The 222,338-nt window shown below is 69.9% G+C and carries 224 protein-coding genes, 5 tRNA genes and 2 pseudogenes (1 of these 231 only partly in view); 132 read left to right on the forward strand and 99 right to left on the reverse strand.

All coding sequences use genetic code 11. The features are described 5' to 3' along the window. The first annotated feature begins 324 nt into the window (after window positions 1-324). Entirely contained in the window at window positions 325-1,866 is a 1,542-nt protein-coding gene (locus tag G555_RS0107080; RefSeq protein WP_028708344.1) for a xylulokinase, read from the forward strand. A gap of 86 nt (window positions 1,867-1,952) precedes the next feature. Here G555_RS0107080 and G555_RS0107085 read toward each other — a convergent pair whose 3' ends face one another. Then, entirely contained in the window at window positions 1,953-2,150 is a 198-nt protein-coding gene (locus G555_RS0107085) for a DUF7455 domain-containing protein (protein WP_028708345.1), read from the reverse strand. 188 nt (window positions 2,151-2,338) lie between these two features. Between G555_RS0107085 and G555_RS0107090 the strand changes: the two genes are divergently transcribed. Beyond that, complete coding sequence (locus G555_RS0107090; RefSeq protein ID WP_084634868.1) at window positions 2,339-4,384, forward strand: DNA gyrase/topoisomerase IV subunit B; 2,046 nt, start codon at window positions 2,339-2,341, stop codon at window positions 4,382-4,384. A 73-nt stretch (window positions 4,385-4,457) separates the two neighbouring features. Further along, window positions 4,458-5,009, forward strand: coding sequence for a hypothetical protein (locus G555_RS18510; RefSeq protein WP_156887463.1), 552 nt, complete (start codon window positions 4,458-4,460; stop codon window positions 5,007-5,009). Between the two features lie 36 nt (window positions 5,010-5,045). Here the strand turns inward: G555_RS18510 and G555_RS0107100 are convergent, their stop codons facing one another. Both G555_RS0107100 and G555_RS0107105 read right to left on the reverse strand, forming a co-directional pair. Further along, a complete protein-coding gene (locus G555_RS0107100; RefSeq protein ID WP_028708347.1) occupies window positions 5,046-7,475 on the reverse strand; it encodes a DNA gyrase/topoisomerase IV subunit A in 2,430 nt (809 codons plus the stop codon). A gap of 34 nt (window positions 7,476-7,509) precedes the next feature. Then, complete coding sequence (locus tag G555_RS0107105; protein ID WP_028708348.1) at window positions 7,510-8,553, reverse strand: App1 family protein phosphatidate phosphatase; 1,044 nt, start codon at window positions 8,551-8,553, stop codon at window positions 7,510-7,512. Window positions 8,554-8,635: 82 nt separating this feature from the next. Between G555_RS0107105 and G555_RS0107110 the strand changes: the two genes are divergently transcribed. From G555_RS0107110 to G555_RS18515, 3 genes are read left to right on the forward strand one after another with little or no spacing between them, the layout of a single operon-like run. After that, entirely contained in the window at window positions 8,636-9,217 is a 582-nt protein-coding gene (locus tag G555_RS0107110) for a DUF5998 family protein (protein ID WP_028708349.1), read from the forward strand. After that, the gene (locus G555_RS0107115) at window positions 9,214-10,341 is read left to right on the forward strand and encodes an alkaline phosphatase family protein (protein ID WP_028708350.1); all 1,128 of its coding nucleotides are present in this window, start codon (window positions 9,214-9,216) and stop codon (window positions 10,339-10,341) included. The genes G555_RS0107110 and G555_RS0107115 overlap by 4 nt, the downstream gene beginning before the upstream one ends. A gap of 47 nt (window positions 10,342-10,388) precedes the next feature. After that, window positions 10,389-11,138 (forward strand): thymidine kinase, encoded by a 750-nt coding sequence (locus G555_RS18515; RefSeq protein WP_084635109.1) that lies wholly within the window; start codon window positions 10,389-10,391, stop codon window positions 11,136-11,138. Window positions 11,139-11,165: 27 nt separating this feature from the next. Here G555_RS18515 and G555_RS0107125 read toward each other — a convergent pair whose 3' ends face one another. From G555_RS0107125 to sepH, 3 genes are all read right to left on the reverse strand, one after another. Further along, entirely contained in the window at window positions 11,166-11,843 is a 678-nt protein-coding gene (locus G555_RS0107125) for a response regulator (RefSeq protein WP_425413830.1), read from the reverse strand. A gap of 30 nt (window positions 11,844-11,873) precedes the next feature. After that, a complete protein-coding gene (locus tag G555_RS18520) occupies window positions 11,874-13,247 on the reverse strand; it encodes a sensor histidine kinase (protein ID WP_211223192.1) in 1,374 nt (457 codons plus the stop codon). Window positions 13,248-13,482: 235 nt separating this feature from the next. Continuing rightward, window positions 13,483-14,667 carry a septation protein SepH gene (gene sepH / locus G555_RS21165; protein WP_051208534.1) on the reverse strand — a complete coding sequence of 395 codons (1,185 nt, stop codon included), beginning with the start codon at window positions 14,665-14,667 and terminating at the stop codon, window positions 13,483-13,485. Window positions 14,668-14,983: 316 nt separating this feature from the next. Here sepH and G555_RS0107140 point away from each other — a divergent pair, with 316 nt between their 5' ends. Further along, window positions 14,984-15,277, forward strand: coding sequence for a DUF4193 domain-containing protein (locus G555_RS0107140; protein ID WP_028708352.1), 294 nt, complete (start codon window positions 14,984-14,986; stop codon window positions 15,275-15,277). Between the two features lie 97 nt (window positions 15,278-15,374). Here G555_RS0107140 and G555_RS0107145 read toward each other — a convergent pair whose 3' ends face one another. Then, window positions 15,375-15,638 (reverse strand): DUF4235 domain-containing protein, encoded by a 264-nt coding sequence (locus tag G555_RS0107145; protein WP_028708353.1) that lies wholly within the window; start codon window positions 15,636-15,638, stop codon window positions 15,375-15,377. 71 nt (window positions 15,639-15,709) lie between these two features. Between G555_RS0107145 and G555_RS0107150 the strand changes: the two genes are divergently transcribed. The 3 genes from G555_RS0107150 (at window position 15,710) to G555_RS0107160 (ending at window position 17,442) form a co-directional block, all read left to right on the forward strand. After that, complete coding sequence (locus tag G555_RS0107150; RefSeq protein ID WP_028708354.1) at window positions 15,710-16,165, forward strand: DUF3093 domain-containing protein; 456 nt, start codon at window positions 15,710-15,712, stop codon at window positions 16,163-16,165. Window positions 16,166-16,234: 69 nt separating this feature from the next. Next, window positions 16,235-17,068: a DUF3710 domain-containing protein gene (locus G555_RS18530; protein ID WP_051208535.1), complete on the forward strand. Its 834-nt coding sequence runs from the start codon at window positions 16,235-16,237 to the stop codon at window positions 17,066-17,068. Window positions 17,069-17,076: 8 nt separating this feature from the next. Continuing rightward, the gene (locus G555_RS0107160; RefSeq protein ID WP_028708355.1) at window positions 17,077-17,442 is read left to right on the forward strand and encodes an OB-fold nucleic acid binding domain-containing protein; all 366 of its coding nucleotides are present in this window, start codon (window positions 17,077-17,079) and stop codon (window positions 17,440-17,442) included. A gap of 9 nt (window positions 17,443-17,451) precedes the next feature. Here the strand turns inward: G555_RS0107160 and G555_RS18535 are convergent, their stop codons facing one another. Beyond that, entirely contained in the window at window positions 17,452-18,156 is a 705-nt protein-coding gene (locus tag G555_RS18535) for a potassium channel family protein (protein ID WP_051208536.1), read from the reverse strand. Window positions 18,157-18,166: 10 nt separating this feature from the next. Further along, the gene (locus G555_RS0107170; RefSeq protein WP_084634872.1) at window positions 18,167-18,832 is read right to left on the reverse strand and encodes a potassium channel family protein; all 666 of its coding nucleotides are present in this window, start codon (window positions 18,830-18,832) and stop codon (window positions 18,167-18,169) included. 126 nt (window positions 18,833-18,958) lie between these two features. Here G555_RS0107170 and G555_RS18540 point away from each other — a divergent pair, with 126 nt between their 5' ends. The 4 genes from G555_RS18540 (at window position 18,959) to G555_RS0107190 (ending at window position 25,283) form a co-directional block, all read left to right on the forward strand. After that, window positions 18,959-21,028 (forward strand): APC family permease, encoded by a 2,070-nt coding sequence (locus G555_RS18540; protein WP_051208537.1) that lies wholly within the window; start codon window positions 18,959-18,961, stop codon window positions 21,026-21,028. Next, window positions 21,006-22,187, forward strand: coding sequence for a class I SAM-dependent RNA methyltransferase (locus G555_RS0107180; protein ID WP_051208538.1), 1,182 nt, complete (start codon window positions 21,006-21,008; stop codon window positions 22,185-22,187). Before G555_RS18540 ends, G555_RS0107180 begins: the two co-directional genes overlap by 23 nt. Before the next feature lie 142 nt (window positions 22,188-22,329). Next, complete coding sequence (gene mptB / locus G555_RS0107185; protein ID WP_156887464.1) at window positions 22,330-23,820, forward strand: polyprenol phosphomannose-dependent alpha 1,6 mannosyltransferase MptB; 1,491 nt, start codon at window positions 22,330-22,332, stop codon at window positions 23,818-23,820. A gap of 179 nt (window positions 23,821-23,999) precedes the next feature. Beyond that, window positions 24,000-25,283 carry a hypothetical protein gene (locus G555_RS0107190; RefSeq protein ID WP_028708359.1) on the forward strand — a complete coding sequence of 428 codons (1,284 nt, stop codon included), beginning with the start codon at window positions 24,000-24,002 and terminating at the stop codon, window positions 25,281-25,283. Between the two features lie 50 nt (window positions 25,284-25,333). On the opposite strand, the gene G555_RS0107195 is transcribed toward G555_RS0107190, so the two are convergent. Together G555_RS0107195 and deoC (G555_RS0107200) are read right to left on the reverse strand one after the other, a co-directional pair. After that, window positions 25,334-26,854, reverse strand: coding sequence for an FGGY-family carbohydrate kinase (locus G555_RS0107195; protein ID WP_028708360.1), 1,521 nt, complete (start codon window positions 26,852-26,854; stop codon window positions 25,334-25,336). Between the two features lie 149 nt (window positions 26,855-27,003). Next, the gene (gene deoC, locus G555_RS0107200) at window positions 27,004-27,726 is read right to left on the reverse strand and encodes a deoxyribose-phosphate aldolase (protein ID WP_028708361.1); all 723 of its coding nucleotides are present in this window, start codon (window positions 27,724-27,726) and stop codon (window positions 27,004-27,006) included. 126 nt (window positions 27,727-27,852) lie between these two features. Between deoC (G555_RS0107200) and deoC (G555_RS0107205) the strand changes: the two genes are divergently transcribed. The 3 genes from deoC (G555_RS0107205) to acnA all read left to right on the forward strand — a co-directional run bounded on the left by deoC (G555_RS0107205) (window position 27,853) and on the right by acnA (window position 31,561). Then, window positions 27,853-28,545, forward strand: a complete 693-nt coding sequence (deoC, locus tag G555_RS0107205) for a deoxyribose-phosphate aldolase (protein WP_028708362.1) — start codon at window positions 27,853-27,855, stop codon at window positions 28,543-28,545. Window positions 28,546-28,661: 116 nt separating this feature from the next. Then, window positions 28,662-28,847, forward strand: a complete 186-nt coding sequence (locus G555_RS23290) for a DUF6767 domain-containing protein (protein WP_084634874.1) — start codon at window positions 28,662-28,664, stop codon at window positions 28,845-28,847. Window positions 28,848-28,888: 41 nt separating this feature from the next. After that, window positions 28,889-31,561: an aconitate hydratase AcnA gene (gene acnA, locus G555_RS0107215; protein WP_028708363.1), complete on the forward strand. Its 2,673-nt coding sequence runs from the start codon at window positions 28,889-28,891 to the stop codon at window positions 31,559-31,561. Window positions 31,562-31,843: 282 nt separating this feature from the next. Here acnA and G555_RS0107225 read toward each other — a convergent pair whose 3' ends face one another. Then, window positions 31,844-32,257 carry an HIT family protein gene (locus tag G555_RS0107225; RefSeq protein ID WP_028708364.1) on the reverse strand — a complete coding sequence of 138 codons (414 nt, stop codon included), beginning with the start codon at window positions 32,255-32,257 and terminating at the stop codon, window positions 31,844-31,846. Between the two features lie 111 nt (window positions 32,258-32,368). On the opposite strand from G555_RS0107225, the gene G555_RS0107230 reads away from it, so the two are divergent. After that, window positions 32,369-32,851, forward strand: coding sequence for a hypothetical protein (locus G555_RS0107230; RefSeq protein ID WP_028708365.1), 483 nt, complete (start codon window positions 32,369-32,371; stop codon window positions 32,849-32,851). Window positions 32,852-32,875: 24 nt separating this feature from the next. On the opposite strand, the gene G555_RS0107235 is transcribed toward G555_RS0107230, so the two are convergent. Together G555_RS0107235 and G555_RS22240 are read right to left on the reverse strand one after the other, a co-directional pair. After that, window positions 32,876-33,844: a zinc-binding dehydrogenase gene (locus G555_RS0107235; protein ID WP_028708366.1), complete on the reverse strand. Its 969-nt coding sequence runs from the start codon at window positions 33,842-33,844 to the stop codon at window positions 32,876-32,878. A gap of 148 nt (window positions 33,845-33,992) precedes the next feature. After that, window positions 33,993-34,169 carry a hypothetical protein gene (locus G555_RS22240; protein WP_156887465.1) on the reverse strand — a complete coding sequence of 59 codons (177 nt, stop codon included), beginning with the start codon at window positions 34,167-34,169 and terminating at the stop codon, window positions 33,993-33,995. 64 nt (window positions 34,170-34,233) lie between these two features. Between G555_RS22240 and G555_RS0107245 the strand changes: the two genes are divergently transcribed. From G555_RS0107245 to dxs, 3 genes are all read left to right on the forward strand, one after another. Next, the gene (locus G555_RS0107245) at window positions 34,234-35,157 is read left to right on the forward strand and encodes a LysR family transcriptional regulator (RefSeq protein WP_028708367.1); all 924 of its coding nucleotides are present in this window, start codon (window positions 34,234-34,236) and stop codon (window positions 35,155-35,157) included. 100 nt (window positions 35,158-35,257) lie between these two features. Then, window positions 35,258-35,668 carry a hypothetical protein gene (locus G555_RS0107250; RefSeq protein WP_051208539.1) on the forward strand — a complete coding sequence of 137 codons (411 nt, stop codon included), beginning with the start codon at window positions 35,258-35,260 and terminating at the stop codon, window positions 35,666-35,668. Window positions 35,669-35,723: 55 nt separating this feature from the next. Next, window positions 35,724-37,664: a 1-deoxy-D-xylulose-5-phosphate synthase gene (dxs, locus tag G555_RS0107255; RefSeq protein WP_028708369.1), complete on the forward strand. Its 1,941-nt coding sequence runs from the start codon at window positions 35,724-35,726 to the stop codon at window positions 37,662-37,664. Window positions 37,665-37,680: 16 nt separating this feature from the next. On the opposite strand, the gene G555_RS0107260 is transcribed toward dxs, so the two are convergent. After that, a complete protein-coding gene (locus tag G555_RS0107260; RefSeq protein ID WP_028708370.1) occupies window positions 37,681-39,492 on the reverse strand; it encodes a hypothetical protein in 1,812 nt (603 codons plus the stop codon). Beyond that, entirely contained in the window at window positions 39,489-41,294 is a 1,806-nt protein-coding gene (locus G555_RS0107265) for an outer membrane protein assembly factor BamB family protein (RefSeq protein ID WP_028708371.1), read from the reverse strand. The genes G555_RS0107260 and G555_RS0107265 overlap by 4 nt, the downstream gene beginning before the upstream one ends. A 132-nt stretch (window positions 41,295-41,426) precedes the next feature. On the opposite strand from G555_RS0107265, the gene G555_RS18550 reads away from it, so the two are divergent. Continuing rightward, a complete protein-coding gene (locus G555_RS18550) occupies window positions 41,427-42,434 on the forward strand; it encodes an EamA family transporter (RefSeq protein ID WP_036921559.1) in 1,008 nt (335 codons plus the stop codon). On the opposite strand, the gene G555_RS21770 is transcribed toward G555_RS18550, so the two are convergent. Genes G555_RS21770 through msrB form a run of 4 tightly spaced genes read right to left on the reverse strand, consistent with a single transcriptional unit; the run spans window position 42,319 to window position 45,288 of the window. Next, window positions 42,319-42,954 carry a GNAT family N-acetyltransferase gene (locus G555_RS21770; RefSeq protein WP_084634880.1) on the reverse strand — a complete coding sequence of 212 codons (636 nt, stop codon included), beginning with the start codon at window positions 42,952-42,954 and terminating at the stop codon, window positions 42,319-42,321. The genes G555_RS18550 and G555_RS21770 overlap by 116 nt on opposite strands. After that, window positions 42,947-44,197: an HRDC domain-containing protein gene (locus G555_RS0107280; RefSeq protein WP_084634882.1), complete on the reverse strand. Its 1,251-nt coding sequence runs from the start codon at window positions 44,195-44,197 to the stop codon at window positions 42,947-42,949. Before G555_RS0107280 ends, G555_RS21770 begins: the two co-directional genes overlap by 8 nt. After that, window positions 44,194-44,790 (reverse strand): DUF3000 domain-containing protein, encoded by a 597-nt coding sequence (locus G555_RS0107285; protein ID WP_051208540.1) that lies wholly within the window; start codon window positions 44,788-44,790, stop codon window positions 44,194-44,196. Before G555_RS0107285 ends, G555_RS0107280 begins: the two co-directional genes overlap by 4 nt. Before the next feature lie 48 nt (window positions 44,791-44,838). Next, window positions 44,839-45,288 carry a peptide-methionine (R)-S-oxide reductase MsrB gene (msrB, locus tag G555_RS18555; RefSeq protein ID WP_051208541.1) on the reverse strand — a complete coding sequence of 150 codons (450 nt, stop codon included), beginning with the start codon at window positions 45,286-45,288 and terminating at the stop codon, window positions 44,839-44,841. Between the two features lie 48 nt (window positions 45,289-45,336). Here msrB and G555_RS0107295 point away from each other — a divergent pair, with 48 nt between their 5' ends. Continuing rightward, window positions 45,337-46,383, forward strand: a complete 1,047-nt coding sequence (locus G555_RS0107295) for a DNA polymerase domain-containing protein (protein WP_036921562.1) — start codon at window positions 45,337-45,339, stop codon at window positions 46,381-46,383. Window positions 46,384-46,889: 506 nt separating this feature from the next. Here G555_RS0107295 and G555_RS18560 read toward each other — a convergent pair. Together G555_RS18560 and G555_RS0107305 are read right to left on the reverse strand one after the other, a co-directional pair. Next, on the reverse strand, window positions 46,890-47,120 hold the full coding sequence (locus G555_RS18560; RefSeq protein WP_169337875.1) for a type II toxin-antitoxin system Phd/YefM family antitoxin: 231 nt from the start codon (window positions 47,118-47,120) through the stop codon (window positions 46,890-46,892). 13 nt (window positions 47,121-47,133) lie between these two features. After that, window positions 47,134-47,397 carry a type II toxin-antitoxin system RelE family toxin gene (locus tag G555_RS0107305; protein ID WP_028708375.1) on the reverse strand — a complete coding sequence of 88 codons (264 nt, stop codon included), beginning with the start codon at window positions 47,395-47,397 and terminating at the stop codon, window positions 47,134-47,136. Between the two features lie 442 nt (window positions 47,398-47,839). Here G555_RS0107305 and G555_RS0107315 point away from each other — a divergent pair, with 442 nt between their 5' ends. Further along, the gene (locus tag G555_RS0107315) at window positions 47,840-48,712 is read left to right on the forward strand and encodes a PPK2 family polyphosphate kinase (protein ID WP_051208543.1); all 873 of its coding nucleotides are present in this window, start codon (window positions 47,840-47,842) and stop codon (window positions 48,710-48,712) included. 95 nt (window positions 48,713-48,807) lie between these two features. Here the strand turns inward: G555_RS0107315 and G555_RS0107320 are convergent, their stop codons facing one another. Continuing rightward, entirely contained in the window at window positions 48,808-49,593 is a 786-nt protein-coding gene (locus G555_RS0107320; protein ID WP_028708378.1) for a sirohydrochlorin chelatase, read from the reverse strand. 282 nt (window positions 49,594-49,875) lie between these two features. On the opposite strand from G555_RS0107320, the gene G555_RS0107325 reads away from it, so the two are divergent. The 5 genes from G555_RS0107325 to G555_RS0107340 all read left to right on the forward strand — a co-directional run bounded on the left by G555_RS0107325 (window position 49,876) and on the right by G555_RS0107340 (window position 51,153). After that, a tRNA-Gly gene (locus tag G555_RS0107325) sits at window positions 49,876-49,948 on the forward strand. Window positions 49,949-49,990: 42 nt separating this feature from the next. Beyond that, window positions 49,991-50,061: transfer RNA gene (locus G555_RS0107330), tRNA-Cys, on the forward strand. 1 nt (window position 50,062) lies between these two features. Continuing rightward, window positions 50,063-50,137: transfer RNA gene (locus tag G555_RS0107335), tRNA-Val, on the forward strand. 233 nt (window positions 50,138-50,370) lie between these two features. Beyond that, window positions 50,371-50,565: a hypothetical protein gene (locus G555_RS21775; RefSeq protein ID WP_084634888.1), complete on the forward strand. Its 195-nt coding sequence runs from the start codon at window positions 50,371-50,373 to the stop codon at window positions 50,563-50,565. Window positions 50,566-50,667: 102 nt separating this feature from the next. Further along, entirely contained in the window at window positions 50,668-51,153 is a 486-nt protein-coding gene (locus G555_RS0107340; RefSeq protein WP_036921565.1) for a hypothetical protein, read from the forward strand. 203 nt (window positions 51,154-51,356) lie between these two features. On the opposite strand, the gene G555_RS0107345 is transcribed toward G555_RS0107340, so the two are convergent. After that, window positions 51,357-51,563: a hypothetical protein gene (locus G555_RS0107345; protein WP_028708380.1), complete on the reverse strand. Its 207-nt coding sequence runs from the start codon at window positions 51,561-51,563 to the stop codon at window positions 51,357-51,359. A 183-nt stretch (window positions 51,564-51,746) separates the two neighbouring features. Between G555_RS0107345 and G555_RS23370 the strand changes: the two genes are divergently transcribed. After that, window positions 51,747-52,010, forward strand: coding sequence for a wHTH domain-containing protein (locus G555_RS23370; protein WP_425413840.1), 264 nt, complete (start codon window positions 51,747-51,749; stop codon window positions 52,008-52,010). On the opposite strand, the gene G555_RS22590 is transcribed toward G555_RS23370, so the two are convergent. Next, the gene (locus G555_RS22590; protein WP_169337866.1) at window positions 51,943-52,128 is read right to left on the reverse strand and encodes a hypothetical protein; all 186 of its coding nucleotides are present in this window, start codon (window positions 52,126-52,128) and stop codon (window positions 51,943-51,945) included. The genes G555_RS23370 and G555_RS22590 overlap by 68 nt on opposite strands. Before the next feature lie 86 nt (window positions 52,129-52,214). Between G555_RS22590 and G555_RS0107360 the strand changes: the two genes are divergently transcribed. The 6 genes from G555_RS0107360 to G555_RS0107385 all read left to right on the forward strand — a co-directional run bounded on the left by G555_RS0107360 (window position 52,215) and on the right by G555_RS0107385 (window position 59,195). Next, the gene (locus tag G555_RS0107360; RefSeq protein ID WP_028708382.1) at window positions 52,215-53,342 is read left to right on the forward strand and encodes a tyrosine-type recombinase/integrase; all 1,128 of its coding nucleotides are present in this window, start codon (window positions 52,215-52,217) and stop codon (window positions 53,340-53,342) included. 630 nt (window positions 53,343-53,972) lie between these two features. Continuing rightward, the gene (locus G555_RS0107365) at window positions 53,973-54,182 is read left to right on the forward strand and encodes a hypothetical protein (RefSeq protein WP_028708383.1); all 210 of its coding nucleotides are present in this window, start codon (window positions 53,973-53,975) and stop codon (window positions 54,180-54,182) included. Window positions 54,183-54,736: 554 nt separating this feature from the next. Next, window positions 54,737-56,005, forward strand: a complete 1,269-nt coding sequence (locus tag G555_RS0107370; protein WP_036921568.1) for an Nramp family divalent metal transporter — start codon at window positions 54,737-54,739, stop codon at window positions 56,003-56,005. Beyond that, the gene (locus G555_RS0107375) at window positions 56,005-56,679 is read left to right on the forward strand and encodes a metal-dependent transcriptional regulator (protein ID WP_028708385.1); all 675 of its coding nucleotides are present in this window, start codon (window positions 56,005-56,007) and stop codon (window positions 56,677-56,679) included. Before G555_RS0107370 ends, G555_RS0107375 begins: the two co-directional genes overlap by 1 nt. Window positions 56,680-56,763: 84 nt before the next feature. After that, window positions 56,764-57,609, forward strand: a complete 846-nt coding sequence (locus tag G555_RS0107380) for a hypothetical protein (protein WP_028708386.1) — start codon at window positions 56,764-56,766, stop codon at window positions 57,607-57,609. Then, the gene (locus G555_RS0107385; RefSeq protein ID WP_028708387.1) at window positions 57,549-59,195 is read left to right on the forward strand and encodes a hypothetical protein; all 1,647 of its coding nucleotides are present in this window, start codon (window positions 57,549-57,551) and stop codon (window positions 59,193-59,195) included. The genes G555_RS0107380 and G555_RS0107385 overlap by 61 nt, the downstream gene beginning before the upstream one ends. Before the next feature lie 7 nt (window positions 59,196-59,202). Here the strand turns inward: G555_RS0107385 and G555_RS0107390 are convergent, their stop codons facing one another. Further along, complete coding sequence (locus G555_RS0107390) at window positions 59,203-60,267, reverse strand: aminotransferase class V-fold PLP-dependent enzyme (RefSeq protein WP_211223193.1); 1,065 nt, start codon at window positions 60,265-60,267, stop codon at window positions 59,203-59,205. Window positions 60,268-60,337: 70 nt separating this feature from the next. Between G555_RS0107390 and G555_RS18565 the strand changes: the two genes are divergently transcribed. The 6 genes from G555_RS18565 to G555_RS0107420 all read left to right on the forward strand — a co-directional run bounded on the left by G555_RS18565 (window position 60,338) and on the right by G555_RS0107420 (window position 65,289). Continuing rightward, window positions 60,338-61,273: a LysR family transcriptional regulator gene (locus G555_RS18565; RefSeq protein WP_036921572.1), complete on the forward strand. Its 936-nt coding sequence runs from the start codon at window positions 60,338-60,340 to the stop codon at window positions 61,271-61,273. Between the two features lie 59 nt (window positions 61,274-61,332). Beyond that, entirely contained in the window at window positions 61,333-63,021 is a 1,689-nt protein-coding gene (locus G555_RS0107400) for an alpha/beta hydrolase (protein ID WP_036921575.1), read from the forward strand. An 83-nt stretch (window positions 63,022-63,104) separates the two neighbouring features. Then, window positions 63,105-63,176, forward strand: a tRNA-Val gene (locus tag G555_RS0107405). 298 nt (window positions 63,177-63,474) lie between these two features. Beyond that, on the forward strand, window positions 63,475-63,651 hold the full coding sequence (locus G555_RS22250; RefSeq protein WP_156887468.1) for a hypothetical protein: 177 nt from the start codon (window positions 63,475-63,477) through the stop codon (window positions 63,649-63,651). A 26-nt stretch (window positions 63,652-63,677) separates the two neighbouring features. Beyond that, entirely contained in the window at window positions 63,678-63,827 is a 150-nt protein-coding gene (locus G555_RS22255; protein ID WP_156887469.1) for a hypothetical protein, read from the forward strand. A gap of 253 nt (window positions 63,828-64,080) precedes the next feature. Next, window positions 64,081-65,289: a hypothetical protein gene (locus G555_RS0107420; RefSeq protein ID WP_028708390.1), complete on the forward strand. Its 1,209-nt coding sequence runs from the start codon at window positions 64,081-64,083 to the stop codon at window positions 65,287-65,289. Window positions 65,290-65,359: 70 nt separating this feature from the next. On the opposite strand, the gene G555_RS22260 is transcribed toward G555_RS0107420, so the two are convergent. The 4 genes from G555_RS22260 to G555_RS22810 all read right to left on the reverse strand — a co-directional run bounded on the left by G555_RS22260 (window position 65,360) and on the right by G555_RS22810 (window position 66,992). Then, window positions 65,360-65,536: a hypothetical protein gene (locus tag G555_RS22260; RefSeq protein WP_156887470.1), complete on the reverse strand. Its 177-nt coding sequence runs from the start codon at window positions 65,534-65,536 to the stop codon at window positions 65,360-65,362. Next, window positions 65,533-65,727, reverse strand: coding sequence for a hypothetical protein (locus G555_RS21170; protein WP_051208546.1), 195 nt, complete (start codon window positions 65,725-65,727; stop codon window positions 65,533-65,535). Before G555_RS21170 ends, G555_RS22260 begins: the two co-directional genes overlap by 4 nt. A 218-nt stretch (window positions 65,728-65,945) precedes the next feature. Then, window positions 65,946-66,461, reverse strand: a complete 516-nt coding sequence (locus G555_RS18570; RefSeq protein WP_051208547.1) for a type IV toxin-antitoxin system AbiEi family antitoxin — start codon at window positions 66,459-66,461, stop codon at window positions 65,946-65,948. A 63-nt stretch (window positions 66,462-66,524) separates the two neighbouring features. Continuing rightward, window positions 66,525-66,992, reverse strand: a complete 468-nt coding sequence (locus G555_RS22810) for a site-specific integrase (protein ID WP_084634893.1) — start codon at window positions 66,990-66,992, stop codon at window positions 66,525-66,527. Between the two features lie 334 nt (window positions 66,993-67,326). Here G555_RS22810 and G555_RS0107440 point away from each other — a divergent pair, with 334 nt between their 5' ends. The 6 genes from G555_RS0107440 to G555_RS0107465 all read left to right on the forward strand — a co-directional run bounded on the left by G555_RS0107440 (window position 67,327) and on the right by G555_RS0107465 (window position 72,243). Next, window positions 67,327-68,709: an FAD-dependent oxidoreductase gene (locus G555_RS0107440; RefSeq protein WP_028708391.1), complete on the forward strand. Its 1,383-nt coding sequence runs from the start codon at window positions 67,327-67,329 to the stop codon at window positions 68,707-68,709. Further along, window positions 68,706-69,389 carry a hypothetical protein gene (locus tag G555_RS0107445; protein WP_028708392.1) on the forward strand — a complete coding sequence of 228 codons (684 nt, stop codon included), beginning with the start codon at window positions 68,706-68,708 and terminating at the stop codon, window positions 69,387-69,389. The genes G555_RS0107440 and G555_RS0107445 overlap by 4 nt, the downstream gene beginning before the upstream one ends. Further along, window positions 69,382-69,975, forward strand: a complete 594-nt coding sequence (locus G555_RS18575; RefSeq protein ID WP_051208548.1) for a hypothetical protein — start codon at window positions 69,382-69,384, stop codon at window positions 69,973-69,975. Before G555_RS0107445 ends, G555_RS18575 begins: the two co-directional genes overlap by 8 nt. Then, complete coding sequence (locus G555_RS18580) at window positions 69,972-71,330, forward strand: glycosyltransferase family 2 protein (protein WP_211223194.1); 1,359 nt, start codon at window positions 69,972-69,974, stop codon at window positions 71,328-71,330. Before G555_RS18575 ends, G555_RS18580 begins: the two co-directional genes overlap by 4 nt. Before the next feature lie 116 nt (window positions 71,331-71,446). Next, entirely contained in the window at window positions 71,447-71,929 is a 483-nt protein-coding gene (locus G555_RS21175) for a MarR family winged helix-turn-helix transcriptional regulator (RefSeq protein ID WP_051208549.1), read from the forward strand. Continuing rightward, window positions 71,926-72,243 (forward strand): carboxymuconolactone decarboxylase family protein, encoded by a 318-nt coding sequence (locus G555_RS0107465; protein WP_028708393.1) that lies wholly within the window; start codon window positions 71,926-71,928, stop codon window positions 72,241-72,243. The genes G555_RS21175 and G555_RS0107465 overlap by 4 nt, the downstream gene beginning before the upstream one ends. 77 nt (window positions 72,244-72,320) lie before the next feature. Here the strand turns inward: G555_RS0107465 and G555_RS0107470 are convergent, their stop codons facing one another. Beyond that, on the reverse strand, window positions 72,321-72,932 hold the full coding sequence (locus G555_RS0107470; protein ID WP_028708394.1) for a cytidylate kinase-like family protein: 612 nt from the start codon (window positions 72,930-72,932) through the stop codon (window positions 72,321-72,323). Between the two features lie 154 nt (window positions 72,933-73,086). Here G555_RS0107470 and G555_RS0107475 point away from each other — a divergent pair, with 154 nt between their 5' ends. The 5 genes from G555_RS0107475 to thrS all read left to right on the forward strand — a co-directional run bounded on the left by G555_RS0107475 (window position 73,087) and on the right by thrS (window position 78,152). Further along, complete coding sequence (locus G555_RS0107475) at window positions 73,087-73,518, forward strand: helix-turn-helix transcriptional regulator (protein ID WP_028708395.1); 432 nt, start codon at window positions 73,087-73,089, stop codon at window positions 73,516-73,518. Window positions 73,519-73,631: 113 nt separating this feature from the next. Next, a complete protein-coding gene (locus G555_RS0107480; RefSeq protein WP_028708396.1) occupies window positions 73,632-74,039 on the forward strand; it encodes a VOC family protein in 408 nt (135 codons plus the stop codon). Between the two features lie 270 nt (window positions 74,040-74,309). Next, window positions 74,310-75,311, forward strand: coding sequence for a dihydroxyacetone kinase subunit DhaK (dhaK, locus tag G555_RS0107485; RefSeq protein ID WP_028708397.1), 1,002 nt, complete (start codon window positions 74,310-74,312; stop codon window positions 75,309-75,311). Between the two features lie 46 nt (window positions 75,312-75,357). After that, a complete protein-coding gene (dhaL, locus tag G555_RS0107490; RefSeq protein WP_028708398.1) occupies window positions 75,358-75,993 on the forward strand; it encodes a dihydroxyacetone kinase subunit DhaL in 636 nt (211 codons plus the stop codon). Between the two features lie 158 nt (window positions 75,994-76,151). Beyond that, window positions 76,152-78,152, forward strand: coding sequence for a threonine--tRNA ligase (gene thrS / locus G555_RS0107495; protein ID WP_028708399.1), 2,001 nt, complete (start codon window positions 76,152-76,154; stop codon window positions 78,150-78,152). A gap of 57 nt (window positions 78,153-78,209) precedes the next feature. Here thrS and G555_RS0107500 read toward each other — a convergent pair whose 3' ends face one another. Continuing rightward, on the reverse strand, window positions 78,210-78,521 hold the full coding sequence (locus G555_RS0107500; RefSeq protein ID WP_028708400.1) for a hypothetical protein: 312 nt from the start codon (window positions 78,519-78,521) through the stop codon (window positions 78,210-78,212). After that, window positions 78,514-78,747, reverse strand: a complete 234-nt coding sequence (locus G555_RS22270) for a hypothetical protein (protein WP_156887471.1) — start codon at window positions 78,745-78,747, stop codon at window positions 78,514-78,516. The genes G555_RS0107500 and G555_RS22270 overlap by 8 nt, the downstream gene beginning before the upstream one ends. Window positions 78,748-79,233: 486 nt before the next feature. On the opposite strand from G555_RS22270, the gene G555_RS0107505 reads away from it, so the two are divergent. The 12 genes from G555_RS0107505 (at window position 79,234) to G555_RS0107560 (ending at window position 87,390) form a co-directional block, all read left to right on the forward strand. Then, a complete protein-coding gene (locus G555_RS0107505; RefSeq protein ID WP_028708401.1) occupies window positions 79,234-79,782 on the forward strand; it encodes an HIT family protein in 549 nt (182 codons plus the stop codon). Next, window positions 79,770-80,666: a phosphatidylinositol mannoside acyltransferase gene (locus tag G555_RS0107510; protein WP_084634896.1), complete on the forward strand. Its 897-nt coding sequence runs from the start codon at window positions 79,770-79,772 to the stop codon at window positions 80,664-80,666. Before G555_RS0107505 ends, G555_RS0107510 begins: the two co-directional genes overlap by 13 nt. 4 nt (window positions 80,667-80,670) lie before the next feature. Further along, entirely contained in the window at window positions 80,671-81,786 is a 1,116-nt protein-coding gene (locus G555_RS0107515; protein WP_028708403.1) for a glycosyltransferase family 4 protein, read from the forward strand. A gap of 9 nt (window positions 81,787-81,795) precedes the next feature. After that, window positions 81,796-82,500 (forward strand): cardiolipin synthase ClsA, encoded by a 705-nt coding sequence (gene clsA / locus G555_RS18590; RefSeq protein ID WP_084634898.1) that lies wholly within the window; start codon window positions 81,796-81,798, stop codon window positions 82,498-82,500. Next, window positions 82,497-83,303, forward strand: coding sequence for a DUF881 domain-containing protein (locus G555_RS0107525; protein ID WP_028708404.1), 807 nt, complete (start codon window positions 82,497-82,499; stop codon window positions 83,301-83,303). The genes clsA and G555_RS0107525 overlap by 4 nt, the downstream gene beginning before the upstream one ends. 13 nt (window positions 83,304-83,316) lie before the next feature. Then, window positions 83,317-83,649, forward strand: coding sequence for a small basic family protein (locus tag G555_RS0107530; RefSeq protein ID WP_028708405.1), 333 nt, complete (start codon window positions 83,317-83,319; stop codon window positions 83,647-83,649). Beyond that, window positions 83,642-84,475, forward strand: coding sequence for a DUF881 domain-containing protein (locus tag G555_RS18595; protein WP_084634900.1), 834 nt, complete (start codon window positions 83,642-83,644; stop codon window positions 84,473-84,475). The genes G555_RS0107530 and G555_RS18595 overlap by 8 nt, the downstream gene beginning before the upstream one ends. 56 nt (window positions 84,476-84,531) lie before the next feature. Next, a complete protein-coding gene (locus G555_RS0107540; protein WP_028708406.1) occupies window positions 84,532-84,927 on the forward strand; it encodes a glycine cleavage system protein H in 396 nt (131 codons plus the stop codon). Window positions 84,928-84,978: 51 nt separating this feature from the next. Further along, on the forward strand, window positions 84,979-85,473 hold the full coding sequence (locus tag G555_RS0107545; protein WP_028708407.1) for an FHA domain-containing protein: 495 nt from the start codon (window positions 84,979-84,981) through the stop codon (window positions 85,471-85,473). After that, window positions 85,474-86,169 carry a transcriptional regulator FtsR gene (ftsR, locus tag G555_RS0107550; RefSeq protein WP_028708408.1) on the forward strand — a complete coding sequence of 232 codons (696 nt, stop codon included), beginning with the start codon at window positions 85,474-85,476 and terminating at the stop codon, window positions 86,167-86,169. Window positions 86,170-86,191: 22 nt separating this feature from the next. Beyond that, window positions 86,192-86,692 carry a bifunctional nuclease family protein gene (locus G555_RS0107555; protein WP_028708409.1) on the forward strand — a complete coding sequence of 167 codons (501 nt, stop codon included), beginning with the start codon at window positions 86,192-86,194 and terminating at the stop codon, window positions 86,690-86,692. A gap of 98 nt (window positions 86,693-86,790) precedes the next feature. Continuing rightward, a complete protein-coding gene (locus G555_RS0107560; protein ID WP_028708410.1) occupies window positions 86,791-87,390 on the forward strand; it encodes a MerR family transcriptional regulator in 600 nt (199 codons plus the stop codon). An 89-nt stretch (window positions 87,391-87,479) separates the two neighbouring features. On the opposite strand, the gene G555_RS0107565 is transcribed toward G555_RS0107560, so the two are convergent. Next, window positions 87,480-88,706, reverse strand: coding sequence for a pyrophosphate--fructose-6-phosphate 1-phosphotransferase (locus G555_RS0107565; RefSeq protein ID WP_028708411.1), 1,227 nt, complete (start codon window positions 88,704-88,706; stop codon window positions 87,480-87,482). Window positions 88,707-88,856: 150 nt separating this feature from the next. On the opposite strand from G555_RS0107565, the gene G555_RS0107570 reads away from it, so the two are divergent. From G555_RS0107570 to G555_RS0107580, 3 genes are all read left to right on the forward strand, one after another. Continuing rightward, on the forward strand, window positions 88,857-89,243 hold the full coding sequence (locus G555_RS0107570; protein ID WP_028708412.1) for a hypothetical protein: 387 nt from the start codon (window positions 88,857-88,859) through the stop codon (window positions 89,241-89,243). A gap of 99 nt (window positions 89,244-89,342) precedes the next feature. Next, complete coding sequence (locus tag G555_RS0107575) at window positions 89,343-89,966, forward strand: L-threonylcarbamoyladenylate synthase (protein ID WP_028708413.1); 624 nt, start codon at window positions 89,343-89,345, stop codon at window positions 89,964-89,966. A 3-nt stretch (window positions 89,967-89,969) separates the two neighbouring features. Continuing rightward, window positions 89,970-91,034 carry a YhjD/YihY/BrkB family envelope integrity protein gene (locus G555_RS0107580; protein WP_028708414.1) on the forward strand — a complete coding sequence of 355 codons (1,065 nt, stop codon included), beginning with the start codon at window positions 89,970-89,972 and terminating at the stop codon, window positions 91,032-91,034. 3 nt (window positions 91,035-91,037) lie between these two features. On the opposite strand, the gene ppk2 is transcribed toward G555_RS0107580, so the two are convergent. Then, window positions 91,038-91,883, reverse strand: a complete 846-nt coding sequence (gene ppk2 / locus G555_RS0107585; protein WP_211223195.1) for a polyphosphate kinase 2 — start codon at window positions 91,881-91,883, stop codon at window positions 91,038-91,040. A gap of 101 nt (window positions 91,884-91,984) precedes the next feature. Beyond that, window positions 91,985-92,194: a hypothetical protein gene (locus G555_RS0107590; RefSeq protein ID WP_028708416.1), complete on the reverse strand. Its 210-nt coding sequence runs from the start codon at window positions 92,192-92,194 to the stop codon at window positions 91,985-91,987. A 178-nt stretch (window positions 92,195-92,372) separates the two neighbouring features. On the opposite strand from G555_RS0107590, the gene G555_RS0107595 reads away from it, so the two are divergent. From G555_RS0107595 to dps, 5 genes are all read left to right on the forward strand, one after another. Further along, window positions 92,373-92,942 carry a CG0192-related protein gene (locus G555_RS0107595; RefSeq protein ID WP_028708417.1) on the forward strand — a complete coding sequence of 190 codons (570 nt, stop codon included), beginning with the start codon at window positions 92,373-92,375 and terminating at the stop codon, window positions 92,940-92,942. Window positions 92,943-93,075: 133 nt separating this feature from the next. Beyond that, window positions 93,076-93,624: an isochorismatase family protein gene (locus G555_RS18600; protein WP_036921582.1), complete on the forward strand. Its 549-nt coding sequence runs from the start codon at window positions 93,076-93,078 to the stop codon at window positions 93,622-93,624. 91 nt (window positions 93,625-93,715) lie between these two features. After that, on the forward strand, window positions 93,716-95,182 hold the full coding sequence (gene gndA, locus G555_RS0107605; protein WP_028708418.1) for an NADP-dependent phosphogluconate dehydrogenase: 1,467 nt from the start codon (window positions 93,716-93,718) through the stop codon (window positions 95,180-95,182). A gap of 7 nt (window positions 95,183-95,189) precedes the next feature. Beyond that, window positions 95,190-95,999: a spermidine synthase gene (locus tag G555_RS18605; RefSeq protein WP_036921585.1), complete on the forward strand. Its 810-nt coding sequence runs from the start codon at window positions 95,190-95,192 to the stop codon at window positions 95,997-95,999. Window positions 96,000-96,117: 118 nt separating this feature from the next. Then, a complete protein-coding gene (dps, locus tag G555_RS18610; RefSeq protein WP_036922027.1) occupies window positions 96,118-96,627 on the forward strand; it encodes a DNA starvation/stationary phase protection protein Dps in 510 nt (169 codons plus the stop codon). 96 nt (window positions 96,628-96,723) lie between these two features. On the opposite strand, the gene G555_RS0107620 is transcribed toward dps, so the two are convergent. After that, window positions 96,724-98,616: a hypothetical protein gene (locus tag G555_RS0107620; protein WP_028708419.1), complete on the reverse strand. Its 1,893-nt coding sequence runs from the start codon at window positions 98,614-98,616 to the stop codon at window positions 96,724-96,726. A gap of 100 nt (window positions 98,617-98,716) precedes the next feature. On the opposite strand from G555_RS0107620, the gene G555_RS18615 reads away from it, so the two are divergent. Both G555_RS18615 and G555_RS0107630 read left to right on the forward strand, forming a co-directional pair. Beyond that, window positions 98,717-99,160 carry a YbjN domain-containing protein gene (locus tag G555_RS18615; RefSeq protein WP_051208557.1) on the forward strand — a complete coding sequence of 148 codons (444 nt, stop codon included), beginning with the start codon at window positions 98,717-98,719 and terminating at the stop codon, window positions 99,158-99,160. A gap of 10 nt (window positions 99,161-99,170) precedes the next feature. Further along, entirely contained in the window at window positions 99,171-99,644 is a 474-nt protein-coding gene (locus G555_RS0107630; protein ID WP_028708420.1) for an OsmC family protein, read from the forward strand. A gap of 51 nt (window positions 99,645-99,695) precedes the next feature. Here G555_RS0107630 and G555_RS0107635 read toward each other — a convergent pair whose 3' ends face one another. Further along, window positions 99,696-100,880, reverse strand: coding sequence for a hypothetical protein (locus G555_RS0107635; RefSeq protein ID WP_028708421.1), 1,185 nt, complete (start codon window positions 100,878-100,880; stop codon window positions 99,696-99,698). A gap of 76 nt (window positions 100,881-100,956) precedes the next feature. After that, on the reverse strand, window positions 100,957-101,727 hold the full coding sequence (locus tag G555_RS0107640) for an META domain-containing protein (protein WP_028708422.1): 771 nt from the start codon (window positions 101,725-101,727) through the stop codon (window positions 100,957-100,959). 110 nt (window positions 101,728-101,837) lie between these two features. On the opposite strand from G555_RS0107640, the gene G555_RS0107645 reads away from it, so the two are divergent. Together G555_RS0107645 and G555_RS0107650 are read left to right on the forward strand one after the other, a co-directional pair. Continuing rightward, window positions 101,838-102,455, forward strand: coding sequence for a maleylpyruvate isomerase N-terminal domain-containing protein (locus G555_RS0107645; protein ID WP_028708423.1), 618 nt, complete (start codon window positions 101,838-101,840; stop codon window positions 102,453-102,455). 134 nt (window positions 102,456-102,589) lie between these two features. Continuing rightward, window positions 102,590-104,107, forward strand: coding sequence for an aldehyde dehydrogenase family protein (locus tag G555_RS0107650; protein WP_028708424.1), 1,518 nt, complete (start codon window positions 102,590-102,592; stop codon window positions 104,105-104,107). A gap of 19 nt (window positions 104,108-104,126) precedes the next feature. On the opposite strand, the gene G555_RS0107655 is transcribed toward G555_RS0107650, so the two are convergent. Together G555_RS0107655 and G555_RS0107660 are read right to left on the reverse strand one after the other, a co-directional pair. Further along, window positions 104,127-106,490 (reverse strand): ATP-binding cassette domain-containing protein, encoded by a 2,364-nt coding sequence (locus G555_RS0107655; RefSeq protein ID WP_028708425.1) that lies wholly within the window; start codon window positions 106,488-106,490, stop codon window positions 104,127-104,129. 240 nt (window positions 106,491-106,730) lie between these two features. Then, entirely contained in the window at window positions 106,731-107,729 is a 999-nt protein-coding gene (locus G555_RS0107660; RefSeq protein ID WP_211223196.1) for a zinc-dependent alcohol dehydrogenase, read from the reverse strand. A 423-nt stretch (window positions 107,730-108,152) separates the two neighbouring features. Between G555_RS0107660 and G555_RS0107665 the strand changes: the two genes are divergently transcribed. Then, entirely contained in the window at window positions 108,153-108,797 is a 645-nt protein-coding gene (locus G555_RS0107665; RefSeq protein WP_036922034.1) for a cysteine hydrolase family protein, read from the forward strand. 26 nt (window positions 108,798-108,823) lie between these two features. Here G555_RS0107665 and G555_RS0107670 read toward each other — a convergent pair whose 3' ends face one another. From G555_RS0107670 to thpR, 9 genes are all read right to left on the reverse strand, one after another. Further along, window positions 108,824-109,351, reverse strand: a complete 528-nt coding sequence (locus G555_RS0107670; RefSeq protein WP_028708428.1) for an NUDIX hydrolase — start codon at window positions 109,349-109,351, stop codon at window positions 108,824-108,826. Between the two features lie 11 nt (window positions 109,352-109,362). Further along, window positions 109,363-110,064, reverse strand: a complete 702-nt coding sequence (locus tag G555_RS18620) for an alpha/beta fold hydrolase (protein WP_051208558.1) — start codon at window positions 110,062-110,064, stop codon at window positions 109,363-109,365. Window positions 110,065-110,093: 29 nt separating this feature from the next. Continuing rightward, window positions 110,094-110,675 (reverse strand): GNAT family N-acetyltransferase, encoded by a 582-nt coding sequence (locus tag G555_RS0107680; protein ID WP_028708429.1) that lies wholly within the window; start codon window positions 110,673-110,675, stop codon window positions 110,094-110,096. A gap of 21 nt (window positions 110,676-110,696) precedes the next feature. Next, entirely contained in the window at window positions 110,697-111,404 is a 708-nt protein-coding gene (locus tag G555_RS0107685) for an ABC transporter ATP-binding protein (RefSeq protein ID WP_028708430.1), read from the reverse strand. Further along, window positions 111,397-112,236 carry an ATP-binding cassette domain-containing protein gene (locus G555_RS0107690; protein ID WP_028708431.1) on the reverse strand — a complete coding sequence of 280 codons (840 nt, stop codon included), beginning with the start codon at window positions 112,234-112,236 and terminating at the stop codon, window positions 111,397-111,399. The genes G555_RS0107685 and G555_RS0107690 overlap by 8 nt, the downstream gene beginning before the upstream one ends. Beyond that, on the reverse strand, window positions 112,236-113,960 hold the full coding sequence (locus G555_RS0107695) for a branched-chain amino acid ABC transporter permease (RefSeq protein ID WP_245581217.1): 1,725 nt from the start codon (window positions 113,958-113,960) through the stop codon (window positions 112,236-112,238). Before G555_RS0107695 ends, G555_RS0107690 begins: the two co-directional genes overlap by 1 nt. Next, window positions 113,957-114,916, reverse strand: coding sequence for a branched-chain amino acid ABC transporter permease (locus G555_RS0107700; protein WP_028708433.1), 960 nt, complete (start codon window positions 114,914-114,916; stop codon window positions 113,957-113,959). Before G555_RS0107700 ends, G555_RS0107695 begins: the two co-directional genes overlap by 4 nt. 82 nt (window positions 114,917-114,998) lie before the next feature. Beyond that, window positions 114,999-116,210 carry a branched-chain amino acid ABC transporter substrate-binding protein gene (locus G555_RS0107705; RefSeq protein ID WP_028708434.1) on the reverse strand — a complete coding sequence of 404 codons (1,212 nt, stop codon included), beginning with the start codon at window positions 116,208-116,210 and terminating at the stop codon, window positions 114,999-115,001. Between the two features lie 411 nt (window positions 116,211-116,621). Further along, window positions 116,622-117,212 carry an RNA 2',3'-cyclic phosphodiesterase gene (gene thpR, locus G555_RS0107710; RefSeq protein WP_028708435.1) on the reverse strand — a complete coding sequence of 197 codons (591 nt, stop codon included), beginning with the start codon at window positions 117,210-117,212 and terminating at the stop codon, window positions 116,622-116,624. A 175-nt stretch (window positions 117,213-117,387) separates the two neighbouring features. Between thpR and G555_RS0107715 the strand changes: the two genes are divergently transcribed. After that, window positions 117,388-117,945 (forward strand): hypothetical protein, encoded by a 558-nt coding sequence (locus G555_RS0107715; protein ID WP_245581218.1) that lies wholly within the window; start codon window positions 117,388-117,390, stop codon window positions 117,943-117,945. Window positions 117,946-118,079: 134 nt separating this feature from the next. Here G555_RS0107715 and lpdA read toward each other — a convergent pair whose 3' ends face one another. Continuing rightward, entirely contained in the window at window positions 118,080-119,477 is a 1,398-nt protein-coding gene (lpdA, locus tag G555_RS0107720) for a dihydrolipoyl dehydrogenase (protein ID WP_028708437.1), read from the reverse strand. Between the two features lie 81 nt (window positions 119,478-119,558). Between lpdA and G555_RS0107725 the strand changes: the two genes are divergently transcribed. Then, the gene (locus tag G555_RS0107725; RefSeq protein WP_051208559.1) at window positions 119,559-121,073 is read left to right on the forward strand and encodes a helix-turn-helix domain-containing protein; all 1,515 of its coding nucleotides are present in this window, start codon (window positions 119,559-119,561) and stop codon (window positions 121,071-121,073) included. A 30-nt stretch (window positions 121,074-121,103) separates the two neighbouring features. On the opposite strand, the gene pdxY is transcribed toward G555_RS0107725, so the two are convergent. After that, the gene (gene pdxY, locus G555_RS0107730) at window positions 121,104-121,958 is read right to left on the reverse strand and encodes a pyridoxal kinase PdxY (protein WP_028708439.1); all 855 of its coding nucleotides are present in this window, start codon (window positions 121,956-121,958) and stop codon (window positions 121,104-121,106) included. A 106-nt stretch (window positions 121,959-122,064) separates the two neighbouring features. On the opposite strand from pdxY, the gene G555_RS0107735 reads away from it, so the two are divergent. The 3 genes from G555_RS0107735 to G555_RS0107745 all read left to right on the forward strand — a co-directional run bounded on the left by G555_RS0107735 (window position 122,065) and on the right by G555_RS0107745 (window position 124,670). After that, window positions 122,065-122,841: a glycerophosphodiester phosphodiesterase family protein gene (locus G555_RS0107735; RefSeq protein ID WP_036921591.1), complete on the forward strand. Its 777-nt coding sequence runs from the start codon at window positions 122,065-122,067 to the stop codon at window positions 122,839-122,841. Next, complete coding sequence (locus G555_RS0107740; RefSeq protein ID WP_028708441.1) at window positions 122,838-124,235, forward strand: MFS transporter; 1,398 nt, start codon at window positions 122,838-122,840, stop codon at window positions 124,233-124,235. The genes G555_RS0107735 and G555_RS0107740 overlap by 4 nt, the downstream gene beginning before the upstream one ends. 99 nt (window positions 124,236-124,334) lie before the next feature. Next, window positions 124,335-124,670 carry an RNA polymerase-binding protein RbpA gene (locus G555_RS0107745; protein ID WP_028708442.1) on the forward strand — a complete coding sequence of 112 codons (336 nt, stop codon included), beginning with the start codon at window positions 124,335-124,337 and terminating at the stop codon, window positions 124,668-124,670. A 16-nt stretch (window positions 124,671-124,686) separates the two neighbouring features. Here the strand turns inward: G555_RS0107745 and G555_RS0107750 are convergent, their stop codons facing one another. Genes G555_RS0107750 through G555_RS0107765 form a run of 4 tightly spaced genes read right to left on the reverse strand, consistent with a single transcriptional unit; the run spans window position 124,687 to window position 128,203 of the window. Continuing rightward, window positions 124,687-125,277, reverse strand: a complete 591-nt coding sequence (locus G555_RS0107750; RefSeq protein WP_051208560.1) for an FxsA family protein — start codon at window positions 125,275-125,277, stop codon at window positions 124,687-124,689. A 12-nt stretch (window positions 125,278-125,289) separates the two neighbouring features. Next, the gene (locus tag G555_RS0107755) at window positions 125,290-126,078 is read right to left on the reverse strand and encodes a polyprenol monophosphomannose synthase (protein ID WP_028708444.1); all 789 of its coding nucleotides are present in this window, start codon (window positions 126,076-126,078) and stop codon (window positions 125,290-125,292) included. A 12-nt stretch (window positions 126,079-126,090) separates the two neighbouring features. Beyond that, a complete protein-coding gene (lnt, locus tag G555_RS18625; RefSeq protein ID WP_156887472.1) occupies window positions 126,091-127,710 on the reverse strand; it encodes an apolipoprotein N-acyltransferase in 1,620 nt (539 codons plus the stop codon). 37 nt (window positions 127,711-127,747) lie between these two features. Beyond that, complete coding sequence (locus tag G555_RS0107765; protein WP_028708445.1) at window positions 127,748-128,203, reverse strand: Lrp/AsnC family transcriptional regulator; 456 nt, start codon at window positions 128,201-128,203, stop codon at window positions 127,748-127,750. Window positions 128,204-128,228: 25 nt separating this feature from the next. Here G555_RS0107765 and G555_RS0107770 point away from each other — a divergent pair, with 25 nt between their 5' ends. Then, complete coding sequence (locus G555_RS0107770; protein ID WP_028708446.1) at window positions 128,229-129,164, forward strand: 5'-3' exonuclease; 936 nt, start codon at window positions 128,229-128,231, stop codon at window positions 129,162-129,164. Between the two features lie 226 nt (window positions 129,165-129,390). Further along, the gene (locus tag G555_RS0107775; protein WP_028708447.1) at window positions 129,391-129,834 is read left to right on the forward strand and encodes an HNH endonuclease; all 444 of its coding nucleotides are present in this window, start codon (window positions 129,391-129,393) and stop codon (window positions 129,832-129,834) included. Between the two features lie 3 nt (window positions 129,835-129,837). Here the strand turns inward: G555_RS0107775 and G555_RS0107780 are convergent, their stop codons facing one another. Continuing rightward, the gene (locus G555_RS0107780; protein ID WP_028708448.1) at window positions 129,838-131,220 is read right to left on the reverse strand and encodes an aminotransferase-like domain-containing protein; all 1,383 of its coding nucleotides are present in this window, start codon (window positions 131,218-131,220) and stop codon (window positions 129,838-129,840) included. A 114-nt stretch (window positions 131,221-131,334) separates the two neighbouring features. Here G555_RS0107780 and G555_RS0107785 point away from each other — a divergent pair, with 114 nt between their 5' ends. Further along, on the forward strand, window positions 131,335-132,564 hold the full coding sequence (locus G555_RS0107785; protein ID WP_028708449.1) for a Tm-1-like ATP-binding domain-containing protein: 1,230 nt from the start codon (window positions 131,335-131,337) through the stop codon (window positions 132,562-132,564). A gap of 1 nt (window position 132,565) precedes the next feature. Continuing rightward, the gene (locus G555_RS0107790) at window positions 132,566-133,393 is read left to right on the forward strand and encodes a phosphoenolpyruvate hydrolase family protein (protein ID WP_028708450.1); all 828 of its coding nucleotides are present in this window, start codon (window positions 132,566-132,568) and stop codon (window positions 133,391-133,393) included. Window positions 133,394-133,498: 105 nt separating this feature from the next. Here G555_RS0107790 and G555_RS18630 read toward each other — a convergent pair whose 3' ends face one another. Next, complete coding sequence (locus G555_RS18630) at window positions 133,499-133,756, reverse strand: type II toxin-antitoxin system antitoxin (protein WP_036921598.1); 258 nt, start codon at window positions 133,754-133,756, stop codon at window positions 133,499-133,501. After that, entirely contained in the window at window positions 133,753-134,682 is a 930-nt protein-coding gene (locus G555_RS0107800; protein ID WP_036921601.1) for an SPFH domain-containing protein, read from the reverse strand. Before G555_RS0107800 ends, G555_RS18630 begins: the two co-directional genes overlap by 4 nt. A gap of 302 nt (window positions 134,683-134,984) precedes the next feature. On the opposite strand from G555_RS0107800, the gene G555_RS0107805 reads away from it, so the two are divergent. Next, window positions 134,985-136,199, forward strand: a complete 1,215-nt coding sequence (locus G555_RS0107805; protein ID WP_051208562.1) for a S1C family serine protease — start codon at window positions 134,985-134,987, stop codon at window positions 136,197-136,199. 59 nt (window positions 136,200-136,258) lie between these two features. Here G555_RS0107805 and metW read toward each other — a convergent pair whose 3' ends face one another. From metW to G555_RS0107820, 3 genes are read right to left on the reverse strand one after another with little or no spacing between them, the layout of a single operon-like run. Continuing rightward, complete coding sequence (gene metW / locus G555_RS0107810) at window positions 136,259-136,855, reverse strand: methionine biosynthesis protein MetW (protein WP_028708453.1); 597 nt, start codon at window positions 136,853-136,855, stop codon at window positions 136,259-136,261. A 1-nt stretch (window position 136,856) separates the two neighbouring features. Beyond that, window positions 136,857-138,005, reverse strand: a complete 1,149-nt coding sequence (metX, locus tag G555_RS0107815; protein ID WP_245581219.1) for a homoserine O-acetyltransferase MetX — start codon at window positions 138,003-138,005, stop codon at window positions 136,857-136,859. Window positions 138,006-138,007: 2 nt separating this feature from the next. Next, entirely contained in the window at window positions 138,008-139,288 is a 1,281-nt protein-coding gene (locus tag G555_RS0107820; RefSeq protein ID WP_028708455.1) for an O-acetylhomoserine aminocarboxypropyltransferase/cysteine synthase family protein, read from the reverse strand. Window positions 139,289-139,440: 152 nt separating this feature from the next. Between G555_RS0107820 and G555_RS0107825 the strand changes: the two genes are divergently transcribed. Continuing rightward, a complete protein-coding gene (locus tag G555_RS0107825; protein WP_028708456.1) occupies window positions 139,441-140,175 on the forward strand; it encodes a TetR/AcrR family transcriptional regulator in 735 nt (244 codons plus the stop codon). 20 nt (window positions 140,176-140,195) lie between these two features. On the opposite strand, the gene G555_RS21180 is transcribed toward G555_RS0107825, so the two are convergent. Continuing rightward, the gene (locus tag G555_RS21180; protein WP_028708457.1) at window positions 140,196-141,176 is read right to left on the reverse strand and encodes a neutral zinc metallopeptidase; all 981 of its coding nucleotides are present in this window, start codon (window positions 141,174-141,176) and stop codon (window positions 140,196-140,198) included. Window positions 141,177-141,318: 142 nt separating this feature from the next. On the opposite strand from G555_RS21180, the gene G555_RS0107835 reads away from it, so the two are divergent. The 6 genes from G555_RS0107835 (at window position 141,319) to ppgK (ending at window position 147,628) form a co-directional block, all read left to right on the forward strand. Beyond that, the gene (locus G555_RS0107835; RefSeq protein WP_028708458.1) at window positions 141,319-141,786 is read left to right on the forward strand and encodes a GatB/YqeY domain-containing protein; all 468 of its coding nucleotides are present in this window, start codon (window positions 141,319-141,321) and stop codon (window positions 141,784-141,786) included. Window positions 141,787-141,788: 2 nt separating this feature from the next. Then, window positions 141,789-144,005 (forward strand): sensor histidine kinase, encoded by a 2,217-nt coding sequence (locus G555_RS0107840; RefSeq protein WP_028708459.1) that lies wholly within the window; start codon window positions 141,789-141,791, stop codon window positions 144,003-144,005. 103 nt (window positions 144,006-144,108) lie between these two features. Then, window positions 144,109-144,762 (forward strand): response regulator transcription factor, encoded by a 654-nt coding sequence (locus tag G555_RS18640; RefSeq protein WP_051208563.1) that lies wholly within the window; start codon window positions 144,109-144,111, stop codon window positions 144,760-144,762. Window positions 144,763-144,775: 13 nt separating this feature from the next. Next, entirely contained in the window at window positions 144,776-145,654 is an 879-nt protein-coding gene (locus G555_RS0107850; protein WP_028708460.1) for an NUDIX hydrolase, read from the forward strand. Window positions 145,655-145,827: 173 nt separating this feature from the next. Continuing rightward, window positions 145,828-146,823 carry a YeiH family protein gene (locus tag G555_RS18645; RefSeq protein ID WP_245581220.1) on the forward strand — a complete coding sequence of 332 codons (996 nt, stop codon included), beginning with the start codon at window positions 145,828-145,830 and terminating at the stop codon, window positions 146,821-146,823. Between the two features lie 40 nt (window positions 146,824-146,863). Beyond that, window positions 146,864-147,628: a polyphosphate--glucose phosphotransferase gene (ppgK, locus tag G555_RS0107860; protein WP_028708461.1), complete on the forward strand. Its 765-nt coding sequence runs from the start codon at window positions 146,864-146,866 to the stop codon at window positions 147,626-147,628. 151 nt (window positions 147,629-147,779) lie between these two features. On the opposite strand, the gene G555_RS0107865 is transcribed toward ppgK, so the two are convergent. Further along, entirely contained in the window at window positions 147,780-148,259 is a 480-nt protein-coding gene (locus tag G555_RS0107865) for a YbaK/EbsC family protein (protein WP_028708462.1), read from the reverse strand. A gap of 255 nt (window positions 148,260-148,514) precedes the next feature. Between G555_RS0107865 and G555_RS18650 the strand changes: the two genes are divergently transcribed. The 4 genes from G555_RS18650 to G555_RS0107885 all read left to right on the forward strand — a co-directional run bounded on the left by G555_RS18650 (window position 148,515) and on the right by G555_RS0107885 (window position 151,289). Beyond that, on the forward strand, window positions 148,515-149,246 hold the full coding sequence (locus tag G555_RS18650; protein ID WP_051208564.1) for a siderophore-interacting protein: 732 nt from the start codon (window positions 148,515-148,517) through the stop codon (window positions 149,244-149,246). A 55-nt stretch (window positions 149,247-149,301) separates the two neighbouring features. Beyond that, on the forward strand, window positions 149,302-149,739 hold the full coding sequence (locus tag G555_RS0107875) for a DUF6325 family protein (protein ID WP_156887473.1): 438 nt from the start codon (window positions 149,302-149,304) through the stop codon (window positions 149,737-149,739). Further along, window positions 149,736-150,050 (forward strand): SHOCT domain-containing protein, encoded by a 315-nt coding sequence (locus G555_RS0107880; RefSeq protein ID WP_028708464.1) that lies wholly within the window; start codon window positions 149,736-149,738, stop codon window positions 150,048-150,050. The genes G555_RS0107875 and G555_RS0107880 overlap by 4 nt, the downstream gene beginning before the upstream one ends. Before the next feature lie 87 nt (window positions 150,051-150,137). Continuing rightward, entirely contained in the window at window positions 150,138-151,289 is a 1,152-nt protein-coding gene (locus G555_RS0107885; protein ID WP_028708465.1) for an aminotransferase class I/II-fold pyridoxal phosphate-dependent enzyme, read from the forward strand. 10 nt (window positions 151,290-151,299) lie between these two features. On the opposite strand, the gene thrH is transcribed toward G555_RS0107885, so the two are convergent. Beyond that, the gene (gene thrH / locus G555_RS0107890; RefSeq protein WP_245581221.1) at window positions 151,300-152,022 is read right to left on the reverse strand and encodes a bifunctional phosphoserine phosphatase/homoserine phosphotransferase ThrH; all 723 of its coding nucleotides are present in this window, start codon (window positions 152,020-152,022) and stop codon (window positions 151,300-151,302) included. Next, a complete protein-coding gene (locus G555_RS18655; protein ID WP_051208565.1) occupies window positions 152,022-152,720 on the reverse strand; it encodes a GNAT family N-acetyltransferase in 699 nt (232 codons plus the stop codon). The genes thrH and G555_RS18655 overlap by 1 nt, the downstream gene beginning before the upstream one ends. 227 nt (window positions 152,721-152,947) lie before the next feature. On the opposite strand from G555_RS18655, the pseudogene G555_RS22820 reads away from it, so the two are divergent. From G555_RS22820 to G555_RS0107915, 4 genes and pseudogenes are all read left to right on the forward strand, one after another. Next, a pseudogene (locus tag G555_RS22820) lies at window positions 152,948-153,498 on the forward strand (LysE family translocator). Between the two features lie 45 nt (window positions 153,499-153,543). Further along, on the forward strand, window positions 153,544-154,974 hold the full coding sequence (locus tag G555_RS0107905; RefSeq protein WP_028708467.1) for a dihydrolipoyl dehydrogenase family protein: 1,431 nt from the start codon (window positions 153,544-153,546) through the stop codon (window positions 154,972-154,974). 76 nt (window positions 154,975-155,050) lie between these two features. Continuing rightward, window positions 155,051-155,791 carry an NAD(P)H-binding protein gene (locus tag G555_RS0107910; protein WP_211223199.1) on the forward strand — a complete coding sequence of 247 codons (741 nt, stop codon included), beginning with the start codon at window positions 155,051-155,053 and terminating at the stop codon, window positions 155,789-155,791. Between the two features lie 22 nt (window positions 155,792-155,813). Further along, the gene (locus G555_RS0107915; protein ID WP_028708469.1) at window positions 155,814-157,067 is read left to right on the forward strand and encodes an AI-2E family transporter; all 1,254 of its coding nucleotides are present in this window, start codon (window positions 155,814-155,816) and stop codon (window positions 157,065-157,067) included. Between the two features lie 4 nt (window positions 157,068-157,071). On the opposite strand, the gene G555_RS18665 is transcribed toward G555_RS0107915, so the two are convergent. Further along, window positions 157,072-157,713 carry a GntR family transcriptional regulator gene (locus tag G555_RS18665; RefSeq protein ID WP_036921609.1) on the reverse strand — a complete coding sequence of 214 codons (642 nt, stop codon included), beginning with the start codon at window positions 157,711-157,713 and terminating at the stop codon, window positions 157,072-157,074. Between the two features lie 100 nt (window positions 157,714-157,813). Here G555_RS18665 and G555_RS0107925 point away from each other — a divergent pair, with 100 nt between their 5' ends. Together G555_RS0107925 and G555_RS0107930 are read left to right on the forward strand one after the other, a co-directional pair. Continuing rightward, a complete protein-coding gene (locus G555_RS0107925) occupies window positions 157,814-158,833 on the forward strand; it encodes a 1-aminocyclopropane-1-carboxylate deaminase (RefSeq protein WP_028708470.1) in 1,020 nt (339 codons plus the stop codon). A 57-nt stretch (window positions 158,834-158,890) separates the two neighbouring features. Then, window positions 158,891-161,299, forward strand: a complete 2,409-nt coding sequence (locus G555_RS0107930; protein ID WP_084634919.1) for a transketolase-like TK C-terminal-containing protein — start codon at window positions 158,891-158,893, stop codon at window positions 161,297-161,299. A gap of 16 nt (window positions 161,300-161,315) precedes the next feature. Here the strand turns inward: G555_RS0107930 and G555_RS18670 are convergent, their stop codons facing one another. Next, entirely contained in the window at window positions 161,316-162,647 is a 1,332-nt protein-coding gene (locus G555_RS18670; RefSeq protein ID WP_051208566.1) for a threonine/serine exporter family protein, read from the reverse strand. A 194-nt stretch (window positions 162,648-162,841) separates the two neighbouring features. Between G555_RS18670 and G555_RS0107940 the strand changes: the two genes are divergently transcribed. Beyond that, on the forward strand, window positions 162,842-164,494 hold the full coding sequence (locus G555_RS0107940) for a glycoside hydrolase family 13 protein (RefSeq protein WP_028708472.1): 1,653 nt from the start codon (window positions 162,842-162,844) through the stop codon (window positions 164,492-164,494). 39 nt (window positions 164,495-164,533) lie between these two features. On the opposite strand, the gene G555_RS0107945 is transcribed toward G555_RS0107940, so the two are convergent. Continuing rightward, entirely contained in the window at window positions 164,534-165,358 is an 825-nt protein-coding gene (locus G555_RS0107945; RefSeq protein ID WP_028708473.1) for a rhomboid family intramembrane serine protease, read from the reverse strand. A gap of 69 nt (window positions 165,359-165,427) precedes the next feature. Then, window positions 165,428-165,808, reverse strand: coding sequence for a phage holin family protein (locus tag G555_RS0107950; protein ID WP_028708474.1), 381 nt, complete (start codon window positions 165,806-165,808; stop codon window positions 165,428-165,430). Between the two features lie 152 nt (window positions 165,809-165,960). Here G555_RS0107950 and G555_RS0107955 point away from each other — a divergent pair, with 152 nt between their 5' ends. After that, window positions 165,961-167,088: an alanine racemase gene (locus G555_RS0107955; RefSeq protein ID WP_028708475.1), complete on the forward strand. Its 1,128-nt coding sequence runs from the start codon at window positions 165,961-165,963 to the stop codon at window positions 167,086-167,088. Between the two features lie 29 nt (window positions 167,089-167,117). Here G555_RS0107955 and G555_RS0107960 read toward each other — a convergent pair whose 3' ends face one another. Both G555_RS0107960 and G555_RS0107965 read right to left on the reverse strand, forming a co-directional pair. After that, a complete protein-coding gene (locus G555_RS0107960) occupies window positions 167,118-168,218 on the reverse strand; it encodes an NAD(P)/FAD-dependent oxidoreductase (protein WP_028708476.1) in 1,101 nt (366 codons plus the stop codon). 87 nt (window positions 168,219-168,305) lie between these two features. Next, window positions 168,306-170,066, reverse strand: coding sequence for a DEAD/DEAH box helicase (locus tag G555_RS0107965; protein ID WP_028708477.1), 1,761 nt, complete (start codon window positions 170,064-170,066; stop codon window positions 168,306-168,308). Between the two features lie 334 nt (window positions 170,067-170,400). Between G555_RS0107965 and G555_RS0107970 the strand changes: the two genes are divergently transcribed. The 8 genes from G555_RS0107970 to G555_RS0108005 all read left to right on the forward strand — a co-directional run bounded on the left by G555_RS0107970 (window position 170,401) and on the right by G555_RS0108005 (window position 177,351). Beyond that, window positions 170,401-170,979, forward strand: coding sequence for a TetR/AcrR family transcriptional regulator (locus G555_RS0107970; protein WP_028708478.1), 579 nt, complete (start codon window positions 170,401-170,403; stop codon window positions 170,977-170,979). A gap of 109 nt (window positions 170,980-171,088) precedes the next feature. Beyond that, window positions 171,089-171,979 (forward strand): aldo/keto reductase, encoded by an 891-nt coding sequence (locus tag G555_RS0107975; protein ID WP_028708479.1) that lies wholly within the window; start codon window positions 171,089-171,091, stop codon window positions 171,977-171,979. A 2-nt stretch (window positions 171,980-171,981) separates the two neighbouring features. After that, complete coding sequence (locus tag G555_RS0107980) at window positions 171,982-172,998, forward strand: aldo/keto reductase (protein ID WP_028708480.1); 1,017 nt, start codon at window positions 171,982-171,984, stop codon at window positions 172,996-172,998. Window positions 172,999-173,070: 72 nt separating this feature from the next. Then, window positions 173,071-173,430 carry an ArsR/SmtB family transcription factor gene (locus G555_RS0107985; RefSeq protein ID WP_028708481.1) on the forward strand — a complete coding sequence of 120 codons (360 nt, stop codon included), beginning with the start codon at window positions 173,071-173,073 and terminating at the stop codon, window positions 173,428-173,430. A 1-nt stretch (window position 173,431) separates the two neighbouring features. Continuing rightward, complete coding sequence (locus G555_RS0107990) at window positions 173,432-174,409, forward strand: SRPBCC family protein (protein ID WP_028708482.1); 978 nt, start codon at window positions 173,432-173,434, stop codon at window positions 174,407-174,409. Between the two features lie 164 nt (window positions 174,410-174,573). Further along, a complete protein-coding gene (locus tag G555_RS0107995) occupies window positions 174,574-175,560 on the forward strand; it encodes an ABC transporter substrate-binding protein (protein ID WP_084634923.1) in 987 nt (328 codons plus the stop codon). A 49-nt stretch (window positions 175,561-175,609) separates the two neighbouring features. Further along, window positions 175,610-176,560: an ABC transporter permease gene (locus G555_RS0108000; RefSeq protein ID WP_028708484.1), complete on the forward strand. Its 951-nt coding sequence runs from the start codon at window positions 175,610-175,612 to the stop codon at window positions 176,558-176,560. Then, the gene (locus tag G555_RS0108005; protein ID WP_028708485.1) at window positions 176,560-177,351 is read left to right on the forward strand and encodes an ABC transporter ATP-binding protein; all 792 of its coding nucleotides are present in this window, start codon (window positions 176,560-176,562) and stop codon (window positions 177,349-177,351) included. The genes G555_RS0108000 and G555_RS0108005 overlap by 1 nt, the downstream gene beginning before the upstream one ends. A gap of 34 nt (window positions 177,352-177,385) precedes the next feature. On the opposite strand, the gene G555_RS0108010 is transcribed toward G555_RS0108005, so the two are convergent. Genes G555_RS0108010 through G555_RS18675 form a run of 4 tightly spaced genes read right to left on the reverse strand, consistent with a single transcriptional unit; the run spans window position 177,386 to window position 183,861 of the window. Beyond that, window positions 177,386-180,772, reverse strand: a complete 3,387-nt coding sequence (locus G555_RS0108010) for an error-prone DNA polymerase (protein ID WP_028708486.1) — start codon at window positions 180,770-180,772, stop codon at window positions 177,386-177,388. Continuing rightward, entirely contained in the window at window positions 180,772-182,310 is a 1,539-nt protein-coding gene (locus G555_RS0108015) for a DNA polymerase Y family protein (protein ID WP_028708487.1), read from the reverse strand. Before G555_RS0108015 ends, G555_RS0108010 begins: the two co-directional genes overlap by 1 nt. Beyond that, entirely contained in the window at window positions 182,310-182,990 is a 681-nt protein-coding gene (locus G555_RS0108020) for a hypothetical protein (protein WP_211223200.1), read from the reverse strand. Before G555_RS0108020 ends, G555_RS0108015 begins: the two co-directional genes overlap by 1 nt. Before the next feature lie 46 nt (window positions 182,991-183,036). Next, window positions 183,037-183,861: a DUF6994 family protein gene (locus tag G555_RS18675; RefSeq protein ID WP_211223201.1), complete on the reverse strand. Its 825-nt coding sequence runs from the start codon at window positions 183,859-183,861 to the stop codon at window positions 183,037-183,039. A 253-nt stretch (window positions 183,862-184,114) separates the two neighbouring features. On the opposite strand from G555_RS18675, the gene G555_RS0108030 reads away from it, so the two are divergent. The 3 genes from G555_RS0108030 to G555_RS0108040 are packed head-to-tail and all read left to right on the forward strand — an operon-like array spanning window position 184,115 to window position 187,568. After that, the gene (locus G555_RS0108030) at window positions 184,115-184,828 is read left to right on the forward strand and encodes a succinate dehydrogenase cytochrome b subunit (RefSeq protein WP_036921619.1); all 714 of its coding nucleotides are present in this window, start codon (window positions 184,115-184,117) and stop codon (window positions 184,826-184,828) included. Beyond that, on the forward strand, window positions 184,825-186,816 hold the full coding sequence (locus tag G555_RS0108035) for a fumarate reductase/succinate dehydrogenase flavoprotein subunit (RefSeq protein ID WP_051208567.1): 1,992 nt from the start codon (window positions 184,825-184,827) through the stop codon (window positions 186,814-186,816). Before G555_RS0108030 ends, G555_RS0108035 begins: the two co-directional genes overlap by 4 nt. Continuing rightward, window positions 186,813-187,568 carry a succinate dehydrogenase/fumarate reductase iron-sulfur subunit gene (locus tag G555_RS0108040; RefSeq protein WP_028708491.1) on the forward strand — a complete coding sequence of 252 codons (756 nt, stop codon included), beginning with the start codon at window positions 186,813-186,815 and terminating at the stop codon, window positions 187,566-187,568. Before G555_RS0108035 ends, G555_RS0108040 begins: the two co-directional genes overlap by 4 nt. A gap of 160 nt (window positions 187,569-187,728) precedes the next feature. Here the strand turns inward: G555_RS0108040 and G555_RS0108045 are convergent, their stop codons facing one another. From G555_RS0108045 to G555_RS0108060, 4 genes are all read right to left on the reverse strand, one after another. After that, the gene (locus tag G555_RS0108045; RefSeq protein WP_028708492.1) at window positions 187,729-188,292 is read right to left on the reverse strand and encodes a dihydrofolate reductase family protein; all 564 of its coding nucleotides are present in this window, start codon (window positions 188,290-188,292) and stop codon (window positions 187,729-187,731) included. A gap of 551 nt (window positions 188,293-188,843) precedes the next feature. Then, window positions 188,844-189,455, reverse strand: a complete 612-nt coding sequence (locus G555_RS0108050) for a TetR/AcrR family transcriptional regulator (RefSeq protein WP_028708493.1) — start codon at window positions 189,453-189,455, stop codon at window positions 188,844-188,846. Window positions 189,456-189,599: 144 nt separating this feature from the next. Then, on the reverse strand, window positions 189,600-190,700 hold the full coding sequence (locus tag G555_RS0108055) for a hypothetical protein (RefSeq protein ID WP_028708494.1): 1,101 nt from the start codon (window positions 190,698-190,700) through the stop codon (window positions 189,600-189,602). Between the two features lie 81 nt (window positions 190,701-190,781). After that, window positions 190,782-191,429 (reverse strand): hypothetical protein, encoded by a 648-nt coding sequence (locus tag G555_RS0108060; protein ID WP_028708495.1) that lies wholly within the window; start codon window positions 191,427-191,429, stop codon window positions 190,782-190,784. 605 nt (window positions 191,430-192,034) lie between these two features. On the opposite strand from G555_RS0108060, the gene G555_RS0108070 reads away from it, so the two are divergent. From G555_RS0108070 to G555_RS0108085, 4 genes are all read left to right on the forward strand, one after another. Next, window positions 192,035-192,949 carry an ABC transporter ATP-binding protein gene (locus G555_RS0108070; protein ID WP_036921623.1) on the forward strand — a complete coding sequence of 305 codons (915 nt, stop codon included), beginning with the start codon at window positions 192,035-192,037 and terminating at the stop codon, window positions 192,947-192,949. Further along, window positions 192,946-193,788: an ABC transporter permease gene (locus G555_RS21185; protein ID WP_051208568.1), complete on the forward strand. Its 843-nt coding sequence runs from the start codon at window positions 192,946-192,948 to the stop codon at window positions 193,786-193,788. Before G555_RS0108070 ends, G555_RS21185 begins: the two co-directional genes overlap by 4 nt. A gap of 239 nt (window positions 193,789-194,027) precedes the next feature. After that, entirely contained in the window at window positions 194,028-194,960 is a 933-nt protein-coding gene (locus G555_RS0108080) for an alpha/beta hydrolase (RefSeq protein ID WP_028708497.1), read from the forward strand. A 347-nt stretch (window positions 194,961-195,307) separates the two neighbouring features. After that, complete coding sequence (locus tag G555_RS0108085; protein ID WP_028708498.1) at window positions 195,308-196,006, forward strand: NYN domain-containing protein; 699 nt, start codon at window positions 195,308-195,310, stop codon at window positions 196,004-196,006. A 1-nt stretch (window position 196,007) separates the two neighbouring features. Here the strand turns inward: G555_RS0108085 and G555_RS0108090 are convergent, their stop codons facing one another. Further along, window positions 196,008-196,337 carry a YchJ family protein gene (locus tag G555_RS0108090; protein ID WP_245581222.1) on the reverse strand — a complete coding sequence of 110 codons (330 nt, stop codon included), beginning with the start codon at window positions 196,335-196,337 and terminating at the stop codon, window positions 196,008-196,010. A 281-nt stretch (window positions 196,338-196,618) separates the two neighbouring features. On the opposite strand from G555_RS0108090, the gene G555_RS23205 reads away from it, so the two are divergent. Genes G555_RS23205 through G555_RS0108105 form a run of 3 tightly spaced genes read left to right on the forward strand, consistent with a single transcriptional unit; the run spans window position 196,619 to window position 197,754 of the window. Continuing rightward, entirely contained in the window at window positions 196,619-196,747 is a 129-nt protein-coding gene (locus G555_RS23205; protein WP_281168179.1) for a hypothetical protein, read from the forward strand. Window positions 196,748-196,759: 12 nt separating this feature from the next. Continuing rightward, window positions 196,760-197,200 (forward strand): helix-turn-helix domain-containing protein, encoded by a 441-nt coding sequence (locus G555_RS0108100; RefSeq protein ID WP_028708500.1) that lies wholly within the window; start codon window positions 196,760-196,762, stop codon window positions 197,198-197,200. Further along, the gene (locus tag G555_RS0108105; protein ID WP_036921628.1) at window positions 197,200-197,754 is read left to right on the forward strand and encodes a PIN domain-containing protein; all 555 of its coding nucleotides are present in this window, start codon (window positions 197,200-197,202) and stop codon (window positions 197,752-197,754) included. The genes G555_RS0108100 and G555_RS0108105 overlap by 1 nt, the downstream gene beginning before the upstream one ends. Before the next feature lie 151 nt (window positions 197,755-197,905). On the opposite strand, the gene G555_RS21785 is transcribed toward G555_RS0108105, so the two are convergent. The 4 genes from G555_RS21785 to G555_RS0108130 all read right to left on the reverse strand — a co-directional run bounded on the left by G555_RS21785 (window position 197,906) and on the right by G555_RS0108130 (window position 201,064). Further along, window positions 197,906-198,334, reverse strand: coding sequence for a Mov34/MPN/PAD-1 family protein (locus G555_RS21785; protein WP_084634925.1), 429 nt, complete (start codon window positions 198,332-198,334; stop codon window positions 197,906-197,908). After that, window positions 198,319-199,422, reverse strand: coding sequence for a HesA/MoeB/ThiF family protein (locus G555_RS0108120; RefSeq protein WP_169337876.1), 1,104 nt, complete (start codon window positions 199,420-199,422; stop codon window positions 198,319-198,321). The genes G555_RS21785 and G555_RS0108120 overlap by 16 nt, the downstream gene beginning before the upstream one ends. Before the next feature lie 179 nt (window positions 199,423-199,601). Beyond that, a complete protein-coding gene (locus tag G555_RS18685; protein WP_051208570.1) occupies window positions 199,602-200,114 on the reverse strand; it encodes a hypothetical protein in 513 nt (170 codons plus the stop codon). Next, a complete protein-coding gene (locus tag G555_RS0108130; RefSeq protein WP_028708503.1) occupies window positions 200,111-201,064 on the reverse strand; it encodes an SMODS domain-containing nucleotidyltransferase in 954 nt (317 codons plus the stop codon). Before G555_RS0108130 ends, G555_RS18685 begins: the two co-directional genes overlap by 4 nt. Window positions 201,065-201,235: 171 nt before the next feature. Between G555_RS0108130 and G555_RS0108135 the strand changes: the two genes are divergently transcribed. Together G555_RS0108135 and G555_RS18690 are read left to right on the forward strand one after the other, a co-directional pair. Further along, window positions 201,236-202,531, forward strand: a complete 1,296-nt coding sequence (locus G555_RS0108135; RefSeq protein ID WP_028708504.1) for an SAVED domain-containing protein — start codon at window positions 201,236-201,238, stop codon at window positions 202,529-202,531. Between the two features lie 109 nt (window positions 202,532-202,640). Further along, on the forward strand, window positions 202,641-203,096 hold the full coding sequence (locus G555_RS18690) for a (deoxy)nucleoside triphosphate pyrophosphohydrolase (RefSeq protein WP_211223202.1): 456 nt from the start codon (window positions 202,641-202,643) through the stop codon (window positions 203,094-203,096). Here the strand turns inward: G555_RS18690 and G555_RS23375 are convergent. After that, window positions 203,030-203,221 carry a transposase gene (locus G555_RS23375; RefSeq protein WP_211223203.1) on the reverse strand — a complete coding sequence of 64 codons (192 nt, stop codon included), beginning with the start codon at window positions 203,219-203,221 and terminating at the stop codon, window positions 203,030-203,032. The genes G555_RS18690 and G555_RS23375 overlap by 67 nt on opposite strands. Window positions 203,222-203,748: 527 nt before the next feature. On the opposite strand from G555_RS23375, the gene G555_RS0108150 reads away from it, so the two are divergent. Beyond that, window positions 203,749-204,795: a type IV toxin-antitoxin system AbiEi family antitoxin gene (locus G555_RS0108150; RefSeq protein WP_169337877.1), complete on the forward strand. Its 1,047-nt coding sequence runs from the start codon at window positions 203,749-203,751 to the stop codon at window positions 204,793-204,795. Next, window positions 204,770-205,573, forward strand: coding sequence for a hypothetical protein (locus G555_RS0108155; RefSeq protein ID WP_028708507.1), 804 nt, complete (start codon window positions 204,770-204,772; stop codon window positions 205,571-205,573). Before G555_RS0108150 ends, G555_RS0108155 begins: the two co-directional genes overlap by 26 nt. Before the next feature lie 229 nt (window positions 205,574-205,802). On the opposite strand, the gene G555_RS0108160 is transcribed toward G555_RS0108155, so the two are convergent. From G555_RS0108160 to prcB, 6 genes are all read right to left on the reverse strand, one after another. After that, a tRNA-Pro gene (locus tag G555_RS0108160) sits at window positions 205,803-205,876 on the reverse strand. Window positions 205,877-205,998: 122 nt separating this feature from the next. Next, on the reverse strand, window positions 205,999-207,333 hold the full coding sequence (der, locus tag G555_RS0108165) for a ribosome biogenesis GTPase Der (RefSeq protein WP_028708508.1): 1,335 nt from the start codon (window positions 207,331-207,333) through the stop codon (window positions 205,999-206,001). Window positions 207,334-207,365: 32 nt separating this feature from the next. Then, complete coding sequence (cmk, locus tag G555_RS0108170) at window positions 207,366-208,019, reverse strand: (d)CMP kinase (protein ID WP_028708509.1); 654 nt, start codon at window positions 208,017-208,019, stop codon at window positions 207,366-207,368. A gap of 24 nt (window positions 208,020-208,043) precedes the next feature. Then, complete coding sequence (locus G555_RS0108175; RefSeq protein ID WP_028708510.1) at window positions 208,044-209,117, reverse strand: prephenate dehydrogenase; 1,074 nt, start codon at window positions 209,115-209,117, stop codon at window positions 208,044-208,046. Further along, window positions 209,110-209,799 (reverse strand): proteasome subunit alpha, encoded by a 690-nt coding sequence (gene prcA, locus G555_RS18695; protein WP_051208571.1) that lies wholly within the window; start codon window positions 209,797-209,799, stop codon window positions 209,110-209,112. Before prcA ends, G555_RS0108175 begins: the two co-directional genes overlap by 8 nt. Continuing rightward, complete coding sequence (gene prcB, locus G555_RS0108185; protein WP_028708511.1) at window positions 209,796-210,635, reverse strand: proteasome subunit beta; 840 nt, start codon at window positions 210,633-210,635, stop codon at window positions 209,796-209,798. Before prcB ends, prcA begins: the two co-directional genes overlap by 4 nt. Before the next feature lie 168 nt (window positions 210,636-210,803). On the opposite strand from prcB, the gene G555_RS18700 reads away from it, so the two are divergent. Next, window positions 210,804-211,205 carry a DUF3054 domain-containing protein gene (locus G555_RS18700; protein ID WP_084634930.1) on the forward strand — a complete coding sequence of 134 codons (402 nt, stop codon included), beginning with the start codon at window positions 210,804-210,806 and terminating at the stop codon, window positions 211,203-211,205. A gap of 13 nt (window positions 211,206-211,218) precedes the next feature. Here G555_RS18700 and G555_RS18705 read toward each other — a convergent pair. The 4 genes and pseudogenes from G555_RS18705 to metH all read right to left on the reverse strand — a co-directional run. After that, window positions 211,219-212,130, reverse strand: a pseudogene (locus G555_RS18705) (tRNA (adenine-N1)-methyltransferase); the annotation flags it as partial. 27 nt (window positions 212,131-212,157) lie between these two features. Beyond that, on the reverse strand, window positions 212,158-213,654 hold the full coding sequence (locus G555_RS21190; protein WP_156887477.1) for an ABC transporter substrate-binding protein: 1,497 nt from the start codon (window positions 213,652-213,654) through the stop codon (window positions 212,158-212,160). After that, entirely contained in the window at window positions 213,623-214,312 is a 690-nt protein-coding gene (locus tag G555_RS18715) for an HAD family hydrolase (protein ID WP_084634932.1), read from the reverse strand. Before G555_RS18715 ends, G555_RS21190 begins: the two co-directional genes overlap by 32 nt. Before the next feature lie 84 nt (window positions 214,313-214,396). Then, window positions 214,397-217,867, reverse strand: coding sequence for a methionine synthase (metH, locus tag G555_RS0108210; protein ID WP_028708513.1), 3,471 nt, complete (start codon window positions 217,865-217,867; stop codon window positions 214,397-214,399). A 76-nt stretch (window positions 217,868-217,943) separates the two neighbouring features. Between metH and glmS the strand changes: the two genes are divergently transcribed. Further along, a complete protein-coding gene (glmS, locus tag G555_RS0108215; protein ID WP_028708514.1) occupies window positions 217,944-219,788 on the forward strand; it encodes a glutamine--fructose-6-phosphate transaminase (isomerizing) in 1,845 nt (614 codons plus the stop codon). Between the two features lie 49 nt (window positions 219,789-219,837). Here the strand turns inward: glmS and G555_RS0108220 are convergent, their stop codons facing one another. Beyond that, the gene (locus G555_RS0108220) at window positions 219,838-220,452 is read right to left on the reverse strand and encodes a LysE/ArgO family amino acid transporter (protein ID WP_028708515.1); all 615 of its coding nucleotides are present in this window, start codon (window positions 220,450-220,452) and stop codon (window positions 219,838-219,840) included. 68 nt (window positions 220,453-220,520) lie between these two features. Between G555_RS0108220 and G555_RS0108225 the strand changes: the two genes are divergently transcribed. Beyond that, window positions 220,521-221,396, forward strand: a complete 876-nt coding sequence (locus G555_RS0108225; protein WP_245581225.1) for an ArgP/LysG family DNA-binding transcriptional regulator — start codon at window positions 220,521-220,523, stop codon at window positions 221,394-221,396. Between the two features lie 17 nt (window positions 221,397-221,413). Here G555_RS0108225 and G555_RS0108230 read toward each other — a convergent pair whose 3' ends face one another. Both G555_RS0108230 and rpe read right to left on the reverse strand, forming a co-directional pair. Next, on the reverse strand, window positions 221,414-221,800 hold the full coding sequence (locus G555_RS0108230) for a hypothetical protein (RefSeq protein WP_028708517.1): 387 nt from the start codon (window positions 221,798-221,800) through the stop codon (window positions 221,414-221,416). Then, window positions 221,797-222,338, reverse strand: the 3' portion of a protein-coding gene (rpe, locus tag G555_RS0108235) for a ribulose-phosphate 3-epimerase (protein ID WP_036921635.1). Its footprint extends 118 nt past the window's final position; 542 of the gene's 660 nt are visible here — the last part of the coding sequence; its start codon lies beyond the right edge, outside the window — the gene reads right to left on this strand; it ends in the stop codon at window positions 221,797-221,799. The genes G555_RS0108230 and rpe overlap by 4 nt, the downstream gene beginning before the upstream one ends.

Raw genomic sequence — 222,338 nt, forward strand, 5'->3', positions numbered from 1 at the left:
GCGAGACCACGGGTGCGGCTGGGCGGAGGTCCGGGTTTTCCATGCTCTCGGTGGCGTTCCCCGGGCCGCCTGATCCGGTGTCCCGTCCGTGGCTGGTCGGCCCTCGACGCTCGATCACTGCCCTCCGGGCCACATGTCCGGTTCGGTGATCGGCCCGGCGACGGGGCATGCGTGTCGCCGGCGTCGGCGCGGCCACGGGTGACCGGGCGATGGCGTCCCTGGGATTTGCCGCGGGCCGGTCCTAGAGTGCAGTTAAGCGGTGCGGGCGCGGCAGAGACGCTGCGCCACGGCCGTGTAGCCCCGACACTTGTTCGAAGGAGAACAATGAACGCTGTCCGCAGCGACGGTCCACTGGTCATTGCCGTCGACACCTCCACCACAGCGACCAAGGCGATCGTCGTCGATCCCAGCGGCGCCGTGCTCGCGCTGGGCACGAGCGAGATCCCCCTGTACACCCCGGCCATGAACTTCTACGAGCACGACCCTCGCGACTGGTGGCGAACCACCAACGAGGCGGTGGGCTCCGCGGTCGCGGAGCTCACGCCGCAGGAGAAGGAACGCGTCTCCGCGATGTGCGTGACGCCGCAGCGGCAGTCCTTCGGGCTGTTCTCGGCCGACGGGACGCCGATCCGGCGGGGGCCGCTGTGGCTCGATGGCAGAGCGGTGGAGCAGGTGCAGCGATACGGTTCGGAGGACGTCCACCGGCTGTCGGGGATGCTGCCCGACGTCACACCGTCCCTCTACAAGATGGCGTGGCTGAAGGAGCACGAGCCCGAGAATCTCACGGCGGCGGACAAGGTCGTCGGCGTGCACGGCTACGTGGTGTTCTGCCTCACCGGCCGCTGGCTGGACTCGACGGCGACCGCCGACAGCCTCGGTCTGTTCGACATGGCCAGGATGGAGTTCTCCGACACACTGCTGGACATCGCCGGCGTGACCATCGACCAGATGGCCGGACTCGTCGGCCCGGGGGAGATCATCGCCGACATCCGCCCGGAGATCGCGGCCGGGTGGGGGCTGCCAGGCACCATTCCGCTGGTCGCCGGCTGCGGCGACGGGCAGGCCGCCGGCCTCGGTGCGGCAGCGGTCGGGCCGGACGAGGCCTATCTCAACATGGGGACGGCGATCGTGGCCGGTGTGCACTCCCCGACCTACCGGCACGGCATGGTGTATCGCACGGATGCGGCGGGCCTGCCCGGCCACTATGTCTTGGAGGTCGTCCAGAACTCCGGCGCCTACCTCGCCGGGTGGTTCCGCGAGAACCTCGGCGACCCGGCGCTCGGCGGACGTCCCGATCCCGCTCTCGAGAAGGCGGCCGAGGAGGCGGGGATCGGCGCGGGTGGTCTGGTCACGCTGCCGTACTGGAATGCCGTCCAGAGTCCCTTCTGGGACCCGGTCGCCCGCGGCGGGATCGTGGGATTCGGCGGCGGGCACGGGCGCGGGCACGTGTACCGGTCGATCCTGGAGGGCCTCTGCCTGGAGACGGCACGTAACGTCCGCGGTATGGAGGCCGACACCGGAACACCCATCACGACCGTTCGGGTGATGGGCGGGGGCCAGCGGTCCCCGCTGTGGCGCCAGATGATGACCGATGCGATCGGTGCACCGCTGACAGGGTGCGAGGAGGAGGAGATCTCGGCCCTCGGCGCTGCGGTCATGGCCATGTCCGTGACCGGAGCCCACGGGACGATCCCGGACATCGCGACGAGCGCCCGGGCGATGGCGCGCTTCGGAGACGTCTCCGAGCCCGACATGGCCGCACACGAGCGGTATGCCGAGATCGGCGAGATCCAGGGCGAGCTGTACGCGCGGCTGCGAGACCTGTTCCCCCGACTGGCAGCCTTCTCCGAGACGAACGGGTCCTGATCGGTCACGACGCGGCCGGTCCCGCCCGGAGACGCGCGCGGCCCCGGGTCACCCCGGGGCCGCGTCGTTGCAGAAGCTCTGTGGAGTCAACTGATCCTGTCGGTCTCGTCATGGATGCTGAGCGCCACCTGGCGCAGCTTGTTCTGGTGGGCACGGCCGTGGTGGGCGCAGAAGAGAAGCTCGCCACCGCTCGTCAGGGTCACCCGCAGATATGCCTGCGCGCCACACCGATCACAGCGATCGGATGCGGTGAGTGCGGATCCTTCGATGTATGTCGCGCTCATCACGTCTTCCTTCCCCTCGTCCCGGTTCATCCGGCTGGTACAACGCCGATGCTTCGGGGTTTGTTCCACTTGCAGCGTAACGCGGCGCCGAAGCGGTCCATCGACGGTCGACACACTTTAACGTCCCCGTCACATTGGGCATCGCCCGGTAACCTGCGGGAGTGAACTCTCCCGCGGCTCCCGAAGGCATGGACTACCAGGCTCGGCACCTGCTCGTGCTCGAGGGACTGGAGGCCGTGCGGAAGCGGCCCGCGATGTACATCGGGTCGACGGACACACGCGGGCTGATGCACTGCCTGTGGGAGATCATCGACAACGCCGTGGACGAAGCGCTCGCCGGTTTCGGACGCCGGATCGAGGTCACGCTCCATGACGACGGCAGCGCGTCGGTCGCCGACCATGCCCGCGGCATCCCGGTCGACACCGAGCCGCGCACCGGCCTCACCGGCGTCGAGGTCGTGTTCACGAAACTCCATGCCGGCGGGAAGTTCGGGACCGGTACCTACAACGCGGCCGGCGGGCTGCACGGCGTGGGCGCCTCCGTCGTCAACGCCTTGTCCACCCGGCTCGACGTGGAGGTGGACCGGAACGGCACGACGTGGGCGATGAGCTTCCGCCGCGGTGTGCCAGGCGTGTTCGACGGGCCCGGTCCCGATGCGTCCTTCACACCGAAGGGCGGCCTGCGCAAGGTCGGCAAGGTCGGCAAGACGGTGACCGGCACCCGGGTCCGCTACTGGCCGGACCGGCAGATCTTCTTCAAGGACTCGCGGTTCTCGCTCACGTCCCTGAGCGCTCGCGCCCGCCAGACGAGTTTTCTCGTTCCCGGTCTGGAGATCGTCGTCGACGACGCACGCACCCCTGACGGTGAACAGCACTCCTTCCTGCATGCCGGCGGCATCTCGGAGTTCTGCGACTACCTGTCCCGGGGCGACGAGATCACCGATGTCCTCCGGTTGCAGGGCAGCGACGAGTTCACCGAGACCGTTCCCATGCTGGACGACTCGGGAGCCATGACGCCGACCGACGTCCAGCGGAGGCTGGACGTCGATATCGCTGTGACGTGGACCAACGACTACGAGACCAGGGTGCAGTCGTTCGTGAACATCATCGCGACGCCGAAGGGCGGCACGCACCTGGCGGGCTTCGAACGGGGCATGCTGCGAGCCTTCTCGCGCTCCCTGGACGGCACCCGGCTGCTCAAGACGGGGGAGGAGGTGACCCGCGACGACGTCGCGGAGGGCCTGACCGCCGTCGTCACCGTCCGGCTCGCCGAGCCGCAGTTCGAGGGGCAGACCAAGGAGGTGCTGGGAACACCCCCGGTGACGCGGCTCGTCGCGAAGATCGTGGAGAACCAGCTCACCGACTTCCTGACCACCTCGAAGCCGTCACAGCGACCCAAGGCGCGTGCGGTGATGGAGAAAGTCGTCGGAGCGGCACGGACGCGTATCGCGGCCCGGGTGCACAAGGAGGCGCAGCGACGCAAGAACGCGCTGGAATCCTCCTCGCTGCCGGCCAAGCTGTCGGACTGCCGCAGCACCGACATCGAGCGCACCGAGTTGTTCATCGTCGAGGGCGACTCGGCCATGGGAACGGCGAAGCTGGCCCGCGACTCCGAGTTCCAGGCGTTGCTGCCCATCCGCGGCAAGATCCTCAACGTGCAGAAGGCGTCGGTCACCGACATGCTCAAGAACCTCGAATGCGCCGCGATCATCCAGGTCGTCGGCGCCGGCTCGGGGCGGACCTTCGATCTCGACGCGGCGCGCTACGGGAAGATCATCTTCATGGCCGACGCGGACTCCGACGGGGCGCACATCCGGTGCCTGCTGGCCACGCTGTTCTTCAAGTACATGCGGCCCATGGTCGAGGCCGGACGGGTGTTCACGGCTGTCCCGCCACTGCATCGGTTCGAGCTCGTCAATCCGAAGAAGGGCATGGACAAGTACCTCTACACGTACTCCGACGCGGAGTATCACCGGAAGGTCGCCGAACTCGCGAAGAAGGGCCAGGCGTACAAGGAGCCGCAGCGCTACAAGGGGCTGGGCGAGATGGACGCGAGCCAGCTCGCCGAGACGACGATGGACCCGAGGCGGCGCACGCTGCGACGCATCACGGTCGACGAGCTCGCCGACGCCGAGGAGGTGTTCGAGCGCCTGATGGGCAACGACGTCGCGCCGCGGAAGGAGTTCATCATCGACGGCGCGTATCAGCTCGACGCGGAGCGCATCGACGCCTGAGCCGGAGCACGCCGTCTCACCGTGGCGCCATCCCTTGCCTCGTTGGGCTCTCCATGCCGTATCGTCCCCACTCATGAGCGCATCGGGGTGGAATCAGCAGGGCTCCGTCCCCCCTCCCGGGGGGCAGTGGGGCACGACGCAGCAGGGTGCCGACGCCGGAAGCCGGCCCGTGCCGGCGCAGGCACCCGGTTCCTGGGGACAGGCCGCCGCCACCGGGCAGTGGGGTGCGGCGCAGGCTCCTGTCGGCGCTGCGCTTCGGCTGAATCTCAAGCCGGCGCTGTGGTCGGGGTTCATGACCAGCCCGGGCGTCTCCATCAACGGCACCCCGGTCGTCGCGCAGTGGGGCGACAACGTCTACCCGGTCGCGCCGGGCCGGTACCGGCTCGAGGCCAAGGTGAACTACATCTTCCCGATGGGCCAGGTCTTCTTCGACGTCGACGTGCCGCAGGGGTCGGCCACACAGGTCTACTACGCGGGCCCGGCCGGTGTGTTCTTCTCCGGCGCGATCGGCCTCACCCCGCAACGGTCGTCCGGCCAATGGCTGACCTGGGTGTCCCTGGGCATCGCCGGAGCCATCCTGCTCCTCATGTTCGTCGGGATCATCCTCAGCGCGATCCTCTCCTGACCCGGCTCTGAGCCGGGCCGCCGACCGCCACCCGGCTCACTGCACGACGCGCGAGCCCAACGCAGAGATCGGCTGGTCGGCCGGCTGCCCGGATCCGTCCCGCCGGCCCGTGGCCGGCGGAAGATCGAGGGGTGCCCCGCTGGACGCCGCCGCGACGGCCGGGGCCGCTCCGGCCCAGGCGGTCAGCAGGACGTCCTCGCCCTTGAGGAATCGGTGGCAGCGGACGCCGCCGGTGGCACGTCCCTTCGCGGGGTACTCCGTGAGCGGCGTCACCTTCACCGATCCGGTCGCGGTGCCGGGAAGCGCATTCGACGACCCGGCCACGGTCGCGACGACAGCCTGCCCGGACCCGACGGAACCGAACCACACGACGTTCGCGCCCGTCGCGAGCCGGACGCCCGCCATGCCGCCGGCCGGACGCCCCTGGGGCCGCACCGCCGTCGCGGGGAAACGAAGCAGGTGCGCATCGGACGTGATGAAGACGAGGTCGACGGCGTCGGAGGCGAGCTCGACCGCGCCGACGACCTCGTCGTCCGCGTCGAGCCGGATCACGTCCCAGGAATCCTTGCCGAGCACCTCGGGGTGGACGCGCTTGACGACGCCGTTGCGGGTGCCCAGGGCGAGACCCGCGCCGTCGGCGGGCAGCGCGGACAGGGTCAGCGGGCGTTCACCCGGGTCGAGACCCACGAGGTCGTCGACGAGCGAGCCGCCCTGCAGGTGAGGCGCCGTGGCGGTGAGCGGCACCGTGGGCAGGTCGATCACCTGCGCCTTGATCACCCGGCCGCGGTTCGTGACGATGCCGAACTCGCCGCGCGCGGTCGTCCGTACGGCGCTGACGAGCAGATCGTGCTGGGCACGCGGGCCGCCGCGTGGCAACTCGGCGGCCGCGTCGGTGCGGGCCAGCAGCCCGGTCGCCGAGAGCAGCACCCAGCACGGGTCGTCGGCCACCTCGAGGGGGGCCGATGCCGTCACCTGTGCTCCGGCGGAGGCGAGCAGGACGGTGCGGCGAGGGGTGCCGAACTGCTTCGTCACGTCGTCGAGCTCGGCGGCCACGGTGCGGTGCAGTCGTGACTCGTCGGAAAGGATCTCCTGCAGGTCGGCGATGGTCTCGCGGAGCGTGTCGCGCTCGGCCTCCAGCTCGATCCGGGAGTACTTGGTGAGGCGGCGCAACTGCATGTCGAGGATGTAGTCGGCTTGGACCTGTGTGAGCTCGAAGGCCTCCATGAGCCGGGCCCGCGCGCTCGCCGTGTCGTCGCTGGAGCGGATGATGGCGATGACGTCGTCGATGTCGACGATCGCGAGCAGCAGTCCCTCGACCAGGTGGAGCCGGTCGGTCGCCTTGCCGAGGCGGAAGGACGTGCGGCGGCGGATGACCTCGATGCGGTGGCCGAGGTACACCCGGAGCAGTTCGGGCAGGGACAGGGTCCGTGGCTGGCCGTCGACGAGCGCCACCATGTTCATCGCGAAGCCGTCCTCCAGCTTCGTGAGGCGGTACAGGTCCTCGAGCAGGACGTCGGGGTTGATCCCGTTCTTGACCTCGATGACGAGACGGGTCCCCCGGGTGAGGTCGGTGAGGTCCTTGATGTCGGCGATGCCGCTGAGCCGCTTCGCCTGGACGAGCTTCTTGACCTGGTCGATGATCTTCTCGGGACCGACGCCGTACGGCAGTTCGGTGACGACGATGCCGCGTCGTCGCGGGGACACCTGCTCGACGCGGGCCGTGGCCCGCATGCGGAACGTTCCCCGCCCGGTCGCGTACGCGTCGCGGATGCCGTCCAGTCCGATGATCCGGCCGCCGGTGGGCAGGTCGGGGCCCGGGACGTACCGCATCAGGGTCTCCAGGTCGGCGCCGGGGTGTTTCAGGAGGTGCTTGAGCGCGGACACGACCTCGACGAGGTTGTGCGGAGGGATGTTCGTCGCCATGCCGACGGCGATCCCGGTGCTGCCGTTGACGAGGAGGTTCGGGAACGCGGCGGGCAGGACCGTCGGCTCGCTGAACTTGCCGTCGTAGTTGAGCCGGAAGTCGACCGTGTCCTCGGCCAGGCCCGCCGTCATCGCACCGGCGGCCGCCGTCATCCGGCATTCGGTGTAGCGCATGGCGGCCGGACCGGCGTCGGGGGAGCCGAAGTTGCCGTGACCGTCGACCAGGGGCAGCCGCTGGGCCCACGGCTGCGCCATCCGCACGAGGGCGTCGTAGATCGCGCTGTCGCCGTGCGGGTGATAGAGCCCCATCACCTGTCCGACGACCCGGGCGCACTTCACGTGGGGCCGGTCGGAGCGGACGCCCATCTCGTCCATCCCGTAGAGAATCCGGCGCTGCACGGGTTTCAGCCCGTCGCGGGCGTCGGGCAGGGCCCGGGAGTAGATGACCGAGTAGGCGTACTCCAGGAAGCTCGCTTCCATCTCGTGGGTGACGTCAACGTCGACGATGTGCTCCAGGTCGTCGTCCATCGTCTTGTGGGCCATGCAGTTACTTCCTCACGTGGCCCCGAGGGGCCGCTCAGTCGGGCCGCGGAAAGTAGCGGTCCAATCCACGGATGAGACCGTACCCGGTCGGAGCCGCGATCATCGGTAGCTCGGGCGCGGCGTCGGCATCTCCCTCGTCGATGGAGCTGAACGACCCATGGGTCAGGAACTGCTGGCCCGGCGTGAGCTGCCGGATCGCGACCGCGAGCACGGCGCACTGGCAGCGTTCCGCGAACGCGGCGTAGATGGCGGGATCATGCTGACCGTCGTCCCCGACGAGGATCCAGCGGATCTGCGGGAACTCGGCGGCGAGCAGATCGAGGGACTCCTGCTTGTGCTCCAGCCCGGAGCGGAACCAGCCGGTGTTCGTCGGCCCCCAGTCGGTGAGGAGCATCGCCCCGTCGGGGTACCCGTGCCGCCGCAGGAAGCGGCGGAGGAACGGATGGGTGTTCCATGCGCCGGTCGAGACGTAGAAGACGGGTGCGCCCGGAAACCGCTGCTGCAGATGCTCGTAGAGCTGTGCCATACCCGGGACGGCCTCGCGCGCGGCCTCGGTGATGATGAACGAGTTCCAGGCCGCGATGAACGGCCGGGGCAGCGAGGTGGAGATGACGGTGTCGTCGATGTCGCTGACGATGCCGACGGTGATGTCGTTGCCGATGATCTGGACGGGCAGCTCGGTCCGTTTCGACCCGGCGGTCCACACGAGGGCGGAGTGCCAGCCCGGCGGCAGACCATGGTCGCTCACGCGCACGTCGACATATCCGCCTCGTGCGGTCGTCGTCTCGACGACGCGCTCGCCGAGGCGGATCGTCACCGCGGTGCGGGAGACGGGCGTGGTGAAGAAGTTCCGCCAGCCGCGGCGCTTGAGCATGCGGCCGATGTCCTTGCCGATCGCCGTCCGCGACCAGCGCGGGGCGAGGACGATGCGCGCGAGAATGCGGGCGCCGCCCTCGCTGCCGTAGCCGGTGTAGGGGATGACCTTCTCGCGCCACCGCAGGACATTGCGCAAGAACCGTTCGACCTGCGCGTCGATCGCATCCTCGATGCGCGCAGCCAGGAACGGTTTGGCACTCATGGTGGACAACTTACAAGGGCCGGGCCCGGGGTGCGTGCCGGGGGAATTCGTTGGACGTCCCCGGAGGTGACAGACTGGCCGGGTGATTCCTGCGGCCTCCTCCGGAAGTGCGCTGCGCGAGGACATCGACGCGTGCGGCTACTTCCCTGACCTCGTCGCCGATATCGTGGCGGCGGCCCTCGGCGACGAGGCCATCGTCGCCCATCTCGTCCATCACGAGGCGACGTTCGACCGCGATCAGGTGCACCGGCATCTCACCGTGCTGGTCCTGACCGAGACGCGCTTCCTCGTGACCCACACCGATGAGGCCGAGCAGAACACATCCGGGCGGATCGAGGCGGCCACCACGAGCGAGGTCGTTCCCCTGACGCAACTCGGAACGGTGAGCATCGCGACCGTCGTCCAGGATCCCGAGAACCACGCCCTCGGCCGGTCGTCGCTGGGGGAGGTGTGGCTGACCGTGAACTGGGGGACGCTGCGCCAGATCGACCTGAAGCCGGCCGGTTGCGACAACCCCGACTGCGAGGCCGATCACGGGTACACGGGGACCGCGGCCGGCGAGGATCTGGTGATCCGGATGTCCGCCGCAGCCGACGGAACGGAGAACCTGGGCCGGATGGTCCGGTTCGCGACGCTGCTCCAGCATCGCGCCGGGCGGCGATGACGGTCCTCACCGGCGGTGGTGCGCCCGTCCTCCCCGCCTATGGTTCGGGGACGCTGTCCGACCTGCTGCCCAGCGTTCGCCACCACCTGATCGGACGGAGCGGGGATCGGCTCGGGGTGCCGGCCGCCCAGCGTTACGTCGTGCTCCTCGTCGACGGTCTCGGGGACGTCCTGCTGAGCGCCAACGAGACCTCCGCCCCTTTCCTGGCGGCTCACCGGACGCGGCGGCTCACCAGCGGCGTCCCGAGCACGACCGTCACCTCGGTCACCAGCCTCGGCACCGGTCTCGTGCCGGGTCAGCACGGCATGGTCGGGTACTCGTTCCGCGAACCCGGGGGCCGGATCCTCAACGCCCTCATGTGGGACGTCGACGTGAACCCGTTCGACCTGCAGCCGCAGGCCACCGAGCTCGAGCGGCTCGCCTCGGCCGGCGTGACGGTCGCGAATGTGTCGCCGTCCCGGTTCGACCGCAGCGGACTCACCAACGTGGCGCTGCGCGGCGGATCGTTCCTCGGCGTTCCCGACGAATCCGACGAGGACCTTCGGATCGCCCTCGCCGTGCAGGCTGCGACGGCCGGGGCCCGCACGCTCGTGTACTGCTACGAACGCCATCTCGACCACACCGGGCACGGGCTCGGCTGCGCCTCGGCGGAGTGGCGCGAGCAGCTTCTCCGCATCGACGGCTTCGCCGAGCGGCTGCGGGACGCGCTGCCCGACGACGTCGTGCTCCTGGTCACGGGGGATCACGGCATGGTCGATGTTCCGCGTGGGCGGTTCCTGACCGTCGAGGACGAGCCGGACCTGATGCGCGATGTCGCCCTGTTCGGCGGCGAGGGGCGGCTGCGACAGCTCTATGTTCGAGACGGCGCCGCGGCCGCCGTCCGGGATCGGTGGGCCGAGAGGCTCGGCGTCGAGGCGTGGGTCCGCACGCGGGACGAGGCGCGGCAGGAGGGCTGGTTCGGCGAGGTGGGGGAGCGCAACGCCCCGCGCATCGGCGACGTCCTCGTGGCGATGGCCGGCGACGGCGCTGTCATGACCCGGACGCTCAGCCATGAGTACGGGCTGGTCGGGATGCACGGCTCCCTCACCGAAGCCGAGATGACCGTTCCGCTGATCGCGGTCTGACGGGGCTGCCGGTGGCGCAGGAGGGCCGTGTGGGGTTGAATCGGGCCGTGCCCGAGCTCATCTTCTTCACCGGACCCATGGAATGCGGCAAGTCGACCCTGGCCCTGCAGGTCGACTACACGCAGACCCAGGCCGGCAGGGCGGGGCGGGTGTTCACGTGTCGGGACCGTAGCGGCGAGGCGCGGATCGCCTCGCGCATCGGACTGTCGCGGCCGGCGATCGAGGTGTCGGTCGCGTTCGACTTCTGGGCCTACGTCCTCGACCAGCTCGTCACCGGGCACCGCGTCGACTACCTCGTGTGCGACGAGGCGCAGTTCTTCACGGCCGATCAGATCGACCAGCTCGCCCGGATCGTGGACGAACTGCGCCTCGACGTGTTCTGCTTCGGCATCCTCACCGACTTCCGGACGCGGTTGTTCCCGGGATCGGCGCGGCTGGTCGAGCTGTGCGACCGGATGGAACTCCTTCAGGTGAAGCCGCTGTGCTGGTGCGGCCGCCCGGCGACGCACAACGCCCGGACGATCGGCGGTGAGATGGTGACGGACGGCGAGCAGGTCGAGGTGGGGGACACCTCCGGCGAGGGGCCGGTGCGTTACGAGGTGCTGTGCCGGCGCCACCACCGCTCGCGCGTGACCGCGGCGCGAGCGCAGGCGGGCCCGACACCCGATCCGCTCCCACTGGAGGTCGAGGAGGACGCCATGGCCTACGGAGGCGACGGCGGCACGCCCATGGATGCCGACGACGGTGATCTCGGCCTCTCCGAGGACCGCGACGACGACGACCCGGGTGTCGTCTGACGCGCGGCCGGAGCTTCGCGTCCGGTCTCAGACGTCCTGCAGCAGGGCGAGCACGGCGAGCACGCGGCGATGGTCGGACGGCGACTCGGTCAGTCCCAGCTTGACGAAGATCGAGCTGACATGCTTCTCGACGGCACCGGTCCCGACGGTCAGCCGCTCCGCGATGCTCGCGTTGCTGCGACCTTCGGCTATGAGGTCGAGCACCTCGCGCTCGCGCGGCGTGAGGGTGGCCAGCGGGTGTCGCGCGGCGGCGAGGAGTCGGCCGGCCACCAGCGGGTCGAGGACGGTGCCGCCGGCTGTGACGCGCCGCACCGACTCGGTGAACTCGGCGAGCGACGACACCCTGTCCTTCAACAGGTAGCCGACGCCCCCGCGGGCGTCGGCGAGCAGTTCGCGGGCATAGACGGTCTCGACGTACTGACTCAGGACGAGCACCGCCACCCCGGGCGTCTGGCGCCGCAGCTCCAGCGCGCCCCGGATGCCCTCGTCGCGAAACGTGGGCGGGAGCCGGACGTCGAGGATCACGATGTCGGGCTTCGCCGCTCGGACGCGGTCGACGAGCCCGCGGGCGTCCTCGAACGCGCCCACGGTGAGATACCCGGCCTCGTCGAACAGCCGCACCAGCCCTTCCCGCAGCAGCACGGAGTCCTCGACGAGAAGCACGCGCAGCGGCGCGTCGTGGGTGGCCGGGTCGATGCTGTTCACCCGGTCAGCCTAATGAGACGGGCGCGCCGCTCATCCGGAGAAGGGGGTTCCCGGCGACGCGTCGGCGGAGGCGGGAACGACCGCGTCGATCCGGGTGGGGCCACCGGGCGGGCTCTCGACGGTCAACGACCCGCGCAGGCCGCGCAGGCGCTCCTGCAGCCCGGACAGGCCGTGCCCGGGAAGGAATGCCGCTCCGCCCCGGCCGTCGTCGGCGATGCCGATCCGAAGCCGCGGCGCGGCACCACCGGTGACCTCGGCCGTCACCTCCGCCCGGGACGCTCCGGCATGCTTCGCCGTATTGGTGAGCACCTCGGCCACGATGAAGTAGACCGCTCGCGCGACATCGGGTGCGACGACCTCGTCGATGGCCGGATCGAGCCGGACGGCGACGGGCAGCGGGCTGTCGTCGGCCAGTGCCGCGAGCGCTGCGGTCAGGCCGCGGTCGGCCAGCAGGGGCGGCGCGACCCCCCGGGAGAGGGCACGCAGTTCCTCGACGGCGGCGCCGGCCTGGACCCGTGCCTCCCGCGCGAGCGCTGCCGCTGCCGCGGTGTCGCCGGCGTCGGCTCTGCGCTCGGCGGCGGCCAGATCGAGCTGGAGACGGACGAGTCGCTGCTGCGGGCCGTCGTGCAGATCGCGTTCGAGACGGCGCATCGCGGCGTCCTCGGCATGCACGGCGGCGGCCCGCGCGGCGGCCTCGTCGCGCGCGAGAGCCGCGAGTTCGTCGCTCGGCCAGCGTCCCAGCATGGCTCCGGCGACGGCGTGGTGCGCCCGCCCGAGTCCGCCGACGACCACGGGCAGGGTGATCGCGAAGAACGCCCCTCCCACCAGGTACAGCACGGTCTCGACCCCGCGTGAGCTCCACCCGGCGAGCAACGGCCAGTGTTCGGCGATCCACCGCGGCCAGTCGGCGTCCGGATCCTTGTCGGGCAGGAATCCCTGCCAGACCCAGAAGGTGAGTCCGCCGAGGGTGACGGACCACCAGATGACCGTGAGAGAGAAGCTGACGATGCTCAGGATCGGGCCGACGAGCATCTGGTGGATCAGGTAGACCCAGCGACGGCCGGAGCGCAGCGGAGCGAGCAGGCGCGTCACCCAGTGCGTGCCGGACGCCGTGGACGGCCATTCGGGGGCGGGGATGTCCGGCAGGCCGGTCCAGCGCAGCATGTGGCGCTCGGCGGTTCCGAAGCCCTGTGCGGTGAGCAGCGCGATGCTGACCAGGGGGAGTCCGACGACGAGCACCAGCGTGCCGGCGCCGGTGGCGAGCAGAGTCACGAGAATCGTGAGCGCGACCATGGCGAACGGGAACAGCGCGAGCAGGTATCCGGTCGTCCCGAGGACCCGGCGTCCCCCGAGCAGGCTCCGCTTCCTCGGTTCCGGCGTCGCACCCTCACTCAGATCCGCCACGGCATCCTCCTCGACTGTGGGACGGGTTCGCGACCGGACGGCATCCCGACCACGTCACCACGCTACGAAAGGGGGCGTCGCCGAAACCACCGGGCCCGCCCCCGGATCGACCCGGGGGCTGTCCCCACCTCCGGGATTCGGCGGTGGTTCAGGCTTCTGCGACGCGTCGGGTTCCGCGGGCGAGATGGCGGTCGCTCATGGGCCCACAGATCGCGGGGCCGACCCGTGCCACGGCTCAGCGCTGGTCGTCGGGCTGGGTCGGTGAGCCGAACATGATCTCGTCCCAGCTCGGCACGGATGCACGTCGGCGCGACCGGCGTGCCGACGTCTTCGGCTGCGGACGCGCGGCCGACGTCGTGTCGTCGAGGGTCGGCTGTTCGGGCTCTGCCGGGACCGGACGCGGTCGACGGCGCCGCCGCGCGGGTGCCGGCTCGTCCGGCGGGGCATCGGCCACAGGCGACTCTCCGGACGCGAGAACGACGTCTCCCGCCTCCTGCGCCACGGGCGCGCCCGTGGCGCCCGCCTCGGCACGGGGGCTGTCCTCGGCCGGTGTCGCACCTGTCTCGACCTCGACGGAGGGCTCGGCGCGGGAGGGCTCGGCATCAGCCTCCGGCGTGCGGGGGAGCTCAGCGGCGTCCGGCTCCGTCCCGGGCGCGGCGTCGGGCTCCGTCGCCTCGGTGTGGTCGGCATCGGCGACGTCGTCGTCGACGACGACAGGCTGCGTGAGGCCGCGGTAGATCTGGACCGAGTCCTCGTTGAAGGTCGCGAGCATGTCGTACAGGACGTCCATGTCGGTCTTCGGCGGCACGATGTCGTAGACGCCGTCGACCTCGGCGAGGTCACCGGGGGTGTAGGCGTCGCCGGTCTCGCTCGGATCGTCGTACGGGTCGCGCTCGACGTTGACCGCCCGCACGAGGGCGAGTTCGTCGTCGAGGTCGAGCGTCGGCTCGGAGTCGGGGTCGTCTCCGCGTGGCTTCTCGCCGGGCCGGCTTCGTGCCGACATGTCGTCGGCGATGAGCCAGCGGGCGTCCTTGTTCGTCGCGACACTGAACCGACCGTCGAGATCGAAGGCGAAGGTCGCGTGATGCTCGGTGGACCCGGCCCGGTAGTCGGCCTGGATGTGCCACCGGCGCCCGTCGAGCTTCCACGAGTCCCAGATCACGTCGCCGCGCTCGATGCCGCGCGCGGACAACTGCTCGGTGACGGCGTCGATGAGCGTCCGCGTACTGGTGGCTTCGCCTTGGCGGCGCACGTGTGCCTCCTGCGCGAGGCCCGCGATGTAGGCGCGCTCGGCCAGAACCGGGCCCGCGAACGGGGCGATGCGCTCGATCGGCACGCCGGCGACCTCCGCGACCTCCTCCAGGGATTCACCCGCCCGCACGCGTGCCTGGATCTCACGCGGGCGAAGTGCGCTTTCCATATCGTTCTCCAGTCACCCTCGGCGGGGCGGTCGTGCGGATGCAGGCGCGAGACGGCGTTACTGCAGGTAACCTATCCGGGCGAGAGCTCGGCTTCGAACAGGCTACCCGGCGGGGGCTTGATCTGAGGTGCAGACTGGGCCTGCCGCAGGTCTGCCCGTGAAGCGGGTATGCGTTTTCCCGCAACCCGCGGCCGGAGGGTCGCCGATATGGTATGCATTCCCTCGGACTGAGGCGGGGAATGATCCCTGGCCGGTAGGTGTTACGGTGCGGTCCCCGCAACATGGGGACTTCGACATTGGAGGATTGGTTTCAGGCATGGCGACCGACTACGACGCTCCCCGCAAGACCGACGAGGAGAGCGAAGACAGCATCGAGGAGCTCAAGTCCCGGCGCAACGACAAGAACTCGGGCAAGGTCGACGAGGACGAGGTCGAGGCGGCCGAGAGCTTCGAGCTGCCGGGCGCCGATCTGTCGCACGAGGAGCTCACGGTGCGCGTCCTGCCGCGGCAGGCCGACGAGTTCACCTGCGCGGGCTGCTTCCTGCTGAAGCACCGGAGCCAACTGGCTGCGACGCGCAACGGCTCGATGTTCTGCGTGGACTGCGCCTGACGCCCGTGCCGCGCTCACGGCCGGCGGGCGTTGCGCTGCGCCGCGGTGCATCGCGCCCCGGAGCGGCCCAGTGGGGTCCGGACGGCCGCCGGTGACCTCAGACCGGGTCGGAGAGCGCGCGCAGGCGGCGCTGCGTGAACCGGGCCGTCAGGAGTTGAGCGGCGCCGAGACCGATGCCGCTGGCGAGTGCCCACAGCAGGGCCTGCCGCAGCGGCGTGTCGGGGTCGTGGGGATCGGGCGTCGCGTCATCGCCCGTGGCGGCTTTCCATGCCACCGTGAGAGCCCGCTGGGCTACCAGGGTCACAGCGGCGCTGATCACGCCGGTGTACACCTTCACCAGGACCGTCTTCGTCATGCTCATGTGGCCAACCCTTCGTCGCCGACATCCTATGTCGGCACCGGGAAGAGGCGGGCAGTCGGTACGGTGGTGCGGTGAGCTACGTCGAGCGCCTGAGGGTCCCCGTGGGGTACTGGCTGATCGCCGTCGCTTTCGGGCTCACCTTCATCATCGCGATCGGGGGGTACTTCCCGCCGCTGTGGTTCGCGCTCGTCGCCGTGCTCGGAACGGCGCTCATCGTCGGGACTCTCGTGGTGTACGGAGGGGTCGTCGTGCGCGTGGACGACGCCGGCATCCGGGTGGGGCGGAGCCTGCTCGAGTGGGAGTACGTCGCCGGCGCGGTCGCGCTCGACGCAGAGGGACTGCGCCACCGTCTCGGGCCCGGGGCCGATGCCCGGGCCAACCTGTGGGTTCGACCGTATCTGCGCCACGGCGTGGAGATCGCGCTCGACGATCCCGCCGACCCGCATCCGTACTGGCTCGTGGGCAGCAGGCATCCCGAGCGCCTGGCCGCGGCCATCACCGCCCACCTGCCCGCCGCCGGCGGCTGATCCCGGCGTGAATCGGTACGGTTCCGGGGGTAACGTCGTTATCGCACCACAGACCTGCGAGGAGAGACCGTGATCTTTGGCCGCAAGCGCCGCGCCGCCCGCGAGAGCGAGGAGTCCGCCGACGCATCGCCCGATTCGCCGGTCGACGAGTCCGACGACGTCGAGCACGACGACCTCGGTGAGGACGGTCTCGACGAGGAGGGCACCGTCGACGACGAGGACTCCGACGACGAGGACTCCGACGACGAAGACTCCGAGGACGACGAGGACGACGAGGAGGACGAGGACTCCGACGACGAGGACTCCGCGGACCAGGACTCCGACGAGGGTGCGGTTTCCGACGTCCTGCGCGAGGACGGACCCTTCGACCTGGAGGAAGTCGACCTCGATGCCGACGACGTGGCCCGTATCGACTTCGGAGCGCTCGTGGTGACGCCGATCGAAGGCATGGAGCTGCAACTCCAGGTCGAGGAGAAGAGCCAGACGATCCAGTCCGCACTCGTGGTGCACGAAGGGGCTGCGATCGAGGTCGCGCTGTTCGCGTCGCCGGTTCGCGGCGGTCTCGCGAAGGAGGTGCTGGACGAACTCGTCGCGCTCACCGAGGCGTCGGGTGGCACCGCCTCCGTGGAGGAGGGGCCGTTCGGTCCGCAACTGTTCCGGGAGGTCGAGGTCACGACGCCCGAAGGCCAGCGCGGAGTACACCGCTCCCGCATCTGGCTCGTCGAGGGACCGCGGTGGATGCTGCGCGCCGTTCTCATGGGGGCGGCGCTGGACGACGGGACGTCCGGGCGAGAGCTCATGGAGGACTTCTTCCGCAATCTCGTCGTGAAGCGCGGAACCGAACCGCGCGCCCCCGGAGACCTCATCCCCCTCACGATCCCGAAGAACCTGGCCGCTCAGTAGGAGGTCCGATGTCGAAGGGTTCACTGGCGCGTGCCTGGCGGCGCCTCACGGCGTCGCAGGACGACGTGTACAACAGGGAGCTTCAGACGACGGCGCAGAAGTCGGGAGCCAACAGCATCGGATCCTGTGCCGACCGCCAGCTCGTCCGGCTGCGCGGGACCATCACGTCGGTCACCCTCGCCCCGCGCAAGGGTGCCCCGTGGCTGCAGGTCGTGATGGAGGACGGCTCCGGCACGGTGACACTGGTGTGGATGGGCCGTCACGCGATCCCCGGCGTGGCCGCGGGCACCGAGATCGTGGTCGAGGGACGCATCTCGTGTGTCGACGGCGAGCGCCGCGTGTACAACCCCAAATACGAGCTCGTCGCCCCCTGACGGGCCGATCTACAGCGAGGTCTCCTCGTCCGGCTCGCGGGCGGGGACACGGACCGTGTTGGGCGCGAGGTAGTTCGCCAGCTCGACCTCGTTGGAGGGGTCGACGATGAACAGCAGTTCGTCGCTGTACTCGAGCGCGGCGTCACGATCCGGAGGCCTGGCCGCCCCGTCGCGGATGATGGCGACGAGCACGGCTTCGCCCGGCAGGCTGAGTTCGCCGATGCGCCGTCCTTCCATCGGCGAACCGGCCGGCAGCGTCATCTCGACCAGGTTGGACTTCCCGCCCCGGAACGAGAACAGGCGCACGAGGTCGCCGACCGTCACGGCCTCCTCGACCAGGGCGCACATGAGGCGCGGTGTCGACACGGCCACGTCCACACCCCACAGCTCGTCGAACATCCACTCGTTCGACGGGTGATTCACGCGGGCGACTGTTCGGGGCACACCGAACTCCGTCTTGGCCAGCAGGGAGTGCACCAGGTTCACCTTGTCGTCGCCCGTGGCGGCGATGGCGACGTCCACCGTCTCGAGGTCGGCCTCCTCCAGTGAGCTCATCTCGCACGCATCGGCCAGCAGCCACTCGGCCTCGGGGACGCTGTCGGGCTTGATCGCGCCGGGGGAACGGTCGATGAGCAGGATCTCGTGCCCGTTGGCGATGAGTTCGCGGGCGATCGACCGGCCCACGTTGCCGGCTCCTGCAATCGTGACACGCATGGCTCTCCGTTCAGTGCTTCATGGGAGGCTGACCGAGGACCGCCTCGACATCGCTCTGCCGATCGTTCTCGACGGCGGCGAACACGAGGTCTCCGTCCTGGAACACCGTCTTGGCCTCGGGGATCATCCCGATCCCGAAACGGGTCAGGAACGGGATGGGCGTGTGCGCGACGGCGGAGAGATGCTCGATCGTCCGGCCCACCCAGCCCGGATTCACATACACCTGCACGAGCCGGACCGAACCGCTGGGGTCACGCCACTGCGGCACGGCACCGCCGGGCAGCAGCCGGCGCATCACCTGGTCGGCGGCCCAGCGCACCGTCGCGACCGACGGAATGCCGAGCCGCTCGTACACCTCGGCGCGGCCGGAATCGTAGATGCGGGCGACGACGTTCTCGACGCCGAAGGTCTCGCGGACGACACGGGCGGCAAGGATGTTGGAGTTGTCACCGCTCGACACGGCCGCAAAGCCGTCTGCCGACTTGATGCCGGCCCGAATCAGCACTCCCCGGTCGAAGCCGACGCCCTTGACCGTGAGCCCCTTGAAGTCGGCACCCAGCCTGCGGAAGGAGTCGGAGTCGATGTCGATGATCGCGATCGTGTGGCCACGCTTCTCCAAGCCGCGTGCCAACGTCGCGCCCACACGCCCGCAGCCCATTATGACGATGTGCACCATGCCCCTTCCGGCCCGTGACGAATGCAAAGTACCAAATCGGGATGGGCACCGTCATCGCCACGGCACGAACGGATCGGGCACTGTCCACCGTCCGCACTGCAGGCGCCGGAAGACTATTGTTCCTCCGTGAGTATCGGCGATGCCGTGAAGCGGGTCCTGGTGGGCCGGAAGCTGGCGAGCAGCCAACTGGGGGACACGCTGCTGCCCAAGCGCATCGCGCTACCCGTTTTCGCGTCCGACGCGTTGAGTTCCGTCGCCTATGCACCCGATGAGATCCTGCTCACGCTGTCGTTGGCGGGCATGGCCGGTTTCGCCTTCTCGTGGGAGATCGGCCTGGCCGTCGGCTTCGTGATGTTCATCGTCGTGCTCAGCTACCGGCAGGTCGTCCACGCCTACCCCTCGGGCGGCGGCGATTTCGAGGTGGCCACAGTGAACCTGGGGCCGAATGCGGGTCTGACCGTCGCGTCCGCCCTCCTCGTCGACTACGTCCTGACCGTCGCCGTGTCGGTGTCCTCGGGCGTGCAGAACGTGGAGGCCCTGATCCCGCAGATCGCGGGGCACGAGGGATGGGTCGCCGCCGGATGCATCGTTCTTCTCACCGCGCTCAACCTGCGCGGTGCCCGCGAGTCGGGAACCCTCTTCGCCATCCCGACGTACTGCTTCATGGTCGGCGTCCTCGGCATGATCGGATGGGGCCTGTTCCAGATCCTCGTGCTGGACATCCCGTTGCGGGCGTCCACCGCCGGGTACGAGGTCGTGGGCGACCCGTTCTACCTGCAGATGAACGCCTTTGCGATGGTCGCGCTGCTGGCGCGGGCGTTCTCGTCCGGCTGCGCCGCGCTGACCGGTGTCGAGGCCATCGCCAACGGCGTTCCGGCGTTCCGGCGGCCGAAGTCCAAGAACGCGGCCGCGACGCTCGCCCTCCTCGGAACGATCGCGATCTCGATGATGCTCGGCATCATCGCGCTGGCGAACCTCACGGGGCTCAAGCTCATCGACCCGCACGGCGGCAGCCACTTCGAGGTGGACGGGCAGCGGGTCGACGCGGATCTGACGGCCATCGGCCAACTCGCCGACATGATCTTCCGCGACTTCCCGCCGGGCTTCTACTTCGTGATCACGGCGACGTTCGTGATCCTGTTCCTCGCGGCCAACACCGCGTTCAACGGCTTCCCCGTGCTGGCCAGCATCCTGGCGCGATCGGAGTACCTGCCGCGGGCGCTGTACACGCGCGGGGACCGGCTCGCCTACAGCAACGGCATCATCGCGCTGGCGACCCCGGCGATCATTCTCGTCCTCGTGTTCAACGCGTCGGTGACCGCTCTCATCCAGTTGTACGTCGTCGGCGTCTTCGTGTCGTTCACGGTCAGCCAGCTCGGCATGGTCCGTCACTGGACGCGACATCTGCGGGTCGAGACCGACGCCAGGGCGCGCGCCCGCATGCAGCGCAGCCGGATCATCAACGCGGTGGGCCTGTCCTGCACCGGGACCGTCCTGGTGATCGTGCTCGTCTCCAAGTTCGTGTACGGCGCGTACATCGCCGTCATCGCGATGGTGGCCGTCTTCGCCGTCATGAAGTCGATCCACCGGCACTACGCGAAGGTGATCGCCGAGACGGCCCCGTCGCCCGACGACGTGCGGACACTGCCCAGCCGGGTGCGTGCGGTCGTCCTCGTGTTCGACGTGTCCAAGCCCAGCATGCGCGCCCTCAACTTCGCGAAGGCGATCCGGCCCAGTTCGCTGGCGTGCATCACCGTCGCCGCCGAGGAGCAGGAGACGAGAGCGGTGTTGGAGGCGTGGGAGCGGGAGGACCTCGACGTGCCGCTCACCGTGCTGGCGTCGCCCTATCGCGAGGTCACCCGTCCCGTGCTGGAGTATGTGAACTCGCTGCGATCGGCCAATCCGCGGGACGTTGTGTGCGTGTTCATCCCCGAACTCGTCGTCGGCCACTGGTGGGAGCAGTTGCTGCACAACCAGAGTGCCCTGATCCTGCGGGCCCGGTTGTTCTTCATGCCGGGCGTGATGGTGACGAGCGTCCCCTACCGGCTGGCGTCGTCCCAGGCCGCGCTCGACCGCGCCAAACGCGGCGACGCCCAGGTGGCGGCGTGGCGGCGATCCGGATCGGGGCTCGTCCGTGCCCCGTCGATCGAAGGCGAACCGCCCGAGTCGAAGCATGCCGATGCCGGCCGTCGGTGACGTGGTGGGGCCGCTGGACGTCGGCCCTGTCGCCCACGGCGGCCACTTCGTCGCCCATCACGACGGTCGGGTGCTGTTCGTCCGTCACGCATTGCCCGGTGAGCGGGTCACCGTGCGCCTCACCCAGGTCAACGCGTCCGTGCTCCGCGGCGACGCCATCGAGATCCAGCATGCGGCCGACGACCGCGTCGAGCCGCCGTGCACGGCCTTCGGGCCCGGGGGATGCGGCGGCTGCGACTTCCAGCACATCGCCGTCGCGCGGCAGCGGGAACTGAAGGCGGACGTCCTGCGGGACCAGTTGCGGCGACTCGCCCGGCTGGAGTGGGACGGCGAGGTGGAGGCCGTTCCGGGCGACGACGGGGGACTGGGGTGGCGGACCCGTGCACGCTACCTCGTGAGCGCCGGCCGACTGGGAATGCGGGCACACAGATCGCATCGCTTCGTCGCGCTCCCCGCGGAGGGCTGCCTGCTCGCCGTGCCGGCGTTGCGACGGCCCGCGTTGGCGGACGGACGGCTCGAGCGGGTGCGCGAATCCCGCGGGCGAGGCGGTCGCGGCCAGACGCGGGAGCGGGAGCTCGTCGTGATGGCCGGGCCCGACGGTCGCCCGCTCGCACGGGGTGCGGCGACGACGCTGCGGGTGGGGGAGCGGCCCTTCCGGCTCACGGGCGAGAGCTTCTGGCAGGTCCATCCGGGTGCCGCCGCGGCGCTCGCGGAGGCCGTCGTCACCGGACTGGCGCCTGCACCGGGTGAGACCGCCCTGGATCTGTATTGCGGCGCCGGGCTGTTCGTCGGCGTCCTGGCCGAGCGGGGCGTTGCGGTGGCCGGAGTCGAAGGCAACAGCGCCGCCGTGGCGCTGGCGCGGCGGAATGTCCCGGAGGCGTCCTTCGCCGTCGGCGACGTCGCGCGGGCGCTCGTCGAGGCCCACGCCACCGACCTCGTCGTGCTCGACCCGCCGCGCGTCGGCGCAGGCCGTGCCGTGATGGCGGCGATCCTGGCACGCGCTCCGCGCGCCGTCGCCTATGTCGCATGCGACCCGGCTGCGCTGGCCCGCGACCTGGCGGATCTGCCGCCCGAGTACGCCGTGACGTCGATCCGCGCCTTCGACCTGTTCCCCATGACACAGCACGTCGAAACGGTCGCGATCCTGTCACGCCGCTGACCGCATGCGCCGATCGATCGGCTTTCCGGACAGGCCCGGTGTGCAGGTCTAGGATCCGACTGAACGCTGTGACGCGGCCCAGATTCGCGCCCTCCGGCCCTGGGCGACGACATGCGGCTGCTCGGCTGAAGAGAGTCCGGAGATGCCAGGCAGTCGACCGATCGCAACCGCGGTGCTGGGGCGAACCCTTCGCCACCGCGAGGTCTGGGTGGGCTTCGGGGCCTGTGTCGTGGTGGCCGTGACCTCGGTCACGGTGCGGCAGAGTCCGCTGTTCGATCTCCCCGCTGCGCTGGCGGCCGTGCGCGATGCCATCGCGGGGCAGGCAGAGCAGGTGGTCCTGCTGGCGGCGACCGCGGCCCTGATCGCGGCGTGGCTGCGACTCCGGCCCCGGCGCGAGGCGGGAGCCGTGTCCCCCGAGACGGTCGTCGTGGTGTGGAGCGCGCCGCTGCTGGTCGCCCTGCCGAGCTTCACCGACGACCCCTGGGCCTACTTCGATCAAGGATGGCAGCTCTCCCGTGGCATCGATCCGTATGTCGTGGGGCTGACGGACGCCGGTGGCCCGTTCGCGCCCTTCGTCGACCCCTCCTGGGCGCATACGGCGACCGCCTACCCGCCCGTGGCGCTCCGGCTGAGTCAGGCGGTCGTGCTGGCCGCGGACGCGCATCCGCTGGCATCGCTGCTCGTCCTGCGGCTCGTCGCACTCGCGGCCCTGCTCGCGTGCGGCTGGAGCATCCGGAGGCTGGCACCGCTCGCGGGCGTCCGCGGGGACGTGGCGTGCTGGGCGGTGGTCGCGAACCCCTTCCTGCTGCTGGAGGGCGTGTTCAACGCGCATACGGAACTGCTGATGGTCGCCGTCGTGCTGGTCGCGTTCACCGTCGCCCGCGGCCGGTTCGGGGTCGTTCTCGGGGCGGCCTTCCTCGCGGTGGCCGCGGCTCTCAAGCAGCCGGCGATCGTGTTCGCACCGGCCTTGGCGCTGTTCACGGTGCCGCCCGCCGTGCGGGCGCGGGGCCGATCGCGGGTGTGGGTGTCCGCGGCGTCCCGACTTCTCCTGGTCGGCCTCGTCGGCAGCGCGGTGTTCCTGCTGATCTCCTGGGCGAGCGGGCTGGGGACCGGCTGGATCGCGAACACGGGAACGCCCTCGCGGAACTGGTCGCCCTCGGCGGCCCACCTGCTGCGCCCGGTGATCAACGCCGTGGCGCGCACTGCGGGAGCGGACACGCCCGTCGTCTCGTTCGCCGTGGTGGCCGGCTCCCTCACCGTCGCCGGGCTCGTCGCCATGGCTGTCGCGGCGGTGATCACCGTCCCGACATGGTCGTGGGCGCGGCTCGCGTGGGTGAGCGCTCTGGTCTACCTCCTGATGTCCGCGAGTCTGTGGCCCTGGTACGCGGTGCCTCTGGTCGTGTTCCTCGCGCTCGACGGCGACAGCCCCCGGGCGCCCCGCACGGCCGTCTGCGCGACGGTGGTCCTCACCGTCTGGTCGGCCGCGGGCGGTGACGTCCTGACGCCTTCCCACGCCCTGCTCGCCGCGGTCCTGCTGGCGCTGCTGGTCTTCCGCTATGCCCCTGACCTGCCCGAGCTGGCACGGCGGGCACCGCGGTACGCGCACCCCGCCGGATGGGATGAGCACTCGTGACCGCTCCGCAGCGCGTGTTCCGCGGCCCGGGGAGCACCGCCGGTGAACGTCACCCGGGTGCCGGTCCCCGGCGGCAGCAGGATCCTGCGCGGGGAACGCCCGCGGCGAGGCGTGCCGGGTCGACTCGCCCACGACGGGCCGTTCCTGCACACCCGCCCGGACGGAGAGCGACCCGCTGGGTGTTCGCCGGGCTGGCACTGGTGGGGCTGTTCACGGTGCTGCCGATGGCGGTGGGCTACAACGACAAGACACGCATGGCGACGATCCAGGCGATCGTGGAGCAGGGACGGCTCACGATCGATCACACCGCTTTCGCCGACACGATGGACAAGGTCTGCATCCTCGGCCAGTACTTCTCCGACAAGCCCGTCACCCCGCAGCTTCTCGGCGCCCTCGTGTACGCGCCGATCCATGCACTCGGCATTCCGTTGCACGAGGACTGGAGCCTGGCGTACTACCTCATCACGCTCCTCACGGTGAAGCTCTTCTGGTGGCTGTCGCTGATCGCGTTCCACAAGGCGCTCGCGTACACGGGCCTTCCGGTGGGACGCCGACTGCTGCTCACGGTCGCCCTCGGGGTCGGGACGCTGGTGTTCTCCTGGTCGGCCACGTTCAACAACCACTCCCTGGCGGCGTCGTGGGTGACCATCGGGTTCTGGCTCCTGCTCCGGGCTCGGCACGACGGTGCCCTCGTCCCGAACCTGGCGCTGAGCGGCCTGTTCTTCGGCCTCGCCGGTGGTTCGGACGTGCCGACGCTGGCGTTCCCCGCGGCGTTCGGCGCGTACCTGTTGTCCGATCGTCGGTTGCGCCGTGGGGCGTGGGCCTACGCGGGGGCGCTGCTGGTGGCGCTTGCTCCGGGGGTCGCCGTCAACGTCGCGATCTCGGGCAGCGTCGTCCCGGTGCAGCTCGTCCCAAGGTACTTCGCGTTCCCGGGCTCACCGTGGACGACGGCCGACCTCACCGGCGCGGGCGTCAACAGCGGGATATCCCTGCTCCGCTACGCCACGACGATGCTGGTGGGGGAGCGCGGATTCCTCGTGTACAACCCGTTCAGTCTGCTCGCGATCCCCCTGATGGTCGCCGAGTTCGTACGCCGGCGCCGGTTCGCCCGGGAAGCGCTCGTCGTGACGGCGATGTCGGTCGTCATCGTGGCGTTCTACGCCCTCACCTCGACCAACTACGGCGGATACAGCTACAGCATCCGATGGTTCGTGCCGATGCTGCCGTTGTGGATGTTCTTCCTCTACCCCCTGCTGGAGAGGCCGGGGCGCCGTCCGTGGGCCGTGTTCGTCGCGCTTCTGGCGGTATCGGTGCCCATCGCGGTCATCGGCACCTGGAACCCCTGGACCTATATCTCGCTCGACCCTGTGCCTCTTCGCGCCAATCTTCTCTCGCTGCCGGAGTTGGCCCGCTCCTTGTATGACGCGATCCTGTCGGCCATGGGTGGTTCCCGCCCGGGGTAGGGCGGACGAAGGGGGCGGATCCAACCGGATCCGCCCCCTCGCCGCGTCGATCAGACGAAGATCGTCGGCTCGAGCGCCTCGTAGACGGCGACGAACCGGGCGAATGCGGCGTCGTACGCCGCCGCGTTCTCGGGCTTCGGCTCGTAGCGCTTGGTGACCTTCACGGCGCGCTTCACGGCGGCCTGCGCGTCAGGGTACAGCCCGATGCCGATGCCGGAGTAGAGAGCGGCGCCGAGGCATCCGGTCTCGGACGTCTGCAGCAGGTCGATCGGGCACTGGAAGATATCGGCGAGCATCTGGCACCACAGGGGCGACTTCGCCGCGCCACCGGTCAACCGGATGGACGTGACCTCGATGCCGGCCTGCTTCTGCGCCTCGACGATCTCCCGCATCTCGAAGCAGATGCCCTCGAGGACCGCACGGGCCATGTCCGCCTTGGTGGTGCCGAGGGACATACCGATGAAGGTGGCCTGCGCCTTGCCGTTCTGCCGGGACCCGGCCGCACCCTGCAGGTAGGGCAGGAAGGTCACGCCGTTGGCGCCCGGAGGCACCTGTGCGACGGACTCGGTGATGACGTCGTAGGGATCGCGACCGGACTCGGCGGCGACCGACCTCTCCATGTCGGCGAGGGTGTCGCGGTACCAGCGGAACGCGGAGGCCGAGGTGAGGGAGAACGCCTCGATCGTCCAGTTGCCGACGCCGTGGTTGGGCTTGACCACCAGCTTGCCGGCCGGATCGCGGTTGGGCTCGCCCAGCACGACGAAGCACGAGCCGAACGTGCCGATGACCATCACGGTCTCGCCGGGGTTCACGGCCCCGCCGCCGAACGTGGAGCAGTTCTGGTCGTGCGCCGCGACGCACAGCGCGGTGCCCTCGGCGAGCCCTGTCTGCGCGGCCACCTCAGCGGTGATGTGGCCCACGACCTTGCCGGGCTCCAGCGCGATCTTCGCCCGCTTCTCGATCGGGATGCCGAGGATGTCGTGCGTGACCGGATCCCAGTCGAAGGTGTCGGTGATGAGGGTGCCCTCGCGGGACGCCGAGGAGAGGTCGGTCCAGTAGTCCTCGGCGCCGAACGCGCGCAGGAAGTAGTCCTGGTTGGTCGAGAACAGCGCGGTCTTCGCCCAGTTCTCCGGCTCGTTCTCGCGCAGCCATTCGAGCTTCGAGTACGACCAGGTGGAGCCCAGCGGATTCCCGGTGATCTTGTAGTAGGTGTCCTTGTCGAGCTTCTCCCCGAGCTGCGCGAGGGTCTCCTCGCCGCGCAGATCCTGCCAGCCGACGAACGGCCGGATCAGCTTTCCGTCCTCGTCGAGCAGGCCGATGACCGAGCCCTGGGAGGAGATGCCCATCGCCTTGATATCGGCCGGGTCGACCCCGGACGCCTCGACGGCGGCCTTGACGCTGGCGTAGAGGGCCGGCGTGATGTCCTCCGGGATCTGCTCCACCCAGCCCTTCTGCGGGTAGTAGCACGGGTATTCGCGGTAGTCGGAGGCGATGACGTTACCGTCGAGGTCGAAGACACAGGCCTTGCAGCCGGTCGTGCCCTCGTCGAGTCCAAGCAGATATTCCGCCATTGGAATGTCCTTTCGTTTTCTGTCCGTATGGACGATCGGTTGTCGTCCGTCGGGCTGCGGCCGTCGGCCGAGCCCACGAGTGCGGTGTGGCCGCAGCCGCACCGCACTGCAAGCGCCGTCGCCCGTGACGGCGGGGATTTTCGGGCAGATTACGCCCCGGCGTAGGCCGGGACGAGTCCGATCTTGCGCAACTGGTCCAACGCGTCGATGATGCGCGGGGCGTCCCGCGTACCGATGAGGTCCACGCCGGCGAGCAGGAACGCGTAGGCGTTCTGCGGACGGGGGAACTTGACCCCGGCGACCTTCACCTTCGTGTCGGTGCCCTTGCAGGCATCGATCATGAGGAGAACCTGTTCCATCGAAGGGCCTTCGAACTGGCCGGACGAGCTCTTCGCGTAGTCGATCCCGGCCTCGATGATCAGGTCGCAGCCGCGACGGATCTCGTCGTCGGTGAGGAAGTTGGTCTCGAGGATCATCTTCGTGATGTTGCCCTGGGCGGCGTCGACGAACGCCTTGCACTCCTCGCGGACGTCCGCGTCGTGGCCGCTCTTCAGCGCGCCGATGTTCATGACGCAGTCGAGGGCCTTGGCTCCTCGTGCCACCGCTTCCGTGGCCTCGGCCACCTTGGCCGCCGTCGTCGCCGCACCGAACGGGAAGGCGATCGCCGCAGCGGGCAGCACGTCGGATCCTGCCAACTCCTCGACGATCACGGGCGTCCAGTACGCGGCGGAGCTGTAGAACGCCGCACAGTTGTACTTCACGGCGAGGCGGCATCCCTCGCGGATGTCGGTCTCTGTGGAGTTCTTCGGAAGTACGGATTGGTCGAAGCACTTACCCAACTCCCATGCGGTCACGCGGGAGAGGTCAACCATGATCAAGCCTCCTTGCTGATTGGTACCTTGGGATACGTCTCGTTGGTACTTGTAGGATATACAGGTATAGACAAGCTGTGCTGCTGTTCGCCAGCGAAACCGACAAATGCCGAAGGAGACGCATCGATGCGTACTGTCGCCGAGTTTGCCAAGCACTTCGACCTCGCCCTGCACAAGCAGGACGTCACCCGTTCGGTGATCGAGGAGTACTGCGCGGTGGCCCGTGAGAAGAAGGTGTCCGCCTTCTACACCAACCCGTACTGGTCTCCCCTGGTCGCCCGGGAGCTGGAGGGGAGCGGCGTGCGTGCCGGCGGTGCCCTCGGGTTCCCGTTCGGCGCCTACCTGACCGAGACGAAGCTGATGGAGACCGAGCGCCTCCTGGAGGCCGGGTGCCGGACCATGGACATGGTCGTGAACATCGGCGAGCTCAAGGACGGCAACTGGAAGATGGTCGCCGACGAGATCGGGGCCTTCACCACGCTGTGTCACGACGCGGACGCGTGGGCGAAGATCATCTTCGAGGTGTGCTTCCTCACGCAGGACGAGATCGCACGGCTCACGAAGGTCTGCTGCGACGCCGGTGTCGAGTTCGTGAAGACGGCAACGGGTCAGGAGGGCTTCCCCGACCTGCAGGACGTCCAGACGATGCAGGCGAACCTGTCGGGCGACACGAAGATCAAGGTGTCGGGCGTGCCCCGGACGTTCACTCTGGCCACGGCTCTGTTCCTGTTCGACAACTTCGACGTGAAGCTGATCGGCACCCGGAGCGCCGGCAAGATCGTCGACCAGTACGCGGAGTACCTCCGGACGCATTCCTGAACAGCACGAGTCCTGGCCGGGTCGGCGGAGCGGGGTCGTCCTCGGCGCCGGACGCGGGTGCGGGGCGCCGGGGTGGACGTGTCGCCGCGTGGCGGGCGGCAGGCGATAATGGGCCTGTGGCCGGTCATCGCTCGGATCCCCGCTGTCCCTTGCGTCCTGACGATGCGTGCAGTCTGTGTCAGGTCAACGTGACGGGACCGCACGACTGTGGGCTCGTCTATCTCATGATGAACGACGAGGAGTTGCGGGAGATCCGGCGCGAGATGTTGCGCGAAGCCCGTGCTGGCAGGGGCGCAGCGTGATATCTTGACATCAAGATAAATCCCAGAGAGACGGAGTCGTCGTGAGCATCAACTCATTCGGGGCGCGGTCCCCGCTACAGGTGGGGGACACCTCCTACGAGATCTTCCGGATAGATGCCGTGGACGGGTCGGAGACCTTGCCCTTCAGCCTCAAGGTGCTGCTGGAGAACCTGCTGCGCACCGAGGACGGGGCCAATGTCACCGCCGAGGAGATCACGGCCCTCGGATCCTGGGATCCCGGCGCCGATCCGTCCAAGGAGATCCAGTTCACCCCGGCCCGGGTGATCATGCAGGACTTCACGGGCGTGCCCTGCGTGGTCGACCTCGCGACGATGCGGGAGGCGGTGGAGGACCTGGGTGGCGACCCGTCCGTCATCAACCCCCTGTCTCCGGCCGAGATGGTCATCGACCACTCCGTCATCGCCGATCTCTTCGGCACCCCGAACGCGTTCGAGCGCAACGTCGAGCTGGAGTACGAGCGCAACCGCGAGCGCTACCAGTTCCTCCGGTGGGGGCAGACCGCGTTCCACGACTTCGTCGTCGTCCCCCCGGGCACCGGCATCGTCCATCAGGTCAACATCGAGCACCTGGCCCGTGTCGTCTTTCCACGGGTCGTCGACGGGGTGCTGCAGGCCTACCCCGACACGTGCGTCGGCACCGACTCGCACACCACGATGGTCAACGGACTCGGTGTCCTCGGTTGGGGAGTGGGCGGCATCGAGGCCGAGGCGGCCATGCTCGGCCAGCCGGTCTCGATGCTCATCCCGCGGGTCGTCGGGTTCAAGCTGACCGGTGAACTGCCCGAGGGCGCGACCGCGACCGACCTGGTCCTCACCATCACCGACATGCTGCGCCGGCACAAGGTCGTCGGCAAGTTCGTCGAGTTCTACGGGACCGGCGTGGGGCAGGTGCCGCTGGCCAACAGGGCGACGATCGGCAACATGAGCCCCGAGTACGGTTCCACGATCGCGATCTTCCCGATCGACGACCTGACGACCGATTACCTGCGGCTGACGGGCCGCACCGAGGAGCAGATCGCCCTCACCGAGGCGTACGCCAAGGAGCAGGGCCTGTGGCACGATCCGTCGATCGAGCCGCGCTTCTCCGAGTACCTCGAGCTCGACCTCGCGACGGTCGTCCCCAGCATCGCCGGACCGAAGCGTCCGCAGGACCGCATCCTGCTGTCGTCGGCCAAGGAGGCGTTCCTGGAGGCCGTCAAGGACTACGCGACCGACAAGTCCGTGCCGGCGACGGTGTCGCTGCCCGACGGAGAGACGTTCGAACTGGGCAACGGCGCGGTCACGATCGCCGCGATCACGTCGTGCACGAACACCTCCAACCCGTCGGTCATGGTCGGCGCCGGGCTGCTGGCCAAGAAGGCCGTCGAGGCCGGTCTGCGGCGGCGGCCCTGGGTGAAGACGTCGCTCGCGCCGGGCTCGAAGGTCGTCACGGACTACTACCACGCCTCCGGGCTCGACCAGTATCTCCAGGCGCTCGACTTCGACCTCGTCGGGTACGGCTGCACGACCTGCATCGGCAACTCCGGGCCGCTCATCCCCGAGGTGTCCGCCGCGGTGAACGCGAACGACCTGGCGGTGACCGCGGTGCTGTCGGGCAACCGGAATTTCGAGGGGCGAATCAATCCCGACGTGAAGATGAACTACCTCGCCAGCCCTCCCCTGGTGGTGGCGTACGCCTTGGCCGGCCGCATGGACATCGACCTCGCCCACGAGCCGCTCGGACAGGGCACCGACGGCAAGGACGTGTACCTGCGCGACATCTGGCCGACGCCGACCGAGATCGAGGAGATCGTCGGCAGTTCCATCAACTCCGAGATGTTCACGTCGCGCTATGCGGACGTCTTCCACGGCGACGAGCGGTGGCGTTCGCTGCCGACCCCCGAGGGTGACCTGTTCGCCTGGGCCGACGACTCCACGTACATCCGCAAGCCGAGCTACTTCGAGGACATGCCGGCCGAGCCGCGGCCGGTCGGGGACATCTCCGGCGCGCGTGTGCTGCTTCGACTCGGCGACTCCGTGACGACCGACCACATCTCGCCGGCCGGCTCCATCAAGGCCGATACGCCCGCGGGCCGGTATCTCACCGAGCACGGGGTGGAGCGCAAGGACTTCAACTCGTACGGGTCGCGTCGCGGCAACCACGAGGTGATGGTGCGCGGCACGTTCGCCAATATCCGGCTCCGCAACCAGCTCGCGCCGGGTACCGAAGGGGGTTTCACCCGGGACTTCACCGTCGCAGATGCCCCCGTGACCACGGTCTACGAGGCGGCGCAGCAGTACGCGGCCGCGGGGACTCCGCTGGTCGTGCTCGCCGGCAAGGAGTACGGCTCCGGGTCGTCGCGCGACTGGGCGGCGAAGGGCACGGCCCTGCTGGGTGTCCGGGCGGTGATCGCGGAGAGCTACGAGCGCATCCATCGTTCGAACCTGATCGGCATGGGCGTGCTGCCGTTGCAGTTCCCCGAGGGTGAGAACGCCGACTCGCTCGGGCTGAGCGGTGAGGAGACCTTCGAGATCGCCGGCATCACGGGGCTGAACGAGGGCGTCACGCCCGAGACGGTGACGGTGACGGCGACGCAGGGCGGGCACACGATCACCTTCCAGGCGCGGGTGCGGATCGACACCCCGGGGGAGGCCGATTACTACCGGCACGGCGGCATCCTGCAGTACGTGCTTCGGCAGCTTGTCGGTAGCTGAGCCGATCGGCTCGGGTACGAGGCGATCCGGCATCCGACACGCCCGGCCATGTCTGCCTCAGAGTCTCAGGCGCACGCCCCGTCAGGCTTCGGCCTGGCGGGGCGCGCCGGCACCCGTGCCGAACGACGCCAAGCCTGGGTGGCGCGAAGCCGGCCCTGCGTCGAGAAGGACGCCCGGGCGGCGTCGATGAGGTCACGGGGGAGTCGGCTGCAACCACGCCACCCATCGCCTTCGGAACGTGTTCGGAAGTCCCGGTTGTTGGTCTGTGCGCTCCGTCGACTTTCAGGCTCCCGCGATCGCCGCGCGAAGCCGCCCTGCGTAGGCCGCCCGTTCGCCGTCCGCGTATGCCTGACGGGGCCAGAAGAAGCCACGGAGGCCGTCGCCCTTCGTCCTGGGAACCACGTGAACGTGCAGGTGGGGGACCGACTGACTGACGACGTTGTTCACGGCGACGAAGCTGCCCTCGGCCCCGAAGGCCGATGCCATCGCGGCCGCGACGGACTGGACGGCGGCGAGGAGGGGGGCGGCGCCGTCCGGCGGCAGGTCCAGCAGCGTCCGGGCGTGGGCGACGGGGCACACGAGGGCGTGTCCCTTGAACAGCGGCCGCCGGTCGAGGAACGCGATCACGTCGTCGGTGCGCAGGACGATGTCGGCGGCGAGGTCTCCGCGCGCGATCTGGCACACGATGTCGGGCATGGGTCCATCCTCGCCCACGACGGGCGACCCTCCGCGCGCTGTCCGGCAGGTGCCGAGCGGCGCGTCGGCACACCCCAGGGTCCTCACATGCGTGCGGGCTAGGCTGACCGGATGAGGCCCGAGCGTGAGCGTCCGCGGTGGAGGCGCCCGACGCCGCCGGGCGGGCTTCGCCGCATTCCGTGGGGCTACCTGGCGGCCTTCATCGCGCTCGTCGTGGCACCCCTGTTCCTCCTGCTGCTGCCGGTCGTGCGGACGCCGGCCTGCGGCGTCGACGCCGACATCGGATGCACGCTGAGCGTGGGCCTGCTGCTCTGGGGTGGCGGGTCCCTCGCCGGGATCGTGTTCGCCGCCTGGCTCCTGCGGCTCGGCTGGCTGTTCGCGCTGGCTCACATCGCGGCGGTCGCCGGCGTGTTCCGTTTCGCCGACGGTGTGCAGAACCTGCTGACCGTCGGTCTCGTCCTGCTCATCCCGGGTGTGGCGGCCCTGGCGTCGATCCCGTGGAGGACGCCGTGGTACAAGTCCTGGCAGGCATGGGCGGCCGCGGTCGCGTCGGTGGCGCTGATCGTGTGGGTCGGGCTGTGGATCTACGGCTGACGCCGGCCCGCGTGTGACGCGAGCTCAGTCGCGCACCTGTACGACGACCTTGCCGATCTGCTCCCCGGCGGCGAGGCGGCGCAGTGCCGAGCCCGCGTCGGCGAGCGCGTAGGTCGAATCGATCACGGGGCGGACTCCGGTGCGTGCGAGGAAGGCCAGCAGGTTCTCCAGGTCCTGCTTGGTGCCCATCGTCACGCCGAGAATGCTGATCTCGAGAAAGAAGAGGCGCTGCATCTCGGTGCGGGACGGTTCCCCGGTGGTGGCGCCGGCGACGACCACCGTCCCGCCGGGGCGGACGGCCTTCATCGAATGCGACCAGGTGGCGGCGCCGACGGTTTCGACGACGAGGTCCATTCGTGCCGGAAGGCGCTCGCCCGGGGCGACGGCGCCGGTCGCGCCCATCGTGAGCGCGAGCTCGCGCTTGGCGGCGGATCGGCTCGTGGCCCACACCTCGCAGCCCGCGGCAGCGGCGAGGGAGATGGCCGCCGATGCGACACCGCCGCCGGCGCCCTGCACGAGTACGCGCTGGCCGGGCAGGGCGCGACCGACCGGGAACAGCATCCGGTATGCGGTGAGCCAGGCCGTCGGGATGCACGCCGCCTCCGCCCAGGAGAGCTCGGCGGGTTTGGGCACGAGGTTCCAGGTGGGCACGCTCACCTGTTCGGCGAGCGTGCCGGGGTAGCGCTCCGAGAGGAGGGAGCGGGGCTCCGCGGGCCCCACGCCGTGCCCTGTCGCGCCGCCGATGACGGCGTGCAGGACGACCTCGGTGCCGTCCGGCGCGGTACCCGCGCCGTCGGTCCCGAGGATCATCGGCAACTGTTCGGCACGCAGTCCGACGCCGCGCAACGACCACAGGTCGTGCTGGTTGAGGGCGGCGGCCCGGAGGTCGACGGTGGTCCAGTTCTCGCGGGGTGTCGGCTCGGGCACCTGCCCGATGTCAAGACCCGCGACGGGGTCCTCCGGATCGAAACGAGAGACGGTGGCCGCAAGCATGACCTCAGCTTATGGGGTGCACGCGGATCCGGGCTGTTCCTCGGAGTCCGCGACGATGCCGGACACCGCGAAGCCCGCGGCCGGTCACGGCTGCGGAGAATCCGTCGGCGGACGCGAGCCGTCCACTGCCCCGGCGTCCGCCGACAGGTCAGGCGTGGAGAACCTTCGCCACCTCGCGGCGCCAGAGGCGGCGCAGTGTCAGGTGCTCCGTGGGGCGGTCCGCAGGGCGGAGGTCGAATTGACGCGCCTGATCGAGTTCCTGCATCAGGCGCTCACGATCGCGGTCGACGACCTTGGTTCCCATCATGCGTCCAGCCTCGTGCATCGATTAATTCGAGACAAGCAGATATTTCCGAACGATCATTCGATGATGCCGTATGTTTGGTGCCATGCTGGATCTCAATCGACTGCGCATCCTCCGGGCTGTCGTCGCGAGCGGTTCGGTGACCGACACCGCCAGGCAGCTCGGCTACACCCCGTCCACGATCAGCCAGCACGTCCACACGCTCGAACGGGAGGTGGGGTTCTCGGTCGTCGAGCGCTCCGGCCGCGGCATCGTGCCGACCGCGGCGGGGATCGCGCTCGCCGAGGCCAGCGGGGAGGTCCTGGTGGCGCTGTCGCACCTGGACGCCACGGCGCGGGATCTGCGCGGACAGACCAGCGGACGACTGTCGATCCGGACCTTCGCCTCCGCGGCCTACACCTGGATGCCCGGGATCGCCCGCGCGCTGCGCCGCGAGTTCCCCGGGCTGACGCTGGAACTCTCGCTCGACATGGACGCGCCGGACGACTTCGTGGGCGATATCGAGGTTCTCAGCGAGGTTCCCTTCGACGCACCGACCGTCGTCCCGGGCTACACGCGGCGCGAACTCGGCAGCGACGACTTCCTGCTCGCTGTCCCGCCCGAGCATCCGGCCGCCGCGCGGGGGACGGCGCCGCTGGCGGACTTCGCGGGTGAGGACTGGGTGCAGTACGACTTCCGCGACAAGCTGAGTGCGCGGATCGTAGGGCAGGCCTGCGCGGCCGCCGGCTTCACGCCCCGGTATGTCGCACGGTCCCAGGATCACGTGACCGGTCTGGCGCTCGTCGCGGCCGGGGTGGGTGTCGCCATCGTCCCCCGCCTGGCGCTGGACTGGTCGCACTTCGAGGTCGCGTCGGTGCGGGTCACGAACCCCGTTCCGCAGCGACGCATCGTCGTCCTGTGGCGCACCGGCGTGCGCGCCAATCCCGCCGCTCAGCGCACCCTCGCGCTCCTGGCGGGACTCGCGGCAACCCTCGATGCTCCCGGCTCAGGCGCCGCACGCTCGCGCTGAGGGCGGCGCGCCTCGGACCGGGTGTGTCGATCCCCCTGGACAGCCGCCGGCGGGCGCCCTAGAATCGAACACACGTTCGACGACAGGGGGAGCGATGACAATGACGATGACACGGTCGCGACCGACCGACGCCTTCGCCGGCACAGCCATCTACGTTCCACCGGGATGGCCCGAGGCGGTGCGCCCGCCCGGCACCCCCGACTGGGAGGACACGGCGGCGGCGTTCCTGCTCGACTGCTGTCCGGCCGACTACCGGGCGTATCCAGTACTGCGACGGCACCCCGTCGTCCTCGCGCGCTTCGCTGCGGACTTCGTGGAGTCGCAGATCCGGGCGAGCCGGGACTCACTGGGCGGGTTGCGCGCCGGGCTGCAGGGCTATGTGGATCCCCGGGTCGTCCAGTCCGCAGCCGACGCATGTCAGGAGCAGGAGGCCTCCCTGGTGAGGACGCGACGCGCGGTCGCGCTCATCGAAGAGGCACTGCGCGGAAAGGTGTTCCTGCGGCGGCTGTGAGCCTGCCGGAACCGGGCTGCGTGGGGCGCAGCGGCCGACCACCTACACTGACAGGGTGTTCGTGCTCGATGGAATCCATGGCCCGGCCGACCTGCGCCGGCTCGACAGGGAAGAGCTCGACGCACTCGCGTCCGAGATCCGCTCCTTCCTCGTCTCGACGGTGTCGCGGACCGGCGGGCACCTGGGGCCGAATCTGGGCGTGGTCGAGCTGACCGTCGCGCTCCACCGGGTGTTCGACTCCCCGCAGGACGCGATCATCTTCGACACCGGCCACCAGAGCTACGTTCACAAGATCCTCACCGGGCGCAAGGACGGCTTCGCGACGCTGCGCCAGGCAGGGGGGCTGTCGGGTTACCCGAGTCGCGACGAGTCCGCGCACGACATCGTCGAGAACTCGCACGCGTCGACCTCCCTGTCGTGGGCCGAGGGGCTGGCGAAGGCCCGGCGGCTCACCCGGGCCGGCGGCGTGGTCGTCGCGGTCATCGGCGACGGAGCGCTCACGGGCGGCATGCCGTGGGAAGCGCTCAACAACATCGCGGTCCAGCGCGACCTCGGGCTGGTGATCATCGTCAACGACAACGGTCGCTCCTACACGCCGACCGTGGGCGGTCTCGCGACCCGCCTCACCGCGTTGCGCACCGATCCGCGCTACGAACTGACCCTGCGCCGCATCAAGGAGGACCTGCCCAAGGCACCCGTGATCGGCAAGCCCGCCTACGATCTGCTGCACGCCATCAAGACCGGCGTGAAGGACATCACGGCGACGCAGGGGCTGTTCTCCGACCTCGGCATCAAGTACGTCGGTCCGGTCGACGGGCACGACGTCCTCGCTCTCGAACACGCGCTGACGGCGGCGAAGAACTTCGGCGAGCCGGTCATCGTCCACTGCATCACCCAGAAGGGGCGCGGCTACAAGGCCGCCGAAGAGAACACCGAGGACCACTTCCACGCGGTCGGCAAGATCGACGAGGCGACGGGAGTCCCGCTCGCCGGTGCAGTCCGACCCACGTGGACCGACGCCTTCGGCGACGAACTGGTGCGGATCGGGACGCAGCGGTCCGATGTCGTCGCGATCACCGCCGCGATGCTCCACCCGACGGGCCTGGGTCGATTCCGCTCCCTGTTCCCCGACCGCACCTTCGACGTCGGCATCGCCGAGCAGCATGCGGTCGCCTCCGCGGCCGGGCTCGCCCAGGGCGGGTTGCATCCCGTCGTGGCGGTGTACGCCACATTCCTCAACCGCGCCTTCGACCAGGTCCTCATGGATGTCGCGCTGCACCGACTCGGTGTCACCTTCGTCCTCGACAGGGCCGGCGTCACCGGTCCCGACGGAGCGAGCCACAACGGCATGTGGGACCTCTCGATCCTTCAGGTCGTGCCGAACATCGCGATCGCGGCCCCGCGCGACACCCCGACCCTGCGAGCGGCGTTGCGGCGGGCCGTCGAGATCGCCGACGGGCCCAGCGTCGTGCGGTTCCCGAAACAGGAGGCCACGGAGCCGATCCCGGCCGAGCGGCAGGAGGGTCCCACGGACATCCTCCTCACCAGCGACGAGCCGGCGATCCTGGTCGTGGGGTACGGCCCGATGGCCGCCACCGCGATCCGGGTGGGCAAGCGGCTCCGGCAGCACGGTCTGGGCGCCACCGTCGTCGATCCGGTCTGGGCACTCCCGGTCGCCCCCGAACTCGTCGCGTTGTGCGCCCGCCACGAGCTCGTCGTCACCATCGAGGACAACAGCGTCGTCGGCGGGGCCGGTGCGCGGCTCATGGTCGAACTCGCCGAGGCGGGGGTCCGGACGCCGGTCCTGCCGTTCGGCCTGGCTCCGGAGTTCCTGCCGCACGGCGACCGTGCCGACCTCCTGGCCCGGGCCCGGCTCACGCCGCAACCCATCGCTCTGGCGGCCACCGAGGCGCTGCTGTCGATTCGCGAAGGCGAGCCGACCGGGCGGGCCGTGGATGCCGGCGAGGGGACGATCCGCACGCCGACCGCGGAGTAGGCGGGGCGCGGCGCGCTCAGGCACCCCGGCGGGTCGGCGGACGCGCCGACAGCGTCACGACGGCGCCGCCGCCGAGCGCGTCGGACATCGAGATGACCTTCGCCTGACGAGGCACGAAGACGGTGGCGAACGTGCTCAGGATGAGCGTCAGGAACAGCGGGGTCCCGAGGTAGGTGTCGCCCGCCTGCTGGAAGGGAGCGAGATCCGCGAAGCTCCCGCTCTCCGGTCGTGCGAGGCCCATGAACGCCAGGGCGAGCACGCCGAACAGGGAGTTGGCCCAGAACAGGAGCACACGTGTGGTGCTGGGCAGGGCCGTCGACGTCCCGCGGGTGACGTGACCGTCGGTGAGGACACGCCACAGCAGACCGGCGAGGATCGCCGCTCCACCGGCGAAGCCCAGCAGCGCGGTCGTGGGATCGTCCAGCAGTTCGCGGAAGCCGTACAGGATGCAGGCGCCCAGCAAGGCGACCACAGCGAGCAGGGGCGTCGGGTGCCGGAACCGGTGGATCGCACACCAGGCCAGGCCCACGACGGCGCCGACGGTCGCGAGGAGGGCGAGGCCGTCGGGCGTCGCCCGCACCCGGAGAACGCCGGACAACGCGTCCGAGGACAAGGCGGTGAGCAGGTCGTGAACGGTGATCGCGGTGAAGCATGCCAGCGTCGTCGCGAGAAGCATGCGTCCGCGGCGAGCGAGCAGAAGCGCCCAGGCGAGCGCGGCCAGACCGACGACGACGCGTACCCCGTGCGCACCGGCCGACGACGTCACCACATCGGTGACGCCTCCCAGCGCGACGATGAGGCTCCTGTCCTGGAGCAGCGTCGCCACCACGAGCACCGTGCTCAGGGGGATCATCAGCAAGGGCACGAAGGAGAGTCCCAGAGCGAGCGGGTAGAGGGCCCGGCCCCAGGTCTCCGACGACTCGCCGGGACCGATGAAGGCGCGTCGCGAGCGCCGGCCGGCGAACCACACGAGCGCGACCACGGCGGCGGCGAGGACGAGCTGCACCGCCGCGCCGACGGGTGACGGCGCGTCCGGGTCCGTCAGGTGGTACGCGAGCTGAACCCCGCGCACGACCAGCGCGACACCGATGGCCGCGAAGAGGACCCAGCGCCGTGCGACGTCCCGGATCACCGACGCCACCGCCTCGGCGGTCGTGATGGCCACCTGCGCCAGCGCCGCACCGGATGCCATGAGCGCCGGGAGGGACAGCGCCAGCAGGTACGACAGCAGGCCGAACAGCAATCCCGGACGGAAGTCGTAGCCGAACTGGAGCGATGTCCGCCCGCCCACGATCTGCGGGACCATCGTGCCGACGGAGATCAGCATCGAGACGACGAGGATGTCGATCGCGTGGAACCGGCTGCGCCGGCGCACGATCGTGTACACGACGAGTCCGGCGAACGAGAGGAGGCCGACGAGGGCGGCGGGAACGGACCCGGAGCCGCCGAACACGGTGAACTGGGAGATCACCATCAGCGTGACGAGGAGGCCGCCGACCTTGAGCGACCAGTGTGCGGCGAGCACCGCCGCCTGGAGCAGGCAGATGCACCACAGCGAGAGCATCGTCAGGACGGGAACGGCGACGACCGGGACGACCTGACTTCCGGTCCCGACGACGAGCTGCTGGGAGTCGCGGATCGGCGTGGCGAACAGCACCAGCAACGCTGTCGCGATGTACATCGCGACGCTGACGAGGCTGACGGCGCGCAACCCTGGCGACCACCCCGCCCAGTCCAGCCGGCCGTCGCGGAGAGGCTTGCCGAGGACGAGTCGTGGCAGTTCCATGAGTGCGACGGACAGCCGCCGCTGCGGCGCGGGACCGGTCACGGCGGCGTCCCGACCGCCAGCGCCCCGGTGGAGTCGAGGACGACGAAGCACGTCTCGCCCGCGGCCAGCCCCACGTCGGCGGCGGCGGGATCGAGCGACACCGGCCAGCGTCCGACGGCGGTTCCCGTCGTGTCCAGGGCGATGAGCGTGTCCCCCGACACGACGAGCGCGGCCCCGCCGTAGGCGAGCAGGGGTGCCCGGGATGGATACGCGGCGGTCCATACCTTGCGCCCCTGCGCCGAGATGGCGACGACCTCCGTCTCCGCGCCGAGGACGGTCTGGTCTTCCAGACAGGTCATGCTGTCGACGGAACCCGGTTGATAGTGGGACCAGGCGGTGGCCCCTGTGTGCGCATCCAGCGCCGTGATCCGGGGATTGAAGGCGTCGCCGGTGATGATGAGCCCGCCGCACGCGACAACCTGCGCCGGGGGATCGGGAAGGCTCCTCGCCCAGCGCTCGACCCCCGTCGCGGCGTCGAGGGCGACGGCGGCACCAGACGTGTCGACCGCGAACACCGTTGCGGCCGTGACGACGGGCGGGTGCCAGATCTGCGCGGGAAGGGCGGCACGCCAGAGCTGGCGCCCGGTGGCGATGTCGTACGCGGCGACGGTGCCGTCGAGGAAGGCGGCGACGAACGTCCGGTCGTCGACGCGGGCGAGATCGGTCGGGGCCACGTCCGGCGTGGCAGCGTCCCACAGGCGCAGCCCGCTCGTGGTGTAGGCGGCGAGCCGTCGCCGGCTCGTCGTGACGACGGTGACCTCACCGAACTGCGCCGTGGTGAGCAGGGTTCCGCCGGGATGGCCGCGCCACAGGATCTGCGTGCCGCCGCTCTCGGGGACGGCCAGGGCGACGAGGTCGTCGGTGTTGGCGGAGCCGTAGAGGTACAGATTGCGCACCACCATGGTGGGCGTGGTGCGCGGTTGCGTGCCGTACTGGGCGGACTGGCGGTGCGATTGCACGTGCCATCCCCGGAGGGTCGCGGGTTCGGTGAATCCCTCCGTGCCGACCGAGGAGCGCGGGTCGGCGTCGCTCGGCCAGTCGGTCACGCCTGTGAGAGTCTCGCCGCCGCGCTGCTGGGCGACGATGCCTCGCCCGCGGCACCACGTCGTGCTGCTCGTGCGCGTGGTGTCCCCCTCGATGCTCTGCCGCTCGGTGACGACGAGGCAGCCGCTGTCGTCCGTCTCGGCCTCGGCCAGGGTCAGGTAGCTCGTGGTGCGGATCTCGCCGTCGGCCGCGCGGATGCGCAGCGTCCCCGTCGACTGCCAGGCGGACCCGGCCGCGACGCCCAGCGGCAGGGCGGTCTCGGCATCGTCGTAGTAGTAGGTCGTCCCGTCGCGCATCTCGACGACACGGTGCAGTCCCCGCTCGTCGTTCTCCAGCAAGGTGTCGTCGGGACGCTGGAAGGTGGCCGCCGGGTACGTCTGGTAGGTGAGGCGCACGTAGTGGGCCCCGGTGAGACCGGCGTAGTCGATGGCGGCGTCGAGGAACTCGGCGGGGCCGCTTGCGAGGGCTCTGGGACCCTGCAGGCGAGCCCATTCGGCCGAGCGCACGGTCGCGGTCGCGGCGAGCAGTTCGCGGTGCCCGTCCTCGGGGATGTAGTCGCCCGCCCTGGTGAGGGGCGCTGTTGCGAGCGGACGGCTGGCGTAGACGGTGAGACCCGTCAGCAGGGCCAGCGACAGGCCCGCCAGCAGCAACGCGACCCAGGACGACTCCCGGCGTAGCCGGGGAGGCGCGACCGGCGGTGGCGCCCCGGGCAGCGGACCGGGCGCCTGCGCGGATCCGGGCCAGATCGGCGGCTGCACAGGGTCATCCTAGGACCGGGGGCGGCGGCCCGCCGTCCCGAATTCGACCGGCTGGCGCGGGTTTTCTCGGCCGGCTCGGGGAGCTGCCGCGGACCGAGCGGACCCGAGGTCTGTGCCTGGAAGAATGGGCGGGTGCAGTCGAAGTCGGGCGTCCCCGGAGTGTCCGCGTTGCCGCGGACGGGTGTCGGGATCCTCATCGGGCTGGTGGCGTCCCTGGCCTTTGCGGCGTCCGGACCCTTCGTGCGCTCTCTGTTCGCGGTCGGCTGGTCGCCCGGGGCAGCCGTGTTCTGGCGGATCGCCTGCGCGGCTGTGGTGCTGGTGCCGGTCGCGCTGTGGATGCTGCGCGGCCGGCTGTCCGACCTCGTCCGCGAGTGGCGAGCCGTGCTTGCCTTCGGTCTCGCGGCCGTCGCGACGCCGCAGTTGATGTACTTCGCGGCGGTGTCCCGCATGTCGGTGAGCATCGCGTTGCTCATCGAGTACATGGCGCCGGTGCTGCTGGTGCTCGTCGCATGGGCGCGGACGCGGCGGTTGCCGAGGCGGGCCGTCCTTTTCGGCGCGATCGTGAGCGTGGTCGGCCTGCTGTGCGTGCTGGACCTCGCCGGGGCGTCCCCGGATGCCCTCGGCGTGCTGTTCTCGTTCGGCGCGATGTTCGGAGCCGCGTCCTACTTCGTCCTGTCGGCGCGGCCGACTCGCCTGCACCCCGTCGTCCTGGCGGCGTTCGGCCTCGCAGTGGGTGCTGCGGTGCTCGGGCTGGCGATCTGTGCGGGCGTGCTCCCGTACGCCGCGCCGCTGGTGGACACCGCGCTGTTCGGCCGGATCGCTCCCTGGTGGGTGCCGCTGTCGGTGATCGCCCTGGTCGCGACGGCGCTGGCGTACGGCCTCGGGATCGCCGGCGTGTCCCTCATGGGGGAGCGGCTGGCGTCGTTCGTGGGCCTGTCCGAGGTGCTCTTCGCCACCGTTCTCGCCGCGTTGATGCTGGGGGAGGTGCCGAGCCTCGTGCAGGTGGTCGGCGCGGCACTGATCATCACCGGGGTTGTGCTCGTCCGCTTCGGTACGGGTGCCGGGACGCCGTCCGATACATCCGGTGCAGCGGCCGGTTGTGCCACGCCGGCCCGGTGTCGTAGACGCGATCCTCGGTGACGAACCCCTGCCGGGCGTAGAACCGCTGCGCACGGACGTTGCCGCCGACGAGCCACAGATAGGCGGGCAGTCCGCCGGGGAGGGCGAGGTCGAACAGTACCTGCCCGAGCCCTGTGCCGTGGGCGTCCGGTCGGGTGTAGAGATGGCTGAGCTGGTACGTGATGCCCTCCAGGGATGTCGGCGCGTCGGGTTGGGCCTCCCACCATTGCGGGAACGCCGACGACACGGCGATCCCGACGATCCGGCCGCCGTGTTCGGCGATCCAGGTGCGCTGCATGGGCTCCTCGCCGCGTCGCTCCGCGGCCAGGCTCTCGGCGAATCGCCGCGTGCACCGGGCCGTCTCCGCCGGGACGGCCGCCAGCAGTTCCCCGGCGAACTCCGGCGGCATCGTGTAGCTGTAGGTGTCGGCCACCATCTCCGCATCCGCCCGGCAGTATGCGGGGGCGTCCGCCTCGGTGGCGCGGCGGATTCGCAGCGAGCCGAACGCGACCTCGGTGTCGGGTGACAGGAACTCAGGCATGGTCCCCGGCGGCGGCGGTGAGCACCGGAGCCACGAGGGACGTCTGCCACGGACGTGCGCCGAGGGTGCGCAGCGCGTCGGCCCAGTCGCCGTCGCCGGGCGGGTCGTTCCACAAGACCCGGCGCAGGGTGTCGGGGGTGATCAGGTTCTCGACCGGCAGACTCAGATCGGCAGCGAGCGCAACGACGGCGGGTCGGGCGGTGTCCCAGCGGGCGGCCGCCTCCGGGTTCCGCGCCTCCCAGGAGCGCACGGGAGGCGGTCCGTCCTGCGGCAGGCTGCGCGGCGGCAGATCGGCACGCGGAAGGGACATCGCACGGCCGACGGCATCCAGCCAGTTGGGGAGGTGGCGCTGGTACTGACGCCGGCGCATTCCCGGCAGGGAGAGGACGTCGGCGCGGCCGATCTTCTGGACGCCGGGTTTCGCCAGGCCGGCGATCTCGACGACGACCCTGTCGGGAAGCAGCCGGGACGGCGCTTTGTCCATGCTGCGCGCGAGGATGTCCCGCGTCGCCCACAGCTCGGCCACGACGGCCAGAGCGCGTTCGGAGCGGAGGTGATGGATGCCGGACGTGCGACGCCAGGGATCGGTTCGCGGCACCGGAGGGGCGGTGTACGTGGTGAGGACGTGCGCGAACTCCTGGCGGGCCCACTCGTCCTTGCCTGCCGCCTCGAGACGCGTGGTGAGCCACTGCTTGAGGTCTCCGAGGAGTTCGACGTCGAGCGCCGCGTACACCAGCCACTCGGCGGGCAGCGGGCGCGACGACCAGTCGACGGCCGAGTACTCCTTGAGAAGCCGCACGCCGAGCGCCTCCTCCACGAGGGCGCCGAGGCCGACGCGGGGGAGCCCCAGGAGCCGGCCCGCGAGCTCGGTGTCGAACAGTTCGGACGGGATCATCCCGACTTCGGTGAGGCACGGGAGGTCTTGGGATGCGGCGTGCAGCACCCAGACGTCGTCCAGTGCCGCGGTGAGTTCGGCCAGGTCGGCGCGGGGCGAGCCGTTCTCGAGGGAGGCCGGATCGACGAGCCAGGTGCCGGCGCCCTCGCGCCGAACCTGGATCAGGTAGGCCTTGGCGGAGTACCGGAAGGTCTGGGCGCGTTCGGTGTCGATGGAGATCGGGCCGGTGCCGTCGCGTAGCGCCGCGATGCACTCGCCGAGGGCGGCAGGGTCGTCCACCACGGGCCGCAGCGAGTCCGCGGGGCCCGCGAGGATGGGCAGGCTCTCGTCGACAGTGGTGTCGGTCACCGGCGGCGCGGCGGGGTCCGGCGCGCGGGCATCATGACGACGCCCGTGGGCAGTGGTGGCAGCCCTGCGGTGGTGCACAGCAGCTCGGACCAGGCCATGAGGTGCGGCGTGATGCGAGGCACGGTGTCGAGGACGGGCGTCCAGGACGCGCGGATCTCGACCTCGGCGCGTCGTGGCTCTGCCGACATGGAACCGAACGAAGTGCTTTGCACGGCCGTCACGGTACCGCCCGGGGCCACGTAATCACAGCCCTGCCGGTCGAGAGACTCGGTCAGCCACGACCAGGCGACCTCTGCGAGGAGCGGATCGGTCGCCATCTCCGCGTCGACCTCGGCGTGCGCGTACGTCACGAACCGGAAGGCGCCCTCCCAGCTCGCGTTGCCCGCGGGATCGTGGAGGAGGATCAACCGGCCGGAGGCGAGTTCCTCGTCGGAGACCACGACGTCGGCGCTGACGGCCGTCGCGAACGGCGCGATCTTCTGCGGGGCGGGGAGGGGGCCGATGACCATCTCGGGCCGCCACGGCGCATCCGCCAGTTCCGCGAGGGCGCTCGTGAACGCCTCGGGGGTCAGGGACGTCGTGTGGGCGCTCATAGGGGAACAGTAATCAAACTGACCGGCAAGTCCGGGACGGCCACGCCGTCACCCCTTGTGCGAGCCGAGCTCGGCCTGCGTATCGGGATCGTCGGGTGCGAGCGTCAGCGAGACCGAGTTGATGCAGTAGCGCAGGTCGGTCGGCGTCGGGTATCCCTCGCCTTCGAAGACGTGGCCCAGGTGCGAGTCGCAGGCCGCGCAGCGGACCTCGGTGCGGGTCATGCCGAGCGAGTCGTCCGTGATGTAGCGGACGCGGTCCTCGGCCAGCGGTGCGTAGAACGACGGCCAGCCGCAGTGGGCGGAGAACTTCGTCGTGCTGCGGAACAGCTCGGCGCCGCAGGCCCGGCACCGATACACGCCTGGCGCGGTGGTCTCGACGTACTCGCCCGTCCAGGGGCGCTCGGTGCCGGCTTCGCGCAGGACGTGATACTCCAACGCGGAGAGTTCCTGCTTCCACTCTTCGGGCGTCTTGATGACGCGCAGGTGCGGGTCGGTCATGGAGGACTCCTCTCGTGCTGACGTCTCAACGCACCTAGCATGTGCGCTATGCCCGAGAAGGCCGTGGAATTCCAGGTGGGGGAGCGGGTCGTTCGTCTGTCGAGTCCCGACAAGGTGTACTTCGCCGAGCTCGGACTGACGAAACGGCAGGTGGCGGAGTACTTCCTGAGCGTCGGTCCCGGCATCCTCGCCGCGTTGCGGGACCGGCCGACGACGATGGAGCGCTGGCCCGGGGGCGTGCGCGAGGACGTCGTGGTGGCCACGCGCGCGGACCGGCGGGGCGAGGCGTTCTATCAGAAGCGCGCCCCGGCCAGTGTGCCGGACTGGGTGCAGACCGGGACGGTGACGTTTCCGTCGGGGCGGACGGCCGAGCAGGTGTGCCCGGCCGATCTCGCGACGATCCTGTGGATGGTCAACCTGGGGACGCTGCGCTTCCACCCGTGGCCCGTTCGGCTGCCCGACCTGGACGCCGTCGATGAGTTGCGGATCGACCTCGACCCTCAGCCGGGGACCGGATTCGGGGAGGCCGCGCAGGCCGCCGTCGTGCTGCGGGAGATTCTTGCGGAGGCCGGGCTGACCGGCTTCCCGAAGACGAGCGGCGGCCGGGGCCTGCACGTCTTCTGCCGGATCGGGCCGGCGACGTTCGTCGATGCGCGGCACGCGGTCATCGCCCTCGGGCGGGAACTGGCCCGGCGCGTCCCCGACCTGGTGACCATGAGCTGGTGGAAGGAGGAGCGCGGCGAGCGGGTGTTCGTGGACTTCAACCAGCTCGCCCGCGACCGCCTGATGACGTCGGCGTACTCGATCCGGCCGACGATCAGAGGGCATGTCTCGGCTCCGTTGGAGTGGGACGAGGTTGCCGGGACAGATCCCGCCGACCATACGATCCTCACGATGCCGCAGCGCTTTGCCGACCGCGGCGACGTGTGGGCGCCCTTCTACGCGCAGCCGCTCGGATCTCTCGACGTCGCGCTGGCCTGGTACGAACGTGACGCCGCTGCAGGCGAGGGGGAGATGCCATATCCACCCGAGTACCCGAAGATGCCGGGCGAGCCGCCGCGGGTGCAGCCTTCCCGGAAGAAGCGCGTTGGCTAGGGCGTTCGGTGTTCAGATGCGGTCGTTGCCGGTCGTTGTGTGGATGGCATGGTGCGTACTCTCCTGATGACCTGTAGGCGTGGTGGAGAGACTCGAAGATCTCGGCGCGTCGTTCGTGCGCGAGCTGCGCGCCGAGAAGCGCTCGCCCGCCACCATCCGGCTGTACACGCAGTCTGTCCGACTCTTCGCCGAGTGGCTTACCGTCCAGGCGCCAGTGCTGCCGCCGCGCGGGCCAAGGCCGCCGCGCAACGGCTGGACAGAGGCGATCGGGTCTGATGGTGAAGACATGACAGAGCGGGTTCTGGCAGAAGCTCGGTGCGAGCGCCGCGGGCACCTGCTTGCGCGGTTGTTGCAGAGAGCTCGGGTGCCGACCGCATCGGCAAGTTCACCGTCGGGAGCTGACCAATGTGTGTGGGGCGTCAACGCCGCCCGTGCCCGACCTGGGAACGTTGGACCGATGGGCAGAACAGGGGACCCCTCCCCCCATGGCCTCCCTCATCGGGGGGTCAGGCGGAGGTCGGTGTGCTCCGCTCGAACGGTACAGGGTCGGGGTCGAGACGGGAACGCAGCACGCTCACCTCATCCTCCAGATCCTCGATCCGAGCGAGGGCTGCCTCATAGGCGTCCACGGACAGCAGCACCCCGGCCGGCCGTCCGTGCCGCAGGATGTAGATCTCATGCTCGACCGCCTCGGTGAGCAGGTCACCAAGGCCAGCGCGAGCCTCACTGATGGGCACTATCCGGTCCATCTCACACCTCCCGGTAGATCGATCTGCGGTGGCCGACATTCGTGACGGTCACCACACGCACCGCATCGGGCACGGTGTAGACGACGCGCCAATCTCCGACGCGGACCCGGTAGGCGTCCACACCGGTGAGGTGGATCGCACCGTGCGGGCGAGGATCGTCCGCGAGAGCGTCGATGGCATCCTCGATCCGGCGCCGGTCGCGGCGCTCCGCTCGGGCCAGCGCCTTCGCTGCTGACCGCTCGATCGTCACCGTGTACCGCGTCATAACAATGTTACTACATGAATTTGGTACAAAACTCAATACAATGTGGGAGGAGTCTTGCCCAGGGTTCTTGGCAGCGGAACTCCGAGGACACGCCAACCAGGTGGTTCGTCGAGCCCGCACATGTGCACCAGCGGCTTGGCGTCCCTGAGCGCCTACTCCCACTCCTGATCGGTGATCATGTCGCTCATGTGTCACGACCTGGCGAGCACGGCTGCCTGCGACGCCACAGCGCTCATCGAGCGCGTCCCGGACAATGTCGGACTGCCTGCGTCCTGGCGTCGCGCGAGTGCATCGAGGCGAATCTTGGTGTCCTCGGACACGCGCAGGTTGAGCGCCGGGGACCGCCTTCCGGACGGTGACGAGCTGGGGGACGCTGTCGAAGCTGCCGCGGCGGATGGCCTGGGTGCTGCGCGGTGATACCGGTTGGGTACAGACTGTGGAGATGGCGAAGGCGATCACGATCACCCCGAAGACCCCGCTGTCCAAGGTGCTGCGGCTGCCTCCCGGCCCGGTGTCGCTCGAGGATCTCGATCCGCGCGCCCGTCACGGCTATCCCGGTGAGGGGAAGGACGATGCGCCGGCCCTCACCGAGGCTCTGGAACCGGAGCTCTCGGCGCTGCAGGAGCAGTTGTACGCGAACAGCGCGGGCGACGACGACTTCACCAAGCGGATCCTGCTGGTGCTTCAGGGGATGGACACGTCCGGCAAGGGCGGTGTGATCCGTCATGTCGTCGGCATGGTCGAGCCGCAGGGTGTCCAACTGGCGTCGTTCAAGACGCCCACCGCCGAGGAGCGGGCGCATCACTACCTGTGGCGGATCGAGAAGGCCGTGCCGGGGCCGGGCAGGATCGGTGTGTTCGATCGCTCCCACTACGAGGATGTGCTCATCGTCCGGGTGGAGAACCTCGTGCCCGTTTCCGAGTGGGGCTCGCGGTACGACGAGATCAACGACTTCGAGGCCAGGCTCGTGGCGGACGGGGTCACGATCGTCAAGTGCTTCCTCAACATCTCCTTCGAGGAGCAGAAGGCCCGCCTCGCCGAGAGGCTCTCCCGTCCGGACAAGTACTGGAAGTTCAACCCGGGCGACGTGGACGCTCGCCGGAAGTGGCCCGCGTACCAGGAGGCGTACAGGGACGCCCTCGAACGGTGCAACACCGAGCATGCCCCATGGTTCGTGATCCCGTCGGACCGCAAGTGGTACCGAAACTGGGCCATCGCGCAACTGCTGCGGGAGCACCTGATCGGGCTGGACCTCTCGTGGCCCGAGGCGGCGTTCGACGTGGCCGAGCAGAAGGCACGCGTGGCGGCGTCCTGAGTCGCCGCATTCCGGTGTGCCCGTGGGGAGTGACGACGCGAACGGGCGGCGCCCGTGGAGGGAGCCACCCGTTCGTGCGACCTGTCGCGGTGGGGTCAGCCGACCGTCCGGAGCGGTGGCGCCTGGACGTCCTCGCCCTCGAACTCAAGGAGCTCCATGGCGGCGAACGCGTAACGGGCGAGTGCGATGTCGAGCACGTCGGCGTGGGCGCCCAGGGGGGCGCTGACAGCGACCGCACCGAACCGGTAGGCCAGCTCGGCCTGCCGGTGGTATGCCTCGTCGGCGGTCAGGAAGAACGACCCGACCGCGATGTGGCGACGTCCCTGCGAGCGCAGGCTCTGAATGGCCTGGGCGCAGCTCGCGCCGGTTCCGTCGGCGACGGCGGTGAGACAGGGCAGCTTGTGGTGGGTGGACCACTGGCGGGCGCGCCGGGCGATGAGGGCATTTCCCCGCACATCGCCGCATCCCTCGCTGGACAGCACCAGGCCGTCCAGTTCGAGGGCCCGCGCGAGCCGCAGCGCTTCCCGCAGCCGCTCGTCGAGAATGTTCAAGAACGTGACCTCGGGGCCGAGAGGGCGGGACACCACGAAGCGCGCGGACGGATGCGCCGCGCGGACGCGACGCAACATCGCCTCCACATCGGGCCCGGCCTCGACGGCCTGGGTCAGTTGCAGCGGGACGAAGACGAACTCCTCGACCGACTGCCTGACCAACTGGCTTATCACCTGCGGCCCGCTGGGGGGGCAGTGGTCCAGGAACGCCGCGTTGATCGTGAACTCGGGACGCATCGCCTGCAAGCGCTGCCGCATGACGTGAACGACCTGAGCGACCTCTGGGTCGGGGCTTCCGCCTGCGACCATCACGAGGGCTGGAGCTGTCATCCGCCTTGCCTTCCTCTGGACGAAACCGGCTCCCTTGCCGTATTTGTTGCTGAGGCTGATATTCCTCTCAGCATGCGGACGAGCGCAAGTCCTTTTCGCTATCTGAGACGAAAGCTCAGCATGTGGGACGATGGTCGCGCATCTGTGCAAATTGGCTCCTGACAAGGGCAAAGACATCTCTGGCGTGGCATGGACCCGCCCCACCTCAGGGCTGCCGTACCTCGATTGGCGCCACTCCTGACCTTCGGCTATGGTGGACCGCGCACCTGATCGAGGTCGGTTGCGGACGTGGCTCAGTTGGTAGAGCATCACCTTGCCAAGGTGAGGGTCGCGGGTTCGAATCCCGTCGTCCGCTCGGAGAGGCTCTCGCCGCATCCACAGGCGGAGTTTCCCGTTCGGTGGAGTGGCCGAGAGGCGAGGCAACGGACTGCAAATCCGTCTACGCAGGTTCAAATCCTGTCTCCACCTCGGGCGGTTGGCGCAGTGGGAGCGCGCTTCCCTGACACGGAAGAGGTCACTGGTTCAAACCCAGTATCGCCCACCAGTGAAGCCCCTTAGAGATAAGGGGCTTCAGTGTTCTTGAGTGGACGCCTGGTCGCCGCATGGAGCAAACATGGAGCAGCCGTCAGCTACGCGGCGCTACGTGAGACTACGAGAGTCACCAGACGATCCCTCGCGAATGTCCCCTAAATGTAGGACATCCCCTTCCCTCTGAAAGAGTTGTCACTGACAATAGTTTCAGCTAGACTGGTGTCACAACTTAAGAGAGGAGGAAGCTTGGCTAGCGACCTGAAGAAGCTGTTCAGATCGCTCGAAGCGCAAGGGGCGCGGATCGAAACCGCCAAGAAGGGGTGGCTGATCTACCCGCCGGATAGATCACGGAGCATCGTGAGTATCCACAAGACGCCATCGGACCGCAGATCATGGGCCAACATGGTCGCGGAACTGAGGCGGAGCGGCTTCGAGGTCTGAGCAGCGGCTAGGGTGGGGGGCCCGATCAGCACCCCACCCTAGCCCAGCCCGACGGTCGGAACCAACCCCCTCCCTCTCTCGACATGATGAGGAGGCGACATAGTGACAACGTGGCACGCCCGGGTGACCTTCGCCCGGACCGGAGTCATCACCCCCGAGATCCTGGCCGATGCGCTGGAGAGGCTGGACAGGCTCTCTCCTGCCGGGTCGGTCGACCCCGACGGCGGTCAGGGAAGCGTGGGCGTATTCGTCGAGGCCACCGATCCGGTGGCGGCTGCGGCCGCGGCTGCGGAGCTGGTATCCGAGGCGGTCGACGGCGACGTGACGGTGACGGGTCTTGAGGTCGCGACCGAGGCGGCGTTCCTGACGGCCCTGTCGCGGCCGCGGTTCCCCGAGGTCGTCGGCTATGCCGAGATCGCGGACATGGCCGGCGTGTCGCGTCAGCGGGCGCGCGCCTTCGCCGGCATGCCTGGATTCCCGCCTGCGGTGATCGAGACCCGGCAGGGTCCGCTGATGGACAGGGCGGCGGTGGCGGCCTGGGTCGCGAGGCGCAACACGAGCACCGGCCGCCCGCGTCGGGCCGGCTGAGGGAAGGAGGGTTCCCGCCGCAGGTGGTGGCTCGCGATGGGGTAAACTAAAAGGTGCGTTAATCGCAGATGTCCGGGCGGGTGCCCGGCGAGTCCTAAGGCCTCCTTCGGGAGGCCTTAGTGGTATGACAAGTAAAGGGGCAGCCGTTGCAGCGGCTGCCCCTCGGTTCCCCTGGCTCATGCCCGCGTCAGGGTCGCAACAGTCTAGATTCCCTCCACCGATCCTGTCCAGACGTCGAGCACGCCGGCGATGGCGAGCAGCTCGCGCATCGTGAGTGCGGCCAGGCCATCGCTGCTCGCCAGCTTGCGCCGGAGCGTCGAGTAGGAGATCCCGGACGCAAGAGCGAGTCCGTTGATCGAGAGCCCGGCGGCGTCTACTCGGCCACCGAGTGTGGTTTGCGCGTTAGCCATATAGCTAGCTTAGCCATATGGCTAACGTTGTCAAGCGCAATCCAGCTATCTTCTTAGCCATTTTGGCGATATGCTGAGCGGGTGGATAACGACAGGGGCCGAGAGTTTTCGCGCCTAGTGGCGATCGAACTCGTCGCCGAGGGCAAGCGGAAGGGCGTGACGCAGCGCCAACTGGCGGCCGCCATGGGTGTGGGTGCGCCGCAACTGACCTACTACGTCACGGGAAAGAGGGGGAGCGTGACCATGGCTCACCTTCTCGGTGCCGCGGAGCGACTCGGCATCGATCCCGAGGTCATCGTCGAGCGTGCCTACGACGCGCTCGGTGCGTGGGGGGACGACCACGACGAGATACGGGTGATCGAGGTGGACGTCGAGGAGGTCAGGCCACGACCCCGATCGCACGCGCGAAGGCCTGATCCATCGTCACCGCCCGATCCTCGTCACTGAGGCACGAGTCGATGAGCAGGATCTGGTACCGCCGGATCATGATCCCCGGCGCGGGGAGATCGGGCGCCTCGATCACGCGCCAGCCTGCGACGTCCAGCAGAGCAACTCCATCGTCCATACCTGTAGCGCAGCGGCGCCGGCCGGCGCGCGTGGCGGGTGCGTGTCCCCGGAATCAGCGACACCCGGCCGGGGGAGGGCATCGACATGGCGTGGACTGAGCAGCTACCGTCCGGCCGGTACCGCGGCGGATACCGCCTACCCACCGGCGAGATCCGATACACGCCGGTCTCCGACCACAAGGAGCCGGCGCGTCGCGCCGCCGTCGACGCCGAGGCCAAGACGCATGCGCCGGGATGGGTGGATCCCCGCCGAGGCGAGATCACATGGGGGAGCTGGCACGCGGTCTGGTGGCCGGCCCGCAGGATCGAGCCGGCGACCCGCCGGAACGAGGCCTCGATGGTCGAGACCTGGATCATGCCCCGATGGGGAGAGGTGCCGCTGGCCGCGATCGACAATTGGTCGGTCCAGGCCTGGGCGACCGGTATCGCCGATGAGCGGAAGCCGGCGACGGCCAGGCGGGTGCTGACGATCCTCGTCAGCTCGCTGTCGGCCGCGGTGCGCGCGCAGGTCCTGCCGGCGAATCCCGCGCTCGGGGTCACGCTCGAGCGGATCGTGCCCAAGGATCCCGTCTTCCTGGATCGCGAGCAGTACGCAGCGCTCGCCGCGCGGGTGGGCACTGGTCCGAGTCGTGGGCTGCTGGACTTCCTGGTGGGCACCGGCGCCCGCTGGGGCGAGGCTGCCGGCTTCCATGCGCACCGCCTCGATCTCGTCCACGCGCAGGCTCGGATCGCGGAGGTCCTGTCGGACGACGGCCGTGAGGTCAAGCCGTACCCGAAGGGCGGACGGCGGCGGACCGTGCCGCTGCTGCAGTGGGTCGTCGAGCATGTCGAGATCCCGGAGGCCGAACGATGCGGCATTCCGCACCGGCGCGAGACGTGCCGCTCGGGCCTGCTGTTCCCGGCCCCGCGGGGCGGCGCGTGGGACGACCGGAATTTCAGCCGGCGGGTGCTGCAGCCGGCCGCGAAGGCCGCCGGCCTCGGCTCGCTCGGGCTCGGCCTGCATGACCTGCGCCACACCTACGCATCCTGGCTGGTCGCCGACGGCGTCCCGCTGAGCCGCGTCGCCGAGCTGCTCGGCCACGCCAGCGCCAAGACGACCGAGATCTACACGCACTTCGCGCCCGCGAGGGCGGCGGACGTGGCTTCGGCTTTGCGGGAGCCGGCCATCGCGGAGGCGCCCCGCGGGCGCCCGCAGTTGCGCGTCGTCAAGTGACCGGGCGTGGAGCAGACATGGAGCAGCACGCTACTACTTGACGCTGCGTCAAGTTATGTCGTGTCACGCGCAAAACTCCACCTGGTAAGGGGTTGCGCATGCCTTGCTACGCGAGGCTATGCCGTCTCATGTGGCGCTACGGGACGTGATTTTCCCTGACACGGAAGAGGTCACTGGTTCAAACCCAGTATCGCCCACCAGCGAAGCCCCTTAGAGATAAGGGGCTTCAGTGTTATGAGGGCCGCGTCTGCCCTGCCGCCGTGTGTGGCGACCCACCACCGAACTGGCCGAACTGCGAGGGCCGTGCCCCGTTGAGGCTCTCGCACACGGGGGGAATGCGCGCGAGAGCCTCAATCGCGACGGACGACAAGGGGGATCGTCGTCGCGAGATGGAACCCTGCGTCTCAAACTACGTGCGTACGAGGGATCCAACAGGGCTTTCGGAAGATCTCGTGTGTCCTGTCTTCGGGTGACGCACGAACCGCCGGGTTGCGGGCGGTGATCAGGCACATGGTGGGACGTCCGCGTGGTCGACGACCGGGTGTGATCCGCCACCGCCTCAGGAGCGGGGTGTCTATCGACAATATTTTCCATATGGACCCCGTGAGTTTCGGTTGATAGACAGGAGCCATGACATACACAATCACTGTCACAGATCAGGAGAAGTCGGCGATGGAAGATGCCCTGGAGCACGCCGGGCGGATTTATCGGAAGTGCGCGGACGATTTCCGCACGAGTGGGAGGGCCGCGTTGGCGGAGAGCTATCAGGTCGACGCACAGCGCATCGACCGCGTCCTCGCCGGCCTCAAGCGGAGCCAACCGGAGCGGCTCGCGAGCTAGCCCACCGTCCCGGATGCCCATGAGCGCTGCCTGCTGGGACTTCTCCGGGGCGGCGGGGCTTCCCGGGATCGGCGGCGGGACCGAGACGGAGTCCCATGCCGCCCGAGTGCAGGTCCTCCGTCACGATGTCGCGTGCGCCCCTTCCGCCCCCCGGTATCGACTGTCGTGTTCCGCCGAGATGCCGACGTATTCTGCGAACGTGACGTCCGGGTGAAGTGAAATCGAGTCCATCGGTTTCTGAAGGATATATTCCCGATTCGGTTCGAATTGCACGTGCGCCACGCCGCCCCTTGTTTATTGCACAGATGCCCAGGATTCGCTGTGGGATGGCGGTCCCAGCGATGGGGTAGGGCTGGGGAGACCGCCGTCTCGCGATGCGGATGCCGAGGCGCGCGGGGCCATGGCTTGAGGGACATCGCGTTCGCGGGAGGCCCGCGTCCGATTCCGGCCGGTCCGGCGACGCGGAACGCTCGGCCCATCCGCGCGGGGCGACCGGGTCCGCGGTCTTCGGGAATCGCGACGCGTGACCCGAAAGTTCGGGTAGCTTAACTTCCATGGACAGGGGTGTGGCTCCCGGGGCCGAGAACCCCACGACGACGGAGGTGACGGCGCCACGGCCGCGCCACCGGCTCTCCTGGTTGTGGGGGCCCGCCTTCGTCGCGGCGATCGCCTACGTCGACCCCGGAAACGTGGCGGCGAACCTCACGGCAGGGTCGCGCTACGGATACCTCCTCGTCTGGGTCCTCGTGCTGGCGAACGCGATGGCCGTCCTCGTGCAGTACCTCTCGGCGAAGGTCGGTCTCGTCACGGGACACAGCCTGCCCGAGATCCTCGGCGACCGGCTGCGCCGCGGGCCTCGCATCGCCTACTGGCTGCAGGCGGAGGTCGTGGCCGCAGCCACCGATCTTGCCGAGGTCATCGGTGGGGCGATCGCGCTGCAGATCCTGTTCGGACTCCCGCTGGTCGTGGGCGGGATCGTGATCGGGGTCGTCTCGATGGCGTTGCTGTCCATCCAGACCCGCCGGGGGCAGCGGCCGTTCGAGTTCGTCGTCATGGGCCTGCTGCTCGTTGTCACGATCGGTTTCATGACCGGGCTGTTCTTCAGCGACGTCTCGTGGGGGGAGGCCGGCGCCGGGTTGCTGCCCCGGTTCGCCGGAGCCGACTCGGTGCTCATCGCGGCAGGAATGCTCGGCGCGACGGTGATGCCGCACGCGATCTACGTGCACTCGGCGCTGGCGCGGGACCGCCACGGCGGAGGAGGAACCGACCTCGGACGGCTGCTGCGCGCCACGCGCTGGGATGTCGTCGTGTCGATGGTGGTCGCCGGCGCCGTGAACATCGCGATGCTGCTGCTGGCGGCGGCAAGTCTCCAGGGCGTCGGCGGCACCGACTCGATCCAGGGCGCCCACGCGGCGATCTCCACCGCGCTGGGCCCCGCGGTCGGCGTCCTGTTCGGGATCGGACTGCTGGCATCCGGCCTCGCGTCGACATCCGTGGGCTGCTACGCCGGCGCAGCGATCATGTCGGGGCTGCTGCGGATTCGCGTCCCGATGGTCGTCCGCAGGGCCGTGACCTTGATCCCCGCCCTGCTCATCCTCGGTTCGGGAGTGAACCCGACCTGGGCCCTCGTGCTCAGCCAGGTCCTCCTCAGCGTGGGCATCCCCTTCGCGCTCGCGCCCCTTGTCTGGCTCACCGGTCGGCCCACGGTCATGGGGCGGTTTGCGAACTCGCTCGCGCTGCGCGTCGTCGCGTGGGTGGTCGTGGGCCTGATCGTGGCGCTGAACCTGGTTCTCGTCTGGCTCACGATGACGGGGGAGTCGTGATGGACGCTGTCGAGGCGCTGACGCCGGTCGTGCAGGACTACCTGAAGGTGATCTGGTCGGCGACCGAATGGGGCGATCCTCCCATCACGACGAAACGACTCGCGGAGCGGTTCGCCACGACGCAGGCCAACGTGTCCGACACGATGCGTCGCCTTCAGGCGCAGGGCCTCGTCGAGTACACGCCGTACCGGCCGGTGAGGCTGACCCCGCTCGGCGCGGAACTGGCGATCGCGATGGTGCGACGGCACCGGCTCATCGAGACCTTCCTCGCCGAGACGCTCGGGTATGCCTGGGACGAGGTCCACGACGAAGCGGAGCGGCTGGAGCACGCGGCGTCCGCCTCCTTCCTGGACCGGATCGATCGCCTGCTCGGACACCCTCGTTACGACCCTCACGGAGACCAGATACCGGGGCCCGCGGGGGAGTGGGTCCCGCCGACCGGCGTCGAGCGTCTGTCGGACGCCGCACCGGGGCGGTACCGGATCATCCGCGTCGCCGACTCCGACCCGGAGCGGCTGGCGCGTTTCGCTCGCCACGGCCTCGTGCCGCACCAGCCGGTGGAGGTGCTGTCCTCACCCGGCGCCTCGAAAGAGGTCGCCGTGGCCGGGCAGCGCATCGCGCTGCAACCGGAGGACTGTGACGTGGTGCGGGTCCGCGCCGAGCGTGCAGGCTGACCCGCCGCGTCGATCGGCCGTCATTCACAGAAATCTGCAACAATCGGCCAGCACCCCGCGACGGTGGGGCGCGGGAAGGGAGCTATGCCGGCTCGTCGGTTGACGCGCTGGCTGCCGGGCGTCGTGGTCGCGGTGGCCTGCGTGGTGGTGTTGAAACTGACGGGCACACCGCTGAGAGCGACGGCCCTGTACGCGGTGGGGTCGGTGTGGTCGGTGCTCCTGCCCGGGATGCTCGTGTCGCGGGCACTGCGCTCCCGGCCGCGCACCCTTGTCGCCGATCTGTCGCTCGGCTTCGTCACCGGACTCGCCCTGCAACTCGCCGCGTGGTTCGTCTTCACAGGGCTGGGCGCCGGGGGTTTTCTCGTGCTCTGGCCGATCCCGGTCGTCGTCCTGTGCGTCGCCGTGGGGCCGCTGCGCCGCCGGGTGTGGAGCCTGGCACCCTACGAGCGCCGACTGCACCCGGCCACCGCGTGGGCGAGCGTCGCCGCCTTCGCTGCGGCGATGGTTCCGCTTGTGAACACCTTCGGCGCCACCGGGCTGCCGCCCAGCCGGTGGTATCCGGACATGTACTGGCATCTCGGGAACACCCACGAGCTGATGCGGACAGTCGCGCCCCTCGCGCCCCAGGTGGCCGGCGAATCCCTCACCTACCACTGGTTCGCCAACGCCCACTTCGCGGCGATGTCGCTCACGACGGGGATCGATCCCATTCTCGTCGTCGGCAGACTGTGGATGCCCGTCATCGCGGTCGTGACCCTCGGCATGCTGCTGGCCGCCGCCGACACGCTGGTCGGACGCTCGTGGCCGGGCGTGGTCGCGGCCGCCTTGACGTTCCCAGCGCCCAGATCCAGGTGGCGCAGTGGTTCCGCATGCCCGGGCTGGAGTCGATGGCATTCCTCAGCCCCTCCCACCAGTACGCGGCGCCGCTGATGGTCTTCGCGATCGAGGCGCTCGTTCCCGCAGTACGCGGGCAGGCGATGCGCGGACGGTGGGCGACAGCCGCGATAGGTCTCGCGGTGCTGGGCGGTGCGAAGTCCTCGGCCCTGCCGGTCATGGTCTGCGGTGCGGCGCTCGTGATCGCGGTGGCCCTCGTGCGCCGGCGCGCCGTCCGGGCGCAGATCGTGACCCTCGGCCTGACGCTGCTCGGGGTCGTGTGCGTGTCGATTCCCCTGGCCAGCACGGGCGGCGCCGGCTCGACCGTGCAACTCCTGGCGACCATGGGCAGGACGAAGCCCTGGGAGGTGCAGTTCGGCTCTCCTGGCATCGACGCCTTCCACGACCCGATCCTCCCCGGCCTGGACAGCCCTGCGGGGCTGCTGTTCGTCGGTCTGCTGCTGATCCTGTACGCGATCGCGCTGGCCTGGGTCGTCCTCGCCGGGCCGCGCCTGCGGGCGGGCGACGGTGCCGCCTGGTTCCTCCTCGGGATCGGCATCGCCGGGTTCGCGGCGATGATGATCATCAGCCAGGCGAGCCTGTCGCAGGTCTATTTCATGCGCGGGGCGATGGTCGCGCTCAACCTGCTGGCCGCGATCGGGATCGCCGACCTGATGCGAGGTCGAGTCGCCGCCGTCTCGCCCTGGCGCCGCTGGTGCGTCGTCCTGGCGGGGGCGGGATGGGGCGGTGCGGTCGCCTTCGCCGCGCAATGGGCAGGGGGCCCGCGACCCGATCACGGAGAGGCGCTCGGCAGCCTGGGGCGCTCGATGGGCGTCTTCGCGGCCCTGACAGTCGTCTCCGTCGTCGGCGGGGTGATCGCGCAGCGCCGCGGACACCGATGGGCCGTGTTCGCCGGCGCGGGCGCCGTACTGGGCGCGGCGGTCCTGCCGTCGCTGCAGGGGCCGGCCCACCCTCTGCTGAGCGGTGCCCATGGGCTCCTCGTGGCGCTCCTCGTGGCCGCGGTCGGGGCCGGCCTGGCGGTCTGGTCCGGGCCGACACGGCTGCCCGCTCGGCGCCCCGTGCGTGCGGCGATCGCCCTGGTGGCGGCTTGCGCGGCCACCGTCGCGCTGCTCCTCCCGGTCGTCGGGTACGCCGACAGGCTGGACACGGCGCGCGCCAGGTCGAAGAGCACCCTCACCGACGCCGAACTCGGGGCGGCGCGGTGGATCGCGGCGAACGTCGCCGAGTTCGACCTCGTCGCCACGAACGCGCATTGCCTACAGGTGAAGACGACGCCATCGTGCGACGCGCGGTCCTTCTGGGTCTCCGGCCTCGGGGGGCGGCGCGTCCTGGTCGAGGGATGGCCCTACACCGTTGCGGGGCGCGAGGCGCACGGCCGCGGAGGACACGGCTACTTCACGGCGGACTTCTCGGATCCGGCCCTGCTCGCGCTGAACGATGCGGCGTTCACCGAGCCGACCCGGGATCGCCTCGATGAGTTGTACGGGAAGGGCGTCCGCTACCTTCTGGCCGATCAGCGGGCGTCAGAGGTCGACTGGCGCGCCTTGGACGCGCTCGCCGAGCGCACGTATGGCGATCCCAGCCGGGGGGCTCTGGTCTACCGGTTGCGGACGCCGGCCTAGAAGCCACCTAGCGCGGGCTGTGCCCACGCAGCGTGGAGGTCACGAGGTCCACGTCGGCGGGCGTGTTCCAGACGTGGAACGCCAGGCGGAGCCGTCCCGCTCTGCCGGACGCGCGGACTCCGACCGCCTGCAGGCGCTGGAGCAGGGAGCCGTCGGGGTCGTCCACCGTGACGATCGCACGGTGCTGCTCGGAAACGTGGAGTTCCCTGCAGACGGCATCGCCCAGAGCGGATGCATGCTTCCAGAGAGCTTCGACATCTGCTCGGGCGAACAGGGCGAGGGACTGCTCCGCCCCCACGAACGCCTGCCAGGCCGGCGACACGTCGAAGCGGCGCGCATCGTCGGCCAGCACCATGCCGGGGCCGTAGCAGCGAGCCCACGGATCGTCCCCGGCGTACCATCCGGCGGAGATCGGCAGGAGACGGTCCTGGGCCTCGGAGCGGACGGTCAGGAAGGCGACGCCGCGCGGGGCGCACAGCCATTTGTACGCATGGCACACGGTCACGTCGAACAGGTTCGCGTCGATCGGCAGGACACCCGCGGCCTGTGTGAGATCCGCGAGCGTCAGGGCTCCGTGTCGCGTCGCGGTCGCCGCGATCGCTGCGGCGTCGGCGACCTCGCCGGTGGCGGATTGGACCACCGAGTACGAGACGAGGGCGGTGCGACCGGTGATCGCGTCGGCCAGGGCGGGCAGCGGTGCCGAGCGCACCGTCAGCCCCCTCGCGAGGAACGGGTAGATGACGGACGTGAAGTCCTCGTCCGGGACGAGCACCTCGGCGCCGGCGGGCAGGGCGGCGGCGACCGCCGCCACCAGCGACGAGGTCTGCGACCCGATCGCCACCCGGGCGGCGGGCATGCCGACAAGCCTGGCGTAGTGGGATCGAGCGGCGCTGACGGGCGCGTCGTAGCCGGCGGCGTCCACGCGCCCGTGGCGCCACCGGTCGAGGTCGGCCGCGAGCGCGTCGGCGGCGCGGCGCGGGGCGATACCGCATGTGGCCGCGGCGAGGTATCCGCGATCGGCCTCGAACTCGGCGGCAAGGGAGGGGACAGTCAGCAGGTCGGCGACAGACACACGTCGAGCATCCTCGACGAGCACATATGACACCAGTGCATGTTTCGTCTCGTATGCATAACATCAGGGCATGAACGCCGAGACTCCGATCGACCTGCACACGCTGCGCGTCACGCGCGCGATCGCCGACCACGGATCGGTGACGGCGGCAGCGGCCGCCCTCGGCTACAGCCAGCCGGCGGTGAGTCAGCATCTGCGCCGCGCCGAGCGACGACTCGGAACGCCTCTGGTGCTGCGCGACGGACGCGGAGTGCGACTCACCGAGCCCGGACAGGTGCTGGCGCGGCACGCCAGGACGATCCTGGCCGGGCTGGAGGCCGCGGCGGACGAGTTGTCGCGGATGGTCGACCGGGCCGCTGGGACGGTCCGGGTCGCAGGCTTCCCGAGCGTGTCGTCGACGATCGTGCCGCGGTTCATGGCCCGCCTTGCCGGGGAATGCCCCGACGTCCAGATCGCCTACACGGAGGCGGAGCCGCCCGAGGCGCTGGAGATGCTCGCCGACGGCCGGATCGACCTGGCGATCACCTTCCGCTACCCAGGAGACGGGTCCGACCCCCACACGGGCCTGACCGGCATGGCGACCCTCGCCCTGTTCGACGATCCTGTCGTCGTGGCGCTGCCCCGAACGCACCCGCTCGACGGCCGGGACGCGGTGGCGCTCGACGAGCTCAGCGAGGCGAGGTGGATCGCCGGATGCCCGCTGTGCCGGGGGCATCTGCTGGCCGCCTGCACCGCATCCGGTTTCACCCCGCACGTCGCGCACGCCACGGACAACGTCGTCGCCGTGCTGGGGCTCGTGCAGGCCGGTCTCGGCGTGGCGCTCCTGCCCGATCTCGCACTGCTCCCGCTGGACGTGCCGCCTGGGGTCGGCGTCCATCCGACCCGGCCGGCGGAGAGCCGGCAGGTGAATCTGATCCACCGCGCGGGCGCCGACCAGGTCCCGGCCGTGCGGGAGGCCGTGCGCGTGCTGGTGGCCGCGGCGCAGGCACGACGCGCTCGGCGCTGAGCGACGCGGCCGCCGGGTCGGCCGGGGCACTACCCTGAGCCGTCAGGGAGGTCCCGCCCATGAACATTCACAAGCCCGAATGGCTTGAGTCGGTACTCGAACGCCTGAGTCCGACCGGCCTCACCTTCTCGCTGTGGCTGCTGTGGGTGGCTCTGGCGCCGAGCCTCATCGCGCGCGAGTGGTGGATGACGATGGCGAACGTCGCCCTCTGCATGAGCTACGGCTATCTGCTCGGCGTGATCGTGGAGCGCGTGGCCCTGGCGGCCGGGCGGTGGGCGGGATTCAGGATCACCCTCCGGCCCGGACTCGCCAAGCGGATCGAGTTCCTCTGGAACCTGACACTCGCGATCATCACGCTCGTCGTGGTGGTGCAGAGCGTCCTCCAGCAGCAGGAGACCGCGCGGCTCGTCGGGATGACGTTGAACATCCCCGTCGAGAGCACCATCGGCACGATTGCCGGGGTCGTCCTGTTCGTCGTTCTGCTCGGCTTCGGGCGTCTCGTGGCGCGCCTGTGGGGTCGCCTCGTGAAACTCGGCGGCCGGTACATCTCGCCCGCGTCGGCCGCCATCGTGGGGACGCTCCTCATCACCCTCGTCCTGGCGCTGTCGGCCGGCGGTGCGGTCTCAGCCGGGCTCCAGCTCGTGTTCCGGCAGGCGCAGATCGCGAACGAGGAGACGCTGCCGGGCCGGTCGCAACCGACCGAGCCCGAGCGTTCCGGGTCGCCCGACTCGCCGGAGCACTGGAGCGGTCTGGGTGCTCAGGGCCAGGCCGTCGTGTCGGACGGGCCACGCGCCGCCGACATCACGGCCGTCACCGGAGCACCGGCGAAGACGCCGATCCGTGTGTACGCCGGCCTGGTCAACCACAACGACAGCCTGGAGGAGACCGCAGCCGCGGTCGTCGCCGAGCTGTACCGGACGAAGGCGTTCGACCGCGCGGTGCTCGCCGTGATGACCGGGGCGGGCAAGGGGTGGATCCAGGAATGGAACGTCGCGTCGGTGGAGTACCTGACGAACGGGGACTGCGCGACCGCGTCCATGCAGTACAGCTACACGCTGAGCCCGTTCACCTACGTGTCCGATCCCGAAAAGCCGAAGGAGGCAGGCAAGCTGCTGTTCGACAAGGTGTACGCCGAGTGGCTGAAGCTGCCTGTCGACCAACGCCCGAAGCTCGTCGTCGGTGGCGAGTCGCTGGGCGCCTACGGCGGAACCGCCGCGTTCGAGTCCCTGGAAGACATGACGTCGAAGGTGGACGGCGCGGTGTGGGTGGGGACGCCCAGCTTCACGGCGCTGTGGCAGGACCTGACGGCCAAGCGGCGCACGGGGAGTCCTGAGATCGCACCCGTGATCGACAACGGTCGGGTCGTGCGGTTCGTGAACGACGCCTCGCAACTGAGTCACGACATCTACGGTGCGCCCTACGACGACTGGGGGAGCAAACGGGTGATCTTCGTGCAGCACCCGTCGGACCCCATCGTGTGGTGGAGCTGGGACCTGCTGTGGAGGGAGCCCGACTGGCTGCGGGAACCGCTCGGGTCGGACGTCGTCCCGGCCATGTCGTGGCGATCCTGGGCGAGTTTCTGGCAGCTCGCCGCCGACATGGCCATCGCGCAGAACGCCGCGCCCGGCCACGGGCATACCTACCACGAGGATCTCGTGCCGGTCTGGGCGGCGGCGCTGGGGCAGGACTTCACGAGGGACTTCTCGGCGATCGAGGCGGCGATCCGTGCCAAGAACCTGCCGCGGTAGCCGCCGGGGCACACGGCACCGGCCCTCGCGAGCGTCCTGATGTGACGCGAGCGATGCGGTTCGGCTACAGTGGGGCGTCGCCCGGGCGATTGGCGCAGTGGTAGCGCGCTTCGTTCACACCGAAGAGGTCACTGGTTCGAACCCAGTATCGCCCACCCGTGAGACCCCTTAGGAATAAGGGGTCTCAGCGTTTCCGGGGAATGTTCGCCGGGTGTCGTGGGGCCTGCGTGGGACTCGTGCCGGGGGTCCGGATGGCTCGGGAGTGGTTGTGTGCGACCGAGGTCGCCGTCTCGGGCGGGCGTCGTCCCGTGGGGACATGTGCGTCCCCGTATCCCGTTATCAGCACATCCCATGTCTGCCGCCACCCGTGACACGGGGATCTGCTGCGCGCCTTCTCGTCGGACGAGGTGTGCGCGTTGAGCGTAGTGAACGAAGGGACGACCAGTGGGCAATATGAACTCTCCGGCCGACAACGGGTCAGATCGTGAGAAACAACTCCGGCTTGCGAAGCGGGACTTCATCCGGGAGATGGCCGTTGAGGCGGAGCTGCAGTACAACGATGCCGAGCGCGCCTACAACGCGTTCATCACGACGGTGCTCGTGTCCGTGACGGGTATCGCGTCAAGCTGACGGGTTTCGGTACGTTCGAGCGACGGATGCGCGAGGGCCATGTGTCCCGGTTCAGCAAGAAGGGCACCGTCGAGGACTACGCGGTCCTGGCCTTCAAGGCCACGCGGGCGAGCAGCGAGTTCATCGCCCTGGGTGACGACAAGGTCGAGGGCGCGAAGGTGCCCGGGATCCGGTGACGGATCGCTGCTGCGGGGTCGTACCGCATCTCTCGTTGCGCTGTCGGTGCTCGTAGAGTGCGCGATGCCTGCGCAGCCAGCGACGGCGTGCCGCCCGATTGCCGATCTGTTCGTGCGGACACAGACAGAGAAACCCGGCAGCGGTGGCTGCCGGGTCCTGAAGCGGTGTGCACGGGGTGCGTGGGTGCCGGGGGCGGGGGACTCCGCGTGGATCGCGGGGCGGGTGCGTCCTCCGCGTCGATACGCTTGGGAGATGCTGGAGAACCTGCTGTGGCTGTTCGCCGGAGCGGTCCTGGGCGTCGCACTCGACCGGGTATGGGATCCGGTCTGGCAGCGGTTCGCGGGCACCCTTCGTCGCAGGCGGTCGGCCGGTCGCGTGCGAACCGACGCCACGATTCACGCGACGGTCCCGCAGGCCTATAGAAGCGCCGGTCTCGGGGACAGCCTGATCCGGGCATCGGCCCTTCCGTCTCTCGACATGCCGATGCTCTTCGACGAGAGCCTGTCCGTGAGCGCCGACGCGGCCACGGGCCGGGTCCCCTTCGTCCTGATCGACGATCCGGTCAGACGCGAGTTCCCCGTCGATCGCGGTGTGATCCGCGCGAAGCGGGCCAGCGGCGCAGAGCTCTGGGACGGGGACGTCCTGTATCTGGTGAGCGCCGCGATCGACGAGGCGGGGGCCGGCCACGTCGTGCGTTCCCTGCGTGTCGGGGTCGCGAACTATTTCTCGTACGTGACGGTCTCGAACGCGTGGAAGTCGCGCATGACGTGTCGTGGTTCGGACTGGCTGCACGGCAGCCCGTATCGGAGCCTCCTCTCGCTACTGGCCGATCCGCCGATGCCGCTGGCCATCGCCGCTGTCGCGGTGTGCGTGTTCGAGACGGGGGACGGTTTGAGGATCCCCGTCGCGACGCGCTCCGAGGCGGTCGTGAACGGAATGGGGAGAGCCGGCCTGATCCCGACATTCGGCCTCGAGAGCAACGTGAAGGCCGGGCAGGCGAGCCGGTTCGATGTCCTGACCTACAACTTCCTCAAGGAGTTCATGGAGGAGATGTTCGGCTACGAGCCGCTGATCCACGAGGCGGACTCGGGGCGTCTCGATCCCGATGCGATCTTCGGCAATCCCATGGGGGAGCTGTTGCTCGCCCAGTTCGCGGACGGGCGGGCGCGCCTGGAGATCGCGGGCATCAGCGGGGAGCTGACCGATGGGACGCTGACGATCTTGCTGGATGCTCGCTTCACCGATCCTGAGTTCTACCTGGCGGTTCGCCGGGCGGCCAAGCCGAACTTCGAGTGGCGGGCCGATGGCGACTCGCGCGAGCCGATCGTGTTCCACGACGCCGGTGATCTCCTGAGCGGGAGATCGCAGGTTCTCGGCCGTTTGACTCCGTCGAGCTTCATCGCCCTGGAGCTGTGGGCTCGGCGTTCGACCGCGCCGGGCGCCTCGCGACGCGAGCCGTGACTCTGGTGGGGGAGTGAGCAGGAAAACAACCCCCGCAGCTCGTGCGTGACGCACTGCTGCGGGGGGTGTTCTATGTGTTGATCGGGATCCGGATGAGCACAGCGATCGTGCGGCATGCGGTGCAGGTGCAGCCGGCCGCCGGATCATAGGCCGTGACGATCTGCTGATAACGGATCGCCTGCTGTTCGGTCGCGGACAGCGGCGGCGGGGCGAGGATGTCGGTGTTCTCGTTGGTGATGTGCCTCATTCATCTCCTCTGATCAGGTTCGTCAGCGCCTGCGCGTAGGTGTCCGTGGCCCTTCCGACGGCGGCCTGCTCGAACAGGTTGTGACGTCCAGGGAGGTCGCATGTCTCGTCTATCGGCATGATCGCGGCAGCGAGCGCGACGCGCGCCTGGGCCTCGCCGATCTCTCTGTTGGTGTTGCCGGCGGCTCGCATTCGGAACGAAAGAAGGCGCGCAACGCGGCTTCCGCCTTTGATGGGACGTTCTCGGTACACCGCCTGTCGGCTCGTCTGAGCATGAGCAGATCGACGTCATCATCCGGCGCTACGCGGCTGGCAACAGCGCGACTGTCATCGTCTCGGACTGCAACGTCGCCCCCTCCGCACTCATCAGCCGAAGCCACTGCGACGAGCTTGGCGGCGTCGATCTTCTGTTACTTGGCCAGCTCGCCGATGATCGTCGCCACGTTGAACAGGGAGCCGGAGTCGTTCGGGCGTTCCACCAGGTCGAACACCGTGGCCTCCGGAGATGACACATGCCCTGCTGCCGTGCGCGAGTTCTTGGAGAGGACCGGGATCTCTTCAACACGTGCGCGCTCGTAGAAGCGCAGCCGCACACGCTCGATGTCCCGGTCGGAGAGCGGACGGTCGACCATGACCTGGAAGACCTGCGGGCGTTGATGTGCCGCGCCGTGCAATTCCGCTGCCGACAGCAACCCTACGTAGTAGGACCTGCCGAGGAACCTCATCAGTTGGTCGATGAAGTCCATCGCCGGGACCACGCCCCACGATGAGAACTCCGACGGGATGGGGACGTAGAGGCCGGGTGCAGGGGCAAAGAAGTGACCGGCTCCGCGGGCACGCCTCATCGCCTCTCGGGCTGCACCACGAGAGAGTCCCGTCAGGTCGACGACCTGGTCGAGCGTCAACGCGCTGATGCCCCGGCCCACGACCTCATCGCGTGGGCGCCTCCTAGGTGTAAGTAACTGATTCGGAATCACACCAAACATGGCTTAGCCCGTTCTTCTTACGCCTATGACCGTTGAGCCGACCTCGAGAGCCGCTTCGCGATCTCGGCGTCGCGGTCGGCAGCGGCGTGCTGGTAGCGCATGGCGGCACCGGGCGTCGAGTGTCCGAGGCGTCCACTCCTCCCGCGCGCAGACGCCGCGGGTGACCTTGGCCCGCTTGTTGCGCAGGTCGATGTCCTTGCGGCGTAACTCGGTCAGCTCGCCGAAGCGCAGCGCACACCACGCAGCAAGCAGGGCCATGAACTTGTCGCGCTCGGGCAGTTCCTCGACGATGGTCTCCTCGCCCGGCGCCAGCGCGTCGCACCCCGTCGTTGACCGCCTCGGGAGTGATCCGGTCGATCCGCTGGTCGCCGAAGGCGGGTGGATGTAGGCCGCCCGGTAGCGGCCGGACGCCTGCCCGTGTCTGACAGAGAAGGACTGAGCCTCTATATGCCCTCTGGCCTGCGATGTCACTGCACGACCTGCGACACAGGAATACGTTCGAACCCAGTATCGCCCACAGATGGTGCCCCTTAGAGATAAGGGGCATCGGCGTTTCCAGGGGATGTTCGCCGGGTGTCGTGGGACCTGCGTGGGATTCGTGATTCGGGCCGGATGACGCGATGCCGGATCGATTTCCTGCGGACCATCCGACAACAACCCGTGAGCCATTTCGCCACCGGGTCGAGGTGCCGTCCGGAGCCCCGCAACGACCTCTGCGCAGTCCTGTCCTCAACTGCTAGCCCGGCTCGCCCACTAGGCATTACGGTGTCAGTGACGTGCCCACTCCCGAGGACAGGAGAAGCACATGCGGGTCGTGATCGTCGGTGGCTCTCATGCGGGGATCGCCTGCGCGCTGCGCGCGCGTGAGGAGTATCCCGATGCCGAGGTCGTCATTTACGAAAGGCAGGGTTCGGTCGGTTTCATCGCGCAGTCGATCCCGCTGTACCTGCGGGGGGACCGGCACTACGAGGAGCTCAAGAGCTACACCGACGTCCCGGCCTTGGAGCGGCAGGGCATCGTCGTCCGGATCAACACCGAAGTCCGTCGTGTCGACACCGACGCAAAGACGCTCGAGATCGTCCCGGCCGGCGGTGTGCCGCTCGTCGACCACTACGACCACCTCGTCCTGGCGACCGGATCCTACCCGTCGATTCCGCTGGCTTTCGGCTCTTACGGCGATTCGCTGTATCTGGTGAAGAGCTACGAGCACGCCGTGCGCATCAAGGAACTCATGGAGACGGCGAAGCGCATCGTGATCATCGGCGGCGGGGCCATCGGCGTCGAGATCGCCCGGGCGATGCGCTACAAGGACGTGCCGACGACGCTCCTGCAATCCCACGCGACGATCCTGGACCGTTACGTCGACGACGAGGTGAGCTCCGAGATCATCGACTCGCTGCGCGACGCGGGGCTCGACGTCTACACGGAGGCCCTCGTCACCGAGCTCGAAGAGGTGCTGGGGCCGGACGGCCGGCGCCAGGCCGTCGCAAAGACCGCCGACGGCCGGACGTTCAGCGGAGACGGGATCATCTATGCCACGGGCTTCCGCCCGAACTCCTTCCTCATCGGGGGCAAGGCGGAACTGGGTGACAAGGGAGCGATCGTCGTCGACGACTACATGCGCACCTCGATCCCGGACGTGTTCGCCGTCGGCGACTGCTCGACCACCACCCTCACCAACGTCGCCCGGCCGGTATACATCCCGCACGCCTCCGACGCCTTCCGTCAAGGTGAGATCGCCGCGATCAACCTGGTCGGGCCGCGCCAGAGGATCAACCCGTCGCAAGGCACCTACAACCTCAACATCGGCACTCGCACGATGTGCATCTCCGGGATGACATTCAAGCGCGCGGTCGAGGAGGGTTTCGACTCCGGGATCGCCTCCTACCGCAACGAGTTCCTCGACCTCGACGGTCTCCTGCCGCGCGAGGACAACGACGAGGACCCCTACTACAAGATCTGGCTCATCTACGAGAGAGGCACGCACAAGATCCTCGGGTTCCAGCTTCGAGGGACGGCGACCGACCTGTCGCTGTATGCCGATCTCATGTCGCTGGCCATCGAGCGCGGCCTGACCGTCGAGGATCTGGAGTTCGTCGACTTCTACTTCAAGCAGGGGTACGCGAACCCGCGGTCCTTCTCGAAGTACCTCGCCGCGGTCGTCCGCCAGCAGGATCCCCGGGGGTGATCGCGACGGCCACGGCACCGACCTCCAGCACCGACCGCGACTACCTGGTCGCGACCCTGGACGCGCTGCGACGGCTTGAGGACGCAGGCAAGGCGCGGGGCGATCTGGAGCGCGAGTTCGTCCGTCGCTCGCAGCACCGCCGCACGCTCCTGTCCGCGCTGGTCGCCTCGATCATCCCGATCGGCACCTGGGCGTTCTTCCTCGCGACCCAGGTCGGCGCCTCGCGCGACCTCGTCGAGAGCCTGAATCTGCTCGTGGTGCGGTCCATGGGCCTCGTCGGAGCGACCGTGCTGCTTTTCCTCGTCGTGTACATCGGCTGCAACCGGCTGTGGCGCTCGACTGCCACGGGGCGGCTGCGGACGTTCGTCGAGAAGCCGGTGCGCGCGGAGTACCTGCGCCGCCGCGACGCGCTCGACGCACGGTCGGAGGCGATCCTCGCCGAGCCCGTCTTCGCCGATCCGCGGATCCCGGCGAACCTCATCCACCCGCACACCGTCACGCTGCTCCTGCGGCTCTTCGACTCCGGGCAGGCCACCTTCCTCGACGCCGCGCTCTACATGCTCGGCCAGGAGATGGCGAACACGGCCTACTACAGCCATATCGTGCCGGGCGAGACGCCGGCCGACCGTGAACGGGCGCGTATCGCCGCCAATCGGCAGGAGGGGGCCGACCATGACTGACGACCTCACGACGTCCTCCGATGGGTCCCCGGTCGACGGTGCCGGCGCCGAACAGGCCGCGCCCGATCTGGGTGCCAAAGACGTGGCGGTCGAGGGTTTCGTCCACGACGCGTACTACGAGCGCGGCCACGGGTGGCTCAAGGTTCGCCAGACCTTGGTGGCCCTCGTGTTCTGGTTCGTGCTGCTCGCGCCCATCGTCGTCCTCATCAACTCCGTGAGTCGCGAGGCCAGGTGGGAGGGCATCTATCGCTGGTCCTACGCCGACGGCTACGAACTGGTCCGGTTCCTGCTTCTCGCGATCGCGGTCATCTTCGTGGTCGTCCTCGGCTTCAGCATCTACCTGCTGCTGCGCAACAACCACCGTGAGAAGAAGGTCTACCCATACCGCAAGACGTATGACGAGGCGGGTCTCGCCAAGCGCAAGGCGATCCTCGAGGCCATGTACGCCGAGCGCTTCGGCGCCGACGACGCACGGCACGGCACCCGCTACTACGTGGTCGCGCCCGAGCAGAACCTCGACACCGGGTACGTGCAGGAACTCTTCCACCAGGGTCAGACCGACGTCGGTGAGGAGGTGCACGGGTGATCGGCGACGCCATCGCCGCGTTCATGGCCTGGGCGCAGACATTCTTCTTCACCCCACTGGCCGTCGTCCTGTCGCTGTTCCCCATCATGGGAGCGATCGCCTGGACGGTCGGCGGGTGGTTCTACCGCTTCTTCTACGTCGGCAAGTTCACCGAGAAGAGCTTCCGGCCGGTGCCGCCGGAGGAACAGCCCTTCATCACGATCATGGTTCCCGCGCACAACGAGGAAGTCATGATCGAGGAGACCATCGACTACCTGATGAACGAGATCAGGTACGACAACTACGAGGTGCTGGTCTGCGATGACGGGTCGAAGGACACGACACCGGACATCCTCGCCCGCCTGTCAGTGAAGTACGACCGGCTGCGCGTGCTGCGGATCGACAAGAACAAGGGCAAGGCTCACGCCTTCAACATCGGCGTGGGGTTCGCGCGCGGGGAGTTCATCCTCTCCAACGATGCCGACACCGTGCCCGAGCCCGACGCGCTGTGGAAGTACATGAACTACTTCCTGGCCCCCGGAGGGCAGAACACCGCGGCCGTCACCGCGAACATGGATGTGCAGAACCGCTCCCTCATCGTCGAGAAGTCGCAGACCGTCGAGTTCTCCTCCATCGTCGGGATCATCAAGCGATCCCAGATCGGCGTGCTCGGCAACATGTACGCCTATTCGGGCGCCAACACGATGTACCGAAAGGACGCCCTGATCGACGTCGGGCTGTTCCGGCAGGATCGCGCGACCGAGGACATCTCCATCTGCTGGGACCAGCAGTACGCCGGATGGAAGGCCGACTTCGCGCCGGACATCATGTTCTACATGAACGTGCCCAACACGTTCTCCATGCTCTACACCCAGCGCAAACGGTGGGCGAAGGGCGGCACCGAGTCGTGGGTGACGAACTTCAAGCGCGTCGCCAAGCACCCGCTGCTCAACCTCCCGAAGGTCGTCATGCTCCTCGACCAGACCGGGTCGATCACGTGGAGCTTCTACTACCTCGCCTTCACGCTGTGGCTCGCGTTGCGGATCGTCTTCTTCGTCCTGACAGGGGACGCCGAGCAGTTCGAGCACACCCTCGACATGGTCTTCGTCTTCAGTGCGTTCATCACCGTCGTCGGTTCCTGGCAGATCGTCGCGGCGCTGTGGCTCGACAATCATGGCGCCAAGCTCAAGTACCTCTTCTTCGCCCCTGCGTACATGGCCTGGTACTGGCAGATGAACGCCATCACAGTGGCCACGACGTTCGTGCCCGCGATCAGGGGCGTGCTCGGGTTCAGCGCCGAGGGGACCTGGGTGAGTCCGGACCGTACGAAGATGGGGCAGGCCAAGAAGCCCGTCGACGCGGTCGCCTCGCGCTGACGCCGCTTCGGGGGCGGCCGGCAGCACTGCGCGTTGCGGCCCGAGGCGGTTCACCCGGTCCTGCAGGCGTCGGGAGGTGTTGCCGCGGAAGTGTTATGTGAAGCATAATAACTTTCGTGACCCAGCCGACTCCGCAGGCGATCGCGGCGATTCGGGCGTGGTACCGCCTGGACCGTGCGTTCGCGGCGGCGAGCCGGGATATGCGGCTCGCCCACGGGCTGACCGGGGAGCAGGTCGCCCTCTGTCGCATCGTCGCCGAGCGGGAGTCGTGGTCGATGTCGGAGTTGCGGGATCGCCTGACGATGCACCCGGCCACGCTGGGGCAGGCGCTGGCCAGGCTGGAGGGGCGGGGCTGCGTCGAGACACGTCCTGACGGCACGGACGGACGCCGTCGTCTCGTCACGATGACGCAACGGGGGCGCGACGTGCTCGCCAGGATTCCCGTCGTCGGTCCGGTCCGGCTGCGCACGGTGACCGCCGACCCGGTCGACCTGGCGGCTCTGGCGGCGGCCTTCACCCGGGCCGTGGAGGTCTTCGGCCTGTCACCGTGGGCCGACGACCCGGCCACCATCGACACATCAGGCAAGGAGCGAACATGAGTGTCAGCAACGGTTTCCTGCTGTTCGGCGAGCAGTTCCCGCAGACGGCGCAGGCCCACATGGCCTTCGTCCAGGCGGAGGCGCAGGAGTCGGCCCTCGATGAGAAGACCGGCCACCTGGCCTACCTGGCGGTGCTGGCCGCCACGGGGATGTCCGGTGGCATCCCGTTCCACGTCCGGCTGGCGCGGGAGTCCGGAGCCAGCCGGGAAGAGGTGTTGTCGGCGTGCCTGAGCGGCCTGCCCGCCGTCGGGCTCACCGTCCTGGACGGGCTTGCCGCGGCAGCCGACGCCCTGAACGGCGAGGCCGATGAATGACCTGACCGGGTCCCCGGCGGCCGCGCAACGGACCGCCGGGCCCCGCGACCCGGCATCGGACGCGGAGCGCTGAGCGGTTACGCCCCGGCGGTCTCGTCGAGGGACGCAAGGATCAGGCCGGCGCACTGCTCGTAGTCGAGACGTGCGCTGTTGAGGCAGAGGTCGTAGTTGCGCCGGTCGCCGAACGTCGTGTCGGTGAAGAACTCCTGGTATCGGCGCCGTGTCTTGTCCATCTTGGCGATATAGCCCTCGGCGTACTTCGGGTCGACCCCGTCGACCTCGATGGCCCGGGCGATCTTGCGGTCGAGGTCGGTGCCGTAGACGAAGACGCTGCGCAGAGGCAGGTCGGCGCCCTCGAGGATCGTGTCGGCGCAGCGTCCGATGAAGACGGCGGGAGCGCGCTGCGCGGCCGCGACGATCACGTCGGAGATCGCCTGGTGCATGCGGTAGGGGAGCGTTGCGGTCTGGGACTCGACGCCGGTGAAGAACGACAGGTCGAAGAAGGTGCTCGCCTGCAGACGCTCGTCGAACTGTTCCAGCAGGTCCTGCGGCAGGCCACGTCGTGTCGCGGCCTCCTGGAGGATCCGGGTGTCGTAGAACTCCATGCCGGAACGCTCGGCGACCAGCTTTCCGATCTCCCTGCCGCCGCTGCCGAACTCCCTGTTGATGACCACGGAGCGGTTGGTCATGTCCACCTCCTTGTGGGCTCTCTTCACAGTAACCACGGACGAGCGGCGGATGAGCGAGAACCGACGACTTTTCCCTGTTCCTTTCCCGGATGCCGGCCTTTCGGCGCCGCCGGTCGTCTTCCACTGTCGGGTGCGCCGCGCCTACCCTGATCCGATGACGCCCCAGGACCGCGCCGAACTGGCCTCCCTGCGCCGGGCCCGCGACCTCATGGACCGCGAGTACGTGCGGGTGCTGAGCGTGGCCGAGGTGGCCCGCGCGGCGCTGATGTCGCCCGCCCATTTCTCCCGGCGGTTTCGCGCCGTCTACGGAGAGACCCCGTACGCCTACCTCATGTCGCGCCGCATCGAACGGGCCAAGGCGCTGCTGCGTGGCGACCTCACGGTGACCGCGGTCTGCCTGGCCGTCGGCTGCACGTCGCTCGGCTCGTTCAGCGCCCGCTTCGCCCAGGTCGTGGGGGAGACCCCGTCGTCGTATCGCAGCCGCGACCATGGCGCGCTGGCGGGCGTCCCGGGGTGCATCGCCCGCGAACTCACCCGATCGAGCAGGATCGAAGAAGCAGGCATGGCTCCGCTCCGCCTAGCGTGAGATCCCGGTCGCACCCACGACGAGACCGTGCGCGAGTCGTGACCGGCCACGCGACCACCGACCAGAGCAGGCACCGCTGAACGAGCGGTCGCTGCGTGACGACAGGAGAAACGATGAACCTCGAACTGGCCCGCTGCTTCGTCATCGTCCATGACCCCGAGTCGGCGCTCGGCTTCTACCGGGACACTCTGGGGCTCGAGGTCCGCAACGACGTCGCCCGCGGTGCGTTCCGCTGGATCACCGTCGGCGGAGGATCCCAGCCCGGCGTCGACATCGTCCTCACCAACTTCCTGCAGGGCTCTCCGGCCGACATCGACGCGATCGAGGGACTGGTCGCCAAGGGGGCGCTCAACGGGGTCCACTTCCGCACCGACGATCTCGACGGGCTGTTCGCGAAGGTACGGGACGCCGGCACCGAGATCGTCTCCGAACCGACGTCCCAGCCATGGGGCGCTCGCGACGCCGCATTCCGCGATCCGTCGGGCAACCTCATCCGCGTGGACCAAGGCCCGCAGGCATAGCGGGCGGCGCCGGCGCACCGGGAGGATTCCGGGCGCGCTCCGTGGTGCCTCGACCCGGGGCGTTGCGACGCCGACGGACCGTGGTGATCGAGAACTCTCGGTGACGAACCCTGTGCAAACCGGGTCGTGATGCGCCACGATGTCCGGAGGGAGACTGTGCGCGTGGAACTTGTCCCAATCACTTGGTCGCACATGTCTATACCACTAGAGTGTGCTCAGCCTGACCGTCCATCGGGGGTCGGTGCAGGCTCGGTCCGAATGGAGTAATCAATGAAGAAGCTCATCAACGACCCGGAAGACGTACTCTCCGAATTCATGCGCGGCTTCAGCATCGCGCACAAGGACATCGTCGAGTACAAGACCGATCCCGTGCATTTCCATCGCGCCGGTGGGGCTGTTCAGGGCAAGACCGGCCTCGTGTCCGGCGGCGGCTCCGGCCATGAGCCGCTGGGCGGCGGGTATGTCGGTGCCGGGATGCTGGACGCCGTCGCCCCGGGTGCGTTCTTCAGCTCGCCCACGCCTGACCAGATCCTCGCAGCCACCGAGGCCGCGAACGGCGGCGCCGGCGTGCTGCACCTCGTCCTCAACTACACGGGCGACATCCTGAACTTCGAAATGGCCGCCGAGCTCGCCGCCGCCGAGGACATCGAGGTCGCAACCGTCGTCATCGACGACGACGTCGCCGTCGAGAACTCCACGTGGACCGCGGGTCGTCGTGGCGTGGCCGGGGCCATCGCCGCCATGAAGATGACGGGCGCCGCCACCGATCTCGGGTACGACCTGGCGAAGACCGCCGAGGTCTGCACGAAGATCAACGATTCGATGGGCACCATGGGCCTGGCCCTGACCGCCTGCACCGTCCCCACCGCCGGCAAGCCGTCGTTCGACCTCGGGCCGGACGAGATCGAGCTGGGCATCGGCGTTCACGGCGAGCCGGGCGTGAAGCGCGTGCCGATGATGCAGGTGGACGAGATCGTGGACGTCCTCGTCGACGCGGTCGTCAAGGACCTGAAGTTCGAGCGGGGCGAGAACGTGCTCCTCTACATCAACGGTCTCGGCGCCACGCCGCTGTCGGAGCAGTACATCATGTACAACCACGCCTGGGACAAGCTGGACGCCCTGGGCGTCAACGTGACCCGCAGCCAGGTGGGCAACTACTTCACGTCGCTCGAGATGGCCGGCGCCTCCGTGACGATCATGCGGCTCGATGAGGAACTCACCAAGCTGTACGACGCGCCTGTCCATACCGCCGGCTGGCGCAAGGGCGTGTGAGGCTGTACGGAGCGTTCGTCAACAGACAATCAGGTGTGAGGAAGACATGGCAGACACATTGGGGGCCGGCTGGGCCCTCGACTGGATCAAGAAGACGGCGGCCGTCGTCAATGCTCAGCGCGAGGAACTGACCGACCTCGACAGGGCGATCGGCGACGGTGACCACGGGGCGAACCTCGACCGTGGGTTCCAGGCCGTCCTGGTCAAGTTGGACGGTGCCACGCCCGCGACCGCGGGCGAGGTCCTGAAGACCGTGGCGACGACGCTCATCTCGACCGTGGGCGGCGCCTCGGGCGCCCTGTACGGAACCGCGTTCCTGCGGGCGTCCAAGCTGGGCGACAGCGACCTCGACGCGGCCGGGGTGGTCGCGCTGCTCCAGGCCGGTGTGGACGGCATCGTCCAGCGCGGCAAGGCGAGCGTCGGCGAGAAGACGATGGTCGATGCGTGGACTCCGGCGCTGGCCGCGGGCAACGAGGCCGTGGCGGCGGGCAAGTCCCCCGCCGAGGTCCTCGACGCGATGGCCGTCGCAGCTCAGGAGGGTGCGGTCGCGACCGAGCCTCTCGTGGCGACCAAGGGACGTGCGAGCTACCTCGGCGAGCGGTCGGCCGGGCATCGTGACCCGGGCGCCCAGTCGACGGCGTACGTTCTGCGTGCGGCAGCCGACGCCGCCGCAGCGGCCTGACACATCGCAACACGAAGCTGCCGGGGTTCGTCCCCGGCAGCTTCGTGTTTCCCGTTCCCGTGTGGGTCGGGTCGCCCGGTGAGTAGATCCCCGAGCGGCGGCGCGACTGGGGCACAATGGTGAGGCTGTCTTCCACCCTCCTCCCGAAAGGAACCGCGTTGTCCGCCTCGATCACCGTCCTGACCGCCGAATCCGAGCAGGTGAGGGAGCTCGACGCGACAACGACGACCGGGCTCGACCTCTTCGGCGACGACCAGACGGTCGTGGCCGTGCGCGTCAACGGCGTGATCGTCGACCTCGCCACGCCTTTGCACGAGGGGGATGTCGTCGAGGCGGTCCCGGCCGAGTCGCCCGAGGGTCTGGCGATCCTGCGGCACTCGGCGGCGCACGTCTCCGCGCAGGCGCTCCAGGCGCTGATCCCCGAGGCGAAGCTGGGGATCGGCCCGCCCATCACCGACGGCTTCTACTACGACTTCCAGGTGCCCGAGCCGCTCACTCCCGAGGTGCTGAAGCGCATCGAGAAGAGGATGCAGCAGATCGTGAAGGAGCGGCAGCGATTCGTCCGGCGGGTCGTGACCGACGACGAGGCGCGGGCGGAACTGGCCGACGAGCCGTTCAAACTGGAGCTGATCGGTCTGAAGTCGAGCGCCGGGGACACCGAGGGGGCGTCCGTCGAGGTCGGCGTCGGCGACCTGACGATCTACGACAACGTCCGCCGCAACGGGGACGTGGCATGGAGAGACCTGTGCCGCGGCCCGCACGTCCCGCACACCGGCTATCTGAAGGCGTTCGCGCTCACTCGGTCGTCGGCGGCGTACTGGCGGGGCGATCAGAGGAACGCCAGCCTGCAACGCCTCTACGGCACGGCCTGGCCGAGCAAGGAGGCGCTGACGGCGTACCAGGAGCGTCTTTCCCTGGCGGCCAAGCGGGATCACCGCAAGCTGGGCACCGAACTGGATCTGTTCAGCTTCCCCGATGAGATCGGATCGGGGTTGGCGGTCTTCCACCCCAACGGTGGCACGCTGCGCAGGGTCATGGAGGACTACTCCCGTGCCAAGCACGTCCAGCACGGATACTCGTTCGTGAACTCCCCCCACATCACCAAGGGCGAGCTCTTCAAGGTGTCGGGCCATCTCGACTGGTATTCCGACGGCATGTTCCCGCCGATGCACGTCGACGCGGAGTACAACGAGGACGGCTCGGTCCGCAAGCCGGGGCAGGACTATTACCTGAAGCCGATGAACTGCCCGTTCCACTGCCTCATCTTCCGCGCCAGAGGTCGCAGCTACCGTGAGCTGCCGCTGCGGTTGTTCGAGTTCGGCACGGTGTATCGCTATGAGAAGTCCGGCGTCATCCACGGCCTGACGCGGGCACGCGGGTTCACCCAGGACGATGCCCACATCTACGCCGCCAAGGAGCAGATGAAGGGCGAACTGGCGAGCCTGCTGCAGTTCGTCCTGGACCTCCTCGCCGACTACGGGCTGGACGACTTCTACCTGGAGCTGTCCACGAAGAACCCGGAGAAGTCCGTCGGATCCGACGAGGTGTGGGAGGAGGCCACCGAGACGTTGCGCCAGGTCGCCGTCGAGTCCGGGTTGGACCTCGTGGACGATCCGGGCGGCGCGGCGTTCTACGGCCCGAAGATCTCGGTCCAGGCCAAGGACGCGCTCGGTCGGACCTGGCAGATGTCGACCATCCAGCTCGACTTCAACCTGCCGGAGCTGTTCGGTCTCGAGTACACGGCGTCGGACGGGACCCGGCAGCGGCCGATCATGATCCACCGGGCACTGTTCGGCTCCGTCGAGCGGTTCATCGGCGTCCTCACCGAGCACTACGGCGGCGCGTTCCCCGCGTGGCTCGCCCCCGTACAGGTCATCGGGATCCCGGTGGCCGAGGAGTTCGACGCATACCTGCAGGACATCGCCGATCAGCTCGCCGCCCAGGATGTGCGAGTGGTGGTCGACAAGTCCGACGACCGCTTCGGCAAGAAGATCCGCAACGCCCAGCAGCAGAAGGCGCCGTTCATGCTCATCGCCGGTGAACAGGACCGGGCCGCCGGAGCGGTGTCGTTCCGCTATCGCGACGGGTCGCAGCGCAACGGCGTCGCGGTGGCCGATGCGATCGCCGAGATCGTCACGACCATCCGCGAGCGCGCCTGACGGACGTCCGCGCCGACACCTTCGCCGAGCCCTGTGCCCGGCGAAGGTGCGCGGGCCCTACCGAGGCTGTGTTCCGGTTTCGACCACGTCGTCATGCGCTGCGCCGGCCGGATGATCCGAAGCGGCGCGATTCCTGAAACGACAATAGACGCCAAGGACGACGCCGGCGGCAAAGAAGAAGGCGCTGAAGTCGGAGAATGAGCCGACGATCGCGCTGATCGCATTAGCCGGAAGCGCGGGCAGGCTTGGGGGGAGAAGATATCCGGCTATCCAGTCCGGGACGAGAGCCTGCAATCCGATACTCAGGAGCAGCAGGACCGCTCCGGTCGTCAAGACAAATCGCGCCGTGCGCTGCAACGCATCATTCATGCGTCATTCCCTCCATGTGTCGTCGATCGCGAATACCACCTGCGCCGCGAGCCGCGGCCCGTTCCTCGAAAGACGATGAGGTCTTCACCCGGTCGCGGTCTGCGGTTCCGATGCGTCGCGAGCGGTGGCGGTCTGCCATCCAGCGGCCCCGGCCGCTGTCATGAACGCCGAGCAGGATCCGGCGGCTCTCGATCGCGGCGAGGAGAGACTTTCTTCGAGAACCCATCGGTGCGTTCTCCTTCCATTGGGGTAATGGCGAAGGCGATGCTACGCGAACAGGGATCTTGCGGCAACACGGCCGCGTTGGTTCATTGGAGGGGTCTGGACGCAGACGCGGCCGAACCGCTTGCCCGTCGCCGGGCAGCGCGATCCGTGAAGAGAAACGTGAATAACCCTCTGAGTAGGAAAGACGTGCTTTTGCGGCCGGATCGGGCACCCGAACGAACCCCACGCTCCGCGGAGGGCCCTCCACGATGTCATCGGGGCGGGCATGGGGTGGCGGTCGCGTGGTGTCCGCGACCGAGGATGGCCGACCGGGCGCGTGCACGGAGCTCGGGCGGGGGGCGAGGTCGGGCCGTGGCGTGGGGGCTGCGGGGCCACGGGGGCTGTCGACGGTGTGGCCACCAGTGCTCTTTCGCCGCACGGTTCCCGGATCGGGGGGATTCCGCCCGCCCGGACATCCGCGGCGGGGCGACGGCCTAGGCTGTCCCTCATGAGCGAAGAGCCGACGGTGGAGGCCGCCTCCGACTTCGCCGGTGTTCCCGATGCGTTCGGTCGCCTGTGGGTGCCGCACCGGATGGCCTACATCGGCGAGAACAAGACCGTCGACAAGAGCGGCCCGCGATGCCCGTTCTGCACGGCACCGGGCAAGCAGGACGCGGACGGCCTCATCGTCCACCGTGGCGCGCTCGCGTTCGTCGTCATGAACCTCTATCCGTACTCACCCGGGCACCTGCTCGTCTGCCCGTACCGGCACGTCGCCGCCTACACGGATCTGACCGGTGACGAGATCGCCGAGATCGGCGCTCTCACCCAGCAGTCTCTCGACGTGCTTCATCGTGTGTCCGACCCGGGCGGCTTCAACCTCGGCGTGAACCTCGGAGCCGTCGCCGGAGCGGGGATCGAGGCGCATCTCCACCAGCACATCGTGCCGCGCTGGCGCGGTGACATGAACTTCCTGCCGGTCGTGGGGCAGACGCGAGCCCTGCCGCAGTTGCTCGAGGACGGCCGGCAGTTGCTGCAGGCGGCGTGGGACGAGTGACGGACGCCGCCGCTCTCCGGGACGCTCTCAATCGCGGGTTGTACCGGGTCGGCTGGCGCGTGGCACCCCACCTGCCGACCCGCGCGTTGCGCAGCATCGCGGCCGCGGGAGGGCGCTTTGCGGCCCGGCGGCCCGGGCCTCATCTCCAGCGCTGGCAGGCGACGATCGGGCTGGCGACCGGTGCGTTCCCCGACCGCAGGCTTACCGCGCAGGGCGTGGAGAGCTACCTGCGGATGTTCGGCGAGGTGCTTGCTCTGCCCGGCTGGCGGCACGCCAGGATCGTCGCGACCGTCCGTCCCGATCCTGCCGGAGAACGACGGATGCGGGAGGCGATCGCCGGGCGCGGAGTCGTTCTCGCCCTGCCGCACATGGCCAACTGGGATCTCGCCGGCGCATGGGCGTGCGCCACGGGTCTGCCCGTGTCGACGGTCGCCGAGCGGCTCGGCGATGCGGAGTACACGGCGTTCACGAGATTCCGCGAGGGGCTCGGCATGGCCGTGTACTCGCATCGCGACCCGCACGCGTTGCGGGGTCTCGTGCGGGACGCGCGGGCCGGGAGGCTCGTGTGCCTGGTCGCCGACCGGGACCTTCCCGGCCGCGGCGTCCCCGTCACGTGGCCGACGCCGGGCGGTGGGCAGCCCGTGACCATGCCGGCCGGGCCGGCGCTCGTCGCGCGTTCCACGGGGGCGCTGCTGATGGCCATCGCCTGTCACTACACCGCCGACGGCATGGAGATCTCCTTCTCCGAGCCCATCGAGCATCGCCCGGGGCCCGCCGGGCTGGCGGCCATGACACAGGACGTGGCGGCCTACTTCGCCGCCGCCGTCGTCGCGCACCCCGCCGACTGGCACCTCTTCCAGCCGTTCTTCGCGACGGGCGGGTGACCGAATGCGCGTGGGGCTCGTCTGCCCGTACGCCCTGGACGTGCCCGGCGGCGTGCAGAACCAGGTGCTCGGGCTCGCGGCCTGGCTGCGGGAGACGGGGCACGAGCCTTTCGTGCTCGCGCCCGGGCACCCCGGCCCCGAGCACGACCTCCACGGTCTGCATCCGGACCGGGTGACGACGGTCGGGGCGGCGACCCCCATCCGGTTCAACCGGTCCGTCGCGCGTGTCGCCCTCGCACCGGCCGTCCCCGCCCGCGTCGCACGCTGGCTGCGGGAGACGCGGCCCGACGTCGTCAACGTCCACGAGCCGCTCGTGCCGCTCACGGCCCAGGCCGCCCTGAGATTCGCGCGGGTGCCGACCGTCGGGACGTTCCACGCCTCCGGCCCGGGGAGAGGCGCCCTCCGGGCGGCCCGGTCGCTCGCGCGAGCGCCGCTACGGCGGATGAGCACGGCCACCGCGGTGTCCGCCACGGCCGCGGCGCAGGTGGACGTCGGTCTCGGCCTCGCGGCGAGCGTCGTCCCCAACGGTCTGCGAACCGCCGACTTCGCCCCGCCGGGCGGCGACGCCGACCCGGGCCGGAGCCGTCCACGCGTGACGTTCCTGGGCCGGCTGGACGAGCCACGCAAGGGCCTGGACGTGTTCCTGGCGGCCGGTCCGCTGATCCGAGCCGCGCGGCCCGACGTGACCGTGACCGTCGCGGGCACCGGAACGGCCCGGCTGCCGAGCTGGGTGGAGGCGGCGGGCGCGGTGTCCGACACGGCGCGGAACCGGTTGCTGCGCCAGACCGACGTCCTCGTGGCGCCCAACACGGGAAGGGAGAGTTTCGGACTCATCCTCGTCGAGGCGCTGGCGGCGGGCGCCGCGGTGGTCGCGAGCGACCTGCCGGCATTCCGTGACGTGCTCACCGGCCCTGCCGGCCCGGTGGGGGAGTTGTTCCCGCCGGGCGACGCGGCGGCGCTCGCCCGCGCCGTGACGACCGCTCTGCGGCGGGACACCGAAGCGGACGAGATCGCACGCGAGGCGCGTGCCCGCACCTTCGACTGGGACCGCGTCGGTCCTGCCTATCTGGCCGTCTTCACTGCGGCTGTCGCGGGCGGCGGCGTCAGCCGAATCGCCTAGGCTGTCTCCGTGGCCGGCGAATCGTACGACACCGATCGGGTTGTCACCGTGCCGAACCTGCTGAGCGCGGTGCGGCTGCTCGGCGTCCCGTTGTTCGTCTGGCTGCTCCTCGGTCCGCGAGCCGACCTGCTGGCGGTCGCCGTGCTGGCCGTCGGCGGGATCACGGACTGGCTCGACGGCTTCCTGGCGCGACGCTGGAACCAGCGGTCGAGGGTCGGGCAGGTGCTCGATCCCATCGCCGACAGGCTGTACATCCTCGCCACGTTGCTGTGCCTCGCCATCCGCGGTGTCATCCCGTGGTGGCTCGTCGTGCTGCTGGTGCTGCGCGACATCATGCTCGTGGCGATGGTGCCGCTCCTGCGCACCCGCGGCTACACGAGCCTTCCGGTCCACTTCATCGGCAAATGGGCCACCTTCTGCCTGCTGTACGCCTTCCCTCTGATCCTCCTCGGCTCGGTGCCCGGGCCCGCGGGAACGGTGGCACGGGTCGCGGGGTGGGCCTTCGCCCTCTGGGGTGCCGGACTGTACTGGTGGGCGGGCCTGCTGTACGTCGGGCAGACGCTCTCCCTGCTCCGTTCGACGAGGCGCCCCGAGCTCGCCGCCGAGACGCCGACATCGAACGACAGGGGTCGCGGCGCGGACGACGCCGTGGCGGGCCCGTCCCCGGACGGCTCCGCCCCGCCCGCGTCGATACCGAACAGCAGCCGGCGATGACGAGTTCGCCCCCACCCCGGCGCCCCGACGCCAGCATGGACCTGCTGAACAACATCCTCCGGCAGCCCCTCGATCCCGACTACACGGCACAGTCCGCCCGCAACCCGAAGAACCGCAACCGCTGGGCCACGGCGCTGGTGTTCATCGTCGCGGCAGCGCTCGTGTCCGGCGGTGCCGTCCAGACCGCGCAGGGGGCGCCCGCGGCAGCGGCCGAGCGCGCGGAGCTCATCTCGCTCATCCAGCAGCAGAACACCGCGGTGGATGCGGCGCGCGGCGAGGTCGAGAGCCTGGAGGCCGACAACAGGGCGCTGCGCGAGCGGCAGCTCGGCTCCAGCGCCACCGACACGTCGATGGCGGCGGAGATCGAGCAGCTCGAGGTCTCGGCGGGAGGGCGCGCGGTGACCGGCGACGGGGTCGTCGTCACGCTCGACGACGCGGCCGGGACGTCGGCGTCGGGGACCATCCTCGACCTCGACATCCGGCAGGCCGCGAACGGGCTGTGGTCCGCCGGCGCCGAGGCGATCGCGGTGAACGGGCACAGGCTGTCCTCCCGGACGGCGATCCGGGCCGCAGGCAGCGCGATCACCGTCGACTACCGGTCCATCACCGCTCCGTACCGGATCGAGGCCATCGGCGACCCCACGGCGCTGCGCCCGCGGTTCGAACAGTCGTCGGGCGGGACATGGCTGTCCTACCTCCGCGACACCCAGCACGTCACCTACGAGATCGCCACCGCCACGGGCCTGCGGCTGTCCGCAGACCCGGGCCTGGCCCTCACCCACGCGTCCGTCCCGAAGAAGTGAAGGGAGTAGCCAGGTGCTCGCAATTCTCGGACTGATCGTCGGCATCGTTCTCGGCATCGTCCTGCAGCCCGCCGTGCCCAGCGTCCTCCAGCCGTATCTGCCGATCGCCATCGTCGCGGCGATGGATGCGCTGTTCGGCGGCGCCAGGGCCTATCTCGAGCGGACGTTCAGCGACAAGGTGTTCGTGGTGTCGTTCTTCTCCAACGTCCTGATCGCCGCCGTGATCGTGTGGGTCGGCGACCTCATCGGCGTCGGGGCGCAACTGTCGACGGCGGTCGTGGTGGTGCTCGGCATCAGGATCTTCACCAATGCCGCGGCGATCAGAAGGGTGCTGGTGCATGCCTGACGATGTCGAACCCGGCGTCGCGACCGGTGCGGCCGACGACGTCCCGCCCGTCGCGGACGATGCCGCGCCCGAGACGAGCGCGGATGCGAGCGGGTCGGCCGAACGCGGCCCCGTCACGTGGCGCGAACTCGGCCACGACTTCATCCGGCCTGGGCGCGGGCAGGTCGTCCTGGCTGCGATCCTGCTGGTCGTCGGCATGGCGCTCGTGATGCAGTTCCGGACCAACACGGCTGCAGCGCCGTACGAGAGCCTCCGCCGCAGCGATCTCGTCCAGCTTCTCGACAATCTGAACCAGGAGTCCCGCCGGCTCTCCGAGGAGATCACCGAGCAGAACGAGCTCAAGCAGCAACTCGAGTCCGGGGCGGGCCAGGAGGAGGTCGCCCGGAAGGAGGCGCAGGCGCGCCTCGAGACCCTCCGGATCCTCGCCGGCACAGCCCCCGCGACCGGAACCGGCATCGTGATGGTGATCCAGGATCCGGAGGGCAGGATGACCGCCGACATCCTCCTCAACGCCATCGAGGAACTCCGCGACGCAGGCGCCGAGGTGATCGAGATCAACGACTCGATCCGGGTGGTCGCGTCCACGTGGGTCACCACGGGCTCCGACGGCATCCTGGTCGACGGCAGGCTCGTGCGGACCCCGATCACCATCGAGGCGATCGGCGACCCCCACTCCCTGGAGGAGGGCGCCCGGTTCCGCGGAGGGCTGGTCAGCGAGGTCGAGGGCCAGCGGGTCAACGGCTCGGTGACCATCACCCGATCCGAGAAAGTGACGATCGCGTCGCTGCACACGGCACCGACCAATCAGTACGCTCGCCCGGCGTGATCGCGGTGTCGGCCCACTAAGGTGGAGCCAGCATGACCCGAGGCGAGGAGCGAACAGTGCCTGAAGTGCCCGAAGGGCTGAGGTACACCCCACACGACGTGTGGCTGCGTGAAGGCAACGCCGACACCGTCCGGGTCGGCCTGACGGCGGTGCGCGTGGAGCAGCTCGCCGACGTCGTGTACGTCTCGCTGCCGCAGGTCGGCGAGGACCTCGTCGTCGAGGACACCTGCGCGCAGGTGGAGTCCACCGGGCTGGACGGGCTGTGGGACGTTCTCGCCCCCGTGTCGGGAGTCGTCACCGCGACGAACCCGCTGCTCGCCACCACGCCCGATCTGGTGCAGACCGACTGCTACGGAGACGGCTGGCTGTTCGAGATGGAGTCCGACGATCCCGAGGAACTGGAGCAGTTGCTCGACTCCGACGGGTACGCGGAGCACTTCTCGGAGTCCTGACTGCACGACACGTACACTGAGCGAATCGTTCAACGGGAGAGATGACGCACAATGCAATGTGAGGCTTGCGGCCACCTGAATCCGGAAGGATCCAATTTCTGTGCGAACTGCGGCGAAGCGCTGGGGAGCGGCTCCGTGATCGTTCCCGGTGAATCCACGCGCGTCATCACGGGTATCCAGGATGTCGTCAGCGAAGAGCTCAGCGCCGACGAGCTGGAAGCCGTCGAGTCCCTGCCGAAGGGTTCGGCGCTTCTCATCGTGCAGCGCGGCCCGAACCTGGGCGCGCGCTACCTGCTCGACGCCCCCGAGGTCACTGCAGGGCGGAGTCCGAATTGCGACATCTTCCTCGACGACGTCACCGTGTCGCGGCACCACGCGAAGTTCAGCCGTCGCGACGACGTCACCTACCTCAGCGATCTCGGAAGCCTCAACGGGACCTACGTCAACCGTCAACTCCTCGACCAGGAGGTCGCGCTGAAGCGTGGGGACGAGGTGCAGATCGGCAAGTACCGCATGGTCTACTTCGACAACGGCGCCCGTGGATAGATGCCTGACAATCTGCGGAGCATCGGGCAGGTCCTCGCCACCCTGAAACCCGACTTCCCCGACATCTCGATCTCGAAGATCAGATTCCTGGAAAGCGAAGGGCTGCTGGCGCCGTTGCGCGCGCCCTCCGGGTATCGCCGTTATTCGCAGGCCGATATCGACCGGCTTCACTACATCCTCACCATGCAGCGGGATCACTATCTGCCGCTGAAGGTGATCCGGGAGCATCTCGACAAGATCGACCGCGGTGAGCCGCCGCCGTCGGCGGACGTCCCGGCGACACCTCCGCCGCCGGTGTCGGAGGAGATCGCGACACAGCCGCTGCAGACACCCCGGCCACCGCGCCGCCCGCTGCGCCTGACCCGGCGGGAGCTGCTGCGGATGAGTGGGCTGTCCGAGAGCGTGCTCGCCGAGCTCGAGCGGCAGCAGCTCATCGCGCCGCGCCGCGGGACCGCCTACTACAGCAGGGACGCCCTCACCATCGCGGTCGTGGCGCGCAAGCTGCTTCCCTACGGCATGGACGTCCGGCATCTGCGCGTCATCAAACAGGCCGCCGAGCGGGAGGTGGGACTGCTGGAGCAGGCGATCGCCCCCTACACCCGCCGCAGCAGTTCGACCCGGCAGGTCACCACCGAGGTGATGCAATTGGTCCTGTACGCGCACGCGGCCGTGATGCGCTCGTCGCTGACACCGTGACGTCGCGGGTTAGGCTGGGGGCATGCGCGAGATGGAGGTACTCGGGGTCCGGGTCGAACTGCCCGGCAACGCGCCGTTGCTGCTTCTGCGGGAGCTGGGGGGAACCCGCTGCGTCCCCATCTGGATCGGTGCGGCCGAGGCGTCCGCGATAGCGAACGCCATGGAAGGCGTCCAGCCCTCCCGCCCGCTGACCCACGACCTGCTCTGCGATCTCGTCACCGACCTCGGCCATGAGGTGTTCGAAGTGCGCATCACCGAACTGGTGGACGGCACCTACTACGCCGAACTGCAGGTGGACGGTCACATCGTCAGCGCTCGACCCTCCGACGCCGTGGCGGTCGCCGTCCGACTGGGCGTCCCTGTCATGTGTGCGGACGCGATCATCGACGATGTGGGGGTGGAGCTCCCCGAGAAGACCGAGGACGAGGTGGAGAAGTTCCGCGAGTTCCTCGATTCGGTCAATCCCGACGACTTCGAGCTGGGGGAGGGCGGCGCGCCCGATCCCGGCGAAACCAACTCTTAGGGCCCCCTTCAGGGTTGTGAGAGGCTCGGGCGTGTCCTTGGCTCGGCACGGAGGGTCGCCGATACGTTCGAGAGCCAATGGGCGGTGGTTCGGCCAGCATGCGAAGCGAGGTAGATGTGAACGGTACGGCACCTCAGGGTGACCAGGCCCCCGATCCGCGGGCCGCACAGGACATGCTCTTCGACGGCGACTTCGCGCCCCTCCCGGAGGATCTGGGGTTCCGCGGTCCGGTCGCGTGCAGCGCCGCGGGGATCACCTACCGGCAGCTCGACTACTGGGCCCGAACGGGCCTGGTCGTGCCGGGGATCCGTCCTGCCGGCGGCTCGGGCACGCAACGTCTCTACAGCTTCCGCGACATCCTGCTGTTGAAGGTCATCAAGCGGCTCATCGACGCGGGCATCTCGCTGCAGCAGGTGCGGACCGCGATCGACCATCTACGAACCCGGGGGGTCGACGATCTCACGGGGGTGACGCTGATGAGCGACGGGGTGTCGGTGTACGAGTGCACCTCCGACGACGAGGTGATCGACCTGCTGAAGGGCGGGCAGGGCATGTTCGGGATCGCTCTGGGCGGAGTGTGGCGGGACCTGGAGGGCGGTCTCCTGCACCTGCCGTCCGAGCGGGCCGACGAGGACGCCGCCACGACGCGGGCAGGCGACGAGCTGGCAGAGCGCCGGCGTGCCCGCCGGACCGGCTAGCGATACGCGCGGCGGAAGCGGCGACGGGCCCGGCCGATCGGCCGGGCCCGTCGCACGCGCACCCGCACGGGCGCACATCGGACTGGTGCTCAGTGCGCCGCGGCCGCCGCGGGAACGGGGGCGCCCTGACCGATCTCGGCCAGCAGGTCGACGAACCACTGCTGGGTGATGTCGAACGGCTTGCCGCCCTTGATCCGCTCGAACTCGATCGCCCGCAGCGCGCCGTCCTGGTCCTCGTCGTGTCCGATGACGCCGGACTCGCGACGCAGGCCGCAGTCGACGGCGTGGTCGGTCATCGTCCGGATGAGGTCCAGGTCGAACTGGTTCGCGGGGGCCGACCGGGCGTAGTAGCCCGACTTCTGGACGAGCACCTTCTCGGCCGAGAGCATCTTCGCGAACTGATCGCCGAACCACTGCCCGGGGTTGATCCGTTCGAGCCGGATATGGCCGAAGGCGTCGCGCGCGACCTCGCGGCCCTCCTTCTCCATCTCGGCGACGATGGAGGAGACGCCCGCGCCCTCGGAGAGGAAGATGTTGACGTTGCCGACCTCGTCCATCACCTGGCGCAGCCGCTCCGCCTGTGTCTCGATGTCGATCTCGATCTCGGGGACGAACACGGCATGGACGTCCCAGGCGGCGCTCGACAGGCCGATCTCCGGCAGCCACTCCTGAGCCTTCAGCCAGGTGCGATAGCGGTGCGCGCCGGCGGCGGTGAGCCACCCGCAGTTGCGGCCCATCACCTCGTGGACGATGAGGATCCGCTTGCCGGCGTTGTGCTCGGAGAAGACGTTCTGCGCGAACTGCGAGGTGTACTCGGCCGCGGTGTCCGCCCCCAGCGTCTGGACGATCGGGAAGACGTCGTTGTCGATCGTCTTCGGCAGGCCGACGACCGTCAGGCCGTAGTCGTTGGTGGCCAGGTACGCGGCGAGATCGGCCGCGGTGGTGTTCGTGTCGTCGCCGCCGATGGTGTGCAGGACGTCCACCCCGTCGGCGACGAGCTGGTCCGCCGCGACCTGCAGGGGCACCTGGCCCTCGACGACAAGCCCGCGCCTCACGCAGTCGGCCACGTTGGTGAGCTTCACCCGCGAGTTGCCGATCGGCGAGCCGCCGTATCGGTGGAGGACCTCTGCGTGGGCGCGCACCGCGTCGGTGACGGGAATCGAGTCGCCGGTGAGGAGTCCCTGGTAGCCATACCTGTACGCGATGATCTCGACCTCGGGGGCGAGCTCTGTGTAGCGGCTGATCAGCCCGCCCATCGCCGACGACAGGCATGGCGCGAAGCCTCCGGCCGTGAGAATTGCGACCTTCTTGACCATTCGAGGACAGTCCTTTCCGCGAACCGGGAACGGTGATTTCGTACCTCGCAAGCCTACTGGCTGAGGGTCGGCGGAGATCGCCGAAGCGCGGAGCAGGGCCATGCACCGGCCGTCGGGCACACTGGTGCCACCCTTCGGAAAGGACGATCCATGCGTTCGGAGTCGGGGCAGTCGGCCTCCGCGTTCGTGGCCGTCGTGGCGGTCGCACTGTTCCTCGTCGCGGGCCTCGTGGTGGACGGCGGCGGACGGCTCGCGGCGGTGGCGCGTGCCGATGCCGTCGCGGCGGCGGCCGTCCGGCTCGCGGCGGACGCGTCGGCGGCGTCCGGGGTGGACGGTGGGGCGGGCGGCGCGGCGCTCGGTCGCCGCGCGGCGGAGGAGTACCTCGCCGCACAGCCCGACGTGACGGGCGAGGTGCAGGTTGCCGGAGGCGTCGTCTCGGTCGAGGTTCGTGCGACACGGACCACCGTGTTCCTGTCCCTGGTGGGGATCCGCACCGTGGCGGCGGAGGCGTCCGCCTCCGGCGTCCTCCGGGCGTGATCGCCCCCCGATCGCGCAGAGCGGCGCGCCGCACCCGGAGCCGCGGGACACGGGCCGCGCCACCCGGTTCGCCGACGGAGCCTGAGTAGACTGCCGCGCATGGCTCGCTACTTCGACGTTCACCCCCTGAACCCGCAGCCACACTCTCTCGACCAGATGGTCGACATCGTGACCGCCGGTGGCCTGGTCGTCTACCCGACCGACTCCTGCTACGCCTTCGGGTGCCGGCTCGGAAACAAGCGCGGACTGGAGCGCATCGCGGCCGTCCGTCATCTGTCGCCCAAACACCACTACACCCTCGTGTGCTCCGGATTCGCGCAGCTCGGTCAGTACGTGGAGATGAACAACCGTGTCTTCCGGGCCATCAAAGCGGTGACGCCCGGGCAGTACACCTTCATCCTGCGGGCCACCCGGGAAGCGCCGAAGGCCATGCAGAACGCGAAGCTGCACACGATCGGGGTCCGGGTCCCCGACCACCGCACGGCTCGCGCATTCCTCGAACGGCTCGGCGAGCCGCTGATGTCGAGCACGGTGCTGCTGCCGGGCAACGAGGAGCCCATGACCGACGGATGGGCGATCAAGGAGGAGCTCGACCATCTCGTGGACGCCGTCCTCGACTCCGGCGACTGCGGCGTGGAGCCGACGACCGTGGTCGACCTCACCGGCGAGGAGCCGGTGGTGCTCCGGATCGGCGCGGGGGACCCTGAACCCTTCCAGGAGTGACTCGTGCGCGAGTTCGTGGAGCGGGTTCTGGCCAACCCCGTCGTGGCTCACGTCAGGCGAGCGAACGAGCGCTTCATCACCCGGCTCGGAAACCAGTCCGCGGCTGCGATCGCGTACTTCTCGGTCTTGTCGATGGTGCCGATCCTGATGTTCGCCTTCGCGGTCGTGGGCGCGACGCTCACCGTCTTCCGCCCGGACCTGCTCGCCGAGCTGCAGGACCTGATCGCGGTGTACCTGCCGGCGTCCGACGACCTCGGCGGCCGCGTGCAGGCCGTGGTCGTGCAGGCGCTGGAGAACTGGCGCGCCGTCGGCATCGTCGGCCTCGGAACCGGCATGTGGTCGGGAGCGAACTGGGCGAAGAACCTCAAGCGCGCGATCCGCGCTCAGATGCGGGAGGACTACGACGCGGGCGATGACGACAGGATGTTCGTCCTCGACATGCTGACCAACCTCGGCATCGCGCTCGTGCTGCTCATCGCGCTGGGCGTGACCCTCGGGCTTTCCTCGGTCGTGACGTCCCTGTCGTCGCAGGTGCTCGGCTGGCTGGGGCTGCACGACCCGGTCAGCGGGTTCATCCTGAGTGCCACGAGCCTGGCCGTCTCCCTCGCCGCCGGGTTCGCCCTCTTCTGGTTCCTCACCGGTGTCGTCCCGGGGCGCTCCCAGCCGCGCAAGGCGGTCGCGCTCGGATCACTGGTGGGTGCGATCGGCATGGCGGCTCTGCAGTATCTGGGGGCGATCATCCTGGGGGCGTTCTCGAACAATGCCGCGGCGTCCCTGTTCGGGCCGGTCATCGTCTTGATGCTGTTCCTCAACATCTTCGCGACGCTCGTTCTCATGATCGCCGCGTGGATCGCCACCTTCGACGAGGAGCGGCCGGCGGGCGCGCCGGGACCGGTGGGCCCGGACACCACCGAACCCGCCGTCGTGCCGGCGCCGGATCCCCGGCTGCGCCGCGGGTTCCGGATCGGTGCGACCGTCGCCGGCCTGCTGGTCCTGGCCGTCTCCGCCGGGCTGGCCGGTGCAGCGGGGCTGGTGCGCGCCGTCCGCTCCCGCGGGCGGTCGCGCTGAGGATCAGCCTTCGTCCTCCACGTCCACGTACTTCTCGGGAGCCGCGTCCTCGGTCAGCGTGGCGGCGTGATCGGGCACCTCGAACTGGAGCGCACGGTCGGTGCGGCGGTACCCGGTCGACGGCGGGCGCTCCGGCAGCCTGAGCTCTGGGCGCTCGACGTGCTGGTAGGGGATGGAGGACAGCAGATGGTGGATCATGTTGATCCGGGCCTTGCGCTTGTCCTCGGACTCGACGACGTTCCAGCGCGCTTCCTCGATGTCGGTGTGGACGAACATCTCGTCCTTGGCGCGCGAGTACTCCTCCCAGCGGGTGAGGGACTCCAGGTCGGTGGGGGACAGCTTCCAGCGCCGCATCGGATCGGTGAGGCGCGACCTGAAGCGCTTCTCCTGCTCCTTGTCGGACACCGAGAACCAGTACTTCCGCAGCAGAATCCCGTCCTCGATGAGCATGCGCTCGAAGATGGGGCACTGGCGCAGGAAGCGGCGGTGCTCCTCGGTGGTGCAGTAGCCCATGACGCGCTCGACGCCGGCGCGGTTGTACCAGGAACGATCGAAGAGCCGGATCTCGCCCGCCGCCGGAAGGTGCTCGATGTAGCGCTGGAAGTACCACTGCGTGCGTTCGCGCTCCGTCGGCGCCGGCAAGGCGACGATGCGCGCGACGCGAGGGTTGAGGTATTCGGTGATGCGTTTGATCGCGCCGCCCTTGCCCGCGGCATCGCGACCCTCGAAGACGACCACGATCCGCTGTCCCGTGGCCTTCACCCATTCCTGCATCTCCACCAGTTCGGCCTGGAGGCGCAGCAACTCGGCCTCGTAGAGCTCACGGTTCATGCGCTTCTTCTTCGACATGGCCACATCGTGCCGCAGCCAGGCGCCCGCGTCACGCTTTCCGCGGCGATAGCATCCGGACCTGAGGTCGGCGTCGACCCTGGGCGATGCGCTCGGCGGGCTCAGATCAGGCCGTTGGGGCGCTCGTCGAGAACGTCGACGCGCGGCGGGCGGAGGATGCTGCGGGCGACGTTGCGGAAGTCGAAGTTCTCCAGCACCCGAGCGGCCTGCTCGTCGCTCAGATCGTAGGCGTGGGCCAGCATCCGCACGTTCTCGGTGTAGAACGCGTGGAGCTTGTCGACTCCCCTGATGAACTCCAGCTCGTTGCTCACGGCACCTCCGGGATCGTGGTCGCACGCCAGGGTACGTACGGAGGGGAAACGACAGGTGACCGCGGGGTGTCCGCTGGGCGACACCTCGCCGGGATCGGGCGACCGCAGCGGCTGCGCGCATTCGTGCAGGTCTGTGCGGAGGAGCGGACGGCACGGCCGGGTTGTCTAGGCTTTGGCCATGAGCGGAACCGCCAAGATCTACCCAGCGACCCTGACACCGTCGAAGCAGGAGCTCCTGAGCGCGTGGGTCCCGAAGCAGCCCTGGTTCGACGGGGACCCGGCCGACATCCGGCTCATCGCCCGGTACCGCTTCGTCGACCCTGACGGCGAGGTCGGGATCGAGACCCATGTCATCGGATCCGCCGGGGTCTCCTATCACGTTCCCACGACCTGGCGCGCCGAGCCGCTGGAGGGCGCCGAGGAGTTCCTCATCGGCGAGTTGGAGCATTCCGTCCTCGGCCACCGGTACTGCTACGACGCGCCCGGCGACCCCGTCTACGCGGCGGAGTTGTTCCGTGTCATCCATGAGGGCGACACCGAGGCCGACCTCTCCCGGGGAGAGAAGAACATGACGGTCGCCGGCAGCGGCATCGTCCGTGTCTCCAATGCGGCCGGAGAGGCCGTCCGGCTGATTCGCATCCTCGACGGGGAGCACGTGCCCGCGCCCCCGGTGCTCGGCACGCTCACCGGAGCCTGGTCCGACGGCGACGTCAGCCACACCGACGTCGTCCTGGCGGTGATCCGCTGACCTGTCGGCGAGACGGAGGCTTCCACCCCGGCGTTGTCGGCGGGCGGAGGTAGCGTTGTCGCCGCCGGGTTCGTGATGACCGCGGGGCGTTCCGGCGAGCCGCGCGGGGCCGGCACACAACGCGGGGAGGGTCATGACGCAGGCACTGGTGATCATCGATCTGCAACAGGGAGTCCTGGCGGAGCCCGGCACCTGGGACGCCGAGGGTGTCGTAGCCCGGGCAGCCGAGTTGGCGCGTCGGGCACGTCGCGCGAACGTTCCCGTGATCTGGGTGCAGCACGCGAGCGATGAGTTGGCCGACGGCAGCCCCGCGTGGGAGTTCGCACCGGGCCTCGGCCGGGACGAGGCCGAGCCGGTCGTCCACAAGCGCTATCCGGACGCCTTCGAGGAGACGACGCTCGCCGAGACTCTCGGCGACGTGCACCACCTGGTCGTGGCCGGCGCGCAGACCGATGCCTGCATCCGGGCGACCGTGCAGGGGGCGCTCGTCCGCGGATACGAGGTGACGCTCGCGGCCGACGCGCACACCACCGGGGAGTTCCCGCCCGAGTTCACCGGCGGTGAGCCGATCTCGGCCCGTACCAAGATCAACGTCATCAACTGCGTGGTCGAGTGGGGCAGCGCCTACCCGGGCCGGCGCGGTCACGCCGTTCCGGCCGCGGAGATCCTCTTCGGCACCTGACCACGGGCAGGCCGGCGCGCCCAGGGCGTTGTCCACGGGGGCGCAGACTGGTTGAGTGGGACTCGTCGATCCACCGCACACAGGAGGCAGCATGTCCGCAGGTCGCAGTGAGCCCTCTCCGGTGGCCACGGCCGACATCGGGGTCGTCGGCATGGCCGTGATGGGCTCCAACCTGGCTCGCAATCTGGCGCACCATGGCTACACCGTCGCGGTGTACAACCGGACCCGGGCTCGCACCGAGGAGGTCGTCCGCGACCATGGCGGGGAAGGGAGATTCGTCCCTGCCGCCGATGTCGGGTCGTTCGTGGAGAGCCTGAAGCGGCCGCGGCGGATCATCCTGATGGTGAAGGCCGGGGCGGCGACCGATGCGACGATCCAGTCGGTGCTGCCGCACCTGGAGGCCGGCGACATCGTGATGGACGGCGGCAACTCCCACTTCCTGGACACCATCCGGCGCGAGGGCGAGCTGTCGGCGCGGGGACTGCACTTCGTCGGCTCGGGCATCTCCGGCGGTGAGGAAGGGGCGCTCACCGGCCCGTCGATCATGCCGGGGGGGACCGCCGAGGCCTATGCCTCGCTCGGGCCGATGCTGGAGACCATCTCGGCTCATGTGGACGGCGTCCCGTGCTGCACGCATGTCGGGCCCGACGGCGCCGGTCACTTCGTGAAGATGGTGCACAACGGGATCGAGTACGCCGACATGCAACTCATCGGCGAGTCGTACGACCTGCTGCGCCGCGGCCTGGGCGCCTCGCCGGCCGAGCTGGCCGACGTCTTCGCGCAGTGGAATGCGGGCGATCTGGAATCGTTCCTCATCGAGATCACGGCCGAGGTGCTGCGCCACGTCGACGCCGGCACGGGCCGGCCGTTCGTGGACGTCGTCCTCGACCGGGCGGGGCAGAAGGGCACCGGGAAATGGACGGTGCAGACCGCCCTCGACCTCGGCGTCCCGGTCACCGGCATCGCCGAGGCGACCTTCGCCCGGGCGCTGTCGAGCCAGTCCACCCAGCGCGAGGTCGCCCGCGAGGTGCTGCCCCGCGACGCGGAGCCGTGGGACGTCACCGACCGCGATGCGTTCGTCACCGACGTCCGTCAGGCCCTGTACGCGTCGAAGGTCGTGGCGTACTCGCAGGGCTTCGACGAGATCGCCGCCGCCAGCGCGGAGCACGGCTGGGACATCGACCGGGGCGCGATGGCGCGCATCTGGCGCGGCGGCTGCATCATCCGCGCCCAGTTCCTCAACCGCATCACCGAGGCCTACGAGCGCGACCCCGGGCTCACGTTGCTCCTCGCCGACCCGTACTTCGCCGACATCGTCGGACGCGGCCTGTCCGCCTGGCGCCGGGTCGTCGCCCAGGCGGCGCTGCACGGCGTCCCGACGCCCGCGTTCGCGTCCTCGCTGGCCTACTACGACGGGCTGGTGACCGAGCGCTCGACCGCCGCCCTGATCCAGGGCCAGCGTGACCTGTTCGGCGCGCACACCTACCAGCGGGTCGACAGGCCCGGCGTGTTCCACACCTTGTGGACCGGTGACCGCACCGAGATCGAGCTTGCGTGACCCCGCAGTGAGCGAGATCGTTCCCGACCACATCCATCGCGAGGCGTTCGTCGTCCGCACCGGCGCGACCGAGCAGTCCTGGGTCGACCTCGCCGATCCGCTGCGCGTCGAGTTCGAGTACGTGCAGCGGATCGTCGAGATTCTCGAGCTCGGGGTGCTCGCCCGTCCACCCGGCGAGAGGCTGCGGTGTGTCCATGTCGGCGGGGGAGGGTTGAGCATCCCCCGCTATGTCGCGGCCCGGCGCCCGGGGACGGTGCAGATCGTCCTGGAGCCGGACGCCGACCTCGTCGAGCAGGTGCGCGACAGGCTGCCGCTGCCGAAGGGCAGCGGGATCCGGATCCGGCCCACCGACGGCCGTACCGGCTTGGCGGAGCTGAGCGACGGCAGCGCCGATCTTGTCGTCGTCGACGCGTTCGACGGGGCGCAGGTCCCTGCCGATCTGGCGACCGCCGAGTGCTTCGCGCGGATCGCCGCGCTTCTGCGCCCGGGCGGGATGGTCGTGATGAACCTCGGCGACCGGTCCCCGTTCGACTGGGGACGACGGTGTGTCGCCGGTGTCGCCGCGTCCTTCGGTCACATTGCGGTCACCGCGGAGCTCCCGGTGTGGAAGGGACGCCGCTACGGGAACCTCGTGGTGGCCGCCGCGGGCGCGCCGCTGCCCGTCGACGGGTGGGCGCAGGCCCTCGCCCGTGCCGCTTTCGGCTATCGGCTCTTCGAGGGGACGCGGCTGCGCTCCTGGATCGGGGGCGCGGCACCGTTCACGGACGCCGACACGCGCCCCTCCCTCGATCCCGTCGCGCTCGGGTGGCTGCCGTGACCACCGCGTGAGGAGCGAGCGTCCGGGGCTGTGGGCGAGGCGTCGCGTGGATAGCATGGATCGCAGGGCCGCGCAGTCCTGTCGCGCGCAACGACCCGTTTTTCCGAAGGAGAAGATCATGGCAACCGCACGAACCCCCTACACGGTCCCGGGCCTGGCCACGGAGAAGGCCGCCGAGGTCATCGTCGTCCTGCAGCGGCGGCTGAGCGAGTACAACGACCTGCAGTTGACGCTCAAGCATGTGCACTGGAACGTCGTGGGGCCGAACTTCATCGGCGTGCACGAGATGATCGACCCGCAGGTCGACCTGGTGCGGTTGTACGCCGATGCCGTCGCGGAGCGGATCGCCGCTCTCGGCGGGTCCCCGTCCGGCACGGTCGGGGCGATCGTGAAGGACCGTGCGCTGGTCGAATACCCGTTGGGCCGCAACACCGCACTGGAGCATCTCGCGGCCCTCGACAAGGTGTACGACATCGTGATCGCCGACAACCGTCAGGCCATCGACGAGGTCGAGGATCTCGACCTCGTGACGCAGGACCTCCTCATCGGGCAGACGGGCGAGTTGGAGAAGTTCCAGTGGTTCGTGCGGGCCCACCTGGAGAACGCGGGCGGCAGGATCCCGAGCTGACACAGCTCTCCCGACGCACAAGGACGGGGGCGCAGGAGCGGCAACGCTCCCGCGCCCCCGTCCTGTGTTCTCACGGGCCGGCGGACGAGGCTCGGGTCAGGAACGCCCCCGGAACCAGCCGAGAAGCCCTCGTGACGCCCCCTGCCGACGATCGTGCGGGGGCTCGGGCGTGAGCCGCGCCCTGATCGTCTTCTCTCCCGCCTCGTCTCCGGCGATGCGGGCCGCATCCGCGGCCCGGGTGAGCAGAGAGGTGCGCCGGTCGTCGTCGCCGAGGCGCTCCGCGGCGCGGGCCGCTGCGAGGTACTGCCCGACGGCCTGCGTCGGGTCCCCCGTCCGGGCGAGGGCATCAGCGAGGTTGGCATGGGCCACCGTGACCTGGAGGAGCGTGGCACGGGTCGGCTCGGCGGCGGCCGGTGACGCCAGGAACGCCTCGTAGGCGGCAATCTCGTCGGCGGCCCGGCCGAGCCGGCGGTAGGTCACCCCGAGAGCGACGGTCGCCCTGCCGCCACTGCTTCCCAGCGCGGTCGAGGGAGCTGCGGCACAGGTGTCGATGATCTCCCGCAGGGCGGTGGCCGCGCGCTCCAGGTCGCCGCGGTCGCGGACCGCACGGGCGCGGTCGATGCGCCATTCGGTGTAGCGGAGGGCGTCGCGGCTCGCTCCGCGCCGGTCGAGAAGGTCGAGCGCCCACTCGGCGACCTCGACCGCCCGGTCGGGGTCGGGTGCGCCCAACGCCGTGTTGAAGTCCTCGGTCGCCCGCTCCAGCGAGGCCCGGTCCGCCGTGCTCAGCGTCGTCCCGACGCCCGGAGGGGTCGCCATACCGCGCTCCTGCAGCCGCGCGACCGCCGCGTCCAGATTGGCGCGCACGCGGGCGAGGGCGGTGTCCACAGGTGCCCTGCCTCGGGCGGCGGAAGGCTCGCGCGCATCGAGCGCCTGCACTCGGGGGAGCAGGAGGTCGAGCCCGGACTGCGGCTCGTCGAGCCTCTCGATCAGGAGGAACGACAGGTTTGCGAGCAGGCGGAGCCACGCCTCGAGGAAGTCGTTGTCCTCGAGGAAATCGCCGGCGAAGTCGTCCAGCAGGCGACGGTACTCGCGGACCGCGTCGTCGAGGCGTTCGGCGGCGCGGATCTCGTGGATGACGTCGATCGCGTCCGTGAGGCACGTCAGCCGCACGTCGGCGAGCGGGCACCGGGCCGCCATCTGCGCGCGGCGGAGCACGAGGTCGCGCCGGCGCTCCGGAGCCGCCGCGATGGCCGCTCCGAATGCCGGGACGATGAGCCGTGCATCGGCCTCTCGTGCGGGGTCCGCGAGGGCGAGGAACTCGTCCAGCTTGTTGTGGGTCACGGCACGCCGCAGCGTGGCGAGGTGCTCGGCGTCCGGATCGTCGTCACCGGGAATGTGACCGATCGCACCCAGCAACAGCGTCATGTCGGACCGTAGTGCGGCCGCGGCGGCGGCGCCCTCACAGGTGAGGAAGAAGCGGGCGGCGTCGAACACGCGGTAGCTGAGAACCCGTTCGAAGACCGCGCCCTCGGTGAACAACGCGCCCCACCGAAGCTCGAAACGGCTGCCGGGGAGCCACTGCGCGCTCTCGTCGGCCAGCCAGTCGCGCCACTGCTCGGCGATCTCCACGAGCCCGGGCTGGACCTCGACGAGCCGGTCCAGCACCGTACGGATCGCGAGGAGACCGGAGTCGGCCGAGACGGCGAGGGCGCCGGAGGTCTGCAACCACGCCACGTCGTCGGCGTCGAGCTGCCCGATCCCCTCGAGCTGTCGCGCCGGGCGTCCGCGGGCCACGCGGTCGTGCTCAAGTCCGCGGGCGACGATCGTCGACAGCCGCGCGACGAGCTGCCAGAACGGCAGGAGGCAGACACCCGGCATCGACTCGTGGCTCGTGCCCGTCCCGGGTTCGTGCACCCACCAGACGCGCCGTTCGGGATCGGCGGCGGGATGGAGCCGCGCAAGGAACTCCAGCGTGACGACGTTCTGCACGCCTCCATTATCGGCCCGGCGGGGAAGCGGGCCGATGAGCGGTCCGCGAGCGGTCCTTCCCGGCCCGGGGTTCGCTCTGCCGATGGGCTAATGTGTGCGCGTGACGAATGCCGGTCCGATCGATATGGCGCGGTTGCGGGATGCGCTCGACAGCATCGGCACCAGGTATCGCGTCGACGACGACGGCGAGTTCATCGGTTGGTGGGGCGACACCCTCGTCATGGGGTTCATGGTCGTGGGCTCCCAGGCGGACATCCTGCAGATCTGGGGTGGCTGGACGCCGCGCCCCCCGGTCGAGTTGCTCGGCCGGTTCGTCGAGGTGTGCAACACCTGGAACGCGGAGAAGCGCTGGCCGAAGGTCTACGCGATCGCCGACGACGACGCGGTGCGGGTGCGCGCCGAGCTCAACGTCGACTGCGAGGGCGGCGTGACCGATGCCTGGATCGTGCAGCAGCTCACGTGCGCGGTCGGGACGACCGGTCAGTTCTGCAGCGAGGTCGAGGAGCTCTACCCGGAGTATCCGGCATGGCTTCCCGAGACGTGAGGAGAGCTCGATGCCGGACGAACACGGATACGAACTCGAGCTCACCTGGACGGGCAACACCGGCGATGGGACGCGCAGCTACCGCGGGTACAGCCGGGACCATCTGATCAGCGCCGAGGGCCCCGGCACCCTGGCCGGGACCGCCGACGTGGCGTTCCGGGGTGTTCCCGGTCGCTGGAACCCCGAACAGTTGTTCCTCGCCTCGATCGCTCAGTGTCACCTGCTCACCTACCTGTGGCTGTGCGTCCGGGCGGGAGTCGTCGTGACCGCCTACCGGGACGCGCCGACCGGGGTGCTGCGTACCCGGCCCGACGGCAGTGGCCGGTTCGAGTCCGTCCTGCTCCGGCCGCAGGTCACGGTCTCGGCCGAGAGCGATCCCGAGACGGCGCGCGCCCTCCACGACAGGGTGGGGGAGTACTGCTTCATCGCGCGATCGGTCGACGTCCCCATCCACCACGAGGTGGGGATCGTCGTCGAACGGTGACCCGTGGCGGGCGGGCGTGTCGTCCGGGCATGGGCCGAGGCGCGGCGATCGTCAGCAACCGGCCAGAGCGGCCGCCGAGATCCGGCCGGGGTGGCCCGAGATCGCATACAGGGTCTGCCCTGCGGCAGCCGCGGCGGTGACGGGCTCGGCCGGAGAGCCGCCCGTCCGCCAGCCGTCGGGGCACCCGACGACGGTTCCGGGCTCGCGCGCATTGGGAAAGACGACGGGTACGCCACCGGCGACGGTGACGACCGCGACGGGATCGGTGCCGGTCGGCTCCTCGCCGGGCAGGATGTGCGCATCGAGGACGACGGACACCGGCTCGTCCGTGACGGCGACCGACCACGCCATGGGGCGGCCTCCCGACCAGCCGGCCACCCAGCACACGTCGTCGGCACACGAGACGGAGGTCGCACGCGACAGATGGCCGCGCGCGGTACTGGGCGGCACCGGCAGGACGACCATCTGCCACGGCCCGCCGACGCGGCCGATGAAGAGGACGGGTGCCTGCCGGATGCCGTCCGTCGTGTCGACGGCGTCTCCGGCGATGAGGATCCGCGACGCATGGGCGGTGACCGCACCGAACCCGAGGACGGCGCTCGCCCGCGACCGCGCCCGCTGGTCGACGTCGGCGGCGGCGGTCCAGGTGGTCCCGGATCGTGTGTAGATCGCCGCGTCGGATCCGTGCTGTCCGCCACGACTTCCGACGACGACGGGTGAGCCGTCCACCACGACCGTCGCCAGCAGCGGGCCTGCATCGTGGCCGCCGAAGGTGAAGAACTCCTGCGGCCGACTCGTCACGGGACCGCCCTCCGGGCCGTCCCAGACCGTCCAGCGCGGGTTGTCGTGCGCACCGCCGGTGCGAACACCGATCAGGTACAGACGGGTGCCGTCGCCGGCGATGGACGTCAACCGCCCCGTTCGCGCGTAGGGCTCGGACGGGGCGAGCCGGATCGGCACGGCGGACAACGCTCCACCGATCCTGTCGAGTGCCGGTCCGCTGCCGTCGGCGGTCGCCCCGCCGACGAAGACGTCCCCGTCGATGACCGCGATCGTTTCGGGCGCGAGGCCGAACACGGGAACCTCCGCCCAGGAGAGGTCCGTCCTCGCCGCGCGGGATGCGGCGCTGCGGGGCGTCGCCGAACAGGCTGCGACGACGCAGAGCACGGCGGCCAGGACGCAGAGCGGCCGGGCGCGGGCAGTGCGCCGGGTCTGCCGCGTGTCCCGAATCCGCATGGGGCACTGTACGTCGCGGACGGCCCTCATGGCAGGGGCCGCACGGCGTCGGCACCGATATCGGGGGCCGCCGTGCTCACGTCGCGGTGAAGACCAGTCCCTTCCGCGCGGGGGTCGAGAGGGTCAAGGTGTCACCCGCGACGGTGTAGGAGGCCGCCTGCTGGAGGAGCGCGAGCACGGTGGCCTCCTGCGCGGTCTCCTGTTCGGTGGGACAGAGGGCCCTGGTCGCGACGAGAGGCCCGACGCTCAGGGAGCCGTCGTCGATGCTCACCTCGCCGCGGAAGGTGTTGCAGGCGGTTCCGCTCACCGTGTCGGCGGTGAAGGACAAGCTCACCGTGGTGCCGGCGAGCGGGGAGGAGACACTGTCGCCGGACACGATGCCCTCCAGCGTCCACACGGTTCCGACGAGGGGTTCGGGGGTCGCCGTCGGCGCCGCGGCGAGCGTCAGCACCGCGTCGTCCTTCGCGTTCACGAGCTCGAGCCCGGCACCCTGGGAGCGCACGCCGGTGACCTCGGCCAGAGCGGTGACGAAGGCGGTCTCCTGCTCCATGACGCCGTCGTCCAGGCAGGCCATCGCGGTGAGCGCGACCTCGGAGACACGGATGGAGCTCCCGGTCTGTGCGAATTCCGCGACGTAGGAGTTGCAGCCCGCGCTCCCGTGCACGGTGCCGTCGGACACGCTCAGGCTGGGCCTGGCGGCGGAGATCGTCTCGGCACCGCCGATGCGGGTCACCACCCAGGATGTCCCGTCGAGCACGGGGTCGTTCGGCGACGGGGTCGCAGACGGGGAGGCGCAGCCGGTGAAGGCCGCGAGGAGGACGACGGCCAGGCCCGCGAGTCTGCGCATGACCGGCTCCTTTCGCAGAGCCTCGTTCCCGGCCGGGCGACGCGGGTCGAGGCCAGCGTACCGGGGCCGGTGGCCTTTGCGGACCGGTCGAGCGGCCGTAGGTTTGCCGGATGGGCACCTCGGAGTGGAACTCGGTACGACGGGCGTTCGCGGATGCGGCGGGCTGGTTCTGTGAGGCGACGACGTGGATCGACGACCGATGGGAGGCACCCGCGCTGGGGGAGTGGGATGTCCGCGCCCTCGTCGGGCACACGAGTCGTGCGCTGCTCACCGTGGAGCAGTACGCCGCGCGCCCTGCGGTCGCGGTGGAGATTCCGACGGCGACGGCCTACTACGTCGCCGCCCGTCGCGCGGCCGGAGGTCACGAGGTCGCCCGGCGCGGGAGGGTCGCCGGCGAGGCGCTGGGCGTCGATCCGGCGGGCACGGTCGGCGCCGCCGCCCGGCGCGTCGTGGGACTCGTGGACGCGATGACGGGCGACGAGTTCGTCGCGTGTCTGCTCGGCGGGATGCGCCTGATCGACTACCTGCCGACGCGGACCTTCGAACTCGTCGTGCATACCGTCGACCTGTGCGACGCGCTGGGGGTGGAGGCGCAGGTGCCCCCGGTCGCGGCCGGGGCGGCGGTCCGGCTCGCGGCCGACCTGGCCGTCGACGGCGGGACCGCCGCCCCGGTATTGCGTGCCCTGACCGGGCGGGCGGGGTTGTCGACGGAGTTCACCGTGCTGTGACGGCAGACGGCTTGGTGGACGTCCCTGCGCGGACCCCGGTGCCGTGGTCGCAGCGGCCGGATAGGCTCGGCACGAACGACATCCCAGCATTCCGGGGCGGTGGCGGCCCCGGCGGGAACGAGAGGACACCGCAGATGGCTCACGGACAGCTCACCGAACTCGTCGCGGGCATGAGGATCCCCTACGGCGGCGATCGTTACGTCACCGTGGGCGAGGACCTCGCCGCAGCGTTCTCGGCCGGAGACCGGCTGTTCGTCGTCCAGGACTCCGGTGACCTGATCCACGTGCCCGAGCGCGTGGCGACGCAGGTCACCCGCAGCGTGGATGCGGCGCTCGACGCGTTCACCGCGCTGCGCGGCGTGCCGCGGCCACGGATCCGCGACTTCTACCGCGCGTTCGCGACACATCTGGAGGCGGCCTGGGACGGCGTGGCCGCGGCCAACGCCGACGACGTGGCGCGCGCCGAGCGGCTCGGCCGGTCGACGACGCGGCTCGTCGTCTCGGACAGGATGCGCGCCGACATGATCTCGGGCCTGCGGGAGTGGGCCGAGCTCATCGACGCACAGCTCGCCGACCCGGAGCACGATCTCGTCGCGCGGGTCGGCCACGGCGACTGGGGTGTCGACGTGCGCAGCGCCCCGCTGGGCGTCGTGGCGTTCGTCTTCGAGGGCCGTCCGAACGTCCTCGTGGACGCTGCGGGCGTGTTGGCGACGGGCAACGCGGCAGTGCTGCGCATCGGTGGCGATGCGCTCGGCACCGCCCAGGCGATCGTCGACGGGGCGATCACGCCGGCGCTGACGGCGTGCGGCCTGCCGGCGGGGGCACTGTCCCTCGTGCCCGTGCGGGAACGCTCGGCCGGGTGGGCCCTGTTCAGCGATCCGCGACTGGCGCTCGCGGTGGTGCGCGGCTCCGGGGCCGCGGTGATGCAGTTGAGCAGCATTGCGCGCCAGACGGGCGTGCCGGTGAGCGCTCACGGCACCGGTGGCGCGTGGATCGTCGCCGCCGGCGACGCTCCGCTCGAACGGCTCTCCGGTGCCGTGCGGTGGTCCCTGGACCGCAAGGTGTGCAACACGGTGAACGTCGTCGTCCTGCCGCGGTCGGCCGCCGACGTCCTGCTGCCCGTCGTCGTGGCGGCCGCCGATGAGGCCGCGGCGGCGCGGGGCGGCGAGGCGGCCCGGCTGCATGTGGCCGACGGGAGCCAGGAGTGGGTGGACGCGGGGGAGTTCGACCGGCTGATCGACGTGGCGCGGGCCGAGGGCGTGAAACGCGAGCCGCGGGCCGACGTCCTGCCCGTGACAGCGCTCGGCCGCGAGTGGGAGTGGGAGAACACCCCGGAGCTCTCGCTGCTCGTCGTGGACGACGTGACCGCCGCCGCCGATGCGTTCAACGAGCACAGCCCGCAGTTCATCGCCTCGCTCATCACGACCGACCCCGAGGCGTTCGCCGACTTCCGTGACCGGGTGAACGCCCCGTTCGTGGGGGATGGATTCACCCGCTGGGTGGACGGTCAGTACACGTTGAACCAGCCGGAGCTGGGGCTGTCCAACTGGGAGCGCGGCCGGCTGCTCGGCCGGGCCGCGGTGCTGACGGGAGCGGATCTGTCGACGCGGCGGATGTACGCCCACCACGACGATCCGCAGCAGCACCGCTGATCCGCAGGGCGGTGCGGCGTCAGGCGCGGACGTACTCCGCCAGATGCTGCCCTGTCAGGGTCGCGCGGGTGGCGACGAGGTCGGCCGGCGTGCCCTCGAACACGACGCGCCCCCCGTCGTGGCCGGCGCCCGGGCCGAGGTCGATGATCCAGTCGGCGTGCGCCATCACGGCCTGGTGATGCTCGACGACGATCACCGAGACACCGCCGTCCACGAGCCGATCGAGCAGCGCCAGCAGGTGTTCGACGTCGGCGAGGTGAAGTCCTGTCGTGGGTTCGTCGAGGAGATAGATGCCGCCCTTCTCCGCCATGCGGGTGGCCAGCTTGAGCCGTTGACGTTCGCCGCCGGACAGGGTCGTGAGCGGCTGCCCGAGTGTCACGTAGCCGAGTCCGACATCGGCGAGCCGGGTGAGGATCCGGTGAGCGGCGGGTATCCGCGCCTCGCCGGCGCCGAAGAACTCCACCGCCTCGGCCACCGGCATGGTGAGGACCTGGCTGATGTCCCGGTCGCCCAGGCGGTATCCGAGAACCGATGCCTGGAACCGCCTGCCCTCGCAGTCCTCGCACGTGGTGGCGACGCCCGCCATCATGGCCAGGTCGGTGTACACGACGCCGGCGCCGTTGCAGGTGGGGCAGGCGCCCTCGGAGTTGGGGCTGAACAGCGCCGGTTTCACGCCGTTGGCCTTGGCGAACGCCTTGCGGATCGGGTCGAGGAGGCCCGTGTACGTCGCCGGGTTGCTGCGCCGCGAGCCGCGGATCGCGCTCTGGTCGACCGCGACGACGCCCGCCCCGGGAGGGATCGAGCCGTGCACGAGGGAGCTCTTGCCGGAGCCCGCCACTCCCGTGACGGCCACGAGCACGCCGAGGGGGATGTCCACGTCCACGCCGGCGAGGTTGTTCGTCGTCGCGTCGCGGATCTCCAGCCTGCCGGTCGGCGTCCTCACCGCCGACTTGAGCGAGGCCCTGTCGTCGACGTGGCGGCCTGTGATCGTGCCCGCGGCGCGCAGTCCGTCGACCGTGCCCTCGAAGCAGACGACGCCTCCGTCGATCCCTGCGCCCGGACCGAGATCGACGACATGGTCGGCGATGACGATCACCTCGGGTTTGTGCTCGACGACGAGCACCGTGTTGCCCTTGTCGCGCAGTCGCAGCAGCAGGTCGTTCATGCGCCGGATGTCATGGGGGTGCAGGCCGATGCTCGGCTCGTCGAAGACGTAGGTGACGTCGGTGAGGGGCGACCCGAGGTGACGGATCATCCGCGCCCGCTGCGCCTCGCCGCCGGACAGCGTTCCGGCCGGCCGGGCGAGCGCGAGATACCCGAGTCCGATCGCGACGAACGAGTCGAGGGTCTCCTGGAGCTTCCCGAGCAGGGGGGCGACGGACGGGGCGTCGAGGCTGCGGGTCCACTCGGCGAGGTCGCTGATCTGCATCGCGCACGCGTCGGCGATGTTCAGAGCCCCGATACGCGACGAGCGGGCCGCCTCGTTGAGCCGTGTGCCCTCGCAGGCGGGACAGGTGGTGAAGGTGATCGCCCGCTCGACGAACGCCCGGATGTGGGGCTGCATCGCGTCGACATCCTTGGACAGGAAGGACTTCTCGATCCGGGGGATCAGCCCCTCGTAGGTGACGTTGATGCCCTCGGCCTTGATCCGCGTGGGCTCCTTGTACAGCAGGTTCTGCACCTCGGCGGCGCTGAAATCGCGGATCGGCTTGTCGGGGTCGAAGAACCCGCTGCCGGCATAGATGCGGCCGTACCAGCCGTCCCGGCTGTATCCGGGGATCAGCAGGGCGCCCTCGTTGAGGGACAGGCTGTCGTCGTAGAGAACCCTCAGGTCGTAGTCGGTCACGGAGCCGCGCCCCTCGCATCGGGGGCACATGCCGCCCTGGACGCTGAAGCTGCGCACCTCGGTGCTTTTGCCCGTGCCGCGTTCCAGCGTGACAGCGCCTTTTCCGCTCATCGTCGCGACGTTGAACGAGAACGCCTTCGCCGGGCCGATGTGCGGCTCGCCGAGCCGGCTGAACAGGATGCGCAGCATCGCGTTGGCGTCGGTGGCCGTGCCGACGGTGGAGCGGGGGTCTGTGCCCATGGGCCGCTGGTCGACGATGATGGCCGTGGTCAGGCCCTCCAGGACGTCGACGTCCGGCCGGGGAAGCGTGGGCATGAACCCCTGGACGAACGTGCTGTAGGTCTCGTTGATGAGCCGCTGGGATTCGGCGGCGATGGTGTCGAACACCAGTGAGCTCTTGCCCGATCCGGACACTCCGGTGAAAACCGTCAGCCGCCGTTTCGGGAGTTCGACGGTGACGTCCTTGAGGTTGTTCTCGCGGGCGCCGCTGACCCGGATGAGGTCGTGGCTGTCCGCCGCTGGCGGGGTGATCGTCATGGCAGTTCGTCTCCCTGTCTCCGGCGTGCCTGCGCGGATCGCTGGGGAGAATCTAGCCAGGAAGGGCGCGAGGGAGAAGATGTACCCGGGCATGGCCCGGCTGCGCCGAGGGAGTGCCGCCGCGGCGGGAGTGGGATGGTCCCCGCGGGCTGGGCGCTCGCCGGGACCCGGAGGTGGCGCGGTGTGCCCGATCGTCACGACGGGCACACCGCAGGAATCTCCGGGAAAAAGGGTTATGACTCAGATGGTCACGACAACGCGGCCGTCGATGCTGCCGTTCTTCATGCGCTCGAAGATGCCGTTGATATTGTCCAGTCTATCCATCGTGTAATGCGCCTTGACCTGACCGGCGGCAGCGAATTCCAGAGTCTCTTCGAGGTCCTTTCTGGTGCCCACGATCGAACCGCGCACGGTCTGGCCGTTCAGCACGAGGTCGAAGATCGGCAGCTCGAAGCCACCGGGCGGCAGGCCGACCAGCGACATCGTGCCGCGCTTGGCGAGCATGCCGAGCGCCTGCTCGAATGCGGGCTTGGACGCCGCGGTGACGAGAACGCCCGCCGCGCCGCCCACCTCCTTCTTGACGGTGGCGCCGGGGTTGCCGTCGGTGGCGTCCACCACGAGGTCGGCCCCGAGGGACTCGGCCAGGTCCAGCTTCGAGCGGGTGCGGGAGACGGCGATCACGCGGAAGCCCATGGCCTTCGCGTACTGGACCGCCATATGTCCCAGGCCCCCGATTCCCGAGATGGCGACCCAGTCGCCCGGCTTGCAGTCGAGCACCTTGAGGCCCTTGTAGACCGTGACACCGGCGCACAGCAGGGGAGCGGCCTCGGCGAAGTCGAGGCCGCCGGGCAGCCGCCCGACGTAGCCGGGATCGGCGAGCACGTACTCGGCGTACCCGCCGTTGACGGTGTATCCGGTCATCTGCTGGGAGTCGCACAGCGTCTCCCAGCCCGTGATGCAGTGGGTGCAGCGTCCGCAGGCCGTGTGAAGCCACGGGATGCCGACCCGATCGCCTTCGGCGACCCAGGTGACGCGGGATCCGGCCTTGGCGACGTAGCCGACGCCCTCGTGGCCGGGGATGAAGGGGAGCGGTGGTCTGACCGGCCAGTCGCCGTCGGCGGCGTGCAGGTCGGTGTGGCAGATCCCTGAGGCCTCGACCTTCACAAGGACCTGATCGGGTCCGACGTCGGGGACGGGGACCTCTTCGATGGTGAGCGGTTCGCCATAGGCATGAACCACTGCGGCTTTCATTGTTTCGGACATCGCTGTCGGTTCCTTTCGGTGGTCCGGCAGTGGGAAATGTGCATGGAGTCCGCGTGTGCATCGATGTCGCACGCGGGTCATGTTGGGATCGCACATTACAGCGGAGAATCGGCGCGCGATGCATTTTGGTCCGAATTCCTCGCGTGAGTGGATTCGGCGAGAAGGCGCTTTCGCGCAGAGGGGAGGGTGAGTGCGGCACGCCGGCCGAGGCTGGGCCGAGACACCCCGGAGTCCCGACGAAATGACATAATGTCGCTTATCGGACAACTAGGAGGTGGTCCCGGGGAGCCGCCGCACCCGGGCTCGCGACTGTGGTGAGCCCGTGTATTCGGGCCAATCGGCCACGACGCCGGGCATCGCTGCAAGACTGCCAAGGACGAAGGACCAGAGGTGGACCAGATGGATCTGACAAGCCCCGAGTGGGACCGTAGCGCTTTGCTCGTCATCGATGTGCAGCGTGACTTCATCGATGACGACGGCTCTGCCCACGTTCCGGGGACGGCTGACATCGTCCCACGGCTCGGTCGCCTCGTGACCGCTTTCCGGGTGGCCGGGCGGCCGATCGTGCACGTCATCCGGCTGTACCGGGGCGAGGACGTCGACCTGCCACGCCGCCAGCTCGTCGCCTCGGGCGTCTCCCTGGTCGCACCCGGCTCGCCCGGCGCGTCGGTGCCGGGCGTCCTGTTTCCCGAGGGCGACGTCGACCTGGACACCACGGCGCTCCTGCGGGGCGAGTTCCAGCAGATCGGGCCCACCGAGTACATCGCGTTCAAACCGCGGTGGAGCGCCTTCTACCGGACAGGACTGCACGACTGGCTACGACAGCAGGACGTGACCACCGTCGTCGTGGCGGGCTGCAACCTGCCGAACTGCCCGCGGGCGACCCTCTTCGACGCCAGCGCGCGCGACTACCGCACGGTGCTCGTGCCCGACGTGACGTCGCAGGTCACCCCCGAACGGCTGGCCGACGCACGACTGATCGGGACGCAGATCGTCGAGTCGGGAGAGATCGTCGCCCGGTTCTCCCCCGCCGAGGGGTCCTGAGCCACGATGCTCTGCGCGAGCGCCGCTCAATCGGCGAGGAGTCGCGCGTAGTCCCCCACCCCGCGCCGCGCGAGCCGCAGCAGGAGCAGCCGGGTGTCGGGCACGAACGGCCAGCCGGGGTCGGCGAGCCTGCGTCGCAGGTCCTCCAGCGAGACCCAGCCACCCGCGACGACCTCCCCGTCGGCGAACCGGATCGCGCCGTCCCAGACCGTTTCGAAGACGTGTTCGAAGACGCGGACCGTGTCGTCCTCGAACAGGGACGTCCCGAGGGGACGCAGGCTCTCGGGGGCGATTGCGAGTTCCTCGCCGAGCTCCCGGGCCGCGTTGGCGGCGGGATCCTCCCCCGCTCGCAGCACTCCCCCGGCGGCGGCGTCATGGCAGGACGGGCACCAGTCCTTCTCCGGGGAGCGCATCTGGACGTAGATGTCGCCCGGCGTGTTGCGCACCAGGACGGCGGTGGCCGCGTGGCGGAGGTTCTCGCGGCGGACGCGCGACCGCGGCGCGGTGCCGACGACCGTGCCGTCACGGGCGACCAGGCCGACGATCTCGTCCATGGGCGGGTTCCTCACCGAGCGGCGGACACGGCGAGGCGCGGCAGCACCTCGGTGCGCAGCCACAGGCGCAGTTCGGCGGCGACCTCGTGGGGACGCCGGTACGGCCAGACGTGTGAGCGGGAGGATCGCGTGACCACCGTGGCGTGGCGGGCCGCCCGGGAGAACGAACGGGCACCGAGGTGGAGCTGATCGAAACGTCCGCCCAGGAGCAGGACCGGACAGGAGACCTCGCGCAACTGCCGCGAACCGCAGCGGTCGATCACCTCGTCCCACAACGGGGCGACGGGCAGGAACCGTTCGCCGCGGAACATCGAGCGCATCCGCAGTGGCCCGAACAGATCGAACGCACGCCCCGCGGCCCGGTAGGCGGCGGCGCCCGCTCCGCGCGGCTCGGTCGCGCATCCCAGGAGGGCGAGCCCGGCCATTCGGCCGGGGTTCCGTTCGGCGTAGGTCAGCGCCGCGAACCCGCCGAGCGAGTGGCCGGCGACCACGACGTCCCTCTCCCCCGCTGCCGTCACGATGGCGTCCACCACGGCTGCCGATCGGGCGAGGCTGTACGGCTCGGCACGCCGGGTGCCATGGCCGGGAAGATCGGGCACCACCACGTCGACCTCGGCGCCGAGCGATTCACCCACCGGAGCCATCTCGGCTCCGCTGGACCAGGTGCCGTGGAGCAGAATGAGCAGCGGCCTGGCCGCGCGCGTCGTCTTCATCGCCGCCAGACTTGCACACCGGCCCAAAGTCACACCAGCGAACGGCGCATCGCGACGACCTGGAAGCCGCCCCGCCGCACATCGAGCCGTTCCCGGAGTGAGAATCCTGCCTCCTCGAACAGGGCGCGGAAGCCGAAGGACGCGAGCGTGCGGTCCACTCGCTCGCCGTGGTTGTCGACCGGATACGCGTCGACGGCACAGGCTCCCTGCGACGCGGCGTACGCGACGGCGCCGTGAAGCAGCGCCCGCGCCACGCCTCCGCGCGTTCGGCCGGCCCGCACGCGGAAGCAGAACAGCGTCCACACGTCGCCCTCCGCGGTGGGGTACCTCGCCGACTGCACGAGCCCCCGCACCTCGGAGGTGGGTGCGATGCCGGCCCACCCGATCGGCTCGTCCCCGTCGTAGGCGAGGACACCGGGGGCACGGGACGGGCGGGCGCACAGGTCGGCGACATGGCGGCCGCGCGCCTCGCCGACGAGTTCGGCGGCCGCAGCGGGCCCGAGCCGGTACGACAGGCACCAGCAGCCCTGCGCGCCGGGCTTGCGCGGCGCGAGGATCGCCGCGACATCGGCGAAGCGGGACGCCGGGCGGATGTCCGGGGAACCGTCCATCCGCTCAGCGTACGCGTCGAGTCAGTCGGCGCCGAGGTAGGCCCGCTTCACCCGGTCGTCGCCGAGCAGGTTGCGGCCCGAATCGGAGAACATGATCTGGCCGACCTCCAGGACATAGCCCTTGTCGGCCAGCGACAGGGCGGCCTGCGCGTTCTGCTCCACCAGCAGGATCGTGACGCCCTCGTCGCGCAGTTCGCGGATCGTCCGCATGATCGTCTGCGTCATGATCGGGCTCAGCCCCATGGACGGCTCGTCCAGCATCAGCAGCTTCGGGCGGCTCATCATGGCCCGGCCGATGGCCAGCATCTGCTGCTCCCCTCCGGAGAACAGCCCGGCCGGTTGCTGCCGTCGTTCACCCAGCACCGGGAACAGGTCGTAGACGTTGTCCATGTCCTTCTTGACGCCCGACGGATCCTTGCGCGCATAGGCGCCCAGCCTGAGGTTGTCCTCGACCGACATCTTCGGGAACAGGCGCCGCCCCTCGGGAGACTGCGCGATGCCGCGCTGGACGACGCGGTGGGCCGCCACTCCGTCGAGCCGCTCCCCCTCGAACCAGATCTCCCCCGACACGAGCTTCAGCAGGCCGGAGATGGCTCGCAGCGTCGTCGACTTGCCGGCGCCGTTCGTCCCGAGCATCGTGACGATCTGACCGGCGCCCACCTCGAAGGTGATGCCCTTGACGGCGTTGACCCGGCCGTAGGCCACGACCATGTCCTTGACCTCAAGCATCGGCGTTCCCCTCCTCCTCGACGATCTGCGGAGTACCGATGTACGCCTCGATCACCCGCGGGTCGTTCTGGACGACCTCCCCGGGGCCTTCGACGAGCACCTCGCCCCGCACCAGGCAGTACACGCGGTCGCACAGGTTGAAGATGAACCGCATGTCGTGCTCGATGACGAGGATCGCGAGGCCGAGATCGCGGATCCGGAAGATGAGGTCCTCCGCCTCGCGGGTCTCCTGCGGGTTCATGCCCGCGGTGGGCTCGTCGAGCAGGAGCAGCTTCGGGTCGGTCGCGAGGGCGCGGGCGATCTCCAGCCGCCGCTGATCGCCGTAGGGCAGGTTGCGCGACAGTGTGTCGGCGTGCTTCTCCAGGCCGACGAAGGCCAGCAGCTCGCGGCTGCGCGCGGTGGCCTCGCGCTCTTCGCGGCGATGCCGCGGGAGCCGGAAGATCGCGTCGATGGCGTTGGTCTTCGTGCGGCAGTAGCGCCCCACCATGACGTTCTCGAGCGCCGTCATGTTGTGGAACAGGCGGATGTTCTGGAACGTCCGCGCCATGCCTTCCCGGACGACCTTGCGCGGACGTGGCGGGAGCGGCCGGCCGATGAACTCCACACTGCCGGACGTCGGCTTGTACAGACCCGTGAGGCAGTTGAAGAAGGTCGTCTTCCCAGCGCCGTTGGGGCCGATGAGCCCGACGATCTCTCCGGTGTGGATCTGCATGCTGACGTCGTTGACGGCCTTGAGACCGCCGAACTGCATCGTGACGTCGGTGGCCGACAGGAGGAGGTCCTTGCCCGAGCCGGGTGCGGCGTCGACCGTGGTCGCGGTGGCGGCATCCATCACTTCTGTCCCTTCGGGTCGGGATTGTAATGGGCGTGGTAGGTGACGAGCTCCTCCTCGACCTCCTCGGCCAACTCCTCATCGGTCGCGTGGAACTCCAGTTGCCGTCGCTCGTCGGCGATGATGCCCTCGGGGCGGAACCGCATCATGAAGACGAGCAGCAGACCGAACAGCAGCAGCCGGTAGTCGGAGAAGAAGCGCAGCTTCTCGGGCAGGAGCTTCAGGATGGTCGCGCCGATGAGAACGCCCATCACGGTGCCCATGCCGCCGAGCACCACGGCCGCGAGCAGGAAGGCCGATTCCAGGAAGACGTACTGGTCGGGTGTGACGGACACGTCGTGGTGCGCCTTGACCGCGCCCGCGACGCCGGCGAGGAACGCGCCGGTCGCGAAGGCGAGCAGCTTCAGCGCGAACGTGTTGACACCCATCGCCTCGGCGGCCAGTTCGTCCTCGCGGATCGCGACCCAGCCGCGGCCGATGCGCGACCGGTTCAGATTCGTGAAGACGACGATGATCAGCGCCAGGATCAGCAGCATCAGCCAGAAGTAGTTCGCGAAGCGGCCGATCGTGACGCCGAAGATCACATGGGTCGCGCCGAAGTCGAATCCGAAGAAGTTGAGATCGGGGATCCCGGGGATGCCGTCGGATCCGTTGGTGACGTTCGGTCCGTCGCTGCCGTCCAGGTTGTTCATCGTGATGCGGAAGATCTCGCCGAAGGCGAGCGTGACGATCGCGAGATAGTCGCCCGACACACGCAGTGTCGGCGAGCCGATGAGAAGGCCGAGCAGGGACGCGACCGTGCCGCTGATGAGAACGGTCAGCCAGAAGGGGGGCGTCCAGTTGATCGTCGCGAAGGCCGACCCGGACAGCACGGCCGAGGTGAACGCGCCGGCGCCGAGGAAGGCGATGTAGCCGAGGTCGAGCAGGCCGACCAGGCCGACGACGATGTTGAGGCCGAGGGCCGTGGCGCCGAAGATCAGCACCTGGGTGGCGATCGACATGTTGGCCTCGGAGCCGTTCTGGGTGAACGGGAAGGCGAAGGCGACGAAGAAGGCGGCGAGGACCAGCACGCGCTTGTTCGCGGCCGCGCACACTGCCAGCCAGCCAAACACGCCGAGCCGGAGGAGCGTCAGGACGAGACCGGCCGCGAAGCCCGCGTACAGCAGGAACGCGCCGGCGTCCTGCAGCCCGAGGGCGAACACCGCCGCGAAGAGCAGCGCGCCCATACCGGCGGCGATGGCGAGGATCTGGATGACCGGATGCGTCTTGATCCGGTGCATCGCCGGCTCGGGCGAGGTGGGCAGGAGGACCCCGGCGAGGGTCGCCACGACGCCGGCTCCGAGGGCGAGCCACGCACCGGGATCGACGTTGATGAGGCCGCCCGCCTCCAGCGCGATGGCGATGACGGCGATGACCGGGAAGCCCAGGAGCGTGAACGAGGCGAACCGGGCGGCCGTGTTCCACGCCACCCAGTTCGTCCAGGAGCCGTTGCGCGGCCGCAGGGCGATCGGGAGGAGGTACAGGATCGCCGCGAGCGCGCCGAGCGCCAGATAGTGGAACTGCAGCGGGGACGGGGCACCCCAGAACGACATGTCGTCGAGGGCGGCCGGGTCGTAGGACCAGGACAGCAGGACCGAGGCCGCGGCCACGACCGCCGCGACGCCGCCGACGATGCGCGCGGGGAGTTCGAAGCGCTGTCTGCTTTCGGAGCCGATCGTCATCATGCGCGGTCCACCACCTTCGCGCCGAGGAGGCCCTGGGGACGGAAGACGAGGACGAGGATGAGAAGCGCGAAGGCCCACACGTCCTTCCACGCCGTACTGCCGAACTGGCCCGGGATGAAGGACGTGGCGAGGGATTCGACCACGCCGAGGACGAGCCCGCCGACGACCGCTCCGTTGATGTTGCCGATCCCGCCGAGGACCGCGGCCGTGAACGCCTTCAGGCCGGACAGGAAGCCCATGCGGAAGTCGATGTTGCCGTAGCGCAGGCCGTGCGCGACGCCGGCGACGGCGGCCAGCGCGGCACCGACCGCGAATGCGGCCATGATGACCCGGTCGACGTTGATGCCCATGAGTCGAGCGGTGTCGGGGTCCTGCGATGTGGCGATCATCGCCCGGCCGGTCTTGGTGCGGTTCACGTAGAACCAGAGGAACAGGGTGCAGACGACGAGCGCGACGATCGTGAAAACGGCCGGCATCTGCACGGTCACCTGGCCGATCTGGAAGGAGGCTCCGGAGATGCCCTCCACGCTGGGGAACGGGATCGCCCGCTTCGAGTCCGGCATCCCGGGGATGTACCCGAAGAAGAGACGGATGAACTCCTGCAGGAACACGGACACGCCGATCGCCGAGATCAGGGGCGCCAGTCTCGGGGCGGTCCGCAACGGTCTGTACGCGAGGCGCTCGGTGAGGAGGGCGACGGCCACCGACACCACGACGCCGCCGAGGATCATGGCCGGCAGCAGGACGAACAACGCCGCGGCCAGAGACCAGGTCGTCGGCGAACCGAGCAGTACCCAGGTGGCGAAGGCGCCGAACGCGCCGACCATGAAGATCTCACCATGGGCGAAGTTGATCAACTGCACGATCCCGTAGACGACCGTGTAGCCGACGGCGATCAACGCGTACAGCGCACCGAGCGACAGACCGTTGATCAATTGCTGAAAGAAGAATTCCACGAGCCCTCCATCGAAGCGCGGGTACCCGAGCGACGCGGTTGGCACCCGGTGTTCCGGATGCCAACCGCGTCGGTCGAAGCGACTATTCGGCCGTCAGCGTCTTCTCGGTGCCCCACTTGCCGTCGGTCACCTTGTAGACGGTGATGACGCGGGTCACCGTGTCACCCCACTCGTCGAACGCCACCTTGCCGGTCGCGCCGTCGAAGCTGACATCGGCCATCGCCGTGATCGTCGCCGCGCGGGCGCTCTTCGCGTCGGTCGCGTCCTTCAGGGACACCTTGAGGGCGTCGATGATGGCGTTGGCCGCGTCGTAGGACTGCGCACCGTAGGCACCCATCGGATCGGAGAATCCGGCGTTGCTGTACGCCTCGACGAAGCTCTTGGCGGACTCCAGGGTCTCGACCGGGGCGCCGACGGAGGTGGCGAGATCGCCGTTCGCCGCCGAACCGGCGAGCTCGATGAAGGTCGGGTCGTAGATGCCGTCGCCGCCCATCAGCGGGACGTTGAGGCCGGCGGCCTTCATCTGCTTGGACAGCGGCCCGGCCTGCGGGTACTCGCCGCCGTAGTAGACGACCTCAGGACCGGCGCTCTTCACCTTGGTGATGACCGCGTTGAAGTCCTTGTCGTCGGGATTGATGGTCTCACCGGCGACGACGGTGCCGCCGCCTGCCTTGAAGGCCGCGGCGAAGGCCTCGGCGAGGCCCTGGCCGTACGACTTCTTGTCGTGGATGGTCGCAACCTTCTTGATGCCGGCATCGAGCAGGTACTGCGCGGCGACCGGGCCCTGGACGTCGTCGGTGGTGCACGTCCGGAAGTAGTTGTCGTAGGCCCGCTTCGGGTTGCTGAGGTCGCTGCCCCGGGTGAGCGTGGGGCTGGTGTTCGCCGGCGACACCTGAACGATCTGCGCCGGCTGCAGCACCGGGATCACGCTCTGGGCGACCGACGAGTTGAGAGTGCCCACGACACCGACGACCGCGTCGTCGGACGCGAGCTTCGTCGCCGCGTTCTTGCCGACGTCGGGAGTCGCCTGGTCGTCCTCGGCGGCCAGCTCCAGGGTCCAGCCCGGGATGGCGTTGGACTCGTTGGCCTGCCGGATGGCGAGGTCGACGGAGTTGCGGATGCCGAGGCCGAGGGCCGACAGGTCACCCGACAACGGTGCGATGACGCCGATCTTGGCGACCTTCGTCGAACCGGACGATCCGGAGGTGGATTCGGTTCGGGAGCCGCACCCTGCAAAAGCCAGCGACGTCGCCACAAAGGCAACCGCCGCCAGCTTGACGATACGTTTGTTCACACTTCCTCCTTGTGGACGGTGGCAGTCCCGCCACCCGCACGGTCGGGCAAGGCTACGGGAGCCGGGCATCATTTGAACACCCGTTTGTCTCATACGTGTTACAGCCGGGCCATGTGAACGTCCGTTACCGAATCGTTGTCATCGGGGAGCCCGGCCCGCTCCCCCATCCACCTGTCCGGCCGGCCTTCGCCACCGAATGCGGCGGCTCACGACGGGAGGCAGGGCAAGGGCCACGCTGGTCCAGAGGGCGAGACCGCGGTGGGCGTGCAGGCGAGGATGAACGGGCAGGGAACAGCCTTCCGGAATGCGGAGATTTCCGTCATGCCTCCCCCATTTCCGGGCTGTCGCCGGAACGGCCACCCCCGTTCTGGCGACCGCGTGGCCGGGCCGTTTCGGGACGCCGAAGGCGTTTCAGATCGTGGGACCGAAGGGGAACGAGCCGACGACGGTATGCCGGGGCCCTCCCGATCGTCCTTTTCCGAGCTCGGATCGTACGAGTTCGACCTCGCGCGCGATCCAGGTCGGACCCGTGTAGACCGACAGAGCGCGGACGATCGACGGCAGATCGCCCCCGTCGCGCAGCCGACGCCCCGACGCTCGTCGTCCGCCCGTGCGCGGATCCGGACGCGGGCGGGCCCGGGCCACCGTGAGATGGGCGCGCCGGTGCTGTGCGGTCTCGTGGTCGGAGCACGCCTCCATCAGCATGCGCAACGCGGTGAGATCGCCGCCCACACCGATCCACAACGTGCGATCCGCGAAAGAGCCGGCGCCGCGAAGCGAGAGCCCGAGGGCATCGACCCGCCGGGCCGCGGCGGCGACGCGGGTCGCGTGGGCGTCGAGCGAGCCGTCCGGCACCTCCCCGTAGAACGCGCAGGTGACGTGCCACTGGTCGGGGTCGGGCCACCGCAGGGAGGCCGTGGCGGTGTCGCGGATGGGGCGGAGCGCGGAGACGAGATGCTCGACGACCCGTGGGTCGGGGCGGAGCGCAGCGAAGAGTCTCATCACGTCGATTGTCGCGCGAAGACCAGGCGCTGAGGCAAACCTGACTTCTTGGCTTCAACTCTGGACAAAATACCTCCTCGGAGCGGGAATGGCCGGTAGTGTGCCTCATCGACGTTCTCTTCTCGAAAGGGTGGCATGCATGCGAAGAAGCGCGCTTGACAAGTTGGTTTCGGCTGTGGGACTTGCCCTCGCCGTCGTCCTCGCGGTCGCCGGAGGCCTGTTGACGTACGCCAACATTTACATCACGGAGCAGGTGAAAACCCAGCTCTCGAACCAACGGATCACGATGCCGTCGGGCGACGCCATCGCCGATGAGCGGATCAAACCGTACCTGGAGCAGTACGCCGGTCAGGAGATGACGACCGGCGACCAGGCATATGCCTTCGCCGAGCACTACATCGCGGTGCACATGGAGTCGGCCGGAGGCGGGAGGACCTATGAGGAGGTCTCCGGCGAGTACACGTCGCTCAACGCCCAGATCAAGGCGGACAGGGCCGCGGGCAAGGAGATCTCGCAGACGACGCTGGACGAGCTGGACAGCCTCGCGCAACTGCGCCAGACGCTGTTCATGGGCAACACCCTGCGGGGCCTGCTGCTGAACGCGTACGCGTTCGGGACGATGGCGAAGATCGCGGGGTACGCGGCCATCGCGGCCTTCGTCGGTGCCGCCGTGCTGCTCGCCCTCGGCCTGCTCGGGCTGCGGCACTCGAAGACGGCGACCGGGGAGATCTGATCCCGGAGCCGGGCCGGTCACGCACTGACCGGCCCGGCTCGTCTCGCGCACGGTCCGGGCGACGAGCGCCGCGGGACCGCGGGCGAGACGCGACAGGGCCCGCCTCACTGGCGGGCCCTGTCGCGTGCCGGATCTCAGAAGTTGATCATGTGGCCCGAGATGCCTTCGACGGTCTCCTTCAGCGCCTCCGACAGAGTGGGGTGCGCGTGGATGTTGCGCCCGACCTCCTCGGCGGTCAGGTCCCACTGCTGGGCGAGCGTCAGCTCGGGCAGCAGCTCCGTCACATCGGGACCGATCATGTGCGCGCCGAGGATCTCGTTGTACTTCGCATCCGCGACGATCTTGACGAAGCCGGTCGCATCCCCGAGCCCCCAGGCCTTGCCGTTGGCCTGGAACGGGAACTTGGCCACCTTCACGTCGTATCCGCGCTCACGGGCCTGCTCCTCGGTGTAGCCGAAGGAACCGATCTGCGGCTGGCAGTACGTCGCACGCGGGATCATGTCGTAGTTGATCGGCATGGTCTCGGCGCCGGCGATCGTCTCGGCCGCGACCACGCCCATCGCCTCCGCCGTGTGAGCGAGGGCGAGCTTCATCGTGACGTCGCCGATCGCGTAGAGGCCGGGGACGTTCGTGCGCATGTACTCGTCGATCTGGATCGCTCCGCGGTCGGTGAGCTGGACCCCGGTCCGCTCCAGGCCGTAGCCCTGGGTGCGGGGGGCGAAGCCGATGGACTGCAGCACACGGTCGGCGTGGAGCACCTGCTCGGCGCCGCCCGCGGCGGGCTTCACCGTCACGGCCACACCCTCGCCGGATTCGTCGATGTTCGTGACGGCGGTCGACGCCAGCACCTTGATGCCGAGCTTCTTGTACGCCTTCGCGAGTTCGGCGGAGATCTCGGGATCCTCGTTCGGGACGATCCGGTCGAGGAACTCGACGATCGTGACGTCCACGCCGTAGTTGTTGAGGACGTAGGCGAACTCGGTGCCGATCGCGCCGGCGCCGCAGATGATGATCGATCGAGGCAGCGTGTCGTCGAGGATCTGCTCCTCGTAGGTGTACACCTTGGCCGACCGGGACGTCCCGGGCAGCATCTTCGTCGTCGACCCGGCGGCGATGATGCAGTTGTCGAAGGTCACGACCTGCTCGCCGGTCTCCCCGGACACCTTGATGGACTTCGCGTCGACGAACTCGCCCCAGCCGTTGAGCTCGGTGATCTTGTTCTTCTTCATCAGGAAGTGGATGCCCTTGACCATGCGCTCCGAGACGGCCCGGCTGCGCGTGAAGGCCTTGCCGAAGTCGAAGGTGACATCTCCCTGGATGCCGAAGGTGTCCTTCTCGTGCGTGAAGACGTGGGCGATCTCGGCATTGCGGAGCAGGGCCTTGGTCGGGATGCACCCGACGTTCAGGCACACACCGCCCCACCACTGCTTCTCGATGATTGCGGTGTTGAGTCCCAGTTGAGCTGCCCGGATCGCGGCAACATAGCCGCCCGGTCCAGCCCCCAGGACCACGACGTCGAAGTGTGAGCTCATGTTCCGACTGTAGAGGATGTGGGAGGACGCGGGCGGCCCTGGTCACTCCGTGCGCATGAGCTGGTCAGGTATCGTGGTCGGGTGCATCAGAGCGGAAACGTCGGCGGGCTGATCCGAGACGCCAGGTCACTCCACGGGCTCTCCCTGGAGGAACTGGCGGCGGGGGTCGGGACATCCCCTCAACACCTCGCCGAAATCGAAGCCGGAGCCGTGCCCCCGTCCCTCGACACCCTGCGCGACGTCGCGGGGGTCCTGCAGGTCACGCAGGAGCCCAAGCGGCAGACCAATTACCGGATCGAGGGCGAGGCTCCGCTCTCGGGCTCGATCGAGGTCCGCTCGTCGAAGAACGCGGCCGTCGCCCTGCTCTGCGCGTCCCTGCTGAACCGGGGCCGGACGGTGCTGCGCGGGGTCGCGCAGATCGAAGAGGTCAACCGGATCATCGAGGTCCTCACGAGCATGGGTGTCAGCGTCGAGTGGTCCGAGGACCGCTCGGAGCTGTCGATCGTGCGTCCCGACCAGCTCGATCTGGAGGCGATGGACGAGGAGGCGGCGCGGCGCACCCGTAGCGTGCTCATGTTCTTCGGCCCGCTGCTGTCGTCCCACGATGCCTTCTCGCTCCCCTACGCCGGCGGGTGCAACCTCGGCGCCCGCACGATCGAGCCCCACCTGCAGGCCCTGAAGAACTTCGGCCTCACGGTGCGCGCGACCGAGGGGTTCTACCGCGCGCAGGTGCACCCGCCCACCGGCGAGCGGGTGCGCAGCATCACCCTCACCGAGCGTGGCGACACCGTCACCGAGAACGTCCTGATGGCCGCGGCCCAGCACGCCGACCTGACGGTCATCCGCAACGCCAGCAGCAACTACATGGTGCAGGACCTGTGCTTCTACCTGATGGCGCTCGGCGTCGAGATCGAGGGAATCGGGACGACCACGCTGCGGGTGCGCGGACTGTCCGAGATCGACACCGACATCACCTTCTCGCCGTCCGAGGATCCGATCGAGGCGATGTCCCTGATCACCGCGGCGGTGGTGACCCACTCCGAGCTCACGATCACCCGCGCCCCGATCGAGTTCCTCGAGATCGAGCTGGCCGTGCTCGCCGAGATGGGCCTGCGATACGACCTGAGCGACGAGTACCTGTCCTACAACGGGCACACCCGGCTGGTCGACATCACCGTGTACCCGTCGCATCTGCGCGCGGCGGTCGACAAGATCCACCCGATGCCGTTCCCGGGCCTGAACATCGACAACCTGCCGTTCTTCGCGGTCATCGCCGCGACGGCGGAGGGGTCGACGATGATCCACGACTGGGTGTACGAGAACCGTGCGATCCACCTTCTCGAGCTGAGCAAGCTCGGTGCGAACGTGCAACTGCTCGACCCTCACCGCATCCACGTGACGGGTCCGACGAAGTGGCGCGGCACCGAGACGATGTGCCCCCCGGCGCTGCGCCCGGCGGTCTGCCTGCTGCTCGCCGCGCTGGCGGCCAAGGGAACCAGCACCCTGCGCGACGTGTACGTCATCAACCGCGGCTACGAGGATCTGCCCAACAGGCTCAACGCGCTGGGTGCGAAGATCGTCGTCACGCACGACTGAACGGCACGGGCGCGGGCGCGCCCTCGCGCGTCAGGCCAGCCGCGTCACGTCGAATCGCGTCCGCGGGGTGACCAGTTCGTCCTGGGCGGCGACGAGTTGGAGTTCGCGCTTCCCGGAGTCCGCCGTCGCCTTCAGGACCGCGTAGACGACGGCCGCTGTCTCGGCGAGCGCGGCAGCCGGATCCCCCAGGCGCAGCCACTGCGCCAGGAACGTCGCCGCGGTCAGGTCGCCGGAACCACCGAAGGTCCGGTTGAGGTGGGGCGTCTCGACCCGCCAGGCGCCCTCGGGCGTCGACAGGACCATGCCCACCACGTCCTGGGAGTCGTCCGGGAGGACGGCGCTGGTGACCAGCACCACCTGAGGCCCCCGAGAGCGGACGGTGTCGCAGGCCGCGAGCAGTTCGCCGGTCGTGGTGGCCTCGGTGCCGGTGAGGAAGCTCAGCTCGAACAGGTTCGGCGTGATGATGTCGGCGTACGGCACGACCTCGTCGCGCAGGTACTCCGGGATGCCGGGGCGGACGAAGAACCCGCGCCCGACGTCGCCCATCACGGGGTCGCAGCAGTAGATCGCCGCCGGGTTGGCCTGCTTGACGGCCGCCACGGCCTCCAGCGTGACCGCACCGATGGACGCGTCGCCCTGGAAGCCGCTCAGGACGGCGTCGGCCTCCCCCAGCACGCCGCGCTCGGTGACACCGAGCAGCACCTCACGCAGGTCGTCGGCCGACAGCACCGGTCCGCGACAGGTCTCGTAGGCCGTGGTGTTGGAGAAGTGAACGGTGAGGATCGGCCACACCTCCACCCCCATGCGCATCAGCGGGAAGGTTGCGGCGCTGTTCCCGACGTGGCCGTACGCCACCGACGACTGAATCGACAAGATCGTGGTCATCGCGCCATCCTGCCGCGCTCGGCGGCCCGCGAGCGCGACCGGCGCGTCGATGAGACCGCGGTGCGCCGGCTCGCCCCGGGGCGCGCCGGTGGCCCATACTGAGCCAATGCCATCCTCGGCGCCCGGGATGTTCACGGGCTTCATCGCTGCGGCTCATCGCGGCGGCTCCCTGTACCGCCCCAATCTCGGCCGGGAGAACACGCTCCACGCGTTCGCCGAGGCCGTCCGCCTCGGCTACCGGTACCTGGAGACCGACGTCCACACGACCGCCGACGGTCACCTCGTGATCCACCACGATGCCGACCTCGCCCGGACGACGGACCGCTCCGGGCGGATCGGGGACCTCTCCCTCGCCGAGGTGCGGCGTGCCCGCGTCGGCGGGATCGATGAGATCCCGACGCTCGACGAGGCGCTGGAGTCGTTCCCCGACCGTCGCTTCCTGATCGACATCAAGGATGCCGCCGGCGTCTCGCCGCTCATCGCCGGCCTCACCCGCCACGATGCGTGGCACCGGGTCAGTGTGGGGTCCTTCGGTGCCGCCCGCCTGGCGCGCTTCCGTCGGCTGTCGGGTGCCCGCGCGACCACGGTCGCCGATCCGCTGGCGGTCGTCGCCCACCTCGCGGTCCCGGGACGCATGCTGCCCGCACCGGCCGCGTTCCAGATCCCGACGACGTGGCGGTTCGGACCCTTTCGTCACGAAGTGTTGACCTCCTCGTTCATCGCCCGTGCCCATGCGAGAGGCGCGGTCGTGCATGTTTGGACCATCAACGACCGAAGCGAGATGAACCGGGTGCTGGACCTCGGCGTGGACGGGATCGTCACCGACGCCATCGACGTCGCGCGGGACGTCCTCCAGCAGCGCGGCCTGTGGGAGGAAGCATGACCGTTGACGTCAGCGGAGCCGAGCGGCTCCCGACGGCTGCCCGACGACGCCAGCAGCGCTCCTGGTACTGGTACGACTGGGCCAATTCGGCCTTCATCACCACGACCTCGACGGTCATCATCGGGCCGTACCTGACGTCGATCGCGACCACGGCCGCCTGCGGCCCCGATGTCGAGACCGCCGACTGCACGACCCCGCTGCAGGTGCTCGGCTTCATTCCCGTCCTGCCCGGGGCACTCCACCCGTACATGGTGACCTTCTCGACGCTGACCTCGGCGATCCTGCTGATCATCATCGGGGCCATCGCCGATCGCTCGCCCCATCCCCAGCGGCTGCTCGGCGGGTTCGCCTGGGTGGGTGCGGCCGCCGGTTCGCTGCTGTTCTTCCTCGGCGGCACGAACTGGCAGCTCGGCGTGGTGCTGTTCCTCATCGCGAACTTCTGTATGGGCGCATCGCTGGTGATCTACGACGCCGTGCTGTGCCGCATAGCGACCCCGGACGAGCGCGACCGGGTGTCGAGTCGCGGCTGGGCCTGGGGCTATATCGGCGGCGGGCTGCTGCTGGCCGGGAACCTCGCGCTGATGACCCTGCACGCGTCGGTCGGACTGTCCTACGAGCTGGCGATCCGGATCAGCCTGCTGTCGGCGGGCCTGTGGTGGGGCATCTTCACGGTCATCCCCGTCCTCGGTCTGCGCCGCCTGCCGCGGACCGCGCTGGACGAGCTGGCCCCGGCGCCCGGGGAAGGACGCGTCCGTGCCGCGTTCACGCAGCTCGCCGACACGTTTCGCGACCTGCGCCACTATCCGCAGACGCTCCTGTTCCTCGTCGCGTACCTGTTCTTCAACGACGGCATCCAGACCGTCATCGGGCAGTCCAGCCTGTACGCGCAGGCCGAGCTGGGCATGACGACCAGTCAGGTCATGATCGTGTTCCTGCTGATCCAGTTCACCGCGTTCTTCGGCGCGCTGGGGTTCGGCGCGATCGCGGCGCGGCGCGGCGCCAAGCTGACGGTGCTGGTGGGGATCGGCATCTGGCTCGGGGTCGTTGTCGTCGCGTTCTTCATCCCCGGAGGAGTGTTCGCGGCGTTCGCCGGCCTGGGCGTGGCGATCGCGGTCGTCATGGGCGGCACCCAGGCGCTGTCACGCTCGCTGTACAGCCAGCTCGTGCCGGTGGGGCGGGAGTCGGAGTACTTCAGTCTCTATCAGGCGATGGAACGCGGCACGAGCTGGACCGGCACGCTCGTCTTCGGCCTCGTCTTCAGCCTGACCGGGACCTACCGTGCGTCGATCGTGGCCCTGATCGTCTTCTTCGTCGTGGGCGGCCTGCTGTTGTCACGGGTCGACATGCGCAAGGGCATCCTGGACGCGGGCAACGAGTTGCCCAAGGTCTACTGACCCGCCGGGCGCGGCCTTTTCGCGTGACCGGCGGGCGGCTACGGTGGAACACGTTCGCGGTGTGCGGCGTTCCGATCTGGTGGAGGAGGGTGATCACCGATGGCTGATCGAGCATTGCGCGGTTCGGGCTTGGGTTCGAAGAGTTTCGAGGACGAGACCGGCATCGAGTTCGCAGCGCGTCAGGAGGTCGGGTTCGACTGCCCCAACGGGCACCATTTCGATCTGGTCTTCGCTGAGGAGGCGGAGCTCCCCACGCAGTGGGAGTGCCCCCGGTGCGGGCAGATCGCCGGGCGTACCGACGGCGTGGTCGCCGAGGAGAAGGAGACGAAGCCGCCACGCACGCACTGGGACATGCTGCGGGAGCGGCGTTCGATCCCCGAGCTCGAGGAGCTTCTGGCCGAGCGTCTGGACGAGATCCGCAACCCCGACAAGTGACGGTGTCGGGTCCGCGTCAGGGCTCGATCTCGCCGCGAATGACGAGCGGATCGTCGGGGTCGTCGCCCGGTGTCCGAGGCGTGTCCGGTCCGCGCTCCTCCGTCGAGGCCGCTCCGCCGGCCGCGTCGGCGACGGTCTCCCCCTCGATCACAGTGCTCGCGTTCGTCACCATGCGCAGCCGTGTGACGTCCACCCCGCGCCGACGCAACCAGCGGTCGACGAGCGCGGATGCGCCGGAGCGCAGCAGCGGCCGGGTGAACGGCAGGATGGCGAGCAGGCCGACGACATCGCCGATGTAGCCGGGCAGGAACAGCAGAATGCCGCCCAGCATGATCAGCAGGACGTCGAGGATCTCGCCCTCGGGCGAGCGTCCGGCCTCGCGGAGCTGCCGGTATGCGGCCGCGGACGCGCGGCTCTCCAGGCCGACCAGCCAGCCGCCGAGGACGGCCGTGCCGAGGATGACCGCGAGCGACCACCAGACGCCGATCAGATTCCCGACCCACAAGAACACGGCCAGTTCGGCGAACGGATACGCGACGATCGCCAGCACGCGCAGGAGCGCCCGCCAGGAGAACCCCCCGGAGGCCGGCGACGGCGAGGGCGTCATCGGCGAGCCCGGCTAGCCCTGCCCGCCGACGGCCGCCTTGGGGCGCTTCGGGCCGACGAGCGATCGGAGCTGCTCGGCGCGATGCTTGATCCCCCACCGTGCGGTGAGGAGAGCGGCCTCGAGGATGATCTTGGAGCTCATCTTCGACTGCCCGCGTTCGCGTTCGGCGAACTCGATCGGCACCTCCGCGACCTTCAGGCCGTGCTGCAGCACGTTCCACGTCATGTTCACCTGGAACCCGTAGCCGGCCGCCTCGATCGTGTCGAGCCCGATCGTCTCCAGCGTGCCGGCGCGGAAGGCGTTCAGGCCTCCCGTGGCGTCCTTCACCGTGATCCCGAGCCAGAAACGCGTCCACAGGTTCCCGCCGCGCGAGAGGAGCTCGCGGGACTTCGGCCAGTTGACGACCGTGCCACCGCGCACCCAGCGGGAGCCCTTGACCATGTCGGCGTCGCGAAGCGCGTCGAGCAGCAGCGGAAGCTGCTCGGGCTGGTGGGATCCGTCGGCGTCGTGCTCGACGAGGACGTCGTAGCCGCGATCGAGGCCCCACCGGAACCCGGCGAGGTAGGCGGCGCCCAGCCCCTCCTTGCCCTGGCGGTGCAGGACGTGGATGTGGTCGTCGGCAGCCGCCAGCCGGTCGGCGATGTCCCCCGTGCCGTCGGGCGAGTTGTCGTCGGCGACGAGGATGTGCGCCGCGGGGACCGACGCGCGCAGGCGACCGGTGATCATCTCGACGTTCTCGGCTTCGTTGTACGTGGGGACGATGACGAGGACCTTCTCCAGTGAAGCAGTCCGCTCGACCATGTGTTCTTCCGTTCAATCAGGGGTTCTCGGCGTGGCGTGGTCCATTGTGCCAGCCCGTCGGCGGGCGGCGCCGACCGCGACGGCGACGCACAGCCCCGCCACAGTCGCGACGGCGAGGCCGAGGTCGATCCACGGCGCGACGACGACGGCCGGGGTCACGGTGTCGCGCACCGGCATGGTGAACACGCCGGAGGCGGCCGTCCCCTCGGACGTGATGGCGTGCACGGTCCCGTCGGCCCCGATGAAGCCCGAGAGGCTGTTGGTCGTGGCGACGAGGATCTCGTGACGCGACTCCATCGCGCGGGCGCGGGTGATCGCGAACTGCTGCTCGGGCTGTCCCGTCCCCCGGTAGGTGGCGTTGTTGCTCTGGACGACGAGGATGTCGGCCTCGCGGCCGAGCGCGTACATGGTGTCGTCGTAGGCGAGTTCGAAGCAGATGGCGTCCCCGATGGCGAGCCGTCGCCCGTCGGGCAGCGTCACGTCGAGGATGCCCGAGTCGGTCCCGGGCACGGAGTCCCGGCCCACCCGTTGCAGGATCGGGAAGACCGGCAGCAGGAGCGAGCGGAACGGGATGTACTCGCCGAAGGGGACGAGGTTGCGCTTGTAGTGGGTGGCCGTCGGCCCGTCCTCGGGGTCCCACCAGATCCCCACCGTCTGCCGCTGGTCGGCCCCGGGACCGTCGGTGACCGCGCCCACCAGGATCGGGACGCCCGCGAGCCGGACGGCGGTCTCGACGACGCCTTCGGTCACCGGATCGGTGGTGGGGTCGATGTCCGTCGAGTTCTCGGGCCACAGGATGAAGTCGGGCTGCGGCTGCTCGCCGGTCCGGGACCGGGCGATGAGAGTGATGGTCTCGGACAGGTGGTTGTTGGTCACCGATCGCGCGCGTCCGAGGGCCTCGATGCCGGCACCGTCGACATTGCCCTGGACGAATCCGACGTCGACGGTCTCCGAGGTCGCGGCGGGCTGGTACAGACGTCCCGCGAGCCCGGTGAGGAACAGCGCGAGGGCGGCCGCCACGGCCGCGACCCGGAGCAGGGCGCCCCGGGTCGCCAGCGCGGCCCAGGCGAGCACCTGGCAGCTCAGAGCGGCGAGGTAGCTGACTCCCGCCACGCCCACGAGCGGCAGGAACCCCGACAGCGGGGTGTCGACGACGGCGTACGCGAGACGGACCCAGCCGAACCCGCCGAACGGGAAGCGCGAGTACCCGAACTCCACCAGGGACCAGGCCCCGGCGGTCCACAGTGGCCACGCGGGCAGGCGGTGCAGCAGGCGGATCGCGACGCCGAGCCCCCCGAACCAGAGAGCCTCGAAGGCGATGAGGGGGATCGGGACGAGCGGATGAATGGCACGCACCCAGGACACGGTGACCGTGAGGAATCCGAGCCCGAACAGGTATCCGGCACCGAACCCCGGCCAGTGGAGCCGGCGGCGCATCCGCCGGACCGCTGTCGTGGCGGCCGGCGACGGCCGATCCGGGGTGGTCACCAGGAGGATCGTGAGCAGCGGCACGCCGACGAACAGTGCGGGCACGATGTCGAACGGCTGGAAGGCCAACCCGACGAGGACGCCCGAGGCGAGGATGAGCACGCGCCGCGGCCACGGGCGCAGCGACGAGGACCAGCGGAGCACGAACCTCACAATACGCGGACCGGATCGGCGGCCCGCGTCACACCGCTCCGGGCATGGCCGCCAGCGGAGAACGCTCCTCGAACGGGACCGCGAGCACCAACTCGGTCACCGTGGAGCAGCCGACGAGGCGGAGCCGGCTCAGCAGTTCGGCCAGCGCGGCCGGGGTCGGGACGAGCACCCGGAGGAGGACGCTGGCGTCTCCGGCCACCGAGTAGCAGGCGACGACCTCGGGCAGGTCGGCGATACGCCCGGGCAACTCGTCCTCGGTCATGGGATCGACCGCGCGACAGCGAACGAACGCGGTGATCATGAGCCCGAGTGCCTCGTTGCTCACGACGGCCCTGTACCCCGTGATGACGCCACGGTTCTCGAGCTTGCGCACGCGCTGCTGGACGGCCGAGGTGGAGAGGCCTGTGGCTCGCCCGATATCGGTGTACGACATGCGCCCGTCGCCGATCAGCAGGCCGAGGATCTGTTGGTCCAAGCTCTCCATGCCGTCATCGTGGCAGCATTTGAGCGTGGGTTCGTCCAAATTGCTTTTATTCGATACCGCCTCGCTGTACTTTCGGGCGTTCTTCGCGTTGCCGGACTCTCTGCGCGCGCAGGACGGGAGATCCGTCAACGCGGTGCGCGGTTTACTGGAGTTTCTCGCTCGATTCGTCGCCGAGGCCGAGCCGACCCATCTGGCCTGCTGCTGGGATGTGGCCTGGCGCCCGCAGTGGCGCGTCGCGCTGGTGCCGACGTACAAGAGCCACCGGGTGCTGGCCGAGACACCCTCCGGTGCGGTCGAGCAGACGCCCGCCGGGCTCGATCATCAGGTGGGATGGATCCGGGAGGTTCTGGCCGCCCTGGGCATCCCGGTGATCGGGGCGCCGGACGCCGAGGCCGACGACGTGATCGCCACCCTCACCGCGACCGCCGGGATGCCCACCGAGATCGTCACCGGCGATCGCGACCTGTTCCAGCTCGTGTCGGACGCGCAGGGTGTCGCCGTCCGGTACGTGGGTGCCGGCATGAAGCGTTCCGAGGTGGTGACCGACGGCCGGCTGCTGGCCAGGTACGGGATCACCGGCGACGGGTACGCGGACTTCGCGCTGCTGCGCGGGGACGCGTCGGACGGACTGCCGGGGGTTGCCGGTATCGGAGAGAAGACCGCGGCAGCGTTGGTGGCGGCCCACGGGGATCTGGACCACATCCTGGCGGCCGCCACCGCGGGACTCGTGTCGCCGGGGGTGACCGCCAAGCTCGCCGCAGCGACCGACTACCTCGGCGCGGCGCGGGAGGTCGTCAGGGTGCGCCGGGACCTGCCCGGCCTGCCGGCGCCGACCGACCTTCTCCGACCGCAGGCTCCGGCGTCGGAGGAGGAGTTCGCCCTGCTCACCGAGACGTTGAAACTCGGATCGGCCGCTGATCGCATCCGCGGCGCCCTGTGGCCCGCGTTCCGCGTGTCTTGAGTGAAATCCGCTCGCAGCACGGGGCCGGCGTGTCTACTCTTGTGACAGTTGCCTGCCGGGAGGGGTTCACGATGGCGATCCGTGCGGTCATGCCGCTGCGGTACGCCGCGCGGCATGCGATACAGAGTGGGAGTCGCAGTGCCCTGCCCCGGCCTGCCGTCGCGACCGTCCTGCCATGCGCAGGGCGGTCTTTTCTTTCCCGGTCCCGAGTCCACCGGAGGCGTCCATGAGCGGAGTGCTGGTGCTGAACACCGACGACACGGCGCTGCACACGGTGTCGCTGCAGCATGCCGTCGGCATGCTCGTCCGCGAGGTCGCCATCGTCGAGGCGGCGCGTGACGGTGAGCAGTTCGGTCCGTACCCGCTGCCCGAGGTCCTGCGCCTCGTCCGCTACGTGAAGACGGGTTTTCTCTATTCCAGAGCTCCCGGCTGGACGAAGCGGGGCGTCCTGCGTCGCGACCGGCACCTGTGCGGGTACTGCGGGGGGCACGCGGCGACGGTCGACCACATCCTGCCGCTGTCGCGGGGTGGGCAGAACACGTGGACGAACACGGTCGCGGCCTGCGCCGCGTGCAATGCGCGAAAGGCGGACCGGACGCCCGAGGAGGCCGGGATGGAGTTGCGTCTGCCCGCCTACGCTCCCACGCGCGCGCAGGTGCTCGCCGCCTGAGGCTCACACACGCAGCGCGGCGAGCGTCTGCAGGGCGTGTTCCATGGGTGCTCGCTCGTGCCACACCGGCAGCCGGAGATGGGTGCGGAACCCTTCGTACACCGAGAAGCTGGGCCCCGGCGCGAGCTTGATCCCGGCCCGCTTCCCGGCCTCGGTGAGCGCGACGGTGTCCTGGCCGGTCTCGATCCACAGCCCCGGCCCGCCGCGGACAGGACGCCACTGCCATGAGGGGAAGGCGCTGCGGACCAGATCCTCGGTGGTCGCGAGGGCGCTGCCCAGGAAGGCACGCCGTTCGATGCGCGCCTCCTCGGCCACGCCGAGCAGCGTCGTCGCCTGCAACTGGTTGAGCACGCCGACGGCGAGATCGGTGGCTTTCCGCAACTGCACGAGGCCGCGGATGCGGTCGCGATCGGCCCTGATCCACCCGACCCGGAGACCTCCCCAGAACAGCTTCGACAGGGTCCCGACCAGGACGAGCTGGGACGGTGGCACGAGCGCCGCGAGGGTCGGGGCGGTCGGACGGCCGTGCAGGGTGAGGTCGTGGCTGCAGCAGTCCTCGACCACCGTCATCCCCGTGCGCACCGCGACGTCGGCGAGCGCGGCGCGGGCCGACGCGGTGTGCGAGATCCCCGTCGGGTTGTGGACCGAGGTCTGGCAGTACAGGAGGGTGGCGCCGCGGGCGGCGCCCCGCCCCACCAGATCGGCGTCGATGCCGTCGGCCGACAGCCGGACGCCCTCGACCCGGGCTCCGACCGCCGCCAGCGCCGACAGCGCACCCCGATAGGTGGGCTCTTCGACGAGGACGAGATCTCCGGCCGTGAGGGTGGACAGGAACGACAGCCAGGTCCCCTGCTGCGCTCCGGAGGTGACGAGGATCTCGCGGGGCGATGTCGGGATGCCGTCGCGGGTGAGCCTGTCGGCGATGGCCGACCGCAGCACGGGCAGTCCGGCCGGGAAGTAGCCGTCGGTCTCCAGGTACGGGCCGAGAACGTCCCCGCGCGTCTCCTGGAGGACGGCGCGAGCGACATGCGAGGCGGGCAGCGCCCCGCTGGAGAGGTCCTGCAGTTCGGCCTGGGTGAACGAGAACATGCGTCCGTCGGAGGCCAGGCGGTGCCGTCCACGGGACCGGACGCGGCAACCGGAGCCCTGGCGCGCGATGAGGTACCCCTCCGCCTCGAGCCGGCCGTAGGCCGACGCGACGGTTCCGCGGGACACGCCCAGGGCCTCGCCGAGCCGGCGCTGCGGCGGGAGCAGGGAGCCTGCCGCGATGAGTCCCGAGTCGATGAGCTGGGCGATGGAGGTTGCGAGCGAATCGGGCAGCACGCCGTCTCCCGCCCACTCTCCGAGCAGGTTGGCGAGCTGCGGCGCCCCGACGACCGTGGTCATGACGACGAGCGTTGCACGTCCCGCGGGCAGCCGATGTCAATTCGCTCGAATTGGTCCAGTCGCTCGCCGGTCCGCCGACTAACGTCGGTAGTCAGCCACACAAAGGAGTGATTCATGGCGACTGTAGGAGTGATGGGAACCCTCGATACGAAGGGTGATGACTACGCGTGGGTGGCGGAGCGGCTGCGGGATTGCGGTGTCGACGTCCTCATGATCGACGTGGGGTCCTTCTCCCACAGCGAACTGGCAGATGTGACGTCCGACGAGGTGATCGCGGCCGCCGGGGCGGACGCGGCGGCGGTGCGCGGACGACGCGACCGCGGCGAGATGATGAAGGTGATGGGTGACGGCGCGGCCGTGATCGTTCGCGGGCTGGCGGCGGAGGGGAAGATCCACGGGGTGTTCGCGATGGGCGGCTCGGGCGGGTCCTCGGTGGCGGCCCCCGCCATGCAGGCCCTGCCGATCGGGTTCCCGAAGCTCCTCGTCTCGACGATGGCGAGCGGCAACGTCAAGCCGTACGTCGGCGAGGTGGACACCACGCTGATGTACTCGGTGGTCGACGTGGCGGGCATCAACTCCGTCTCGGCCCAGGTGCTGGGCAACGCGGCGGCCGGGATCGCGGGCATGGCGGAGGCGTACGAGACGCGACAGGGCGCCGCGGACGAGCACCGCCCGGTGATCGGCGTCACGATGTTCGGCGTGACGACGCCGGCGGCCGACGAGGCGCGCAAGCGGCTCACCGAGCTCGGGTACGAGGTCCTCGTGTTCCACGCGACCGGCACCGGGGGCCGGGCGATGGAGAAGCTCGTCGAGTCCGGCCTGCTGACGGGGGTCCTCGATCTCACGACGACCGAGCTGTGCGACGAGTTGGCCGGTGGCGTCCTCTCGGCAGGCCCGGACCGGCTGGAGATGGCCGGCAGGCTCGGCACCCCGCAGGTGGTCAGCCTCGGAGCCCTCGACATGGTCAACTTCGGCCCGATGGACACCGTGCCCGAGAAATATCGCGACCGCACGCTGTTCGTCCACAACCCGACGGTGACGCTCATGCGCACGACGCCCGAGGAGATGGGCGAGCTGGGGAGGCAGATCGCGACCAAGCTGCGAGCCGCCACCGGGCCGACGGCGCTGTACGTCCCGCTGAAGGGCGTGTCCGCGATCGCGGTCGAAGGGGCGCCGTTCTACGACGCGGTCGCCGACCAGGCGTGCTTCGCGGCGCTCCGGGAGGGACTCGCCGGCAGCGCGGTCACCGTCATCGAGCGGGACATGGCCATCAACGATCCCGGGTTCGGGAGCGAGATGGCCGACGCCCTGCACGCATTCATCACGAAGGAAGGAAAGAACTGACATGAAACGCAGTGAGGTACTGGGCAGGCTCCGCGCCCAGGTCGAGGCGGGCCATCCGATCATCGGCGGGGGCGCCGGAACGGGCATCACGGCGAAGTTCGCCGAGGCGGGCGGCATCGATCTGCTCGTGATCTACAACTCCGGGCGATTCCGCATGGCCGGGCGCGGCTCGCTGTCGGGCCTGCTCGCCTACGGCGACGCGAACGCCATCGTGATGGAGATGGCCGACGAGGTCCTACCGGTCGTGAAGCACACGCCGGTCATGGCCGGTGTGAACGGCACCGATCCGTTCCGGCTGATGCCCGTGTTCCTCCGGGAGATCAAGCGCGTCGGGTTCAGCGGTGTGCAGAACTTCCCGACGGTGGGCCTCATCGACGGCACCTTCCGGGCCAACCTCGAGGAGACCGGCATGGGGTACGGGCTGGAGGTCGACATGATCCGCATGGCGCACGAGCTCGATCTCGTGACGACGCCGTACGTGTTCGACGAGGATCAGGCCGTCGCGATGGCGGAGGCCGGAGCGGACATCCTGGTCCCGCACATGGGTCTCACCACCAAGGGGACGATCGGGGCGCACACGGCCCTCACGCTGGAGGAGTGCGCCGCACGCGTCCAGTCCTACGCCGATGCGGCGAAGCGCGTGAACCCCGACATCATCTGCCTGTGCCATGGCGGCCCGATCGCCGAGCCCGAGGACGCCCAGTACATCCTCGACAACACCGAGGGCGTCGTCGGGTTCTACGGAGCGTCGTCGATCGAGCGCCTTCCGACCGAGGTCGGCATCCGCAAGCAGACCGAGGACTTCAAGGCCATCACCTTCCGCGGGTAGGCGCACGACGGGGTGCGCCTCAGGTGTCGGCCGCGGGCACGCCCGCGGCCGACACCGCGCGAACACGTCGCCGCGTGCACCCGCTCGGCGGCCGAACCTCCGTGATCAGGTTCCGTCGGAGCGCTCCCCGGGCGAGGGCTGCGTGCGGGGACGTCCGCGCGGGCGCAGCGGGGCCAGCTTCTCGGGTGCCCGCCCGGCCTTGCGCAGGGCGTCGCGCAGGATGATCTCGATCTGGGCGTTGACGGACCGCAGGTCGTCGGCGGCCCACCGCGCGAGTGCCTCGTGAACGGCGGGATCGATCCGAAGCAGCACGGACCGGCGCTCCGGGGAGCGCCGGTCGCCGTCCGGTCGCTGCGGGGTCACGTGTACAGGGACCCCGTGTTGACGACGGGTGTGGCGCGGGCCTCGCCGCACAGGACGACGAGCAGGTTGGACACCATCGCCGCGCGACGTTCGTCGTCGAGCGCGACGACCCCGCTCTCCTCCAGTCGGGTGAGGGCGTCCTCGACCATGGTGACGGCTCCCTCGACGATGCGCGCCCGGGCAGCGATGATGGCGCCGGCCTGCTGCCGCTGGAGCATCGCCTGGGCGATCTCGGGGGCGTACGCGAGGTTCGAGATGCGGGCTTCGATGACCTTGATGCCGGCGACGGCCACGCGTTCGGCCACCTGCTCCTCGATCTCGTTGGAGATCACCTCGGTGGCGCCTCGCAGGCTGGACTTTCCGTCGTCGGGGTCGTCGTAGGGATGGGAGCGTGCGACATGTCGCAGCGCCGCCTCCGACTGCACCCGCACGAAGTCCTCGAAGTCCTCGACCCCGAATCGGGCCTTGGCCGTGTCCTCCACCTGCCAGACGATGATCGCGGCGATGTTGACGGGGTTGCCTTCGGCGTCGTTGACCTTGAGCTCACTCGTCTCGAAGTTGCGGACTCGCGCCGAGACGTTGCGGCGCGTGGTCAGGGGAACGGTGTACACCAGGCCCGTCCTCCGCACGGTTCCGACGTACTGGCCGAAGAACTGGACGACGCGGGTGTGCCCGGGGCTGATCACCGTCAGTCCGCTCGCGACCAGTATCGCCAGGAGGATCAGGACGAACGTGATCCACCCGAGGAGGTCGTCGCCCCGGTCGACCGCGACGAACACGAGGGCGGTGGCCGCGACGACAAGGGCGATGGACCCTGCGAACGCCGCGGCCGCGACGCCGGGGCCGGACGTCCACGCGGGACGTTCGGCGATCGTGGAGCGGAGTTGGGCCACACCGGGCTCGGTGGGCGACGAGAGCGACGTCACGGTTCCTCCTTGGTCGATGAATGATGTCATTATGATATCAGTTTTCGTCGAGGGTCGCCCGAAAGCGGCACACGATCGCGGTCGGACGACGCCGGGGAGAGAGCCGGTCGCAGGCCGAGCGCGGACCGGTCGACTACTCTTCAGGGCACGGCGTCCGCATCGGACACCGCATCCCTCTCCCCCGCCGGCGGGGCCGCCTCGGCAGGCGGTCCGGGCACCGACAGGAAGAACACAGGGAGCCCACAGCCCTCGGATGAGGAGGGGGCGTTGGATCGGTGGCGAACCGATCGAAGGAGGACGCTATGCAACCGTTCACGTCGCCGACCGCCCCACCGTCGGCACAGGTGCCTCCTGGTTCCCGCCGCCGCAGCACCGCGAAGGTCGTGGCCCTCGTGCTCGCCGTCTGGGTGGCGCTGGTCGGCGGCGGAGCGGCCGTCGCCGGCGTCGCCGTGACCCTCCCCGGCCTCATCGCTCAGGTCGAGCAGCCACAGACGTCCTCACCGGTCGACGGCACCCAGCGGCAACCGGACACCGGGTCGGGACAGGTCGGCGGCAACGACTCCGGGACCGGCTCGTCCTCGGGTTCGGGCTCGGACACGGGGACCCAGACGAAGCTCGAGGTCGACGCGCCGAGCGAAGGCGTCGTCTTCATCGAGGCCACGACCTCCGAAGGGGCGGCCGCCGGCACGGGGATGGTCCTGACCAGCGACGGGTACGTCCTCACCAACTACCACGTCGTCGCGGGTTCCAGCGCCGTGCAGGTGACGATCGCCGACACCGGCACGACGTACACCGCCGCGGTCGTGGGCGACGACTCGACGCGCGACGTGGCCCTGCTGAAACTCTCGGGCGCCTCCGGTCTGCAGACCGTCACGATCGACGACGACGCCGTCGGCGTCGGCGACACCGTCGTGGCACTGGGCAACGCGAACGGGGAGAAGGCACTCGTGCCGGCGGCCGGCTCGGTCACCGGGCTCGACCAGTCGCTGCAGGTGTCCTCCGAATCCCCCTGGGGCACCACCGAGAACCTGTCCGGCATGATCGAGACGAACGCCGGCGCGGTGCCGGGCGACTCCGGCGGGCCGATGTACGACGACGAGGGCGAGGTCATCGGCATCACGACGGCCGGCTCCACCAGCGAGGGCGTCAGCTACGCCGTGCCGATCGCCACGGCCATGAAGATCGTGAACCAGATCACCTCCGGGGACGAGTCGGGCACGGTCAGGATCGGCCCGGCCGGGTACCTGGGGATCAGCACCAACAACACGACCTCGTCCCGCAGCGGAGGGCTGGTCATCTCCAGCGTCGCGACCGACGGCCCGGCCGCGGCCGCCGGTATCGCCGCCGGTGACGTGCTGGTCAGCTTCAACGGGACGCAGATCACGTCGACCACCAACGCCGCCGAGATCATCCGCGAGACCGAACCGGGCCAGAAGGTGAAGGTGAGCTGGATCGATTCGTCCACCGGCACCACCAAGACCGCGACGGTGACGATGGGATCCAGCCCGCTGGCCTGACTGTGGCGGCTCGCAGCCCCGGTCGACGGGCCGGGCTGCGAGCCGGCGGTGATCCGGGCTCAGCACTCCTCGGGCCGCATGAGGTAGACCCCCATGCTGCCGATGAGGTTGTACAGGGGGCTGGCGGCCCGGAGCCTCCGGCCGCGCTCGGTGATGACCACCCGCTCCTCGACGCGCAGGCCGACCGTCGCGAACAGCCGCTCCAGGTCCATGAGCGTGGTGAAGCGCAGGTTGGGCGACTCGTACCAGCGATACGGCAGATCCTTCGACATCGGCACGTGGCCGCGCAGCAGCCGCATCCGGTTGCGCCACAGACCGAAGTTCGGCACGGACACGATGCAGGTCGTCCCGATGCGGGCCATGTCCTGCAGGACGCGTTCCGGGCGGAGGATGGTCTGAATCGTGCGGGACAGGACGACGACGTCGTAGGACGTGTCGGCGAAGCTGTCGAGACCGTTGTCGACATCGAGCTGCAGAACCGGGACGCCGCTCCGGATCGCCTGCCGCACGAGCGTGCCGTCGATCTCGACGCCCGTCCCCGTGCAGCCCCGCTCCTCCGAGAGATAACGCATCAGGGCCCCCGATCCGCAGCCCAGGTCGAGCACCCGCGAGCCGTGCGGCACGAAGTTCGCGATCAGGTCGAGATCGGCACGCACCTCAGATCCCCTCCTCGATCGCGCGTTCCATGAAGGCGCGTAGCGTCTGGTGGTACTCGGGCAGGTCCAGCAGGAACGAGTCGTGCCCCCAGGTCGAGCCGATCTCGCGGGAACTCACCCGCAGTCGCTCCTGCTCCAGATGCCGGACGATGCGGCGCGAATGGTCGATGCTGAAACGCCAGTCCGACTCGAAGCTCATCACGAGGAAGCGCAGGTGTGCGGCGGTCCGCGCCGCCGCGCACGCGTCCACGTCGGCGAACGGGTCGAAGTAGTCCATGACGCGTGTGAGGTAGAGGTAGCTCAATGCGTCGAAACGCTCCAGGAACGTGCTTCCCTGGTGTTCGAGATAGCTCTCGATGGCGAAGTCCACACCGAACCCGAGCGGGGCGTCGCGTCCGGAGGGCTGGCGACCGAACTTCTCGGTCAACGCCTCCTCGGACATGTAGGTGATGTGGGCCATCATCCGCGCGATGGCGAGGCCGATGCGCGGAGAGACGCCCGCGGCGGCGTACTGACCGCCGTGGAAGTCCGGATCGGTCATGATCGCCCGGCGCGCCACGGCGGAGAACGCGATGTTCATCGCGGTGAGGCGGCTGGAGGCGGCGATCATGACCGTGTTGGCCATGTCGGCGGGGTGCTTCAGGGCCCACTCGAGCGCCTGCATCCCGCCGAGGGATCCGCCGACGACGGCGAGCAGTCGCCGGATGCCGAGTCTCTCGACGAGGCGCCGGTGCACGGTCACGAAGTCGTGCATCCGCAGCAGCGGGAAGTCCAGACCGTACGGCCGGCCGGTCGCGGGGTCGACCGACGACGGGCCGGTCGTCCCCTGGCAGCCGCCGAGCAGGTTCGCCGACACGACGAACAGCCGGCGGGTGTCCAGCACCTTTCCGGGGCCGATGAGGTTGTCCCACCAGCCGGGCCGGCTGGAACCCTCGTGGAACCCGGCCGCATGGGCGTCGCCGGTGAGCGCGTGACAGATGAACACGGCGTTGTCGGCGGCCGGGGACAGCGTTCCGTAGGTCTCGTAGGCGACGTCCACAGGACCGAGGGTCTGACCCGCCGCGAGGTGCAGCGGGTCGGACTCGGTGAACAGCCGGACGGACTGCGTCTCGACGAGACCCACCGATCCGGCTTCGGGCAGCGTGGCCACGGTCAGAGCGCCCCCAGCGACTGATCGAGATCGGTGAGGATGTCCTCGACGGCCTCGATGCCGATGGACAGGCGGACCATCTCCGGCGCGACCCCGGCCGCCCGCAACTCGTCCTCGGTGAGTTGCGAATGCGTCGTGCTCGCATTGTGGATGGCCAGCGACTTGGCGTCTCCGACATTCGCCAGGTGGCTGAAGAGGTTCAGTCCCTCCACGAACCGTGCTCCCGCCTCGCGCCCGGCCTTCAACCCGAACGAGAGGATGCCGCTGTACCCCTTGCCGGTGAGAACGCGGTCCGCGATCGCGTGCCACGGGCTGGATTCCAGGCCCGGGTAGTTGACCCACGCCACAGCCGGATGCTCGGCGAGGTGCCGCGCGGCTGTGAGCGCGTTGCTGCTGTGCCGTTCCATGCGCAGGTGCAGCGTCTCGACCCCCTGCAGGAGTTGGAAGGCGCTCATGGGCGCCATCGAGGCGCCGATGTTGCGCAGCAGGACGGTGCGGGCACGGATGATGTACGCGGCCTCGCCCGCGGCCTCGGTCCAGACGACGCCGTGGTAGGCGCTGTCGGGCCCGGAGAGGTTGGCGAACCGGTCCGTCGCCGCCCAGTCGAACCGGCCGGAGTCGACGATCACCCCGCCGAGGGTCGTGCCGTGGCCGCCGAGGTACTTCGTCGCGGAGTGGACGGCGATGTCGACACCGTGGTCGAACACCCTGCACAGGTACGGGGTGGGCAGCGTGTTGTCGACGATGAAGGGAAGGCCGAGCGCGTGGGCGGCCTCCGACCAGGCATCGAGGTCGACGACGTTCACGAGCGGGTTGCCGATCGTCTCGCTGAAGAGGAGCCGCGTCCGGTCGTCGACCTGGGCGGCGAGGGCCGCAGGGTCGCCCGGGTCGACGAAGCGAACCTCGATCCCGTACTGCTTCAGTGTGTGGGCGAAGAGCGCGAACGTCCCGCCGTACAGAGTCGAGTGGGACACGATGTTGTCGCCCGCCGTGGCGAGGTTGAGCACCGCGAAGCTGATCGCCGACGCTCCGGAGGCCGTGGCGAGCGCGCCCACGCCGCCCTCGAGCGCGTTGATCCGCTTCTCGAACACGTCGTTGGTGGGGTTCATGATCCGGGAGTAGATGTTGCCGGGCGTCCGCAGCGCGAACAGATCGGCTGCCTGCTCGGTGTCGTCGAAGACATACGAGGTGGTCTGGTAGATCGGCACCGCCCGCGCATGCGTTGTCGGGTCCGCCTCTTCCTGCCCGGCATGGACGGAAAGAGTTTCTGGACTGTACGTCATAGTTCTCCTCTCGGGATGTCGTCACGGTAGGGGGCGCCACCTGGCACCGGCGAACTGATCGCCATCCGGACGTCAGGGGGCCGCCCGGGTCGATCGGCGGGCCCGCCCACGCGGGCCGGAGATGTCGATGACCGGTGACGGAAGGATGCGAGATGCTGTCTCACGACTCTGGCGGGCGCACGGAGCGGAACACCATGCGGGCGCGCGACGGCAGGGTGGCCCGCCGCGACCAGACCCGGGCCCGGCTGGTGGCGGCGACGATCGATCTCCTCGCGGCGAAGGGCTACGCGGAGACGTCCATCGAAGAGATCGCCGAACTGGCCGGTGTCAGCAAGGGCAGTGTGTTCTACAACTTCGGCGCGAAGGAGGACCTGTTCGAGGATGCGGTCCGCTCGTGCGCGGATCTCCTCGCCGGCCGGATGGAGGACGCGCGGGGCGGCACCTCCGGTGGTCAGGCTCTGGAGCGGATCCTGGCCGCGCTGTTCCGCCTGGCCGAGCAGTACCGGGCGGCCGTGCAGGTCCTGTCGAGCGAGTTGATCCGGACCGGCCGGCCGTGGTCGGCACGGGTCCCCGCGCTGCGGACGAAGATCCTCGAACCGCTCGTGACGGCGCTCACCGAGTATGTGGAGGAGCTGAGCGTCGCCGGAGAGATCGGGCGCGAGGTGCCCGCGTCCCATCTGGAGAGCCTGGCCGCGTCCCTGTGGGGCGCCGTGGTGTTCGTCAGCCTGTCCACTCCGGGCTCGGTGCCGGGCGACGCGCGCAGACACGTCTTCCAGACGCTGCTGACGTTGCTCGCCGGGTACAGGGGTATCGACTCGGCGCCGGTGGCGTTCGCCCCGTCCGCGGCGGCGCCGGTGGCGTTGCGCCCGACAGGATCCCTCGGCTGAGGCACGGGCCTGTCGGGGGGTCACCGGACCTCGGCGGGCCCGGCGGCGAAGGTGTTGCACGCCGCATAGCCGGATGTGGTGGCCGCGAGTCCTCTGTCGAACCATGCCTGCGTGCTCGCCGCCGTGCCGTGGGTCCCGCTCCCGGGAGTCTGTCCGGAATAGAGCTCCGTGAACATCGCGTGTGTCTGTGTGAGCATGTCGTCGGTCGCGCCCATGCGCGTCCATGCCGCGTTGAAGAACATGCCGGCCATGCAGGTGGCCTGCAACTCCAGCCGTCGGCTGTCGGCCGTCGAGGTCGCGCCCGTGCCGGCGATGTTCGTCGCGTGCTGGAGGTAGTGCCCGTACTCGTGCGCAGCGATCCAGTACAGGGCGAGCGGGTTGCCGGTGACCGCCTGCCGGGAGCGGAGGGCCGTGAGGGAGAAGTACAGGGTGCCGTCCGCCCCGCAGTAGTCGCCGAGGGAATCGGCGGTGATCGCGCTGCCGCACCCGGTGCCGACGGAGTCGGAGGAGAAGACGACCGGCGGCGACGCGACCTGGATCTCGTACTCGGCCAGACGCGGCTCGTTGAGCCTGTGGAGGCAGTCGAGGATGGCGGTGATCGCGGACTTCGTCTCCGCGTCGGCGCCTCCGGGCCGGTAGGCGCCGAGCGCCGGACAACCGGCCGTGGCCGCGTCGTGCGGCCACGAGATGTTGTACAGGACGTTGTCCTCGGCACCGTTTCCGTTGTAGGTCGGGAACACGGTGCCGACGGGGGTCGTGGGGCCCGCCGGGGGGATGCTCTCGTCGGCGATCGGCGGCGTCGGGCTCTCGACCGGCGTCACGGTGGAGGGGGCCTGCGACGGGTGGGTCTGCGGGCGCGGCTGCAGCGCGAGCGCGATCCCGGCGACGAGGATGACGACGCCTCCGACGGCCGCGGCGACGAGGATGGCGCGGCGCCTGCCCCGCCGGGACGCGGCGGCGGGTCGAGGATCGGGTGTGCGAGGGGGCTGCTGGTCGGTCACGGGGTCCTCCTCTCCGTCCGCCCGAGCGTACCGGCGGCGCGGCCGACACGTCCCGGGCCTGTGGACGCGGGCAGGCTCGTGGTGTTTGATGCACCCCGTCCTGTGCGTCCGTGGAAGGATGGCGGGGAGGGGAAGGAAGAACATGGGAGCGTTGAAGGATCGCCTGCGGACCGATCTCGTGGCCGCCATGCGCGCGAAGGACGAGATCGCGAAGACGACACTGAGAAGTGCGATCGCGGCCATCCAGAACGCCGAAGTGGCCGGAGACACCGCCCGGGATCTGAGCGAGGACGAAGAACTGGCGGTCGTGAACGGCCAGGTCACCAGCAGGCGCGACTCCGCCGAGGCGTACACGGCCGGAGGTCGCCCCGAACTCGCCGAGCGCGAACTGGCCGAGGTGGAGATCCTCCTCGACTATCTTCCGGCGCCCCTCACGGACGCCGAGGTCGAGGCCATCGTGAGCGAGGAGGTCGCTCGTGCGGCCGAGGAGTCCGGCGCGGTGCCCACGATGCGAGACATGGGCCGCATCATGAAGGCCGTGACCGCCAGGGTCTCCGGGCGCGCTCCCGGCGCGGAGGTGGCCGCCAAGGTGAAGCGCACGCTCTCCTAGCCATGGCCCGCGAGGAGCCCGGCTCCTGGAGACATCCGCTGGACAGCGGCCTCCGGCTCGCCCTGACCGTGCCGCTGCTGGCCGCGATCGCGGCCGACCTGCCGCGGATCGTCGTCGTGACGCAGACCCTCGCCGGGGTCCAGGTGGGCGGCATGGTCATCACGATGGCCGGGCTGGTGATCCTGCTGGGACTGCTGGCGACGGGCCTGCAGACGGTCACCCGGCTGTGGATCGTGGTCGTGCTCCTCTTCTGCGGTCAGGCGTGGGGCCTGGCCGACGCGATCATCTGGGATCGCCCGCCCGTGACCTGGTGGCCGACCGGCGGGGCCATCGTGCTGGCGTGCGCCCTCGCCGTGTGGACGACCTCGACCCGGCGGGTGCTGGTGGTGCTGCCCGCGATCCTTCTGCTCGGACTGTGCCGGTTCGGCGTCGTGGTCCTCGTGAACGAGCCGCTGGAGGAGGCGGTCGCTGAGGCGATCCTGATGCTGGAGGTGGTCGTGATGTCGGCCATCATCTCCGATGTCTTCCGCGACTCGGCCGCCGCGACGGATGCGGCCCTGGCGGAGCGGCGCGGCGCGAAGTCGCAGCGCGCCGCCGCGAGCGTGTATCGCGATCAGTTGCGCGAGGTCGAACGATTCCTGCACGACGAGGTCGTGCACGCGCTGCGCGCGATCGCGATGGACCGTGAGCGGGTGCCCGCCGAGGACGCGGTCCGGGCGGCGGCCGACGCGTGGCAGAAGCTGAAACCGGAACGCGAGCCGCCCGTGGCGTCCCGCGACCTGATGACCGCGCTGGAACGACTCGCCCTCGATTCTCCGTGCGAGGTCGAACTGCGAGGCACGGCACCGGCTCTTCCGCCCGATGTCGTGGAGGCGGTCTGGCTCGCCGCGGCCGAGGCCGTCCGCAACGTCCTGCTCCACTCCGGCTCGGCCCGCGCGGAGGTCGTGGTGGCGGGCCGGGGCCGCGGCGTCGTCGTCGCGGTCGTCGATCACGGACGGGGTTTCGACACGAGCGGCACACGGTTGCGAGGCGCCCAGTCGTCCATCGTCGAGCGGATGGAGGCGGTCGGCGGGTCCGCGACGATCGCGTCGGACGGCGACGGAACCCGCGTCGAGGTGTCGTGGGTGCCGCGCATGCCCGACACCAACCCCGCCGCCGTCGTCCCCGGCCGGATGGCCCTGGCCGCTGTCCCCTCGCTTGTGGGAACCGTGGTCGTGGCGGCACTGCTGGCGGCCTCCATCGCGCGGCCGTGGCCGGCGCTGGCGGCGACGGCCGTCGTCATCGTCGTGGGGGCGATCGGCGTCCAGCTCGTCCGGCGCGGCCGGATGAGTCTGTGGTACCAGGCGGCGATGCTGTGCTGCGCGCACGGAGCCATCATCGTGAACGTGCTGGCCCTCGACCCGGCGGACCCGCAGGGACAGCATCTGTGGCTCATCAACGGCGTCACCCCGCTGGTGCTGCTGCTGATCGTGTCGACCACGTTCGGCTGGGGACTGGCCGTCGTCGTCAGCGTCGTCGTGACGGGTTTCGCCGCCGCATGGACGCATTTCGGCGGCGAGGCCACCGTCACCCACTTCATCCTGGTGCTGGTCATTCCGAGCGCGTGGCTCGGGGTGCTGGCCATGCAGATGATGATCGACCGGCTCTCCCGGCGCGCGCTGGAGGCATGGGAGGCCGCGGCACGCAGCGACTCCCACGCCCACCACCTGGCTGCGCGGGCGGAGATCTCCGAGCGCCGGCTGGCCCGGATCCGGGAGGAGATCGGGCCGTTCCTGTATGCGGTCGGCGACGGAGCGCTCGATCCCGACTCCGCCGACGTGCGCCGTGACGCGGCCGTGCTGGAGGCGCTCGTCCGCGACGACATCCGGTTCGGGGGCGGATCTCCCGCGTTCCGGCGCCAGCTCACCGCGCTGCGGCGCGGTGGCTGGGAGGTGGACGTCCGCATGTCGACGGCCGGCGTCCGCAGCCGCGGCGACGCCCTGCTGGACCTCGTCCTCGCGCTGCCCGATACCGCCCAGGGCGCGAGCCTGGTGATCACCTCGTCCACCGATCACCTCGTCGCGGTGCTGGAAGGCCTCCCGCCCGAGACGGTCGCCGGCCTGGCACGGGAATGGGTTCGGCGGGGAGGAGACGTCCTCGCCGCAGACGACTTCCTGCGGCTGACGCTGCCGCTCACCCCTGTGGAGACGCCGCTGGATCTGGTCGCCGAGGCGGACTGAGCGGCCCCCGGCGACCCGTGGCTCCCGGGATCGGCGGGACGACGGGTGGACCGGAACGTAACCATCGCCCTCGCCGCGGCTACCGGATGGTTAGAATCCCGCTATGGACACCCACCCGGTCCGCGTCGGCGCGGTCGACGACCATGAGATCGTGCTGCGCGGCGTCGCAGGGCTCGCGGCGACCTTCCCCGACCGCCTCGCTCTCGTCGCCGAATCCACGACCGTGGCCGGACTGCTGGCCAAGCTCGCCGTGACGGGCGTCGACGTGGTGCTGTTCGACCTGCACCTGGCCGACGGCTCGGTCATCACCGAGTCCATCCCCGCCATCTTGGCCACCGGTGCGAAAGTGCTCGTGTTCACCTCCGACGTGCGCCCTGTTCCCGTGCGCCAGGCGATGACGGCCGGCGCGGCCGGGATCGCGCTCAAGTCCGATCCCGACGAGAAGGTCCTGCAGGCGATCGAGACGGTGGCGACAGGTGAGTTCGCCGTGACGAGCGAGCTGGCCTACGTCCTCGCCACCGATCCGCAGCTCACGCCGAAGCTGGCTCGCCGTGAGGTGGAGGCCCTCGAACTGCTGGCCCAGGGCGTCCCGAAGAAGGCCATCGGCCGGCAGATGGAACCGCCCGTGCTGGCGAGCACCGTGAACACCTATTTCACCCGGATCGCGCAGCGGTACGCACAGTTGGGCCGTGAGGTCGGGAACGTCTACGGCTCGGTGCGCGAGGCGACCCGGGACGGGTACCTGGACTCCGTCTGAGGTGCCGGCGCAGATGACGTCCGGCCTTCCGCCGGAAGTCGAGCTCATCGCCGTGGTCGCGGGCACGGTCGGGGCCGAACCGTACGTTCTCGCATCGGAGCACACTCCCCCGGCGTTGCCCGCCGGGCCGCTGCTGACCGACCACCGCTCCCTGCAGCAGGCGTTGCGCACGTGGGTCGAGGACCAGACCGGGCTGCAGCTCGGTTTCGTCGAGCAGTTGTACACCTTCGCCGACCTCGACCGGACCGACAGGACGTCGCAGCGGTCGCTGTCGATCTCCTACCTGGCGCTCACGCGGCTCCCGCAGGCGGCGCCCGGCTGGCTCGCATGGTACGACCTGTTCCCCTGGGAGGACCGGCGCGACCGGCCCGGCCTGTCCCCCGACCTCGCCGGACGGCTGCTGGACTGGGCCGCGCGGGACGCCACGGGTGACCGGCTGTTGCGGGTGCAGATCCTCTTCGGATGGGACGAGCGCCCCTGGCTGCCCGAGTTGGCGCTGCAACGGTACGAGACGGTGTACGAGGCGGGCCTGGTCGCCGAGTCCGGAGGCGGTCTGCCCGGCTCGGGGCCTGCGATGATGCGCGACCATCGGCGCATCGTCGCGACCGGCATCTCCCGGCTGCGGTCGAAGATCCAGTACCGGCCGGTCATCTTCGAGGCGATGCCCGGCCTGTTCACGCTCGGACAACTGCAGCAGGCCGTGGAGGCCATTGCCGGCCAGACCGTCCACAAGCAGAATTTCCGCCGCCTCGTGACCGGTCAGCAACTCGTCGAACCGACCGGCCGGATGAGCAACGACACCGGCGGGCGGCCCGCCGAGCTGTTCCGGTTCCGGACCGCCGTGCGGGACGAGCGAGCCGTGATCGGCACGAAGCTACCGCGTCCGCGCTGAGGGGCGCGAACGTGTCCAACGACGTCCCGAGGCTCCGCCGGGCGTGCGGGCCGATGGGAGGCTGACCGGGTACGTGTCGAAGGAGGACTGATGTTCCGCACGCCGCTGGTGTCCGCTCGTGGCGAGGTCGTGGTGGGGGCGCGTCGCGCCGTGGTCGTCGGATGACGGGCCGCGTGAGACCCCTCGCGCTCCTTCCGGGGCTCGCGGTCAGCGTCCTGATCGCGGCGGCCGCGCTCGGCATCGGCGTGCTGGCGCCCGTGCTCGGCGCACCCGTCGTGGCGATCCTCGTCGGTCTGATCGTCCGGCAGGTGGCCGGACTGCGTCCGTCGTGGGCGGCCGGCGTGGCCTTCGCCGCCAAGCCGGTCCTCCAGGCGTCGATCGTGCTGTTCGGCGCCGGGATGTCGCTGCGGCAGATCGCGGAGGTCGGTGCCGACGGGCTGCCGGTGATGCTGGGCACGCTGGCGATTGCACTGTGCGGTGGGTACGTCCTGGGACGGCTGCTGCGGGTGGAGCCCGACGTCGGGGCCCTCGTGACCTACGGGACGGCCATCTGCGGGGCGTCCGCGATCGCGACGATGAGCGCGGTCATCGGGGCGAGCGGCGCGACCGTCGCGTATGCGATCACCGTGATCGTGGTCTTCAACGTGCTGGGCGCTCTGCTCTTCCCCGTCATCGGCCACGCCCTGGGCCTCTCGGGACAGGCCTTCGCGCTGTGGGCGGGCACGGCGGTCAACGACACCTCGTCGGTCGTGGCCGCGGCGACGGCCTACGGGGGTGCGGCGGTCGCGGCGGCGGCGGTCGTGGTGAAGCTGACCCGGACGCTGGCGATCGTCCCGCTCGCACTGGTGGAGTCCTGGCGCCGACAGCGCAAGGACGCGCAGTCCGGCGGGAGGCGGATCGTGTGGTGGCGGCTGGTGCCCGCGTTCCTGGTCTTCTTCCTGCTCGCGGCGGGGGTGAACTCGTTGGGAGTCATCCCCGATGCGGCGCACGAGCCGATCAGGACGGCGGCGACGGTGGGCACCACGATCGCCATGGCCGGGGTCGGGTTGTCCGCCTCGCTGAAGGAATTGCGGGCCACGGGGCTGCGTCCGCTGCTGCTGGGCGGCATGCTGTGGGTTGTGGTGGCCGCCAGCAGCCTCGCGCTGCAGGCGATATCGCATCATTGGTGACGGGCGATCGCCGGGACGACCTCGGCCGGAAGGAGACAGCATGGGCGCGAACGTGGCACTGGGCATCGACATCGGCGGCTCCGGGATCAAGGGCGCGCCCGTCGACCTGCGCACCGGCAAGATGACCGGTGAGCGCCTCCGGATCGAGACCCCGGCGCGCTCGACGCCGAAGGCGGTCGCCAAGGTGGTGCGCCAGATCGCGAGGAACTTCGCCGACGAGCTTCCGCCCGACTCCCCCATCGGCGTGACGATCCCGACCGTGGTGCAGCACGGGGTCGTGAAGACGGCGGCGAACATCGACGACGAGTGGATCGACGCGCCCGGACAGCAGATCATCGCGGAGGCGGTCGGCCGTCCGATCTCCCTCGTCAACGATGCCGATGCGGCAGGGCTGGCCGAAGTGCGCTACGGCGCGGCGAAGGGTCGTGACGGGCTGATCCTCGTCGTCACGCTCGGCACCGGAGTGGGCGTGGCGATCGTGCACGACGGCGTTCTGATCCCGAACGCCGAGCTGGGGCACATCGAGCTGGACGGGGTGGATGCCGAGACGCGCGTCTCGGCCGCGGCGCGTGAGCGCGAGGGGCTCTCGTACCCGCAGTGGGCCGCACGCCTGCAGCGGTACTTCTCGCAGGTCGAGTTCCTGCTGTGGCCGGACCTGTTCATCGTCGGGGGCGGTGTGTCGCGCAAGGCCGACAGGTTCCTGCCCCTGCTGAAGCTGCGAACGCCGATCGTCCCGGCGGAGCTGCGCAACGGTGCGGGCATCGCCGGGGCCGCGCTGTTCGCGGCGGCCGAACGCAACAGGTGACGTGCGCCTCGGGACGGCGCACCTGTCGGCACGACGGTCGTAGGTTCCATCGAGCGCTCTGGTTCGTGCGGAAAAGCGAGAAAATCCGGCAGTTCCGGAGCGTTCACCGGGACCCGGCGCGCTTGACCGCACTGCGTCGAGATCCTCACAGTCAGGCCACGACCGAGACGGGCGCGCCGTCGGTGATCCGCAGAAGGTCGTCGTAGGTCGTCGGGAAGAGCGCGTGCGGGGTTCCTCCCGCGGCCCAGATCTCGTCGAACTCGGCCAGGTCGACATCGACGACGGTCTCGATCGGGGCGGGATGCCCGACCGGGGCGACACCCCCGATCGCCTGGCCCGTGGCGGCGCGCACCTGGTCGGCGGACGCGCGCGAGATCTTCTGCTTTCCGAGCCGGGTTGCGAGCGCGACCACGTCGACGCGGTGCGCCCCGCTCGTCATCACCAGAAGCGGCTCGCCGTCGGCGAGGAACACGAGGCTGTTCGCGATGGCGCCGACGTCGCAGCCGATCGCCGTCGCCGCCTCCGCGGCGGTCCGTGCGGAGTCGGGCAGAATGCGCACGGCGCCGGTGATGCCGGCGGCGGCCAGCGCGTCGGCCACCTTCTGGGCGGATGCGGGCAGGGACATGCTCATCGGACCTCTCTCCATCGCTGGTGGCAGCCTAGTGTTCGCGTGACGATCCCCTTCCGGCTCGTCACGTCGTGGCACCCCCACATCGAACGCTCTGGTTCGTGCGGAAAAGCGAGAAAACCCGGCAACTTCGGAGCGTTCGCCGGGACCCGGCGCGCTTGACCGCACTCTTCGGCCGTCCTAACTTTGGGTAGGCACACCTAACCAACTGACGATTCGGACGGAGGCGGCATGGGTCGGGGCTGGCAAGGGGCGGTCATGCGGGTGCTCGGAGCGCGCGACCACGAACTCACCCTCCTCTCCGCCCACGACGTCTGCACCGGATTCCGGCGGCTGCGCTTCTCGTCGCCGACGCTGCTCGCCGAGGTCGCCCCTGAGCCGGCCGCGTGGGTGCGGATCTGGTTCCCCGACCCCGCGCACCCCGGCCGGGAGGTCCAGCGGGGGTACACCATCGCCGAGGCCGACCCGGAGACCGGCGAACTCGACATCGACGTGGTGATCCACGAGCCGGCGGGCCCTGCGTCGGCGTGGGCGACGACGGCCGTGCCGGGAGCGACGGTGATGGCGCAGTCGTACGGCTCGGAGCCGTTCGTGGCGGATCCGGCTGCGCGTGGACTGCTCCTGGTGGGCGACCCGTCGGCCGTCCCGGCGGTCAACGGGATCCTACGGGCCGTGCCGGACGTGCCGGTCGAGCTGTTCCTCGAACAGCACCACGACCACGAGAGGGACATCCCGCTGGCACCCCACCCGTCGCTGCACGTCACGCGGGTGCCGCACTCCCCCGGAGCCCTCGCAGGCTCCATCGGTTCGCGTGACTGGGCGAACTGGCAGGTGTGGGCCGCCGGCGAGTCCGCGGCCCTGAGGGCGTTGCGTGCGCTGCGCGGCCGTCCCGGCGGGACCAAGGCCAACACCTATCTGCAGGCGTACTGGATCCGTGGCAGGGCGATGGGCCGCACGCGCGACGACACCTCCGGCCCGGTCCCTGACTGACACCGACGTGGACATCGACCCGGCCCGCCCGGGCACCTGCGGCTAGGCTGGCGGCGTGGCAACGGATCTGTATGCCGGACCGGTGGACTACCTGGTGTTCTCCTTCCCCGAGGAGGCCCGCGCGGACGCCGGACTGAAGGAACTGCTCGGCCGTGTCGATGCCGGACTCATCGAGATCCTCGATGTGGAATGCGTCGCTGCGGGACCGGACGGATCGCCCGTCCGGCTGCCCCTCGGCGAGGTGGCCACCGCGGAGACCGCCGCAGCCTTCGACGGCGTGGCGAGCGACATCCTCGACTCCGAGGACCTGGCGACGATCACCGGCGCACTGCCCCCTGGTTCGCGGGCGCTGGCCGTGGTGTACGAGGAACGCAGCCTCGCCACCACCGCGGAGGCCTGGGCCACGGAGGGCGGACGGCTGCTGATGTCCGGCGGGATCGAGATCGACGAACTCGAGCACTCCCTGGACGTCACCGAGGCGGTGGGGCGATGAGCCTGTTGCGCACGGCTGCTCGCGCTCACGTGGCCGCGAGCGTGATCGGACGCACACATCGCAGGCAACAGCAGCGATGGGCCGCGCAGGACGCCGCCACGCAGGCGGCGGCGAGGCAACCGGCAGCCGCACCCGCGCCCGGTCAGCCCCCGCAGGGTGGACCTCCGGTCCCCCCGCCGCCCGCGGGCGGCCCGGCTCCGCAGCCCGGCCTGGTGGATCAGCTCACCCAGCTCGCCGCGCTGCGCGACAGCGGCGTGCTCTCCCCCGTCGAGTTCGAGACGGCCAAACAGCGCATCCTCGCCGGAGCCTGACGGCCCGGCGAAGGGCGTCGACCGCGGTCGGTTCGCGGAACGCTCCGTGGCGCGGCGACCCCCGTCGTGTTGGGTAAGGTCGCGGTCATGCGAGGACCCGCACACCGCAGCCAGGTCGAGCCGTTCCACGTCATGCAGGTGCTGCAGGCCGCGACCGAGCGGCAGCGCACCCACGGCGACGCTCTCCTCCTGTGCGCGGGCCAGCCGTCCTCGGCGGCGCCGCGGCCGGTCCTGGAGGCCGCTCGCGAGGCCCTGCGCACCGATGTCCTCGGCTACACCGAGACCCCCGGCATCCTGCCCCTGCGCGAGGCGATCGCCCGTCACCACCGCGAGCGCGACGGGATCGACGTCGATGCCACCGAGGTATACGTCACGACGGGATCGTCGGGCGCTTTCGTCGCCCTCTTCCTGGCGGCGTTCGACCCCGGGGACACGATCGCGATGACCCGGCCCGGATACCCCGCGTATCGCAACACGCTGACGGCCCTCGGCTGCCGGGTGGTCGAGCTCGACGGTGCCGCGACCCGGTTCCAGCCCTCCGTCGCCCAGCTCGACGCGCTGTCCGAACCGCCCGCCGGCGTGATCGTCGCGAGCCCGGCGAACCCCACGGGAACGATCATCGATCCGGCCGAACTGGACGCCATCGCGGGCTGGTGCCGCGCCCACGACTGCCTGCTGGTGAGCGACGAGATCTATCACGGCATCTCCTACGGGCGTCCGACGCGCAGCGCGTGGGCGACCGGTCGGGACGCGGTCGTCATCGGCTCGGTCAGCAAGTACTTCTCGATGACCGGCTACCGGATCGGCTGGATGCTCCTGCCGCAGTGGCTGCGGCGACCGGTCGACGTGCTGAGCGGCAACCTGTCGATCTGCCCGCCGGCAGTCAGCCAGTACGCCGCCGTGGAGGCGTTCTCGCGCCGGTCCCGCGCCGAGCTCGACGGGCACGTGGACCGGTACGCCCGCACCCGGGAGCTGCTGCTGCGGCGGCTGCCCGAGCTCGGGATCACCGACTATGCGCCACCCGACGGGGCGTTCTACGCCTGGTGCGACGTCTCCCACCTCACCGCGGACTCGACGCGGTGGTGCGCGGAGGCACTCGCCGCGACCGGCGTGGCCCTCACCCCGGGCATCGACTTCGACACCGTGACGGGGCACCGGTTCGTGCGGATGTCGTTCGCCGGGTCGACCGCCGACGTCAACGCCGCCATCGACAGGCTCGCCCGGTGGGAGGCCGACTGAGACCCGACGCTCAGGCTCGCGGCTCGTCGTCGCACCCGGATCCCGCACGCCGCGTGGACGCGGCCGAGATCGCGGCTCTCAACTCGTCGTAGCCACGAGTGACGGGAAGCTGACCGAAGGCGTCCACGACGCTCTGCGGCGGGTCGAACAGGATGCCGGCGTCGGCCGCGAGGAGCATCGCGGTGTCGTTGTGGGAGTCCCCCGCGGCGATGATGCGGAACCCGAGGTCTCCGAACGCACGAACGGCCGCCCGCTTCTGGTCGGGCAGCCGCAGCCGGTAGCCGGTGATCCGGCCGTCGCCGTCCACCATGAGGGAGTGGCAGAACAGCGTGGGCCAGCCGAGCTGGCGCATCAGGGGCCGGGCGAACTCCGCGAACGTGTCGGACAGGATCACCACGCCGAACCGCTCGCGCGCCCAGCCGAGGAACTCGATCGCTCCGGGCAGGGGCGCCATCGTCGCGATGACGTCCTGGATGTCGGAAAGCCGCAATCCGTGGCGGTCGAGGACATCGAGCCGGTAGCGCATGAGCACGTCGTAGTCCGGTTCGTCCCGGGTGGTGCGCCGCAGCGCCTCGATGCCCGTGCGCTCGGCGACGTTGATCCAGATCTCCGGAACCAGGACGCCCTCCAGGTCGAGACAGACGAGCTCGGGCCGCGGATCGGGCGCGCTCGACATCCCGTTCTCGGTCGGAGACGGGCTCGGATGCCGTCGGTCGGCGGTCGCGGATGGCATCAGGCCTCCTGGCACAGGGGAATGCGGTCGGGGTCGGTCAACGCGACGGTGGCCACGTCGGGGACGGCCGCGGCGGCGAGCAGCCGCCGCGCCGCCGGATCGTCGGCGACCGCGCCCTCGTGGACGCGGAGATTCTCGGTGAGGAAGGCGTGGACGGTCGGCCCCGCGACGCCGTCGGGCCCGGCGAGACGCGGCCGCACCGCGAGCACGCCCAGGATGAAGCCGGGCACCCGGGGCTGTCCGGCGATGCCGGGCTGGAAGTACGGCAGGGCGAGACCGCGGGCGCCGTGGCGGTCGTAGAAGCGCAGTCGCGCGACGGGGTCGCCGCCGGATTCGCTGCCACCGTGCAGCGCGGGATGCTCGAACTCGCCGACGAGCAGGTCGACGTCGTCACCCTGGATCGTGGCGTCCACCGCGTGGCGGTAGAGTGCGCCGCCCACTCCCCCGCCCCGCCGGCCAGGGGCCAGCGCGAGGTAGGTCAGCAGCGCGGTGGACGACTCCGCGTACCGATCGCACACCGCGACGCCGAGCACCTCCTCGTCGTCCGACAGGGCGGCCCAGGCGAGGCTGCGTCCCGATCGCCAGTGCGGCTCGAGCGTCTCGTAGGGACCCAGCTCCGCGGCCGGGAACGTGGGCACGAGCACACGGTCGTACGCCCGCCGAAGCACGGCGGCGGCGGTGATCGGAGCGATGTGCACACGCACATCCTAGGGAAACGGCCGCTGCGGCGTGGCGGGCGTGCCCGGCCGGCACCCGATGCCCGGACCTCTTCCGCCGGGGTATTGCCGCGGCACGGGCACAAGATGACGCAGGGGGCGCGGGCGAATGCCCCTAGCCTTGCCGCGTGAGCCTGCTGCAGGCCGTCCTCGGCTTCACCGTTCTGGCCGCGCTCGTCACGGTCACCCCGGGGCTCGACACCGCCCTGGTGCTGCGATCCACCCTGACCGCGGGACGTCGCGCGGGGCTCGTGACCGCCCTCGGCATCAGTTCCGGCCTGCTTCTGTGGGGAGCCGCTGCCGCGCTCGGCGGGGCGCTGCTGCTGGCGACCTCCCGCCTCGCCTACAGTGTCGTGTCCTTCGCCGGTGCGCGTACCTGGTGTTCCTCGGGGTCCGCATGATCCTGCGCACCATCGGGCGACGCGGCGGGCACGACGTCCTGCCCGCCGCTCCGGCCGCGACGCTGCGCCGCTCGTATCTGACGGGGTTGACGACCAACGTCCTCAACCCGAAGATCGGGGTCTTCTACGTCGCGACGATCCCCCAGTTCGTCCCCTCCGGCTACCCCCCGCTCGGGGTCGGCCTCATGCTCGCCCTCGTCCACGTGACGCTCGGTCTCCTGTGGCTGGGCTCGCTCATCCTCGCGTCCGGCTGGGCTCGGCGCCGGCTGGCCGATCCTCGGGCCCTGCGAGCCGTGGACAGGGTCACCGGGGGCGTGCTCATCGCATTCGGCGTGGGCCTGGTCTGGCAGCACACCTGACCCGCGGCACTCCCGCTCCGCGGGCCGCCTCGCTAGCGTGGGGCGATGGACACCATGTACGACGTGATCGTCGTCGGCGCCGGCCCGGTCGGCGAGAACGTGGCGGATCGCACGACCCGCGGGGGCCTGCGCACCGCCCTCGTGGAGGGTGAGCGGGTCGGTGGCGAGTGCTCCTACTGGGCATGCATGCCCTCGAAGGCGCTGCTGCGCAGCGGTGCCGCGCTGCGGGCCGCCCGGGCCGTGGGCGGTGCGGCCCAGGCCGTGACCGGCGACCTCGATGTCGGCGCGGTCCTCGCACGCCGCGATCGCCTCACTCACGGCGGGGACGACACGTCCCAGGTCGAGTGGGTGGCATCGGCGGGGATCGAGCTCATCCGCGGGCACGGCCGCCTCGCGGGCGAGCGGATCGTGCAGGTCACGGCCGGCGACGGACGGGCCGTGACGCTCACCGCGCGGCACGCCGTGGCGGTGTGCCCGGGATCGGCCGCGCTCATCCCCGACATCCCCGGGCTGAGCGAGGCCGGCCCGTGGACCAACCGGGACGCGACCGGGGTGCAGGACATCCCCGCCTCGCTCGTCATTCTCGGCGGAGGCGTCGTCGCTGCCGAGATGGCGACGGTCTTCACCGACCTCGGCTCCGCGGTGACGATGGTCGTGCGCTCCCGTCTCCTGCGCGGCGTGGAGCCGTTCGCGGCCGACGCCGTACGGGCGTCGCTCACCCACCGGGGCGTGGACATCCGCGAGGGCATCGCCGTGGCGGCCGCCCGACGGATCGGCGGCTCCGTCCACGTGATGCTCGCCGACGGCCGGACGGTGACCGGTGACGAGGTCCTGTGCGCGACCGGACGCCTGCCCCGCACGACCGACCTGGGTGTCGACGCGGTGGGCCTCGTGCCCGGAGCGTGGCTCGACGTCGACGACACCCAGCGCGTCCGGGGCAGCGACTGGCTCTATGCCGTGGGGGATGTCAACCACCGCGCGGCCCTCACGCACCAGGGCAAGTACCAGGCCCGGGCCGCAGGGGACGTGATCGTCGCGCGGGCCTTCGGCCGGCCGGTCGACGACCGGCCGTGGGGCGCACATGTCGCCACCGCTGATCATGCCGCAGTGCCGCAGGCGATCTTCACGGACCCCGAGATCGCGGCTGTCGGGCTCACGGAGGCGCAGGCGCGCGAGAAGGGGCTGCCGGTCCGGGTGCTCGACCACGACCTGTCCTGGATCGCCGGAGCAGCCACCTGGTCCGATGACTACCGCGGACGCGCGCGGGCCGTCGTCGACACCGATCGCGAGGTCCTGGTGGGAGCGACGTTCGTCGGTCCCGAGGTCGCCGAGTTGGTACACGCCGCGACGATCGCGGTCGTCGCGGAGGTGCCGCTCGAGCGGCTGTGGCACGCGGTACCGCCCTACCCGACCGTCAGCGAGGTGTGGCTGCGGTGGCTGGAGGAATACGGACGGTCCGCAGACCGCTCGCGATGACGCCGCGTCCGCGCCGTCCGACCGGATCGGCTCGCCGGCGTGGACATCACGCCGGGGAGCGGGTCGGCATGGTGAAGTGTGTGCACGACAGGCGGAGCGCCTCACCGACCGGCCGGACGCGGCCGAGGCCCCGCCGACCACCTGGGAGGACGACATGCGCATCTTCGTGATCGGAGCCGCCGGGGGCGTCGGACGGAGACTGACCGCGTTCCTCACCGAGTCCGGCGACCGGGTCAGCGGAATGCACCGACGGCCCGAGCAGGCCAGCGACATCCGGGCGGCGGGAGGGTCACCCGTCGCGGGCGGTCTCGTCGCCGACTCCGTCTCCGAACTCGCGGGGCGCGTGCGTGGACACGATGCCATCGTGTTCTCCGCCGGAGCGCACGGCACCGGGATCAGCCAGACGACGGCCATCGACGGAGACGGGCTCGAGAAGGCGGCACGTGCCGCGGTCGAGGCGGGGGTTCGGCGCTTCGTGCTCGTGTCGGCCATGCCCGAGGCCGGTCGCGGCGGCCAGCCGGTCGAGCGCTTCGAGCACTACATGGCCGTCAAGAAGCGTGCCGATGCGTTCCTCGTCACCACTCCCCTGGACTGGCTCATCGTGCGCCCCGGGACGCTCACCGACAGCGCGGGGACCGGGGCGGTGCGGGCCGGACTGGCACTCGTCTACGGAGCGGTGTCGCGGGACAACGTCGCCGCATTCCTCGCGGCCGCCCTGCACGCGCCGCGCCTGAGCCGGGCGATCGTGGAGTTGACCGACGGACCGACGCCCGTCGCCCAGGCCGTCCAGCACGTCGTGCGCACGATGGGGCGCTGATCGCGATCAGAAGGAGACCACGATGACCGACCAGGATCTGCCCGCAGAGGGTACCGCCGAGACGCAGGACACCGTCGCGCCGGCCGTCGCGGAGGAATCGGACGGCGCCCCCGGTGCCGCGGCCGAGCCCGACGCCGTCCCCCTGGGGCCCGTTCCGGACACGTCCGCCGCAGCCGACGCGCCGCGGTCCCGACGCCGGTCACGGGTGCTGATCGACATCAGCCATCCGTTCCGCTGGGGTTTCGTCGTGACCGCGGGGGCACTCGTCGCGCTGGCCATCGCGGGCGGCCTCTCGTCCCTGTCGACGGTGCTGATCTCGATCGGCGTCGCGTTGTTCATCGCGCTGGCGCTCGATCCGGTCGTCCGGTGGCTGCAGTCGCACGGGATGTCGAGGGGGTTGAGCATCGCCATCGTGTTCGTGGGCTTCGCCGTGGTCGTCGCGGGCGTGCTGGCGTGGCTCATCCCGGTGGCCATCACGCAGATCGCCCAGTTGGCCGGCAACATGCCGGGGTATGTGATCCAGGTCGAGAACGCCGACTGGTTCAAGCGGGCGCTCGAACTGTTCGGCCAGGGCGGCGACGTCTACGCCGGCATTCTCGACCAGGCGTCGGCGTGGCTGGCCGACCCGGCGAACCTGCTCGCCCTCGGCGGCGGTGCGGTCGCGGTGGGCACCGGCGCCATCAACGCCTTCTCGGGCACTTTGATCGTGATCGTGCTGACCCTGTACTTCCTCGCGACGCTGGGCAGCATGAAGCGCGCCCTGTACAGCCTGGCGCCGGCCTACGCGCGGCCGCGGCTGGCCGAACTCACCGAGAAGGTGACCGAGGCCGTCGGCAGCTACGTCGCCGGCATGGTGGTGCTCGCGTTCTGCAATGCCGTGTTCGCGTTCCTCCTGCTCACGATCCTCGGCATCCCGTTCGCGCCGCTGCTGGCGCTGCTCGCCCTGCTCATCACGATGATCCCCATGATCGGGCCGTTCCTCTTCCTGATCATCGCGACGATCATCTGCCTGTTCCATGCGCCGGTCACGGGGCTGATCTTCGCCATCGCCTACTTCGCGTACATGGAGGTCGAGGCGTACGTCCTCACACCGCGTGTCATGACGCGGGCGGTGGACGTCCCCGGGTCGCTCGTGCTCATCGGCGCGATGGTGGGGGCGAGCCTGCTCGGCCTGCTCGGCGCCCTCGTGGCCGTGCCGGTCGCCGCCTCGCTGCTGATCATCCTGCGCAATGTGTACATCCCGCGCCAGGATGCGCGGCTGCGGCCCGAGGACTGAGCGGTCATCGGGCGAGGCGCGCCCAGTTCTCGCGGGTCAGGTCGGCAGCGCGAGCGGAGTCCTGCCCGGCCGCGGCGGCGATGATCGCGGTGTGCTGCGCGGGCGAGGCCGCACCGGTGAGGGATCCGAAGTGCAGGAACTCCGCGCGGCGCAGGGTCCCGGTGACCTCCTCCAGCAGGCGCGCCAGGAGCGGGTTGCCGCTCGCTGCCACCGCGACGCGGTGGAAGGCGTCGTCGGCCTCGATCGCGGCCTCGGCGTCATCGACCGCCAGGGCGGCCGTGAGCCGGTCGTTCGCGGCTTCCATGGCGGCCAGGTCGGCCGGCGCCAGGTGCGGGGTCGCGAGCCGGACCGCCAGGGCGTGTAGTTCGGCAGCCACCACCTGGGCGTGCTGCAGCGCCGTGGGATCCTCGGGAGCCACGATCGTCATGCGGCCCGGAGAGCTGTGCACCAGGCCGACACGCTGCAGCCGGAGCAGCGCCTCGCGGACCGGTGTGCGGGATACGCCGAGCCACGCACCGAGATCGGCGTCGCGCAGTTGTTCCCCCGGGGCGAGTTCGCCGCGGACGATCGCATCGCGCAGCGTGCGATAGACGTCGTCGCGAAGCGGACGACGGCGATGGACGTCACGCGCGGCGGGAACGGGCACGGTGCCTCCTCGGTCAGCGGGCCGATCCGCGATCGACCGGTGCGTTGGATCTGGTGAATGCAATATATTGCATGTTGTCGATCCGACCGAGGAGATCTCCATGCCATTGTCCGACTTCGACCGCTACCCTCTGACGTTCGGTCCGAGCCCCGTCCATCCGTTGCGCAACCTCTCGCGTCACCTGGGGGGTGCGCAGATCTGGGCGAAACGCGAGGACTGCAACTCCGGTCTGGCCTTCGGGGGCAACAAGGTCCGCAAGCTCGAGTACATCGTCCCCGACGTCCTGGCCAGCGGCGCCGACACCCTCGTGTCCATCGGCGGCTACCAGTCCAACCACACACGCCAGGTCGCGGCCGTCGCCGCGCACCTCGGTCTCAAGGCCCGGCTGGTCCAGGAGCACTGGGTCGACTGGAGCGACCCGGTCTACGACAAGGTGGGCAACATCGAGCTGTCGCGGATCATGGGCGCCGACGTCCGACTCGACCCGGGCGGCTTCGACATCGGCATCCGGTCGAGCTGGGAGGAGGCGCTCGCCGACGTGGAGGCACACGGCGGCCGGCCGTACCCGATCCCCGCCGGCGCCTCGGAGCATCCCCTGGGCGGCCTCGGCTTCGCGAACTGGGCCTACGAGGTCGCCGCGCAGGAGGCGGAGCTGGGCGTCTTCTTCGACACCATCGTCGTCTGCACGGTCACCGGTTCGACGCACGCCGGCATGATCGCCGGGTTCGCGGCGCTGGAGGACGCCGGCGGACGGCCGCGTCGCGTCCTCGGCATCGATGCGTCCGCGACGCTCGCGCAGACCCGCGACCAGGTGGAGCGGATCGCGCGAGACACCGCCCGCAAGATCGGCGTCGACCGCGACCTGCGGGACGACGAGATCACCGTGCTGGAGGGATGGGCCGGAGACGCCTACGGCGTTCCCGTCGACTCGACCGTCGACGCCATCCGCACCACCGGTCGGCTCGAGGGCGTGATCCTCGACCCGGTGTACGAAGGCAAGTCGATGGCCGGCCTGATCGATCTCGTCCACGGCGGCGAGATCGGCCGCGAGTCGAACGTCCTCTACGCGCATCTGGGCGGACAGCTCGCCCTCAACGCCTACAGCGGTATCTTCGACTGATCAGGCCCACCAGCAGACGGACGGGGGCCGCCTCCGTCCCCGCCCTCGGGAGGACCAATGCCGGACCAACGCCACGACGACGAACGACACCAGTACGAGACCTCCGTCCAGCTCGACCCGCCGACCGTCAACTCCCGGCCCTTGTCGCTGGCGGGGACGGCCGACGCGTCGGTCCTCGACGAGGTGGCGCAGCGCCTGCTGTGGCTGTCCACGGCGATGATCGACGCGGCCAATCGCGGCCGCGCCAACCCCGACGGTGTGAAGGTCGGTGGCCACCAGGCGTCCTCCGCGTCGATGGTCGCCATCATGACGGCGTTGTGGTTCTCGGCGCTGCGGGCACAGGATCGCGTGTCGGTGAAGCCGCACGCGTCGCCCGTGCTGCACGCCATCAGCTACCTGCTCGGCAGGCTGGACGCGTCCTACCTGTCCCGGCTGCGCTCCTTGGGCGGGTTGCAGGCCTACCCCTCCCGGACGAAGGACCCCGACGAGATCGACTTCTCGACAGGGTCGGTGGGCATCGGCGCCACCGCACCGGTGTGGGCTGCGCTGGCCCACCGCCATCTGCGCGATCGCTTCCCCGGCACGCCTGCTGCGGGCCGCTTCTACTCGCTGCTGGGCGACGCCGAGATGGACGAGGGCGCCGTGTGGGAGGCGATCATCGACCCCGAGGTACGCCATCTCGGGGAGGTGGTGTGGATCGTCGATCTCAACCGTCAGTCCCTCGACAGGGTGATTCCCGACGTGCAGGTGAGCAGGCTGCAGGGGATGTTCGCGGCGGCCGACTGGCAGGTTCTCACCTGCCCGTGGGGATCACGCCTCGACGCGCTCTTCGCCCGGCCCGGCGGCGACGCGTTCGAGCGACGGCTGCGGGGAATGCCGAACGAGGAGTTCCAGCGGCTGCTGCGCTCCCACCCGGGGGAACTCCACGAGCGGGTGATGACCGGCGTGCCCGAGGTCGACCAGCCCGCGCTGGCCGCCCTGCTCGACACCCTCGGCCCGCTGGAACTGGCCGGAGCCATCCGCGATCTCGGAGGCCATGACATCGGCCGGCTGATCGAGACCCTCGGCCGGATCGACGATACGCGGCCGACGGTCGTCTTCGCCTACACGATCAAGGGCCGCGGACTCGCGACAGAAGGGCATCCCGGAAATCACTCGGCGCAGCTCACCGCGGCCCAACTGGCCGAACTCGCCGAGATCTCGGGAGTGAACATGGAGGATCCGTGGGCCCGGTTCGCCCCGGGAACCCCGGCCGCCGAGCTGTGCGAACAGACCGCCGAACGCCTGCGCCGGGAACCGCTCCCCTCCCATCCGGCACCGGCGGTGCCCGATGAGCTCGGCTACCGGCCGAAGGCCGTCACCTCGACCCAGACCGCGCTGGGACGCTTCCTGCTCGATCTGCTCCACACCGCCCCGGACGTGGCCGAGCATGTCGTCACCCTCAGCCCCGACGTGGCGACGTCGACGAATCTCGCCGGATGGATCAACAAGACGGGCGTCTGGTCACCGGCCGGCCGCACGGACTGGTTCGCCGACGACCCGGAACGGGTCATGCGGTGGCGGGAGCGGTCGCAGGGACGCCACATCGAGCTCGGCATCGCCGAGGTGAACCTCGTCGGCCTCGCGGGCGAGCTCGGCTCGACCTTCAGTCGCTGGGGCCGCCCGCTGATCCCGCTGGCGACGCTGTACGACCCCTTCATCAACCGGGCGCTGGAGCCGTGGACCTTCGGGATGTACGCCGGTGGCCAGTCCATCGTGGTCGGGACGCCCTCGGGTGTGAGCCTCGCTCCCGAGGGCGGCGCGCACCAGTCGTTCAACACGCCGTCCATCACACTGGAGATCCCGGGGCTGACGAGCTGGGAGCCCGCCTTCGCCCAGGACCTGGAGTGGACCCTGCTGGAGGCGATGCGTCATGTCGGGCGGGCCGGCGGCGAGTCGGCGTACTTCCGGCTCAGTACGCGACCCGTGAACCAGGAACTCGCCCGGGTGCCGGCCGATCCACTGCTGCGGGAACGGCGCCGCCGGCAGGTCCTGGCGGGTGGCTACCGGCTGGCGGGTCGCCCGGAGACGGATCAGGTGACGCTCGTCGCGGCCGGCGCCATCATGACCGAGGTGTGCGCCGCGCGGGACGTTCTCGCCGGACTCGGCGTCGACGCCGGCGTGGTCTGTCTCACGAGTGCGAGCAAGGTCTTCCGGTCGCTCCAGGACCGGGGCGGGCGTGACGGCGAGCCACGGTCGGACATCGTGGACGTCCTGTTCCCGGGCGGCTGCCCCGCTCCCCTCGTGACGGTGCTGGACGGACACCCCCACACGTTGTCCTTCCTCGCAGGTGCTCGGGGCGACCGATGCCGCAATCTCGGCGTCACCCAGGTCGGTCAGTGTTCGTCGGTCGAGGAGGCATACCGGCTCCACGGCATCGACACCATGTCCGTCGTCGAGGCCGCCCTCGATCTCACCGGGCGCTGAGCCGGGTCGGCGCCGACTACCGGTCGTCGTCCCGCAGCGTGCGCTGCGCTCGCGTGCGGGGCATCCGCGTCCAGGTCGGGTTGGCCGCGATCCACGCGGGATCGGTGAGCATCCGCGCGACCGCGAGTCCGCCCGCGAGCGCGGTCAGCACCGCGATGCTCGTCATCGCGTAGGTGAGGGCGTTCACGGGATCGCGGTCGATGCTGGAGACGACCGCACGGTAGGTGCTGACGCCGGGGATCATGATCAGCACCGCCGGGACGGACAGGATGATCCGCGGCGACAGGATGCGCTGACTCGCCCAGCCGGCGAGCAACCCGATGACGGTGGTCGCGACGAGCGCGCACAGCAGCGGGTTCCACCCGGCGTCGACCGCGGCCAGGCGCGCCGTGTTCGCGACCGCCCCGATGGCGCCCGCGGCGAGCCCCGCCCGGGGCGGCGTGTTGAACGTGACGGCGAAGCCGAACACGCCCAGGAAGCTTGTGAGCAGGTGCAGGGGAAGCAGCAGCCACAGCGGCAGAGCGGCCGCGGGGAGTTCCGCGGGGTCGATCGTGAACGCCCAGGCCACCAGCCACACGCCCAGGGAGGCGGCCAGCGTGATCATGCCCGCGTACAGCAGTCGCGAGACGCCGGACGTGAAGTCGAAGCGCGCCAGGTCGAGCGCGGCGGTCAGCAGCGGGAATCCCGGGACGAGGAACAGCACCGCGGAGATGAAGGCCGCCTCGTGGGCCGTCGTCGTGACGCCCGGGAACAGCCAGGGGATCGCCTGCGAGACGAGCAGGAAGAGCGCACACGCCGTCACCGCGGCGATCGCCACCGTGGCGAGCTGGTTCAGGCGCAGCCGGCGCACGGCCAGGTGGACGGACTTGCCCAGCCCGGCCGCGAGCCCGGCCGCGACGCACTCCAGCCAGCCGCCGTTGTTCAGGAATGCGAACGCGGCGCAGGCGACCGCGGCGCCCGTCACGACGGCGACCGGCGGGTACAGCCCTCGGCGCGCCTCCACGTCGTCGAGCTTGCCCTGCAGCCCGGCGGCGGTCAGTCCCGGGCTCGCTCGCAGCGACACCCGCATGAGCTCCTCGATGCGGTCCGCGTTGACCACCGGGGCGGGCACCTCGACGACCTGCGTGCGGAACGTGCCGTGCGCGCGCGTCGTGGCGACGATCTCGGTGAGGCTGACCTGGGCCTCCAACTGGTCGATGCCGAGGGCCTCGGCGACGCGTCCCATCGCCGCCTTCACCCGGTACGAGCCGGTTCCCGAGCTCAGCATCAGGGAACCCATCCGGCAGACGGCGTCGGACTTCTCGGCCAGGACGCGGTCCGGGCTCACGGGACTGCCTGCGCTGTTCATCACGGCTCCTCGATGATCGTCGGGACGCCCTCCATCCTGGGCCGGGCCCGCCCCGGTGTCGTCGCGGTGCCGCTGGGCGGGACGACGTGCCGGCTCCAGGGGCGCCGCGGAGAGGTCGACGGCGCCCTGGAACTCAGTAGGGTCGGGGTGACCCGGCGCGCGCCCGGACGCATCCCGATGTCCCGAGGAGATCCATGACCCCCGCGAAGCACGACCCGTCGCCGGCCGACTGGTGGCGCGAGGCCGTGGTGTACCAGATCTATCCGCGCAGCTTCGCCGACGGCAACGGCGACGGGATCGGCGATCTCGCCGGGATCACCGGGCGCGTCGGATACCTCGCCGACCTGGGCGTCGACGCCGTCTGGCTGAGCCCGTTCTATCCGTCCGCCCTTGCCGACGGCGGGTACGACGTGGACGACTACCGCGATGTCGATCCGCGGCTGGGCACGCTCGCGGACATCGATGCGCTGATCGCCGCCCTCCACGGCGCCGGGATCAAGGTGATCGTGGACATCGTCCCCAACCACACGTCCGACCGGCATGCCTGGTTCCGCGAGGCGCTGGCGACCGGACGGGGTTCGGATGCGCGCGGGCGCTACCACTTCCGCGAGGGCCGTGGCGACGACGGTGCGTCGCCGCCGAACGGCTGGACATCCATCTTCGGCGGCCCGGCGTGGACGCGGGTCGTCGAGCCCGACGGAACCCCGGGCCAGTGGTACTTCCACTATTTCGCCGCCGAACAGCCCGACCTGAACTGGGACCGGCGGGACGTCCGCGACGACTTCCTGCGAACGATCCGGTTCTGGGCCGACCGTGGCGTCGACGGTTTTCGCATCGACGTCGCGTTCATGCTCACCAAGGACCTGGATCCGGCCCACGACGCCCTTCCCGACGTCCACGGGACCGAGCAGATGTTCCCCGAGGGGCATCACCCGCTGTTCGACCGCGACGACGTGCAGGACGTCTACGCCGAGTGGCGCCGGGTGTTCGACGACTACGACCCGCCGCGGACCGCTGTCGCGGAGGCGTGGGTGCCGGCCCACCGGCGCGTGCGGTACGCGTCGCCCGCGAGCCTCGGTCAGGCGTTCAACTTCGACCTGCTGGAGGCGGGCTTCGACGCGGTGGCCTTCCGGGAGATCATCGAACGCAATGTCGCCGATGCGACCGCGTCCGGCACGTCGTCGACCTGGGTGTTCTCGAATCACGACGTCGTGCGGCACGCGACGCGGTACGGGCTGCCAGGGCCCGCCGGCGACGACGGAGGGGACTGGCTGCGCTCCGGCGGCGACCCGGCGGCGGTGGACGCCGCCCGCGGGCTGCGTCGTGCCCGGGCGGCCACGCTGCTCATGCTGGCGCTGCCCGGGTCGGCCTACCTCTACCAGGGGGAAGAACTCGGGCTGCAGGAGGTCGGGAGCATTCCCGCCGCCGAGCGGCAGGATCCGGTCTTCTTCCGCAGCCGGGGTGCCGACGTGGGCCGCGACGGCTGCCGCGTCCCGCTGCCCTGGACGTCCACCGGCCCCTCCTTCGGGTTCGGTGCCGGAGGCGCCCACCTGCCGCAGCCATCGTGGTTCGCCCGGTACGCGGTGGACGTCGAGGAGGCCGATCCCGACTCCACGCTGTGGTTCTACAGGAACGCGCTCCGTGCGCGGCGCGAGATCACGGGCGTGTTCGCCTGGGAAGACGGTTCGCCGGGCGTGCTGCGGTTCTCGCGCGGCGACGAGTGGCGGATCGTCGCGAACTTCGGCGAGGCCCCCGTCGCTCTGCCGCAGGGCGAGGTGGTGATGACGAGCGCGCCCCTCGACGCGGGCCGCCTGGCCGGCGAGGCGACCGTCTGGGTGCGTCGTTGACCCGCCTGTTCCCTGTGGTCGCGGTGGCCCGGGAACGGCTCACTGCCCGCGCAGGCGGTCCCGCAGGCGCAGGAGTTCACGCCGCTGGCTGCTGCTGAGGCTGTGGATGCCCTGCTCGCCGATCTGGTCGAGCAGCAGGTCGAGCCGTTCCCGATCGGTCATCCGGCGCTGCTCGTTCTTCGCCTGGCTGCGCTGCGCCCGGGACGGGCGGGGGCTCCTCGGACGTCCGGCGCGACGCCCGCCGGGGATCCACGGGTACGCCGTGAGCAGGCCCACCATCCGCGCGACGACGGCGACGAGCACAAGGCTGAGGGCCAGGCTGAGCAGGCCCTCGGGGCTGCGTGCCGCGATCAGCATGAGAACCTGCAGGGCGACGAGCACCACGCCGATGACCCACGCCGGGATGTTGAAGAAGAACCGCATCGTGGGGTACTCCGCGATCCAGATGAGCAGGATCACCAACTGGATCATGCCGATCCCGGCGAGCGCGCCGCCGCCGATCGTCAGCCCGACGACCGTGGCCGCGACGGTCAGGCTCGCCCAGATGCCGAGCAGGAGCCGCAGCATGCGGGTCCGCCCGATGGTGTTCTCGAGGTTCGTCGCGAAGTACCAGAAGAAGAACAGGTTGAGGATTCCCCACAGGGACGGCTGGTTCGCCAGCGGCCAGGTCACGAGGCGCCAGAGCTCGACCCCCATCGTCTCCGGCGAGTAGTACAGGGAGAAGACGAGATCGGGGGTCGCGGCCCAGACGATCCAGGACGCGACGACGAGGACCACGACCGCGAGCGTGGTGGTCACCTCGAACCGTCCGACACGGAACCAGGGCTCGCTCGACGGACCACGCGCTGCGAAGAGACCACTCATGACAGCTAGCGTGCCAGATGCCCGCACGCGGTGTTCACCCGGTGCGTCGACCGGCTCCGGCGAGGCTGCTCAGCTCGCGGCGGCGCGGCGTTTGCGGAGCAGCAGGGCCACGAGGATCCAGCCTCCTGCCGCCGTGCAGATCCAGACGACGACCGCCGCCAGGATCCACGTCGTGACGCCGGAGGCGGCGATGCCGCCCGGGATCAGCGATGCGATCAGCAGGGCCACGAGAGTGGAGATGATCCCGATCCCGCCCATCAGCGCGGGCGCGTAGCGCTGCCCGATCTTGGTCGCGAGGGGGGCCAGGGCGGCCTGCGCGACGGTGAGGACGACGACGGCGGCGAGGAATCCGCCGATCTGCACGTGGAAGCCCGCCACGAGGAGTGCCGCGAGGAGGAGGCCCAGCGCGGAGGTCGCGAGGCTGATGCCGATCCGGATGAGGAGTCTCATGACGATCATCGTGCCAACAACGGGCCGCCGGCGGGGGTACACGGGCCACATGCACCGTCTTCCGCGCATCCGTGCCGATGGGCCGCGCCGGACCCGCGTGCGACGGGTGCAGACTTGAGGGCAGCCCGACACCGCCGACCTCCGGAGGCACGATGACGACCCTGGCCGATCCCGATACCCCGTTCGCCGCGGTCGACGCGGGACGGCTGGATCGCAACATCACGCGCCTCCGGGAGCGGCTCGCCGGCCTGGGAGTCCCGCTGCGCTACCACGTGAAGACGGCCAAGGCCGTCGAGGTCGCCTCCCGGGTGTTCCCGGGCGGGCCCGGTCCGATCACGGTCTCGACCCTCGCGGAAGCAGAGTTCTTCGCGGACGCCGGGTACAGAGACATCCTGTACGCCGTGGGCATCGATCCCCACAAGCTGCCGCGCGTGGTGCGCCTCGCGCGCCGCGGCGTCGCCGTGACCGTGCTGCTCGACAGTCCCGCGCAGGCCGAGGCGCTCGTGGCGGCGGCGCGAGAGGACGCCGCGATAGCCGCGGTCGTCGAGATCGACACCGACGGGCAGCGTGCCGGGCTGGCTCCGCACGATCCCCTCCTGGGGGAGATCGGACGGAGGCTCGCGGACGCGGGGCTGCTGGCGGGCGTCCTCACCCACAACGGCGGCTCCTATCACGCCCGCACCGACGAGCAGGTGCGGGCCGCGGCTCGACGCGAGCGCGACGGCGTTCTGGCGGCCGCGCGGACGCTTCGGGAGGCGGGTCTGCCCTCCCCCGTCGTCAGTCTCGGCTCCACCCCGACGGCGAGCTCCGCGGACGACCTGCGGGGGATCACCGAGGTGCGCGCGGGTGTCTACGTCTTCCAGGACCTCGTGATGGCGGGGCTGGGTGTGTGCTCCCTGGAGGACATCGCGCTGTCGGTCGTCGTGACCGTGATCGGCCACCAGCCCGCAAAGGGCTGGATCCTGACCGACGGCGGCTGGATGGCGTTGTCGAGGGACCGGGGCACCGCGGAGCAGCAGGTCGACCAGGGATACGGCGTGGTGACCGATCTCGGCGGGGCCGTCGTCCCGGATCTCCTCGTGGCCGGTGTCACCCAGGAGCACGGCGTTCTCGCGCTGCGCCCGGGAAGCGCCCGTTCGCTCCCGGCGCTGCCGATCGGCACGCGGTTGCGGGTGCTCCCCAACCACGCGTGTGCGACGGCGGCGCAGTTCGACCGCTACCACGTCGTGGCCGGTGGCACCGAGATCGTGGCGGAATGGGCTCGTGTCAACGGCTGGTGACCGGCAGGGCCCGGCGCGGCCGGAGCCGGTCAGCGGGTCAGCACGGCGACCACCTCGTCGGCCAGAGCGAGCGACGCGGTGAGCCCGGGCGATTCGATGCCGAACAGATTGACGAGGCCGTTCGCGCCGTGGTCGGCCGGGCCCTGCACGCAGAAGTCGGCGGCCGGTTCGGCCGGGCCGGCGAGTTTCGGGCGGATCCCGGCGTAGGCGGGAACCAGTTCGTGGTCGGCGACTGCGGGCCAGTACCGGGCGATCGCCTGGGCGAACGCCGGGGCGCGGGACGCATCCACGTCGTAGGAGACGTGCTCGACCCACTCGACGTCCGGCCCGAAGCGGGCGGCGCCGGCGAGGTCGAGCGTGAGATGGATGCCGAGGCCTCCGTCCTCGGGAACGGGGTAGATCAGACGGCGAAACGGCGGCGATCCGGCCGCGAGGGTGAAATAGGTGCCCTTGGCGAGACGGCGCGGAGGGAGTCGGTGCGCGGGGAACCCGGTCAGTGATCGGGCGACCCGCCAGGCGTCGAGGCCTGCGCAGTTGACCACGATGCCCGCGCCGAGAGTGCCCGCACCGGCGACGTCGAGGATGAGCGGGTCGCCGCCGACGTCCCCGCCGGAGACCGGGCTGCGGCACACGACGACCGCCCCGAGGTCCTCCGCGTCGCGGCGCAGCGCGCGCAGGAGCCCGTCGCCGTCCACGATGCCCGTCGCCGGTGACAGCAGCGCGGCGTGCCCCACGAGATCCGGTTCCAGTTCGCGCAGCTCACCGGAGGACACGGCACGCACCTCGGTCGCGCCGTTGGCGTGCGCGCGGGCGAGGATCGCGTCCAGTCGGGGACGCTGGTCGGCCGTGGCGGCGACGACCAGCTTTCCGATCCGCCGGTGCGCCACTGCCCTGTCGGCGCAGTACTGGTACAGCGCCGCCCCGCCGGTGCGGCAGGTGCGGGCCTTCAGGCTGCCGGGCTCATAGTGGATCCCGGCGTGAATCACCTCGGAGTTGCGCGAGCTCGTGCCGGTCCCGATGCGGTCGGCGGCCTCCAGGACGAGAACCTCCCGACCGGCGAGGGCCAGCGCCCGCGCCACGGCGAGCCCGATGACCCCCGCTCCGATCACGACCGCGTCGACCCGTTCCATGCGGTCAGCGTCGCACCGTGCGCGGGCCTGCGCACGTGGAACGCGCGAGCTGCGGACGATGCCCCGTCCCACCCGGTGCGGCGGCGTTCACCCCTGCGCCAGCCAGCGACCGGCGAGGGCGATGCGGCGGTCCACGTCGGCCGCGCTCGCCTGGGCGAGGGCCGGTCCGCCCGCCTCGCGCCGCAGGGCGGCGTGGACATGGCTGTGCGGGATGCCGCGGACGCGGGCCAACTGCGAGACCAGGCGGTTCAGCTCGGAGCGTTTGGCCTTCAGCGCGCGGTGGAGGCTGACCGGCTCGGGGACCTTGTCGCGCCGCTCCTGCCGCTCCTGCCGCGCAAGCTGGCGGCGCTGGCGCTCGCGCAGGACGACACGCACCTGTTCGGGTTCCAGCAGGCCCGGAAGCCCCAGGTACTCGGCCTCTTCGCGGCTGGAGTACTCGGCGGGCAGTCCGTACTCCTGGGCGTCGAACAGGATGTGATCGAAGGTGGAGTAGGAGTCCAGCGCCTCCTGCTCGCCGAGCAGGTCGGACGCCGACTGCTCGCGGTTCGCATCGGCGAGAAGGCGCTCCTCGGGGCTCCACAGGCCGTCGCCGTCGTCCTCGCTCTTCGGGCGGCCCAGGACGTGGTCGCGCTGTCGTTCGATGGAACGGGCATGGAGCAGCAGGTGCGGGACGGTGGGGAGGAAGACGCTGGCCAGCTCGCCACGGCGCCGGCTGCGGACGAAGCGCCCGATCGCCTGGGCGAAGAACAGGGGTGTCGAGACGGACGTCGCGTACACCCCGACCGCGAGCCGGGGGACGTCCACGCCCTCCGACACCATCCGTACGGCGACCATCCACCGCTGGGCGGATGCGGCGAAGGTGTCGATGCGGTCCGACGAGCTCGGGTCGTCGGACAGCACGACGGACGCGGGCTCGCCGGTGATGTCGTGCAGCAGCTTCGCATAGGCGCGCGCGTTCTTCTGATTGCCGGCGATGACCAGCCCACCGGCGTCCGGCACGTGTCGTCGCACCTCGGTGAGGCGCCGGTCCGCCGCGGTCAGCACCGACGCGATCCACTGCCCGTGGGGATCGAGCGCGGTGCGCCAGGCCTGCGCGGTGAGGTCCTTGGTGAGCGGCTCGGTGAGATCGGCCTCCAGCTCGTCGCCCGCGCGGGTGCGCCACCGCATGCCGCCCCCGTAGGCGAAGAAGACGACGGGACGCACCACGTTGTCCCGCAGGCCCTCCGCGTAGCTGTAGACGTAGTCGGCGGCCGAGCGTCGCGAGCCGTCGGGCTCGTCGTGATAGCGGACGAACGGGATCGGGTGGTCGTCGCAGCGGAACGGGGTACCGGTGAGCGCCAGCCGGCGGGTCGCGGGGCCGAATGCCTGGGCGACCCCGTCGCCCCACGCCAGCGAGTCGCCGGCGTGGTGGATCTCGTCGAACACGACCAGGGTGGGCTGATCGGCGGTGAGCGTCTCGTAGAAGTACGGGGCGGCGGCGACCCCGGCGTAGGTGACGACCTTGCCGTGATAGTGCCGGGACCGGCCGCGCCCGCCTCCGAGACCCGGGTCGAGGTGGACGCCCGCCCGCGCCGCTGCGTCGGCCCACTGCACCTTCAGGTGCTCGGTGGGGGTCACGACGATGACGCGTTTCACGATCCTCTCGGCCAGCAGGTCGCTGGCGATGCGCAACGCGAAGGTCGTCTTGCCCGCGCCGGGGGTGGCGACGGCGAGGAAGTCCCGTTCGGACCGGTCGCGATACACCTGGAGGGCCTCGGCCTGCCAGGCTCGGAGCCGCGCGGCGGTGCCCCAGGGTGCGCGACCCGGATACGCCGGTGAGAGGTGGTCCAGTGCTGCCGGGTTGGGCAAGAGACCTCCGTTCCCCTCGGGCGATCGGCGCGGACTCGCCACCCTACGCCATCGCGATGACAGCTCTGCGGGGTGCCGCGCCGACACCGAACAGCGGGCGCCGCGTCACACCGGTCAGGTGAAGAGGCTGCTGTCGCTGTTGCGGAGACCGTGATCATCCAGGGCGGGGCGCCCGAGGAGGGGACCATGCGCGTTCCCCCGCCGCCCGGCACGACCGCGCTGCCGTCAGCCGTGTAGCGTGCCACTGTGGTCATCCCGGATTCCGCCACGGTGTCCGGTGTGACCGAAGCGCGGGCTTCCAGGGCGACGGGAGCGGCTGGGCGGAAGGTCGGACGTGGGACGCAGAGCGGGCAGATCGCCTGAGGACACCAGACGGGCGCTGCTGGACGCGGCCGCCGCAGCGATCCGGAGAAACGGCATCCACGCGTCCCTGGACGAGATCGCGCACGAGGCGGGCGTGTCCAAGGGCGGACTGCTGTACCACTTCGCCAGCAAGGACGACCTGCTCGTCGCCCTCGCACAGCACCACCTGGCGGAGTTCCGGCACGCCATGTACTCCCGGATCGACCCCGCCGACGACCGGCCCGGGCGCCTGACCCGGGCCTACGTGCGGGCGTTGCTGGTCCCGATGGGAGACGAGGCGTCGGTGCGGGACGCCATCATGCTGATCGGCCAGCTCATGACGGTGGGTGCCGTTGCCGAGCTGGCCCGGGCCGACTCGGAGGAGCTGTACGCCGAGCTCGATGCCGACGGGCTTCCCGAACACGTGCTGATGATGGTCGCGACCTCCGCCGACGGCGTGAGCACGGCGCCACTGTGGGGGATGACCGGTCTGGAGGATCGGTACCGCGATCTCGGGGAGCGCCTGATCGCCCTGACGCTGCGCCCCGAACTCTGGGACGCCCTCGCATAGACGTCCCCCGGCTGTGCCCGCGTGCCGACTCTGGGCGGCCGGGAGCGACCGGTGTTCCCGGTACCGGCAGGGCCTGCCTCGTCCGTGGTCACGGACCTAGCCTGGCCGCATGACGATGAGCTTCACGTTGAACAACGGCGTCCGCATCCCGGCCCTCGGATTCGGCGTCTTCCAGACCCCGCCCGAGGAGACGGTGGCCGCGGTCGAGACCGCGCTCCGGGTGGGATACCGGCACATCGACACCGCCGCGGCCTACGGCAACGAGCGGCAGGTGGGCGAGGCGCTGCATCGTTCCGGGATGGCCCGGGAGGACGTCTTCGTCGAGACGAAGGTATGGGTGAGCGACTACGGGTACGACAAGACGCTCCACGCCTTCGACAAGGCCACGGGGAAGCTCGGCGTCGACGTGCTCGACCTGCTGATCCTCCACCAGCCCCTGCCGGCCGAGTTCGGGCTCGTGGTGGACGCCTATCGGGCGCTCGAGACGTTGCTGGCCGACGGGAGGGTCCGCGCGATCGGCGTCAGCAACTTCCTGCCCGATCACCTCGATCGGCTGCTGGCCGCGAGTTCGGTCGTGCCCGCTGTGAACCAGGTCGAGATCCACCCCTACTTCCGCAACACCGAGCTGCTGGAGAAGCACGCCGCGCTGGGCATCCTGTCGCAGGCGTGGTCGCCGATCGGTGGCATCACCTTCTATCCGGGGTGGGGCGGGCAGGACCGCCGGAGCACACTGGACGATCCCGTCCTGCGGCGGATCGGGGACGCGCACGGCAGGACTCCGGCGCAGGTGATGCTGCGCTGGCACATGCAGCAAGGCAGGCAGGCGATCCCGAAGTCGGTCACGCCCGCGCGGATCGCGGAGAACCTCGACGTGTTCGACTTCACCCTGTCCGATGCCGATCTGGCGGCCGTCGACGTCCTCGACACCGGCGTCCGCGGCGGCCCCGATCCGGCGACGATCACCCTGGCCGCGTGGGCCCGCGAGATCCCGGAGGCATGAGCATGGACTACCGCCGTCTGGGCCGGACCGGCATGTCGGTCAGCCCGCTGTGCCTGGGCACGATGATGTTCGGTCCGTGGGGCAATGCGGACGAGGCCGACTCGATCCGCGTCATCCACCGGGCGCTGGACGCTGGCGTGAACGTCGTCGACACGGCCGACGTGTACTCCGCCGGCGCCTGCGAGCAGATCGTCGGGAAGGCGTTGAAGGGACACCGCGACGACGTGGTCCTGGCCACCAAGTTCTTCATGCCGATGGGAGAGGATCCCAACCGGCGTGGCGGATCCCGCAGGTGGATCATGCGCGCTGTCGAGGATTCGCTGCGCCGGCTGGACACCGATCACATCGATCTGTACCAGGTGCACCGGCCCAGCCCCGACACCGATGTGGAGGAGACTCTCGGCGCCCTCACCGATCTGGTGCGGCAGGGCAAGGTGCGCTCGATCGGCTCGTCCTCGTACGCCGCGAGCCAGATCGTCGAAGCGCAATGGGTCGCGCGGGAGCGCGGCCTGGAGCGGTTCCGCACCGAGCAGCCGCCGTACTCGATCCTGGTGCGCGGCATCGAGGCCGACGTCCTGCCCACCGCGCAGCGCCACGGCATGGGCATCCTGACGTACAGCCCGCTCGGCGGCGGGTGGCTCTCGGGCCGGTGGCGCAAGGACGCCGCGGGGACACCCACGTCGACCGCCCGTCCTCCTGCCCGGTTCGACATGACGAGCCCGGCGAATCAGCGCAAGCTCGACGTCGTCGAGAGCCTCGCCCTGCTGGCCGACGAGGCCGGACGGACTCTCATCGAGCTCGCGCTCGCCTTCGTTCTCACTCATCCTGCCGTCACCTCGGCGATCATCGGTCCGCGCACGATGGAACAGCTCGAGTCGCAGCTCCCCGCGGCCGACATCGTGCTTCCGGCCGACGTCCTGGACAGGATCGACGAGCTCGTCGCCCCGGGGGTGACGATCAACCCCGACGACAACAGCTACGGACAGACCGAGCTCGCCGTGGGCGCCCGGCGACGCTGACACGGGCCGCTGGGCCGAACGGCGGTGTTCGAGGGTGGTCAGACGAGTCGGCGTGCATTAACATGCAACCAAATGGTTGTAGTTAACGAGCTCAGCGACGACGAGGTGGACCGGGTCTTCCGGGCGCTCGCCGACACGACACGGCGTGACATCCTGCGCCGCACGATCGCCGCGGAACAGTCCGTGTCGGCGCTCGCGGCGGCCTACCGGATGTCGTTCGCCGCGGTGCAGAAGCACGTGTCTGTCCTGGAGGCCGCGCACCTCGTCGTCAAACGGGCACAGGGGCGGGAACGGCTGGTGCGGGCCGACCCGACCACGATCGTCCGCGTTCGCCGCCTGCTCGACCGCTACGAGGACATGTGGCGAGCGCGAGTGGACCGCCTCGACGCCCTGCTGGCCGAGCCGACCCGATCCGACCACCGAGGAGCCTGACATGCCCGTCACTGCTGTGACCACCGATGCCGACGCGCTCACGATGACGCTCGTCGCCGACTTCACCGCTCCGGTCTCACGCCTGTGGTGGGCGTTCACCGAGCCGCGCCGGCTCGAACGCTTCTGGGGCCCTCCGGGCTGGCCCGCGACCTTCACCGTGTTCGATCTCCGCGTCGGCGGTCGCGCCGAGTACCACATGACGAGCCCCACCGGCGACCTGTCGCGCGGGGGCTGGGAGTTCCTCCGGATCGACGAGCCGAACGGATTCGAGGTGGTCGACTCGTTCCTCGGCGAGGACGGGAAGCCCATCGAGGGCATGCCCTCGATGCGCATGACCTTCGCGTTCGAAGCCACCGGTCAGGGATCGCGGATGACGAACGTCACGTTCTTCACCTCCCCCGACGCCTTGGAGCAGGTTGTCGCGATGGGCGCGGTCGAAGGGTCGACGCTCGCCATGAGCCAGCTCGACCACGTGTTGGAGGGCCTGCGGGCCTACGCCCAGGGCAAGGGCACGCGGACGGAGATCCTCGACGACACGCACGTGCGGATCACGCGGCTCATCGAGGGGCCGCGCGAGCTGGTCTGGCAGGCGCACCACGAGCCCGGACTGCTGCGGCAGTGGCTGCTCGGGCCCGAGGGCTGGCGCATGACGGTGTGCGAGGTCGACGCGAATGTCGGGGGCCGCTACCGCTACGCCTGGGAGCCGGATGAGAGCACGAGCGGGCAGCCGTTCGGGTTCGACGGCGAGACCCTGTTCTCCGACCCGCCGCGCCGCGCGGTCACGACCGAGCACATGACCGGCACCGACCTTCCCTCGACCACCAACGATCTGTCCTTGTTCGAAGAGGACGGCGCGACGCTGATCACGCTGCTCATCGCGTACCCCGACAAGACCACGCGCGATCTGGTGCTCGGCACCGGCATGACCGACGGCATGGAGACCAGCTACGCCCGGCTGGACGGCCTCCTCGCGCGCTGACCTGCGGCGATCGGCGTTCCCGGTCAGTGGGATCGGGGGCCCGTGCGTCGCCGCGGACCCTACACTCGCCCACGAAAGCCAGGACGCGCGGAGCGCATGCCAGCACTCCGGTCGGGCACAAGGATGCGCACGATTCGTCGCTGCCGGGGAAGGACATCATCACTGTGAACAAGAGACTCAGGATTGCCGCCGTCGCGGCCGCGGCCAGCCTCGCTCTGACTGCCTGCGCGAGCGCGCAGACCGGGTCGAGCCCGAGCGCCGACGGCGCCTCCTACTCGATCGGAATCGTCCAGATCATCAGCCACGACGCGCTCGACTCCTCCCGCGAGGGCTTCAAGAAGGCGCTCGCCGATGCGGGTCTCAACGTCACCTACGACGAGCAGAACGCCAACGGCGATCAGTCCGTGGCCGCCTCGATCGCCGGCACGTTCGCCGCCGCCGACCACGACCTGATCCTGGCCATCGCCACGCCCGCCGCGCAGGCGGTCGCCCAGGCGGTGACCGACACGCCGGTCCTCTTCACCGCGGTCACCGATCCGGTGGGCGCCCAACTGGTGTCCTCCCTGGATGCTCCTGGCGGCAACGTCACCGGGACGTCGGATGCCAACCCGGTCAAGGAGCAGCTCGAGCTCATCGTCCAGGTCGTTCCCGAGGCCCACACGATCGGCGTGATCTACAACAGCGGCGAGGCCAACTCCGTCACGCAGGTGGAGTGGGTCAAGTCGGCTGCGGCCGAGCTCGGCCTGGAGGTCAAGGAGGCGACGGCCACCACCACCGGCGAGGTTCAGCAGGCCGCGGAGTCCCTCGACGTCGACGCGGTGTACATCCCCACCGACAACACGGTGGTGTCGGCTGTCGGCTCGGTGGTCCAGGTCGGCGAGACCAAGCAGATCCCCGTCTTCGCCGCCGAGGGCAACACGGTGGCGGCCGGTGCGATCGCGACCTACGGCATCTCCTACTACGACCTCGGCTACCAGACCGGCAAGCAAGCCGCCCGCATTCTCACCGAGGGCGCGAACCCGGCGACCATGCCGGTGGAGACGCAGGAGGATCTGGCGCTCTACCTCAATCTCGGCGCGGCTCAGCGGATGGGCGTCACTTTGCCGCAGAACCTCATCGACAAGGCCGATCCGGAGAACGTCACCAAGTAGTGTCCGCACGAGGTGGGGGCAACCCCGCCTTCTCGATGGAGGGGCCAGGATGATCACGGCGGTCGAGCTGGGTCTGATCTACGCGATCATGGCGCTGGGGGTGTACATCACCTTCCGGATCCTGGAGTTCCCCGACCTCACGGTCGATGGCAGCTTCACCACGGGCGCGGCGGTCGCGGCCATTGGGATCACCGGCGGTCTGAACCCGCTGGTCGCGACCACCCTCGCCTTCGGTTCGGGACTGGCCGCAGGAGTCGTCACAGGGCTGCTCCACACCAAGGGCAAGATCGACGGGTTGCTCGCCGGCATCCTCACCCAGATCGCGCTCTACTCGATCAACCTGCGCATCATGGGCACGTCGAACGTCTCCCTCCTGCGGGCGGACACGTTCTTCTCGGGACTGCGGGCCGACAAGCTGCTCGGCACGTGGGTCGGGCCGGCGATCCTCCTTCCGGTCGCCGTGGTCACGCTGGCTCTGATCGTCTGGTTCCTGCACACCGATCTGGGCCTGGCCATGCGCGCCACCGGCGACAGCCCGGAGATGATCCGGTCCTTCGGCGTGTCCACCGACGCTCAGCAGATCCTCGGTCTGGCGCTGTCGAACGGGCTGGTCGCGATCGCGGGCTCACTGGTCGCCCAGTACCAGGGCTTCGCGGATGTCGGCATGGGCATCGGCATGATCGTGGCGGGGCTCGCCTCGGTGATCATCGGCCAGGCCGTCCTGGGCCGCCTGACGATCCTGCGAGCAGCGACCGCGGTCGTGCTGGGTTCCATCCTGTACCGGGTGGTCATCCAGGTGGCGCTGCTCGTCGGGTTCAATCCCAACGACATGAAGCTCATCTCCGCCGTCCTGGTGGTGCTCGCCCTGCTCGTGCCGCAGATGAAGGGGCTCAAAAAGGTGCCGGCCCGGTTCCGGCGCCACGACGGCGATGCGGGAGACCCCGGTGCGGCGGATCGCCCCGCGCCGGTCGACGCCTCCACGGGCGGAGAGGGACGCTGATGCTGCAGCTCACGGGGATCACCAAGACCTTCTTCCCGGGAACCGTGAACGAGCGCCGGGCGCTGGAGGACGTCGACCTGCACCTGGCACCCCAGGACTTCGTCACCGTGATCGGCTCCAACGGCGCCGGGAAGTCGACCCTGCTGAACGTCGTCTCGGGCTCGATCCGTCCCGACGAGGGGACGGTGATGATCGACGGCCGGGACGTGACCCGGCTCACCGACTTCCGCCGCGCCGCCGCGATCGGGAGGGTCTTCCAGAACCCCTCCATGGGCACCGCCCCGCACATGACGATCGAGGAGAACCTCGCGATGGCGATGGGCCGAGGACGGCGCAGGCTGTTGCGCCAGGCGGTCACGAAGGCCAAGCGCCAGCGCTTCCGCGAGGAGCTGACCGTGCTCGAACAGGGGCTGGAGAACCGGCTCACCGACTGGGTGGGGCTGCTGTCGGGCGGCCAGCGGCAGTCGCTGTCGCTGCTGATGGCCACTCTCTCGCATCCGAAGATCCTCCTGCTGGACGAGCACACGGCCGCCCTCGACCCGCAGCGCGCAGCGCTGGTCAACCGTCTGACGAGCGAACTGGTCGAAGAGCATCGACTGACCGCGCTCATGGTCACCCACAACATGCGGCAGGCCTTGCGCACCGGCAATCGGCTCATCATGATGCACGCCGGCCGGATCGTCCTCGACGTCGCGGGCGACCGCAAGGCGTCCATGGAGGTGGCCGATCTGATGGCCGAGTTCGAGAAGATCAAGGACGCCGAACTGTCCGACGCGACCCTCTTGCAGTAGGTCGGGCGCAGAAGGCGACCGAGTGCTGCCACCGTCAGTGGAAATCACGCGAGGTGTGACGGACGGTGACGGGCAGCGGCTCGACGAGATCGGCGAGGAGGTTCGTGACCCCCTCGGGCGAGCGTTCGAGGATGCCGCGGACGATGAGGCCCGGGGCCTCACGGATGAACCGCCGATAGCGCGTCCAGACCCCGGCGGTGCAGATGACATTGACCAGGCCGTGCTCGTCCTCGAGGTTGACGAAGGTGACCCCCGAGGCGGTGGACGGTCGTTGCCGGTGGGTGACCAGCCCGGCGACGCGGATCCGGCGTCCGGGCTCGACGGTCCGCAGCGCAGCCGAGGTCAGCACGCCGCGAGCGTCGAGGCTCTGCCGGAGGTGGGCGAGCAGGTGGTCGGACGTCGCGATCCCGGTCGCCCAGAGGTCGTCGGCAAGGACCTCGAAGCCGGTCGGGTCGTCGAACAGCGGCGGTTGCAGCGGCGCGACCATGCCCGGCAGGCTTCCGGCCTGGTCCAGCGCGGCGGTACCGGCTCGCCACAGCGCCTGCCGACGACTCAGGCCGAGCCCGTCGAAAGCGCCGGCGGTGGCCAACGCCGACAACTGCTCCTCGGACAGCCCGGCACGCCGGGCAAGATCCTCCAACGAGGTGTACGACCCGCCGGCCCCTCGCTCGGCGACGATGCGCCCGGCCACCTTCAGCCCGATCCCCCGGACACCGGACAGGCCGAGCCGGACGGCGAACCGGCCGTCGCGGCGATGCGTCGCCGCGACATCGGGGGCTGCGGGGTCGTACTCCCCCACCGGCGGCTGCTCGGAATCCAGACACGAGTCGAGGCCGGTGGGGGCCCGGCATTCGTCGAACGCCTCCAGACCGGCATCGACCCCCGAACGCTGCAGGTCGGGTCTGTGCACCTCGACGCCGTGGCGGCGGGCGTCGGCCGTCAGCGTGGCCGGTGAGTAGAACCCCATCGGCTGGGCGCGCAGCAGCCCGGCCAGAAAAGCGGCCGGATAGTGCAGCTTCAGCCAGGAACTGGCGTACACCAGCAACGCGAAGCTCAGTGAGTGGGACTCGGCGAATCCGAAGTTCGCGAACGCCTTGATCTGGGCGTAGAGCTGCTCGGCGGCCTCGCCGGTCAGTCCGTTGCGAGCCATCCCCGCGAAGAGTTTCTGCTCCAAGGACTCGATGCGCTCGATCCCTCGCTTGGAACCCATCGCCCGGCGCAGCAGATCGGCGTCTTCACCGCTGCACTCCCCCACCGCCATCGCCATCTGCATCAGTTGTTCCTGGAAGATCGGCACGCCGAGGGTGCGCTTCAGAACCGGCTCCAGCTTGGGGTGGGGGTAGGCGACCGGCTCCTGGCCGAGCCTGCGGCGGACGAACGGGTGCACCGCCCCGCCCTGGATCGGGCCCGGCCGGATCAGGGCGATCTCGATGACCAGGTCGTAGAACGCCCGGGGCCGGAGCCGGGGCAGCAACCCCATCTGGGCGCGGGACTCCACCTGGAACACCCCGATCGCATCGGCCCGGCAGAGCATGTCGTAGACGGCCCCCTCCTCCTTGGGGATGTTCGCCAGGTTCCAGGCCTCGCCGGTGCCGTCGCGGACGATGGTGAAGCAGTGCTGCAGCGCGGCGAGCATGCCCAGACCGAGCAGGTCGAACTTCACCAGCCCCATCCAGGCGGCATCGTCCTTGTCCCATTGGATCACCGTCCGGTCGGCCATCCGGGCGTGCTCGATCGGCACCACCTCCCCCACCGGGCGTTCGGTGAGCACCATGCCGCCGGAGTGGATGCCCAGATGGCGGGGGGCCTTCAGCAACTGGGCGGCCAGCTCGACCACGTCCGGCGGGACGTCCGGCGGCTGCCCTGTCCCGTCGGAGGGCTCCGGCAGCGTCCAGTGCTCGACCCGGCGCGCGAAGGCGTCCTGCTGACCGGGTGAGTAGCCGAGTGCCTTGGCGACATCGCGGACGGCGTTCTTCGGCCGGTACTGGATGACGTTGCAGACCTGGGCGGCGCGCGTGCGCCCGTAGCGCTCGAACACCCACTGGATGATCTCCTCGCGACGGTCGGAGTCGAAGTCCACGTCGATGTCGGGCTCCTCGTCGCGCAGCGCCGACAGGAAGCGCTCGAAGGGCAGGCCATAGCGGATGGAGTCCACCGCCGTGATGCCCAGCAGGTAGCAGATCGCCGAGTTGGCGGCAGACCCCCGGCCCTGGCACAGGATGCCGCGCCGCTGGGCCTCGGCGACGATGTCGTGCACGATCAGGAAGTAGCCGGGGAAATCCTTGGTCTCAATCACCGTCAGCTCGCGTTCGATCCGCGCCCGGCCGGCGTCGTCCAGTCGCGGATACTTCTCGGGGATCGCCCGTCGGACCAGCTCCCGCAGCCAGGACATCGGGGTGTGTCCTTCCGGCACCTCCTGCTTCGGCAGTGCGGGCCTGGCCCGGCGCAGCGGGAAGGCCAGTTCGTCGGCGAGTTCGACGGTGCGCTCCACGGCGCCCGGATAGCGGGAGAACAGCCGGCGCATCTCGGCGCCTGAGCGCAGGAAGGCCGTCCCGGCGGCCGGCAGCCAGCCGTCCAGGTCGTCCAGGCTCCGGTTCGCCCGGATCGCCGCGACGGTCTGGGCGAGCGGGTGCTGTGCGGGGGTGGCGTAGTGCACGTTCCCGGTCGCGAGGGCGGGCAGTCCGCGAGTGTCGGCAAGCGCGGCCAGCGCATCGTTGTGGGACGAATCCACGGGGTGGCCGTGGTCGGTCAGCTCCACGTACACCTGCCGACGGCCGAAGAGATCGACCAGGGCGTCCAGCTCCTGCCCTGCCCCCTCGGTGTCGCCGGCGAGCAGCCGTTGGCGTACCGCACCCTTGCGGCAGCCGGTCAGCACCGCCCAGTGCCCGTCGGCGGCACTGGCCAGCCCGGCCGGATCGTAGACCGGCCGCCCTTTCTCGGCCCCGGCGAGCTGGGCGGTGGTGATCGCCCCGGCGAGCCGGTGGTAGCCCTCCTCTCCGGCGGCCAGCACCAGCAGATGGGTGCCCTCCGGGTCGGGGCGGCCGGTCTGCGGGGCAGACAGGCCCAACGACAGTTCGGCTCCGAAGACCGTCTTCACCCCGGTGGGCTCGGCGGCCTCGGCGAACCGGGCGACCCCGTAGAGCCCGTCGTGGTCGGTGAGCGCCAGCGCGTGCAGTCCGAGCCGTTCGGCCTCGACGATCAGGTCGGCCGGCGAGGAGGCGCCGTCGAGGAAGGAGAAGGAGGAATGCGCGTGCAGTTCGGCATACGGGACGGCGTCCTGCGGCCGCACGACCGGCGGCGGGAGATAGGGGCCGCGTTTGCGGGAGAAGGGGACGTCCGCCTCGGGCCCCGAGGGCGGACGCGGACCGGTCAGCGTGCGTCGCAGCTCGGACCAGGGCATCGGCGGGTTGTGGAAGCCCATCAGTCGTACCTCCCTTCGGCACGCCACCTGCCGGCGTCGTCGCACAGCAGCAGCCAGGCGGTCTGGGCGTCGTCGATCACCTGGAACCGGTGCGCTCGGCGTCGCCGGGCGGGATCCCAGGTGTGCTCGTCCATCGGCCAAGGCCCTGCCCAGGCGGTGATCGGCCGGTGCCGTCCGGCGTCGACCAGTACGGCGGGCGGAGCCGAGAGGACGCCGCGACCGTCCACGCAGACACCGGACCCGTCGGCGGCGAGGACGGCCATGTCCCGGGGGTCGCCGAACACGGTCGCCGGCAACGGCGCCGGCACGTGACCGGGCCAGGGACGGTCCGGCGGCAGCGACGACACCACTCGGTCCCCCCACGGGACGAGCACCTGGCGTTCGGCCAGCCACCGACCGCCGCCGATCACCGCGGTGGCCACGCCGTCCGCACCCAGCATCGCCTGTACCCGGGACAGGGCGTGGTGCACCCGCTCGTCGGGACCGGTGCCGAACAGCCCCGGGGTGTGGTGGGCGACGGCGTCCACCGCGACCGGCTCCAGTCGTACCCGCACCACGCCGCTGCCGATCTGGCTGCCGACGGCCTGTACCTGCCAGCGCACCCGGTCGACAATGGCTGCGGGGTCGAACGCGGCGGGATGCAGCCACACCCGCTCGGAGCGCTCGCCCTCCTCGGCCACCAGCCCCACCCGCATCTCGGTGCACACCAGGTGGTGCTCGGCCAGCCCTGCGGTGAAGCTCTCGGCGGTTGCCCGCACGGCGAACGCGACCTGGTCGACCAGATCCAGCGGCGGGGAGAACTCGACCTGCCGAGCCAGATCGAGGGGCGGGACGCGCGGCTGTATGGGGCGGGAATCCCGCCCTCCGGCCAGGTCGTGCAGCCGGGCGCCGCGTTCGCCGAAGCGATCCCGCACCAGCTCCGCGTCGAGCGTGGCGAACTCCCCCAGCCGGTGGACGCCGAGGCGCGGCAGCAGATCGGCCAGCTCGGCGTCACCGAGCCGGCTCACCGGCAGGGGCGCCAGGAAGTCGGCAGCCATGCCCGGGGGGACGACTCGGACCGGCTCGGGGTCGTAGGCGGCCTGTTCAGCGGTGAACACCCCATCGGCGATCCCGGCCCGGAGTTCGGTCACTCCGGCGTCCGTCATGGCAGCGAGAAGGGCCGCAACCGCCGGCTTCTCGCCGCCGTAATACCGGGCAGGACCTCGCATCCGGAGCGCGACGAGCCCTGGACGGATCACCTGGATGCCGGGGCTCACCTGCTCCAGCCGGTCCACCAGTGGCGTGAACAGCCGGTGGTCGCGGTCGGTGTCCGCAGGAACCACCTGCAGCGCCGGGCAGCAGGTTTGCGCCTCTCGTCGTCGCTGGCCGCTGCGCACCCCCTCGGCGTGGGCGGACGCGGAGCAGGAGACCACGCGGTTGGCCTCGACCACGGCGACCGGGTCGCCGACGCTGCCGCCTTCGGCCTGTGCCCAGGCGGTCACCGGCCATTCGGGAAACCACAGCACGCAGCAGCGCGCCGGCTGGGTCGACCCGGCCATCACCCCACCGCCCTCAGCCGCCCGGCGGCGGGGGCAAGCGGTGCCACCACGTTCAGCCGCCCGTCGGCGCCGGGCAGCAGCAACCGGGCGCTACGCGGCCGGGGATCGCGCCGGGAGGTGATGGTCAGCGTCGCCTCACGTCCGGTCAGGTGGCCGTGGCCGGCACCCACACCGGACCAGCGCGGCGCATCCACGCGCAGCGCCGCCTCGGCGCGTGGCCATTCCCCGACCACCAGCAAGGCGGCCCCACGGTCCCGGAGCCGGGCCGCCAGCCGGGCCGCGTCCGCCGGGCTCACCGCGTTGCCGGGATGCACGGCGATCACGCTCAGCACTTCGGCCAGCGCGGCGACCACCGACAGCCACCGCCGCCCCGGTGCGGGGACCAGCACCAGCCGGTCCAGCGCCACCCCCGCCTGACCGGCGGCCTCCGCTCCCAGTTCCGGCAGGCCCACCGCTCCGCACCAGGATCCCGCCCTGGACGGTTCGGCCAGCAGGGCGAGCAACAAGACGCCGGCCGTGTCCAGGGTGTAGGCGGATCCCGGCCGCAGACCGGCGTCCGGCAGCAACCCGGCCAGCCCGGGGGGCACGGGGAGCCTCCGCGGCCGGGCGTCCTCGGCCTGGCTGTCCGCCTGGGCGCGCAACTGCCGCATCAGTTCCGGGGTCGGAGATGCTGCGGTCACGGATCGGAAGGACACCCATCCATAATCGAACGACTGTTCGATTCCGTCAAGACGGCGGCGTCCCGCGCCTCGGGAGCTTCGGGTTCCCGCGCGAGACGCCAAGACCATCGACGTCAACGGTCATGAGGCTCCTCTCGGAGAACTCATCGATCCGCGAGTTGCGGGCTGCCACGAAGGCGAGTGTGCATCGTTTGTAGTCGCGGTAGCTTTTGATGTCTCCGGGAGTCGCCTTGGTGCTGAAGTCGTCACAGGGAAGAAAGAACCGCACCGCACCACTGCTATCAACAAGATCTCCGAGCAGGAAAAAATCTATAAATCCTTCAAAGCTCTCGAAGAGCGAAAAGAACTTCGCGTACGCGATCAGCGTGGAAGCCATAGGGCTGTCGAGACCCCGGTAGTGACGGCGGATGCACTCCAAGGTGAGATCCATGCGGTCAGCGATGCGGGCGTTGAACCCTCGTTCGACGTTGATTGTCCTTCGCCCGCCGGCCGGAACTCCGGGCCAGATCATCATGCCGCCCATCGTGTACCCGAGCGAGCGGAATTCCTCTCGCTCCGATTCCGGCAGTTGGCCCACGATGGCCTGCATTCGAACCCAGCGGGTGTAGGTGGGGATCACCGAGTCGCTCGAAAGGGTGAAATCGCCAAGTTCCGAGCTGTGGGAGAGGTAGCGGCCCGGCACCGACTGATCGAGGTCGAACACGTGTCCCGACGGCAGTGGCTTGCTCCACAGCAACCGGTGGTAGCGGCGCAGCGTCGGGCTGAACGCGTCGGGATCTCGACCCGGTGGAGTGTCGATGCGAAAGTCGAAGGTCGTGTCGATGAGTGCGGTCGCTCGACCTGGTCCGGGACCGGGCCTTGCTGTCGTCATGGTTCTCCTCCACATGCCGTCCGGCCGCCGCGCCTGCGTCCGGAGCGGCCGCGCTGCCAGCGCCATTCTCGTCCACCGTGGCAGGAACCGGACTTCCTCGAACTGATATGACCGTACAACTTGCCTGTTACGATGAGGTCATGCCACGGCAGGTGGAGTCAGAGCAGCAGCGCAGCCGCTCCGGGCGCAGGGCGGTGGCACCGGATCGTCGAACGGCAGTCGGGATCCGACGGCAAGCCGGAGGGCAGCACGCATGACGGTCTCACTGGAGAAGGCAGCGCCGACCACGCCGAAACGCAGGTTCCCTCTGTCGACCTTCGCGGCCAAGGTGGTGATGGCCGTCACCGGCATCGTCTTCGCGGCATTCGTGTTCGTGCACATGGTCGGCAATCTCAAGGTGTTCTTCGGCGCCGACCACTTCAACGAGTACGCCGCCTGGCTGCGTGACGCGTTCACACCCCTGCTCCCCCACGAAGGTCTGTTGTGGATCCTGCGAGCCGTGCTGCTCGCCGCCCTCGTCGCACACGTGGGCTGCGCGATCCTCGTCGCGATCCGTGGCCGCCGGGCCCGCGGCCCCCACCGCCGCCGGGCACTGCCGCTGCGCACCTTCGGCACCAGGACGATGCTCGTCACCGGGATCGTGCTCTTCCTGTTCCTCGTCTTCCACCTCCTCGACCTGACGATCGGTGCGCCGCCGGCGGCGACCGACGTGTTCGAGCACGGGGATGCCTACGCGAACCTGGTCGCGAGCTTCCGGCGGCCGTGGGCGGCCGCGGTCTACATCGCCGCGATGCTCGCGCTGGTCCTGCACCTCGTGCACGGGCTGTGGCTTTCCGCCCACGACCTCGGAGTGACCGGAAAACGCGTGCGTGCCGTCTGGAAGGTGCTCGGCTTCGCGGTCGCGCTCGTCGTCGCCGTGGGCAACACGTCCATCCCTCTGTTCATCCTGCTGGGAGTAGTCCGATGACCTTCGACGTCGCGTCGCAACGATCACGGGCCGACGAGGAGAAGGTGCTCGACGCCCTGCGCTCGATCGGTGGGGACATCTCCGGCATCGGTCCGAGCGATGTGCCCCCGGCCCAGGTCTGGGACGAGCGCAAGCTCGCCTACCGGCTCGTCTCGCCCCTGAACCGACGTACGTTCACCGTCATCGTCGTCGGCACCGGACTTGCAGGTGCCGGCTGTGCGGCCGCGCTCGGTGAGCTCGGGTACGACGTCTCCGCGTTCACCTTCCACGACGCGCCGCGCCGTGCCCACTCGGTCGCCGCCCAGGGTGGCATCAACGCGGCCCGCGGGCGCAAGATCGACAACGACTCCCTTGCGCGCTTCGTGAAGGACACCGTCAAAGGGGGCGACTTCCGCGGGCGTGAGGCCGATGCGTGGCGGCTCGGCGAGGAGAGCGTTCGCGTCATCGACCATCTCGACGCGCTCGGCGCGCCCTTCGCCCGGGAGTACGGCGGTCAGCTCGCCACCCGATCCTTCGGCGGTGTCCAGGTCTCACGCACCTACTACACACGCGGCCAGACCGGCCAGCAGTTGCAGGTCGCGTCGTCCCAGGCGCTCCTGCGGCAGGTGGCGGCGGGTCGTGTGACGCTGCACACCCGCTCGGAGATGCTCGACCTGATCGTCGTCGACGGACGAGCACAGGGCATCGTCGTGCGGGATCTCGTCACGGGTGCCATCACCGCGCACACCGCTCACGCCGTGGTGCTCGCCACCGGGGGGTACGGGAACGTCTTCTTCAAGTCGACGCTCGCGAAGAACTCGAACGCCACCGCCGCCTTCCGGGCGCACCGGCGCGGCGCCTACTTCGCGAACCCCGCCTTCATCCAGTTCCATCCGACCGCGCTGCCCATGTCGGGCCCGTGGCAGTCGAAGACCATCCTGATGAGCGAGTCGCTGCGCAACGACGGACGCATCTGGGTGCCGGTGCGCGCCGGCGACACCCGCCCGCCGGATCAGATCCCGCAGGACGAGCGCGACTACTACCTCGAGCGGCGGTACCCGGCCTACGGAAACCTCGCCCCCCGCGACGTCGCGAGCCGGGCCGCCCGCACCGAGATCGTCGCCGGGCGGGGCGTCGGCCCGCTGCGCAACTCGGTCTATCTCGACTTCCACGACGCCGTCGCCCGGCTGGGTGCGAAGACCATCGCCGAGCGCTACGGCAACCTCTTCGAGATGTACGAGGACGCGACGGGCGAGAACCCGTACGAGGTTCCGATGCGCATCGCGCCCGGAGCGCATTTCGCGATGGGCGGACTGTGGTCCGACTACGACATGATGACCTCCATCCCGGGTCTGTTCGTCGGCGGCGAGGCCGGGTGGGGCTATCACGGGGCGAACCGGCTCGGTGCCAACTCGCTGCTGTCGGCGTGCGTGGACGGCTGGTTCACGCTGCCCTACTCGGTGCCGGACTACTTGGCCGGGCTGCTGGGCAGTCCCCGGCTCGCCGCTGACGATGCGGCGGCGCTCGCGGCCGTCGACGAGGTGCGCACGACGATCCAGGCGCTCGTCGACATCGGGGGGACTCAAGGCCCCGACCGCTTCCATCGGCGCCTGGGAGAACTCCTCTACGACGTGTGCGGTGTGAGCCGTTCGGGTCAGCAGCTCACCGCGGGGATCCGCGGCATCCAGGAACTGCGGCGGGAGTTCACCGCCGACCTTCGTGTCCAGGGCGATGGCGAATCCCTCAATCAGGAACTCGAGCGCGCCGGGCGCGTGGCCGACTACCTCGACCTTGCCGAGCTCATGTGCATCGATGCCCTGGATCGTGACGAGTCGTGTGGTGCGCACTTCCGTGTCGAGCATCAGACGCCCGACGGCGAGGCCAGCCGGGATGACGAGCACTGGATGTTCGCCTCCGCGTGGGAACGCACGCCGGCGGGCGGCTACGTGCGACACCAGGAGCCGCTCTCGTACGTCTCGGTTCCCCTCGCGACGAGGAGTTACAAGTGAAGCTCACCCTCAGGATCTGGCGGCAGGCGTCCACCGACAGCGAGGGCGCGTTCGCCGACTACGAACTCGACGAGGTCACTCCGGAGTTCTCGCTGCTCGAAGCCCTCGACAAGCTCAACGACGATCTCGTGGCCCGGGGCCGGGATCCGATCGTGTTCGACTCCGACTGCCGCGAAGGGATCTGCGGATCCTGCGGGATCGCCGTGGACGGGGTGCCGCACGGGCCGAAGCCCAACACGCCGTCCTGCCGGCAGCATCTGCGGAGCTTCCAGGACGGGCAGACGGTCGTCCTCGAGCCTTTTCGCGCACGCTCCTACCCGGTCGTGCGCGATCTCGCGGTCGACCGCTCGGGGCTCGATCGCATCATCACGGCGGGCGGTTTCGTCTCCGTCGACGCGGGCACGGCGGCCGACGCCGACGCACATCAGTTCGCCCATCAGCGGGCGGAATGGGCGCTCGACATGGCGGCCTGCATCGGCTGCGGCGCCTGCGTCGCGGCGTGCCCCAACGCCTCGGTGAGCCTGTTCACGGGAGCCAAGCTCCTGCATCTGGCCACGGTGCCCACGACGGGGCAGGAGCGCGCCCGCCGTGCGGCGGACATGGTCGAAGCCTCCGAGAAGGAGTTCGGCCCGTGTTCGGTGTACGGGGAGTGCGTGGCGGTGTGCCCGGCAGGCATCCCCCTGACGGCGATCGCCGGCGTCAATCGGGAGCGATTGCGCTCCGTGAGGCGGGGACGCAACCGCGACGATTAGCGGCGTCGGTGATTCGTGACCCACGCCGCATCCGACGCATCATGACGTGACGGTCCGGCGTCCACCGCAGGCAACGTCCCGCTCCGGCGTCACGATTCCTACGGGCCATCACCGCCAGGGCGCGATCTGCACCGGTGTTCCCGCAGCGCGCGCCCCTCGGTCATGCCTGTCGGACAGCGTGGCGGATGTAGATCACGCCGTTGCCGAACCGTCGGTGGTCCAGCAACTCGAGGTCGAGTCGCATGCCCCGAGGCAGAGCGGGCTTACCGCCACCGACGACGACCGGGCACAGCAGCAGCACGCACTCGTCCACCAGGCCGTGCCGGAATGCCTCCGCCGCGATCCCCGCGCCGCCGATGCTCAGGTCCGAGCTGGAGGTCTCCTTGAGCCATCGCACCGCGGCGGGGTCGAACCGCCGCTGGATGGTGGTGCGCGCGGTCGAGACGTCGGCGAGCGACGAGGAGTAGACGACCTTGTCGGTGTCACGCCAGATCCCGGCGTACTCGCGGACCACCGCGGGCTCGTTCGTCAACCAGTCATCGCTCTCCCACACCCGCATCGTCTCGTACATGCGCCGTCCGTAGAGCGAGGTGCCGATGCGGCGCTCGTGTTCGTTCCAGAACGCGTGCACGTCCTCGTCGGGCACGGACCAGTCGAACGAACCGGTCTCGTCCTCGAGGAAGCCGTCGAGTGAGATGTTGGCCGCGTAGATCAGCGTGCCCATGGAACCCTCCGTCCGGTCGAGGCTTACAGCGTGCAGCGTTCCGCCGACACCGGCAACGCCCTCCGCCGAGGCCGGGTGCCACCCGCGCCGACGCCGGTCGTTCGCGCAACCGGGTCGATCCGGTTCCGCCGGGGCTGTGCGCCGCGTTGCGCGGTCTTTTGTACCGAATGCCGCCGATCGGAGCGACCTGGCCGCCTGGCTGCGGAGTTATGCACCCATTGAGCCTGTTGAGCCCCCGCATCGGGTACAGAACTCCGCGGTCGAGCTCCGTTCCGGCCTGGATGGTGGCCAGAAGGTACACAATTCCGCGGATCCCGGCCCACCGACCTCCCCGAGGGGTGAGAAGCACGGGGGTCTTGGCGGCGACCGCCACCGGGCCGCGTCGCCGGCAGAGCGCCGGGCGCTCCACCGGTGCGGCGGCCACGACTCCCGGTGTAGACCCACGCGAGATCGTGCCGGATGCGGCCGCTCCCGCCGCTGAACGAGTGGATCCTGGGGCCACCCGGGCCGGATCCGTCCGGGTGCCTGCCGTGCGAACGCGGGCGGACGACTCAGCGCCCTTGGGGCCGAGACGCCGAGGCGAGGGTGAGGAACTCGGTGACGTCGGCGATCGCGATCCCCGCGATCCCGATCTTCCGCTCGGCGGTGGAGGTGAACACGCTTCCGTCGATCACCGCGGCGACCAGCGTCGCCGAGATGTCGGCGTGCCCTCCCCCATCCAGCAGCTCGCGGACCTGCCGATCGACGCCGTGGCGCAACTGGACCAGCCGATCCGACAGCGCCGGGCTTTCGCGGCCGCAATCCGCGACCCAGCCGATCGTGCCGCGAAGGGCGTCGTCGTCGAGCCGCGGGCCGTCGCAGGCCAGCAGCAGGAGCCTGGCGAGATCCTCCCGGCCGGGGCGACGCTCCCGAGCCTCCTGGATCGCCGCCTGTGCGGACGCAGACCGGTCCTGGTCGAGACGGTCCACGCACGCGAGCAACAGTGCTTCGCGGGTCTCGTAGTAATAGCGGATCGCACCGAGCGCGACCCCCGCCTCGGCGGCCACCGAGCGATGGCTCACCGCAGCCATTCCGGAGCGCACCAGGAGCCGGATCGCGGCGTCGAGGATTGCTCCCCGTCGGCGAATCGCACGCTCCTGCTCGACCTTCGCCTGTTGTGCCATCGGACGATGGTAGCCGATGAAGCTGTACGAACGTATTAGTCCCTGGACCGGTCCTCCGGGTGACGCCGTACTCACGCTCGCCAACGCGCACGACCCGGTGCTGCTGCCGTCGGCCGTCGCGGCGGGGCCGCTGGGCGCGTGGTCCTACAGCGTCGTCATGCGGCCGTCGGCCTCGACGGCGCCGTGGGCACCGAGCACCGCCCCGAGGACATCCGGGTACGGCTTGATCTGGCGGATGGAGACGCCGCCCATGCCATTGGTCAGCGTCCTCCTCCGGCCGTCGGTGTAGGTGAAGGCGCCCTGGACGTTGTCCCAGTTGAGGGTTGCGACCGGGGTGCTGGGTGCTTTGCCGGTGACTCCCCACACCGTGGCTCCGACGACGTCGGAGGAGAGTTCGAGGACGCCGGCCTCGGTCTCGAAGCGGACGCGGTAGCGGGTCGGGATGAACGCGCCGAGCTGCGGCAGCCAGGCCCACTCCTCGTGCTCGATGGCGAAGTCACCCGCAGGCAGGTACAGGCCGTCGCCGGGCAGGTTGATCGAGAAGTCCTTCTGGCCGAGTTTCATGTCGTACATCGACCCGTGGGCCTCGTCGAAGTGGAACCACGCCCAGTCCTCCCAGCCGCCGATCTCCGCCGCCGAGGAGTCCACCGCGACATAGCGTTCGCGAATGCCCGTGCCGACGATGTCCACCTCGCGGCCCGCGATCGTGAGCTTGCCCTCGACCCTGCCGGACCAGTTGTACCCGTAGGCGATGGAATGCGGGGTGAGGTAGGACGGCGTCTCCTTGCCGTACCACGTCGGGTAGCCCGTGCCCTGGTGCACGAACTCGGCCCTGATGCCCTTCTCGGCGTCCTCGATGGTGTAGTGCCAACTGTGGTCGTCCCGGCAGATCACCTGGAAGCCGGGCAGCCTCACCGTGACCTCGTGGTCGGAGCGTTCGACCTGCAGCGTCCCCGCAGGGTGGGTGTGGCGCGCGGCCACGCCGACCGACGGGAAGTCCGCGACCTTGAAGATCGAACCGGGAAGCTGCCGCACGGTGCCGGTCTCCCAGCTCGCCTCGATGTTCCACATGTCGACGCCTTCCAGCCCGAGGATGAGTGGGGACGTCCCGAACCAGTAGGTGTTGCCGTCGTCGCCGCGGGCGACCACGGAGCACAGCCAGTCCAGGAACGGCGCGTCGCGCGCGTCGGCGGGAATGCCGTGGCCCTCCCAGTCCAAAGTGACCTTGGGATCATCGACGATCATTGTGTTCTCCTTCTCTTCGTTGTGGATGGGGGAGGTTGTGGCGCCTCGCTCCGATGGCGTTCTTTCCCCGCCGGGCGGGGGCTAGGCGTACAGCAGGTGGGCACCGCGCTCGCTGGCGGCGTACACGGTCGCGTAGGCGGCCTCGAGGGCGGGCGCGACCTTCCCGGTGCGAGTGCGCCTGACGGCGGCATTGGCCAGGAAGGCGCCGAGCCAGGTGAGCAGGCCGAGAGCGCCGAGGACGACCATCACGATGGTCAGGCCCGCGGTCAGCGAGAAGACCGAGCCCGCCAGCAGCGCGGCACCGATCAGGCCCAGCCCCAGGCTCGCGGCGTTCGCACGGTTGTGCGCGGAGCGTTCGAGGCGGTCGATGTCGGCGAGAGCGGCCTCGGCCTGGTGCTGCAGCCCGACGACCTCGGCGCGGTTGGCGATGTGGCGGTCGCGCTTGAGCCGCAACGTGATGGTGTTGGCCTGTGGGGTCGAGTCCTCCACCGCGCGGTACATCCGGCCCACGAGGGGGACGCTGCGAGCGAGGCTGTCGGGCAGCGGCCGGGGCGTATCGGCATCGAGCGGGTCCTCGCGCACCTCCACCGTCCAGCCGAAGGTGCGGTACGTGTCTGCGTAGAGTCCCTCCCGGTCGCGGTCGACACGGATGGTGGCGTATTCGTAGGTGGTGGCGGTCGAGATGTTCATGATCCGTCTGTCCTTGTCGTTGTGCGATGTGGTGCCCATCGGTCCTGTGAGGACGACGTCGGGCGCGGGCCTCCGAGCCGAGTCGAGCCGGCCTTCTGCGGGTGATGCAGCCGGGATTCGACGGTCGGCGAGGCAGGTGTCAGAGTCGTCGGTTCCTGGTGGCCGCGACGACGGCCACGACCGCGACGATGATCCCGGCGATCGCGAGCATCGGTCACTTCCCGCGCTTCACGACCGCCGTGACGAGCGCGGCGACGATGACGACGGCGACGATGGCGATTCCCCAGATGAGCCAGGTGGCCATGATGGATCCCTCCGTGAGGTGTGTGGTGAATGTGAATGGTCGTGTTTCCAGGAGCCGAAAGCGCTGACGTCACATCTCCGAGAGGTCGTTGCGAGGTCTGCTTTCTGTGCCTGTTTCGAGCCTTCCAAGTCCCAAGCGGTGTGGCGTCGTCTGCAGGGAGCGACCTTGTACCGCGTCGGCAGTAGCCCCGCCTACCGCCGATGCCGGTGCTCGTGGGCAGCGGGCGGCGACCGGCCGGTTGTCGTCGTCCGCACGGATGAGATCGGCCACGCCGAATGCAGTAGATGCGGGGTCCGGCTGGAGGTTTCGTCTCCCCCGTCGCGTCCCGAGGATGGGACGCATGCAGATCACAGCGAGGAACCTCACAAAGCGATACGGCAGCAAAGTCGCCGTCGACGACGTGTCCTTCACCGTGCGTGAGGGGCAGGTCACCGGCTTCCTGGGTCCCAACGGCGCGGGCAAGTCCACGACCCTGCGCCTGTTGCTGGGACTTCACCGTCCTGACGCCGGCCGGGTCCTGGTCGACGACCGGCCGCTGGCGGCCTACCCCAACCCCCTCCAGGTCGTGGGCAGTGTGCTGGACGCGAAGGCGTTCAATCCCCGCAACACCCCGCTGCAGCACCTGCTCGCCCAGGCCGCGACGCACGGTCTCGGGCTGCCCCGGGTCGAGGAGCTCCTCGCCGTCACGGGTTTGGCGGGCGTGGCGGGCAAGCCGATCGGCACCTTCTCCCTCGGCATGAGCCAGCGGCTCGGGATCGCGAACGCGCTTGTCGGCGACCCGCAGATCCTTCTGCTGGACGAGCCGATCAACGGTCTCGATCCCGAAGGCGTGCGGTGGGTGCGTGACACCGTCCGCGGACTCGCCGCTGAGGGGCGCACGGTGCTGCTCTCCAGTCACCTGATGGGTGAGATGGCCCAGACCGCCGACCACATCATCGTCATCGGGCGTGGCCGCATTCTCGCCGACGCCCCCGTCGCCGAGATCGTCGCGAACGCGGGCGGCGGTGCGACCCGGGTGCGGAGCCCGCAGGTGGATGACCTGATGGGTCGTCTGGCGGAGCGCGACGTCCAGGTCGAGACCGTCGATCCCCTCACCCGGATCGTCAGCGGTGTGGGCGCCGAGGAGATCGGCCGGGTCGCTGCACGGCACAGGCTCGTCCTGTTCGAGCTGTCGCCCCTTCGCTCCTCGTTGGAGGATGCCTATCTCGATCTCACCGCAGATGCGGTGGAGTACCGGACGGGGATCGCCGCATGAGCGCCGCGCTCACCCTGCCCCGGGTCGGCGCCACCCGGCTCAGCCTCGGCGGACTGGTCCGGGGTGAACTCATCAAGCTGGGCGCCGCCCGCTCCTCGTGGTGGGCGGCCGGCACCACCGTCGCCATGATGGTCGCGATGGCGGTCACGATGGCGCTGAGCGCCGCACCGGGAAGTCCGCTCGACGCGACTGCCGTCGCCGGCGTGGCCACCGGTGGGGTCACCGGAGCCCAGTTCGCCGCGATCGCTCTCGGCGTCCTCACCATCACGACCGAGTTCCGCACGGGCCGCATCCAGAGCACGTTCGCCGCCGACCCCGGACGCACGCGGGTCCTGGCCGCCAAGGCGATCGTCGTCGCCGGGGCGAGCTTCCTCACCACCCTGGCGGCCTCGCTGGCGTGTTTCGTCCTGGCGCACGTTCTCCTGGCGATCATCGGACACGGTGCGACCACCCTGTTCGCCCCGGGGGTCGTGCGCATCTTGTTCGGAGCCGCGGCCTACATGGCCTTCGTCGCGCTCACAGCCCTGGCCGCGGGCACCGTCCTCCGCCGGACGGCGGGTGCCGTCACCGTCGTGCTCCTGGTGCTGTGGGCGGTGCCCGGTACCGCCGTCCTGCTGCCCGGGACCTGGGCGGCCGATGTGGTCGCGTTCCTGCCCGCATCGGCCGGCGCTTCGCTCTACTCCTCCGGCTTCGACGCCGGTGAGTTCGACATCCTCGCCGCCATGACACCGGCCGGCGGCCTGCACCTGGCGCCCTGGCAGGGGCTGCTCGTCGTCCTGGTCTACCTGGCGGGATTCGCCGCAGCCGCGGTGGCCCGCGTCCGGCGGATCGACGTGTAGTCGACCGTCGCCGTCCGGAGAGCCGCTGACGCGGCCCACACCGGGCAGCACCCCGACTCGCGGGCCAGACCGGGAACGCGGCGATCTGTCCGTCCACGGCCGGCCGCCGACCCCCAGGCCCGCCACAGCGCGTCGTTCCGTCGAGCGCCCCTGTCGTTCGTCGGCCACGGCAGGCCGCCGCGTGCGAGGCTTCGGTGAGGAGTCTCTACCGAGACGGACGCGAGCGGTCGGGGGAACACGTGGACATCGAACGAGTGGACCCGCAACTCGTGGACATGGCTCTCCACTCGCCGCGTGTCGATGTCCGCAGGCCTGTCCTGCGACGCATCGCTCGTCTCGGCAGTCGTCACCTGCTGCCGCGAGCGAAGGTGGACGGCGTCGCCGTCCGCAACGTGCGCTCCGGGCCGGCACGACTCCGGCTCTACGCCCCGACGCGCCCGAACGGATCGGCGCTGTTGTGGATCCACGGCGGTGGGATGGTGATCGGCGCGCCCCGGCAGGACGACCGCTTCTGCGCCGAGACCGCCCGGGAACTGGGGATCACGATCGCCTCGGCCGATTACCGTCTGGCTCCGGAGTACCCCTACCCGATCCCGCACCAGGACTGCATGGCCGTGTGGGGATGGCTGCACGACAACGCCGCCGGCCTGCGGATCCGGCCGGATCGGATCGCGATCGGCGGCGGCAGTGCCGGAGCGGGGCTGGCCGCGTCGCTCGTCCACACCCTCCGCGATCAGGACGGGCCGCGACCGGTCGCGCAATGGCTGCTGTACCCGATGCTCGATGACCGCACCGCCGCTGACACAAGCCTCGACGACCTGGATCATTTTGTCTGGAACAACACCGCCAACCGCGTCGGCTGGTCGGCTCTCCTGCGCGGCACGGCGGTTCCCGGTGCTGCGGATGTTCCGGCCGAGGCGGCTCCAGCGCGCCGCGAGGACCTCACCGGTCTCCCCCCGACGTGGATCGGGGTCGGCGACATCGACCTCTTCCACGACGAGGACGCGGCCTACGCTCGACGGCTCCGCGACGCCGGTGTCCGCGTGCGCCTCGACGTGCTCCGGGGCGCCCCCCACGGCTTCGAGAACCTCGCGCCGCGGACAGCCCTCGTCCGTGATTTCATCCGCTCCGCCCGCGACTGGCTCGCGGCGGCGACCGATCCCCCGGCCTGACAGCGCTCCGTCGCCGAGCCCGGTCGGCACCGGGAGCGGCGCTCGGCGGAGCGGTAGGGCCGGGACCGGGTCAGACCCAGCGGCGCCGTATGCTCGGGAGCCGGCGTCCCGACAGCTCCGGCCAGGAAAGATCGCCCTGCACAGTTGGCGGGGACGAGTACTCATGGCGACCGCAGGCAGCCAGCTCAGACTCTTTGTCCCCGCGGGAAGCGTCGAGGCCGCGCCGGCCGCCTGATCTGAGTGCTGCGGAGCGTCTCGGGCGCTCCACCTGTTCGCGGCCGGTCGTTCCCCGACCGTCGGCTGCGAGCGGGCAGCCCCGGCGAGGTGCCCGGGACTAGTGTTCAGGTGTGACAGAGATCCCGCCGACGATCGCTCTCCTCGTCGATGCCGACAACGCTGCGCTGGGCAGCCTCGACCAGGTGCTCGCCGCCCTGGCGAAACAGGGTGACGCTCGGATTCGCCGCGCGTACGGCAACTGGTTCAAGACGGGGCTGCGAAGCTGGGACGCCGAGCTGAGCCGGCGCGGATTCCGCGCCGTCCAGCAGTCCGACCCGGTGAAGGGCAAGAACGCCACCGACCTCGCGCTGGTGATCGATGCCGTCGATCTCCACCACACCATCGGGCCGGACGTGTTCGCGCTGGTGTCCAGCGACAGCGACTTCACCCCGCTGGCCCACTTCCTTCGCGAGCGCGGCGCCAAGGTTCTCGGGTTCGGCCGCCCCACGACACCGGCGTCCTTCCAGGCCGCGTGCACGACGTTCACCGCGATCCAGGGCAACGACGCTGCCGCATCCAAGCCGAAAGCCGAGCCCAAACGCCAGCCCACCCTGGCGGAGATGCTCGCCGACGCGATCACAAAGAACGCCGACAAACACGGCTGGGCCCGGGTCAACGCCGTCGCGAACTACATGCGCCAGCACTACGGGCAATCGTCGAAGGACCATGGAAAGGCGTCCTGGACCAAGGTGCTCAAGGCCCTGCCGGGCTACGAGTTCCGCAACGAGGGAACCACGGGCGTCGCCGTGCGCGTGGACCCGGGCGCGTGAGCTACCCGATCGCGTCGAGGTAGAACCAGCGGCCGCCCTCGCGGACGAACCGTGACCGTTCCTGCTGCACATCCACTCCCCCGCGCGGCGCCAGGTAGGTGGCGCGGAACTCGACGATCCCGGTGTCGTCGTCAGGCCCGCCGGCGACGGTGTCGACGATCTGGAGTCCACGCCATCTCGGGTTGCCGCTCAGGTCGAGCGACCGGGGACGGGTCGACGGGTGCCAGGACGCGAGGAGCCAGTCGGCGTCGCCGTCTCGGAAGGCGTCGAACCGTGATCGCATCAGGCCTTCCGCGGTCGCCGGCCAGGTTCGGCCATCAAGGTTCGTCACGGTGCCAGTTTGCCGCAACCGATTGGATCAGGCGGCTGGGCGACTCCGGCCAGAGCGTCCACGTCGGCGAGGAGTCCGGGCCCGTCGCGGCGAGCAGGCGCGAGCGTCCGCACGCCGGGCCCAGGGGGTGGATCGCGCCCCCGGCACGCCGGTCAAGACGATGACGACCACCGACGACCGATCCGGACTGGAGGTGACCGTGGAACGACCGATCGAGGGAACGGCCGATCGAGGTGGACGGCGCCACCTACCACCGAAACAGGACCGACACGATCCTGCTGATGCGGACCGACGACGGACACGCCGTGAAGTGGCGGGCGTGGGACGCCACCTTCGACCTGGATCCCGGCGATCGGCTGCTGCTGACGGGAGGATCCGCGCGCTACGATTGTTTCGATTGTTTCGATTAGGAGGATGGGCTGATGAGCGACATCGCGACGCTGGTTCCCGAGCCAGCAGACACTGAGTTGGCGGCCTCCGCTCTGCGCGGGATCGACGCCGCACTCGACGCCGAGGGTCCGGTGCGACTACGCCTGGCTGGGCAGGTCGGCGAGGTGGAGGTTCCGCGGTCTGCGCTCGCCGCGCTGGCGCAGGTGCTCGACAGCTTCGCGCACGGCGAGGGCGTGACCGTTCTTCCCTCGCAGGCGGAGCTGACGACCCAGCAGGCCGCCGATGCGCTGCATGTATCGCGCCCGTTCCTGATCGGCCTGCTCGACGCAGGACAGATCGAGTACCGCACGGTCGGCACCCACCGGCGCATCAAGGCCGCGTCGCTGATCCGATACCTGCGTGAAGACGACGAGCGCCGCCAGTCTGCTGTCGATGCGCTGACCGCGGAGACTCGCGAGCTCGGATTCGCCTGATGCAGGTCGTCGTCTACGACGCCAACGTGCTCTACCCCTCCACCCTGCGGGATGTACTGATCCGCGTCGGGCTCGCCCATTTGGTGCAGCCGAAGTGGACGGATCAGATCCTCGATGAGATGTTCCGCAACCTTCGCGCCAACCGCCCCGACCCCGTGCGGCTGGATCGCACTCGCCGGCTGATGAACGACGCGATCCGTGACGTGACCGTGACCGGCCACGAGCACCTGATCGATCAGCTCGACCTCCCCGACCCGGACGATCGGCACGTCCTGGCCGCCGCGATCCACGCCGAAGCCCAGGTGATCGTCACCCGGAACCTCCGCGACTTCCCCGCCGACCGCCTGAGTACGTGGGGCGTGCACGCACAGCATCCGGACGACTTCCTCACCGGGCTGCATCAGGACCACCCGGATGCTCTCGGCAGGATCGTCGCGGCGATCGCCCGCGCTTGGAGCGACGGCGCGACGTCCGACGATGTCCTCGACAGCCTTGCCGTCGACGCGCCCGACACCACCGCTCTCTTTCGCCAGGCACTTGGCGATCGCGGATAGTTCCCACTCCTCCCGCCTCAAGCGGCCAGGGATGGACTTCGGCGTACTCATGCGGCCGCTCGTACTCGGCCCGGCGAGCGCGATCCCGGGCGACGGCTTCTCGGGTGCGGGCACGGATGAGCAGGAATGACGGTGATCGGCCCGTTGAGGGTCAGCTTGATCGAGTTCCACGCATCCATGCAGCAAGCAACGGCTGAGACCCCGAGGTCGCGATGATGAGGGCCAGGAATCGGTCGAACCCCAGGTCGGGGTCAGCGATGTGTTTCGCGTAGGTGTGGAGATCGAGTTCACTTGGCGACGCAGGCACGTCGATCTGGGTGTGCCATTCGCCGATCCAGTGGGAGCGGTCGGCTTGGTAGAGACGCACGGCTTCGTACTGAGTGAAGGCGAGATCCCGCCGGAAGGAGCGAGGACCGCGCTCTGCGTTCGGAGCCGGCCCGACTGCGTGTAGAACCCTACTGCCATCGGGTGGGCCGAACAGCGCTCCGCCTGTCTCCAATCGTGAATCGCTGGAGCGGATCGTTGAGACGATGGAATCGAGTGCCGCGGCGTGGATCGGGAGTCTCACGTCGCGTTGCATGCCGGGCAATCATCGTAGGGGCGGCCCGCTCGGTACCACTTCTGATCGAGCATCCTGGTGGCATCGAACGGGTCGGTGTAACCGGGAGTTGGGCGCAGGGCAATCACCAGGTTGTCGTCAACGAGGGTCTGATCGAGTTCCCCTTGGGCGCGCAGGAGGGTGGCGACGGTGATCTTGGCCGTGAGCTGTCCGATCAGGTGAAGGTCGCCGCCGACGGCGGTCATGGGGTTGTGGCGAGTGCCGGTGCCGTATCCGCGGTCGAGCGTGGTTTCGAGATCGATGCGTCCCTCCTCGCGCAGACGTCGGCGTTGGCACTCGAGGCATCCGACCTCGGGCAGAGCTCTGATCCGCAGGATCTCCCCGTACCGGCCGTCGCCGAGGACGCAGGCGAACACGATCGGTTTGCCGGCGCGCCGGGCGAGGTAGTTCGCCACACGCCTTGGCTCTACGCCGTCGACGGTGCAGACGATGATGTCGGATTCGTCGAGCAACGGTCGGACGAGGTCGGCATTGGCGACGAGGTCAATGGGCCACGGCGTGACGTGACACTCTGGCCAAGCGCTGCCGAGCGTCTGGGTGAGCGCGTTGACCTTGGTCCTGCCGACGTGTTTGGTGGTCAGGACGTGGCGGGGAATGTTGTGGAATAGCAGCCGGTCGGGGTCGACGATGTCGATCTGGCCCGCGCCGTAACTCGCAAGTGACTCGGCCGTCGCACCGCCAATGCTGCCGGCCCCGAACAGGAGGACACGCTTGCTGGCGAGCGCTCTGGTGGGCCAGAGCCCTTCCAGAGCATCCATGAGTTCATTGCCATCGCGGATATCAAGGAGCATGGGCTGGACGCTGGAGTCGGTGACGATCCAGGCGGACCATGCAGGGAGCGTCTCGTCCTCCGAGATCGCTGGTGGCTGGGCGCAGTACGTGACTGCGATCGCCCACTTCCCCGAGACCGGGCACTCCGCTTTCGGGACGAGCCTATGAAACTCGTCGAAGGACAAGGTTGCCGACTGGCGGACGAGGAAGTACTCCGTGAGCACGAGTTCCTCCGGTACGGCATACCAGTGGCCCACAGGCTGGAAGCCGGCGGTCATGAGGAAGTGCCCTGGATCGGTGGCGACGGGGACCCTGTCGGAGTCCTCGTTGGAGAGGGCGACGACGAGCGCTGCGCGATCGGGGCCGGAGATCCGGCAGGTCAGGCGTCCCCACCCGTCGCTTTTCTCGATCACTTCCTTCGCCTCCTGTGGTAGGAGGACCAGCCAGTCTGAGTCGCTCATGAGTCCAGAACCTGGATCGTCGCGGCGATGAGCTCGTCGTGAATGGCATCGTTGACGATGCCATTCACGGACATCTGTGTGATCGCACGGGCTTCGAGGAGTGCGAGTTCGATCGCCCAACCGGACGCCTTCAGCAGCAGCTCACTGGTCTTGGACCACGGATACCACTGGTCAGCGTCGCGCAGCAGGCACAGGCGTCCGCTGGGTAGGACGTGAAACTGCGTGAAGCCGCGGAGTGTAGGAACCGGCTGCGGCGCCAACGGCAGAACCTGTGGTGGCGCAGCGGGGAAGGCGTGGCTGTACTCGACGCGGACGACGAGCGGGTCTAGTAGGTCGCTGATGTTCTTGGGGGCGGGGCGTGAGAATGGCCACAGCGGGAGCGGTCCTTCGAACCGGCCGGCACTCTCCGCGGTCCAGTTGAGCAGGGGCGCGACCGCCTGAACGTCGGAGATCTCCTGCTGGAGTCGTGCCGGATCGTCCTCCCACCAGGTGCGCGCGGCGACAGTCATCCCTGGGGCGAGTTCCGAATCGGGCGCGGCCCCGGATCGGGCTCCCCGGCCGGAGGAAGTACAAGCGGGAACGCATCCCCGAAGACGTCCTGCCAATGCCCAGTCGCACCGGCCTGGTTGTTGTTGGCCACGGCCCGCACCGCTGCGGTCGCGGCAAGGGCCGAGTCCTCCAGTGCGCGGCGGAGCCCGGCAATGTCGAGGTCCGGCTGTATCGCCCCGGATAGCCGGGCCGGATCCTCGACCTGAAGGCTGTGTGTGGACGCCTCGACGAAGAAGTTCTTGATGGCCTCAGGCCGGTTCCCCTCATGGAGGCAGTCCAGGGCGAGCACCTCCATGACGAGCGACTTCACTCGCCCGGTCTCGGTCGTGTGCTGCCGCGCCCAGTACTTCAGCATGCGCACCAGCGGACGAAACTGTGCCCACTCCCGCTGGCGGTCCGCGACCTGATCGATCAGGTACTCCGGGTCAGCGAGCATCCAGCGGCGCTCGCTCTTGAAGGCGATGAGGATCCCATCCGTGCGTCGCAGGGCAGGCATTACGTCTACCGTGAATGCGTTGTCCGCATCGGGCGGGTCGATGAAGCACTTCGCAGCCCGGTTCCGTCCCGCAGTGTTTACCTGGCGCACCAGATGCGCGTACGTCCCGCTCTCGACCGAGAGCAGCTCGTGCACGAGGTCGCGGCACCGCTCGATCGCTTCCTCGGCCGAGTCGCCGTCCTGTCCCCACTCGGGATGCTGGTCGGGATCGAACTCGATAACGAGGTCGACATCGTGCACCGGCTGTAGCTGGGTGCTCCGCGCCAGCGATCCCGACCCCCACACGACCTTGACATCCGGCGCGGTGGCAAGGGCGGCCTTGAACGTGTCGCGCCTCTGCCGCGCGACCCGCACGACTTCGACGGCGGCGTCGAGCTCCCGTTGGAGCGAGTCGAACGAGTCCAGAACTGTCATGAAGGCCTCCCAGCCGCACTCGGGCAGATGCGACGGACCGCGTCCGGCCTGCCTGCAACCAAGGGTAGACACGACCACCGACATCCATCCGCGCCGGCGCGTGACACCGCGTGTCGGAGGCTCGCGGCATACTCACTCCAGGCGACCATCGCCAACGATAAGGAGTCCCGAATGAGCACCGCTGTCGACGTCTTCGGTCCGCTGTTTCTCTCGTACCGACAGAACGACGGGTCGGAGATCGTCGCGGAGTTGGCCTGGCTGCTGCGCGCCGCGGGCATCCCGGTCTGGCGCGACAAGGACGACCTCCCTCCCGGAGATACTGCGAACCGGCTCAGCGAGGCGATCGATGGTGGGCTGTCCGGGGCGACCTTCGTGATCACCGAGGACATCGTCAACAGCGCTATCGTTCGCAGCATCGAGGCCCCGAAGCTGATCGACCTGCACCGCGACGACCCGCGATTCCAGCTCCTGATTGCCAACGACATCGCAAAGGACACCGGTTCTCCTGACTACACGGCCCCTGACAGGCTGCTCGGACGTGTCAAGGATGACCTGAAGGGCGTGGACCAGTCGGCAACGAGTGCGGAAGAGTTGCTTGCGTTGACGCAGAAGGCGTTGACGCACCGGATGGTGCAGCACCGTGCAGCGGTCGAGGCAAACGGGGTCTTCGAGCTCACGATCCAGACACGCAACGTCGGTCAGGTCTACGACCGCACCGGCGCCCAGCTCGACATTCGCGTTCGCCGCTCCAACCACGAAAAGCTGCCCGACTCGGCCGGGCTCGAGGACCTGCGTCGCACGCTGGGACTGCTGCCGGATGCGATCACGAGCACCGGAGCGCGCAAGGTCCGAGTCGGAGGCGGCGCACACCTGTCTGTCGCCTTCGCGCTCGGCATCGCGCTGCCGTCATCGCGGATCGGGCAACTCGAGGTCATCGACCAACGATCCGACGTCTGGGCAAGCGGACCCGAAGCCGCCGTCCCGACGCCACCCACACTCCACTTCGATGTGACCGAACACCCGACAGTGCCGGGTGACCGGCCCCGCGTCGCGGTCTACGTCGACCTTCTGTCTACGCAGAGCGACGCCGCCTTCGAACGGTACCTCGACGAGCGCGGCGAAACTCTGAACGCGCACGGGGTCATCCGATCTCCGCAGCGCGGATTGCTCGATCCCGCAAACGCCGGTGCCGTCGCTTCAGAGGTCGCAGGTCTGATCCGCCAACTCTCCGGCGCTCACTCGAACGCTAGCGTCGATCTGCTGCTCGCCGTACCCTTCGGTCTTGCCGTCCTCATCGGACGCCTCAGCAACACGCTGCGGGTACGCCTCTTCGAATGGGACGACACCGACAACCCCGCCGACAACAGTGTCGATGTTCGGCCCCGATACGTGGCCTGCCTCGAAGCCCGAGCAGGGAGCCCAGCGGGCCCGATCACGTCAGTTTCGCTTCAAAGCTGCACCGGCTGAGAGGCCTTGAGAGTACCGATGGCGGCACGCAGTTCCATCTGTCGCATACTGCCTTCAATGGGTGTAAGGACACAGATGCGCGACCGTACGGCGAACTACTCTGATCACTGTGGACGATCCCGGACTCAAGCCGGCCACGGAGCCAACCCCGCTTCGTGTCGTCGCCGCAGTCATGTTCGACGGGGATGAAATCCTCGCTTGCCGCCGGAAGGCGGACAAGGCCGCAGGCGGGTTCTGGGAGTTTCCCGGAGGGAAGATTGAGCCGGGTGAAACTCCCGAATCTGCGCTCATCCGGGAGATCCGGGAAGAGTTCGACGTGTCGATTGTCGTCGATGATGAGCTGACGACGGACGTGACGCCAGTCGTCGGCGGATCGATCGAACTCGTTTGTCTGCGTGCACACCTCGAAGGTGCCCGGCCGATCGATAGCTCCGATCATGATCGGCTGCTATGGCTGCGCGCCACAGACCTCGATCAACTCGAGTGGACCGCACCTGATCAGCCTGCCGTGCTCTTGGTCTTGCCTTCGGTGATCCGGCGAGCGAGGTACTCCTTGGTCGGCTGATGGTGCTTCGCGCGCGCCAGGATCACGGTGTGCAACGCCCGGTTGAGCTGGCGGTCACCGCCGCGTGAGAGTCGGTGGCGGGTTTGGGTTTGTCCTGAGGTCGCTTCCAGCGGCGCGACCGCCACCGAGCCTGGCGAAGGCGGCTTCGTCGCGGCAGCGGCCGGGGTGTGGCCACGAGACCAGGATCTGAGCGGCCATGAGCATACCGATGCCGGGTTCGTCGAGCAGCGCTGGCGCTATCGCGCGCACCAGGGGAATCATCGCCAGCTCGAGCTCGCGGCACTCATCGGTGAGGTGCCGGATCCGGTTCGCGGTACTGCGCAGCGACAGCTTCGTCGCTGCGTACTCGGGATCGGTAGCGGTGTCCGGACGCAGACGTTGGCAACACAACGCCGACCAACTCCATCAGCGGACGGCCGCGCAGCTCCTCGCGCAAGTCGGCGGGTGCGGTGACGACGAGGGCTTTGAGGACGTTGATCGCAGCGACCTGCGCGAGTTTCGCGCTGTAACGGGCCGTGATGAGCGTTCGTAGTCCTTCGCGGGCACCGCGCGAACGGGGCGTCGCCCAGGTCTTGCGACCCAAGATCTCGCGCGCGGCGCGGACGGCCCCCAGGGAGTGGTGAGGGCCGCACGCTCTGTTCAAAAAGAGGCTTTGTTCAGCTATATTGAACACGTGAGCCTTTTGAACACGCGAGGCGAAGCGTTGGCGCGTCTCGTCCAACGGGGTCTGGTGCGCGCAGGGATGAAGGACGTCACCGTCCTGTCGATGCAGCCCTCCAGCGGCCGCCGGCTCGTCCTACGTTATGGGTCGGCGCTGCATCGGGTTCAGGTCCTGCCCGTCGGCCGCCACCCGCGAACGCCCGTCGAAGAGCCCGGATGGTTGCCCCTGCTGGTGAGCAGCGGCTTCGACAACGCCACCATCCATCGCCTCGCTGACGCGGGCGCCAGCTTCCTGGATGAGCGGGGCAACGCTCACCTGTCACTGGGCGGGCGCACCCTGCTGTTCGCACGAGCTAACGAACCCGCCCGCAAGGGGATCCACACCAGGTTGGCGGGCCCGCGAGCACAGGCGAAGCGGGCTCCAGGCGCCTTGGCGCTCAACCGCACCAGCCACCGGGTGGCGTTCGCGCTGCTGTGCAAGCCTGAGCTGGCGGACGACACGGTGCGCGCACTGGCCGCGGCCGCAGGGGCTTCGGTCGGCACCGTCCACAACACCCTCGCCCAGCTCACCGATGCCGGGCTTCTGCTGGACGGCCGACTCCACGACCCCGGCCGGCTGCTCGACACGTGGGCGGAATCCTATCGAAGGCTAGCCGTGCGTCCGCTCGCCCCCCGAGCGCTGTACGCCGCCGACGATCACTGGTCACACAAGGTGCGAGCAGAAGTCCAGGCCGTCGTCCTCCTCGGCGGAATCTCCGCAGCTGCAGTTCTCGACGATCAGGTTCGGGCCACGGATGGCATCGTCTACGCCGCAACTCTCGGCCCTGCCGTGACTCTGCTGCGCCTGACGACCGACCCGACTCCGTTCCGCGTTGAGGTGCGTGAGCGCTTCTGGGGAGACGGCCTGCCGACGCCGCAGCCCAGATTGGTGCCGTCAGTCCTGATCTACGGGGACCTGCTTCGCGAGGGCGACGCCCGCTCACTTGATATCGCCGCCAATCTCAGGAGGAGCGATGCGCACCTTCGCGCCCTTGGCTGACCGCGACCTGCCCGTTCCCGGCGAGCTGCTGGATGCCCTCGTCGATACTCTCGGGCCTCCCGGGCCGTGGGTACTCATCGGCGCCACCGCCCGCGACCTTGCACTCATCCTCGGAGGAGTCACGCTCCCCCGACGAGCAACCAACGACGTCGACATCGCAGTGGCCGCCCACGACGCCGGCGACTTCGACGCGCTGCTGGCGACCATTGGCGAGCCGACACGAGCCTGGCAGCGCAGGAGGCTGCTCGGGCAGCACGTCGACGTGGTGCCATTCGGCGACCTGGAACGCGACGGGGACGTCGTTATCCACGAGTCCAGCGTCAGCGTTCTCGGCTGCGCCGAAGCAGCCGCCAACGCTGATCTCGTCACTCTGCCGTCCGGAAGACTGCTGCCCGTCGCTCCCCTCGAACTCATCGCCGTGCTGAAGCTCATCGCGTTCGCCGGACGTCAGCCCGCCGAGACCAAGGATGCCGACGATCTCCTTACTGTGCTTCGCGCTGCCTCGGAGGGCATCTACGGGGACGAGACGTGGGACGACGAAGTCGCTATGGCGGCGACCGACTTCGATCATGAGCTGGCCGGCGCGTACCGGCTCGGACGTCGAGGCATCGCTTGCGTCACCAATGACCGCGTCCCGCGGGTCCTCCAGGTAGCGACCCAGAGTCAGCGCACCGTGCGGTTGGTCTGGAGGGGAACCCGCGCCGGACTTCTGGAGGCATGGTTGGAAGGTCTGTGGGCGGGCGGACAGCCGGGCGATGCCGAGGCGTCGTCAGTCTGATTTGGGCCCGAGCCACTGATCGGCAGCTAGCTCGGTCGGGGCCTATCGCGTCTGTGCGCCAAGCCTCTGAGGAGACCGCCCAAACGAAGGCACCCACGATCGGCGGCCCCAGTAGCGTCACTCAACCAAGACGCAACGCGTTTCGAGATACTGTGACGCATGGTGCCAGTGAGCACTCCCAGAAACGACGAAGCCCTGGCGAAAGTTGTCTCTCACCAGGGCTTTTCTGTCGGGCTGACAGGATTTGAACCTGCGACCCCTTGACCCCCAGTCAAGTGCGCTACCAAACTGCGCCACAGCCCGATGGTGCCCAGCACCGAGGGTTCACTGTACTAGATCGAGGCCTTGCCGGTCATATCGTGTGCCGCGTGGCGCCCGCGCGCCCAAGTTGGGTACATATCGACATATCCACTGGCAGGACCTGCTCAGCGGTCCTTGCGTTTCGCGCGGGGGCGCACCTGTACGTGGACGGGCGTCCCGGCGAACCCGAAGTCCTCCCGTAGCCGCCGGGTGACGAACCGCACGTACCCGTCGTCCAGGTTCCCCGTGGTGAACAGCGCGAAGGTGGGCGGGCACGAGGCAGCCTGGGTGCCGAACAGGATGCGCGGCTGCTTCCCCCCGCGCACCGGGTGCGGATGCGCCGCGACGATACGCCCGAGGAACGCGTTGAGCCGACCGGTGGAGATCCGCGTCTCCCACCCTTCCAGGGCCTCGTTGATCGCGGCCTGAACTTTGTCGACATGCCGACCTGTCAATGCGGACAGGTTCACGCGCGGCGCCCACCGGTACGCGACGAGGCTCTGCTCGATCTCCCGCTCCAGGTACCGCCGTCGCTCCTCGTCGGTGAGATCCCACTTGTTGAAGACGACGACCAGCGCCCGGCCGGCCTCCTCCACCATGTTGAGGATCCGCAGGTCTTGGTCGGTGATCGGCTCGGACGCGTCGACGACGACGAGGCACACCTCGGCGCGGTCGATGGCGGTCTGGGTACGCAGCGACGCGTAGTACTCGTGCCCGGACGCCTCGCGCACCCGCCGCCGGATGCCGGCCGTGTCGATGAGCTGGTACACCTCGCCGCCGATCTCCACGAGCTCGTCCACCGGGTCGACGGTCGTTCCCGCGACGTTGTCCACGACCGACCGCTGCCGGCCCGACAGCTTGTTCAGCAGGGACGATTTCCCGACGTTCGGCTTGCCCACGATGGCCACGCGACGAGGACCGCCCTCGACGGCCTCCCCCGCGACCGGCGCCTCCGGCAGCACGGCCAGGACGGCGTCCAAGAGGTCACCGCTCCCCCGCCCGTGCAGCGCCGACACCGGCCACGGCTCTCCCAGCCCGAGATTCCACATCAGCGCCGCGTCGGCCTCGTGCCGGGCGTCGTCCACCTTGTTGGCGGCCAGCACGACCGGCTTGCGGCTCCGTCGCAGCACCTGGACGACCGCCTCGTCGACATCCTGAATGCCGACGGTCGCGTCGACGACGAAGATGACCGCGTCGGCGGCCTCGATCGCGAGCTCGGCCTGCGCGGCGATCTGCGCGGCCATGCCCTGCGCATCGGGAGCCCAGCCGCCGGTGTCCACGACGAGGAACTCCCGCCCGCTCCACTCCGCGTCGTAGGAGACCCGGTCGCGGGTGACACCCGGCAGATCCTGTACGACGGCCTCGCGGCGGCCGAGGATGCGGTTGACCAGCAGCGACTTGCCGACATTGGGACGACCGACCACGGCGACCACCGGCTTCACCTTCACCGGATCCTCCATCGCGCCCCCTTCCGTGCCCGACCCAAAGGACGTCAGACTACCGCACGCACCCGGGCGACGATGTCGGCGACGACCTCGTCGAGCGACAGGTACGTCGAATCCAGCAGGTCGACCCCGGGCGCGGGCTTCTGGAACTCGACCAGCCGCGAGTCGTCCCGGTCGCGCCGGATCACCTGATCGGTGACGTCGTCGGCGCTCACCCCGTCGCCGAGCTCGGCCGCCCGGCGCGCGACCCGCGCCTGCGGATCGGCGACCAGCAGCAGCCGCACCGCGGCGTCCGGCGCGACCACCGTCGTGATGTCGCGCCCCTCCGCGACGATCCCCGGCGCGGCCGTCGCGATGATCCCCTGCTGCCGACGGACCAGCTCGGCCCGGCAGGCCGGGTTCGTGGCGACGGCGCTCACCACCGCCGACACCTCGGGCTCGCGGATGCGGGTCGTCACATCCCGTCCGTTGATCCGCACCCACTGGTCCGCAGGATCGGTCGAGATCCGCAGGTCCGCATCGCGCGTGATCCGCGCGATCGCGTCCGCGTCGCCGGGCGCCACGCCCTGCACGAGGAACTCCGTCGCGACAGCCCGGTACATCGCACCCGTGTCGAGATAGGCGTACCCCAGCGCCAGCGCCACCCCCCGCGCGGTGGACGACTTGCCCGACCCACTCGGCCCGTCGATGGCGACGACCACGTTTCCCACAACCCCTCCTGCCCGTCAGCCCCCGCGGACCGTCCAGCCGGCCTCGCGGATCCGCCGCGTCAACTCCTCCACCTGATCCCACACGACCGAGATCGCCAGGTACCCCACCTGCCGCACAGGGTCGTGATCGATGTCCAGATCCTCCACGTTCACGCCCAGCGCGTCCACGTCGCGGAACAGCCGCGACAGCGAGCCAGGCGTGTCCGGCAGCTCCACGACGACCTGCCCGAAGTCGGCGGGCGCAAGCCCGTGCTTGCCCGGCAGGACCCGCGTCCCGTCCCGCCCCTCGGCGAGGATCCGCTCGACCGCCTCCTCGTCGTCCAGATCCGCCAGAAGCTCGCCCAGCCGCGCCGAGATCTGCTCCAGCTCGACCCGGACCGCCCCGGCATTCGCCGCGATGATCTGCCGCCACAGCCCCGGATCGGACGCCGCCACGCGCGTCACATCCCGCACGCCAGGGCCCGCGAGCCGCAGATCCTCGGCCGTGTGATCGAGCAACTGCCCCGCGGTGAGCACCGACATGATGTACGGCACATGCGACACGGTCGCCACCGCGCGGTCGTGATCGGCGACGTCGAACGTGACGATCGTCGCGCCGCACACCTCGGCGAGACGGCGGACATCGGCCGTCGCATCGGGCGAGGACGCCCGGTGCGGAGCGATCACCCACGTGCGGTCGGTGAACAGCGTCGGGGACGCCGTCAACGGGCCGGTGTGCTGCGTGCCGGCCATCGGATGCGAGCCGACGTACCGGCCCAGGTCGAGACCGTCGATCTCCCACAACTCGTCGAGGACCTTGCTCTTCACCGACCCGACGTCGGTGACGGTCGCGTTCGGGTAGGTCCGCAAGGTCTTCGCGACCACCCTCACCAAAGCGGCCGGCGGGACCGCGACAACGACGAGCCGCACATCGGCCGGGTCGACAGGATCGGTCGTCCCCGCCCCGATCGTCGCCGCGACGACGGCATGGCTGGGCACCCGATCGGTGAGGTGCACCTCCACCCCCGCGACGGTCAGCGCCCGGCCGATGGACGCGCCGATCAGCCCCGCGCCCACGACGACGGCGGGCGACAGCTCAGGTTCACTCACCGAGCAGCCCCGCCAGCTCGCCGCCGACGATCCGGCGGAAGGTGCGAAGCTGTGGACGCAGCCGATCCAGCACCGCGACCTCCCACGCATCGCCGCTCGCCTCGGAGCCGCGCGTCACGCGCAGCGCAGCCACGACCTCGCGGAAGGACTCCTCCAGCGGCGCGTCGTGGCGGAAGCCGGGCACGAGAGCGGCCACGACCGCCTCGGCGGCCCCGCCGATCACCGCCACGTCGTGCTCGTCGACGACGCTGCCGTCGTACATCAGCCGATAGAGCTGATCCTGCTCCGGCATCCGCCCCAGCTCGGCGACGACGAGCTCGACCTCGAACGGCTTCTCGGCCGCGTTCGCGAAGGTCTGCCCGAGCACCTGCGCGTAGGTGTTGGCCAGACTCCGCCCCGTGACGTCGGACCGGTCGTAGGTGTAGCCCCGCAGATCCGCGTGCTGGATCCCCGCGATCCGCAGGCTCTCGAACTCGTTGTACCGGCCGACCCCGGCGAAGCCCAGCCGGTCGTGGATCTCGGAGAGCTTGTGCAGGCTCTGCGACGGGTTCTCGGCCACCATGCAGATGCCGGTGTCGTACCGGAACACCGCCACCGAGCGTCCGCGTGCGATGCCCTTGCGGGCATACTCCGCCCGGTCGGCCATCTGCTGTTCGGGCGAGACGTAGAACGGCATGCTCATAGCAGCGGGGCCTCCGGACCATCGGGACGATCGCGGCGACCCGCGAGGACGGCGTCGACGCGCGGAGCGAGCTCGTCGTCGTCCCAGACCCGGATGCCGGCAGCCGACGCGGACGAGACGCTGGGATAGATCCGCCGGTACGGGTCGGGGCCTGCGGTGGCCGTGTCGTCGTCGGCGGAATCGACCAGGGCCTGGATCAACGCGACGACCGCGTCGTCCTCGGACATGGCCGGGCGGTAGAGCTTCTTGAGGGCACCGCGGGCGAACGGAGCTCCGGAACCGACGCTGAAGAACCCCGTCTCCTCGTAGCGCCCTCCGGCCGCGTCGTAGGAGAAGATCCGGCCCCCACCCGTGGCGAGGTCGTACCCGGCCATCACGGGCAGGGCGATGAGCCCCTGCATCGCGAGATCGAGATTGCCGCGGATCATGCCGCCGAGCCGGTTGGCCTTGCCGTCGAGGGACAGCGGCGACCCTTCGACCTTCTCGTAGTGGACCAGCTCGACCTGGAGCAGACGGGCGACCTCGGCGGCCACGCCCGCAGCGCCCGCGATCCCGACGAGGCAGTGGTCATCGGCCGCGAACACCTTGCGGATGTCCCGCTGCGCCACGAGGTTCCCGACCGTCGCGCGCCGGTCGGCGGCCATCACGACGCCGTCGGCGTGGACGGCCGCGACGATCGTGGTGCCGTGCGGCATCGCGAGATCGGCGCCGCCGGGATGCGGCAGCGCCTCGGGGGCGACCGCTCGAAGGTAGTCGACGAAGGACGCCCGCGCCGCCGTCGCGCCCGCGTCGGGCTCGCGCCCGGGCCGGCCCCAACCGGTCGAACTCCACGCCATCGCGACCTCCTGTCGACCGAAGCCTAGCCAGTCGCTGCGACGGTTTCCGCCACTTTCGCCCCCGTGGAAGGCTCTCCGGCGCGGCCGCCGCCCGCCGCCGTGCCGCCCGGATGCGGGCAATCAGGTGGCACCGCCGCCTGCGATGGTCGCGGTCGGTAGGGTGGGCGCGTGAACCGCACGTTTCCACCGGTGGGCGCCATTCTTCTCGATCAGGTGCTCATCTTGGTGTTCATCCTGGTCGGTCTCGTCTTCCACGAGAGCATGCCGCTCGTGTCCATCCTCACGTGGCAGGGCGTCTTCCAGCTCTTCGGAACGGCCTTCCCGTTCATGCTCGCCGGGTTCCTGGCCTGGGCCGGCCTGATCCTGAAGCAGTACTACAAGCTGCTCAGCTCGGGCGCGATCGTGTGGGCGTCCGTGGTGGTCCTGGGCCTGGTCTTCCGCGTCATGAACGGCGGCGGCGTGCAGCCCACCTTCATCCTCACGACCGCGCTGTTCACCGGCATCCTGCTCATCGGATGGCGTCTCGTCGCCGGACTCATCCTGCGCGCCCGCCCGGCCGAGGCGGTCTGAGCCCCGACCGCGATCAGGTCGCGTCGGCGCCGGACGGCTGCCCCGCGACCGGCTCGACCCACGAGGGACGCGGCCCGGCATAGTCGGCCCCGTACGCACCCGGCGCCGGACGTCGGCTCCGCCGCGGCGCGACCACGCCAGGCGCCAGCCGGCGCGCGATCACAAGGAAGCCGGTGTGCCCGGACGTCCCGTGCCCCGGCCGGATCGCCAGCCCCTCGGCATGCCATTCCCGGATCGTCGTCTCGGTCGCCTGCGGCTCGGTGAACCCGCCATGGGCCCGCAGCGTGTCCATGGTGCGTCCGAGCTGCGTCGTCGTCGCCACGTAGCAGCACAGCACCCCGCCGCCGACAAGCCGTTCCGCGACCGCGTCCACGCACTCCCACGGCGCGAGCATGTCGAGGATCGCCCGGTCGATCTCGCCGTCGGAGATCGTCTCGACCAGGTCGCCCACCACCAGCGTCCAGCCCGGCGGGCGCTCCCCGTAGAAGCTCTCGACGTTGGCCGCCGCGCGACGGGCGAACTCCTCACGCCGCTCGTACGAGACGAGTGTGCCGGCGGGCCCGAGCGCGCGCAGCAGGCTGATCGTCAGCGCCCCCGATCCGACACCGGCCTCCAGCACGCGGGCGCCGGGAAAGACGTCTCCCCACATGAGGATCTGAGCGGCGTCCTTCGGATAGATCACCGCCGCCTCGCGCGGCATGGACACGACGAAATCGTGCAGCAAGGGCCGGAGCGCGAGGTACTCCACGCCGCCGGCCGACCGCACGACCACCCCTTCCGGACCGCCGATGAGGTCGTCGTGCGCAATCCCTCCCTTGGTGGTGTGGAACACGGCACCCTGCTGCAGCCGCACCGAGTGGCGCCGCCCCTTGGGATCCGAGAGCGTCACCCGCTCGCCTTCGCGCAACGACCCCGTGGCGCCGTCGACCGGTCGCTCCTCGGCACTGCCCATCTACTGTTCCAATCCCCACAAGGCCAGTTGCCCACCGGGCCCGAAGCCACCGTCTGCGATGCTCACCCCGGGCCCGACGAACAGCGCACCGTCGGTCTGCGACACGGGGATGACCACATTGTCAGCAGCCGCCTGCTGCTGCAACTCCGACAGGGCGACCGTCCGCGCGTTGCCGTCGTCGGTCGTCCGGGCCCGCTGGTCGAGTTGCTCGACCTTCGCGGCGCTGCCCGGCAGCGGATTGGTGAGATACGGCAGCATCCACCCCGTCGCCGTGGCCAGCGCCGGCAGGGCGTCCGAGAGCTGGAGATCGGCCTGGTCGGCATCGGCCCGCACGACGACGTCGAGCCCCGCGGACGACTGCAGCCGGTTCTCGATGACCTGCGCGAGCTGCGCGGCGCCCGGCGCCCCCGAGTCGTACCCGAGGACCAGTGTGATCCCGCTGGTGTCCGTGGTCGGCACGGTGGCGATGCCGCCCTGCGAGAACGCCGCCGCATACCCGTCGACCCCACGCGGCACGATCGAGTCGAGCGTCCGCTCCGACTGCAGCGCGAGGCTGATCCGGCCGCGCAGCGCCGCATCGAGCCGATGGCTGCTGGACGGGCTCCAGATCAGCCGCCGGACCAGCATCCCGCTCCGCGCCACGCGCGACCACCCCGAGTCGGTCGTGTGGGAACTGCTCGCATCGATCTGCTGCTGCAGCCGGGTGACGGCGGGCTCGTCGAGCCCCTGCCACGCGACCTCGGCCGTCCCGGCGATCACCGCCTGCTCGACCGCGGACGTGTCGTCGAGCGTCTGTACGCGGATCGTCGAGATGCTCCCCGGCGTCGCCCCCTCGTAGCTCGCGGAGCGGCTGAAGACGGCCTCGCCGTTCGACCGGCGCACCAGCTCGTACGGACCGGACCCGATCGGCAACTGGTCGTCGGAGCGCACCGACGTCGCGGCGTAGCTCGGCTCGTCGACGATCGACGCGGCGGGGCTGGCAAGGGCCTGGGCGAACTGGTTGTCCTCCCACGTGAGCACGAACTGGACCGTCTTGGCGTCCGGGGTCCGGATCTCGCTCAGGGATGAGAACAGCACGGCCGTCCCGGCCTGCACCCCCAGCGTCAGGGCGCGTTCGATGCTGTGCTTGACGTCGCGGGAGGTGAGCGCATTGCCGTTGTGGAAGACGAGGTTCGAGCGCAGAGTGCACTCGTACACCAGCGCCTGCCGGAAGAGGCAGTCGCTGGCCGCGTCCGGCTTCAGCTCGTGGGTGTCGGCGTTGTACGTGAGCAGCCGCTGGTAGACGGCCGTCGCGACCATCGCGCCCATGTCCGTGGTGACATAGGCAGGGTCGAGCTGGCGCACCCGTTGCGTCGTCGCGACGGTGAACGGGCGAACGGTGGTGGCCGTCGATGGTGCGGGCGCGGGCGTGTCCTCGGTGCAGCCGACCACGATGCCGAGGAGGACGAGGAGCGCGAGCACCCAGCTAGCGCGACGCCACCCAGCGCTCGTACTCACCAAGGACACCTTCCCAGGGTAGAGCCTCCAGAGTGCTCACCGGCATCCGACCGTGGGCCGAATCGTGAGGGTAGTGAAAGTGGATCGCGACCACGAAACAGCCCGCCGCTTCGGCGGATGCACGCCCCTCCCGCGAATCCTCGAACGCGACGCAGCACGTGGGATCGACTCGCAGGCGCGCGGCCGCGGTGAGGTAGGGCTCGGGATGCGGCTTGCCGTTGGCGACCTGATCGCCGCCGACGATCTCGGCGAACGGAATCCGGTCGAGCCCGCTCATGGCCGCCCGCAGGATCGCCTCGGTCGACATCGACACGAGCGCCTGCGGGATGCCGCGCCGCTCGAGGTCGGAGACCAGCGCCAGCGCCCCCGGCCGCCACTCGACCTCGGTCCGCGGCAGGACGTCCAGCACATGCCGCTCCATGAACTCGACTCCCCAGTCGGGGTCGACCTCCCCCGTCCGGCCCGCGTACTCGATGATCGCCGACGCGCCGTCCCGCATGGAGAACCCATGGATCCTGGCCGACTGCTCCGGCGTCCACCCGGCCCCGCCGAGCGCAGCCAGAAGAGCTCCCTCGGCCCCCCGCCACACGGACGCGGTGTCGACGAGCGTCCCGTCGAAGTCCCACAGCACGGCCTGCGGAGAGCGTTCAGGAGTCATGGCGCCATTCTGGCAACGCCCGGCGAACGCTGACCAATCGCCCTCGGAAGTCGCACAGACGAGCCGTCCGCACGTTCGCGGGTCTCACGCCGAGAAATACCGCGCCTGCGGGTGATGGACGACGAGGGCATCGGTCGCCTGCTCCGGGTGGAGCTGGAACTCCGGCGACAGCTCGACGCCGATCCGCGCGGCGTCGACCAGCGCGACGAGCTTCGCCCGATCAGTCAGGTCGGGGCAGGCCGGGTACCCGAAGGAGTACCGCGAGCCCTGGTAGGCCTGATTGGTCAGCATGTCGAGCATCGGCCCGTCCGGCTCCAGTCCGAGCTCCCGGCGGATCCGGGCGTGCCACAGCTCGGCGAGCGCCTCGGTGAGCTGGACGGACAGGCCGTGGAGCTCCAGATAGTCGCGGTAGCGGTCGGCGGCGAAGAGCTCGGCCGTCGCCTGCCCGATCCGCGACCCCATCGTGACGAGTTGCAGCCCGATGACGTCGGGGTGGCCCAGTTCGCGTGTCTCGGCCTCGTCGGCGAAGAAGTCCGCCAGGCAGAGCCGCCGGTCCCGTGCCTGCCGCGGGAACGTGAACCGCTGCACCTCGCGGCGATGGGTCTCGGGGTCCAGGACGACGAGATCGTCCCCGTCGGAGTAGCACGGCCAGTACCCGTAGACGACGCCGAACTCGGCCAGCCCCCGGGTCTGCACGTCGTGCAGCAGCGCGCGCAGCCGCGGCATCCCCTCGGTCTCGACGAGCTCCTCGTAGGAGCGGCCCCCGCGTTCGGGCCGCAACCCCCATCGGCCCATGAACGTCGCCTTGTGGTCCAGCCACTGGGCCACGTCGGCCAGCGGCACGCCGCGCACCATCCGCGATCCCCAGAACGGCGGGACGGGCCGGGTGACGTCCCGGCGGACGTGGCTCGATCGTTCACCGGCCCGTGCCGGCTCCACCTTCGCCGGCGCCGTCCGCTTCGACCGTCGCCCGCGCAACGGCGGCAGCTCGGCCCCGGGGACTCCCCGCTTGACCGCCATCAGCGTGTCCATCAGGAAGAGCCCTTCGAACGCGTCCTGCGCGTACCGGACCTCCCCGTCGTACAGCTCGTGCAGGTCGTCCTCCACGTACGACCGCGTGAGGGCCGCCCCGCCGAGAAGCACCGGATAGCGCGCCAGGCCGCGCTTGTTGAGCTCGGCCAGGTTGTCCCGCATCACGACGGTCGACTTCACGAGCAGACCGCTCATGCCGATCGCGTCCGCCGCATGCTCCTCGGCCGCCTCCACGATGTTGCTGAGGGGCTGCTTGATGCCGATGTTGACGACGTTGTACCCGTTGTTCGCCAGGATGATGTCCACGAGATTCTTGCCGATGTCGTGGACGTCGCCGGTCACGGTCGCGAGGACGATCGTCCCCTTGCCGAGTTCGTCGGTGCGGTCCAGGTGCGGCTCCAGATGCCGCACCGCCTGCTTCATGACCTCGGCGGACGCGAGGACGAACGGCAACTGCATCTGTCCCGACCCGAACAGCTCGCCGACGGTCTTCATGCCGGTGAGCAGGTCCTCGTTGATGACGTCGAGCGCCGACTTGTGCTGCAGCGCCTCGTCCAGGTCGCCGGGAAGGCCCTTCGCCTCGCCGTCGACGATGCGCCGGGCGAGACGCTCCCCGATCGGCAGCGCGGCGAGCTCCTCGGCACGGGCCTGTCTGGACGCCGCCGTCGTCACGCCCTCGAACAACTCCAGGAACCGGGCCAGCGGATCGTAGTCGGCCGTGCGCCTGTCGTAGACCAGGTCGAGTGCGACCTCCCGCTGCTCGGCGGGGATCCGGGCCATCGGCAGGATCTTCGCCGCATTGGCGATCGCGGAGTCCAGCCCGGCTTCCACGCACTCGTGCAGGAACACCGAGTTCAGCACGATTCGCGCTGCAGGGTTGAGGCCGAAGGAGACGTTCGACAGGCCCAGCGTCGTGAGGACCCCCGGGTGGCGCCGCTTGAGCTCCCGAATGGCCTCGATCGTCTCCATCCCGTCGCGGCGGGTCTCCTCCTGGCCGGTGGCGATCGGGAAGGTGAGACAGTCGACGATGATGTCGCCGGGACGCAGGCCGTAGGTGCCGGTCAGGTCGGCGATGAGCCGCTCGGCCACCCGCAGCTTCCACTCGGCGGTCCGCGCCTGCCCCTCCTCGTCGATCGTCAGCGCGACCACGGCGGCGCCGTGCTCGCGCACCAGCTCCATGACACGGGCGAAGCGCGAGCCGGGCCCGTCGCCGTCCTCGTAGTTCACCGAGTTGATGATCGAGCGGCCCGCGAGCGCCTCCAGGCCGGCCCGCAGCACGGCGGGCTCCGTCGAGTCCAGCATGACCGGCAGCGGGACCGCGGTCGCCAGGCGGGACGCCAGCTCGTCCATGTCGGCGGCGCCGGCGCGCCCGACGTAGTCGACGCACACGTCGAGGACGTGCGCGCCCTCGCGGCTCTGCGCCTTCGCGATGTCCACGCACTCGTCCCAGTCGCCGGCCAGCATCGCCTCGCGGAACGCCTTCGAGCCGTTGGCGTTCGTGCGTTCGCCGACCGACAGATAGCTGGTGTCCTGCCGCAGCGGGACCTCCGCGTACAGGGACGCCACCGAGGCACCGTCCGGGACGTCGCGCGACGGGACGTCCCGCCCCCTCGCCACCGCCGCGAGCGCGGCGATGTGGGCAGGGGTCGTCCCGCAGCACCCGCCGACCAGCGACAGCCCGAATTCCGCGATGTAGCGGTCCAGGGCGGTGGCGAGCCCGTCGGGCGACAAGGGGTAGCGCGCGCCCTCGGAGGTGAGCTCCGGGAGGCCCGCGTTGGGCATGCAGGACAGCCCCACGCGGGCATAGCGGGACAGGTGCCGCAGGTGCTCGCCCATCTCGTCGGGGCCCGTGGCGCAGTTGAGCCCGATGATGTCGACCCCGAGAGGCTCGATGGACGTCAGCGCCGCGCCGATCTCGGTCCCGAGCAGCATCGTCCCGGTCGTCTCGATCGTCACGCTCACGATCACAGGCAGGTCGGCGCCCAGCGCGGTGAGCCCGCGCCGCGCGCCGAGCACGGCGCCCTTGACCTGCAGCAGGTCCTGGGACGTCTCGATGAGAATGGCGTCCGCGCCGCCTTCGATGAGGCCCTCGGCGCACTCCTGGTATCCGTCGCGGAGAGTTCCGAACGAGATCTGCCGCAAGGTCGGGAGCTTCGTGCCGGGGCCCATGGACCCGAGCACCCAGCGGGGACGGTCCGGTGTGGAGACCTCGTCGGCCACGCCCCGGGCGATGCGCGCACCGGCGAGCGCGAGCTCCCGCACGCGGGCCGGGATGTCGTATTCGGCGAGCGCGGCGACGTTGGCGCCGAACGTGTTCGTCCCGACGCAGTCGGAACCGGCCGCCAGGTACGCCCGGTGGATGTCGGCCACGATGTCGGGGCGCGTCACGTTGAGGATCTCGTTGCAGCCGTCGAGCCCGGCGAAGTCCTCCATCGTCACCCGCGAGGCCTGCAGCATCGTCCCCATCGCTCCGTCGGCGACGACGACGCGACGGGACAAGGCGGTGCGCAGGCTGCTGGTCATGCGGACAAGAGTAGGGGCCGCGCCGCCGCCGCTCCGCACGGCCCGCGCCCGGAATCCACGCTCTATAGTGACGGGCATGTGTGGAATCATCGGCTATCTGGGGCCGCGGCCCGCCCGTGACGTGGTGGTGGCGGGGTTGCGCCGGATGGAGTACCGGGGGTACGACTCGGCCGGGCTGGCGGTGATCGATCACGGCCGGATCCTTGTCCGGAAGCGGGCAGGCAAGATCGCGAACCTGGAGAGCGCGCTCGCGGCAGAGCCTCTGCCGGACACCGAGATCGGGATCGGGCACACCCGCTGGGCGACGCACGGCGTCCCATCGGACGTGAATGCGCACCCTCACGTGTCGGGCAACGGCCGGATCGCGCTCATCCACAACGGCATCATCGAGAACTTCGCGGCGCTGCGCACCGAGCTGGAGGCGCAGGACGTCGTGTTCTCGTCCCAGACCGACACCGAGACCGCCGCGCAGTACCTCGGGCTCGAGGTCGCCCGCGGCACCGACCTGGCCGACGCGATGCGCGCGGTCTGCCGCCGTCTCGAAGGGGCCTTCACCCTCGTCGCCATCGATCCCACCCAGCCCGACCGGCTCGTCGCGGCACGCCGCAACTCGCCCCTGGTCGTCGGCGTCGGAGAGGGCGAGTTCTTCGTGGCGTCCGACGTGTCGGCGTTCATCGAGTTCACCCGGTCGGCGATCGAGCTCGGCCAGGATCAGGTCGTCGACGTCACCCGCGACGGCGTCACCGTGACCGACTTCCAGGGACAGCCGGCCGAGACCCATCCCTTCGAGGTGACCTGGGATCTGTCGGCCGCCGAGAAGGCCGGCTACGACTGGTTCATGCGCAAGGAGATCTTCGAACAGCCCAAGGCCGTGGCGGACACCCTGCTGGGACGGTTCACCCCCGACGGCGCCCTCAAGCTGGACGAGCTCCACATCCCCGAGGACGAGTTGCGCCGGATCGACAAGATCATCATCGTCGCCTGCGGCAGCGCCTACTACGCCGGTCTGGTCGCGAAGTACGCGATCGAGCATTGGACCCGCGTCGCCTGCGAGGTCGAGATCGCGAGCGAGTTCCGTTACCGGGACCCCATCATCACCCGCACGACCCTGGTCGTGACCATCAGCCAGTCCGGGGAGACCGCCGACACGCTCATGGCCATCCGCCATGCGCGCGAACAGCACGCGAAGGTGATCGCGATCTGCAACACCAACGGCGCGACCATCCCCCGCGAGTCCGACGCCGTCATCTACACCTACGCCGGTCCCGAGATCGGCGTCGCATCCACCAAGGGCTTCCTCACCCAGGTGGCCGCCTGTTACCTCCTGGGGCTGTATCTCGCCCAGGTCCTCGGCACCAAGTTCGGCGACGAGATCGCCGCCGTGATGCACGAGCTCGCCGCGACGCCCCCGCTCATCCAGAAGGTGCTGGACCGGCTGGAGCCGATGCGCGAGCTCGCCCGGCGTCTCGTCGACCAGCGCTCTGTCCTGTTCCTCGGTCGGCACGTCGGCTATCCCGTCGCCCTCGAGGGGGCGCTGAAGCTCAAGGAGATCGCCTACCTCCACGCCGAGGGGTTCCCGGCCGGTGAGTTGAAGCACGGTCCCATCGCGCTCGTCGAGGAGGGCATTCCCATCTTCGTCATCGTCCCGCCGCAAGGACGGGATCAGCTCCACGACAAGGTCGTCTCCAACATCCAAGAGGTCCGGGCCCGAGGTGCGTACACCATCGTGCTCGCCGAGGAGGACGATACCGAGGTCGATCCGTACGCCGACATCCTCTTCCGGCTCCCCCGCGTCTCGACGCTGCTGCAGCCGCTCCTGGCGATCGTCCCGCTGCAGTTCTTCGCGTGCGAGCTCGCGACCCTCAAGGGCTACGACGTCGACCAGCCCCGCAACCTCGCCAAGTCCGTCACCGTGGAGTGACCGCGGCCTCCGACGGCACCGGGCCTCTGTGGCGGGTGCGGCGAGCGGGCTAGAGGACGAGCGACGCGGCCACGGCGAACATGACGACGGCGATGAGCCCGTCGAGGACGCGCCAGGCCAGCGGTGACCGGAACAGGGGTCGAAGGAAGCGCGCCCCGAACCCGAGCGCCGAGAACCAGGCGAGGCTGCCGGTCACGGCGCCCGCCCCGAACCACCAGCGTGCCTCGCCGTGCGTGGTGGCGACCGACCCGAGCAGGACGACGGTGTCGAGATACACGTGGGGGTTCAGCCAGGTGAACGCCAGGCATGCCGCGACCGCCGAGCCGAGGGTCGACGGAGAGCCCGCCGGATCGGCCTGCAGCGCACCGGGCCGCAGCGCGCGCCGTGCGGCCAGGACCCCGTAGGCGGCCACGAACAGGGCGCCTCCCCAGCGGATCCCGGTCAGGACGGCCGGAGCCGCCGCGACGACCGCTCCGACCCCGGCGATGCCCGCTGCGATGAGAACGGCGTCCGAGACCGCGCAGATCGCCACGACGGGGAGGACGTTCTCGCGCCGCAGCCCCTGCCGCAGGACGAAGGCGTTCTGGGCGCCGATGGCGACGATGAGCGACAGGCCGAAGCCAAGACCCGCGATGGCGGCGGCGAGAACGGACGACGTGGGCATACGTCGAACGTACGGAGAGATCGTTGTTGAGACAAGCTAATGTTTCTGTGGTAGCAACAGCATGGCTAATGAACGGGCTGGCAATGGACTTCGACCTCGCACATCTGCAGGCGCTTTCGGCGGTGATCGAGCATGGGAGCTTCGATGCGGCCGCCCGGGCGCTGCATGTGACGCCATCGGCCGTCAGCCAGCGCATCCGCGCGCTCGAAGTGGCCACACGACGCGTTCTCGTCGTCCGCACGCGGCCGGTGACGGCCACCCGCGCGGGCGCTCCGCTGCTGCGCCTCGCCCGGCAGGTGGCCGCTCTGTCGGCCGACACCGCGCGCGAGATGAGCCTCGCCGGCGGGGTTCGTCTTCCGCTCGCCGTGAACGCCGACTCGCTGTCGACCTGGGTGCTGCCGGCGCTGGCTCCCCTGGCGGGCGAGATCGCCTTCGAGTTCCACCGCGAGGATCAGGAGCGCACCATCGGCCTGCTGCGCGACGGAACGGTGCTGGCAGCCATCACCTCCGACGGGCAGGCCGTCCAGGGGTGCACGGTCACACCTCTGGGCGTGATGCGCTACCGGCCGTACGTGTCGCGCGCGGCCGCGGTCCGCTGGTTCGGTGACGGGATGACAGCCGCGGCACTGGCGGCCGCGCCGATGATCGAGTTCGACCAGGCCGACGAGCTGCAGCGTCGCTACCTGACCGCACACGCCCCGGGGGCGGAGCCGCCCCGGCACCAGGTGCCGGGCGCCGGGGACTTCGCCGAGGCGGTCCGGCTCGGGTACGGGTGGGGAATGCTGCCCGCTCTCCAGGCCGAGCCGCTCGGCGACGAGGTCGTGCTGCTGGACGACGACGGCGGGGTGGACGTCGCCCTGTACTGGCAGCAGTGGGGTGTCCGGACGCCGTCCTTGGATGCCGCCGCCGCGGCGATCGCGACCGCCGCCCGCGCCCTGCGGTAGCGAGGGGAACCAGACGCTCAGCGGGTACGGAAGAACCCGACGACGGCCGCGACGATGCCGACGACGAGGAGGATCTGCACCACGAACGTCGAGGTCTGGAGGGTGGTGTCGCCGAAACCTGTGACCAGCAGGACGGCGAACTCGGCCACCACGACCCAGAATCCCCGCCGCCGGCGACGCCACAGGAGCACGATCGCGAGGATCGCGAGGACCGTCGGCACGGCCAGCAGCAGGGCCGCGTTCGACCACAGGATTCCCCGGGAGTCGCCGCGGCCGAGCAGCAGGATCCAGTAGTACAGGTTGGTCGCGATCACGATCAGCCCCAGCGCGGCCATGCCGACACCGGTCTGGAACCATCCGGTCGATGCCCCGGACGAGGGCGTCGGGCCGCCGGAACCGGTCATCGCGCCGTCGCTGCCTCGGCCTGCGCGCGGAGCGCACGCACCATCTCGTCGGGGTTGTCGGCCGAGTACACCGCGGAGCCGGCGACGAACACGTCCGCCCCCGCCTCGACGCAACGCTCGATCGTCTCCCCCGAGACGCCTCCGTCGACCTGCACCCAGATGTCCTTGCCGAGACGGGACACGAGCTCGCGCGTGCGGCGGATCTTCGGCAGCGTGAGGTCGAGGAACCTCTGCCCCCCGAACCCGGGCTCGACGGTCATGATCAGCACCATGTCGAGCTCGCCGAGCATGTCGGCGTAGGGCTCGATCGGCGTCGCGGGCCGCAGCGCCATGGAGGCACGCGCACCCGCGGCGCGCAGCTCCCGGGCGAGGCGGACGGGCGCCGAGCATGCCTCGACGTGGAACGTGACCGACTCGGCGCCCGCCTCCGCGTACGACGTCGCCCATCGGTCGGGGTCGTCGATCATCAGGTGGATGTCCAAGAAGGCGTCGGTCGCGCTCCGGATGGCCTTCACCATCGGCAGGCCGAAGGTCATGT

Source organism: Propionicicella superfundia DSM 22317 (genome assembly GCF_000423465.1).
In the GTDB taxonomy this organism is placed as follows: domain Bacteria; phylum Actinomycetota; class Actinomycetes; order Propionibacteriales; family Propionibacteriaceae; genus Propionicicella; species Propionicicella superfundia.

What these genes read in the sequence shown, in the direction of transcription:
- G555_RS0107985 (WP_028708481.1), top strand. Translation starts at nt 173,071, where the DNA reads ATGGTTGTAGTTAACGAGCTCAGCGACGACGAGGTGGACCGGGTCTTC.
- G555_RS0107750 (WP_051208560.1), bottom strand. Translation starts at nt 125,277, where the DNA reads ATGACGCCCTCGCCGTCGCCGGCCTCCGGGGGGTTCTCCTGGCGGGCG.
- G555_RS0107195 (WP_028708360.1), bottom strand. Translation starts at nt 26,854, where the DNA reads ATGGCGGAATATCTGCTTGGACTCGACGAGGGCACGACCGGCTGCAAG.
- sepH (WP_051208534.1), bottom strand. Translation starts at nt 14,667, where the DNA reads ATGGAAAGCGCACTTCGCCCGCGTGAGATCCAGGCACGCGTGCGGGCG.
- G555_RS0108005 (WP_028708485.1), top strand. Translation starts at nt 176,560, where the DNA reads ATGCTGCAGCTCACGGGGATCACCAAGACCTTCTTCCCGGGAACCGTG.
- G555_RS0107665 (WP_036922034.1), top strand. Translation starts at nt 108,153, where the DNA reads ATGGATCTGACAAGCCCCGAGTGGGACCGTAGCGCTTTGCTCGTCATC.
- G555_RS0107955 (WP_028708475.1), top strand. Translation starts at nt 165,961, where the DNA reads ATGACGACCCTGGCCGATCCCGATACCCCGTTCGCCGCGGTCGACGCG.
- G555_RS0107440 (WP_028708391.1), top strand. Translation starts at nt 67,327, where the DNA reads ATGCGGGTCGTGATCGTCGGTGGCTCTCATGCGGGGATCGCCTGCGCG.
- prcB (WP_028708511.1), bottom strand. Translation starts at nt 210,635, where the DNA reads ATGGCGTGGAGTTCGACCGGTTGGGGCCGGCCCGGGCGCGAGCCCGAC.
- G555_RS0107180 (WP_051208538.1), top strand. Translation starts at nt 21,006, where the DNA reads ATGCCGATGCCGGCCGTCGGTGACGTGGTGGGGCCGCTGGACGTCGGC.
- G555_RS0107805 (WP_051208562.1), top strand. Translation starts at nt 134,985, where the DNA reads ATGCAACCGTTCACGTCGCCGACCGCCCCACCGTCGGCACAGGTGCCT.
- G555_RS0107835 (WP_028708458.1), top strand. Translation starts at nt 141,319, where the DNA reads ATGGGAGCGTTGAAGGATCGCCTGCGGACCGATCTCGTGGCCGCCATG.
- G555_RS0107360 (WP_028708382.1), top strand. Translation starts at nt 52,215, where the DNA reads ATGGCGTGGACTGAGCAGCTACCGTCCGGCCGGTACCGCGGCGGATAC.
- G555_RS0107385 (WP_028708387.1), top strand. Translation starts at nt 57,549, where the DNA reads ATGCCCGGGCTGGAGTCGATGGCATTCCTCAGCCCCTCCCACCAGTAC.
- G555_RS0107670 (WP_028708428.1), bottom strand. Translation starts at nt 109,351, where the DNA reads ATGGACGAGATCGTCGGCCTGGTCGCCCGTGACGGCACGGTCGTCGGC.
- G555_RS0107840 (WP_028708459.1), top strand. Translation starts at nt 141,789, where the DNA reads ATGGCCCGCGAGGAGCCCGGCTCCTGGAGACATCCGCTGGACAGCGGC.
- G555_RS22255 (WP_156887469.1), top strand. Translation starts at nt 63,678, where the DNA reads ATGCGCGAGGGCCATGTGTCCCGGTTCAGCAAGAAGGGCACCGTCGAG.
- G555_RS0107500 (WP_028708400.1), bottom strand. Translation starts at nt 78,521, where the DNA reads ATGAATGATGCGTTGCAGCGCACGGCGCGATTTGTCTTGACGACCGGA.
- G555_RS0107085 (WP_028708345.1), bottom strand. Translation starts at nt 2,150, where the DNA reads ATGAGCGCGACATACATCGAAGGATCCGCACTCACCGCATCCGATCGC.
- G555_RS22250 (WP_156887468.1), top strand. Translation starts at nt 63,475, where the DNA reads ATGAACTCTCCGGCCGACAACGGGTCAGATCGTGAGAAACAACTCCGG.
- G555_RS0107370 (WP_036921568.1), top strand. Translation starts at nt 54,737, where the DNA reads ATGGACAGGGGTGTGGCTCCCGGGGCCGAGAACCCCACGACGACGGAG.
- G555_RS0107850 (WP_028708460.1), top strand. Translation starts at nt 144,776, where the DNA reads ATGACGTCCGGCCTTCCGCCGGAAGTCGAGCTCATCGCCGTGGTCGCG.
- G555_RS0107545 (WP_028708407.1), top strand. Translation starts at nt 84,979, where the DNA reads ATGCAATGTGAGGCTTGCGGCCACCTGAATCCGGAAGGATCCAATTTC.
- G555_RS0107250 (WP_051208539.1), top strand. Translation starts at nt 35,258, where the DNA reads ATGACGATGACACGGTCGCGACCGACCGACGCCTTCGCCGGCACAGCC.
- G555_RS0107140 (WP_028708352.1), top strand. Translation starts at nt 14,984, where the DNA reads ATGGCGACCGACTACGACGCTCCCCGCAAGACCGACGAGGAGAGCGAA.
- G555_RS0108155 (WP_028708507.1), top strand. Translation starts at nt 204,770, where the DNA reads ATGCGCACCTTCGCGCCCTTGGCTGACCGCGACCTGCCCGTTCCCGGC.
- G555_RS0107345 (WP_028708380.1), bottom strand. Translation starts at nt 51,563, where the DNA reads ATGGCTAACGCGCAAACCACACTCGGTGGCCGAGTAGACGCCGCCGGG.
- G555_RS0108030 (WP_036921619.1), top strand. Translation starts at nt 184,115, where the DNA reads ATGACGGTCTCACTGGAGAAGGCAGCGCCGACCACGCCGAAACGCAGG.
- msrB (WP_051208541.1), bottom strand. Translation starts at nt 45,288, where the DNA reads ATGACCGACCCGCACCTGCGCGTCATCAAGACGCCCGAAGAGTGGAAG.
- G555_RS0107400 (WP_036921575.1), top strand. Translation starts at nt 61,333, where the DNA reads ATGAACATTCACAAGCCCGAATGGCTTGAGTCGGTACTCGAACGCCTG.
- G555_RS0108220 (WP_028708515.1), bottom strand. Translation starts at nt 220,452, where the DNA reads ATGCCCACGTCGTCCGTTCTCGCCGCCGCCATCGCGGGTCTTGGCTTC.
- G555_RS0107105 (WP_028708348.1), bottom strand. Translation starts at nt 8,553, where the DNA reads ATGAGTGCCAAACCGTTCCTGGCTGCGCGCATCGAGGATGCGATCGAC.
- G555_RS0107475 (WP_028708395.1), top strand. Translation starts at nt 73,087, where the DNA reads ATGACGCCCCAGGACCGCGCCGAACTGGCCTCCCTGCGCCGGGCCCGC.
- G555_RS0107505 (WP_028708401.1), top strand. Translation starts at nt 79,234, where the DNA reads ATGAGCGAAGAGCCGACGGTGGAGGCCGCCTCCGACTTCGCCGGTGTT.
- G555_RS0108060 (WP_028708495.1), bottom strand. Translation starts at nt 191,429, where the DNA reads ATGGGCACCACATCGCACAACGACAAGGACAGACGGATCATGAACATC.
- G555_RS0107885 (WP_028708465.1), top strand. Translation starts at nt 150,138, where the DNA reads ATGCGAGGACCCGCACACCGCAGCCAGGTCGAGCCGTTCCACGTCATG.
- G555_RS0107245 (WP_028708367.1), top strand. Translation starts at nt 34,234, where the DNA reads ATGCTGGATCTCAATCGACTGCGCATCCTCCGGGCTGTCGTCGCGAGC.
- G555_RS0107365 (WP_028708383.1), top strand. Translation starts at nt 53,973, where the DNA reads ATGACATACACAATCACTGTCACAGATCAGGAGAAGTCGGCGATGGAA.
- G555_RS0107225 (WP_028708364.1), bottom strand. Translation starts at nt 32,257, where the DNA reads ATGCCCGACATCGTGTGCCAGATCGCGCGCGGAGACCTCGCCGCCGAC.
- G555_RS0107780 (WP_028708448.1), bottom strand. Translation starts at nt 131,220, where the DNA reads ATGACCACGGTCGTCGGGGCGCCGCAGCTCGCCAACCTGCTCGGAGAG.
- glmS (WP_028708514.1), top strand. Translation starts at nt 217,944, where the DNA reads ATGTGTGGAATCATCGGCTATCTGGGGCCGCGGCCCGCCCGTGACGTG.
- G555_RS21785 (WP_084634925.1), bottom strand. Translation starts at nt 198,334, where the DNA reads ATGCAACGCGACGTGAGACTCCCGATCCACGCCGCGGCACTCGATTCC.
- G555_RS0108070 (WP_036921623.1), top strand. Translation starts at nt 192,035, where the DNA reads ATGCAGATCACAGCGAGGAACCTCACAAAGCGATACGGCAGCAAAGTC.
- G555_RS0107555 (WP_028708409.1), top strand. Translation starts at nt 86,192, where the DNA reads ATGCGCGAGATGGAGGTACTCGGGGTCCGGGTCGAACTGCCCGGCAAC.
- thpR (WP_028708435.1), bottom strand. Translation starts at nt 117,212, where the DNA reads ATGAGACTCTTCGCTGCGCTCCGCCCCGACCCACGGGTCGTCGAGCAT.
- G555_RS0107680 (WP_028708429.1), bottom strand. Translation starts at nt 110,675, where the DNA reads ATGGACGGTTCCCCGGACATCCGCCCGGCGTCCCGCTTCGCCGATGTC.
- dps (WP_036922027.1), top strand. Translation starts at nt 96,118, where the DNA reads ATGGCAACCGCACGAACCCCCTACACGGTCCCGGGCCTGGCCACGGAG.
- G555_RS0107645 (WP_028708423.1), top strand. Translation starts at nt 101,838, where the DNA reads ATGGGCACCTCGGAGTGGAACTCGGTACGACGGGCGTTCGCGGATGCG.
- G555_RS0107525 (WP_028708404.1), top strand. Translation starts at nt 82,497, where the DNA reads ATGACGAGTTCGCCCCCACCCCGGCGCCCCGACGCCAGCATGGACCTG.
- G555_RS0107100 (WP_028708347.1), bottom strand. Translation starts at nt 7,475, where the DNA reads ATGGCCCACAAGACGATGGACGACGACCTGGAGCACATCGTCGACGTT.
- G555_RS0107170 (WP_084634872.1), bottom strand. Translation starts at nt 18,832, where the DNA reads ATGGTGCACATCGTCATAATGGGCTGCGGGCGTGTGGGCGCGACGTTG.
- G555_RS0107320 (WP_028708378.1), bottom strand. Translation starts at nt 49,593, where the DNA reads ATGACAGCTCCAGCCCTCGTGATGGTCGCAGGCGGAAGCCCCGACCCA.
- G555_RS18535 (WP_051208536.1), bottom strand. Translation starts at nt 18,156, where the DNA reads ATGCGTGTCACGATTGCAGGAGCCGGCAACGTGGGCCGGTCGATCGCC.
- ppk2 (WP_211223195.1), bottom strand. Translation starts at nt 91,883, where the DNA reads ATGTCGAAGAAGAAGCGCATGAACCGTGAGCTCTACGAGGCCGAGTTG.
- G555_RS0108135 (WP_028708504.1), top strand. Translation starts at nt 201,236, where the DNA reads ATGAGCACCGCTGTCGACGTCTTCGGTCCGCTGTTTCTCTCGTACCGA.
- G555_RS0107235 (WP_028708366.1), bottom strand. Translation starts at nt 33,844, where the DNA reads ATGCTTGCGGCCACCGTCTCTCGTTTCGATCCGGAGGACCCCGTCGCG.
- G555_RS0108120 (WP_169337876.1), bottom strand. Translation starts at nt 199,422, where the DNA reads ATGACCGCCGGCTTCCAGCCTGTGGGCCACTGGTATGCCGTACCGGAG.
- G555_RS0108045 (WP_028708492.1), bottom strand. Translation starts at nt 188,292, where the DNA reads ATGGGCACGCTGATCTACGCGGCCAACATCTCACTCGACGGCTTCCTC.
- G555_RS0107945 (WP_028708473.1), bottom strand. Translation starts at nt 165,358, where the DNA reads ATGAGTGGTCTCTTCGCAGCGCGTGGTCCGTCGAGCGAGCCCTGGTTC.
- G555_RS0107925 (WP_028708470.1), top strand. Translation starts at nt 157,814, where the DNA reads ATGCCATTGTCCGACTTCGACCGCTACCCTCTGACGTTCGGTCCGAGC.
- G555_RS0107950 (WP_028708474.1), bottom strand. Translation starts at nt 165,808, where the DNA reads ATGAGACTCCTCATCCGGATCGGCATCAGCCTCGCGACCTCCGCGCTG.
- G555_RS18685 (WP_051208570.1), bottom strand. Translation starts at nt 200,114, where the DNA reads ATGACTGTCGCCGCGCGCACCTGGTGGGAGGACGATCCGGCACGACTC.
- G555_RS0107295 (WP_036921562.1), top strand. Translation starts at nt 45,337, where the DNA reads ATGCCCGAGAAGGCCGTGGAATTCCAGGTGGGGGAGCGGGTCGTTCGT.
- G555_RS0107115 (WP_028708350.1), top strand. Translation starts at nt 9,214, where the DNA reads ATGACGGTCCTCACCGGCGGTGGTGCGCCCGTCCTCCCCGCCTATGGT.
- G555_RS0107790 (WP_028708450.1), top strand. Translation starts at nt 132,566, where the DNA reads ATGAAACGCAGTGAGGTACTGGGCAGGCTCCGCGCCCAGGTCGAGGCG.
- G555_RS0107740 (WP_028708441.1), top strand. Translation starts at nt 122,838, where the DNA reads ATGACCGTTGACGTCAGCGGAGCCGAGCGGCTCCCGACGGCTGCCCGA.
- G555_RS0108130 (WP_028708503.1), bottom strand. Translation starts at nt 201,064, where the DNA reads ATGACAGTTCTGGACTCGTTCGACTCGCTCCAACGGGAGCTCGACGCC.
- der (WP_028708508.1), bottom strand. Translation starts at nt 207,333, where the DNA reads ATGGAGGATCCGGTGAAGGTGAAGCCGGTGGTCGCCGTGGTCGGTCGT.
- G555_RS0107775 (WP_028708447.1), top strand. Translation starts at nt 129,391, where the DNA reads ATGAGCGGAGTGCTGGTGCTGAACACCGACGACACGGCGCTGCACACG.
- G555_RS0108055 (WP_028708494.1), bottom strand. Translation starts at nt 190,700, where the DNA reads ATGATCGTCGATGATCCCAAGGTCACTTTGGACTGGGAGGGCCACGGC.
- G555_RS0107090 (WP_084634868.1), top strand. Translation starts at nt 2,339, where the DNA reads ATGGACTACCAGGCTCGGCACCTGCTCGTGCTCGAGGGACTGGAGGCC.
- G555_RS18640 (WP_051208563.1), top strand. Translation starts at nt 144,109, where the DNA reads ATGGACACCCACCCGGTCCGCGTCGGCGCGGTCGACGACCATGAGATC.
- G555_RS0107465 (WP_028708393.1), top strand. Translation starts at nt 71,926, where the DNA reads ATGAGTGTCAGCAACGGTTTCCTGCTGTTCGGCGAGCAGTTCCCGCAG.
- G555_RS22270 (WP_156887471.1), bottom strand. Translation starts at nt 78,747, where the DNA reads ATGGGTTCTCGAAGAAAGTCTCTCCTCGCCGCGATCGAGAGCCGCCGG.
- G555_RS0107905 (WP_028708467.1), top strand. Translation starts at nt 153,544, where the DNA reads ATGGACACCATGTACGACGTGATCGTCGTCGGCGCCGGCCCGGTCGGC.
- G555_RS18675 (WP_211223201.1), bottom strand. Translation starts at nt 183,861, where the DNA reads ATGACGACAGCAAGGCCCGGTCCCGGACCAGGTCGAGCGACCGCACTC.
- G555_RS0107990 (WP_028708482.1), top strand. Translation starts at nt 173,432, where the DNA reads ATGCCCGTCACTGCTGTGACCACCGATGCCGACGCGCTCACGATGACG.
- G555_RS18650 (WP_051208564.1), top strand. Translation starts at nt 148,515, where the DNA reads ATGCGGGTGCTCGGAGCGCGCGACCACGAACTCACCCTCCTCTCCGCC.
- G555_RS21185 (WP_051208568.1), top strand. Translation starts at nt 192,946, where the DNA reads ATGAGCGCCGCGCTCACCCTGCCCCGGGTCGGCGCCACCCGGCTCAGC.
- G555_RS0107695 (WP_245581217.1), bottom strand. Translation starts at nt 113,960, where the DNA reads ATGATGACGATCGGCTCCGAAAGCAGACAGCGCTTCGAACTCCCCGCG.
- G555_RS21170 (WP_051208546.1), bottom strand. Translation starts at nt 65,727, where the DNA reads ATGCGAGCCGCCGGCAACACCAACAGAGAGATCGGCGAGGCCCAGGCG.
- G555_RS0107915 (WP_028708469.1), top strand. Translation starts at nt 155,814, where the DNA reads ATGACCGACCAGGATCTGCCCGCAGAGGGTACCGCCGAGACGCAGGAC.
- G555_RS0107735 (WP_036921591.1), top strand. Translation starts at nt 122,065, where the DNA reads ATGCCATCCTCGGCGCCCGGGATGTTCACGGGCTTCATCGCTGCGGCT.
- G555_RS0108050 (WP_028708493.1), bottom strand. Translation starts at nt 189,455, where the DNA reads ATGGCACAACAGGCGAAGGTCGAGCAGGAGCGTGCGATTCGCCGACGG.
- G555_RS18670 (WP_051208566.1), bottom strand. Translation starts at nt 162,647, where the DNA reads ATGAACAGCGCAGGCAGTCCCGTGAGCCCGGACCGCGTCCTGGCCGAG.
- G555_RS18620 (WP_051208558.1), bottom strand. Translation starts at nt 110,064, where the DNA reads ATGAAGACGACGCGCGCGGCCAGGCCGCTGCTCATTCTGCTCCACGGC.
- G555_RS21770 (WP_084634880.1), bottom strand. Translation starts at nt 42,954, where the DNA reads ATGCCTGAGTTCCTGTCACCCGACACCGAGGTCGCGTTCGGCTCGCTG.
- G555_RS0107960 (WP_028708476.1), bottom strand. Translation starts at nt 168,218, where the DNA reads ATGGAACGGGTCGACGCGGTCGTGATCGGAGCGGGGGTCATCGGGCTC.
- G555_RS18715 (WP_084634932.1), bottom strand. Translation starts at nt 214,312, where the DNA reads ATGACTCCTGAACGCTCTCCGCAGGCCGTGCTGTGGGACTTCGACGGG.
- G555_RS0107825 (WP_028708456.1), top strand. Translation starts at nt 139,441, where the DNA reads ATGCTGTCTCACGACTCTGGCGGGCGCACGGAGCGGAACACCATGCGG.
- G555_RS0108225 (WP_245581225.1), top strand. Translation starts at nt 220,521, where the DNA reads ATGAACGGGCTGGCAATGGACTTCGACCTCGCACATCTGCAGGCGCTT.
- ftsR (WP_028708408.1), top strand. Translation starts at nt 85,474, where the DNA reads ATGCCTGACAATCTGCGGAGCATCGGGCAGGTCCTCGCCACCCTGAAA.
- G555_RS22240 (WP_156887465.1), bottom strand. Translation starts at nt 34,169, where the DNA reads ATGCACGAGGCTGGACGCATGATGGGAACCAAGGTCGTCGACCGCGAT.
- G555_RS0107685 (WP_028708430.1), bottom strand. Translation starts at nt 111,404, where the DNA reads ATGCTTGAGGTCAAGGACATGGTCGTGGCCTACGGCCGGGTCAACGCC.
- G555_RS0107655 (WP_028708425.1), bottom strand. Translation starts at nt 106,490, where the DNA reads ATGACGATCACCCCGCCAGCGGCGGACAGCCACGACCTCATCCGGGTC.
- G555_RS23370 (WP_425413840.1), top strand. Translation starts at nt 51,747, where the DNA reads ATGGGTGTGGGTGCGCCGCAACTGACCTACTACGTCACGGGAAAGAGG.
- G555_RS0107515 (WP_028708403.1), top strand. Translation starts at nt 80,671, where the DNA reads ATGCGCGTGGGGCTCGTCTGCCCGTACGCCCTGGACGTGCCCGGCGGC.
- G555_RS0107375 (WP_028708385.1), top strand. Translation starts at nt 56,005, where the DNA reads ATGGACGCTGTCGAGGCGCTGACGCCGGTCGTGCAGGACTACCTGAAG.
- G555_RS0107595 (WP_028708417.1), top strand. Translation starts at nt 92,373, where the DNA reads ATGAGCGGAACCGCCAAGATCTACCCAGCGACCCTGACACCGTCGAAG.
- G555_RS0107420 (WP_028708390.1), top strand. Translation starts at nt 64,081, where the DNA reads ATGCTGGAGAACCTGCTGTGGCTGTTCGCCGGAGCGGTCCTGGGCGTC.
- G555_RS18600 (WP_036921582.1), top strand. Translation starts at nt 93,076, where the DNA reads ATGACGCAGGCACTGGTGATCATCGATCTGCAACAGGGAGTCCTGGCG.
- G555_RS0107380 (WP_028708386.1), top strand. Translation starts at nt 56,764, where the DNA reads ATGCCGGCTCGTCGGTTGACGCGCTGGCTGCCGGGCGTCGTGGTCGCG.
- G555_RS0107160 (WP_028708355.1), top strand. Translation starts at nt 17,077, where the DNA reads ATGTCGAAGGGTTCACTGGCGCGTGCCTGGCGGCGCCTCACGGCGTCG.
- G555_RS0107570 (WP_028708412.1), top strand. Translation starts at nt 88,857, where the DNA reads ATGCGTTCGGAGTCGGGGCAGTCGGCCTCCGCGTTCGTGGCCGTCGTG.
- G555_RS0107930 (WP_084634919.1), top strand. Translation starts at nt 158,891, where the DNA reads ATGCCGGACCAACGCCACGACGACGAACGACACCAGTACGAGACCTCC.
- G555_RS0107080 (WP_028708344.1), top strand. Translation starts at nt 325, where the DNA reads ATGAACGCTGTCCGCAGCGACGGTCCACTGGTCATTGCCGTCGACACC.
- mptB (WP_156887464.1), top strand. Translation starts at nt 22,330, where the DNA reads ATGCCAGGCAGTCGACCGATCGCAACCGCGGTGCTGGGGCGAACCCTT.
- lpdA (WP_028708437.1), bottom strand. Translation starts at nt 119,477, where the DNA reads ATGAGCTCACACTTCGACGTCGTGGTCCTGGGGGCTGGACCGGGCGGC.
- ppgK (WP_028708461.1), top strand. Translation starts at nt 146,864, where the DNA reads ATGGGCGCGAACGTGGCACTGGGCATCGACATCGGCGGCTCCGGGATC.
- G555_RS0107480 (WP_028708396.1), top strand. Translation starts at nt 73,632, where the DNA reads ATGAACCTCGAACTGGCCCGCTGCTTCGTCATCGTCCATGACCCCGAG.
- G555_RS0107230 (WP_028708365.1), top strand. Translation starts at nt 32,369, where the DNA reads ATGAGGCCCGAGCGTGAGCGTCCGCGGTGGAGGCGCCCGACGCCGCCG.
- G555_RS0108010 (WP_028708486.1), bottom strand. Translation starts at nt 180,772, where the DNA reads ATGGGCTTCCACAACCCGCCGATGCCCTGGTCCGAGCTGCGACGCACG.
- G555_RS0107745 (WP_028708442.1), top strand. Translation starts at nt 124,335, where the DNA reads ATGGCTGATCGAGCATTGCGCGGTTCGGGCTTGGGTTCGAAGAGTTTC.
- gndA (WP_028708418.1), top strand. Translation starts at nt 93,716, where the DNA reads ATGTCCGCAGGTCGCAGTGAGCCCTCTCCGGTGGCCACGGCCGACATC.
- G555_RS18595 (WP_084634900.1), top strand. Translation starts at nt 83,642, where the DNA reads ATGCCTGACGATGTCGAACCCGGCGTCGCGACCGGTGCGGCCGACGAC.
- G555_RS0107470 (WP_028708394.1), bottom strand. Translation starts at nt 72,932, where the DNA reads ATGACCAACCGCTCCGTGGTCATCAACAGGGAGTTCGGCAGCGGCGGC.
- pdxY (WP_028708439.1), bottom strand. Translation starts at nt 121,958, where the DNA reads ATGACCACGATCTTGTCGATTCAGTCGTCGGTGGCGTACGGCCACGTC.
- G555_RS0107145 (WP_028708353.1), bottom strand. Translation starts at nt 15,638, where the DNA reads ATGAGCATGACGAAGACGGTCCTGGTGAAGGTGTACACCGGCGTGATC.
- metH (WP_028708513.1), bottom strand. Translation starts at nt 217,867, where the DNA reads ATGACCAGCAGCCTGCGCACCGCCTTGTCCCGTCGCGTCGTCGTCGCC.
- G555_RS0107690 (WP_028708431.1), bottom strand. Translation starts at nt 112,236, where the DNA reads ATGGATGCCGCCACCGCGACCACGGTCGACGCCGCACCCGGCTCGGGC.
- G555_RS0107305 (WP_028708375.1), bottom strand. Translation starts at nt 47,397, where the DNA reads ATGACGCGGTACACGGTGACGATCGAGCGGTCAGCAGCGAAGGCGCTG.
- G555_RS0108100 (WP_028708500.1), top strand. Translation starts at nt 196,760, where the DNA reads ATGAGCGACATCGCGACGCTGGTTCCCGAGCCAGCAGACACTGAGTTG.
- deoC (WP_028708361.1), bottom strand. Translation starts at nt 27,726, where the DNA reads ATGGTTGACCTCTCCCGCGTGACCGCATGGGAGTTGGGTAAGTGCTTC.
- G555_RS0107820 (WP_028708455.1), bottom strand. Translation starts at nt 139,288, where the DNA reads ATGACGTACAGTCCAGAAACTCTTTCCGTCCATGCCGGGCAGGAAGAG.
- dhaK (WP_028708397.1), top strand. Translation starts at nt 74,310, where the DNA reads ATGAAGAAGCTCATCAACGACCCGGAAGACGTACTCTCCGAATTCATG.
- G555_RS0107880 (WP_028708464.1), top strand. Translation starts at nt 149,736, where the DNA reads ATGAGCCTGTTGCGCACGGCTGCTCGCGCTCACGTGGCCGCGAGCGTG.
- G555_RS0108000 (WP_028708484.1), top strand. Translation starts at nt 175,610, where the DNA reads ATGATCACGGCGGTCGAGCTGGGTCTGATCTACGCGATCATGGCGCTG.
- G555_RS0107630 (WP_028708420.1), top strand. Translation starts at nt 99,171, where the DNA reads ATGCCGGACGAACACGGATACGAACTCGAGCTCACCTGGACGGGCAAC.
- G555_RS18575 (WP_051208548.1), top strand. Translation starts at nt 69,382, where the DNA reads ATGACTGACGACCTCACGACGTCCTCCGATGGGTCCCCGGTCGACGGT.
- G555_RS0107575 (WP_028708413.1), top strand. Translation starts at nt 89,343, where the DNA reads ATGGCTCGCTACTTCGACGTTCACCCCCTGAACCCGCAGCCACACTCT.
- G555_RS0107765 (WP_028708445.1), bottom strand. Translation starts at nt 128,203, where the DNA reads ATGGAGAGCTTGGACCAACAGATCCTCGGCCTGCTGATCGGCGACGGG.
- G555_RS0107565 (WP_028708411.1), bottom strand. Translation starts at nt 88,706, where the DNA reads ATGGTCAAGAAGGTCGCAATTCTCACGGCCGGAGGCTTCGCGCCATGC.
- G555_RS0107865 (WP_028708462.1), bottom strand. Translation starts at nt 148,259, where the DNA reads ATGAGCATGTCCCTGCCCGCATCCGCCCAGAAGGTGGCCGACGCGCTG.
- G555_RS0107635 (WP_028708421.1), bottom strand. Translation starts at nt 100,880, where the DNA reads ATGCGGATTCGGGACACGCGGCAGACCCGGCGCACTGCCCGCGCCCGG.
- G555_RS0107940 (WP_028708472.1), top strand. Translation starts at nt 162,842, where the DNA reads ATGACCCCCGCGAAGCACGACCCGTCGCCGGCCGACTGGTGGCGCGAG.
- dhaL (WP_028708398.1), top strand. Translation starts at nt 75,358, where the DNA reads ATGGCAGACACATTGGGGGCCGGCTGGGCCCTCGACTGGATCAAGAAG.
- G555_RS0107785 (WP_028708449.1), top strand. Translation starts at nt 131,335, where the DNA reads ATGGCGACTGTAGGAGTGATGGGAACCCTCGATACGAAGGGTGATGAC.
- G555_RS18510 (WP_156887463.1), top strand. Translation starts at nt 4,458, where the DNA reads ATGAGCGCATCGGGGTGGAATCAGCAGGGCTCCGTCCCCCCTCCCGGG.
- G555_RS0108105 (WP_036921628.1), top strand. Translation starts at nt 197,200, where the DNA reads ATGCAGGTCGTCGTCTACGACGCCAACGTGCTCTACCCCTCCACCCTG.
- G555_RS0107650 (WP_028708424.1), top strand. Translation starts at nt 102,590, where the DNA reads ATGGCTCACGGACAGCTCACCGAACTCGTCGCGGGCATGAGGATCCCC.
- thrH (WP_245581221.1), bottom strand. Translation starts at nt 152,022, where the DNA reads ATGCCATCCGCGACCGCCGACCGACGGCATCCGAGCCCGTCTCCGACC.
- G555_RS22260 (WP_156887470.1), bottom strand. Translation starts at nt 65,536, where the DNA reads ATGAGGCACATCACCAACGAGAACACCGACATCCTCGCCCCGCCGCCG.
- G555_RS0107560 (WP_028708410.1), top strand. Translation starts at nt 86,791, where the DNA reads ATGCGAAGCGAGGTAGATGTGAACGGTACGGCACCTCAGGGTGACCAG.
- G555_RS0108035 (WP_051208567.1), top strand. Translation starts at nt 184,825, where the DNA reads ATGACCTTCGACGTCGCGTCGCAACGATCACGGGCCGACGAGGAGAAG.
- G555_RS0107285 (WP_051208540.1), bottom strand. Translation starts at nt 44,790, where the DNA reads ATGAGCGCCCACACGACGTCCCTGACCCCCGAGGCGTTCACGAGCGCC.
- prcA (WP_051208571.1), bottom strand. Translation starts at nt 209,799, where the DNA reads ATGAGCATGCCGTTCTACGTCTCGCCCGAACAGCAGATGGCCGACCGG.
- G555_RS0107755 (WP_028708444.1), bottom strand. Translation starts at nt 126,078, where the DNA reads ATGGTCGAGCGGACTGCTTCACTGGAGAAGGTCCTCGTCATCGTCCCC.
- G555_RS0108015 (WP_028708487.1), bottom strand. Translation starts at nt 182,310, where the DNA reads ATGGCCGGGTCGACCCAGCCGGCGCGCTGCTGCGTGCTGTGGTTTCCC.
- G555_RS0107980 (WP_028708480.1), top strand. Translation starts at nt 171,982, where the DNA reads ATGGACTACCGCCGTCTGGGCCGGACCGGCATGTCGGTCAGCCCGCTG.
- G555_RS0107315 (WP_051208543.1), top strand. Translation starts at nt 47,840, where the DNA reads ATGGCGAAGGCGATCACGATCACCCCGAAGACCCCGCTGTCCAAGGTG.
- G555_RS0107975 (WP_028708479.1), top strand. Translation starts at nt 171,089, where the DNA reads ATGACGATGAGCTTCACGTTGAACAACGGCGTCCGCATCCCGGCCCTC.
- G555_RS0108230 (WP_028708517.1), bottom strand. Translation starts at nt 221,800, where the DNA reads ATGACCGGTTCCGGCGGCCCGACGCCCTCGTCCGGGGCATCGACCGGA.
- G555_RS23205 (WP_281168179.1), top strand. Translation starts at nt 196,619, where the DNA reads ATGCGGACCGACGACGGACACGCCGTGAAGTGGCGGGCGTGGGACGCC.
- G555_RS0107640 (WP_028708422.1), bottom strand. Translation starts at nt 101,727, where the DNA reads ATGCGCAGACTCGCGGGCCTGGCCGTCGTCCTCCTCGCGGCCTTCACC.
- deoC (WP_028708362.1), top strand. Translation starts at nt 27,853, where the DNA reads ATGCGTACTGTCGCCGAGTTTGCCAAGCACTTCGACCTCGCCCTGCAC.
- G555_RS18565 (WP_036921572.1), top strand. Translation starts at nt 60,338, where the DNA reads ATGAACGCCGAGACTCCGATCGACCTGCACACGCTGCGCGTCACGCGC.
- G555_RS22590 (WP_169337866.1), bottom strand. Translation starts at nt 52,128, where the DNA reads ATGGACGATGGAGTTGCTCTGCTGGACGTCGCAGGCTGGCGCGTGATC.